Genomic DNA, 224,847 nt, shown 5'->3' with positions numbered 1-224,847 from the left:
GGACGATCGATGGCACGGCAGTATCAAGCGCTTCGAGTTTATTGAAAGCCGCTTATGCGTCAACAGCAACAGTGGGAACGCATGCGATCGTAGCCTCAGTCTCGGATGGTACCAATACGGCTGTAACGCAGACCTGGACACTTGTCGTAACACAGACGGTGAATTCAGCGCCTGTCATATCGAGTTACTCGCCGACGCTTTCAGAGATGACAGTAGATTTGACCGTAGGCGGTTCCGCGAGTTTCTCTGTAGTTGCGACCGACGCGGATAATGACACATTGTCTTACACGTGGACATTCGACGGCAGTGCGCTTTCCGCTTCCAGCTCTGCCTTGACCTCGAGCGCGTATCTCGCCGCGGCGGGGATAGGGGACCATATTGTTAAGGTTTCCGTTTCGGACGGTACCAATACGGCTGTAACACAGACCTGGACTATACACGTGATCAAGACAAACCAGGCCCCGGTCATAGCTTCGTACAGCCCGTCTTCGTTATCGGTCAATGTAGATCTTGCGACCGAAACTTTGCCCGACTTCTCAATTACGGTTACCGATCGCGAGAATGATACTCTCGCGTATTCATGGACGATCGATGGCACGGCAGTGTCAAGCGCTTCGAGTTTATTGAAAGCCGCTTATGCGTCAACAGCAACGGTGGGAACGCATGCGATCGTAGCCTCAGTCTCGGACGGTACCAATACGGCTGTAACACAGACCTGGGCGCTTGTCGTAACGGATAGTACCGTAGTAACCAATAATCCGCCGGTGATAGCTTCATATGTGCCGGCGACTACCGCGGTAAGTGCGACAGTCTCTGCCGGTACGGTGAATTTCAGCGTAGCGGCTACCGACGCCGATGGTGATAACCTTACTTATAAATGGACGGTGGATGGATCGGCCACTTCCAACACAACCAGTAATTATGTATTTACCGTTTTGAGCGCTGGTACGCATGTTGTAACCGCATCGGTTACCGACAATAAAATAGCTTCGACGGAAGAGCCTGTTACGACCTGGAACATTACTATTGCCGAAGATCCGGTTAATAACAGTCCGGAAATAACCGCGCATACTCCAGGCGGATCCAGTTTTAGCATGACATCCGGGAATAGCCAGGTATTTTCAGTTACGGCAACGGATTTAGATAGCGCCGATACGCTGACATATGCCTGGACTGTAGACGGCGTAACTGTAGGCACTAATTCAAATTCCTACACTTATGCGCCGTCCACGGAAGGGGCATATGCCATTAAGGTTACAGTTACAGATGGTAAAATCGCCACACCGGTATATCAAGCATGGGCCGTTACGGTAGGCGCGCGTGATGTATTGAACGACGTTTCCGCGCATGCATTCAAATATTTCTGGAACGAAGCTGACACAACTACGGGTCTGGTGCGTGACAGGCTATTAGCAACATCGAGCACTCCATCCGATGATATGTATTACGATCGCTCCAGCGTAGCCGCTACGGGTTTCGGATTGGCCGCGCTTGCGGTTGCCGCCGAAAATTACAGCACTGCCGCGGATTCGGAGTGGACAGTTACGCCGGAAGCTATCGCGGACAGGGTAGAGGCAACGCTCGACACATTACTATTGATGCAGGCGAGCCAAAGCGCATCCGGTGATGCTACGTGGGGCAAGGACGGATTCTTATATCATTTTGTTAATATGTCGACCGGTACACGTTTTTCGGTCGAGAGCGAGGTTTCTACCATCGATACGGCTCTCGCGGTTGCCGGCGCGTTAACCGCCGGAGAATATTTTAAAACCATAAGGCCGGCTATATTGACAAAGGCCAATCAGCTATACGCTAATGTGAATTGGAAAGCCTTCCTCGATACTACGGCTGGAACTAACTATAACAGATTGTACAAGGCGTGGTTACCCGATGGTACGGGATTCGGCAGTTGCGGGCACTGGGATTACACTGATGAATCCCTATTGCTTTATCTACTGGCTATAGGTTCGCCTGCTACGTCGCATGCTATCGATCCTGACTGTTATTACTCTCCGACAAAAGACATGGGGAACTACAACGCATCCGGTAAGCCGATCGTCATGTCGTGGTTCGGTTCTCTGTTTACATATCAGTTCGCTCAGTCCTTCTTTGATTTTCGCGGGATGCATGATGCGCGAGGCGTTAACTGGTGGCAGAATTCTATAGATGCTACGATCGCGAACAGGCAATTTTGTTTAGATAACAGCGCTGGTTACAACTACGGCGAATATGTTTGGGGCTTGAGCTCTGAATACGGTTCAGGCGCGACCTATCTCGGCGATATCGGCGCCAAACCGCTTGCCAATGCGTCTGGGGTATCGCATTGCGGTTTTGTCAATCCTCTTGCGGTTGCCGCTTCTATAGGTATGCTACCGGACGAGGTTACCGCAACGCTCAAGTCTATGACTGAGGATACGGATCTGTGGCTCGAGGACAGTTATGGTTTTGTCGATTCATTCAAAGACGGAAGCACGAAATTGTATTCAGATTATTTTGTCGGAATAGACTTAGGCGCGGCGGTCTTGATGCTTTCCAATTATAACGATTCGTCCCTGGTATGGAATAAATTTATGGGGGCTACGACGCGTTATGGCGATATGCGCGATTTGCTTACTACTCTTGGATTTAAATCCGACACTGATACTGCGCGCTATGTCGATGTGGACGATATAACCGCGAAAAGCCAGTTTATGTATGGTTATGTCGATAGCTCTAATCCTACCGCCCAGATAAAAGTTAATCTATCGGAAGTTACGAGCGATAAGGATTACCTCTTGGCGATTCATACCTTTATGAATAATTACGCAGGTGATCATAGTGTGGTTGCCGCCCTGACCATAAACGGCACCGCTTATGGTAGCAGGACTTTTACGCATGTTACGGATGTCGATGATTCCATCGCGTACATAGAAGTGCCGGGCTCGCTGTTGAATGTCGGCGAGAATACCATTGCTTTTACCTGGGTGAGCGGAGCCAGTTGGCTGGCCTGCAAGAATATCGAATTTACATCGCCTGTTACAACAAATGAATGGACCGTCGTGCGAAGCGAATATGCAAGTGAATACAGGGTAGATGATACGTATTATGCAACTCATGCAGATAGTTCGAAATATGGCACGGAAGCATATAAGACTTTCGCGCAGGCGCTCAATATATCTACCAAGCCGTATACCGACATACTGTTCTATGCCGACGATCTTACACATAACAGGACGCTCTTGCTGTCGCAGATGTATGCGGATGGCACGGTATATGTCGATGTTTTAGTGAACGATCAGACCGTTGCTTCAAACGTTGCTTTCGGCGATAGTCAGCAGGTCACGATACCGGCCGGGGTAATGAATAACGGCTGGAACCGGATTACCTTAAAGATAGTCTCCGGCGGCGGTGAATGGATAGTGTGGAATACGATATCGTGCGCGACGGGTGGGCTGGCCAGCACTGCGGTGCCAAAGGATCTCGTGGCCGCGTCTTACGGTACGGATAAGACAAACCTGCGCTGGTCAGCGGTGAACGGCACAAATGTCAGATATAATATTTATCGCGGGACATCAACCGGCGGATCCTATACAAAAATAAATAGCTCGGCTCTTACATCTCCGGCGTATCAGGATAGCGGGCTTACGGGTAGCATGACTTACTACTATGTAGTTACGGCTTTTGAAGAGACTAATCCAACGGCCGAAACTGCCTATTCCACCGAGGCTTCTAAAGCCACCGGCGCTTATGATCTCGATTACGGTGACGGCACAGATCCAAATGCTTTTGGCGGTACTTCCGGAAGCCAGTTTACATATCTAAGTATGATTAAGCATAATTGGTTGACGGGCTATGTAAGGAAGCTGGTATTGCCTGCCGGCGATACGGCTACGATAGGTCTTAATGGCGCTGACGTAAGTCAGGCGGGCGTACTGTCGCTCTGGATAAACAGCGTATCCGGCGGAGAAAAGATAAAGATAGGCCTGTCGAGTTCATCGTCCAGCGTTTCCTCGGTAGCGGTTACCGCGGCCGCGGGTTGGCAGAATGTGAAGATAAAGCTTTCCGAGTTTAGCGGCCTTTCGAGTAACAGCCTTTCCACGTTGTATGTTATTTCCGACTCGACATCCGCGGCCACATTATATCTGGATGATATACAGTTCATAAAGAGCACTACAAGCTCGGCTACTCTCGAAGTCAGCGTTAAAAACGTCAGCGATAATTCTCGTTCGAGCGGAATAAGTTTTACCACATCATCCAGCAATGACTATGCGCCGGCAAACCAGTATCTTGAAGTAACATGCGCCTCAGATAGCGCTAAAAATTGGAAAGTATGGATATATACGAATAATACGAACGGCAATTCTACGGCAATGAACGGTTATTACAATGGCCTTATGCGTTCGGACGGCAAGGCGAGGCTCCCGCTTCTATGGCGCGTCTATCCGGCCGTGCAACCGAGCGGGGTTGTCTGCGCAACGAGTTCCGATGTGTACAGCGGTAGCGCCCTGACATGGAATTATTTACTGGATAAGAACGATACGAACTGGGCGAGTTCCAATACAACCGGCGCGGAATACTCGGTCGTGTGTTACGGTAAATACAATGAATGGGCCTGGTTATCGCAGGTTCCGCCGGGGTCCGGTAACAGAGGTACCGTCAACGACAAGATGTATATCTATTTAGGCAGTATTTTAGCCGGAGCGAGTGCCGGGGATTACTCGGCGGCTATATATCTCGATATAACGCATGAATAATAAACGCGGGGTATCTTAAGGTGAAAAGCATGCGCAATAAAAATATCATAATGGCTATTTGCGGGATGGTTATATTATCCGCGCCGGGGATTGTTTGTGCGGCCAAGGTTGATGAGGTCGCGAGTGTAACCGGTTCAGCCACTATCAGCCTCAATCCTCAGGCTATGCTCGATGATTTCGAGCGCGCCGCGGCTGTGAATACCTGGAACTGTCGTACAGGCACTTATACTTCTGCCAGCACCGCAAGCTGTTTAGAGTCCTACGTAAACGATTCCAATGCTTATTCAGGATATTCTCTTAAACTGGCTTACAATGTAAGCGCGTCGGATACTTATGCCGGTTACTATTCCAAACTCGGATCGCAAAGCATAAGCGCTTACACGACGATATCCTTCTGGGTTAAGGGCGCCTCCGGCGGCGAATTCTTTAAGGTTGAATTAAAAAATACGGGCACGAATGCCGATACGAACACCGCGTCGGTGTACATTACCGATTATCTGGATGGCGGGGTTACGACCGAATGGCAATATGTCACCATTCCGTTGTACAATTTTACCAATATAAGCGATTGGACCTCAGGCCTCGAATTTTGCATAACCTTCGAGAATTCTCAGAGTGTCGCTAATGGTAGCGCTACGGCAGGAGTCGTTTATATCGATAATATTACCTTTGGTAACGCCGCTGTAAATAATGTGCGGATCGGAAAATTCGGAAGCCGGCTTGGCAGATGCTCCCTGGGCGGGAATATAGGCGATATGCCCAATGCATATGCTACAGTTCCGTGGGCGAGACATGCTGTTACCAATGAGCAATATAATAGCTCGCCATACTCGATGCTATCGGAATACGACGTGACCAGCGGCGATCAGTGGGCCGGGCAGTATATGATATTCGGCGGCGGCGCTACGGGCTGGGTCGCGGTTCCGCATAATTTCAGCGCGTTTAATTTTATCTCTTTTTACGTAAAGGCCAGATCTCCTGCCGAGAACCCGCTTATCATGAAGATAGAGTTATCCGACAGCGCCAGCAGTAAATATTACATATTGGGCGGCATTACGACATCCTGGCAGTTCGTGAAAATACCGCTTACAAGCATTACCAGTGATGGTAGCGCTAAAGGCACCGTTTTGGATGAGACTACGATAAAACAGCTCAGTTTTGTTTTTGAAAAGTGGCGTATATATTACGCGTGGAATATGTCCGCCTCAGCCGCGTACGCAGGAGCGGTTTATATCGACGACATCCAGCTTACAAAAACATAAAAGATATAATTTTTGTTGACAGATTTTTTTATTGGATTATAATCTCCCTATCATTGTTCTTTTTGAATTTTCTATTTTTATGTAGGCGCCCGGGAGGGCTTAAAAGGGAATTCCGCACCGCGTTCGGCAAAGACGCGTTAGACGGAAACGGTCCCGCCGCTGTATGGGATGACGAAATCCGCAGATTGATGCCATTACCTGGATTTTCAGGTGAGAAGGCGAGCGGATAGTAGGATGACTCCCAAGTCAGAAGACCTGCCTATGTATTAAGTGATGTGATACGCGAGAATATCATATTGCGCATATACGGGTTTGTAGAACAGGGAACTTACCCCGCATCTTTTAAAAAGGTGCGGGGATTTTTTTTGGAAAGTGAAGGGAAGAAGATGAAGAAGATTTTGATGTGTTTGGCAATCAGTATTGTTGTTGCAAATATCGCGTTTGCAGATGAAAATAAAAGAGAGGAAAATCTGTTAGAGAAATTTTTTGAAGCCGCGATGACTCCTATGGAAACAGTGCTTGGCCCGGTTGTTGATTTGGGGCAAATCATTATAACGCCTACCAAAAATGCAGAAAAACTGGGAGCGGCTTCATTATCTGTCACGCCCATTAACGTAGAGGATGCGGTAAAAAACGGCCAGATAAAGGTTGAGGAGGCGCTACGAAACGTTTCCGGAGCAGACGTTGTCGAGAATGGCACCAATGGGCCAACATCTGTATTTATCCGTGGAGCCAATTCCAATCACACGCTTGTCCTGCTGGATGGCGTTAAATTATATAATCCGATCTCAACCAATGGCGCTTTTGATTTTACCGACTTGACTCTGGATAATCTTGAAAGGATAGAAGTTTTGCGCGGATCGCAAAGTGCCTTGTACGGTTCGGACGCAATGGGGGGTGTCATAAACATAGAAACTAAAAAGTGCGAAACTAATTTTGTCAACGCCTCATTCGAAAGCGGTTCGTACTATACCACTAACGAATCTTTTGCTATGGGCGCACATGTTAATCGGTTGCATTATACGTTTGGCGGGTCACAATTCAATACCAAGGGGATCTCGCAAGCTGAAGCGAAAAATAATAATCCGGAAATAGACCCGTACGACAGGACATCCTTCTCGGCCAGGCTTGATTATGACATAACTGACAGGCTGACCGCCGGAGGAACTTTTCGATATACGCTGTCTCATTTTAAGTACGATAATTTTGGAGTGGACTATCCAAACCTTCATGCCAGCCATGAAAATTATATCTTTACGCATTATATCGAGCAGGAATTATTCGATTGGTGGAAGTATAAAATAAACATGGGATGGATGGTTAATTTTAATCGCGATTTCGATGATATCGGCGGTCCAAACACGAACTATCAAAGGGATAATTATTTTGGAAAGTCTTTCACCGTTGATTATCAGAATACGTTTAAAATATTGGATTTTGACCGTATCGTAATAGGATACAATCATATGGAAGAATTGGGTCATAGTTATTATAACATTGTTAACCCGTCTTCTTTTCTCGATTCAGTAAGCAATATGCCAAAAGCTACCGCGAGAAACGAGGCTTTTTATCTCGAAAATAGGTTTAATTACAAAGACAGGCTTACCGCTACTCAGGGGATGAGGGTCGATGATCACTCATATGCCGGTACTCATGTGACGTATAAGATCGACGGATCTTATTTATTGCCAAGCGCTACGAAAATACGCGGTAGCGTATCAACGGGTTTTAAGGCTCCCACGCTATATCAGTTAAACGCGCCGTCAGATCCTTATTTTGGCGGGGGGAACCCAAACCTGAAATCAGAAACAAGCTTTTCTTATGAATATGGTTTAGATCAATACTTAATTGGTGAAAAACTCACCGCGTCAGTAGTCTATTTTCAGAATAGGTTTGAGAACCTTATAGACACTACAACCGATCCGGTTACCTGGTACACGTCGCAGTATATGAATATAAGCAAGGCGTATACGTACGGCGTGGAATCAGAGTTAAAATTTAAGGCTTATGACAAATTAAGCGGTGAAATATCGTATACCTGGATGCAGACAAAAGATCTTAGCACTGATTCAGAACTTTTACGCAGGGCAAAAAACAAGGTCAAGGCACAGCTAAGATGGATTGTATTCCCCAGATTCGAAACGAACGTGATAGTGCGGTATACCGGCCCCAGAATGGATACCGGGCAAAATAAATTGAAACAGTATACAACGGTAGACTTGACGCTGAATTACGAGTTAACCAAAAACTTTACAGCTTTTGTAAACATAAAGAACCTGTTCAATAAACATTATGAAGAGGTCAGATTGTACGGAGAGCCCGGGATAAATGCTTATGGAGGCGTAAGGGCAAAATTTTAGGCATTTAACTGTGCGTGACCGTGGTATAATCCTGCGTGAGGGTAAAATGAGCTACAAAACATTTAAAGCTTGTGCGGCTATTATAGTCGCCGCGTATTTTATTCTATATTCGCAGAATATTTTCGCCCAGGCCATCAATACTAAAGATGGCCCGGGCCCAGGTTCGGTGAGCATAAGAGATGATATGAAGTCGTATGAGATCATCTGCACGGAACACGCGAAAGAATATGCGGAATACTACCGAATGCTTAAGGATAGAATAGTTCGAAAGCTGAGAAGTAATTACAAAGTTAATTATGCGCCCGGCGATGTGGATATGTACTTTGTGCTCAACCGGGATGGGGCATTAATAAGAATGGATATTGATATCGAGAAATCTGTAAATGATAAACGCCTGATCGACATTGCCATTTTGAGCGTACAGCAGGCGTCGCCCTTTCCGGCGTTTCCGAAAGAGCTGGACGCGGCAAAGATGCCGTTTGAGCTTACCATCTCCTTCAAAAAAGAGTGAATCCCGCGCCGTATTTAGCTTGAAATTTCATCCAAATTAGTCTATTCTATTATTCTGTATACGAGTAGCGCACCCTTAAAGGTGCGCTACGTCAGAATGCTCATCGGAGGTTGTTATGAAGAGGGTAGCGCTGGGGGTCGTATTCCTTATGGCTGTTGCGGTATCGGTGTGCGCTGAGCCCACTGAGCCCAGTACCGTTGAAAATGAGTATCAGCAATTGGACCGGTTGCGCGCGGAAATTACCCGCGCAAGACGGGAGTTGGACCGGTTCATGAAGGATATTGCCGTGCCTTATGCGGACATGGATAAGGCAGGAGGCGTCTTTGGTCAAGAAGTGCGCGTCGATGTAAGTCAAGACGCGAATGATGTGATAGTCAAGGCCGACCTTCCGGGTATGAGCAAAGACAAAATAGAGATCACGCTGGAGAAAGACCGGATGCTTAAGATATCCGGATCGCGCGATGTAGTTACTAAAGAGGAGAGTCCGGGGGTCGTCAGGCAGGAGCGGATGAGTGGACGGTTTGAGCGTTTACTTGAACTTCCGGCCGAATGCGAAAGCCAGGGGATAAGAGCAACTTATAAAGAAGGAGTCCTCGAAATAGTTCTGCCGAAAAAGAAGGGCGGAAAAGAAGAGGCTGTAAAAGTAAAAGTACAGTGAAAGGGGTTGTACCAGTGAAAGCATCGGAATTAAAAAAAGGCATGATCATTAAAGACGGCGCGAATTTTTTCATGGTCGTCGAGATGGAACACAGGACACCGGGGAATTTGCGAGCCATATATCAGGCAGTGATCAAGAATATTTTAACAGGTCAGACGCTCAATAAACGCTATAGCCCCTCGGACTCGGTCGAGAAAGCCGATCTCGAATCCAAGAAAGTGCAGTATCTTTACCGTGACAGTTCCGGGTTCCATTTCATGGATCTGGAAAATTACGAATCCCTTTGCATTACCGACGAGATGATAGGTTCCGCGAAAGATTATCTTAAAGAGAATCTCGAGGCGTCGTTGCTTTATCACGAGCATAGGCCGATCACGATAGAAATGCCGGTAAGTGTGGCGCTGAAGATCGTGGAGTCGGCCCCGGGAGCCAAGGGCGACACTTCCGGCAAAGCGATGAAGCCGGCGAAGCTTGAGACGGGTATTACGGTCAATGTCCCGCTCTTTATCGACGAAGGGGAGATGATCTTAATCGATACGCGTACGGGCGATTATCTTGGGAGAGCGTAATTGGGTGGGCTCACCTGAAAGGTTTGAAGTTGCGGTGCTGGGCGGTGGTGCCGCCGGTATAGCGGCGGCGATAGCGGCGGCGAGAGGCGGAAAGTCCGTCGTGATCTGTGAACACATGCCGCGCCTCGGCAAAAAGATACTTGCGTCGGGCAATGGCCGGTGCAACCTTCTCAATGAAAATCTCTCCGAAAAGTTTTATAATACCGCGGCGCAACCCCTTGTAAAAAACGTATTCGCAAAATTCGGCCGGCGCGACATCCTGGATTTTTTTGAACGCCTGGGTCTTAAGACATATTCCGATTCCGGCCGCATATTTCCCGCAACAAACCAATCATCATCGGTGCTGAAAGTACTCGAAATGGAGTTGAGGCGCCTCGCCGTATCCGTCGAGCTCAATTTTAAGGTTACCGATATTACATCCGGCAAAGATGGATTTCTTCTCTCTTCCGGCGTAGGTCGCAGGATTGCGTCCCGCTCGCTTGTTATCGCCGCCGGCGGCAGATCGTACCCTGCGTTAGGCTCGGACGGGGCTTCTTATAAATTCGCGGAGCAATTCGGCCATAAGGTGATTGTGCCTGTGCCCGCCGCGGTTGCTCTGATGACTAAAGACCGGATATGCCATCTCCTTCAGGGACAGAAGATATCTGCGAGCGCGAAGGCTATTATAGGTGGAAAGATTTCAGCCGAGGCGGCAGGAGAAGTTTTGTTTACGAAATACGGCCTTTCCGGCACGGCAATACTCGATATAAGCCGGGATATTTCGGTGGCGATAAACAGGTTTGGGAATAAGGGTGTGAAGATTGCGATAGACATGGTTCCATTTATCAAAGAAAACGACTTGGCTTCAGAGCTGAAGGCAAGGATGGAAAAGAAATATCTACCGGAAGAGATGATCGCGGGGATACTGCCGAATAAGTTTGGCGGAGCGTTTGCGGATGCTCTAAAACTACAGGACGCTTCGGCTATAGCTAAAATATTCAAATCGAAAGATTTCGTCATCACAGGTACCAGGGGCTGGAACGAGGCTGATTTTACGGCCGGCGGTATCGCAACCGGAGAAGTTGACGTAACGACGTTAGAATCGAAGTTTAAAAAAGGGTTATACTTTGCCGGCGAGATATTGGATGTGGATGGATGCCGCGGCGGATACAACCTGGCCTGGGCCTGGGCGTCCGGCCATTTGGCGGGGGCGAGCGCGTGAAAAATTACGATGTAGCGGTGATAGGCGCAGGAGCGGCCGGGACCATGGCCGCGATAAGAGCCGGACAGCTCAAGAAGAAAGTTATTCTTATTGAGCGCAATGACTCCATTGGGCGAAAGATACTCATCACCGGAAAAGGCAGATGCAATATCACCAACCTTACCGATGTCGGCCATTTCGTGGAAAAATTCGGCAAACAGGGGGAATTTTTACGAACCGCATTTTATGCATTTTCGAGCGAGGACCTTATGGATTTTTTCAGATCTTTAGGGCTCGAGACGAAGGTGGAGCGCCAGGGCAGAGTATTTCCGGTAACCGATAAGGCCAGGTCTGTGGTCGAAGCTCTGCATAAAGCGCTTGCCGTATCGTGCGTCGAGGTTCTTTACGGCACACGCATTACGGAGATCGCGAAGGATAAGGATGCGTTTAAACTTTTTTCGGAAGACGGCCGCGAGTTCGGCGCATCGAGCGTGATCGTGGCTACCGGCGGCGCTTCTTACAAAACGACCGGGTCTACGGGAGACGGATTCGTAATGGCTGAGCGGATGGGGCACAAAATAGTCCCGCTTACGCCCGCGCTCGTTCCTCTTACTGTCCGTGATGAGTGGATCAAAGAGTTCCAGGGGGTGGCGCTGGAGCACATAAAGATCGTTTTTGAGTACGGCAATAAGCGGTTAGCTTCCGAGGTGGGAGAGTTGATGTTTACGCATTTCGGAGTTTCCGGCCCGCTGATACTCGATCTGAGCGGAAAGGTGACGGATATTCTGAAAGAACATAAAACGGTAGCGCTTTTTATCGACCTCAAACCCGGCCTGCGGGATGAGCAGTTGGAAAGTAAGCTATTATACAAATTCAAAATAAAAGGCAATGTCATTCTAAAGAACCTGATGAAGGATATACTACCGCAACGGTTAGTGGATAGGTATTTAAAAATGGTGGGATTAAAAGGTGAAATCAAGGCGAACCAGGTTACTCAGGAACAAAGGCGCATAATGATACAGACATTAAAACGTTTTCCGCTTACAATATCCGGATCCCTGGCGATCGAAGAGGCGATGGTTACCGCCGGAGGCGTGTCGACCAAAGATATAAATCCGCGCACGATGGAATCGAAAGTTGTTCCGGGCATATACTTCGCGGGCGAGCTCATCGAAGGATCGGCCGCAAGCGGCGGATACAATCTTCAGCAGGCATTTTCGACGGGTTATTTAGCGGGAGAGAAGGCGGCAGATGCGTAAGATAATTCTGGCGTCAAAATCGAAGGCCAGGCAGAAACTTCTTCGGCAGATAGGGTTGAAGTTCAGCGTCGTTGGCTCCGCGGCGACGGAAGAGAGCGTGCTTAAAGGCCGCTGTGAGGATCTGGTGATCGAGAATGCTCTATCCAAAGCCTGTGAAGTCGCTTCCAGATTCGATTCCGGCGTGGTGATAGGCGCCGATACTGTGGTTCTCGTAGGCAGGCGCATAATCGGTAAACCGAAGACCATGCGTGATGCGCGCGCGGCGCTTAAGATTCTGTCGAAGAAGCCGCAATGGGTTTACACAGGGGTTGCTGTTATCGATATAGATAGCGGCAGGGCGTACACCGATTACGAAAAAACAAAAGTTTATATGTATCCATTGACAGACACCCAGATAATGAGTTACTTTAAGAAGATATCGCCGTTTGAAAAAGCGGGGTCGTTTGACGTGCAGGGGCCGGGGTCGATATTCATCGACCGTATCGAAGGCTGTTTCTATAATGTCGTGGGCCTGCCTCTTGCGAAACTCGCGAAGATTTTTCGCAGGATAGGGGTAGAGATTTTTTGATATAGCAGTAGAATGTGCTGTGTCGAGTGGTTCGCTCCGGACGCTCGGCGCGCTCCAGCGGCGCGCCTCGCTCCATAAAATTTTTTATGCCGCCTCCATCATATAACAGCGGACCGAGCCATAAAAAATTGTAAGGCCGGAGCTCACCACATCGCCACATCACATTCCCGGTGAATCAAAAAATTTTGATGGGGAGTAAGAAAACATTGAATAACTTTAGAGAAAAACAGATACGTAAATTAGCCTATTATCGATATTTAGACGGAGGCTGTACTAATGGTAAAGATTTAGAAGATTGGCATGTTTGTACTAAATGGTGGCCATGGAATTGGTTGTGGGATAAAGTTCCAAAGAAAACTCTGATCGTAATAATTCTTATTTTATCAGGGCTAATTTTTTATGATATGCCGGCTACCAAGATATTATATTATGCTTTACCCGCTCAAATAAAAGAACCGCTTAGTCAAAGTCAATCCATGTTGTTGAATTACAATATATCGCCGGAATTTTATGCCAAAAACTTAGCCCCCATCATGAGGGAATTTAGGTATCCGTTATTCGTTGATTTTATGGACAGGGTCATGTTTCATCTTAAATATTTTAGAAAGGTACGCCCTTTTGTTATTACTCACCAATCCATATATTCTCATATCTATTTTAAAGACGGTGGCGCTAATTATTCATTAATTCCATTTATTACGCTAAAAAATATTGGCAATGCTACTGCTATTATAACGTCTGTAAATATTCAAGCGATTAATGAGCTTAAAACAGATATTACGTATCCACAATTTGATCGTATTTTGCCAATAGAGTTGTTTCCGAACGAAGAACTAATATTGTTTTATGGCCAAGAGATGCCGCCATCAAAATTTAAATCTAATGTCGAGATACTTTATAAAGATTTAAAAGAAAGCACCTATAAGAATAACAATGTAAGAAATTTCTTTAGGACATTCAGCAAAAAGATAGTAAGCTAGTTTTGAAAAAGATAGGTAGTGCACTATTTACATTCCAAGGTTGAAATTTTGGGTGTTCGCATCTATTAGCTCGAGTATTGGCACCTATTGTGCTTCTCGACTCGGCCTCGCGGCCTTCGGCGGGGAGGCTCCGCACCCGCGTGGATGACACACGAAAGACCTAAAACGCATTATGTGAGCACAATAAAAATGTTAGGTCTTTTATGAGGAAGAAAAACGGTTTCTATATAACAATCTTTTGATATCAAAAGAGCCGAGGATGTCCGCAAGGTAGAAGAGGGTAATTTTGAATACAGGAGCAAGTTGGCGGTCCCGCCATGGGTTCTTGCGCTGGCGGGATGAGCCCCGCTCATGCGGGGCGAGTTCCGCAGGCTCCCGTTTTTCGACGAACAAAAGACCGGTTCTGCGAAGCAGAAAACATTTTTCTTTCCACCTCTTTAGGTGGTTGTGCGAACATAACGAGTTTTAAGTCTTATCTTAATAGATTGCTTCGCCCCTCCGGGGCTCGCAATGACGGAAAATATAAGGGGGTAATGATGAACAAGATAAAATTCGACTTTAATAATATGATGAGCCATTCCGTGGGCGCGAAACACGGTGTGACCGACAAGGAGCTCGCGGGCGCTACGCCGGCGGCCAAAAAAGCGCTTCGGCACATTGCAAAGATACTCGCCGACGATAAGAGCCGCATTGGCTTGGGTCTCGAATGGACGCGCCTGCCCTATCAGGATAAAAGCGAGATCGCGAAATTGCAGAAGCTGGGCGACCATATCGCCGCTAAATATGACAATGTCATCTCGCTTGGAATAGGCGGTTCATACCTCGGTCTCAAGGCGGCACAAGATGCGCTCCAGATGCCGTATTATAACGATTTTCCCGGGGTAAGACGGAAGAGGCCGCGCATTTATTTCGAGGGGAATAATCTCGACCCGGAAACGCTCGGAGTTTTGCTGGATAATCTCGAGCCTAAAAAAACATTCGTTGTGGTCATATCGAAATCGGGGGAGACGACGGAGACCAAAGCCGCTTTTGCGGTTGTTGAAGAATGGTTAAAAAAAAGCGTCGGCAAAAAATACGGCCGGCAAGTTATAGCGATCACCGATCCGGCCTCCGGCACGTTGCGGCAAAAAGTTAAAGTGAAACAGGCGGAAGATGTTAATGCTTTTATAAGCCTACCGGTAATGAAAGGCGTGGGTGGCAGATTCTCGGAATTGAATATAGGGCTTTTGCACCTTGCGATAATCGGCGTGAAGATACAGGATGTCCTGGATGGAGCGGCTAATATGCTTAAAACGTGCTTGCAATCCGCGCCCGGCAAAAATCCGGCGCTGATGTACGCGGCCATCCATACGATCCTCTACCGTAAAAAGAAAAAATCGATCGCGATAATGATGCCTTTTTCGGAGACGTTGAAGTCGACCGCCGACTGGTATGTCCAGCTTCTCGCCGAGTCGCTCGGCAAGAAACATCCGCGCAAGATCGCTTTTGCCAAAGACGGCACCGAGGCATGGATTGCGGATACTCGGAAGAGCGTTAATCTCGGACGCACGCCTATACCAAGCCGTGGCACAAACGACCTGCACTCCATTCAGCAGAATAATATCGAGGGTGAAAATAATAAGGCGGTAACGTTCATAAGGGTCGAGGGCTTCAGAAGCGACATAGCTCTTAGCGGGACTGGCGACTTCCTGTCGGGAAAGCGTTTTTCGAAACTGCTCTCGGCGGCTGAGGAGGCGACGGAGTGGGCGCTCGTCAAAGAGTCGCGGCCCAATTGCACGATAGTCATGCCGCGCGTAACTCCATACTCGTGGGGCGAGCTTATAATGTTTTTCGAGATGGCCACGGCTTATGAGGGTGAACTTCTGGGCGTCAATGCTTATGATCAGCCCGGTGTTGAAGGGTATAAAAATTACATGTACTACAAACTGCGTAAACCGGAGTTGCCGGAAAGCATAGTGCGCCAAATACGCGCGACCCCCCTGAGAAAGAGCGAAAAGTACATCGTCTAAAATGACGTCCGAGCTCTTGTCAAAACGCCGAATAGCAGGTATACTTGATGGACAACCAAGGAGGCCATATGTGCAAGACATGCGCGGCTCATAAGAAGAAAAAGAAGAAGAGGTAGGCGGTAACATTTTATATATAACCCTGTTGGATGTTTGATGCCAGCAGGGTTTTTTTTAGGCAAAATCCTTCACAGTAGTATCGATTGATGATATAATCTGCAATAAAGGATATGATGAAAACGCTTCTTTTATCGTTCGTCACGGCTACGCTGGTCTTGTCCGGCTACTCCGGATACTTGTATGCCGATACGCAAGATGTGCCTTCCGCCGTCGTAGAGGGATCGATATATTCCTATCGCGAAGACGATGTTCCGGAAGTTTTCTTCTTTCCGAAGGAGAGGGCGCGTTGGGACGGGACTCGGGTTACCATGCGCGAATGGTATATGCTTACCGACCTGCAGAAAGAGAGATTTGTCAGCGAATATTTGGGCGAGCTCAAGAAACAGTATAATGGGGCTATGGAGATACTCGGCCTGGACTACTTAAATGCACTTAACGTTTTTTCGGAGTACGCCAACGAGAAGATACAGCGTCAACCTTCCGCGAAGGTTATAGACTTGCTACTGGAAGGCCAGGGCAAGAGCCCGACTAATTCACAATAAGAGGAGACAAAAAGTGTTCAGGGAAAAAATAAAAGTTCTCGATTGTACGATCAGGGACGGTGGGCTTATAAATAATCATGACTTCGATCACAGATTCGTGCGTTCGGTATATAAGGCGCTTTCCGAAGCCGGCGTAGATTATATGGAAATAGGGTATAAAAATTCGAAAAAGCTATTTCCGTCAAAAGATTTCGGAGTGTGGAAATTCTGCGACGACGATGACATTAAAAAAGTCATCGACGGCATAGAGTCGCAGACGAAGATATCGGTCATGGTTGATGTGGGAAGGGTCGATGTCGACGATGTAAAACTGCGCAAAGACAGCCCTGTGGCCATGATACGGGTAGCGTCGTACGTAAAGGATATCGATAAAGCGATATATCTTGTGAACCGTTTCGACGAGAAAGGTTATGAGACGACCGTGAATATCATGGCCATATCGCGCGCCCTCGACAACGAGCTGAATGAAGCGCTCCACCAGCTCGAGGAAGAAAGCAAGGCCCAGGTTATTTATATAGTGGACAGTTTTGGCGCGCTCTACCAGGAATCGACGGAGTTCCTGATAAAGAAGGCGAAGAGCATTTTAAAGACCAAAGAGGTTGGCATTCACGCGCACAATAACCAACAGCTCGCTTTTTCCAATACCATAGAAGCCATTATCCACAACGCCAACTATGTCGACGGTACCGTTTATGGCCTGGGCAGGGCCGCGGGCAATTGCCCTCTGGAGCTTCTGATAGGTTTCTTAAAGAATCCGAAATTCGACATACGTCCGATACTCGACCTGATATCCAAAGAGTTCGTTCCACTCAGAGAGAAGATGGAATGGGGTTATATAATACCATACGCTATTACCGGAATGCTCGACGAGCATCCGAAGGCGGCAATGGAATTGCGCGGCGGGCCGAAAAAAGAAAATTACAGGGAATTTTACGAAAGCTTAGCCGCGACGGATTTAGATTAAATGGACATAGCGCGATTTAAAAAACTGCCGGTAATGGGTATTGTAAGAGGCATCGAAGCCGATGTCGTAGCTCCAATCGTCGAGTCTATGATATTTGCGGGGGGCGGGACGCTCGAGATAACTATGAATACGGCGAACGCTCCGGCGCTTATTCGTTCGGCGGTGAAAGCGGCGCGGTCACGTCTTATGATAGGCGCCGGCACCGTACTGAATGTGGAGACTCTTAAATCGGCTCTCGACGCGGGGGCGACGTTCATAGTGACGCCGGTTATGATCGACGAAGTTGTGGAGTATTGCGTCGATAAGGCTATCCCCGTGTTTCCGGGAGCATTTACTCCGGCCGAGATATACCGGGCGCATTGCGCCGGCGCGACGATGGTAAAAGTTTTCCCGTCGGGTATCTTGGGTCCGAAATATTTCAGTGAGATTAAAGGGCCGTTTGCCGATATCGAGCTTATGGCATGCGGCGGCGTGACGGCCGAAAATCTTCCGGATTATTTTTCTGCCGGGGCGGACGCCGTCGCATTCGGCGCGGGCGTATTCCGCAGGGAATGGCTGTCCGGTGGGAAATTCGATAGAATAATGGACGAGATCCGCAGGATCGTAGATTCTTTTAAACGCACGGGTACAAGATGAGGATAAGCGAGGCGCAGTTTACCATCTTCGACGTAGAGACGACGGGGCTCTTTCCATATTCCGGGGACAGGATATGCGAGATAGCGGCTTTGCGGATCGACACTTCTTTTGCTTTACCGCAGAAGTTCTGGTCGCTGGTGAATCCCATGCGCCCAATATCCTACGGCGCGTTTTCGGTCAATCGCATAACTCCGGCTATGCTGGCCGGCAAACCTACCATCGACAAAGTGCTACCGAGTTTTATGGATTTTGCCAGCGGCAGTGTCCTTGTGGCGTATAACGCGGGATTCGATCTTGGATTTTTGGAGAGCGCTCTGGGCGAAGGCAAAGATATTTTAAAAGATTACCATGTGATAGACGCGCTTGCCCTGGCGAGAAAGATCTTTCGGGATTCCCCCAGATACAGTCTGGGCGTTATTTCGCGGCATCTGGGCATAGAGACGCCCCTCGAACACCGGGCCATGGCCGATGCGCTTTTAACATTGAAGGTTTTCCAGAAAGAACTGGATGTTATAATGCGGGAAGGTATAGAACTTATCGAGGATATATCGTTTGCGCGGAGCCGGGGGCAGAAGGCCAATACCCGAGTGAAGCTGATAGAGGACGCGATACGCGAGCAGGGGCATATAAATGTTGTGGGTTGATGTGACGCCTCATCCGTATTCGTACTATCGACGAGCGATAACGAAAAGGCGCTGGTAATATTCAAGGCGTAGTGAATCTTTGGGCAAAGAGCGTTTTATTGTTCATGTAGATATGGACGCGTTCTTCGCATCCATAGAGGAGAGGGATAATCCGGCGCTACGGGGTAAGCCCATAGTGGTGGGTGCCGATCCTCGGAGCGGGAGTGGTAGGGGTGTGGTTTCGACCTGTTCGTACGCCGCGCGCAAGTACGGCATACACTCCGCGATGCCGATATCCGTCGCTTTCAGGAAGTGCCCGCAGGCGATATTTCTTCCTGTGGACATGGATAAATATTCGACAGCTTCGGAAGAGATATACGAAATATTGTATTCTTTTTCACCGGACATAGAGCCGATAAGCATCGACGAGGCGTTTCTTGACATAACGGGCAGTTTCCATCTCTTCGGTACGCCGGTCGAAACATGCAGGCTCATAAAGGCTAAGATAAAGAAGCTTACCGGTCTTACGGCGTCGGTGGGCCTGGCCCCGACGAAAATGGCGGCCAAGATAGCCTCTGATATCGGCAAGCCGGATGGTTTAGTCGAGGTTGCGGCAAAGGGGCTCATCGGGTTCCTGAAGCCTCTGAACGTGCGAAGGATATGGGGTCTTGGCGAAAAGTGCGAAGAAGTCATGCGGGGTCTGGGTATCAGCACTATCGGCGATCTTGCCGCGCGGAAGCCGGATGATCTGGAAGCTATGCTTGGTAAAGCGGGGCGTGATTTTTGGCGGCTGGCCAATGGTATCGACTCCCGGATGGTCGAGCCGGCCGGAGAAGCTAAATCGATCAGCAACGAGACGACGTTCGATGTCGATACTATGGAATCCCAGAAAGTGGACGCCGCGCTTATGGCTATGTGTGAAAAGGTATCGAGCCGATTGCGTATATCGGGGGTTAAATGCAGGACGATAACTTTAAAGGTGCGGCTTGCGGATTTTAGCACATTCACAAGATCGGTTACGATAAGCAGTGCAACGAACTTCATAGATATTTTATATAAAACTATAAGCGCTCTTTATAAGGATTTCGACAGAAAGGGCAAGAAGGTCCGGCTTCTCGGGGTAAGGACTTCGAATTTCTGCCCGGCCGGGTTTCGGGACTATCTTTTTAGAGATTCCGGAGATGTTCGGCGGGAAGCGGCACATAAGGCGCTCGACAGAATAAAAAAGCGTTTTGGGGACAGTTCGATATTTATCGCCGGAAGCAGGGCGTAGTTTTATAATAATAAGGTTATGACAAATCGGAGCGGCAAATGAAAAAAAAGATGATCGAATCTAAACCGGTGTCGGCCAAGAGATACTATAAAGACATGACGAAGGATGGCCTTAAGCTATCCTTTATCGCTAATCGAGAATACAATCTCGCTAAGGATAAATATACAGCTACGCTTCGCGATGATTTTATGGCTACCGCTATTGCCGTCAGGGATCGCCTGGTTGATAGATGGATGGTGACGCAGGAAAAGTATCACGATGAGAATCTTAAGAGGGTGTATTACCTGTCGATGGAGTTTCTTATCGGCAGGCTTTTGGGCACCAATCTGATAAATCTGGGTTTAGAAAATCAGGCGGCGGCGGCGCTCGAGGATCTAGGTTTTGATATTAAAAAGATAGAGGATGCCGGAGTGGACGCGGGCCTCGGTAACGGCGGTTTAGGCCGGCTCGCGGCATGTTTCCTTGATTCTATGGCGACGCTGGGGATCCCGGCGCACGGTTACGGCATAAGGTTTGAATACGGAATATTTAATCAGAAGATAGTTAATGGTTATCAGGTGGAATATCCTGACGAATGGTTGCGGCAAGGCAATCCGTGGGAATTCCAGCGGCCCGAATATACGGTAAAGGTAAAATTCTACGGTCGAGCCTACATGGCGCACGACGATAACGGACAGCTCCGCGCGCACTGGGTGGATACCGACGATGTCTTAGCGACGCCCTACGATATGCCCGTACCCGGCTATAAGAACAATGTCGTCAATACACTGCGTTTGTGGTCGGCCAGGGCGAGCGAAGAGTTTGACTTAAGCTACTTCAATGACGGTGACTACGAGCGCGCGGTATACAGCAAGATGCTTACCGAAAATATATCGAAGGTTCTCTATCCCAATGACAACGTAAGCCAGGGAAGAGAACTGCGCTTAAAGCAGGAATATTTTTTTACTGCGGCTTCGCTTGCCGACATAATCCGGCGCTTCAAAATGGAAAATAAGGAAATAACCAGGCTGTCGGAGAAAGCGGCCATACAGTTGAACGATACGCACCCATCGATAGCTATCGCCGAGCTTATGCGCATACTTATCGACGAAGAGAGGGTTGATTGGGATACGGCATGGAAGATCGTGGTCGGCACATTCGCTTATACCAACCATACTATAATGCCCGAGGCGCTTGAGTGTTGGCCGGTCGGTTTATTCGAGCATCTTTTGCCGCGGCACCTTCAGATTATATACGAGATCAACCTGCGATTTCTTAAGGAAGCGGCAAACGCGTTTCCCGGAGACAATGACCGGCTTCGCCGCATGTCGATAGTCGAGGAAGGCGATGTCAAAAAGATACGCATGGCTCATCTTGCCGTGATCGGCAGTCATTCGATAAACGGTGTTTCCGAGCTTCATACAAGGTTGCTCAAAGAAAAATTATTCAAAGATTTTTACGATATATATCCGGAGAGATTTAACAATAAAACGAACGGGGTCACGCAGAGGCGATGGGTGAAAAAAGCGAACGAGCCGCTTTCAGGACTCATCACGAGCGTTATCGGTGATAAATGGATCACCGATCTGAATGATATAGAGAAGCTCGCCGCGTTTAAGGATGATAAGGGGTTTAGGGAAAAATGGGTTGCGGTAAAAACCGCCAATAAAAAAGAACTGGCAGATTATATCGTTAAAACGACGGGCATTGAGGTCGATCCTTCGTCGATGTTCGACGTCCAGATTAAAAGGATACATGAGTATAAAAGACAGCTTCTTTTTGGATTCTATATCCTGTCGCAATATATCAGGATAAAGGCTGACCCGAAGTGCGATTTCCTGCCGAGAACATTTATATTCGGCGGAAAGGCGGCGCCCGGTTATGCCATGGCAAAACTGACGATCAAATTCATAAACAGCATAGCCGATGTTGTCAACAAAGATAAGTCGATAGACGGCAGGATGAAAGTGGTTTTTCTTGAGAATTACTGCGTATCTCTGGCCGAGCGGATATTCCCGGCGAGCGAGCTATCCGAGCAGATATCGACTGCCGGCACCGAAGCGTCGGGTACCGGATGCATGAAGTTCATGATGAACGGCGCTTTGACCATCGGCACGCTTGACGGAGCCAATATCGAGATAGCCGAAGCTGTCGGGAAGGATAATATCTTCACGTTCGGCCTCGACGCCGCCCAGATACAAGAACTCAAGGCCTGCGGATACAATCCGAGTGAATATATCGAAAGATGCCGCCCATTGAAAGAGACGGTCGACCTTATCCGTAGTAATTTTCTTACCCCGGTCGAGTTCGGGCTGTTCGATCCGCTTGTTCGCACGATCACGGACAGCGATCATTTTTGTGTCTGCGCGGATTTCGATAAATATCTTGAGGCGCAGGAGGCTGTTTCGCATGCGTACCGGAACCATACGGATTGGACAAAGAAATCGATAATGAATGTGGCCAGGTCGGGAAAATTTTCCAGCGACAGGACGATAAAAGATTACGCTAAGGATATCTGGGGAGTGCCCTCCGGCAGGAGGTAATCCATGCGGGATAAAAAGATCAGGCCTTTTCCAGGGCTGAGCGCGCCGCATCCCGCAGTTTCGCGAAATCGGCCGGACTGAAGCCGGTGGTTTCTATAGCAGGCAGTACCGTTACACTACCGGGCACGCTCGTCTGGAAGAGCCAGGTGCCTTTCGGGATAGCGTCGCCGGTACCTTTTATGGAAACGGGTAGCACGGGAACTTTTTCTTTTATAGCCAGCTTGAATGCTCCATTTTGAAAATCCCGCATCTCGCCGGTATTACTGCGAGTTCCTTCCGGGAAGAATAAGACCGACATCCCACCCCTCAACCAGCCAGCCGCTTCGCGATACACCTTTTTTATGCTTCCGAAATCTCCCCGCTCGAGTTTTATGTGTTTAGCCAGTGACATGCACCATCCAACAAACGGTAGATTGAATAAACTGTCCTTGGCGACCCACTTGAATTGCATCCGGATAAGATAAACGATTATAATATCGGCGAGGCTCTGGTGATTGGCTACAACAATATAAGTCCGGTTCTTGTCTATGTGTTCAAGACCGCTTACTTTAATATGCCAGTAAGGATTGAGACCGACCACGGCTTTTGCCCACCAGAAGCATTGGGCGTGCGCCGTTTTTTTCATTCTGTCGAATGGGTGCAGGGCTATCGCGATCAGCATTGCGAAATAAAGCGCTATCGTAAGCGTCGTCCCTACAGCCCATATAGCTACTGACAGTATAATTTTTCTTACCATGGCAGTATCATAAAGTATGCGGCAAATACTGTCAACCCAAAATTTTCAGTGAATAATAAAGTTTAAAAATCCCGTGTTTTATTATATAATCATGTTCAAAGGAGACGCATGAAGACAAATACACTTGAAAGGTTAGATGAGAAGATGGGCGGGATCGATAAAGATTCGGTCCGATATACCGTTCTCCAGGCCGCAAAAGATTTTAAATCATCCTGGGTTGCGTTGGGGCAGGCCCTGTATTCCGTATGGAAAGATAAATCGTACAAAGAGTGGGGTTATATAACATTCGATGCGTATACCCAGAAGGAGATAGGTATTAAGAAGACCACGGCTATGAAGCTCCTTAAGTCCTATTACTTCCTCGAAAAAGAAGAGCCGGCTTACCTGCAGAAAGATCACTCCGACGATAGTTCGCCCGCCGCAGTGCCGAGTTATGAAGCGGTTAATCTTCTGCGATTAGCTAAGAATAAAAATACGATAGATAAAGACGATTATCAGCGTTTCAAAAAAGATGTGCTTGAGACAGGCAAAGATACGGGGCAGCTTAAAAAAGATCTTACCGCCCTTATAAGAGAACGCGAAGAGCTTTCACCCGAAGACGCGCGCCAGGCCCGGAAGATAGTATTCGTGAAGAGGGTCATATCTTCCTTGAAGGCGTTAAAAACCGGCATGGAAGCGCAAAAGTTCCTGAGTGTCGGACTTTTAAAAGAGATATCGGGGCTTATAGCTAAATTGGAGAGTGAGGTTTCATAAGTATGGACGGGCTTATCAGGGCAAAAAACTGCATAATGGCCGCGAAAGACATAGTTATTTCAGGCCATATAAATCCCGACGGTGACTCCATAGGTTCGCTACTGTCCCTCGGCCTCGGTCTGGAAAAGCTGGGCAAGCGTGTTTATATGATCAGTTATGACGGTGTTCCCAAGCGGTACAGGAAATTGCCCGGCGCGTCACGCATCCGACGGAGATTGAAAAAATCTACAGTAGATCTTGCCATATCTGTCGATTGCAGTAACAAAGAAGTACTTGGACCCGCTTACGATGCATTTATCGGCGCCAGGGAGATCCTCGAGATAGATCATCATGATTTTAGGCGGCCCTTCGGCGATGTAACATTTGTCGACTGTGATGCCGCGGCTGTCGGCGAGATGGTGTATGAACTTTTAAAAAAGTTACGCGTCCCCATCACTCAGGAGATCGCGGACAATCTGATGACGTCCATTATAGTGGAGACGAACTCTTTTAGGCTTCCCAGCGTGCGTTCTTATACATTCGAGGTTTGCACCGAACTCATCCGCGCCGGCGTGAATTTTTATGAATTAGTCGAAGCGATATTCTGGTCGAGAACGAAAGAGTCTACTATACTTTCTGGTATCTGTCTTGCCCGAAGCAAATTCCGAAGATCCGGCAGGATTGCCTGGTCGATTATAAGGAAGAGGGATTTTAGCCGCGTGAAAGGCCAGGATGATGATGTCGATGCCGTGCCCGATGAGATGCGGGCGATAAAGAAGGTGGACATAGCGGTGTTATTCCGCGAGAACGGTAATAATGTTTTGAGAGTGAGCTTAAGATCGAAGGATAATATAAATGTGGCCAGTGTTGCCGAGCGTTATGGCGGCGGCGGGCACTTCGATGTCGCGGGATGCTCTATCCCTAACAATCGCGGGGCTATCCAGGAGTTTTTGCGGCATACGGATGACTTGCTGGATAAAGAAAAAGAGAGCGCGAGATAAAAGGGCGGTATCTGAATGGCTGAAGATACGATCGCGGTCAAATGGTATTACAGGCCGATATGGGTAATAGTCGCGTTATTGGCGGCGGGGCCTTTTGCTCTGCCGCTTGTGTGGCTCAGCCCGGCGTTAAAAAAACTGCACAAAATATTTCTGACTATAGCAGTGCTTATTATCACAGTGTGGTTGATAATGACTACCGCCGAAATATGCCGTGTTGTAATCAAACAGATGGAAGACATAAAAAGCATTATGCAGACATAGATGCCGATAATAATCGACGGTTGGAACCTTATAAGGGACAGGAGTTCCTGCATAGACGATATCGATGGCGATTCGCTCCGCTCGGCGGCGGCGCTGATAGCGTATTTGCGCGATTTTCAGCGCACGCGGAAAGATCCGGTAATTATAGTATTCGACAGCGCTCATGAATTTTTAGACATGCGATACACTAATACCGCCCAACTTAAAATAGTTCCCGCAAAAGACGCCGACGCGTATATCAAAAGATTTATCGACGATGTCCCGGAGAGGCAGAGGGGCAATCTCAGAGTTGTAAGTTCCGACGGAGATATTTATTATTATGCGAAAAGCCGTTATGCGGTGCCGCTGAAGTCGGGCGAGTTTTGGAGTAAACTTAAAGACGCTTGACGTTTACATATTTAAATGCTATTATTATGCAATAATCTAAAGTCAGCCGTGTAGATCGAACAGGTTTTAATATGAGATAACCTGCGCGGTTATTGTAAAGGGGTGAGATATAATGCCGAAGGTCAGCGTTGGGGAACATGAGCCGCTGGAAAAGGCGCTAAGACGTTTCAAAAAAAAGATAGAGATAGAAGGCATTCTTAAGACGCTTAAAGCAAGAAAACACTACGAGAAGCCCAGTGAGCGGAAACGCCGCAAGAGAAAAATGGGATGGAAGGCATTCTAAGGAAGGCGCCATGATTTTACAATGAAGCCGCTTCTAAGAGAGTTTAGAGGACGGCTTCGTTGTTTTTAGGAGGGCGGTATGTTCGATTTTCTTAAACATAAGAAAAAAGTGGCATTGGTGCTCGGCGGGGGGTCGGCCCGCGGTATAGCGCACATAGGCGTTCTGAAAGTCCTGCAAGCCGAGAGGATACCTGTAGACATGGTAGTTGGCACCAGCATGGGCGCCCTCATCGGTGCCGGATATGCGCTTGGAATACCCATCCACAAGATGGAGGAGATGGCTTACTCGTTTACAGCGAATAAGCTGATGGATCCTACGATACCGAGGATGGGTTTATTGGCGGGTGGAAAGCTCGAGTTAGCCATACGCGGACTTATTGACAATTCAGCCTTTACCGATTGCAAGATACCTTTCGCGGCCGTAACGACAAATATAGAAACGGGCGAGGAGGTCGTTCATCAGTCGGGAGACCTGGTAAAGTCGATCCGCGCAAGTTGCTCGTGGCCCGGTATATTCAACCCGGTAAGCATCGGCGGGAAGCTTTTAGTCGACGGCGGAATCAAGAATAGCGTGCCTACTAAAATAGCCAGGGCTCTGGGCGCCGAGTATGTGCTGGCTGTCGATGTGGGTTTCTGTGTAAAAGAAGGGCCTATAAAGAACGTATTCCAGATATTATTGCAGGCGTTCCAGATAACGGGTGAAGAGCTGAATAAATACCAGGCGATCGATGCCGATTTTGTCATAAAAGTAAACCTTGGACATATTGACCAGGTGGCTTTCGAAAGATCGCGGGAGTCTGTGCAACTGGGCATTGAGGCGGCGCAAAACGCAATGCCGCAATTAAGGAAAGATATGAGGTTGTAGCAATGTTGGGATTTATAGCAGGTGTATTCGTTTGCATAGTCGCCTTGGCGCTATTTGGCTGGTTTAACCGGTCGAAAGGGCTTAAGGATGAGGAAGCTAAGTCTGTCATGGCCAATCTGAAGGAATCTTTCGGCGCGCTTTCCATGGAGGCGTTATCGAAAAATACTACCGAGTTTCTAAAGATAGCGAACGAAACCCTGTCGAAGCAGATGAATCTGGGCGAGAAGGATCTTGAAGGTAAGAAAAAGTTTATAGACCAGACCCTCGATGCGATGAAGCAGGAACTGCAGAATGTACAGCGGATCGTTTCGGATTTCGAAAAAGACAGAGAGATGAAGTTTGGTGAACTCTCCAATCAGCTGAAAGTTACCGCCCAACAAACCGGTGAGCTGAGAGACGTTACTACGCAGTTGCGCAGTGCCTTGACCGGCACCGCTTCACGCGGGCAGTGGGGCGGGCGTATAGCCGAAGACATATTGCGGCTGGCGGGCTTTATCGAGGGGATCAATTACCTGAAAGAGAAGGCTCAGAGTACGGTAAATACGCGGCCTGATTATACATTCCTGCTACCGCAGGGGCTTAAAGTTAATATGGACGTAAAATTTCCGCTGAATGGATATCTGCGCTACCTCGAAGTGGAGAATGATACGGAAAGACAGCGTTTCCGGGATCAGTTCCTACGCGATGCCAGGACGAGGATTAAAGAGGTTACAAGCCGGGATTACATAAATCCGGAAGAGAAGACGCTCGATTATGTCATCGTGTTCATCCCAAATGAGCAAGCCTATGCCTTTATAAACGAGAATGACCGGTCACTTCTTGATGATGCGTTAAGGTCCAAGGTCATTGTATGTTCGCCGCTTACTCTTTACGCGATCCTGGCTGTCATACGACAGGCGGTGGATAATTTCAATCTTGAGAAGACGGCGTCCCAGATACTGTCGCTCCTGGGCGCGTTTAATAAGCAGTGGGATGCCTTCATAACTTCATTCGACAAACTGGGCGACAAAATAAAAGCGGTGCAGGATGAGTATGATACTCTCACCTCCACCAGGCGTACTAAGCTCGACCGCCCAATCAGGAAGATAGAGGATTTAAGGCGCCAGAAGGGCATCCCTGAGGCGAATGTCATAGAAGGCGAGCTCGACCAGCTCGAGGCATTGGAAGAATCCAGGTAATTTCCGCTTTACTTATAACCTGCCTTGTGTTAAATTACTATTCCTATGAAAAAACGCATTATTTCCATAGCGTTGAGGACATTCATAAGCGTCGGCCTTATAGTACTATTATTATATATTATGAGGGGTAAGTACGACGAAATATGGAGCGCGATAAAAGGTTCCCAGCCACTCCTCCTGATACTGGCTATTGCGGCATTTGTGCTGGCTATGGGTTTCGCTTCTTTTCGCATGGTGCTTATAATCAATGCCCAATCGGGAACAACCGTAACATTCGCCGAGGCATTTTCATTAACCTTCATAGGATACTTCTTTAATAATTTCTTACCCACCTCGATAGGCGGGGATGTTGCTAAAGCGTACTATCTTTCCAAAAAGAGCGCTGAAAAGCTCGGTTCCTTCACTTCTATATTTATTGACAGAGTCATTGGCCTGATAACTATGATATTTATGGCCGCGGCGGCATTATTATTCGTGAAGAATCAATTCATAGATGTGAATGTAAAGTGCATGATATACGCAATAACTCTCTGCTCGCTCCTTGCCATAGTTTTTAGTATGAATAAAAATTTTGCGAAGAAATTTTCCGTCTTGTTATTTTTTATCAAGCCGATGGAAGATAAATTGAGACGGATTTATAACGCGATCCATTCTTACAAAAAACATTCGGGTATGCTGTGGAAAGCGCTTATCATATCCGTGGTAAGTCAGGCGTTGTTTTTCGTGAGCATAGGGGTAATAGCGGCCAGCATAGGCGCGATAATACCTCCGCTCGACATACTGTTACGGATGCCGATAATTTGCGCGATCAGTCTGTTGCCGTCGATAAATGGCCTCGGTGTCAGGGAAGGCTCGACGGTAATGCTCTTAGGCCCGGTCATCGGCAAAGAGAGTGCGTTTGCTGTTGGTATACTTTGGTTCATGATGCTTCTCGTTGTAAGCGTTGCCGGCGGCCTTATCTATGCCTTCAGCCCCCAATTCAAGATGAAATGGGGAGATATCGAAAAGATCGAAAAAGAGGACGAGGAGGTTGAAGCGGCATGATAGATAAAGAGCTTATGGATATACTTGCCTGTCCGGCTTGCAAAAGCGGCGTGGAACTGAAGGGCGATAAGATAATTTGCGCGAAATGTAAAAAGGCGTATCCCGTAAAGGATGGCATCCCCGTGATGCTTATCGAGGAAGCGGAAGATATATCTTAAACGAAAGGTTAAAGGCATGCGTAAGATACTGGTGATACATGGGCCGAATCTCGATCTTTTAGGAGCCCGGGAGGTCAATGTTTACGGTAGCGTTACGATAGATGAGATAAATAAGGCGCTCAAGGAAGCGGCATCGTCAAGGAAGGTGTCCCTCGAAATAATACAGTCCAACCACGAGGGCGATATAGTCGATGCGATAGGACACGCTATGGGAAAATTCGACGCCATACTCATAAATCCCGCCGCGTATACTCACACCAGCGTAGCGATACGGGATGCTGTGGCCGCTGTCAAAATACCTACGGTTGAGGTGCACCTTTCAAATATATACGGACGTGAAGAGTTTAGGCATACCTCGCTCATAGCGCCCGTTGCTAAGGGGCAGGTATGCGGTTTTGGTAAGGCAAGTTACCTTCTGGGGCTTACAGCGGCGATTGGACTGATAGACGATGATAAGTAAGGTTTTTGCAAAACGAATCGCTCTTTTAAAACAAAGGCTTTGCGACGTACAGCTTGACGCGTTTTTGATTGCGAGGGATGTGAATGTTTCGTATGTGAGCGGTTTTGACGGGCATGACGCCGTCATACTGGTTACGCGGGGTAAGAGCTTTTTTATAACCGATTCGCGGTATGTAGAGCATGTGAAAAAAACCGTGAAAGGGTTTGAGGTTATACTGGCCGGGAAGACGCTTTATGAGGTAATACGTGAGATCGCTTCCGAGCACAAGTTGAATCGTATAGGTTTTGAGTCGACGAACCTGCCTTACTCGGTCGTGGTGCGTTTAAAGAAGATTGTTGCGGGGAGTGTTCTCGTCCCGACGACCGGCTTAGTCGAGGGCTTGCGGATCATAAAAGACAGCCGGGAGATTCAGCTCATTAAAGAGTCGCTACGGCTTACTAAGAGTGTTTTAGCGCGTATCCGGCGTCTTGTGAAGCCCGGGGTCAGTGAAGAGTTCATAGCCAGGAAGATCGAGATGATGTACCTGGGCGCGGGCGCTAAGTCGAATTTTTCGCCCATAGTGGCCGCGGGCGCGAATTCCTCAATGCCGCATGCGCTACCGACACCCCGCAAGATATCGCGTAACGATCTCGTGATGATCGATCTCGGGTGCTCTCTCGCGGGTTATAACTCGGATCTTACGCGCATGGTCGTGACGGGTAAGCTCAATAGCAGGATCGCGAAGATAGCGGATGTGGTACAGACTGCGCAGGTATCTGCAATAAAAGCCGTGCGGCCGGGGGCAAAGCTTGCAGACATAGACGCCGCGGCCAGGACTGACATCGCCGGAGAAGGTTACGGTAAATATTTCGGCCATGCGCTCGGGCATGGAGTAGGCATGGAAGTACACGAAGCTCCGTCGGTTTCATCGTTGAGCTCTGAGACTGCCAGGCCGGGTATGGTTTTTACGATCGAGCCGGCTATTTATATGCCGGGATTGGGTGGGGTAAGGATAGAGGATATGGTCCTTGTTACGGAAAAAGGATGTGAGGTCTTGTCCAGGTAGTAATTGGAATTAACGCGGAGGAAAAAGGATGTATATTAAAGAAATAAAAGACATGATTAGCCTTATGAACGAGAACGGTTTGACCGAACTCGAAGTGGAGAAAGATGGTGTTCGTATCCGGCTTAAGAAAGGTTCCAGCGGCGCTTACGAAAAAGCCGTGGAATATGTGATGCCCCATCACCCCTCGCAGGGTGGCAAACCGACGGTGCCGCCGCCGGAAAAAGCGGAGAAGAGAAATATTGTGGAGATAAAGGCGCCGATGGTAGGTACGTTCTATCGTTCACCTTCGCCGGAAGCCGCGGCGTATGTTAATGTCGGTGATGTGATAGGCCCGGGCCAGGTGATATGTATCATCGAGGCGATGAAACTTATGAATGAGATAAAATCCGAAGTTAAGGGTAAAATCGTAGAGATACAGGCTGATAACGCCGAGCCGGTTGAATTTGCGCAGGTGCTTTTCGTGATAGAGCCGGCTTGAAAAGTTTAAAATAGCCATAGGAGTTTGAATGTTTACAAAAATATTGATAGCTAACAGGGGTGAGGTGGCGTTACGTATTATCAGGGCCTGTAAGGAGATGGGTATACGTACTGTCGCGGTATATTCACAACCCGACATAAGCTCTCTCCATGTGAAATACGCCGACGAGGCCATATGCATAGGCTCCGCCGCGAGCTCTTCGAGTTACCTGAATATACCGAGCATCATTTCCGCCGCCGAGATAACCGACGTCGAGGCCATACATCCCGGATACGGATTTCTCGCTGAGGATGCGCATTTTGCCGAAATATGCGAATCGTGCAAGGTCAAATTTATCGGGCCGACCCCGGATAATATACGAAAGATGGGTGACAAGATGGCCGCCAAAGACTCAGCCAGAAAAGCCGGCGTGCCTATAATACCCGGTAGTAAGACTATAGTAAAAACTAAAGAGGATGCTCTCAAAATAGCCAAGGAGATGAAGTACCCGGTTATCGTAAAGGCCGCGGCCGGTGGCGGCGGCAAAGGGATGCGCATATGCCATAACGATGTTCGGCTCGTGAGCGCTCTGCTTACGGCTCAACGCGAGGCGGAAGCCGCATTCGGCAACCCGGACGTGTACATCGAAAAGTATATAGAGCGTCCCCGGCATATAGAGATGCAGATCTTAGGCGACGCCTCGGGTCATGTAGTGCATCTGGGCGAGAGGGATTGCACAATACAGAGACGTCATCAAAAACTCATCGAGGAGACCCCCTCGCCGGTGCTGGACGCCAAATTGCGGAAAAAGATGGGCGAAGCGGCCGTGAAGTGCGCGAAATCGATAGGATACGTGAATGCCGGCACGGTAGAGTTTTTGCTCGACGAAGACCATTCGTTCTATTTTATGGAGATGAATACGCGTATACAGGTTGAGCATCCCATAACCGAAGCGGTTACCGGCATAGATCTTATCAAAGAACAGATAAGGATCGCCGCGGGCGAGAAGATCAAATACAAACAGGAAGATATTAAGTTTACGGGTAGCGCCATCGAGTGCAGGATAAACGCGGAGGATCCGGATAACGATTTTATGCCTTCGCCCGGGAAGATAACCACATTACATCTGCCCGGCGGACGCGGCGTCAGGCTTGATACTCACGTCTATAGCGGATACGACATACCGCCGTTCTACGATTCGATGGTCGGTAAGCTCATAGTTCACGGGAAGGACAGGACCGACGCTATTAATATATGCAAGCGGGCGCTTGATGAGTTTGTTGTTGAGCCGATAAAGACTACCATACCTTTTCACAGGAGAGTTATGAGTAATCCCGCGTTTCTGCGCGGTAAATTCTCGACTGATTTTGTCGAGCGGCTTTTTGAAAAAGGCGAGTAAGAGAGGTATGTATGCCAAAAAATGACGAGACACACAGAGACAGATCGACCGAGCTGGGCGTAGTAAGAATATCCAATGAAGCGATCTCCGCCATTGCTTCAGTTGCCGCGATGGAGGTCAGGGGGGTTTGCAGGATGGGCGGCGGTACGCCGAAAGCGTTTATCGATTCGCTTCTGAACAGATTCTCTTCGCGGGGCGTAAGGATATCGATGAAGGACGGCGAGATAAGCCTTACGGTATTTATCGTTGTGGAATACGGTGTGGACATACCAAGGGTGGCGGACGAGGTGCAGGAGAACGTTAAAAGAGCCGTTGAAAAGATGGCGGGGCTCGTCCCGTCGGAAGTTGACATCGTAGTCGAAGGCGTGCGGCCGCATACCCCGATAGAGAAGGAGAGGAGACCATGAAAATAGTAAGCGGATTGACCTTATTTTTCTACACAATAGTTTTTCTATTTTTAGGAGGGCTGTTCATCGCCATGTCGCTGAATCTTCTTCCACAGGATACGATAGTAGACAGCGTTATCGCTTTATACGCGACAGCCAATATGCGGCTGATACTCGGACTTACGGGTATAATACTGATATTCATCAGCATTCTGGTGGTACAACTGACTCTGGGCAAGATACAGAGAGAAAAGACGATAGCGTTTGAAAATCCGGACGGCCAGGTGACGATATCCTTAAGCGCCATCGAGGATTTCATAAAGAGGTCGTTAAAACAGCTCCCGGAGGTAAAAGAACTCAGGCCCAGCGTTAAAGCAAGCAAGAAAGGGATATTGATTATAAACCGGATAACCCTGTATTCCGACGTGAATATTCCTGAGATGACGGAGAAGATACAGAATATCGTGAAGACGCGCGTGCAGGAGATGCTGGGTGTTGACGAGCCGATAAATATCAGGGTGCACATAGTAAAGATAGTGCATAAAGAAGAACCGCCGAAGAGGCCGGGTAAGGATGAGAAGCCTCCGCAGTTCAGGGGCAGTATCGAGTACGGAAATTACTAATTTAAAAAAGGAAAGGGTAGAGAAGATGGAAAGGATAGGGGTTTTGACGGGTGGGGGCGATTGCCCGGGATTGAACGCGGTTATAAGAGGTATTGTCAGAAAAGCGTTGCAGAATAACGTAAAAGTTATCGGTATTAAAAACGGATGGAAAGGCCTGGTTCAGGCCGATACTATGGATCTGGACTTGAACGCCATCGCCGGGATATTGCCGAGAGGCGGTACGATATTAGGAACATCCAGGACGAATCCGTACAAAAATCCGGGCGATGTTGCCAAGGTCGCCGAGACATATAAAAAACTGAAGCTGGATGCGCTGATAGCGATAGGCGGCGAAGACACATTAGGGGTTGCTAATAAACTTTGTAAAGAGGGTAAGGGCTTAAACGTTGTAGGGGTTCCCAAGACGATCGATAACGACCTGAACGCTACAGACTATACATTCGGTTTCGACACGGCTGTCAACGTGGCGATGGAAGCGATCGACCGCCTTCATACCACCGCCGAAAGTCATCACAGGATAATGGTCGTTGAGGTTATGGGCAGGCACGCGGGATGGATAGCGATCCATTCCGGGCTCGCGGCAGGCGCGGATGTCATATTGATCCCTGAGCGTCCGATAGATCTCGACGAGGTTTGCGCGCTGTTAAAACAGCGCCACAGCCGTGGTAAGCAGTTCTCGATAGTGGTTGTAGCGGAAGGTGCGGAGTTCAAGGCCGGTCAGGTTGTGACCAAAGAGAGGAGTCTCGACGCGTTCGGCCATGTTCGGCTTGGCGGTATCGGCGAGATGCTGGCTGAGGAAGTCGAGAAGAGGACGAAATTCGAGACGCGCGTAACGGTTCTCGGGCACATACAGAGGGGCGGATCGCCTACCGCGTTCGATCGCGTGCTCGGCACGAGGTTCGGCGTGAAAGCGATGGAACTGGTGCTGGCGAAGAAGTTCGGTTATATGGCGAGCCTCGCGGGAACAGAGATACGCGAAGTTCCGTTGGACGATGCGGTTGGCACTCTCAAGACCGTTGATACGAAGTTCTACGATATGGCATCGACATTCTTTGGATAAAAAATGAAAAGCACAATAAAAGCGAGAATAGAGCAATCGATCGAGGCGCAGGAAGACCTGCATTCAAAACAGGTTGAGAATATCGAAAAGACGGCCAGGCTCATAATAAGTTCGCTCAGGATGGGCGGCAAGGCGCTTGTTTTTGGTAACGGTGGGAGCGCGGCCGATAGCCAGCACATAGTCGCGGAGCTGGTTGGCAGGTTCAAGAAGGAGCGTCGCGGCCTGGCGGCCATTGCGCTTACGACCAACACGTCTACGCTCACGGCCCTGGCCAACGATTACGGTTACGAAGCGGTTTTCGTTCGCCAGATCGAGGCGCTCGGCAAGGAAGGCGATGTCGCTGTGGGGCTTTCGACGAGCGGCGATTCAAAGAATGTTGTCGCGGCGCTCCAGAAGGCCAAAGAGATGGGGCTTAAGACCATAGGTTTTACCGGCGCGACCGGCGGCGCAATGAAACAGATATGCGACGTCATCATTTCCGTTAATTCAAAAGATACGCCCAGGATCCAGGAGTCGCATATTCTGGCAGGGCATATAATATGTGAGTTGGTTGAAGCGGAGCTTTGTAAATGAAGAGTAAGCTGAAGAGTCTGTCCGCTATCGGCGGGATCGTATCCCGACTGAGACGTCGTGACAAAAAAATAGTTTTTACAAACGGCTGTTTTGATATTATCCATGTCGGACATGTCGATTATCTTTCCAGGGCGCGGGATCTGGGCGATATTCTTGTTATAGGATTGAATAGCGACAGCTCCGTGAGACGCTTGAAAGGTAAAGGCCGGCCTATCAATAAAGAAAAAGACCGCGCGCTGATTTTATCCGCATTGTCGTTCGTGGATTATATCGTAATCTTTGGAGACGATACGCCGGGGAATCTTATAAAAAAGATAAAGCCCGATATCCTGGTCAAGGGTGGCGACTGGAAGATTAAAGAAATAGTAGGCGCTGATTTTGTAAGTTCCTACGGCGGCAGGGTGACGACGATACCATTCGTGAAGGGGTATTCTACGACATCCATAGTCGAGCGAATGAAGGCTAAATGATAAAGAAAGAAATATATCGCATAATCGACGCCAATCTTAACAGATCCCGTGAGGGCTTGAGGGTTTGCGAAGAGATAACGCGTTTTGTCCTGAATTCCCGGCCGCTTACACAGGATCTGAAATCGGTAAGGCACAGCATCTGTAAAATAATGAAATGCTCGGTCGATACGACCGGCGCGTTGGCGGCGTCGCGTGATTCGGATAGCGATGTGCTGAGGTGCTCGCGCCACTCTACGGAGATGAAGCGATCCGGGGCGGCTGATATATTCGCGGCGAACATCGAGCGCGTGAAGGAGAGCTTGCGGGTGCTGGAAGAGTTTTTTAAGCTTATAGATGCAGGCGCGTCATCGCGGTTTTGCGGCCTAAGATTTAAGGTTTACGCGATAGAAAAGAATGTTTTGAAGCAATTAAAAAGGAAGCGGTTGTAGAATGACACAGATAGATATAGCGAGATCGGGCAAGCTCTCACCGGAAATGAAGATAACGGCCCGCGATGAATCCGTCAGCCCGGAAATTATACGAAAAGGTCTTGAAGGCGGCACGATAGTCCTTCCGAAGAATCGTCTTCGCGATATATTGAAGCCTTGCGCTATCGGCAAGGGCTTGAAGACCAAGATCAATGCCAATATCGGCACTTCAAAGGACTCTTCCGGAATATCCTGCGAACTTAAAAAAATGGAAGCCGCTATAGCGGCCGGCGCGGATGCTATCATGGACCTTTCGACCGGTCCTATGATAACCAAAACACGTCAGAAAATTTTAGCCGCGTGTTCGGTGCCGGTCGGGACGGTGCCTATATACCAGATGGTTATATCAGGATTAAAAGATTATGGATCTATCAGAAATATTCCTGCCGACTACATGCTCGGTGTGCTGGAGGCTCAAGCAAAAGAAGGCGTAGATTTCTTTACAATACACGCAGGCGTTACTTCAAGCGTGTTAAAAACGCTTAAAAACAGTCCGAGGGTACTCGACATTGTAAGTCGTGGCGGCGCGTTTCTCGCGGAATGGATATTGGAAAACGACAGGGAGAACCCCTTCTATGAACGCTTCGACGAGGTTATCGATATAGCCAGGCGATACGATGTTACGCTTTCGCTGGGCGACGGTTTGCGGCCCGGAGCTATTGCTGACGCTACCGACTCTCCGCAGATCATGGAATTAATTACGCTGGGAGAACTGCAGAAGAGGGCGCTTGCGAAAGGTGTTCAAGTCATGATAGAAGGGCCGGGGCACGTTCCGATAAACCAGATCGAGGCCAATGTAATGCTGGAGAAGTCGATCTGTAACGGAGCGCCGTTCTATGTGCTGGGTCCGCTTGTAACGGATACAGCCCCGGGCTATGACCACATTACCGCGGCGATAGGCGGTGCGATAGCCTCGAGTAAGGGCGCGGATTTCCTGTGTTACGTCACGCCGTCGGAACATTTGAGACTTCCGTCGATTGAGGATGTCAGAGAAGGTGTTATCGCTTCAAAGATAGCGGCTCATGCCGGAGACATCGCCAAGGGCGTGAAGGGCGCCTTCGCGCAGGATAACGCGATATCGAAGGCAAGAAGAGAGCGGAATTGGGAAAAGCAGTTTGCGTTTGCCATCGACAAAGTTCGTCCCCGGGCGTATCGCGCCACGTCGAAACCCGGCGTAAAGGACGTCTGCACGATGTGCGGCGAATATTGTTCGATAAAGATCTCGGAAAAAGCGTTAAAACGTGAATGCGCGGGAGTAAATCATAAATGAGCATACTTGTGGTAGGTTCGGTAGCGATAGATTCGGTGAAGACGCCGTTTGGCAAGCGCGAAGAAGCTCTCGGCGGATCGGCGACGTATTTTTCGATGGCGGCATCGTTTTTTAATAAAGTAAACATCGTGGCGACCGTGGGCGAAGATTTCCCGAAGAAATACATAAACCTTTTCAAAAATAAAGGCATTGGTACAGATGGCCTGCATGTGGCGCGCGGCAAGACATTCAGGTGGAAGGGCTGGTATGACTACGATCTTAACACCGCGCACACGGTGAGCACACATTTAAATGTATTCAAGGACTTTAAGCCTGATGTGCCGCGCGCGCTTCGTAAATCCGAATTCGTATTCCTGGCCAATATCGATCCCGAATTGCAATACAACGTATTAAAACAGATGGACCATCCGAAGCTCGTGGCGTGCGATTCGATGAACTACTGGCTGGAGCATAAGAAGAAAGAATTCGAAAAGCTTCTCGATAAAGTGGACATATTGCTTTTGAACGATTCCGAGGCGCGGCAATTTACCGGCGAGCCGAACCTTATGAGGGCGGCGCGCCTTATCGTGGATTTCGGTCCAAAAGCGGTAATAATAAAGAAAGGTGAACACGGGGTTATATATTTTTCGAAAGATTCGCATTTTATAGCGCCCGCGTATCTTTTGGAGACAGTTTACGATCCGACCGGCGCTGGAGATACATTTGCCGGGGGCATGATAGGGTATTTGAGTAAGGTCGGAAAAGTGAATGAGGCGAGTGTAAGAAAGAGTATAATATACGGCAGTATTCTCGCGTCATTCGTGGTCGAGGGGTTCTCGGTCGACAGGATGCTCGAGATATCTACCGATGAGATCAATCTGCGGTACAAACATTTTAAAGAGATAACGAAATTTTAAAAAAATTGTCCCGCCCAATTAAAATATTGGCGGGACGATTTGAAAGAGTGAGATGGCATCAAATCGCGAGCGTAGTTCAATGGTAGAATACCAGCTTCCCAAGCTGGCTACGGGGGTTCGATTCCCCTCGCTCGCTCCACTCTGGAAATCTTTCTACGAAGATTTCCAGGTCCTGGGGTTTGAGACGCTTCGATTTTTCTCCGAAAAATCGAAGCATACTCACGAGCTTTCGAAAAAATCCGTCGCAAGTTTCGCCCTCATACTTCTCCTGGCTCTTACCGTTGCCGGATGCGCGACGGCGCCGAAGAAGGAAAAGATTATTGAGAAGAAGGCGCAGATACCCGGCGCGTTATATCATACTGTCCGCCGCGGCGAGACACTCTGGAGTATTTCGCGAAATTACGGCGTGGATCTGCAGGCGCTTATCAGGGTTAATTCCGTATTGTATACCGGCACGATCGAGAGCGGTCAGGTTCTTCTGATACCTCGCTCGCAGACTATATCTCCGGTAGAGGTGTCCAACTACGCTGTTCCGGGGCAATCTTTTATATGGCCCTTACGCGGCGCATTGGCAACTTCATTCGGTGCGACAGTGGATAGCGTTACCAGTAAAGGCGTTGATATAAAAGCTCCTCAAGGCGCGGGCGTCAGGGCCTCGAGATCGGGAAGGGTCGTGTATTGCGACCAATTCCTTAAAGGGTTAGGCAAGACGGTTATACTCGATCACGGAGATGGTTATCAGACGGTATATGCGTACAATTCAGATATCCTCGTAAAGATAGGGGATCAGGTAGCTCAAAACATGGTGATAGCAAAAGTCGGTAATACGGGCAGGGCAAAAGGCGCGATGCTCCACTTCGAGATACGAAGGGATGGCGAGCCGCAAAATCCATTTTATTACCTGCCGCATTAAAAAGAGGCTATTATGTTTTCAGAACCGGTTACAGGGGATAAGTTTTTTGGACGGCGGGAGGTGTTGGAGCTTTTGAATAAGCGCGTTTCCGCGCTGAAAGACGGCTACCGGCAGAACGTAGCTCTCACCGGGCAGAGCCTGTCAGGTAAATCCTCGATCATCCTGCATTTTCTCCATACGGTAAATACCGAAGGGTTTATACCCGTATATATTGAAGTGGTAAGGGAGCCGTTCCGGGCGTTCGCCAATAAGCTTATAGCGACAGTGCTTTACAACGCGCTTAAGAAGAAGGGGGAGGCTGTCGAGGCCGAGATGCCGCTACTCCTTGAGCTCGCCCAGAAATCCCTCCCCAAGACATTCCAGATAACCAAACAGATCAACGCGGCGATCGACAGGAACGATCTGGATGAGGCGTATGTAGGGCTCTTAGGGTTGACCTCGGTGCTAAAAGAAGAGACCGGATTCTCCTGCGTCGTGATCCTTGACGAGTTCGACAACCTCGAGCACCTTGGTATAAAGAACCCTTTCTTAAGTTTTGGCAAGGTGATAATGGTGCAGAAGGATACGATGTATATCGTGTCCAGCTCACGTAATGAGGCAATAAAAAAAATAATTTCCGAAAAGCTATCGCTTCTGTTCGGTAATTTCGAAATAGTAAAGGTCGCGAACTTTGATAACAAAACATCCGAGCGTTTTATAGATATGCGTTTTGCGGCCTTAGAGACGACAGTATTTTTAAAAAAGTTTCTTATAATGTTCACCGGCGGAAATCCTTTCTATCTGGGCAGGATAGCACAGCGCGCCAAAGAGATCGCCCTCGAACAGCCATCGACGTTTATAGATGATGAGATAATAGCGAAGGCAATACTGGATACGGTTTATAACGCGAACGGCGTTATCCACCAATACCTTATGAATTTCACCTTAAGCATTTTCGATACGAAATCCAGGGAAAATTATCTGGCTGTACTCATATCCATAGCGGAGGGCGGTAATACACAGTCTGAGATAGCGCGCGGGCTGAAGTCGAAGCACGGAGATGTGTCTAAGGCGTTATCACGCCTGGTGGAACTCGGCATACTGGTAAAGAACGGAATCTTTTACGAGATAGAAGACGTCCTGCTGGCCTTCTGGCTGAAATCCGTATATCAGCGGAGGCGGGACCTGCTTATAGACGGGACTTTCGACAAGGCAAAACTTTTTTTAAGCGATATTCTGGCGTATATATCCGGTTATAACCGGGAATGTGAAAAGAGCGCCACCGCAAGGATCGCGGAACTTTTCAATTTGTTTGGCGATGAACTTATTTCCATCGAGTCGCGGAATATGCGCCTGCCGCACTTTACCAAGGTCGAGGTAAAGCCGTTACCCGACGGGAACGGTATGATAGCCGCATCTTTCCGCGGAAATTATTGGATGGTTGAAGTTTATGAACACGCTGTTAACGAGAATGACGTTGTGAGCTATCTGAAGAGTGTTAAGACTTCCGGGTACAAAGTAGCCAATAGAGTGCTCATAGCGCTCGCCGGTATAGACGAAAACGCTAAGCTTTTGGCGAAGGAACTTAAGATATCCATTTGGGATGCTTCGACGCTGAACAGGTTTTTTGCATCGTATGGAATGAAAAGGATGGTGGTTTTATGAAGATACTCGTAATTTCCGATACACACATGCCGCGTTCGGCGCAGGATCTGCCGGAAGCTATTTATAAAGAGATCGAAAATGTCGACATGATAGTGCATGCCGGCGATTTTGTCGAAAAAGATCTTTTTGACAAATTATCCGCCCTAAGGAAGCTTAAAGCCGTATGCGGTAATATGGATTCGGCCGAGCTTCGCCATGTATTGCAGGAGAAGGAAGTTTTTGAGGTAGAGGGTTTTAGCATAGGGCTAATACATGGGTATGGCGCCCCGGCGAATATGATCGAAACGGTTAAGGGCGAGTTTAAAGGCGTAGATGCGATAATATTCGGTCATTCGCATGCGCCGACTAATATTACAAAGGACGGGGTGCTTTTTCTGAATCCGGGCAGTCCGACAGATAAAGTATTCGCGCGCGAGAATACGTATGCCATCCTGGAAATTACAGAAAAGAAGATGGAAGCAAAAATAGTGAGGATATAATTTAATGAAACACGATATACCGGTCATAAAAGTTGAAGGCGAGACACTGCCGGAGGCCTGGGAAAAGGCCGTCATGGCGACGTGGAAAGACGGGCTTGACATAAAGACGGAATACGACAAGACCGGCGATCCGATGAGTAAGGATTGCACGATGATAATGGTTGTTAACGAGCCGATGAAGGAGCCGAGGATACATCGGGCATTCCCAGGCGGGCTCGAGGATCTCGAAGTGTACCGGCAGGAGGTCGTTTTTGGCATACACGATCATTGGATAAAGCCTGAGGAGGGAAAATGGACTTACACTTATCACCAGAGGCTTACAGGATATCCGATAGAGGGTATTTCGGTCGACCAGATCGATTACATGATAAAGAAACTGATCCAAACGCCTTATTCGCGGCGCGCGCAGGGTATAACATGGAATCCGAAGACTGATCCTGTAACCGACGATCCTCCGTGTTTGCAGAGGATATGGAGCCGGCTCGTTAAGATAGACGGAAATAGTTACGCGCTTGACATGAATACGCACTGGCGCTCGCGGGACGCGTTCAAGGCGAGCTTTATGAATATATTTGCTCTTACCGATCTTCAGCGGGTCATGGCTGAAGAGATATCAAAAGGTATCGGCGCCGATGTCCGGGTCGGGCGGTATGTTGATATAAGCGACAGCTTTCATATTTACGGAAGTTATCATGAAGATTTCAAAAAATTCCAGAAGATGGTGTCGGGCAGGTCGTTCGAGGAGCGGACATGGGCGACGGAATTCGCTATGCCGTTCTTTGAAGATGCGAAAGCTCGTCTTGCCTCCGAGAAGAAGGATTGATATGGATAAACTATGGGCGCCGTGGCGCAGTAAATATATTTATCTTCGCAAGAAGAAGCAGTGTATATTCTGCGGCAACAAAGGCGCGCGGCCCAGGTCTGGCTATATCCTCAAGAAAACGAAGCACGCATTCTCTATGCTGAACCTATTCCCATATAATAACGGACATGTGATGGTCGCGCCATACCGACATGTTAAAAGTCTTGAACTACTTAATGAATCGGAGCTGATGGATCTGATAAATCTGGTAAATCGTACGAAGACGGACATCGATAAAAAGCTGAAGCCTCATGGGTATAATATCGGGGTGAATATCGGTAAGATAGGCGGCGCGGGATTCGCCGGGCATGTGCATATACACATAGTTCCGAGATGGACGGGCGACACAAATTTCATGCCGGTAACGGCAAATACAAAGGTTATTTCTGAATCGCTCGATGTGATGCATAAATTGCTTAAAGGATAGATAATGCTGAAACGACAAGATCTGGAGAAGAGGGAAAACGCCTTAGCTCCATACGCACAGAAATGCGGAATGACCAAGGGTAGAGTTTACAAGGAAACGGAACACGAATACCGTTCTTGCTATCAGCGCGACAGGGACAGGATAATTTACTCGACTGCTTTCAGGAGACTTGAATACAAGACTCAAGTCTTCGTCAATCACGAAGGCGATTATTACCGTACGCGCCTTACGCACACACTTGAAGTCGCTCAGATCGCGAGGTCGATCGCGCGCGCCCTCGGATTGAATGAAGACCTTGTGGAGACGATCAGCCTGGCTCATGACCTCGGGCATACACCGTTCGGTCATTCGGGCGAGGACGCGCTTTCCGAAATAATGCGTGACCACGGCGGATTCGATCATAATACGCAGGGCTTGCGTGTAGTCGATCTCCTGGAGGATAGATACCCTGATTTTCCCGGCCTGAACTTAAGTTACGAAGTCCGGGAAGGCATAATAAAGCACTCTACGCCTTTCGACCGCCCAAGACCCGCCGTTACGTTTAAATCGACCGGTTCACCGATCCTCGAGATACAGGCTGTCGATATCGCAGATGAGATCGCCTATGACAACCACGATCTGGACGATGGGATAACGAGCGGCCTTATTAAGGAAGAGGATCTTACCGGTATGAAACTGTGGAGCGGGAATGCCGGGCGCTTCAAGCATCTGCATCCACGCGTCAAAGGCGAGGTGCGTAAATATCAGATAATAAGCTCGCTCATCAATGATCAGGTTACGGATGTCGTCAGCCAGACGGAAGCCAATATAAAACGTTTTAAGATACGTAAAACCGGCGATGCGATTAAAATTCCGGAACGGATCGTTACCGCCTCAAAAATGATGCAGGCTATGCGCTTGCCGATGAGGGATTTCCTCACTCATAACCTTTATCATCATTACAGGGTCGTAAGGATGTCCAATAAGGCTTCGCGTTTTATTTCAAGCCTATTTAACGTCTACCTCGACAAAACCGAGCAACTTCCGCCAACGGCCCAGGGCCGTCTTAAGAGTGAGGACGAGTACCGCGTAATATGCGACTACATCGCCGGCATGACCGATCGCTATGCTCTCGATGAGTATAAGAAACTCTTCGAACCCTACGAGAGAGTGTGAATGGGGTTGACATAACGCAGGTAACGGATTTATAATCGAATACACTTATGACGGACGAGAAGAAGAATATTAACGCGTACCATAAGGAACTCTTTGCGCGGCTTCGAAAGAGCGTGGACCTGAAGAAGGAAGAAGAGTGTATCGGCTGTATCATACGCCCGGCCGCATGGTGGATAATCGAGAAAGCTTCGCCCCGGCCCGCCGATATTAAGAAACAGCTCGTCTGCGGCTGTTCGCAACACAAAGACGTTTTGTCGAAAAACCCCAAGTCTTGCATCAAATCAATATCCGTAGCTATATACAAGTCCCGCGAAACTAAGACTCTTACCCGGTTTGACTGTATCCATGGCCTGCACGGGTTCGTGCATCCGGTAACTCATGGCGACAAAGTGTATGGCTACATAGGGACGTGTTACAGGCATAAAGAGGTTTCTCCTCAGATACTCAACGTATTCGCGGCGTTTACTGACACGATAGTGCGCGAAGTTCAGAAGGAGCTCGAACTCTCCAATCTTTACGAAACGATCCGGCCCCGCGCGATAGCGCTCTCCACCGTCCATACGGTGCACAGGCTTATAAGCTCCACGCTCGATTTAAACGAACTGCTTCCGCGTATTGCGCGCCTATCCTTGCAGATAATGCGCGCCAACAGGTGTTCTATAAAGTTGGTAGATTCAAAGCGTAAGATATTGTTGCCTAAAGCGACCGTTGATCTCCGTAAAAAAACAGTTACCCTTAAGAAAGTTAAAATAGGCCGGCACGCTCCGGGGAAAGCATTTAAATATGGCAGGCCTTTCCGTGGTCGCGATTATCTGTCCACGCCTTTAATCGATGAAGATACGATAGGTGTTATAACGGTATATGATAAGATCGACAAAAAGCCGTTTACATCATTCGACCAGGAGATAATGGCGACCATGGCCGAGCAGGCCGTTATCGCGATAAAGAACGCCCAGCTCTATAAAGAACAGGAGCGGCTTACGATAGGCAGTATAAAATCGCTCGCAAAAGTTCTCGATACCCGCGCGCCCGGAACTTATGTGCCAAGGGCGGCATTTCTTAAGGTGGCGCTCGCTATGGGCCAGGAGATGCGCCTTGACGCCGAGAGCATGAAGTCGCTGGAATACGCCGCGATACTGCACGATGCCGGTGAGATAGTTGTCCCGTACGAAGTCCTTACGAAGCCGACGAAGCTCACGGGCAAGGAGTTCGAGATAGTCAAGGGGCATCCGATGGCCGGAGTCGAATTGATAAAACACATGAAGGCGATGAAGAACGTGACCCCCATCATAATGTATCATCATGAGAATTATGATGGCTCAGGTTATCCTAAAGGGCTCAAACGTGAACAAATACCTATAGGTGCCCGTATAATGGCGGTAGTAAGCGCGTTCGAAGCAATGATTACAAAACGGCCCTACCGAACGATTAAAAAAGTAGCCGATGCTATTGAAGAGATTAAGAAACATTCAGGTACCCAGTTCGATCCCAAAGTGGTTAACTCCTTCCTGGTAGTCATGAACCGAAAGGATGTTAAACAGGCCCTCGAAAAGGAGCTCTATGGACATCGATAGATTATTGCAGTCCGATATTCACGTGAAGGTGATAAGTTTTTTTCACGAAAATCAGGCATCTATCGATACGCCGCGCGGAGTCGCGACCTGGATAGGGGAGGATAGAGCTGTAACCAAGTCCGCGCTTGAAGACCTGGTCAATGCGCATATACTTGTCGCGCATCGTGCGACTTCCACGACAGGCTACAGTTATACCAGCGACGAAAAGATCATATCAAAAATAGCCAAAGTCCTTAAGAAGCGAAAACCTGCGTAATTGGTTAAAGTCCCCCGATGAAAGCGTATTCAAAATTATATAACGAACTGAACGACCGCCAGAAGCAGGCGGTTGACAATACTGAAGGGCCCCTCCTTATACTCGCCGGCCCCGGAACGGGCAAGACACAACTTCTCTCCGTAAGGGCGGCCGCGATAATCGAACAAGGCAAAACCTCGCCTGAGAATATCCTGATAGTGACTTACACCAATGCCGCCGCCAAGGCTATGAAGGAACGGCTCGCCGCTGTCATAGGGCTTGCCGGATACGACATAGAAGTGGGGACGTTCCATAGTTTTGCCAATAAACTCATCAGCGAATCCGAAGAGGCCGCGGAATATATCGGCGATAAAGTCCAACTCGACGAGGTTGAGCGCATGAGAGCGATGGAATATATTCTGGACAATACCGACGGTTTAGATGAAATACGGCCGTTCCGCGCCCCGTATACTTATCTAAAAGAGATCCTGCAAAGAATAAGCGATCTGAAACGCGACGGTATCCTCCCGGGTGATCTCCGGAAATATCTTGAAGGTAAGGACTCCCTCTACAGGGACTTCGAGGATAAGTATATAAAACGGCTGAAGGCGTTCGCTATAGCCTATGGCAGATATGAGGAGCTGAAAGAGGGGGAGGAAAAAGGCGTCTTCGACGAACGCGGAAGGTATGATTTCGATGACATGATACTCTTCGCGACAGAAGTTCTCAAAGAAGAACCTGCCATAAAAAAGATGTATCAGGAACAGTATAAATATGTGATGGTGGACGAGTATCAGGACACGAACGGCTCACAGATGGAGCTTCTATTCCACCTCCTCGATTATAAAAACCCCAACATACTCTGCGTCGGAGACGACGATCAATCTATTTACAGATTCCAGGGCGCCAATATCGGCAATTTTAAATTATTCACAGCACGTTTCCCGGGCGTAAAGACGCTTTCCCTGAAGGATAATTACCGCTCGGCGAAAGAATTGATAGATATTTCCGCAAAGGTCATAGGGCTTATACCTCCTGCCGACAGGATGGGTCCGAAAGAATTGGCCGCGAAGAAAAATTATCCCGGGAAAGAGATACTGTTTAAAGAGTTTACGGCCGTGGAGGAGGAGCTCCTATTTATTATAGACAAAGTCAAAGAGCTTAAAGAAGTTATTGAAAAAGATAAGACGCTCACAAAAGAGGAGCGCTCCAACCCTTATAATAATATCGCCGTTCTTGTCAGGAAGCGTGCCGATATACTGAAAATAATCGACGCTTTTTTGCAGGCCGGTATACCCTACGCGACCGACGGCAAAGAAGACATAAGCGGTGAGAAGCGCGTCCGGCAGATGCTCGACTTGCTGGAACTCGCGCGCTCCGACGCGTCTGCCCACCGCCAGAAGGATCTCGCCCTTTACAAGATACTCTCGGCGGACTATTTCGAGATACCGCAGTCGGATATACTCCGGTTCCTTAATTTCGTGAATGCCAGATCGGCCGACCGGGCCCTCGACCCGACGACGATATTGACCGAGTTCCTGGATTATTGCGAATCGGGCAAATCCACGGTTAAATTCAAAGACCCCGCGCGGTTCCGGAAAGCGGCAGAGGCGATTGCCCATCTTTTGCGGGATTCCGCCACGCGATCGGCGCACGCGCTTCTCATCGATTTTATAAAAGAGGCCGGAGTGTTCGGTTATATCTTAAGGGAATATTCCACCAATGCGATATTACGCATAAGGCAGTTGCGCGGACTGTCGTCATTTGTAAATATGATAAAAGCGTCGGATATAGCGAATCCGGGTATGAAGCTGGAAGATCTTATGGCGGAGATAAAGACGAGGAAGGATCACGGCCTTCCGATACAGGGCGAGCTTGTTACGCTCTCACAGTCCGGCGTCAGAATCTATACAGCCCATGGCGCCAAGGGTATGGAGTTTCATACAGTTATAATACCTTTCTGCCTGAATAATAAGAACTGGCCGGCGCGTCCGATACCCGATAAGATAAAATTGCCGTCGGATCTCTTTAAGGGCAGGCTTTCCATCCGCGATAAGGACGAAGCCAGAAACCTCGCCCTCCAGGACGAGACGCGGCTTTTCTATGTTGCTATGACGAGAGCGAAGTCCAATCTTATTTTTACGGCGAGCCCTACCGAGGATTCGATATCGAGCCAGTACCTTGACAGGATCGATATAGTTAAGGAGCCGGCCGCAGGTACCGACGAAGAAAAGGTGATGGGTAAATCGCTGGAAGCGACGGATCTCACCGATCCTTTTGTCGGCACCGAAGAGGTTCTTAAAGACATTGTCGGTGTCTTGAGTCTTAATCCTACGCGGCTTAACACTTACATAACCTGCGGCAGGAAATTCTTATATAATGATCTTCTTAAATTACCCGGACCGAAAAAGAAAAGTCTTGTCTTCGGTAATTGCACACACAAGGCGCTCGAGGATACGTATAAAAAATTCATGGATGCGAAGAAGTTCCCGACATTCAAATTCTTCTTAGATTCATTCAGGCATGAACTTAAATTCCAGGGCGTCGATGATATCACCGTGCGCGATTGTCTTAAAAAAGCCGATACCTTTAAAGGGTGGTTCGATCTGGCCGCGAAAGACCCCGTCATGCCGGTAAGCCTTGAGCGAAAACTTATAGTTACGATAGGGGAAAATATAATATTTACCGGAAAATACGACAAGGTAGAGTTTGAGGATGAGAAAAAAGGCGTGATAAAATTAGTTGATTACAAGACGGGTAAGCCTGATAAACACTTAAGAGATATCGATAAGGTTCGCGATTTATCAAGCCCGGACTGCGATGGCTACCTTCGCCAGCTCGTATGTTACCGGCTTCTTTTCGAGAAAGATAAAAAAGAGTCGCGAGGCAGGCGCGTGCGTTCGGGTGAGCTGGTGTTCTTAGAGCCTGTTTCCATGGATATGCGCCAGGCAGGGTATAAGAAAGGGCAGTATGCCACAAAGCGTGTGGAGATATCCGACGAGATGGTCTCGAGCGTCGAAGCGCTGATAAAAGTCGTCTGGGGCAGGATAAAAGCGCTCGATTTTCGGAAATTACCGTCAAGAGATGATTATACATGTGGTCATTGCGATTTCGACTCTATATGCTGGGAATGACGCGTGAACATTCTTAAGCCGATAATTATTATCTTCGCTGTATTGGCTATCGCATCCGCCGTGCTTTTTTATTATGCAGATGTTATAGTTATGCGCGTGCTTGAGCGTTCATACGATCTGGACATATCGTATGAAAACTGTTCCCAAAGATCCCTGAGCGGTTTTACCTTTAATGGCCTGTCCGTACAGTCGCGTAAAACCGGGCTCGGATTTCATTCAGGCGTAGCGGCGATAAAACCTCGATTCGTAAACGGCGAAGTCGCGATCGGGTTTGATCTTACCGGCGTAACTTTTACCCGAAAAAAGGAGAGCGCTCCCGGCGGATATGATACACTTACCGCTTTAGTGTCGGCTCCTTTCGAAAACAAATACACGTACAAAAATATACACGGGCGGATAGAAACCGCAAAAGGCGGCGTAAAAGTTACCGGCCTGGAAGCTGTCGGTAGTGACATAAAGCTTTCGCTAAACGGGGTTTTGTCACCCACGGGCACGATAGATTCCGACATTGCCATCTACTTTGCCGAGACATTGACAAATAAGGTGCCACCCGAGATCGCCGGTACCTTGCTGACCAATGCCGGATCGGGCTGGAGCCGGCTTTCCGTACACCTTTCGGGCGATCCCGCAAAGCCGTCTATCCAGGTCTCGAGCAAATCATTCCGCCTAAGCATAAAAGCCGTTTCTGGAACGTAGTAAGTCGCCTTTAGCTCGGGATTGATTTTCCCGTATCTATATGATATAATGCGGAAACGCAAATATGGACGAAGAAAAATACCAAAAAGAGTTATTTGAGTTCGAAAAGCCAAAACGTTTTTTCCCGAGATTGTCCAATTTATTCCCAAAGGCCGATTTCGAAAGAAACGTTATCCTTACATTAACATTGGATAGGGCGGTGTTTATCGCCATCGGTATTATCATGGCCATGGTTGTAGTTTATGCCATGGGAGTTGAAAAGGGGAAACAGTTGCCGGTCGAGGCTGTGCAACAGGCGGTTGGCGCGATCATGGTACCCGCAAAGAGTGCGCCCACTGTCCCGTCGGCAACGATGCCCGCGAAACTCGCGCCTGTTCCCGCGGTCAAAGCATTGCCGGCCGCGCGAATATTGCAAGCGGTTAAGGCTCAGCCCGCGGCCAGGATACCTGCCCCCGTAAAGACGACGCCATACACGATAGTGGCTGTTACGCTCGCCCGTAAAGATACTGCCCTTCGGGAAGCGGAGAAATTGAAGGGGCAGGGGTATAATGTGTATATAGTCCGGAGTGGGGCTTATTTTCAAGTGTGCGTCGGCGCATACGCAGATAAAACAACTGCGCAGAGCCAGAAGGACCTGACGAATATCAGGCGATTGTATAAAGACGCTTATTTAAAATCACGCGGTTAACAAGGAGGTAACGAAATGTCTCAACATCCGAGTCTCCGTTCATCGGACAAGGGTAAGCAACACAGATCAGTGCTTAAACGGTATGAGAAGATGAAAATCCTGAAAGATAAAGAGAAGTGGTCCGACAAGGATTCTGTGTTCGGGCTCGCTAAGGTTAAAATTGTCAAATTCAAGGTAAAGAAAGAGAAGGCGGCGGCGGCCGAAGGCACAGAAGCGGCACCGGCGGCACCGGTAAAGGCGGCTACTGCGGCACCGGCGGCCAAGGGCGCGGCGAAAGCGGCACCGGCGGCGGGCAAGAAGGAAGCGAAATAATTGAAGAAGGTACGCGTACGGCTTAAGGGCAGGCCCTACGATATTGTGATAGGGCATGGCCTTTTAGGGAAAACAGGGCAATTTTTAAAAAAGCTCGACCTTGGTAAAGATGCCGTCGTCATTACGAACAACCGTCTCCTCAAACTTTACGGCGGGGCGCTATCGTCTGGGCTTAAGAGAAGCGGCTTTAAACCCGCTTTTATAACGGTCCCGGATTCGGAAAAGGCGAAGTCGATCGCCGTTGCGGCATCTGTATTGAGCAGGATTGCCGCCCACGATAAATATAAAAATATATTCCTGATAGCAATGGGCGGTGGCGTGGTAGGTGACCTTACGGGATTCGTCGCTTCGATCTACAAGCGCGGTATTCCGTATATCCAGATACCGACCACACTTCTCGCCCAGGTCGATTCTTCCATAGGGGGGAAGACCGCCATAGACCTGCCGGCGGCCAAGAACCTCGTGGGTGCTTTTTACCAGCCCAAGATAGTCATCTCTGACGTATCTGTTTTAACGTCTCTGCCAAAACGCCGCATGATAAGCGCGATGGCGGAGATAATAAAATACGGCGTTATCAAAGACAGTAAACTCTTCGGCTACCTCGAGAAAAATTATTCCAACATATTGAACGGGAATGTGAAAGCGCTGGAATCTGTGATTGCGCGTTCAAGCGCCATTAAGGCCGGTGTCGTGGAAAAGGACGAGTTTGATAATAAAGGCGTGAGAGCAACGCTTAATTATGGTCACACGATAGGACATGCCGTAGAGGCCGCTTCCGCTTATTCGGGGCTATACGACCACGGCGAATCCGTTGCCATAGGCATGGCCGCGGCGGTTGTGGTATCTCTTAATCTCAAACTTATAAAGCCGTCGGATGCTCGACGCATTCTTTCGCTTATTGCTAAGTGCGGTTTGCCGCTTGACGTGAAAAGTATTAAACTCACAAAGATTCGCGAGGCGTTGTCGCATGACAAAAAGTTTATACACGGCATCAACCGTTTTATATTACCGGCCGCGATCGGTAAAGTAAGAATAGTAGAAGATGTACCGGAACGTATAGTAAAAGACGCCATACTGGCGCATCTTAAATAAGGAGCCATCATGAATAATGCTCTAAGGAATTTTCGCGAAACGGATGCCGAAGGCGTCAGAAATCTCATTTTGAATATTCTCTCCAAGGAGTATCCGTTCGATAAGTCGGCGTATTCCGATAGCGATCTTTATAAGATAAGAGAAACGTATGGCGGCAAGAGAGAGACGTTTTTTGTCATCGAAGAAGGCGGTGATATCGTAGGTACTGCTGGAATTAAGGAAGACAGCCCGTCCGAAGCGCTTCTCAGGCGGCTCTTCGTGGACTCAAAGCACAGGAAAAAAGGTTACGGTTCGATGCTTCTTAATAAGGCGGTGGATTTTTGTAAAGATAAAGGCTACAAAAAAATATACTTTCGCTGTACCGACAGGATGGCCGAAGCTATGAGTCTTTGTGTGAAGAAAGGTTTTAAAGAGACCGAAACACTCGCTCTCGGCGGATTCAATATACACAAGCTGGAGTTGGCCCTTTAAAATGCGATCATTCGAAACGGATATTCGTGTCAGGTATCAGGAAACCGATAATATGGGCGTCGTCTACTACGGCAACTATTTTACATGGTTCGAAGTCGCCCGGACCGAATATTTCCGCTCGATGGGTCTGGTCTATCGCGAGATGGAGACTAAGGGTATCTATTTTATGGTAGCGTCCGCGAGTTGCCAGTATAAATCACCCGTGCGTTATGATGATATGGTAAAGATACGGACATGGGTTAGTGATATTAAAAGTTCCAGCATGAAATTTGAATACAGCCTGCATGTAGGAGACAAGCTGACGGCTACCGGAGAATCGGTGCATGTTTTTACAAATGAAGCCGGCCGCCCGGTAAGGATACCGGAAGAAGTGAAGAAATTATTTTAATCGAAGGTTTATTTCCTGTCCGCCGCTTTTTAATACAACGTAAGTTTTGGTTATCGCAGTAACAACCGCATTTTCAATCTCATCACCTTCGACAACTACTTTATTATTCACGATGGCGCGTAGTCCGCTCCCAATCTGCATTATGCCTGAGAGATTGAAGTTCGCTTCCAGTGGCGCAGGTTTTTCCGGGATGGACAGCGAAGTCGTTGGTGTAAACGATTTAACTGATTCCTGCATGGCGACTGGCATATCCATGGGGGCATGATAGGCTTCGGCTACCAGGGGAATATCTTTTTTTGATGCCTCCGCCAAATGGACCATAGGCGCTATCTTGACAACCGAAACGTTTGGACGGATGGTTTTAGTTTTTGGTTGTAGCATCGCGAATTGCCTTACTATGAATATCGAAAGAAGGGCGAAGAAGGCTACCGCGCAAACAGCTTGAAGCATTCCCGATCTTTTTCCGGGTTGCGTGTTGACACCTTTAAATATGTTGCTGTAAACAATGGTGGATCGAACCGTCTCCTTTGCCTCAGCTTTCTTGAGTGCCTCCTGTATAATGCTCATCTTACCGTACCCTCCAGTTCCTGTGCGCTCTTTTCCACTACAGGCAATGTTATCTCTCGTGTCTCCGAAACATATGCGGCGAGTAGCGATTTGTCGCACAGCATATTTATTATACGCGGTATGCCGCCTGTAAATCTATATATGAAATCCATAGCCTCGTCCGTAAAGCGTATATCGCCCTTCGATCCGGCGACCGTCAGCCTATGGTATATATACTTTTCGACTTCATCTTTCTGGAGCGCGGATATATGGAACCTTACCGCTATGCGTTGTTTTAATTGTTTTAGACGCGGCGAGTTTATCTTTTCTTTGAGTTCCGGTTGCCCGACGAGCATTATCTGAAAAAGTTTCTCCGTGTTTGTTTCCAGGTTGGACAGCATTCGTATTTCTTCCAGCGCGGAGAGCTTAAGATTCTGCGCCTCATCGATCACGAGTATGACGTTATTTTTTTTAGCAAGTTCTTCGAGCAGGAAATTGTTCAACTGCCGCAACATTGAAACTTTGTTCTTCTGAACGACGATCATTCCGAAATCCTCGAGAATGCATTGCAAAAGCTGGAGCTCCGGAAGGTTGGAGTTGAAGATGAAAGCGCTCTTGGTATTTGCGTCAAACTGGTTTAATACCGCCCTGCAGAGTGTTGTTTTACCGGCACCCACTTCGCCGGTTATCTCGAGAAATCCTTTGCGCTCTTTTATGCCGTATAAAATATGCGAGAATGCTTCTTTGTGCACGCGGCTGAAGAATAGGAAGTTCGGGTCGCTGGTTACATTGAAAGGGCGTTCCTTAAGGCCGAAAAATTCTCTGTACATGAAAGAATTATACACTTTAAATGTTAAGGTTGCAAATCTTTTTCTTGCATTTCCGCCATATGTCGGGTATACTAAATCCCAACGATTACAAATCATAAGGAGTACTTATGTGGGACGGAATAAATAGGCGAAAGTTTCCCAGAGCGAATTATAAGTGCCTTATTAGCATAAAGAAGAGGCTGACAGCGAAGACTTTGTCGACTCAAACCGAGAATATCGGGGCGGGCGGTATATGCGTATTACTTAAAGAAGACTTAGGCTTGTTCCAGGGTGTCGATATCGAGCTCTATATAGACCAGAGCAGGCCTCCGATAAAAAGCGGCGGTACTGTAGTGTGGGTTGTTAAGAAGTCCTCATCGAAAAGTAATGCCGCGCTTTATGATACCGGCATAGAATTCATAGACATACGACCGGAAGACAGAGAACGGGTGTCCGAGCTCGTGGAGCAGATACTCGATAAAGCAAGAAAATAAGTAAATCATTTGTATTAGACTTGACAAATCAAACTTTTTGTGTTATACTTGTTTCAAATTCACAAATGAGGGGAGGTGACTTAAGACAATGAAGAACTTACTAAAGGGTATTATTATATGTGTTGCTGTATTAATGTTAGTGAATATAGCAACAGCGAGCTATGCTCAGGATATGGGCAAAAAGCTCTACAGAGGAGTTGCCAATATAGTCACAGGGTGGATTGAGCTTCCTAAGAACATATACGACACCAGTGTTGAAGATAATCCTCTCTCTGGCATTACTATCGGATTAGCAAAAGGCGTTGGGATGACCATCGTGAGGACAGGCGCTGGCGTTTATGAGACAGTGACTTTCCCATTCCCGATACCGGAAGGCTATACACCGGTGTTAGAGCCAGAATACGTGTTTGCTAAAGGCAAATAGTTGTCCGTAAGGATAGCGGAAATAAGGGGATGAAAATCTAATTTTTGTCCCCTTATTTTTTTCACAGCACAAAAAACAGAGGTAAACGTGACGGAGAGAAGACGGTTTTTACGATTTGATACCGCGATCAACGCGCTCTGTGATATTATGAGCGATAGATCAAAGGCCTCATGCAGGGTGAAGAACCTGTCGAAAGAAGGCGCGCTTATCATCTCGGATAAAAGGTTAAAGGAAGGCGCGGAGCTTAATTTGACGATGGATGTTCCCGGCGATAACGTTCCTATCTTCGCCTCATGCGAAGTGGCCTGGCAAAAAGGGCCGATAGGTGAAAGTTCTTATGAGACAGGTTTAAGGTTTAAGAAGATCGACGGTCAGGATAAAGGAAGATTGCTGGAATATATATATACGCAGTGGCTTAAACTGCTTGACAAGAAATAACACGAAGAGGATATATGGCAGACGAAAAAAAAGAAGATATGCAGAAACCAAAAGAAGTCGTGCAACCGCCGCAGACGGCAGATGCTCCAGCTGTTGCGCCAATCGCTAAGGCCGCGGAACCCGTGAAGGGTGCAGAGCCCGCGAAGGCTGAAGCGAAGCCTGTGGTAAAAGCTGAGAAACCGGCGAATTGTGCGGCATGCAATAAGTCCATAAAAAATAAGCGCTGGTACTACCGGAATGGTAAATTTTATTGCTCGAAGAGATGTTGGCAGACGGCCTCCGAGAAGGACAAGCCGGCCGCTACACCGCCGGTAGCTTAGGACGATAAAGAGCCGTTTTGCGTGTAAAATGTCGCGAAAATTTTTGGTTAGCGCATGCCTTGTGGGTTTTAACTGCAAATACAACGCGGGCAATAATCTTGTTCCCGCGATCCGCAAACATTTCCGGAGGGGTGACTGTATCCCCGTATGCCCGGAGCTCGTGGGCGGCCTTGCGGTTCCAAGGCCCCGTATCGAGATCTCCGGCGGCGATGGGATAAGCGTGTTCCGGAATAAAGCCAGGATAGTGAATGTCTCGGGTAGGGATGTAACGCGGCAGTGCATAAATGGCACTGCCTATTCTTTATGCCTGGCCCTCAGATACGGGGTAAGGCATGCCGTTCTAAAGAAGAACAGTCCATGTTGCGGTAAAGGACGTATTTTCGACGGCACTTTCAATGGCAGGGTTATAAGAGGTAACGGTCTTTTGACGTGCGCACTATTAACTCACGGTATAAAAGTGTCCTCGCTCTGAATCTGTACTGCACATTTATTTGAGCTTGAAACTCCATTACCAAAAATGGTAGAATGACACTGATATATTACAAATAACCGGGAGATATTTAAGTATGGTTGCTACAGAGCGCAGGATGTTTCCACGTGTCAGGGATGAGGGGTTGTCGTTAAAGCTTAAGTCTGATGATTTCGATACAGTAACGCATACGCTTGATATAAGCGCGTCCGGAATATATTGTAAAATAGATCGCGAGATACCGCTTATGTCCCGCGTTAGGGTTAAACTCATGGTGCCGGATTGCGAAAAGCCGGACAAGCCGTCCCGGGAACTTGATGTGGACGGGGTAATAGTCCGCGAGCATCCAGTTATAGTCGGCGGCATCATAAAACATTATGACGCGGCGATATTTTTTGACAGTCTTTTGCCGAAACATAGAGAGATAATCCAGAACTACATATCCGGCAAAAAGAAAGGAAACGAGGCGTGTTAATATTTGTAGAGCTTCTTATCGTATCTCTCCTCGTATCCGTGCTGGTCATGATATTGAAACAGGACGGATTTTCCGTCAGGAACCGTTTTCGCAAGGCACAAGCTGATGGGTGCTGGGGCGGCAAGGATCGCAGGCAATACCCGCGCTTTGCAGAATCTTTGCAGGTAGACTATTCGGTGGCTACGAAAGCCGCACTTAAAAAACTGACCGGACGCACCATGGATGTTTCGGCCGGCGGGATAAAGATGCTTCTCGATGAGAAGCTGTCTCCCGGTAGTTTTCTGGACCTCAGGATATTACTGCCTAACCCTGGCCACACAGTAGAGATGGTCGGTGAGGTAGTATGGACCGAGGATGCCCCCGACGTAGAAAAGGATTCCGGAAAACGCCTTTTTTATTCGGGCATAAAATTCTCTTCAATACAAGAACCCTCGAGCGAATATCTAAATAATCACATCCGTTCGATATCTCCGGGTAGCGAGATTTAGGGTACGTCGAATGGGCCATCCCAGGCAACCTGCCAAGGTTAAGCTTATCGTGGGATTACTCTACAGCGACACGGAAAAATATCGTGCCGCAAAGAGCGCCCTTATAAAACTTTTCGGAAATACGGATCTTGAGAGCGGCCCGATCACTTTTAACCATACCTCATATTATACGGCGGAGATGGGGCCGGAGTTGACGCGAAGATTTTTATCTTTTGAACGACCCGTAAAATTGGAAGGCATATACGCCGTTAAGCTTAAAACTAACCGGCTCGAAAACCGTTACGCTAAAAATAACCGTAGAACCATAAACATAGATCCGGGTTATCTCGATATGGCGAAGCTGGTGCTTTTCTCCACAAAAGATTACACGCATAGGATACATCTGAGCAAAGGCATATTCGCAGAGGTTACGCTTTTTTACAAGGACAACCGGTTTAATATACTCCCGTGGACTTATCCGGACTACCAAACCGTGGAGTATCTCGACATATTTAACTCCATGCGAAATTTGTATAAAGAGTCGCTAAAACGTGGAGCGCGAAGCGCGTGATAATTTTAAAAAAGAAGAGCATGCTTGTGGTTATTGTTTCGAGTATTATGTTGTCTGTGGTGCTTGTGCTGACCCTTATAGGATATATCGCATACCTTGAGATAAAAGATAAAGAATTTAAAGCGACGTATGAGTATCTGCTACGTGGAGGAATGCATAAGTGAGAAAGATATATTTAACCGTACTCATAGTTTTTGCGGTAAGCGTTTTTTTATTCTTCGTCTCGTTTGTCTATCTTGATAAGCACAACCACAAAGCTTTCTTTTACAGTATAACGCTTGATGGAAAATACAATGGTACGATAAAGGTAGATAGATTCGTTACAGAAGAAAAGCGCATCTATAAATCTACGGCGGTCATGCCGTTCCGGGAGTTATTTACCGAGGCGCGGTCAAGGATAGATCTGGACAGTAAATACAATCTCGAGTATTACCAGAAGGAGCTATTTGTAAAAGGCGGAGGCGCGCCCGCCGCGATAGTGTGTACTCAACAGCGGAATAATCTTGTTTCTTTTTTGTCGCGCTATGGGTCGCGTTTCACATGCATTGACGGTATTTCGGTAAGAAAAGGAACCTTTGTATTTGAAGAAGATTCGCCGGTTACATACTTGCCGATAATCGAGAACTATGTTTTTAACGTAGGGTGGTCCCAGGGATTCAACTCCATAATTTACCTGCCCGATCCAAAGTCGCCTCCTATCAAGCGGTTCGTAACCCTGACATCTATAGCGAGCGAATATGTAAAAATCGGACGCAAGAAGATCGCGACCGATAAGATGCTTTTAAAAATAAAAGGTTTGCCGCAGGGCAGTATCTGGGTCGCAAAATCGGACAGAAGCCTTGTCGCGGTAGAATTGCCTTCGCTGGGGTTGAAGATAATGCGTAGTTTTGAACCGGGCGAAATGATGCCGAAGGAGCGACGCGGCGTTGCGACTGAATATATTTCGCAGGATGTCGTATTTTACGGGAAATCGGGACCTCTTTCGGGGACGCTCACCACACCTATCGGCGGCGGGAAAAATCCGGCAGTGTTGCTTATATGGGGCGCGGGGCCGCAGGATCGGGATTATCAGGGTTTCTTTGCCTCGATATCTGACTACCTTTCCCGGAACGGTTATGCTGTGTTGAGGTTTGATAAGAAAGGTGTTGGCGCGAGCGCGGGCGACATTCTATCCGAAACTCAGGATGGCGAGCTCGAAGACGTTGTCGCCGCGTATAAATTTCTAAAAGAACAGAATAGCGTGGATCCTCTGCAGATATCGCTTCTGGCTCATTCCGAAGGGGCATTCAACGCTATGCGGCTATCATCGACAAATCCTGAAGTGAAGAGCATCATCCTTATGGCTCCGGTAATAAATACTGCGGCTGGAGAGGCTGAAACCATATTGATCGATAAGGCCGCCCGGGATAAATGGGACGATTCCCGCCTAAAGATGGCATTGCAGGCGGTCAAAGATACAAGGCAAAGAGCCAATAAAACGAAACGCGACTGGGGGTATGTGCTGGGCAAGAAGTGTTATCTTAAAGATGTTCGTCAGGACGGGGCCCTGAAGTCGGTTGAGTTATTGGAAAAAATTTCAGCGCCTGTACTAATACTATACGGGAAAGATGACTCGGATATCCCGGCTAAATATACCCAACGGCTCGATAAATTCATCTCCGAACACGGTATGATGAAGCGGACCGTCGTGTATTGCGGCTATTTAGGCCATTTTTTCGGTATGCTGTCCAATGATGGCTATTCCAGGATGTGTTATGAGGTAGATAAAGAGGTTCTTGGTAAGATAAAAGTATGGCTTGATTCATAAAAGGATATTTGATTGACGCCATAGGCCTTATGTGTTATATTTTAGCGCGAGGAGACGAGGCAGATGAAGGGAAAGCCCGGTAACAATCTTATCGAAAGGCGCGGTTTTATACGCCTCAGGGAGCCTATTGGTATAACATATTCTCTGGGCGGTAGGATATTCAACGTTACCGCTAAGGATATATCGGCCGATGGATTGCGTTTCCAGACGATGGAGAAGAGTCTGAAAGAAGGGGATATTCTCGAAGTAAAACTCGATATCCCGGAAGTTGCGAACCCCGTGCATGCGAAGGGCAGGATAATGTGGAAGAAAAAACTTTCACTGGAAGACGCCGCGCCATTCGATATAGGCGCGGAACTTCTTAGTATTGAAGAGGACAATAAGAATACTTTTCTGAAATTTCTATGCGATTTGATCTATAACTTACCGGAGGTGGAAAAAGATGCGAAGAATGAACGCTCTTAATGGTGCAGGACGAATGTTTGCGATTGCGTTTTTTTCGGCTGTTCTCTTCTCCGGCTGTTCTGCTATCGTCCTGCCGAATCCGGAAGATGTTGTAAAGCACCCGCTTGGAACCGAGTCGATAAAAGTCGGCATGACCAAAGAGCAGGTTGAGGACATATGGGGTAGACCCAGTCAGGTAAAGACGGTAGAGGACAAAGCTAAGTGGCAGGGGTCGAGGGAAGTCTGGATATACAGAGCACAATACGGCTCTATACCGGTCGATGCCGGTTACCTGTCGAGCACCAAAAAACTTTATTTTGACGGGAATAATCTTACAGAAATAGGTGAGTAAGGTATAAAATGCTACGCATAATGTGCAAATCAAAAATACACCGGGCAACGATAACCAAAGTCGACCTTCATTACGAGGGTAGTATCGGCGTTGATAAAAACCTGCTCAAAAAGGCCGATATATGTCCCGGCGAAATAGTCCAGGTGGTTAATATAAACAACGGTGAAAGATTCGAGACGTATGCCATAGAAGAGCCTGCCGGTTCCGGTAGCATAGGCCTGTACGGCGCCGCCGCCCACAAGGGTAAAAACGGCGATCTCGTTATTATACTTTCCAACTGTCTTGTGGAAAACAAGAAGTGCCGCCAGGTTAAGCTGAAGGTTGTGCATGTCAACGCAAAAAATCATCCCATTAAGTAAAGTCCGCTGATGCGGGAATAAGGAATATGCGCGAGTTAAAGATACTGAAGTTCCCCGATCCTATCCTTCGAAAGAAAGCTTCAAAAGTTCTTAAGGTAACTAACCGCGAAAAAGAGCTGTTGTCCGAGATGTCTAAACTTATGTATTTTTCCCAGGGCGTAGGTCTTGCCGCTACGCAGGTTGGGTTGGATAGGCAACTTATAGTTATAGATGTCGGTACAGGCCTGTTGAAGGTCGTAAACCCTGTTATAATAAAAAAAACAGGGGCCGAGATTTGTGAGGAGGGTTGTCTTAGTGTCCCCGGGGTATGTGTAAAGATAAAAAGGCCGAAAACTGTAACTGTGCATTTTCTCGATGAAAATGGCATTCCGCGCGAACTTCGCGCGGAAGGACTTCTCTCCAGAGCCTTTCAACACGAGATGGATCACCTGTCAGGCGTGTTGATAGTAGACTATATGAATCCGGTTAAGAAATTATTATTAAAAAGTAAGCTTAAAAGAAAAAAATTCAAAACAATCCAAAACCCTTGACAATATAAAATCGGTATGCTAAAACTATAACACTAATTAAATGAGTAATTTAGCAGAGTTCATCTTCCGGCGTATTGTGCCATTTGAAGCGTAAAATGCTTCGGATGGCATTTTTTTGTTAAATGCTTGGCAAGGAGGTGACTATATAGATGGCGCAGGGAACAGTGAAGTGGTTTAACGACAAAAAGGGGTTCGGATTCATCATAGCGGATACGGGCAAGGATGTTTTTGTCCATCACTCCGCAATTGAGGGCGACGGATACAAGACCCTGAAAGAGGGCGAGGCGGTGCAGTTCGATGTTATCCAGGGCCCTAAAGGCGAACAGGCTACGAAGGTTGTCAGGTCGGCTTAATACAGTTGACATGATGCAATAAACCCGCCTGCAAAAAAATATCATTTCAAAATGGTAAGGGGGATGGTGTTTGTATGAACTTGTGTGAAAAGATCGAAGATGATGTAAAACGTGCCATGAAGGCCGGCGATTCGATGAAGGTCTCGGTGCTCAGGATGGTGTTATCTGCAGTGAGAATGCTTCAGATCGAGAAGAATGTCAAAACGCTGGAAGATGACAGTGTAGCGCAGATACTGCAGAAGCAGGTCAAACAACACCGCGAATCAATAGAGCAGTTCACTAAAGGAGCCAGGGGCGATCTTGCGGACAAGGAGAAGGCGGAATTGAAGATACTGGAAGAGTACCTTCCTAAGCAGTTTACAACCGACGAGCTTATGGTGATAGTAAAGGCCGCCGTGTCCGAAACGGGCGCTATCGCAAAATCGGATATGGGTAAGGTTATGAAGATCGTTACGGAAAAGACAAAGGGTCGTGCCGACGGAAAGACGGTAAGTCAGATGGTCGGGCAATTCCTTAAATAGTGTGGACGATTTTACTTGCCAAGCAGGTTGGTAGTGTAGTAATATAGCACATTGAGAAAGGGGGAAGTAATGACAAAGAAAATTGTAGTGTTAGTAACAGTAGTTCTGGCATTTTGTTTTGTATTGTCCGGTGTTTCGTATGCCGCGGATAACGCGACTGGCACCGAGAAGGCGAAAAGCTTCTGGCAGAAACTTTTTAACTATCCGGCCAACGTAACAAATGAAACGGCCGGCGTAGTAACAGAAGCGGCTACCGGAGCCACCCATGTGGTTACCAATGAGGTGAAGACTGTAGGACAGGTTACCTCAGGCAGTTTGGGAAAGACTAAGAACCTCGTGACCGATCCTTTGGTCGCTACGGCCGAAACAACAAAGAAAGCCGTAGAGGGAACAGTCGCTGTCCCAACCAAAGCGAACAAAGAAGAACCTAAGCAATAATTTGAGAAGCAGGTTGTGTCAAAAAGGAAAAAAGCCATATTCTTTCAAAAAGATATGGCTTTTTCCTTAACGACCGTTAAAAAGGCGTATGAGAGGTCCGATATGAAAAAAATGCTGGTAGTTTTACTGACTGTCGTGGTATGTCTGATTATGTCAGGATGCGGCGAGACGGTTTCAGGGGTAGGTAAAGATGTGAACAGAATGGGTAGAGGGGTAAGCACTTTCTTTTTCAGGCAATAGACGGGAGTTATAATGGCCATACGGATACGGGAGCGGGACAGTGTCAATATACTGGATATAGACGGCCGCATAGACATAAACTCTTCTGAGCTGGTAGAAATGGTTGGCTGGCTGGTCAATTCCGGCAAGTTGAACATAATACTCAATCTTGAAAATGTCGATATGGTCGACTATAACGGTATATCCATACTCGCCATCGCATATAAGAACACGGTTAATCACAAAGGTAAGATGAGGCTCCTGAATGTGCCGTTATCGATCATAGAGATGCTGAAGGTGGTAAAGCTGGATGCTATATTTGCGATATACACCGATGAAGATACGGCGATAGCCAGCTTCACAGAGAGCGAGGCCGAGGGTCTGCGCTTACGCCGAAAATTCCCGCGGCTCGACATACACCTTAGCGTGACTTACCGCATGGTAAGCGATCGCAAGACCCCGAAGATATTCGAAGGCAAGGTGCTCAATATAAGCGCGGCAGGACTTTATGTATATACTCCCGATACGCTACCTATAAACACTATTCTTGATCTACGATTTGATATGCCGGGCCTTCCGGCAATACTTGAGGCCACAGGAAGAGTCTCCTGGATCGCCGATAAAGAGCTACAGCCGCATGCTTATCCCGGCATGGGTATATCATTTTCCCATCTTACGCCGGATAAAGAACGTGCCATAGTCGATTTTATCGACAAAAACGTTACCCACCGGTCCGATCAGGCTTAATCCCCCGACAGAAATCCCCGGACTTCAAGTCCAGGGATGAATGCGGTTTTCACGAACCCGGGGGAGGGAGCCTCGGCCTTTAGGCCGGAGGGCTCCACTAAATAAAAGAAGGTGCACTGGTGAACAGGATAGCCGCATTACAGAACGCAAATGAGGCCTTCCGTGATTCCATGAAACGGTGCGATATATGTCCGCGAAATTGCAAAGTCGATAGGAGCGCGGGCCGTCTCGGTTATTGCAGGGCGCCGCTTAATCCGGTCGTCTACAGCTATATAGCGCACCGCGGCGAAGAACCGCCGATATCGGGCAAGCGAGGCTCCGGGACGATATTCTTCTCACACTGCAACATGAGATGCGTCTATTGCCAGAACTACACTTTTAGCCAAATGGGCCATGGCAAGGAAGTGTCGATAGAAAAACTGGCCGAGATGATGCTGACTTTGCAAAAAACAGGGTGTCATAATATCAATCTTGTAAGCCCGACGCATTTTGTGCCGCAGATAATTTCAGCGCTTTTGATAGCAACCGCCGGTGGATTGAACATACCCATCGTATATAATACGAGCGGATACGAAAAGGTAGAGACGTTGAAACTTTTATCGGATATTGTTGATATATACCTGCCGGATATGAGGTATTCACGCGATGAGATGGCCGCCAAGTATTCAGATGCCCCGGACTATGTTAAATCGAATACCGCGGCGGTAAAGGAGATGTATTCCCAGGTGGGTACGCTGGAAATGGGCACCGATGGGATTGCCCGGCAAGGGATCATAATACGGCTTCTTGCTTTACCCGGTAACATATCCGGCACAAAGGAATCCCTCGATTTTATAAAGAACGAAATATCCGCTTATACTTATATAAGCCTTATGAGCCAGTACTATCCGACATTCAAGGCCGCCTCCTATAAAGAATTAGCCGCTCCAATAAATAGGGAAGAGTATGAGAATATAGTTGACGCCTGTCGTCTTTTAGGCTTAAATAATGGCTGGATACAGGAAGTGCCCCCGGAACCAGATGATAAATTTTTAGGCACCAACATAAAGCCGAGAGAGTAGGACGCCATGTCTGAAAAAAGGAAAAAGACCATTAGCCGCGCTAAACAGTTAGAGGCTATCTCGAGAGTAAGTAAGACTATAACGTCGAACTTATACCTCGAGGATATACTAAAGCTTATAGTTACGGTTACGGCCGAGATAACAGACTCGAAGATATGCTCGCTCATGCTTATCGATGACAAGACCGGCGAGCTTGCGCTCAAAGCGACACAATCGATGAGCGAATTGTACAATAGGAAACCGAATCTTAAGATTTCCGAAGGCATTGCCGGCAAAGTTGCCGCGCAAAACAAACCTATAGCGGTATACGACCTATCCAAAGAACCGGAATACAAATATAAGGATATTGCGCAGAAAGAATCTTTGCGCTCACTCCTGTCTTTACCTCTTGCGGTCAAGGGCAAGGTTATAGGCGTCCTTAATACCTACACGTCCCATCCGCATAAATTTACCAAAGACGAAATAAATATACTTAGCACTGTTGCCAGTCAGGCCGCGATCGTAATCGAGAACGCCGAGCTCATGGTTAAAACGAAGGTTATCCAGGAGGAGCTCGAGACGCGCAAACTTGTGGAGAGGGCTAAGGGCATAATGATGCGGGAGCAGGGTATGGGCGAGACAGAGGCTTTTAGGAAGATCCAGAAACAGAGCATGGATATGAGAAAATCGATGCGCGAGATAGCGGAAGCGATAATACTTATCGATAAGATGAAGAAGGAATAAGATGAAGAAGAGCGTGCGCATAGCTATAGCCCAGATAAACTGCACGGTAGGTGATCTCGGCGGTAACACGAAAAAGATACTTGAATACCTGCGAAAAGCCGAAGAGATGGGCGCGGATATCGTCTCCTTTCCGGAACTTGCCATAACGGGTTACCCTCCGGAGGACCTGCTTCTCAAGGAGAGTTTCATCGTCGACAACCTGAGCGCCTTTAAGCGCGTGGTGAAGGCGGTAGGTGAGACAGTGGCAATAGTAGGTTTTGTGGATGGGCATGGTAGCGATATCTATAATGCGGCGGCTGTGATATATAAAGGGGATGTCAAAGGGGTATGCCATAAGGAGATCCTTCCGAATTACGGCGTGTTCGATGAGGCGCGTTATTTTAAGCCCGGTAAAGATACTCTCACATTCAAAGCCGGGGGGCTGGTATTCGGTGTTAATATCTGCGAAGATATATGGCATACGGAAGGCCCGGTATGCGCGCAGGCATCTCTGGGGGCGAAGCTTATAATAAATATAAACTCGTCGCCTTATCATGCGGGTAAAGTAAAAGAGCGTGAAGAGATAGTACGGCGCCAGGCAAAAACAAGTAACGTCGTCATCAGTTATGCAAACCTGGTGGGTGGACAGGACGAACTGGTATTCGACGGCCAAAGCATGGTAGTGGACAGTTCCGGCCGGGTGCTTGCCCGCGCGGGGGCGTTTAAAGAAGACATTATAGCCGTAGATATCGATATCGCCGCGGACAAAGACGCTATTAACAAAAAAGCGATACTTGTTTCTGAGGCATTATCTCCAAAGAACAAACCGGTTATCGTAAAAAAAGACATACGTCCGATGGATCCCGTGGCAGAAATATATCAGGCTCTTATCTTGGGGCTAAAGGACTACGTGGCTAAGAACGGTTTTAAGAAAGTCCTGATAGGCTTAAGCGGCGGTGTAGATTCGGCGCTGGTGGCCGCCCTTGCGGCCGACGCCCTCGGCAAGGACAACGTCCTGGGCGTATTCATGCCGACGCGTTATTCTTCGGAGCAGTCGGAGATTGATGCCAAGGCGATTGCTTCCAACCTTGGAATTAAATTCGCCAATATTTCCATTGATCATATTTTCAAGCTTTATTTAATGTCGCTTGAGGGGCAATTCTCGGGTATGCCGAAAGACACGACCGAAGAGAACCTGCAGGCCCGCATACGCGGCACGATCCTTATGTCATTATCCAATAAGTTCGGATACATTGTGCTGGCCACGGGAAATAAATCCGAGATGAGTACGGGGTATGCTACACTATACGGAGATATGGCCGGGGGCTTTGCTGTGATAAAAGATGTGCCCAAAACGCTCGTTTATAAACTTGTCGCGTATCGGAATGCTACCGGCAAAGTTATACCTGAGTCTGTGATAACCAAGGCGCCAACGGCGGAATTAAAACTGAATCAGAAGGATCAGGATACTCTACCGCCGTATGATTTGCTCGACAAAATATTAAAAGAATACATAGAAGAAGACAGGGGGTATGACGAGATAGTCGCCTCCGGGTTCAACAAGGACATTACCTTCAAAGTACTGAACATGGTCGATAGGAGCGAATATAAACGAAGACAGGCGCCGCCGGGGATAAAGATCACGCCCAAGGCATTCGGTAAAGACAGGCGCATGCCCATAACTAATAAATATAAATAACGCTAAGATCAAGGAGGATTTTATGAATGTCAGGGAAAAGGCATTATTCAATATAAAAAGTGTCATTATCAAAAAGGATCATCTCCCTAAAAAAGTTTCGTCGTATTTCGGTGAGAATACTTTCGGCGCGGCGGCTATGCAGAAACATATTTCCAAGGCTACTTTCGCGGCCTTCAAACGCTGGATGTCGGAAGGCGCGATAATAACTATTGAACAAGCCAATGAGATAGCCAACGCGATGAAGAACTGGGCCATGTCGAAGGGCGCTACCTATTATACCCACTGGTTTCAGCCGATGACGGGCCTTACCGCTGAAAAACATGACAGTTTTATCTCAATAGTGAGCCCCGGCAAAGTAATCGAAAAGTTCTCCGGCAATAAACTCATACAGGGTGAGCCAGACGCCTCCAGCTTCCCATCCGGCGGCATCAGGGCGACGTTCGAGGCCAGAGGATATACCGCATGGGATCCTTCGAGCCCGGCTTTCATAATCGAGAGCGCCCTTGGAAAGACTTTATGCATACCAAGTATATTCATTTCATACAATGGCGAAGCGCTCGATAAGAAGCTACCGCTTTTGCGTTCCGATGAAGCTTTAAACAAGGCCGCCGTAGGATTATTGAAACTCTTTGGACATAAAGATGTGAAGAAAGTGATCTCAACTTGCGGTCCGGAGCAGGAATATTTCCTTATAGATAAAGGTTATTACAATTTACGGCAGGATCTTTTACTGACCGGGCGCACGCTTGTGGGGGCGCCTTCTCCAAAAGGACAACAACTCGAGGATCAATATTTCGGCACAATAAAAGAGCGCGTCGTCAATTTTATGTTCGAGGTCGCGGAAGAGGCGTATAAGCTGGGCATACCTGTTATGACCAGGCACAATGAAGTCGCCCCGCACCAGTACGAGTTCGCGCCCATATTCGAAGAGTCGAATTTAGCGGCCGATCATAACCAGCTTCTCATGGAGATACTGAAGAAGGTGGCGCTACGCCATAATCTCGTCTGCCTCCTGCATGAGAAACCTTTTGCCGGCGTAAACGGTAGTGGTAAACACATAAACTGGTCGCTCGCGGACGATAAAGGCAATAACTTGCTCAATCCCGGCGATACCCCGGAAGACAATCTGCAGTTTCTGACGGTACTGGCGGCGGTTTTAAGAGCTGTTTACAAGTATTCGGATCTTCTGCGCGCCAGCGTTGCGATGGCGGGCAATGAGCACAGGTTAGGCGCCAACGAAGCGCCCCCGGCTATTATCAGCGTATTCTTAGGTGACCAGCTGACGAAAATACTCGACATGATAGGCAATGGCTCCAAGACGAAAGTTTCGAAAAAAGACATTATGGATTTTGGCCTTGGCCGCCTGCCGAAGTTCAATAAGGATTCGACCGACCGGAACAGGACGTCGCCATTTGCGTTTACAGGTACGAAGTTCGAGTTCAGGGCTGTCGGTTCTTCGCAGAATATATCGACACCGATCACCATTATCAATACGATAATAGCCGAGTCATTGGACTATGTCGCTGAAAACATACAGGAGGCCGCGAAGGGTAAGGATTTTAATGCCGCCGTCCTGAAAGTAATATCCGGCATCATAAAGGAAACCCGCGCGATTCATTTTGAAGGCAACAACTACGCGGCGGAGTGGGTCAAGGAAGCGAAGAAGCGAGGCTTGCCGAATATCGCATCGACTGCGGAAGCGCTTAAGGCTTTGACTAAAGAAACGAATATAAAGCTGTTTGAAGCGTACAAGGTATTTTCGCGGGAAGAGATAGTAGCCAGATACCACATCTGGATACACACATACAATACGATCCTCGAGATCGAGGCTAATACATTAAACGAGATGGTAAGCGCGAATATCGTCCCGGCCGGATATGAATACGAGAAACTCCTGTCCGGGAACCTGAATAACCTGGCTGTTCTCAGGAAGAGTTCCAATTTAAAAATAGACACGGTTGTATTTAATGACCTCAAGGGCCATCTGTCCGAAATAGTGCAGAAGATATACTATGTCCGGCACAACACCGAGAATATGCGAAATCTCCTGGCAAATGCGCAGAAGATGCACCATGAGGAGCGCGCAAAGCTGTATTTCGATAAACTTAAACCAATAATGGAGCATATCCGCAAGCACGTCGACCTGCTCGAATGTGTCGTTTCCGATGAGCATTGGGATCTGCCTAAATACAGAGAGATGCTTTTCATAAAATAGCATGGGTGCCGCTTGACCCCTGCCATCCCTTAATGTATAATACCCCCTTATGACTAACAAACCCAACATATTTGGGAAGATGAAAGAATTCGTCATAGGCAGGGCCAAAAATCTCCACGATCCTCAGCTCTTCCATAATATATCGCTTGTGGCGTTCTTTGCCTGGGTAGGCTTAGGATCTGACGGCTTGTCATCCTGTTGTTACGGTCCCGAAGAGGCCTTCCTTGCGCTTAAAACCCACATGTTCCTTGGCATCTTCGTTGCCATAGCCACCGCATTAACGATATTCGTGATAAGTTCGAGTTATTCGCAAATTATCGAGCTTTTTCCGGCAGGCGGGGGAGGATATTTAGTCGCCAGCAAACTGCTTTCGCCTGCGGTAGGCATGGTGTCAGGGTGCGCGCTCTTAGTCGATTACGTGCTCACGATAGCCCTGTCTATAGCCAGCGGCGCGGACGCGCTATTCAGTTTTCTTCCTCCAAGCTGGCTACAATTCAAATTGCCCGTTGCTTTAATAGGTATCCTTATACTTATATTATTAAACTTAAGAGGCGTAAAAGAGTCGGTACTGCCACTTGTACCGATATTTATCATATTCTTAGCTACGCACGTTTTTGTTATCCTATACAGCCTGGTTGTACACGCACCGCAATTTGGCAATGTGGTCAGCGCAACTATAAGCGATGTTAATACTACGAGAGCCGAAATAGGCATGTTCGGCATGTTCGTTCTTATAATGAAGGCATACAGTATGGGCGCCGGTACCTATACCGGAATAGAGGCCGTGTCGAACGGCATACCGATATTACGAGAGCCCAGGGTTGAAACAGCAAAGAAGACTATGAGATACATGGCAATATCGCTTGCTACGGTAGCCGGCGGTCTTATGCTCGGGTATCTTTTGTATCATGTTCAATTCCAGCCGGGTAAGACATTAAATGCAGTCCTTCTCGAGAGCGTTACTTCCCAATGGAACCCGGGCATCGGATACACATTTCTATTGATTACATTGATATCGGAAGCGGTGCTACTGTTTGTCGCGGCCCAGACGGGTTTTTTGGATGGCCCTCGAGTTCTGGCAAATATGGCGCATGACAGGTGGTTTCCGTTTCAATTTTCTCTATTGAGCGAGCGTTTTGTTACGCAGAACGGGATCCTGCTGATGGGCGGCGCCGCGCTTGTCTTAGTCGCCTTGAGTCAGGGCTCGGTGAAATTCCTTGTCGTTTTGTATGCCATAAACGTTTTTATAACATTTTGCTTGTCCCAGCTTGGAATGGTGCGCCACTGGTGGAGCGTCCGGAAACAGGCGCCTTCATGGTTCAAAAAAATGGTTATTAATGGCGTGGGCCTTGCAATGACAACCTTTATCCTGCTTTCGGTTATAATAATAAAATTCAACGAGGGCGGCTGGATAACGATATTCATTACCGGCTCGCTCATACTTCTCGCCATTTCAATAAAACGCTATTACAAAAGGACGATGCGGCTTTTGGTGCGGCTCGACAGTCTTGTCCACGCCGCGGAGATAGCCAAGTCGGTAGAGTCGCCGGAGGCAGGACGGGGCGCGGAACCGAAGTACGATTCCGAGTCGAAGACGGCCGTTATACTCGTGAACGGATTTAACGGCATGGGGCTCCACACGTTATTCAATGTCCGCAGGCTATTTGGAGATATTAAGAATTTCGTATTCATAATGGCCGGCATAATCGACTCGGGTAATTTTAAAGGGGTAGATGCCATTGCTGAATTAAAAGCGCACGTTCAGGACGAGCTCGATCACTACGTTGCTTTTATGAAAAGTCAGGGATTTTACGCCGAGAGCCTGTCCACGATAGGAACGGAAACGGCGGACGATATATCGAAGATGGCTTACGAGATTTTCGAGCGCTATCCCAATAGCGTATTCTTCGGCGGCCAGATCGTGTTACCGCAGGATACGATATTCACCAAGATGCTTTATAACTATACCACTTTTGCCGTTCAGCGCCGTCTCCACCAGAACGGGATCCCGTTCATTGTTATGCCGGTAAGGGTAAGTTAAAATTTTTCGATACGTCGGGCGGCGGTATTTTAAACACGTGGAGAGAAGATATGAAATTAGCGATGTATCAGGTCGTCGCAGTGCTTGGCTCGGCGCTACTTATGGTGTCGGGTCTACTGCGATATACGCATTCGGGTAGTCCGAAAGAACTTTTTATAGCGATATTGTATTTTCTCGCAAACATTCTCATATTCTGCCTGTAAGAGGCAGATGGAAAGGAAGATATGAAGCGGGGTATCGGGATTTTAGTCATTGTGATGATGACGACAGCGATATTTGCGACACAGGCGCACGCGAAGAAGGCGAAGAAAGACGAACCTGTCAAGGATGTGGTCGCAACGGTCGTATGCGGGAAGACCGAACAGGTTACGCCATGTGTCTTGATATTGGATAATAAGGTTCCTTCCTATGAACTCGTCGTCAAAAATGAAGGCCGAGATCTGTGCACTATTAAGGCGGATAGGATTAAAGAAGCCTGGAGAGTGCTCGGGGAGATGAGGCGCGAGGGCTTTATAGAGGTAATAGTGGATGTTAAGGACGGCAGTTATGTGGTCTTCAATCCGCGCCGCCCGGATCTGGTAAGGGGCATTGTCCCGGAGGGTTGCGCGGGGCTCCTTATAAGGACGGTGGAGGTTAAGTCTTCTTCGTCCGTGTAGACGACCCATACAAAAAACTTGACACTAAAGGCCGGCAGGATTATAATAAATATATAATCCGTTAAATGAATAAGAATTATTATGGACCTCCTTATAAAGAAGGTTGACAAAGGGGGTCGTTTTTTTTAGTACATATAAAAAAGGAGCGGGACATGGTATACGGACTCACGTTTTTCGAGCAGGTAGCGATATGGAGCGTTTTAGGCGTTTCCATACTGGGGTTGTTATATGCTTTATTCCTTCGCAAGCAGATACTTCGCGAAGACAAAGGCGACGCGAAGATGATCGAGGTGTGGAACGCAATCCGTGAAGGCGCGAACGCGTATTTACGCAAACAGCTTTTTTCTATCCTTCCTTTAATAGGACTGCTTACATTCGCGTTATTCTTCTCCGTATATATAGTACCACCGTCCGAAGAGGCTCTGCAGAGATTTGCGGGCCAGCCGGAAAATATAGTCAGGCTCATCATAGGCGTAGGCAGGGCGCTTGCTTTTATAATGGGCGCCGTTTTTTCGCTACTCGTAGGCCAGCTCGGTATGCGTATGGCGGTTCAGGGAAACGTCAGGGTTGCGCAGGCGGCGAAGAGGTCGTTTGGTGACGCGCTGAGAATAGCTTACCGTTCGGGCACTATCACGGGTATGTTAACGGATGGCCTGGGGCTTTTTGGCGGAACGATAATTTTTATCGTATTTGGGATAGCCGCGCCGGACGCGCTTTTAGGATTCGGTTTCGGCGGTACGCTTCTGGCGTTATTCATGAGGGTGGGCGGCGGTATTTACACAAAAGCGGCGGATGTCGGGGCAGATCTCGTCGGTAAAGTCGAAGCGGGTATACCCGAGGACGATCCACGCAACCCAGCCGTAGTCGCTGACCTGGTCGGTGATAACGTCGGTGATTGCGCCGGTATGGCCGCGGACATATTCGAATCATACGAAGTTACTATCGTAGCCGGCCTTATACTCGGTCTCGCGCTATATCATATTACGCACCGGCTCGAGTGGATCGTGTATCCGCTATTAGTTCGTGGCATCGGCGTGCTTTGTTCTATTATAGGAACATATGCTGTAAAGGGTAGCCCTTCTAAGAGCGGTAACGCTATGAAGGCGATTTTTAAAGGTTTCTTAACATCAGCGGCTATTTCAGTCGCGTTATTCGGCGTGCTCGCTTTCTTCTATATGAGCAAACTGCCGGGCGGGTGGTGGAGGCCTTTTCTCGCGACAGCGGTTGGGGTTGGGCTTGCGATAGCCATCGATCGTCTCACGGAATATTTTACGGGAACGGAAGGTAAACCTGTCCGCGAAATACGTAAGTCAACCAGTACGGGTTCGGCGACTACGATACTCTCCGGCATAGCCGTTGGATATGAATCGGCGGTATGGTCGATACTCGTTATCGCGACGACTATATTTTCATCCATAGTGATATTCGGAAGTATTCCCGGGATTTCCGGCGCCGAGAAGGTTACTTATATACTTTATGGCGTAGCGATGACCGGTATAGGCATGTTAACACTTACGGGCAACAACGTTGCCATGGACTCTTTTGGTCCGATAGCGGATAACGCAAATGGCATAGGGGAGATGGCATGGCACGGCAAGACGGATAAAGACACCGTAGCCGCCCGTAAGATCATGGCGGATTTAGATGGTGTCGGCAATACTACGAAGGCGATCACTAAAGGCGTTGCCATAGGTTCAGCCGTTATAGCGGCAGTAGCGTTATTCGGGTCATATATGGTTGATGTAAGCAAGGTACAGGCGGCGTTGGGTGTGCCGCTTGCGGATCAGCTTAGTTCGTTAGGTATACGCGTTTCGGTTCCGCAGGTATTTGTCGGAATGTTGATAGGCGGCGCGATCCCGTGGCTATTCTCCGCGTTCAGCATCCAGGCGGTTGCCAGGGCGGCGGCGCTCATCGTCGAAGAAGTCAGGCGCCAGTTCAAATTGGGCGTGTTAGAAGGAAAAGTGAAGCCGGATTACAAGCAGGCCGTCGCTATATCTACAACCGCGGCACAGAAAGAATTGATCGGACTGGCCATTATATGCATCGTTTCACCTATAGTGGTAGGTCTTGTCCTGCAGGTTGAGGCGCTCGGCGGATTTCTCGCGGGTATTATCCTTTCCGGGCAACTCCTCGCCGTATTTATGTCGAATTCCGGTGGCGCATGGGACAATGCCAAGAAGACGATCGAGGACGAATTGTCCGATGTAGCGAAAAATACGGGTAAAGGTTCCGAGAGGCACAAGGCGGCAGTCGTAGGCGACACCGTCGGAGATCCGTTGAAAGACACAGCCGGCCCGGCACTCAACCCGATGATAAAGGTGGTCAACTTAGTTTCTGTAATAATAGCGCCGATAGTCGTTCAGTATAATAAGCTCGGCGTGACTGGGTGGGTTATCGTGTCGCTACTTTGCGCCTCACTGGTCTGGGCTGTATTGAAGAGTAAGAGAACGGCTCCGGATATTGCGGTAGCAAAATAATCCGGCCGCTGATATAATATAGACAGTTTCTCAACGGAGATTTGATGTATTCGATGGAAAGTACATACCTATTAGCCAGCGTATTTGTTCCGGTAATAGGGGCCTTTGCGCTTCCTTTAATAGGCCGGGTGTCGGAACTTGCCAGAAATCTTACGTCACTGGCACTGGTATCGATATCGCTCATATGCTCGATTATGCTAATTCCCGCCATCCTGACGGGAAAAGTCATAACCATAATCCATGAACTGCCGCTGGGATTTAATTTCATCCTTACTGCCGACGCCCTGGCCGTATTCATGGCCGTGGTCTCGTCACTTGTCGGAGCGATAATAGTACTGTATTCCCTCGGGTACATAAGCCATTATTCCAATCGCAACGAATATTATCTCATGGTAACGCTTTTCTTAGGCGCCATGATGGGGCTCGTTTATTCGGGCAACCTCATATTCCTATATCTTTTCTGGGAGATAACCGCTCTCGCGAGCTGGCGACTCATCGGATTTTTCAGAGATAAAGAGATAATTCTAAAGGCGGACAAAGCATTCTTAGTAACGGTATTTGGCGCGCTTCTCATGCTCATAGGCTTCATCTATATATATCAGGCGACCGGATCTTTCGACCTCGCGGTGATAAAGCAGGCATTTAAAACGAGCGCGATACCCGATATAGCGGTACTACTTATACTGGCGGGCATACTTTCAAAATCCGCCACATTGCCATTCCATACATGGCTTCCGGACGCCGGCGTTGCGCCGTCTCCGGTAACTGCGCTACTGCACGCGGCGGTGCTGGTAAAAATAGGCGTGTATGTATTCGCGCGTCTGTTCATCGCGACGTTTGCCATCGCTCCGGCCTGGCACACGATAGTGCCGGTTATCGCTGGAGTGAGCGCGCTCGTATCGGCAGGTTGCGCGCTGGTCGAGACGGACATGAAGCGCATAATAGCATACTCGACTGTAAGCCAGATAGGTTTTATACTGCTGGGATTTGCTGTCAGCAACGAAGTAGGTTATGCCGGAGCGCTACTTTTCATATTGATGCACGGGCTCGCCAAAGGCGGGCTATTTTTATGCGCGGGCATCATCGAGCAGAACGCGAAGACTAAAGACATAACGAAGATGGGCGGGCTTATCGCGACGATGCCGGTAACGGCGATATCGTTTCTGGCGTGCGCCTTCTCGGTAATGGGCGTGCCTCCGTTCGGCGGGTTCTTCTCGAAATACTTAGTCTTTGCAGGCGCGGCCAACAGCGGGAAAATATGGATAACGGCGATGTTTCTTATAGGCGCGATCCTTACATTGATATATCTTTTCAGAATATTCAACATGATATTCCTGGGCGAAGCGAAAAGCGCGACGACGGCCAAAGAAGGTTCCGGGATAATGGTTTTCTCCGTCGCTATTCTGGCCGTCCTTTCTGTGGCGGGCGGAATACTGATAAAGTATCCTTCGGATTTTGTGCAGATAGCTGTTAAGCAGATGATGGGGATGTGATTATGGCGCCAGAGACGATATTTTATCCGATCCTGATACCGCTTGTGACAGCGCTGGCTGTCCTTGTCCTGCCGAAACGCATCGCGTGGGGCAAAGAGGCGATAGCCTTAGCGGGCACAGCATTAAATCTTGCCCTCGCCATCTTGCTATTCAAAGCAAAGATCATTTATTCCATACCCTGGTCGGGCTTCGGCATTGACTTTTCGTTAAAATTGTACCAATTCAGCGGTTTCATATTACTTGCGGCGGCGGGTTTCGCATTTTTTATAACGATGTATTCGACAGCATTTCTGCACACTAAAGATTACGCCAAACAATTTTATGTTTATCTCGCGCTCTCGCTTTTGATGGTAAACGGCGCGGTGTTATCGAATAATTTAGTGCTAATGTTATTCTTCTGGGAGGGATTACTCCTGACGTTGTTCGCGATGATAGCGATAGGCGGAAAGAACGCGTTCAAGACGGGAACAAAAGCATTTCTCATCGTGGGTGTAAGCGACCTCTGCATGATGATAGGCATAGCGCTGACAGGTTATATCGCAGGCACTACGACGATATCGATGATACACATATCTTCCGCAGGCCTGGGAGGTCTCGCGTTCATACTCCTTATGATAGGAGCGATATCGAAGGCAGGCTCGATGCCTTTCCATAGCTGGATACCGGACGCCGCCCTCGACGCGCCGCTTCCTTTTATGGCTATCCTGCCCGCGGCATTGGAGAAGCTACTCGGAATATATTTTCTTGCCAGGATATCGCTCGATATGTTCAAACTCGAACCTCATTCGTGGATAAGTATCATGCTCATGACGATAGGCGCGATAACGATACTTTTGGCCGTAATGATGGCGCTCATCCAGAAAGATTATAAGAGGCTTCTGTCTTATCACGCGATAAGCCAGGTAGGATATATGATATTAGGAATAGGCACGCTGGTGCCGGTCGGTATCGTGGGCGGGCTGTTCCACATGATAAATCACGCCATGTACAAAAGCTGTCTCTTCCTGACGGGTGGTTCCGTCGAGAGACAGGCGGGTACAACAGACCTTCAGCGACTTGGTGGGCTGGGCCGGAAGATGCCGGTGACTTTCATCTGTTTCCTCATTGCGGCCGCGGCCATATCCGGAGTTCCGCCGTTCAATGGATTTTTCTCGAAGGAACTCGTCTATGACGGAGCGCTGGAGCGAGGGCTCATATTTTACATAGCGGCGATATTGGGGTCGTTCTTAACCGCGGCGTCATTTTTAAAACTTGGCCATGCGGCATTTCTGGGAAAGGGCGAAGAAGGTAAAGAGCATATGGTAGATAATAGGGAAGTTAAAGAGGCGCCTTTAGCCATGCTCATACCGATGATCGTGATAGCGTTCATGTGCGTACTCTTCGGGTTATGGAACGCGCTTCCTTTGAAGAATCTGATACAGCCTATACTGGGCGAGCGGCTCGCGGGGCATGATTTCGCAGGAATGCCTTCGAGCGCAATGCTGGTCATTATTACTATCGTAGTCCTGGCGCTGGCATTTTTGAACCACCTTTACGGTTTTAAAAAGACACATAAGGCGATAAAGGCCACCGATCACATACGTTACGCTCCCGGACTTAAATGGGCATACGATAAGGCGGAGAACAGGTTCTTCGACCCGTACAATGTAGGCTTGAACTTGGTCAACTTTGCTTCGGCTGTGCTATTCCGCATAGATAGGGCTATAGATTGGGTATATAACGTCCTGGTCGTTACAGTAACCGATTCTTCGGCGTCAGCGCTGAAGCGGTTGCATACAGGAAATTACAAGGCATATATTATCTGGTCGCTCGGCGCGGCGATCCTTATTGTGATGTTTTTGTTGCGCGCCGTCTGATATGGAAAGGGGTAAGTAGTGCCGTCATTGCTGATATTGATACCGCTTTTCGGGGTAATAATCCTGAATCTCTTTTTTGCCGCAAGCCCCAGGGCAAAGAAGTACGCGTTCTGGGCGGCGTTCTGTCTTTTTATTTTACAGATGCTGGTAGCGATATTTCACCACCCGGCATTCTGGAATAATTCGCTCGACAGGGTTGACGCATTCTTCAATGCCAGTTTTCTTATAGATCATCTTAGTTTTGTTATGTTCTTATGTATTGGCATGGTCTCCATAGCGAGCCTTTTTGTGGCGCGATATACGATGAGCGACGATACGGGTATGTTCAAATTCATCAATCTTCTTATTATTGCTTCGCTTGGGATGACCGGCATTGTAATGGTAAAAGATGTCTTCTCGCTATATGTATTTATGGAGATAACCGCCGTTGCATCATTTTTATTGATAGCATTCCCGAGGACCCTGGACTCGCTCGAGGGATCGTTTAAATATCTTATGCTTTCGGCGGTTGCGACCGTGCTTATGCTGACGTCCATCGGGATATTGCTCATAGTGTCCGGTAGCACTTCATTCTCGGCTATAGCCAACGGCATCGCGGAGTCGCGTAATAGTTCGCTTATTACGTTCGCCATAGGACTATTCATGTGCGGGCTTTTTATAAAGGGAGGGCTCATGCCGTTCCATGGATGGTTGCCCGACGCGTACAGCGCGGCCCCGGCCCCTGTTTCTGTGCTCCTCGCGGGCGTTGTTACGAAGGCCGCCGGTATCTACACCATGATACGCATAGTAACCTCGCTCTTTCCGTTCGACACGGCGATAAACGGCGTATTGATGCTTATCGGCACTATATCGATATTTGCAGGCGCCCTTACGGCGATCGCGCAGAATAATTTTAAACGAATGCTCGCGTATTCGAGCATAAGCCAGGTTGGCTACATAATACTCGGCCTTGGCGCGGGCACCGGGCTCGGCATAGCGGGCGCTGTATTCCATTTATTCAATCACTCGGTATTTAAGTCGCTCCTCTTCGTCAATTCGTCTGCGGTCGAAAAAGAAACGGGTACCTGCGACATGGATAAGATGGGCGGGCTTGCGCAGAAGATGCCGGTTACCGGCGCGACTTCCGTAATAGCGATGCTATCAGCGTGCGGGGTTCCGCCGCTGGCCGGGTTCTGGTCGAAGATCATGATCGTCATCGCCCTGTGGCAGGCGAGCCATCACGGTTATGCAGTCGCCGCGGTTTTGGCCAGCATAATCACACTGGCATATTTCCTGTCGCTACAACGGCGTGTGTTCTTCGGAAAATTGAGAGCAGGGTTCGAAGGTTTGAAAGAAGCGAATAAGACGGTAGTTACAGTCTCGATAGCGTTGGCCGTCATAACAATAGGCGCGGGCGTATTCTTTCCCATAATATTTTACGCGCTTATTCTGCCGGTGAAAGAGATATTACTGCGATGAATATGAATATCGACGTGATGTTATTGGTGTTGATAATTCTGGGAGCCCTCTGGACGGTGATGGGCAGGAGCTTATTAAAAGCGACCATAGCCCTGGCCGTAACGAGCGCGCTCGTATCCTTAGTTATATTCCGGCTCAATTCGCCGCTCGCGGCAGTTTTTGAGCTGTCAGTCTGCGCCGGACTTATAACAGCCATTTTTGTGAGCGCCATAAGCATGATGCGGCCTTTGACGCACCAGGAGGTGTTGGCGATATCGAAGGCGAGGGTCAAGCGTTACCGGTATTTGCCGGTCGTGCTGGTCATTATAGGTATTGCGCTTATACTTATGAAGGCGCGCCAGGATTTTATGATAATGCCGCCACCGCCTTTTAGCACAGATGTCAGGTCTCTATTATGGAACTTGAGACGCCTCGACCTGATAGGACAGGTCGTCATATTGATAGCGGGCGCGCTCGGCATAGTGATCCTATTCGAGGAGAAAAAACAGAATGACAAGTAGTTCCTGGCAATTATTCAGCCTGTACGGATTTTTCATAGTGCTATTATTCGCATGCGGGGCATATTGCATACTCGTGACGCGCAACATGATACGCTCGATAATAGGTCTCGAGCTCCTTACCAAAGCGGTGACGCTTCTTTTGATAGTGGTCGGTAAGATAACCGGCCGCGAAGCGCTCACGCAGGGGCTTGTTATAACGATAATCGTCATCGAAGTGGTCGTCGCGGCTACGGCGGCAGGTATCGCGTTGTGGGTATTCAGGCGCACCGATTCGCTCGATGTGCGCAGTATAAGGAATCTGAAAGGTTAATATGGATCTGAATAAAATACTGTTATCCCCTCCGGCCGCATTTGTGATAGTGCTCATCGCGGTCATGGCATTATCTAAAGGGTTGTCGCTACTTTCATTTAAACCGGGTAAACATGCCTCCGGGACGGATAAGGCGTACTCCTGCGGAGAAGATGTGCCGACAAGCCTTATGCAACCGGATTACAGCCAATTTTTTCCGTTCGCGTTCTTCTTTACGATACTACACGTATTTACGCTTATCATTGCTACTGTGCCGGCTTTAACGATGGGATCACTGGTCGTGGCGGTAACATGCATACTGGGCGCGGCAACAGGTCTTGTGATACTTTTCAGGAGATAGTGGTATGGGTTTGGTCGAAAAAATCGTTACATGGTCCAGGATAAAATCGCCGTGGATAATTCATTTTAATACCGGTGCGTGCAATGCCTGCGACATCGAGATAATAGCGGCGCTTACACCGCGATACGACCTGGAGCGCTTCGGCGCCCAGCTTAAAGGAACCCCGCGGCACGCCGACGTGCTTGTGTGTTCGGGGCCTGTCACCAGGCAGATCAAAACGCGGCTAAAGCGCATTTACGACCAGATGCCGGAACCGAAGTTCGTCGTAGCGGTAGGTACCTGCGCCTGTTCAGGCGGTGTATTCGACGGCTGTTACAGCGTCGAAAGCGGCATCGATAAAGTGATACCCGTGTCCGCTTACATACCGGGATGCCCCGCAAGCCCCAAGGCGATAATAGACGGGGTCGTGAAATTATTAATGAGCTTAGAGACGAAGGAAAAAGCGAAATGACGGAAGAAGAAAAGATACAGCAAGAGCTTATCAAAAAATTCGCGATTCTGGACGGCAAGATACGCATGCAGAGGTCAAGGCGGATGTATGTTGAAGTGTCGCCTAAAGATTTTGAAGGGGTTTTTGAATACGCTGTAAAAAGTCTTGGTTTCGTAATGCTTTGCAGTATAACCGGCCTCGACGAGGGCGCAACTCTCGGGTTCCTGTATCATATAGCCCGCGAGGATGGTATTATGTTGAATATAAAAGTGAGCGCGGATAAAAACAATCCGACGATAAATACTATTACAGGATATTTTCCTGGCGCCGACATATATGAGAGAGAAGTTATGGATCTATTGGGCGCGAAAGTTAAAGGTCTTTCCGCGGGCAATAGGTATCCGCTGTCGGACGATTGGCCCGCAGGAGAGTATCCTCTTCGCAAGGATTGGAAGAAACAGGGAGGCGTGTAAAACATGCATAAAGTCGTAATCCCGATAGGACCACAGCATCCGGCGCTTAAAGAGCCGGAGAGTTTTAGCGTAACGTTAAGCGGCGAGAAGATAATGAAGTTCTCGGCGAGGCTCGGTTACAATCACCGCGGTATCGAGAAAGCTTGCGAAGAACGCACTTATATTCAGGACGTTTACCTGACCGAACGCATCTGCGGGATATGTTCTCATTCGCATTCAACGTGTTTTGTGCAGGCGGTCGAGGAGATAGGCGCCATCGCCGTACCAAAGAGGGCGCTGTATATTCGTACGCTCGTCGGTGAGCTTGAGAGGGTGCACAGTCATCTTCTATGGCTCGGCGTAGCCGGACACGAGGTCGGGTTCGACACGCTACTCATGTACACCTGGCGCGACAGGGAAATCGTTATGGATATCCTCGCTATGCTTACAGGTAACCGTGTAAATTACGGTATAAACACGATAGGCGGTGTCAGGCGTGACATGTCCCCGGAGCAGGGCAAGGACATACTCAAGGCTATGGATACACTGGAGGAGCGCACGAAATATTATATTCAGGTTGCTACTCAGGAGACGACGCTCATTCAGCGTCTATCCGGAGTTGGGCTTCTTTCCCACGATGATGCTTTGAAGCTGGGGGCGGTAGGACCTACCGCCAGGGCGTCAGGCGTCGATAGGGACGTAAGGCGCGACGATCCATACGCCGCGTATGCCGATATGAAATTCAAAGTTATTACCGATAATCACAACGATGTTTACGGCCGCACTCTCGTCCGCATGGGCGAGCTTATGGAAGCGTATAGCATAATCCGCCAGACGGTTAAAAATATGCCGGATGGCCCTCTTACGGTAAAAGCTCCGCGAAAGATACCGGCGGGCGAAGCGGTATCGCGTTATGAGGCGCCCAGGGGCGAGGATATGCATTATGTCAAGGCCAATGGCACCGAAAAACCCGAAAGGGTGAAGGTCAGGGCGCCGACGCTTGCCAATATCCAGACAGTCGCGAAGATGCTCGAGAACCGCCAGCTCGCCGACCTTCCTATCGTTATAGCGGCCATCGACCCCTGTTTCTCCTGCACGGACCGGCTCACGGGTATTCGCCAGGTTGGCAAACGCAAAAGAAACGTTTTGAAATGGGAAGAGCTACACGAGTACAGCATTAAGTTTTATCAGGAGCATGGCGTCGATTTTACGAACCTGAATAACAAACTTACAAAGTTACTAAAATGATGGGATTATTCCAGATACTTATATTCCCGGGCTTTCTATTCCTCGCCGTTTTCGGACTGGCGGCGGAATTTTTCGACAGGAAACTCTATGCGCGCTTACAGAACCGCGTAGGCCCGCCATGGTTTCAGCCGCTCGCGGACTTTATAAAACTTTCGTCGAAGGAAGAAATAATACCGGAGGAAGCGGATCCGTCAATATTCAAGACGATGCCGCTTTTAGCAATGACCGCCACAGTTACGGCATTCCTTTACATACCTTTATGGAACGCGCGGCCGCTATTTGCGTTCAATGGCGACCTCATCGTCATCCTGTATCTTCTGACCATACCGACACTCACGTTCTTCCTCGGAGGATGGTACTCGACATCGCTATACGCCAAGATAGGAGCCGTCCGGGCATTGACCCAGCTTTTCGCGTACGAAGTTCCGCTTCTCATGAGCATACTGGCGCCCGCACTTCTGGCAAATACGTGGTCGCTTGCCGAGATGTCGGTATTTTACTCCGCGCATCCCTTGTTATGGCTCGTGAATTTGCCAGGTTTCGCGATATGCATGATATCTCTTTTGGGTAAACTGGAAAAAGTGCCGTTCGACATACCGGAAGCGGAGACGGAGATCGTGGCCGGCACATTCACGGAATACAGCGGGAAACTCTTAGGGCTTTTCCGTCTCGGTATCGACATGGAAGCGATAGTCGGTTCGTCGCTATTGGCGGCCGTATATATGCCGTTCTGGCTCGGGGCGAACCCGATAGCCGGTTTCCTGTTTTTCATCGCGAAGGTCATGGCGATAATCTGTATGCTTTCACTTCTTAGGACAATATTTGCTCGTATGCGTATAGACCAAATGATCGGATTTTGCTGGAAGTGTCTTGCGCCGCTGGCTTTCTTACAACTATTCATCGACCTTCTCCTAAAGGGGGTTGTCCGATGATCAGGCCGGGGAAGATGTTAAGGCAAGTATTGAAGTCGATATTCAAAAAACCGGCTACTACAAAGTATCCGTTCGTTAAAGCGACGATGCCGGACAGATTCCGCGGCAAATTAAAGTTTTATCCGGAACGGTGCATCGGTTGCAAGATGTGTATGCGCGACTGCCCCGCGGGCGCGATCGAGATTGTAAAAGTAGGCGACAAAGCGTTTGAATGCTATATCGACCTCGGTAAGTGCATCTACTGCGCCCAGTGCGTCGATTCATGCATGAAGAAGGCGCTTGAGTCTACAAAAGAGTTTGAACTCGCGGCCCTGGACCGCGAGAAGCTTAAGATAAAATACGATGCCAAACCTGGAGAAGTACCTAAAGAATAGATTGAAGGGCGCGGGAAAGATCGCGCTTTTAGCCATAGGCTCCGAATTCCGGGGAGACGACGCCGCCGGCTTGCTCATCGCGGATAACGTAAAAAAACTTCTAAAGAAAAATGCCCGCCGGTTTAAAATATTCATAGGCGCTACCGCTCCCGAAAACCTCACAGGCGATATAAAAAGATACGGCCCATCCCACATACTCTTAGTCGATAGCGTGGATTTCAAAGATAAACCCGGTACTATAGTGGTATTGAGTCCGCTCGACATCGGCGATGGCGTGTCATTTTCTACTCACAAGATGCCTGCCAAAGTATTAATGCAGTACTTCCTGAAGTCATTTAAATGCGACCCTGTTCTTATAGGCATACAGCCGGCCTCGATAGAATTCGGCAAGAGTCCAACGAAAAGCGTTGTGAGCGCCTCCAAAGAGGTGGCGTTGGCAATAGTTAAGGCGATGAAAATTGACCCTTCGGCATAGCTCAGGATCAATCTCGAGCAAGCAATAACTAAAAATGGAGGCGCGTCGAGAGATTGACAAAAGTGCATAAGTGGATTAAAATAGGTGGATTGATGTCGTTCATCCCTGTGATGATGGCCGCCGGGCCGCTTGGAGGTTATTTTCTTGCCGATTTCCTGGTGAAAAAATTCCATTTTCCAAATTACACCGCGGCCATTTGCGTTACTTTGGGATTTGTCGTAGGCGTCAGGGAGACGGTCAGGGTGGTGAGGCTTGCGCTGAAGACGGAGGAAGAAGAAAAATAGTGGAGGACATTGCCAGATCCGTAAAGATCAGCGCGTTTGTGGTAACGGTCGGCGCGATAGCGCTCTTAGCGACGGGCAGGATGATGTGGGCGCTCGGAATGGTGATCGGCGCCGCGTGGTCGGCGGCAAATCTTATTTTCACGGTGAGCATAATGAAGATAAGCGTCCTGAAAAAAGACCCGGCAAGGCTTACGGCGCTCATACTTGTAAAATTCCCGGTTCTTTATTTGATAGGGTTTATGATTTTGAACTCCAGGGCATTTCCGGTAGCCGGATTATTAACCGGATTAACGATAGTCCTGGCAACGGTAGGTATATTTAAATTATGGTTGAAGCAGGCGTAACGAAAACCCCGGAACTTCCGAATATAGTAACGATTGCCGCCGAGGCGTTCAAAGAAACCGGTTTCGCGCATTATCTGATTGTCTGGGAAAACGTTATATTTTCGATAATAATAATAGCCGCGTTGACTTTTACGGCTTATGCGGCATCAAGGAAGCGCTCGACGGTGCCCGGCCGACTGCAGGGTTTTTTCGAGATGTTCGTCGGAGGCGTTGATGATTTTGTCTGCGGCATCATCGGCAAAAACGGCCGGGAATATGTTCCTTTTATCGGCACGCTCTTTATATACATACTTTGCATGAACCTTGTAGGCCTTGTGCCTTTCATGAAGTCGCCGTCTACAAGCTGGTCGACGACACTTGCGCTTGCGATATGCGTATTCTGTTACGTCCAGTATGTCGGATTTAAGGAGCTCGGTTTCTGGGGGTATATCGACCACGCTCTCGGCAGGCCCAGGGGGATAATAGCGTTTTCGGTATTTATACCGATCATGATGTTTGTCCTGCACGTCGTCTCCGAGCTTGTGAAGCCGATAAGCCTGTCGCTTCGTCTCCGGAGCAATATCTGGGGGGACGATATGCTTCTGGCCGTATTCGCGGGGTTTGGTTTAAAAGGATTACCGCTTTTATTGTTCAATTCGCTGATGGCGATCGTGGTCTCGGTTGTGCAGACACTCGTGTTCTGCCTGCTTACGACCGTATATTTTACACTGCTGCTTGCGCATGATGATGAGGCAAGTCACGCATAACTAATAAGGAGGAGGTAGTGATGGATTATAAAACGATGCTTTCATTAGGGCTCCCGCTTGGGCTGGGTATAGCCGCGTTCGGATCCGCGTTCGGTTTGGGCAAGGCGGTTGCCGCGGCGATGGATGCCACCGGCAGACAGCCGGAAGCCGCTACGAAGATACTTATAAATATGGCGGTTGGATGCGCGTTCATTGAAGCGCTGACCATCTACGCGCTCGTCTTCGTATTCGGATTATCCGGAAAGATCTAACCTGACCGGATTCAACCTACGCGGTAACCGCGTAGGTTACCGCGTAGGTTGAAGGGTTTTTATGGAATTACTCAAACTATTAAGCGCAAATGAACTTGTCGCGCAGATAATAACGTTTCTCATCCTGCTTTTTTTGATGAAACGTTTCGCGTGGAAGCCATTTCTTAAAACGCTTGACGATCGCAAAGAACGCATCGCCTCCGAACTTAAAACTATCGACGAGGTGAAGGCCGCGGCCGATAGGATGAAGCGCGATTACGAGACAAGGATATTCTCTATCGAGGCCGAAGCAAGGTTGCGGATAAACGCGGCCATAGAAGAGGGCCGGAAAGCGGCCGAAAAGATACGCGTGGACGCCAGGGAAGAGGGTGAGGCGATACTGGCTAAGGCGAAAGAGTCGATCAAAGCCGAGACCGCGAAGGCGGAGGAAATGTTAAAAGACAAGATCGTGAATATCACCGTTGACATCGCCGCGAAGGTTATACAGGAGAAATTGACCGTTGAGGACGACAAGCGGATAGTTGAGACATTCATAAAACAGATGGAGAAGCGTTAAGTGGACGGCGACATACTGGCAAAAAGATACGGCGACGCGTTTCTTGCATTCGCAAAAGACGGGTGCGGTGTAAAAAAGGGCGTGGAGGACATGGAGATCGTCAATAGATTACTCGCCGCGAATCCCGACCTCGAAAGATTCCTGCTGACGCCAGGGATCGATCGGAACGAAAAATTTCAGCTTTTGGAAAACGTAACGAGAAACGGCCTTTCCGGGGAGATTGGTTATTTCCTGAGGCTTCTTTTAGAAAAGAGCCGGTTCGATAAATTCGGCTTTATAGCCAACTATGTGCGGAGGACTTATTCGCACGGCATAGAAGTTGATGCACTGCTTAAGGTCAGCTATCCTCTCGAAACAGATATGATACGTCAGATAAAAACCGTCGTAGAAGAGAAGATGCATAAAAAATTACACATGTATATAGAACTCGACCCTGATATATTGGGCGGTATTTACTTAAAAATCGGAAATATGCTGATTGACGGCTCGATAAAAAGACGGCTTGAGGATATGAGGGCAAAACTACTGGCGATGAAAGTGGTGCCTGCCCATGACAATTTAGGGGAGGCTTATGGCGCTTAGACCTGAAGAAGTAACCGCGATTATAAAAAAAGAACTCGATAAGTACAAGACCCGCTTGCGTGTAGAATCGGTCGGCACCGTCCTGCAGATAGGCGACGGGATAGCGCTGGTATACGGGCTGGATGACGCGATGGTGGGCGAGCTCGTCCAATTCCCGGGCAATATCATGGGGATGGTTTTAAACCTCGAAGAAGATAAAGTTGGTATTGTTATATTGGGCTCCGAAAAGGCGATACGCGAAGGAGACACGGTAAAGCGAACGGGTAAGATAGTACAAGTGCCGGTCGGTTCGGCGCTTCTCGGCAGGGTTGTAAATGCGCTCGGCGAGCCTATCGACGGGAAAGGCCCCGTCGCTACGAATAAACACAGGCCGATAGAAAGCCCGGCGCCGGGGATAGTAGATCGCCAGCCGGTTAATACACCGCTCCAGACAGGCATAAAAGCCGTCGATTCCATGATACCGATAGGCCGGGGACAGCGCGAGCTCGTCATAGCCGACAGGCAGACGGGCAAAACCGCCATAGCGGTCGATACCATTATAAATCAAAAAGGCAAAGGCGTATATTGCATCTATGTGGCTATCGGGCAAAAAATGTCGAATATCGTCGCCATAAGCGAAACCCTGGAAAAATACGGCGCCAAAGAATACACGGTCATAGTGAGCGCTTCTTCGCGCGCCGCCGCGTCGTTGCAATATATCGCACCTTATTCTGGATGCGCCATAGCCGAGGAGTTCATGTATAGCGGCAAGGACGTATATGTGGTCTACGACGATCTTTCCAAACACGCCCAGGCATACCGGCAGTTGTCGCTTCTTCTGCGCAGGCCGCCCGGCAGGGAAGCTTATCCGGGCGACATATTTTATCTGCATTCGCGCCTTCTTGAGCGTTCCGCAAAATTGACAGACAAGCTCGGCGGCGGATCTATAACGGCCATACCTATTATAGAAACGCAGGCGGGAGATCTTACTGGATACATACCAACTAACCTCATCTCTATCACTGACGGGCAGATATATCTGGAGAGCGATCTTTTCTATGCAGGCGTCCGTCCGGCAATCAATGTAGGCCTTTCGGTATCGAGGGTTGGCGGCAAAGCCCAGACAAAGGCGATGAAGCAGGTAGCCGGCCGCCTCAGGATAGACTTGGCGCAGTACAGGGAGCTTGTTACATTCACGCAGTTCGGAACCGAGCTGGATAAGGCGACGCAGGCACAGCTTACGCGCGGCGAGCGCATGGTCGAGATACTGAAACAACCTCAATACTCACCGCTTCCGATGGCCAAGCAGGTAATGATAATTTACACCGGAACAAACGGCTACCTCGACGATCTGCCGATCGCAAGTATGCTGAAGTTCGAGGCGGAGTTTTATGCTTACATGGACAAGAATTATCCCGAGATAGAGATCGAGATAGAGGCTAAGGGTACTCTCGATGATTCTATAAAAACACGGCTCAACACAGCCATAGCGGCATTTAAGTCGGAGTTTAAACAGACGTATAAAATATGATACAAGGTTTCCGTCAGCTAAAGAACAGGATAAAGTCGATAGAGAATACGCGTAAAATAACCCGCGCGATGGAGATGGTGTCGGCGGCGAAGCTGAATAAAGTTAAAGGCGCTTTCTTTTCGGGCAGGCCATATCTTTCGAACCTGGAGCGAACGCTATTTAATTTTATCTCCGATACTGCACCCGAACATCCGTTGTTAGAGGAGCGCAAAGAAAAACGCGCGATAGCTCTGATGGTTATAGCTTCCGATACGGGCCTGTGCAGTACCTATAACAATAATATTTTGCGCGCCGCCAAGGAATTTGCCGATAAATGCGGAAAAGAGCGAGTCGTTATAATACCCGTCGGTAAAGAAGCCTTCGTGCATTTTAAAAAGGAAGGATACCGCATAGCGCATCCTTACATCGGCATTCGCGGAAGGTTCTCGGAAGAGATAGCCCTGGATATGACCACTACGCTTACAAGCTCGTTTTTAACGCATGAGGCCGATGAGATATTCATAACCTATACGCGATTCAGCCCCAACCTGCGCCATAAGCCGACAGTAGAAAAATTTTTAGCTATAACGCGGGATGAGGCGAAGCGAAAATTTTATTTACTGGAGCCCGGTAAAAAAGAGATACTGGAAGATCTTATAGCAAGATATCTTTCCGCCAAGGTACGGGCAATTCTTTTGGACGCGCTTACATCGGAGCACTCGGCGCGTATGCTGGCGATGAAGCTGGCCACTGATAATGCCGACGAGCTCATAGATACATTGACGCTCCAAAAAAACAAGGCGAGGCAGTTCGCGATCACAAAAGAGGTTCTGGAGATCGCTATGTCCGCAGAGGCACTGAGAGGTTAAAAAAATGGCAGACGGTAAAATATTACAGGTAATAGGCCCGGTAGTCGATATCAGATTCCCTGAGGGTGAGGTGCCGGAGATACTCAACGCGATAAAGATATTAGATAAAGAACATAATATCGATCTCATGCTGGAGGTCGAGCAATTGATAGGTAATAACACCGCCCGGTGCATGGCGCTCGGGGTTACGGACGGCTTGGTCAGAGGAATGAAAGCGACCGACCTCGGTTCGCCGATAAGCGTACCGGTAGGCGAACAAACTCTGGGACGCATATTCAACCTTCTGGGCGAGCCAATCGACGGAAAAGGCCCTGTAAGCGATCCCAAGAAACGGACATCGATACACAAGAATCCGCCTTCATTCGAAGAGCAGGTTCCTGTTAATACGATGCTCGAAACGGGCTTAAAGGTTATAGACCTTCTTGCGCCGTATCCGAAAGGTGGTAAAATCGGGCTATTCGGCGGCGCCGGTGTAGGCAAGACGGTTATAGTTATGGAGCTCATACGCACCATAGCCGCGGAACACGGCGGTGTATCGGTATTCGGCGGTGTGGGCGAGAGGACGAGGGAAGGTAACGAGCTTTATCTTGAACTGACGGAATCTGGCGTTATAAAGAAGACGGCTCTTGTATTTGGCGAGATGAACGAGTCTCCGGGCGCCCGATTCCGCGTCGGACTCTCGGCGCTTACGATGGCGGAGTATTTCAGGGATGAGCAGGGGATGGACGTACTACTCTTCATCGACAATATATTCAGGTTCGTGCAGGCAGGCTCGGAGGTCTCGACGCTACTCGGCAGGATGCCGTCCGCGGTCGGCTATCAGCCGTCACTCGGTACCGAGATGGCGCAGTTGCAGGAACGCATAGTCTCGACGAAACGCGGCTCGATAACGAGCGTCCAGGCGATCTATGTTCCCGCCGACGATATAACAGATCCGGCTCCGGCTACGACATTCCAGCACCTCGATGCCAAGATGGTCCTGTCGCGTCAGATATCGGAGCTCGGCATATATCCTGCCGTCGACCCCCTCGACTCGACCTCGCGCATAATGGAACCGAAGATACTGGGCGAAGAACACTACAATACCGCCATCGGCGTCCAGAAGGTACTGCAGAGATATAAGGATCTGCGCGACATCATCGCGATCTTAGGAATAGATGAGCTCTCCGACGAGGATAAGCTCATCGTCGCCCGGGCCCGCAAGATACAGCGGTTCCTCTCTCAACCGTTCTTTGTCGCCGAGCAATTCACCGGCATTAAAGGCAAATATGTAAAACTCTCCGACACGATACGCGGGTTCAAGATGATACTGGCCGGCTCCCTCGATCATATGCCTGAGCAGGCATTCTTCATGGTTGGTACGATCGAAGAGGCGATGGAAAAGGGTGAAAAGATATTAAAAGGGGATGCGTAGCTAATGGCCGCGCTCTTCCGTTTGAGCATAGTTCTGCCGGCAAAAAGCGTTTTTGAGGGCGACGTCTCGGCGCTTACTATTCCCGCGGAGCTTGGCTACATGGGAATACTGGCGCATCATGCGCCGATCATCGCGCGGCTTGCGCCCGGTAAAATACGCCTGCGCGACTCATTCGGGAAAGAGTCGGAGATGACCTCAGTCGGCCGCGGCTTTCTCGAATTCTCCGATAACCGCGCCACGCTAATGATAGACTCGCTCGAGCAACCCGCTTGAAAATTAAGTCATACAGCGTCATTGCGAGAAGGCGCTGAAAGCGCCGACGAAGCAATCTAAAAACAGAGCGCGAAGCCTCCCCGCAAGGGGGTTGCTTCGCTTCGCTCGCAATTACAGATTAAGATAAAGGAGCGCCATGGAATATACTACCGGTAAGATAGGCAGGGTATTTTTACTTAAGTTCAAAGACGACGACGTCCTCATCGATGAACTCGACAAGTTTGCCAGAAAAGAAAAACTTAAAGCCGCCTCGTTTGTATTCCTGGGCGCGTTCAAAAAAGGAGATATCGTAACCGGCCCGAAAAAACCGGTCATACCGCCCGAACCGAACTGGGTTGCGTTCAAAGACGCCTGGGAGGTTATGGGCATCGGAACGATATTCGCGAACCGGTCCGGCCCGCAGATACACGTCCATACGTCAATGGGCAAGAAACTCAAAACCCTTACAGGTTGTGTCCGCAAAAAATCCAAAGTATTTCTTGTGGTCGAAGCGATTGTATTTGAATTGAAAGGTGTAAACGCTACCAAAGAGATCGACCCAAAAGCTGGGTTGAACCTGCTAAAAATATTATGATGAAATACAAGCTCATTATACTCGACATCGACGGGACGATAACGACCCATATAAGCTCGTGGCGCTACATACACGAAAAACTGGGGTTATGGGAGAAGCGCGCGTTCCAGTATCAGGAGAAGTTCTTCGCGGGCAAGATAAGCTACCGCAGATTCTGTGAACTTGACGCCGCGCATTGGAAGGGGATGCAGGAGGAGAGGATACGCAGGATTTTTGACAAAGTTAGTTATTCCAAGAACGCCACATCCTGTATTCGACGCATGAAGAAGGCGGGCCTTAAACTCGTCGCCATATCGACTGGCCTGCAATTCATGCCCGAACGTATAATGAAGGAACTGAAATTCGACTATGCGTTGTCTAATCGTCTCATCTCCCGCCGTGGTATTCTGACGGGTGGAGTTAAAATAAATATCGCCCATGGCGCGAAGCACAAGATACTTAAAAGTCTCTTCCGGCGCTTCCGCGTCAAGCCGCATGAAGTAATATGTGTCGGCGATAGCGAGGGCGACATACCGCTCGCGAAGATATGCGGCTATTCGATCGCGTTTAACTCCTCATGCAGGGAACTATCGAAGATATCGGATTATAATTGCAGGACCAGGGACTTCAGGGAAGTTTACAGACAAATCTGCTATATTCTTCGAGCGAGGCCTGACGCCGAAGGCGGCAGGCCGAGTCGAGAAGTTCTCGACTCGCTCACTTCGTTCGCTCGCTCGAACAATAATACATTATGAACAATAAATTTTTACCCATAACTCTGGATGAAGTGCGCTCACGCGGATGGGATTCACTCGATATCATCATTGTTACGGGCGATGCCTATGTGGATCACCCGTCTTTCGGCGCGGCGGTGATAGGGCGCGTCCTTGAGGATGCCGGATACAGAGTCGGCATCATTCCTCAGCCAAACTGGAAGAAGCTCGATGATTTTAAAACCCTTGGACGGCCCAGGCTCTTCTTCGGCGTAACCGCCGGCAATCTCGATTCGATGCTCGCCAACTATACCGCCAATAGGAATCTGCGGCGCGAAGACGAATATTCGCCCGGCGGGAAGACAGGCCTTCGCCCCGACAGGGCGACGATAATTTATACGAACCGCATAAAAGAGGCTTTCCCCGGAGTCCCGGTAGTCATAGGCGGCGTCGAGGCGAGCCTACGGCGGCTGGCGCATTACGACTACTGGTCGGACAAGGTGCGCAAATCGATCCTGCTCGACTCCAAAGCGGATATTCTTGTGTACGGCATGGGGGAGAAACCGATAACCGAGATAGCCGGCCGCCTGAAAGAGGGCGCGGATATTAAAAATTTTGATGATATAAGAGGCACTGTCATCGCCCGCTCGAATTTAGACGGTATCGGCGGCCACGTCATAATCCCGAACTTCGAAGATGTCTCGAAGAGTAAAAATAAATTCAATGAGGCGTTTAAAACGATATATCTCGAAGCCGACCCGCGGAGGGGGCAGACAATCGTCCAGCCTCACGACGGCAGATTCGTGATACAGTTGCCTCCTGCGTTGCCCTTTACCGCCGACGAGCTCGACCGGATATATCTTTTGAATTACGCGAGGCAGTGGCATCCCGAATACAATAAAGAGGGCGGCGTGCCGGGCTTTGAAACGGTGCGTTTTTCCATCGCATCGCATCGCGGATGTTCCGGCGGGTGCAGTTTCTGCTCACTTTACCTGCATCAGGGCAGGATCGTGCAATCGCGCAAGCCCGAGTCGATAATAAAAGAGGCTAAGTCTTTGAGCGAGCGCTCCGATTTTAAAGGAACTATCACCGATATAGGCGGGCCAACGGCCAATATGTTTCTCGCCGATTGCAAAGAATGGGGTACCAGGGGCGCCTGCAAGGCAAAGCAGTGCCTCACGCCTGAAAAATGTAAAAACTTCAGGATCGACTACGACTCGACGGTGCGGATGTGGAGAAATATCCGTCAATTACCGAAAGTAAAGCACCTGTTTATAGGAAGCGGCCTGCGTTATGACCTTTTGGCGGACGATAAGGCTATCGGATACCTGCGGGAGTTGTGCCGTCACCATATAAGCGGACGGCTTAAAGTAGCCCCCGAACACACCGAGGAGCGTATTCTTAAGCTTATGAACAAGCCATCTTTCGATATTTACGAGAGATTCCTGGAAAAATTTCATGCCGCGGATCGCGAGGCGGGCAAAAAACAATTTATAGTAAACTATATAATCAGCGGCCATCCGGGTTGTACGCTCGCCGACGCGCTCGAACTTTCGCTTCACATGATGAAGATGTACATACATCCCGAGCAGATACAGGATTTCGTGCCGCTTCCTATGACGATGTCGGGTGCGATGTATTACACTGAAAAGAACCCCATGACGGGTGAAGACATATATGTGGCAAAAGGTTTGCGCGAACGAAAATTGCACCGGGCGCTTATCCAGTATAATAACCCTGACAACAGGCGCTACGTCATCGAAGCTCTGCGAAAATTGGGCAGGATGGATTTGATCGGGAAATTTTTGTCGAAAAAGATACGGTAATGAATAAAGGTAACCGAATGACCTCGGAGGTCGCTTAAAAGCGACCTCCGAGGTCGACAGGTAAAGAATTAATATGAAAAATAATACACCCCGACTTCTTATCGCTGACCGAAAGGGAAAGATATTCACACATCCCGATCTTGAGGCGTGCGGCATGAAAGCGGGGCGATTTGAAACAATAGACGGAGGCTCCTTGATAAAGATACCCGCAGGGAGCCAGCTCTTCGCGTTACCCGACAGAAGGCCCGTAGGATTCGATCGCAGAGCAAATTGTTTCACGACACTGCCGGACGCTCAGGCCGTGGCGGCGTTTGCCGCGCCCGGGCACACGCTCACTCACAGCGTTTCTTTTGTCGAACACGGTAGTCCTAAGCCTCTACCGCTATTTTCCTATGGAGCGGCGGCGTTCTACAAAGGCAATATCTACGTCGCGGCGATAAAGGTGGATACGGACAAGCGGCATGACTCTACGCTTATTGATATCTCCCGGGTGAGGAAAAATATAAAACTTTTCGGAAAACTATTCCCCGGAAACCGCCTCATAAGCCATCTCGCCCAATGCGCCACTGTTTACGGATGTCCCAACGCGCAAAACTTTTTTCTTTCACGTTATGAAGCGCCGCTTCCCGTATCGCCATTATGCAACGCGTCCTGCGCAGGATGCATCTCTTATCAGGCGGGGAAGATAGGATGCAGTCAACCGCGGATAAAATTCGTACCAAAGCCCGACGAAGTCGCCGGCATCGCTCTTTACCACATCGCTAAAGCAAAAGATCCTATAGTAAGTTTCGGACAGGGCTGTGAAGGGGAGCCGCTTCTCCAGGCGAAACTAATAGAAGAGTCGATAAAGCTCATAAGAAGCAAAACACATCGCGGAATTATAAACCTGAATACAAACGGTAGTAAGCCCGAAGTTGTGTCGCGATTATTCGACGCCGGCCTCAATACGATACGCGTGAGCCTGAATAGCGCCCGGGAAGATTACTATTTAAAATATTACCGGCCGCGGGGGTATTCATTCAAAGACGTTATGAAGTCGATAGCCTGCGCTAAATCACGTGGCGGCTTTGTGTCGATAAACTATCTGACATTGCCGGGGTTTACGGATCTTCGGAGCGAAGTTGCGGCGTTGGAGCGCCTGATAGCAAAACGCGGCATAGATATGATCCAGTGGAGAAATTTGAATTACGATCCTGTGTTGTATTTTAAGTTACTGGGTATACAGCCACCGGATATGTCAGAATTTGCAGGTATTGCGGAAGAGATGGTGTATCTTAGAAGAAGATTTCCGAAACTTCGAATGGGATATTTCAATCCGAAAAAAATCGCTTGCGCCTAACCTTCCCTTAACTGCTTCTCCGCGTCGATGATACCGCGGTTTATCGTGCGGACGGTCGTTTTTATCTTTCCGGCCAAGATGGGGGAGATAGGAGCGTCGCTTATCTCGCGCAGTATCTGTATCGCCATTCTGAAATAGCGTATGACCTCGCCCTCGTCGGTATCGGTAAGGTCGAGTATCTTTTCGAACTTCATCCCGTGCATCCAGCCTTCCATCGCCTTCGCCAGGTTAAAGTGCGGCGCCTTGCAGTAGGGGTGTATGCCTGCGCGCGATTCCTTCTTCACGAGTTTTTCGTGCATGCTCGTCGAGATCGCCTTAAGATATTGACTGGGTTTCGATAACCCGATGACCACCTGCCCTTTGCGCGGCTCGAAGACCGTAGATACGGCGAGTATGGCGAGTCCTATTTCGTCGAGATTCTCGAATACGCCGTCGTCGTAAAGCTCCGCCAACAGAAGCTCATATCCATACACCGCTTTCGCGAACTCACCTTTCGGCGTGAGCTTTCCTCCGGAAATATGTTCGAGTTCTTTAAGAAGGTTCAGTTTAGATTCCATCATACGCCGCGCTATCCGCTGTTCATTTGCTTTGGTCTGGAAGTAATGCAGGGACATCGGGTAGATATTAAAAAGCTCGTCTTTGTAACGGGAATAAAGATTGAGCATCGTCGCGTACGAGGCGTTGAACTGGCTATTGACGTTCTCCGGGCTACCGTAGATGGTACGCTTCACTTCTTCGAATCGCACCCTGTTAAAGTTTATACGGCTATAGACAAAGCCCTCCGTATCGATTCCGCGCCTTCCGGCGCGGCCGGCCATCTGATAAAAATCGCGGGTCTTGAGCGGGCGGGTGTAGCTTCCGTAAAATTTCATAAGCTCATCGAATACGACCGACCTGCTCGGCATATTTATCCCGAGCGCGAATGTCTCGGTGGTGAATATTACCTTCAAAAGCCTGCTGGTAAATAAACGCTCTATGACTTCTTTCAGGGTGGGGAGCATGCCAGCGTGATGGAAGCCCACGCCGCGTTCGATGAGAGGCCGCATGTCGAGCGCGCTCTTTTCGCAAGTTAAGTCGAACCTCTCGCAGAGGTTCTCGTAGAGGGCGAGTATCTCTGCCGACTGCTTCTTATCGAGGAAATGGCAGTCGTAAAGTTCCGAGGCTAAGTATTCGGCGCGTTTGCGGCCGAAGACGAAATATATGCACGGTAACCCGTTCTTCTCCTCGATGTATTTTATGAGCGAATGTGTCCGGTTCTGTTTATAACTGCGCAGAGTTTTTAGATTATTGAGATTGTCGGATATCTTGTCGTGGCACTGGAAGAAAAAGTGTAATGGGACAGGCCGCGTATTTTCGATAACAACCTTTATCTCTTTTTTATGGATCGAACCAACCCAGTCGGCGAACTGTCTTATGTTCGGTATCGTCGCCGACAGGCAGAGGATATTCATGTGGGTGGGCAGGAATATCAGCGACTCCTCCCAGACGGTGCCGCGCTCCGGATTGTCGATATAGTGGACCTCGTCGAATATTATCCAGGAATATTTCTTTAAACTATCGGGCGCGTCGAGAACTTTATTGCGGAATATTTCGGTCGTCATTATCAGGACGGGCGCTTCGGCGTTCAGGGAGACGTCGCCGGTCAGTATGCCTATCATGTCGCCGTATTTTGCCTGGAAGTCGCGGAACTTCTGGTTCGAGAGCGCTTTTATCGGCGCGGTATATATTACGCCCTTGCCGGTCTCGATGCATGTCTCGATGACATGCTCGGCTATAGCCGTTTTACCGGCGCCTGTAGGCGCCGAGACTATTACCGAATGGCCCGCGTTTATATGCTCGATTGCTTCGTTTTGAAACCTGTCGTATATCATTGGAATTATTATATCCGAAACCCTTGCATTATCCAATATTAAATGTATAATTGTAATATTACTAACAAAAGGAAGGTCTCATGCGTAAGAGAATAGGGATATTATCCGGCGGTGGCGATTGCCCGGGCATCAACGCGGTCATAAGAGCAGTGGGCAGGAAGGCAATGCTCGAGGATGACGCTGACATCATCGGCATCGAGGACGGCTATGAAGGACTCATCGAAAATCGATATCGGCAACTGCATATCGGCGATCTCTCCGGCATATTGACGATGGGCGGGACGATACTCGGCGCATCCAAGAAAGCGAACCCTTATCGTTACGCGATACGGCAGGGCAATAAACTCGTATTTAAAGATATGTCGCGACAGGCGCTCGACAATTTAGAAAAGATGGAGCTCGATTGCCTCGTATGTATCGGTGGCGACGGTACTCTGGGGATCGCGCATAAGCTATTCAAAGACGGCGCGCCGATAATAGGCGTGCCAAAGACTATTGACAATGACATAATGGGAACTGAATTGACTTTCGGTTTCGATACCGCGGTGTGGGTGGCCACCGAGGGAATAGACCGTCTTCATACTACCGCGCAGTCGCACCATCGCGTTATGATAGTCGAGGTTATGGGGCATAACGCCGGATGGGTCGCATTGCATTCAGGAATAGCAGGCGGCGGCGACATAATATTGATACCCGAGATACCTTATACCATCGATGCTATAGCCGGCAAGGTTCGCACAAGATATAAGAGCGGCAAGAAATGCAGTATCGTAGTCGTGGCGGAAGGCGCCAAGCCGCGCGGCGGCGAGGTCGCGATCCAGCGTATCGTAAAAGATAGTCCCGACCCGATACGCTTGGGCGGGATAGGCTTCGTCCTGGGGCAACAGATCGAAAAAACAGCCGGGATAGAGACCCGCACAGTGGTCATGGGCCATCTTTTGCGCGGCGGCTCGCCTACGCCTTTCGATAGAGTTCTCGCCACACGCTTAGGTACAGGTGCCGTGGATCTGATACGCGCCCGGAAGTTCGGATTTATGCCCGGGATACTGGACGGGAAAGTAGCGATGGTTTCGCTCAAAGAAGCCGCTAAAGGCATCCGGACTGTCCCAAAGGATAGTCCTTTGATTAAATCGGCAAGATCGCTCGACACATCTTTCGGGGATAAAGCCTGATACGAGAGGATTAGTGAATGGCAAATATATTTAACGCGGCTGAAGCGATCGACATGGGAATCGAAAAAGAACGGAAGCGCCGCGATTTTTACGCCTACACAGCGGAGCAATTCAAAGAACAGGACATGAAAGACCTCTTCTCGAAACTAAAAGACTGGGAAGGGGAGCATATAGCGAAATTCTCCGAGATACGCGCCACTTTAGAAGAATCGGAGGCGACCGAATCATTCGCTGGCGAATTCGCCGCGTATGTCAGGGCAACCGTCGATGACATTTTGTATGCCCAGGTCTCTAAAGAATGGTTCGTGAAGAATATACACAACCCCATCGAGGCGATACTATGCGGGATAGTTTTCGAGAAAGACGCCATACTATTTTTTAACGAACTTCTCCGATACATGACGCCGTATCACAAAGAGAAGGTCGGGCAGTTGATCGAAGAAGAGAAGAAGCACCTCGTCTATCTAAGCGAACTTAAAACAAAATATGAAAAATAATAAGATCCCGGCGCGCATTGCAGGCGCGATATTCCTGATAATTGCCATAGCGATAATTACGGCAGGCATCTGTTCTAAAACTATTTCCGATGTTTTTCAGTTACCGCCAATGGCGGAATATATTATTACCGGCGTTATTATAATTCTATTGGCGTGTCCGGCCATATTTGTATTATTCCTCAAGTTGATCTCCGAAGTGGTTAAAAAATATATAGGTACGGTCGCGCATGACCTGAAGACGCCGCTTGCCATTACAAAGGAGAGCATCAATCTGGTGCTCGACAAAATACCTGGTCCGATAAACGAAGACCAGGCACGGATATTGACCACTGCGAAGAATAACGTAGATCGTCTGGCCGGGATGATAGATACTGCCAGGCCGGGCGCGGAAGTTAAAAAACCTTAAGGAGGAAGTCCATGGCAAAGAAGAAGGTTTTGATAGTGGATGACGAGGTAGATTTTCTTGAGATGTTAAAACTGCGGCTCGAGGCGAATAATTACGCGGTAGTCACCGCGCGCGACGGTAATGACGCCCTCGAAAAATTCAAGAAAGAGAAACCGGCGGCCGTTCTTCTCGATATATTAATGCCCGGCATGGACGGGCTCGATATTTTAAAAAAGATACGAAAGGATGATACGAAGATCCCCGTATTCATAATTACCGCCTTCTCAAATGAAGAGAGGTTCAGGGTAGCGAATAAATTCAACGCGTCAGGTTTCATTGTAAAGACGAACGATCTGCAGAAAGAGATACAGAATATAACAGCGGCTATCGGAATATCAGAGGATTTTAAAGGGAAATAAACATTAAGACGCCTCTTCAAAACAAAACAGTGTTTTTACTTCTTGCGGCGGTCATGCTTTTTCCGATACGCCCGCATGAAGTATTTGCGGCCGAACAGGCCGACATGGAGAGGGTGCTTCGTAAAATAACACCATCGCCCGTTATAGCCGAAGACATTATAGCCAAGAAAGACTCCTGGTATTTCGACTGCTTCTACGAGCCCAGCGTTATCATACAGGGGAATAGAACCGGCCGGTGGAGTGAAATAACGCATACCTTCGGATATACTCATAAGAATATTCAGGGATACTTTTCCATATCACAGCTCGACCGCATGGGGAATGACGACTATACGGCGAATTTCGGCGCCTATATAAGCCTGGAGAACTCATACATACATTTCGAGCCGGGGTTCGGTTGGGATGTCGACTATATCTACGATTTCCAGAATATCATCGAATACGGACACAAGCTTTACAAGACACTCTTCTGGCAGATGGGCTACAATTACCGCTCTTACCGCAAATCCGGGAATACGCATCTGGCCTACCCGTCACTCATCTATTATTTCGGCGATAATTACATAGGCGCAACCTGCGGCGTATCATATATCGAAGGCAGGGACAATGCCAGCTTCGGCAACATCCGCGGTAATTTTAAAATAACAGAATCCCTCAGCCTTTATGGCGGCGTCGCCTTTGGAGAGCGGCTTTACGATATATTCCCGCGCAAGTCCAATAAAGAATCGGGTTTTATTCTTTTCGGCGGCGCAACTCTTAACGTATATAAAGGTATTACGGCCCGGGTCGGTTATACTTACGGCACGGAAGCCCCGAAGTTCCAGAAACACGGCGTACATTACGGCGTGATGGCAAAATTTTAAATCTATCAGTGGAGTCATGTATAATTATCATCCGGATATAATTTTAAAGATAGATATAGGATTATTTATTGCGTCCATTATCCTGGCCGTGATAATACTCGCATACATAAGGTTGAAAGAATACGCTGACCGCGTGCGGGATAAAAATCTTATCGAAATAAAAAATAACCTTTACAAGTTCACCCTTTCAGGTAAAAGCGACATGGCCTGCTTCAACATGGCCGGCAGGTCCACCGTCCAACAGCTTCTCGATATCGAAGGCAATAGACGCCGCGAAGCGGTATTCTTTAACCGGTCGGAGCAGGAATTATTCAAGAAGTGCCTCATAGCCTCTAAGTCCGTGGGTGTGATCGAAAAAACGGCGATGCGCTCCGGTAACAAGTGGCGCCGGATCGAGGCGATAATAGCGCTCGGGCACCTCGGCACGGAAGGCGCGGAAAAAATAATCAAGAACGCGCTCTTGAGCACGGATACCGATACGCGGTATTTTTCAGCCATGGCGCTGGGGCGCATTAAAACAAAGGCCTCGGCCGGGATATTACTCGACCTGCTAAAAAAGGATCGCCTTATAAGGCGCAAGGTGGTCTCGCTACTCGAAACTTTTCCCGCCGGGGATGCGTCTGACGCGGCGATAGAGATGACCGGCGAAAAAGATCCCAACCTCAGATTCTGGATATTAAAACTTCTGGCTAAACTTAAACCCGCAAAGTACCGCAAGCAGATCGAGAAGTTACTCGACGATACCTCGGACGATGTGCGCGCCGCCGCCTGCGAGTGTCTCGGGGCGATAGGTGACAAGGCTTCAGAGCCGGCGCTGATAAAATGTCTATCCGATGACGCGTGGCTTGTCCGGATGCACTCCGTCAAAGCGCTATCCGCAATACTGGCCGACAGGTCGATCTCTATTATAATAAACTCGATAAATGACGGGTCGCTCTTTGTCCTCGAAAGCGTTAGGGACGCGATGAAAGAGCATATCCGCGCGGCCATGCCGCACATAAAAAAGATATTCGAGGGTAAAGATGATTTTGGGAAAAAGATCTGCATAGAAGCGATGGAGAGCGCGCTCATGGAAAGCGATGACCCCGGCCTGCACAGCGAAGTCATCGGTTCGTTAAGAAGCTTTGACCCTGCCGTGGCAGGCCAAATAGAGAATAGATTCAGAAAAGGGCGGCGGTAAAATATGACAAACGCATTGATGCCAAAAACAATATACGCGATATCGGTCGCCTTCTTTATATATTTCGTCATCCTTATCGCGTACTACATGTTCCTCGCTATAGTAGGATTTATCGAAGAAAGGCGGAAGAGGTGGGAAGCGGAAGCGGAAGATTATCCATTAACATACTTCTCTTCATTTACTCTGCCTGTCTCCATAATTATCCCCGCGAGGAACGAGGAAGAGTGGATCCGCGACGCCTTTCTATCTATACTTAACCTTAATTACCCTGAGTTTGAAGTAGTGGTCGTGGACGATAAATCCACCGACAGGACGATGGCTATACTCGACGAGATATTGAGCCTCCAGCCCGTCGAAACCCCTTATCTGAAGCATTTTAAGGACGGGAAAGTCATAGAAATACTAAAGAGCGCCAAACACCCGAATGTTACGGTAATAAGCAAAACGGAGGGACTGAAAAAAGCGGGCGCGGTTAACGCCGGGCTGAATATGGCACGTCATAAATACGTTTGTGTCATCGACGCTGATACCGTCCTCGAGCGCGACTCGCTCCTGAAAGTCATGGCATACGTTGAGAAGGATCCTGAGCGCGTCATAGGAATAGGCAGTTACTTCGGCCTTTCCAACGGCTTTAAGATCAAAGACGGCATAATAGAAAAACGGAGTTTTTCCCTAAACCCGCTCCTTGCATATCAGAACCTCGAGTACGTTCGTTCATTCTTCGGTAACCGTATAGCCTGGAGCGCGTTCAACGCCATGCCAAATGTCCCGGGCGGATTCGGCATATGGCGCAGAGATGTCCTTTACGATATGGGCGGATATTCTACAGACTACACCTGCGAAGACATAGAGATAACGTTCCGGGCACATGATTATATAGTTAAGAACAGAGATAAAGATTATAAAATAATCATGTTACCTTATTATGTAAGCTGGACGGAAGGCCCGGCAAATATAAAGTCGTTGCTATCTCAACGCGGCCGATGGCAGAGGGTAATAGATGAAACAGTCTGGGGATACAAATATATGCTTTTCAACCCGCGCTTCCGGGGTTTCGGGCTTATCACTATGCCGTACTATCTGCTTTACGAGGTATTAGGAGTATTTCTGGAGGTCGTAAGTATTTTATTGATCGCATGGGGTTGCCTGTCCGGAATCCTTGACGTAAAGATATTTCTGGCATTCTTCCTGCTATCGGCGGCGGCGCAGACATTTATTTCGCTCGCATCTCTATTTACGTTCATACGTAGCCAGAAAGTATTCAAACTTAACTACGTCCTTTATATGATTTTTCTGGCGTTTACCGAAATGTTTTGGTATAAATGGATAATTTCCATATCAAAAGTAACCGGGACGATCGATTTTTTGCGCAATAAAAAAACATTTGACCAGTATAAGAGAGAGAAACGGGCAATAGTTTAGCCGAGGAAGGATATATGCAAACTAAAAAGTTTTTCCTGCATGAAGATGATATGCCGAAGCAGTGGTACAACATAGCCGCCGATCTGCCCACCCCGATGCAGCCGCCCATAGGCCCCGATGGTAATCCGATAACCCCCGAGATGCTCGCGCCCGTATTCCCGGTCAACCTTATCGAGCAGGAGATGAGCCGCGAGCGCTGGATCGATATCCCGGAAGAAGTCCGGGAGTTGTTGCGCATCTGGCGGCCTACGCCGCTTATCCGCGCGACAAGGCTCGAAAAGTTCCTGAAAACACCCGCGCGGATATATTGCAAAGACGAAAGCGTAAGCCCGGCCGGCAGTCACAAACCAAATTCGGCCGTAGCGCAGGTCTGGTACAATAAAGAGTTCGGCATAAAGAAACTAACGACCGAGACCGGCGCCGGACAATGGGGGTCCGCGCTTGCGTTCGCGTCAAATCTATTAGGATTGGAATGCAAGATCTTCATGGTCAGAATAAGCTTCGACCAGAAGCCTTTCAGGAAGACGATGATGCAGGTCTGGGGCGGCAAGTGTGTAGCAAGCCCCAGCAATGAAACGAACGCCGGTAGAGATATATTGAAGAGATTGCCCGACACTCCCGGATCGCTCGGTATAGCCATAAGCGAGGCGATAGAAGAGGCTGTGTCCGATAAAACCGGCAAGACGCGTTACACATTGGGAAGCGTGTTGAACCACGTACTGCTCCACCAGACGGTGATAGGCCTGGAGGCGAAGAAACAGCTCAAGCTGGCCGGGGTAAAAAAGCCGGATATAATTATCGGCTGTGCCGGAGGCGGAAGTAATTTCGCGGGGATAGCGTTTCCTTTTATACACGATAAAATTAACGGCGAAAAGATAGAGGTGTATCCCGTCGAGTCGACGACCTGCCCAAAGATGACACGCGGGCCGTTCACGTACGACTTCGGCGACGTCGCCCGTATGACGCCGCTTTTACCGATGTACACTCTCGGACACAAGTTCATACCGCCGCCGATACACGCCGGCGGCCTTCGCTACCACGGCATGGCGCCTTTAGTAAGCCAGTGCATAGTCGAAGGGCTTGCCACACCGCGTTCATACGATCAGGTGAAGTGTTACGAAGCGGCGCTTACATGGGCGAGAACGGAAGGATCGATATGCGCTCCCGAAACGAGCCACGCGATCGCATGCGTCATAGATGAGGCGAAGAAGGCGAAGGCGGAAGGCAAAGAGAAGACCATACTTTTCAGCTACAGCGGACACGGCCTTCTCGATCTTACCGGATACGATAAATATATGTCAGGCCACCTTAAGGAACTGCACCTCTCCGAAGAGGATCTTTGCGAATCGCTCGACGCAATAAAGGAACTGCCGAAGGCAAAAAAACAAAAGTCGGGGAAGTGGTGAAAATATCGGTAAGGGTCAAGCCAAATTCCAAAAAGGCCATTGTAGAGCTTGCGGGCGATAATAAATATACTGTGCGCGTAAAAGAAAAAGCTCTCGAAGGAAGGGCAAACGAAGCTGTTGTTAAATGTTTGAGCGATTATTTTGACTTGCCAAAAAGCAGAATAGTGATAAAAATGGGATTGAAGAGCCGGGATAAGGTAGTGGAAATTATTTGACCGAGCCTTTAAGATTGACTTTGCATCTCAAAAGTATATAATTAGGCAATATGAAAGCTATACTTGCGTTAGAAGACGGAAATATATTCACCGGCGAATCCTTTGGAGCAGACGGTGAAAAGTTCGGTGAGGTCGTGTTTAATACCAGCATGACCGGCTACCAGGAGATACTCACAGACCCTTCGTATAAGGGGCAGATCGTCGCAATGACGAATCCTTTGATCGGCAACTACGGCGTAAATGATGAAGACGTCGAATCCTCCGCTATTTTTGCCGAAGGATTTATAGTAAAAGAATACAGTAAAACCTTCAGTAATTGGCGCGCCAAAAGATCCCTCGGTGATTATCTAAAAGAAAGCGGTATACCCGGCATCGAAGGCATCGATACCCGCTCGCTCACTTTACACATAAGACAGGCGGGCGCCATGAAGGCCGTGATCTCTACCGTAGATACCGACGGTGAGAGCCTGGTACACAAAGCGAAAAACTCTCCCGGATTATTAGGCGTCGATCTGATAAAAAACGTGGCTTGCCCCAAAAAATACGAATGGAACAACAGCGGCAAATATAAGGTCGTAGTGCTGGATTGCGGAGTAAAATTCAATTCTCTGCGCGAACTTGCGAAGAATAACTGCCGGGTAATAGTCGTTCCCGCAAAGACTGCCTACAGAGAGATACTCGAGTTAAAGCCGGACGGGGTATTGCTTTCCAATGGCCCGGGAGACCCGGCCGCACTGCCGTATATAGTCAAAACAGCGCAGGAATTATTGGGTAAGGTGCCCATATTCGGAATATGCCTGGGCCACCAGATACTCGGGCAGGCGCTTGGAGGCAAAACGTTCAAGCTGAAGTTCGGCCATCACGGCGGCAACCAGCCGGTAAAGGATCTCAAGACGGGAAAGGTCGCGATAAGCGTCCAGAACCACGGTTTCTGCGTAGATATAGATACGCTGAGCAAAAAAGATGTCGAATTGACGCATGTAAACTTAAACGACGAGACGCTCGAGGGTATGCGCCACAAAAAACTACCGGCATTTTCCGTGCAGTTCCATCCTGAAGCCGCGCCCGGACCGCACGACACGGAATATCTCTTCAATAAGTTTACAGATATGATGAAAAAATATAAGCGATAATGGAATAATCCTCATGCCCAAACGAAAAGATATAAAAAAGATACTTATAATAGGCTCCGGGCCGATAGTCATAGGCCAGGCCTGCGAATTCGACTATTCCGGTTCCCAGGCATGTAAAGTTTTAAGGCAGGAAGGATATAAGGTTGTCCTGGTGAATTCGAATCCGGCCACCATCATGACCGATCCCGAGATAGCTGACAAGACGTACATCGAGCCGATAACGGTAGATGTCGTAGCAAAGATAATCGAGAAGGAACGGCCGGACGCGCTATTGCCGACTCTCGGCGGGCAGACGGCGCTCAATACGGCTGTCGGCCTGGCGGAAAAAGGCATACTGCGCAAGTACAAAGTTGAGACGATAGGCGCGAACATAAAGTCGATAAAAAAAGCGGAAGACCGCCAGCTCTTCAAGATGGCAATGCAAAAGATAGGGCTGGATCTTCCGAAGAGCGGCAGGGCGTATAATCTTAAAGAGGCGCATGCGGTGGTAAAACACATAGGGTTCCCGGCTATAATCCGTCCGAGTTTTACACTGGGCGGCACCGGCGGCAGTATCGCGTATAACGTTGAGGATTTTTCCGAGCTCGCCAAAACCGGGCTCGAATCGAGCATGATAAGCGAGATACTCATCGAGGAATCGGTGATAGGCTGGAAAGAATTCGAATTAGAGGTCATGCGGGATACGAAAGATAATGTCGTCATCATCTGCTCTATCGAAAATGTCGATCCTATGGGCGTTCATACAGGCGACAGCATAACGGTAGCCCCCGCCCAGACATTGACGGACAGGGAGTACCAGATCATGCGTGACGCCGCAGTCGCTTGTATCCGCGAGATCGGGGTACAGACGGGCGGCTCTAATGTGCAATTTGCCGTACATCCGGACACAGGCCGCATGGTCGTCATAGAGATGAATCCGAGGGTCTCCCGTAGCTCGGCTCTCGCTTCGAAAGCGACCGGCTTCCCGATAGCCAAGATAGCCGCCAAGCTCGCGGTAGGCTACACCCTCGACGAGATACCCAATGATATCACAAAAGAGACGCCGGCCTGCTTCGAGCCGTCCATCGACTATTGCGTGGTAAAGATACCCAGATTCACGTTCGAAAAGTTCCCCGCGGCGGATCCTACGCTTACAATCGCGATGAAGTCCGTCGGAGAAGCGATGTCCATCGGGCGCACATTCAAAGAGGCCCTTCAAAAAGGCCTGCGATCGCTTGAGATAAAAAAATCCGGACTTGAGAGCATTCTTTTTAAAAATTCCATTAAAGACGCCGCGGCGGATTCGGAAACGATGGAGCTTTTGTATAAAAAAATGCGGCTTCCTAATGCCGAACGTATTTTTTATGTTGCCGACGCGATAAGGGCCGGCGTTGATATCGATAAAATATACGAACTGACCAAGATCGACAGATGGTTTCTGTGCAATATCAAAGAGATAGTGGCTTTAGAGCGGAAAATAGCCGCCGCCGGCAATCTGAGCGATGATCTTCTTTTGAAAGCAAAACAGTACGGTTTCAGCGATAAACAGCTGGCGGATCTCACAAACAGCCGGGAAGAGAAGGTGGCCGCTCTGCGCCGGGCAAAAAAAATATCGCCCGACTTTAAATTGGTCGATACTTGCGCGGCCGAGTTCCGGGCGCATACCCCGTATTACTACTCGACATATGATCGACGGTAAAATATTCACTAAAAGGAAAACATTCTATGGCAAAAGATAATTTTTCATTCGATATAGTCTCTGAGGTCGACCTCCAGGAAGCCGATAACGCCGTGAATCAGGCGAAGAAAGAGCTTGCGCAGAGATTTGATTTTAAAGGCACCAATTCCTCGATCGACTACAATCGCGCCGAGAAGAAGATAACACTCGTATCGACCGACGACTTTAAACTAAAATCTCTCGCCGATATGCTCTCGTCGAAAATGGTTAAACGGGGCATATCTTTGAAATCGCTGACCTTTAAAGATCCCGAGAAGGTCTTCGCGGGCAACCTTCAGCAATCGGTGGAGCTCGCCAGCGGGATATCAAAAGAGAGGGCGAAAGAACTCGTCGCGATAATAAAGGGTTTAGGCCTTAAGGTTCAGGCGCAAATCGAGGGTGAAAAAATACGTGTCGTTTCATCGAAAAAGGATGACCTGCAGGAAGTGATAACTCACCTGCGAAAGATTGACTTTCCTTTGGCGCTTACGTTTTGCAATTACCGCTAATGCTGAATATTGGTTCCGTAAAGATACCGTCCAGAGTCCTGCTCGCGCCGCTCGCGGGATGCTCGGACCTGGCTTTCAGAACGATAGCGCGTGAACACGGCGCTTCTTTTTGTTTCTTTGAAATGATCGATAATAACGCCATAACCTATGGCCCAAAACGCAAAACCCGCACGATACTAAAGACTAACCCTTCCGATAAACCTGTAGCGGCCCAACTTCTGGGAAGAGAGCCGTCGATGATGCTAAAGGCGGCACAAGAGATAATAAGTTCGACGGACATCTCGTTCCTGGATATAAACGCGGCCTGCCCGGTTAAGAAAGCCGTAAAGAAGAAGACGGGCGCATATCTATTGCGCGACACAAGCGCGCTCTTTAAAATAATCAAGACGCTTGTACCGGCATTACCCGTGCCGGTGACGGTAAAAATACGCGCAGGCTATGACATCGTTGACAAAAAAGCCCTCGCGAATATAGCGAAGGGGTGCGAATCGAGCGGGGCGGGGGCAATATTCGTTCACGGCAGGACGAGAGCCCAGGGCTATGCCGGTGATATCGATTACGCGGCTATAAAGGTCGTGAAAGATTCTGTCAGTATTCCGGTCGTCGGCAGTGGGAACATCTTCGACGGCCCTTCCGCCGCGCGAATGTTCGATGAGACGCTCTGCGACGGAGTATTCGTAGCCAGGGGCGCGTTCGGCAACCCGTGGATATTCTCCGAAATAGAGGAATACCTCAAAAGCGGCTCGTCGCCGGCAAAACCCGGGCTACCTCAAAGACTCGAGACATTGAAACGCCACCTCGCGTACATCGAAGAATATAACGACAGCCGCTCGTCCGGTAAAGTGGGTATTATGCGCAAGGTTGCGCTGTGGTACTTGAAAGGCTTTCCCAGCGCCCCGGAGACACGCGCCCAAGTTTCTGTTGTAAAAAGTTACGAAAAGATGATAGAATTGATCGATAGCCTGATGCAAACGGCGCGACAATAGACGGATAATCGATGAAAAACTTTTTGATAAAATGGTTCGTGAACATAATAACGCTATTCATGGTTATCCATATCGTCGCCGGTGTCAGCGCCGACAGTTGGGGCGCAATAGTAGTAGCGGCATTCATCCTCGGGCTACTCAACGCTTTCGTCAAACCTTTCATAATACTATTCACGCTTCCTTTCACGATAATGACGCTCGGCTTCTTTACACTCATAATCAATGCGGGCATATTTTATCTGGCATCGAAATTCGTTGTTGGCTTTGAGATCATAAACTTTTGGAGCGCGTTCTGGGCGGCACTCGCCTTTAGCGTCATAAGTTCCATCCTGAATTTTATTCTTACTCCAAAGATAAACATTGCCCGAACATCGTTTACGCGCAACTCCGGACGCGTCCGGCCGGATGATGATAATATAATCGACGTCGAAGGAAAAGTTGAAGATAAAACTTAGGAGGTAGCGTATGACCGGTAAATTCAAAATGATACTGACCCTTTTACTCATCGGTGCTGTGGCTTTTTGCGTTTATAAGTTTATCCTGATCCGTACGGTCTATTACGAGATAGGCGGTATAAAAATACCGTCGAGGTACAATATCATAACCGGTTCGGTAAGGCCGATCACCGGCTATGCCGGCAAGACGAACCTGCGCACCGTAGAAGCCGGAAAGACGAGCAAGATGGGGCTGACTGACGAAGAGGTCGCTATGGCTAAACTTCGCTGGGCGGTCTTTGAAGAGTGGGCCAACTCCCGGAAAGAATACCGTGGGTGGCAGAAGGACTCTGATATTTTTAAAAGAGCCAATGAGGCATTCAAAAAACAACTCGAAAGCTATCGAAGAAGTATGAAGTTGAACGTACCCGAAAACACAAAATAGGAATAAGACAAATGATCAAGAATGATACACGCAAGACCACAGCCACGATAGGATTCGATAACGACAAATACCTGAAAGAGCAGACCGCCGCCATTACCGACAGGGTAAAAAAGTTCGGCAATAAATTATACCTCGAGTTCGGCGGAAAACTCTGTTACGATTACCACGCCGCGAGGGTACTGCCAGGGTACGATCCCAACGTAAAGATACGCCTTCTTCAATCCTTAAAAGACAAGATCGAGATAGTCCTCTCTATTTATGCCGGGGATATAGAGAAGGGGAGGGTGCGAGGTGATTTCGGTATTACTTACGACGCCGCCACATTCAAACTCATCGATGACCTGCGCAAATGGGGGCTCGATATATCGTCGGTAGTCATAACGCGTTTTGCTAATCAATCAGCGGCGGTTATATTTAAAAATAAGCTCGAGCGCCGCGGCGTGAAGGTATATTTGCATTATCCGATCGAAGGCTATCCCGCCAATGTCGATACCGTGGCAAGTGAAAAAGGGCTCGGTAAAAACGATTACATTGAGACTACGAAGCCCATCGTAGTAGTAACTGCGCCCGGACCAAATTCCGGAAAACTCTCCGTATGCCTGTCCCAATTATATCAGGATCACAAGCGAGGCATTAATGCCGGCTATGCCAAATTCGAAACATTCCCGATATGGAACATCCCGTTGAAACATCCCGTCAATGTGGCGTACGAAGCCGCGACCGCGGACATCCTCGACTACAACCTGGTCGATCCGTTTCATCTGGCGAAATATAACGAAACGACGATTAATTATAATCGCGATGTCGAAAGCTTCCCGATATTAAAGATAATCCTCACGCGGATACTCGACAAGAGCGCGAACCTGCCGGTTTACAATTCTCCGACGGACATGGGCGTAAACCGTGCCGGATTCGGCATAGTCGACGATGCGGCCGTATGCGACGCCGCTATGCAGGAGCTTATACGCAGATATTTCCGTTATAACTGCGAATACGTCCTCGGTATTGAGAGGAAAGAGACGGTCGACAGGGTAGCGTCTCTCATGGAAGAGATGGGCGTTAAGGTTACGGACAGGCGCGTCGTAGAAGCGGCCCGTAAAGCCGCGGAAGAGGCGGAGAAGAAGAATAAAGGGTTTGCCGGTATATATTGCGGCGCCGCGATAGAGTTGAAAGACGGCAGGATGATAACGGGTAAAAACTCAGACCTCATGCATGCCGCATCCGCGCTCGTCCTTAACGCGATAAAGACGCTGGCAAATATACCCGACGAGATACTTTTGCTGTCGCCGCAGATAATCAATCAGATAAATAAACTCAAAGAGGGCATCCTCAAACTCGAGCCGGAAAGCTTAGACTTAGAAGAGACGCTGATAGCTCTTTCTATAAGCGCCGCCACAAATCACACGGCAGAAATAGCGCTGAAGAGACTTATAGAGTTACGCGGCTGTGAAATGCACTTAACCCATATACCGCCGCCAGGCGATGAGACGGGGATAAAGATGCTCGGCGTCAATCTTACTTCCGATGGTAAGTTTTCTTCCAGAAACCTTTTCGTCACATAAATTAAGATATAAAAAAGCTATATTTTTAGCATTGTTTTCATTTAATTTCATGTTATATTTATTCATAAACCATGAAATTAAATCATATAGTACGACCAATAAGCATTATCCTCGCCATATCAATGCTATGGCAGGAGGCCCTGTGCGCGAACCCAGAGCTACTGGAGACCCACGCCGGCACTCCCGCTCTGCAAGCACCCACTACATTCCAAGACCTTAACATCAATTCTTACGAAAATACCCTCGAAGCGCTCTTAAAGTATTTCACGCTGGCCGTTCCGGATATCAGGTCTTTTAAACTGCGCATAACTCCAAAGATACGAAACTCATCGCTTGAATTCAATTTTGAAAAGATGCGCATCGAAGACAACGGCACGATATTCGTACCATGCTCGATAACGACAGATCGGAGCTTTATGCAATATGATGCTGTGATTAACACGGCGGCCAAGTCTATTCGCATACAGGGGCACCTTAAATCCAAGGAGACGCAGGGGGCGTTAGTGTATCATTCGACTAAAGCACGTGAAAGCCGAAGAAATGGAATTCATGCTATCAAAAAAACTAATGTGCTTGTATTATGTAGTCATAACATGGAAAGATCCCCGCTCGTCGCCAGGCTATTGAGCATAAACACGCCCGAGGACCTGGAGGGGAAATTGGATATAACCTCGGGATCGATATACAAACTTCCGGATGCCAATTACGCGTGGGAATACAGGTCAAGAGATCGCGTATTAAGCGGACACACGCCTTATCGCGCAACACGCGAAGATCTTAAGAGCGCGGATCTTGTCTTTGTAATGACTAACGATCATATCAAAGATCTCTTAAAAAAATATCCGGAACTCGATCTAAAAAATAAAACATTTCTCCTTCTCGGGAATGAAGAATTGCGATTAGATACGGACGGAGATTACCCCGAGCCCGATTCTCTGTACATGCATTCCAAAATGCCTTATCAGGCTTTACGGAAAAAAATAACATCTAAAGAAAACCTGGATAAAATATTCGCACAAATTCGCAGTGTCGCGGCAAAACGGCATGAGTCATTCGCCGGCGGAGGGTCGCCGGTTGCGAGCATACGAAACATGGTGGAAGATATTTATTTAGAGAATAAAAAACAGCGCAGGCGCATGACTCTGACGGAATATTGCAATGCGGTACGGCGGATGATCCCGATTCAGGACGATGGCTCCATAGCTTCTGTATATCTTGATGGATATTCGGACATCGAATCCTGCGTAAAAGCTTATCTTTTAGACATCATAAGACCACCCAAGGTAATTATAGATGTGACTGAATCTCAGTCGCCGATATATAGCCCGGATGGAAGGATTGATAATATACGCACGATAGGAGCGACAAAAAGACTGATTCGCTGGCGCATAACAACAAAGCGAGCTAAGTTTTTGGTGATCGAAATGCTTGCTAAGCAACTCGGGAAAGATCCTGTAGAATTGATAGCTACGGATTATAAAATAACGCGCATCGCTGAACTCGGTGGGAGGAAAATATTTAGCTTACTGCGATGGGCAAAGAAAGAATTTAATACCGCTAATCTGAAAGAAGCGGTTTTAGCATTAAATAAGCATCTGGGCATTGATAAGCGCCCTAAGGCGATCGAGGACTGGACGCGCACAATAAGCCTTCTCGCGCCCGGGCATCCGGCTACGGCTATGTACCTGCCCGGTACGATAGGTGCTATTATGAGTGAAAAACTGTCAAACGATGAAATAGATGCGCTTGCCCTTGACACAAAAGGAGGAGAGTGTGTCGCGCCTAACTTGGCAAGCGAAAAGATATTGACGCAATTGGCCGAGATCGAACTGGGCGATGCTTCAAAAAGTTTCAGGCGTAAGTTTAAACTTTCGATTGAAGAAGTTTGTGAAATTATACCTTACAAATCTGTATTAAAAACCTGCGTTAAAAAATTTCGGAGGGCGAGTTCCGCGCATAATAATGCCACTTTTAAAACATATCTATACTATTCACTGAAGCTTGTTATCAGAACCGCGGCAACACATTCTGAAAAATGGAACAAAGAGCGCCAGGCCCCTGATTTTGTGTTTGATGATAATCAGTATAAAAAGTACATGGACGCTGATAAAGACGATGATAAGCATGGAGAAGTTCCTGACAAAAATGCCCTAATCTCATTATTACAGCGAGAGACCGGATGCAGTAAAAGAGATGCGGAGATATTCTACGATAGAGATATTACCGGACTTTCGGTGGTGAGATGTGGTTTGAATAATGGCATAACTAAACAGCGTATCAGCACAATCGTCATGGAAGTATGGGAGGGCATCGCCGATAACCCTTACATTAGGCCGATGTTTGCTAAAAATGATAAACTTCGAAAAGAGATCGAAAAAGCCGACGAGAGAAATCAGCAAAAAAAAGAGATACTGGCCATTAAAGATGCCCTCGATATTACGTGGGAAACATATGACATCGCGGCTGGTAATAAAGGGAAGGGGTTACTTACCAACAACCCTGCATCAAATCTAATAAAAGCCCGCGCTCTCTATCGCGCAAATGCGCCCAAAAGGCTTAGAGATATATGCATAGCTCTCGACATTGAAATATCTGAGCTCGGCGCGATGATCGGAATAAAACCATCGGACATCGAAAAAATAAGATCGTGCAAGGATGTTTATATTGACTACAACGCTATGATGGCGGCTAATAATATTTATCAAAAACGAGCGCGCGAAATTCTAAGATCATTGCGAGGCACTCCCACAAACGCGGAGTTCTGGAAACTAATAAGCCCGACGCATCCTCTGTCCCGGACGCAGATTAGGGGGATACTGAGAAAACAATACATCCCGTTATGGGTCATAGTAAGAGCTCGGGAATCGGCGGGCGGAACCGCTACACACGCAAACGCGATAGAGAAACCGTTCGTTTCACCGCAAATTACCGATGACCCGTTGGAAGACCTTCCTGCGGAAGGCCTGTCGCGCGGATTGCGAGGAACGCGCCCGGCATTCATGAAAACTCCAAAGGAAAGACTAAAGAGGCTCGGAAAAGCGCAACAAGCGAAGCCCGTAGAATATATTTCTCCCCAAGTCAAGCCTATACACGAAGAACCATCCATGCAGACCGTACCTGAAACATCAGCAAGCATCAATTCCTCCCAATCCGGGCTTGGGCAAGAAGATGCACTGCGTCTGCGCGATTTGACTAAACCGGACGAAACTATCAAGAACTTCTTCGAGACGGTCATCTCGATACTTTTATCCGGGAAGAAATTGAAGCTGATATTCGAGGACGGGATCGGGTCTTCGCAATGGTCGAGGGTTTTAGCCATAATTACGAAGCTCCAGACTCTCATGGCAGATAAGAACTGGCCGCTTGCGCGATTATTGAAAAATCTGGAGGTTAAGATTGTACCGGCGGAGAAGATACCGTATCTCTTGCGCGACATGGACAGGGATGAAAATACCGAGGTATTCGTATTCGCCAGACAGAGCAAACGGCAGATGTTCATAAATATGAGCGAGAATAGGAGTATTCACGTCCCGAACCCGGAAGATACGGCGCACGCCGTCTATATCGACGAGACGGATTTTCATGGCAGAGCGCGATACCCGCTCATGGAGATAATCACGCTGACGATTGTAAAGCACCACAATAATTACAGTGTGGAAGAGGTTGTTGAGTCATTAAATAACGAAGGCATTACACTCGACAAGTTAAATTTGGCAGACATAATCAACAAGGATGGAGACGGAAAAGAAGTACCATATCTTTTGTTTAAATTATTACCGAGAGCAAAAGAGTTGGAGACGCAGGAGTTACTAAAGACGAATGGCCTTTACAAGGAGTTTATGGCGGCCGCTTAAAATAACCGCGGAAATTATCTGCCGATCGGCTAAAAGTCAACCTGCGCGGTTAGCCTTGATTGCAAATGACCTTGACATAGACTGATAGCCGTGTTAAAAATAATAATATGATATCAAATAAAGATAAGGTTCTGATACTCGGAGGCGGGCCAAACAGGATCGGCCAGGGTATAGAATTCGACTATTGCTGTTGCCACGCTTCATTTGCGCTTAAAGAAGAGGGCGTGGAGAGCATCATGATAAACTGCAACCCCGAGACCGTATCTACCGATTACGATACATCCGACAAGCTCTATTTCGAACCGCTCACGGTTGAAGACGTCATGAGCATCGTCGACGTAGAAAATCCTATGGGCGCGATAGTGCAGTTCGGCGGGCAAACGCCTCTTAATATATCCGGCGCGCTTGCCAGGGCAGGCCTCAATATCCTGGGCACAAGCCCGGATTCTATCGACATCGCCGAAGACCGAAAACGCTTCCAGCAGATGTTGAAGAAACTCAAGCTCATCCAGCCGGATAACGGAACCGCCATCTCGCCTGATGACGCTATACAGGTTGCCAATAGAATCGGCTATCCTGTAGTAGTGCGGCCGTCGTTCGTCTTGGGCGGCAGGGCAATGGAGATAGTTTATGACGAAAAAGGCCTGACCGATTATATGGCTCGCGCCATAGAAGCGTCGCCTGAACGTCCGATACTTATAGATAGATTCCTGGAGGACGCCATAGAAGTCGACGTCGACGCCATAGCCGACGGGGAAACCTGCGTGATAGGCGGAATACTCGAGCATATCGAAGAGGCCGGTATCCATTCGGGAGATAGCGCCATGGTTATGCCGCCCCACACACTCGGCAAGGATATCCTCGATACGATACGCAAGAATACGTACGCAATGGCGATGGAGTTAAAAGTTAAAGGACTGATGAATGTCCAGTACGCGGTAAAAAACAACATCGTCTACATATTGGAAGTGAATCCCCGCGCATCAAGAACCATCCCATTTGTCAGCAAAGCTATCGGCGTTCCACTGGCAAAGCTCGCGACCAAAATAATGCTTGGGAAAAAACTTAAAGAGATTGGGTTTATAAAAGAAAAAACGATAAAACATGTCTGCGTAAAAGAATCCGTGTTCCCATTTTCGAGATTCCCGGGGGTCGACGCCATTCTGGGGCCTGAAATGAAATCGACCGGAGAGGTAATGGGTATAGATACGACTTTCGGCGCCGCCTACGCGAAAAGCCAGCTTGCGGCCGGACAGAACCTGCCGGTCGAAGGTAACGTTTTTATAAGCGTGCGAAATCAGGATAAGCGCAACATTATATTTGTGGCAAAGAAACTATTCGATCTCGGTTTTAAGATAATGGCTACGTCAGGAACCGCCGACGCGCTCAGGAGCAGTGACATAGACGTAGAGGTACTGCCTAAATTGCAGGAAGGCAGGCCCAACATGCTCGATCTTATGAAAGACGGTAAAATAGCGCTTATAATCAATACTCCGTCCGGCAAAGCGACCAAAGAGGACGAAGCTAAGATACGTTCGCATGCCATAATTCACAATGTACCACTCATCACAACCGTATCCGGCGCGCAAGCCTCGGTAAACGGGATCGAGAACATGATGAAACGCAAAAAAATATCGGTAAAACCGTTGCAGGATTATTATAATTCATGAAAGAATATTGCGGTGTAGTTGGAATATACGGGCACAAGAACGCAAGCCAGCTGGCTTACCTTGCTTTATATGCGCTTCAGCATCGGGGGGAAGAGTCGGCCGGCATAGTAAGTTTCGATGGTAAAAAGACCCATCTGCACAAAGGCATGGGGCTTGTAGGTGATCTTTTTAAGGAAGCGGATCTTAAGAAACTTAAAGGTTCGATGGCTATAGGCCACGTTCGCTATTCGACCACAGGGTCGAGCACCGTAAAAAACGTCCAGCCGTTACTCATAAATCACAAAAAAGGTTTTATCGCCGTAGCCCATAACGGCAACCTCACCAATTCCGTAGCCTTAAGAAATGAGCTCGAGGACAGCGGCTCCATACTGCAGACAACTATGGATTCCGAGCTCATCGTCCATTTCCTCGTCCGAGATCATAAAAATAACTATAGATCAAAAATACTACCGATCGCTCAGCATATGGAAGGCTCGTATTCATTTGTCATCATGATAAACGACTCCATATACGCGATGCGCGATCCTCATGGCTTCAGGCCGCTCTGCATAGGCAAGCTCGACGACGGAGCGTATGTAGTGGCGAGTGAGACGTGCGCTCTCGATATGGTACAAGCGCAGTACATACGAGATGTCGAACCCGGCGAGATAGTAATAATCGATAAAAACGGCCTTACTTCGTTAAAATCCCCGGAACAGAAGAAGCATGCTTTCTGCATTTTCGAATACATATACTTCTCCCGTCCGGATTCGAACATATTCACGAAAAGCGTATACCTTACCCGCAAGAATCTTGGCAGAGCTCTCGCCAAAGAGCACCCTGTAGACGCTGATATGGTAATGCCGATACCCGACTCCGGAACATATGCCGCATTAGGATATGCAGAGGAGTCGCATATCCCGCTCGAGATGGGGTATGTGCGTAACCATTACATAGGCAGGACGTTCATACAACCGAGCCAGCTGATAAGAGATTTTAAAGTAAAAATCAAATTGAACCCGATACGTGATGTTTTAAAAGATAAGAGGGTAGTTATAGTGGAAGATTCGATCGTGCGAGGGACAACGTCGCGCGGAAGGGTGAGGGCGCTTCGACAGGCCGGAGTAAAAGAGATACATATGCGCGTCAGCTGTCCGCCGCTCATATCGCCTTGTTTTTACGGTATCGATTTCCCCACAAAAAAAGAACTTATCGCATCCAACCACACTATAGAAGAAATACGCCAGTTCATAGGCGTGGATTCCCTGGAATACTTAAGCTTGGAAGGAATGCTCAGCTCCATGATGTTGCCAAAGGAAGAGTTCTGCACGGCATGCTTCACCGGAAATTATCCTACGGCAATATGTAAACCGCCGTCAAAGAAAGCATTAGAAAAAACGCGGTGCGCCGGAATGGAGATAAAATAAGATGGCTCAGGAGAAGATACTTATAATCGATTTCGGGTCGCAGTACAATCAGCTTATAGCGCGTAAAATACGCGAGTTGAACGTATTCTGCGAGATAGTTCCGCCGACGATTACGGCAACCGCGATAAACCCCGCAGAGACCAGAGGAATAATACTCTCCGGTGGCCCGGCGAGCGTGTACGCCAAAAACGCGCCGACATGCGACAGCCGTATATTCCAATTAGGCATACCCGTCCTCGGAATATGCTACGGCATGCAACTTATGTCGAAGACGCTCGGCGGACATGTAGAGCGGGCCCATTCGAGAGAATACGGCCGCGCCGCGTTCAACGTAACCGATCATCGCCTTTTATTTAGCGGCATCCCGCGAAAAAGCGTCACCTGGATGAGCCATGGCGACAAGGTAAAGAGGATGCCGCGCGGATTCAAGCGCATAGGCATGTCGCACAATACGTCTATTGCGGCGTTCGCGAATTTTGACAGGCGTCTATTCGGCGTCCAGTTCCATCCGGAAGTGGCGCATACTGAAAACGGTAAGGCTATATTGCAAAATTTCGTAAAGGACGTATGCGGCGCCCGATGCGACTGGTCGATGAAGTCATTTGTTAAAGAGACTATACGTGAGATAAGTCAAACCGCGGGCAAGGATAAGGTTATCCTGGGGCTATCCGGAGGAGTCGATTCTTCCGTGGCCGCCGTCCTTATAAATAAGGCTATCGGCCACCGGTTGGCGTGCATATTCGTCGATAACGGCCTTCTCCGCAAAAATGAAGCGAAGCTCGTTAGGGAAGTATTCCAGAAACATTTCAAGATCAATCTGAAGGTCGTGGACGCCTCCGTGGAATTTCTCACCGCTCTCAAAGGTGTCGTCGATCCGGAGAAGAAGCGCAAGATAATAGGCCGGACATTTATTAAAGTTTTCGATCGCGAGGCTAAAAGGATCGGCAATGTAAAATTCCTCGCCCAGGGCACCCTTTACCCGGATCTTATCGAATCGCGATCCGCGTTCGGCGGCCCCAGCGCTACGATCAAAACGCATCACAACGTAGGCGGGTTGCCGAAAAAGATGAATTTGAAATTGATAGAGCCGCTGAAATATCTCTTTAAAGACGAGGTAAGACGAGTGGGGAAAGAATTGCGGATACCCGCCGAAGTTCTTGGCCGCCATCCATTCCCGGGGCCGGGGCTCGCGGTGCGAATAATCGGGGACATAACCAAAGAACGGTGCGACATTCTGCGGGAAGTCGACGACCGCTTTATTCAGGTATTGCGGAAAGAGGGCTTGTACGATAAGATATGGCAGGCTTTTGCGGTGCTTCTGCCGATAAAATCGGTCGGCGTGATGGGCGATGAACGTACTTATGAGAGCGTAGTAGCGATACGCGCGGTTACAAGCGTCGATGGGATGACGGCCGATTGGGCGAAGATACCGTATGAGGTACTGGGTAAAATATCGAACAGAATAATCAACGAGGTCAAGGGCGTTAACAGGGTGGCGTATGACATAAGCTCGAAGCCGCCATCGACCATTGAATGGGAATAAAAATACGATTTAAAATTATACAAACGAAAGATTAGTATCGTGCTCTGGAGAATAGAAGTAAGGGAAAAAAGAAATTTCTACGATGCCGTGGGCGAAGGCGTCAAGAAGGATGTAATCGACCTCGGGCTTGGTAAGAAGATATCCGAAGTAAAAGCAATACAGGTTTATATCCTCGAAGGAACCCTCGAAGAGCGTGATACTAAAAAGATATGCGAAGACCTCCTCATCGATCCGATAACCCAGGAATACGCATATAACGGCAACATCGGCGACGATAAGAAATACAAAACCGTGGAAGTCGCGTATAATTCCGGTGTTATGGATCCGGTAGAAGAATCTGTCAGAAAAGCGATCTCGGATCTCGGGGTCCGAGGCATCCGTTCCGTCAAAACAGCCAAGAAATATCTGATCCGCGGAAATCTCACCAAAAAAGACATAGGCTCGATAGCCGAAAATATCCTATACAATAAAGTGATACAGCATGTTACGGATTGCGCCGAAGGCCATACGCCGGAAACCGAGTCATGCCGGTTCGAGTTAAGACACGTGGATATCCTCGGCGCTTCCGGAATGAAACTCAAAAACATCTCGAAAGATGGCCAGCTATTTTTAAATATCGAGGAGATGAGAACGATACAGAAATATTTTAAAAAGATGGGCCGCAACCCGACGGATTGCGAGTTGGAAACTATCGCCCAGACATGGAGCGAGCATTGCAAGCACAAAACTTTCCGCGGGAAGATCGAATATCGCGAAGAGATCCAAAATTCAAAATACAAAACTACCAATATAGATAATCTTCTCAAATCGACGATAATGAAGGTGACTAAAGAGCTTAATAAATCATGGTGCGTATCGGTTTTTCACGATAATTCCGGCATAATACGTTTTGACGAAAAAAACAACGTCTGCTTCAAAGTCGAGACTCACAACCATCCTTCCGCTCTCGAGCCGTACGGAGGCGCGGGTACAGGCGCGGGCGGTGTCATACGCGATCCGCTGGGGACGGGACTCGGCGCCAAGCCTATAGTAAATACCGACGTATTTTGCTTCGGGCTTCCGGACTACCCGTACAAAAAACTGCCGAAAAACGTTCTCCATCCGAAACGTATAATGAAAGGCGTGGTCGCCGGCGTCCGCGATTATGGTAACAGGATGGGCATCCCGACCTCGAACGGTGCTGTCGTATTCGACGAAAGGTTCACGGGTAATCCTTTAGTATTTTGCGGTAATGTCGGTATCATGCCTAAAGAGATGTCATTTAAAAAAGTGCATAAGGGCGACCTGGTCGTAGTTGTAGGCGGACGAACCGGCCGCGATGGCATACACGGCGCCACATTCTCTTCGGGCGAGCTTACTCATGAATCCAAAGGCGTTTCCGGCTCCGCGGTGCAGATAGGCAATCCGATCCAGGAGAAGAAGGTTACCGATACCCTGCTACGCGCGCGAGACATGGGCCTCTACAGCGCCATAACCGATTGCGGGGCGGGCGGGCTTTCGAGCGCGGTCGGCGAAATGGCCGAGGAGTTGGGGGCCGAAGTTTATCTGGAGAAGGTGCCTTTAAAATACAAGGGTTTGAATTACGACGAGATATGGATATCGGAAGCGCAGGAGCGAATGGTCCTCTCGGTAAACCCGGAAAAGATCGACAAGCTAATCGATGTCTTCGCGAAAGAGAACGTCGAGGCAACGGTCATAGGAAAGTTCACAGGAAGCGGCCTATTAAAATTATTCTTTAATGATGAATGCGTTTGCGACATGTCCATGGATTTTATACACAACGGCCTTCCGGAAATAAAGCGAAAAGCTGTATGGAAAAAAGAATCCTTTCCGGAACCGCGTCTGCCGATACAAAAAGACCTGACCGCAGACCTTTTAGAGTTACTATCAAACCTTAATATCGCGAGCAAAGAATGGATAATAAGGCAATATGACCACGAGGTTCAGGGCGGCAGTGTTTTGAAGCCTCTTCAGGGCATAAACGAAGGGCCGGGCGACGCTTCTATAACACGGCCTGTGTTCGGATCAAACAAAGGCATAATACTTTCATGCGGAATAAATCCTGATTACGGCAAGATCGATCCTTACTGGATGGCGGCAAGCGTAATAGATGAGGCGCTACGACAGGTAGTCGCAGTGGGCGGCGATATTACAAAAGCGGCCATCCTCGATAACTTCTGTTGGGGCAATACTAATAAGCCGGACCGGCTCGGTTCGCTCGTCAGGGCATCACAGGCCTGTTACGACATCGCAAAAACATACGGCGTTCCGTTCATATCCGGCAAGGATAGCCTGAATAACGAATACTCTACCGGCACAGAAACAATATCGATACCGCCAACGCTCCTTATCTCATGCATCGCCGTAATGGACGACGTAACAAAGGCCGTTTCGATGGACCTGAAAAAACCGGGCAACGCGATATATCTTGTGGGCAAGACCGCTGACGAGCTGGGAGGTTCGCAGTATTACAAGATGAAAGGTTACCTCGGCAACGGTGTCCCGGTCGTCGACGCATTCTACGGGAAACGGCTCATGCAGACATTGGCGCGCGCCATCGACAGTGGGTGTGTACGCTCCTGCCACGACTGTTCCGACGGCGGCCTCGGTGTAGCGCTCGCGGAGATGGCTTTTGCGGGCGGGCTTGGCGTCGATGCGCAGGTCTCCGGCGCGCTCCGCAACGACACGTTATTATTTTCCGAATCGAATACGCGCTTCTTAGTCGAGCTTGCGGACGAAAAAGCGTTCCTGAAAAAGATGAAGGGCCTGCCGATAACGAAACTTGGCAAAGTAACCGAAAATGCATCGTTCAGAATATCCGACACAAAAGGCAGGCTTATAGTGCGCACGGATATACATAAACTTAAGGCGGCCTGGCAAAAGCCGTTCGCCAAACTATGAGAAAACCTAAGGTAATAGTCCTGCGTACAGCCGGTACAAACTGCGATAAAGAGACGGCCTTTGCGTTCGAAACGGCAGGGGCCGAAACAGAGCTTGTGCATATAAACGAATTAACCGCGCGGCGTAAGGATATAAACGATTATCACATTCTGGCCATACCGGGTGGATTTACTTATGGGGACGATATCGCTAGCGGCAAAATACTCGCCAATGAATTAAAGTTCAAGATCGAAGATAGCCTGCAGAAATTCATCGAAGATGGAAAATTAATAATCGGCATCTGTAACGGGTTCCAGGTTTTGGTAAAAGCGGGGCTTTTACCGAACCTCTCCGGCGACTTCTGCACCATCGAAACCACATTAACACTGAATGATTCGAATAAATTCGAAGATCGATGGGTTTATTTGAAAAACGGGGCGGGGAGCGGGAAAAGGAACAAGTGCGTATGGACCGGCGGCATCGAAAAAGTAATTCACTTACCCGTAGCCCACGGCGAGGGAAAATTTATACCGGCAAATAAAAAAATATTAGGCATTCTAAAAAAAGAGGGGTTGATAGCGCTGGAATATGTCGACGCTCATGGCAAAAAATGCGGCTATCCGGATAATCCAAACGGTTCGGTCGATAACATAGCGGGCATTTGCGACAGGACGGGCAGAATATTCGGCCTCATGCCGCATCCGGAAAGGCATATATCTATTTTTCAGGATCCGCATTGGACCAGGTTAAATGTAAAACGAAAAAAAGGTGAAGAAGGCGACGGTCTCGTAATATTTAAAAATGGCGTCAAGTTTGCTAAAAAATATTTGTAATCTTTTACATTTTGTTATATAGTATTACAAATGACGGCTTTTTGATAAATATAAGGAGATTGGCTATGAAGACGATATCGATAGCGAATCAAAAGGGCGGATGCGGAAAAACTACCACAGCGATAAATCTCTCTGCCGCGCTTGCTCTTTCCGGTAAAAAAATCCTTCTTATCGATCTCGATCCGCAAGCTCACGCAACTTATGGCCTCGGGGTTGCCAATCAAACTGCGGACAAATCGATCTACAGCATACTTACCGATAATGCCGATAGGCGCAGAAACCTGCGGGACTGCATTTTTAATGTATCCGTAAATCTCGATATTATACCATCCAGTATCCTCCTCAGCACCATCGAACAGGAATTAAAAGACAAGGAAGACGCTGTTTCAAAACTGCACGAAAGCTTGCGTTCAAGCCGGCTCGATTACGATTATGTCGTAGTCGATTGCCCGCCATCCTTAGGATTTCTCACATTCAACGCCTTAAGAGCCGCCGATCTGGTTTTGGTGCCGATAGACATGAGCGCTTTTTCTCTTATGGGGGTCGCGAAACTTCTCGGTATGCTGGAACTTATAAAAGTTAAGATAGGCCATGCGCCGCGCGTCAATGCGGTGGCTACTATTTTCGACAAACGTACAAAATATTCGCAAACGATGCTCGATGAGATACGCACGTTATTTAAAGAGCAACTCCTGGAAACGGTGATACGACTTAATGTCGCGTTAAAGAAAGCCGCATCTAAAGGCGTTTCCGTAATACAGTTCGACAAGGAGTCGAACGGCGCGGCCGATCATATCAGCCTTTCAAAGGAAATACTAAAAGGTGATAATGAGGAACGCGAAATAACGGAGGCATCCAATGCTCTGGAGATAGAGAAGATCGAAGAAACCAAACAAGCCATAGAGTCCGAAAAAGCGATAATGGTCATTTCGCAGGGGACCAACCGGTTCAAAGAAGATGGGCGGTCAAGCAGGATGGCGGCGGATTCGCCGTCTCTTATGGATGCGGTAGAATCCCTGGCAAAAGAAGTGATCTTCGCCATCGACGCACCCGGCGCCAAAGATATATACATAGTGGGAGACTTTAACGACTGGAAAGTAACGGAAGAACATCGCTTATCCAGTGTCCAGGATGGCAAATGGGAAAAGCGCATGGGGCTCGTCCCGGGTAAACACAAGTATAAATTCTTAGTCGACGGCCAATGGGTGCTCGATTCCCGGAATGCGGAACGTGTTCAAAACGCTTTTGGTACTTTCGATTCTATAATAAATCTTTAGAAGGGTATGATTACTGCAGTAAAAGGCTTCGTTGCCGACACCCCGCAGAAAGTTGTATCTATAAGAAATAACTTCTATAAAAAGTGTTGTTGCCGGTTTTTTACACAAAAAAAGGGATGGCAACAGCACTTTGCAGGTATCGAGTACCTAAGGCCCGAGAACGGGTCACTCTAGGCTGTTGTCATCCAATACAAGTATACCTGACGATTATTTAAAAAGCAAGGGCACGGCAATGAAAATTGTTTACGACGTTATAGTGATTGGCGCCGGACACGCGGGATGCGAAGCGTCCTTGGCATCCGCGAGATTAGGGTGCAAGACATTGCTAATAACCATGAACACGGATACTATCGGCGCCATATCCTGCAATCCCGCCATAGGCGGCCTGGCAAAAGGGCAGTTGGTTCGAGAGGTCGACGCCTTGGGTGGATACATGGGAATGGCGACAGATGCTTCCATGTTGCAATTCCGCCTGCTCAATACCAGTAAAGGGCCTGCCGTACAATCTTCGAGGGCGCAAATCGACCGCCACGCATACCAGGCATGCATGAAAGCTATAGTGGAGGGGCAGAACAACCTTGATATAAAAGAAGGGGAGGCGGTTCAGGTAATTACGGAGCGCGGCACCATATCGGGCGTTCGCACATCCATTAACGAGACATATCTTACAAAAGCGCTTATAATAACCACCGGAACGTTCCTCAATGGCCTCATACACATAGGGCTCGAGCACCATCCGGGAGGGCGAATGGGGGAGAAGAGCGCTTGCAATCTCTCTGATTCCCTGCGGGATTTAGGGCTTGAAATGGGCAGGCTTAAGACCGGAACCTGTGCCCGCTTAGACGGCAGGACGATAGACTTTAAAAAGCTTTCATCGCAAAACGGCGATCTTAACATCCTGCCTTTTTCATCCAGAACAAAACACATAGCGCGAGAGCAACTCCCGTGCTACATAACATACACAAATGAAAAGACTCACGATATTATAAGGTCTAACCTCGATCGTTCACCGCTATTCACAGGTGTTATCAAAGGAACCGGCGTACGCTACTGCCCGTCGATAGAGGACAAGGTCTTCCGTTTTCCGGAACGCACCCGGCACCACATATTCCTGGAACCCGAAGGGCTCGGCACAACGGAATATTACCCCAACGGCATATCGACAAGCCTGCCTGTCGATGTACAGGAGAAGATCCTTTTTTCCATCGAAGGCCTGGAAAAAGCCAGGATAACAAAGCCCGGCTACGGCATAGAGTATGATTTCATTTATCCGACCCAGCTATACCCGACGCTGGAGGCTAAAACCGTCCCCGGCCTGTATCTGGCAGGACAGATAAATGGCACGACAGGTTACGAAGAAGCCGCGGCCCTGGGACTCATGGCGGGTATAAACGCCGCCCTGAAGATAAAAGGCTCCGACGCTCTTGTCTTAAGCCGCTCTCAGGCATATATAGGCGTATTGATAGATGACCTGGTTACCAAAGGGACGAATGAGCCGTATCGCATGTTCACTTCACGCGTAGAGTACCGATTATTACTGCGTGAAGACAATGCCGATACGCGCCTTACGCCGATAGGCCATGCAATAGGCTTGATCGACGACGAATCGTATAAACGAGTGTCCGAAAAAAACAGGCATATAAATGACGAGGTGAAACGACTAAAAGAAAATAACCTCGAAAAGATTTTGAGGCGGCCGGGAACATCATACAATGAAATCGTGCCGGAAACAGCCGGAGAACGCATTTCTGCGGACGAAATAAAATCGGTAGAAATAGAGGTAAAATACGCCGGTTATATCCGACGGCAAGGGGCGGAAATATCGCGTCTCAAAAAGATCGAAAGGATAAAAATCCCGGCGGGCATAGATTATAAAAAGATAAACGGGCTGTCGGCCGAAATAAAAGAGAAGCTTGAAAAAATACGGCCGATAAACCTGGCTCAAGCCTCCAGGATTTCCGGAGTAACGCCAGCGGCGATATCCATACTCATGGTCTATCTACGGAAAAAATGAAACTCTACAACGACTACAATTCCGTCTTACGCGAAAAATACGGATGCAAGGTATACAGGATAGGCCTCGACGGGGGCTTCTCATGTCCAAATCGCGACGGCACTATAAGTACCAGCGGCTGTTTGTATTGCAGTGACGTTGGCGCAAGATCCTCTTACACAGATCCGAAAAATTCTATCAGGGAGCAGTTAATTTCACGGATTAAATATCTGCGGCAGGCTAAAAATGCGTCGAGATTTATCGCGTATTTCCAGGCATTCACTAATACCTACGACTCGCCGGAGGCGCTTAAGGAGCGCTACGATCAGACTCTCGGCATCGACGATGTCGTCGGCATATCCATAGGAACCCGCCCGGATACGCTGGATGATGCAAAATTGAAACTCATCTCCTCATACGCCGATCGATACGAGATGTGGATCGAGTTGGGATTACAATCTATACACAATCGTACGCTCAACGCCATAAATAGAGGGCATACTTTTGAGGATTTCCTGTCGGCTTTAAAACTTACGCAGAAATTTCATATCCCGGTCTGTGTTCATGTGATACTGGGGCTTCCCGGTGAAAGCAGGGAAGATATGATGAAAACGGCGAAAAGTTTGAGTGCTTTAAAAATAGATGGAATAAAGATGCACCTTTTGCACGTGCTGAAAAACAGTCCCATGGAAAAACTATACGCTCAAGGGGAGATATCTTTAATGACGCGGGAGGAATATGTTGAGCTTGCCTGCGACTTTATCGAGCGCCTCGATCCGGATATCATAATACAGCGATTGACAGGGGAAGGAGACAGTAAAACCCACGTTGCTCCTGCGTGGGCCATGAACAAGACCGGAACTATCAACAGGATCAAGCAAGTGCTTACAAAAAGAGGTACATGCCAGGGGTCTTTTTACGGGAAAACCGCTATATCTTAGTGCCGGGTTTTATTATCGCACCCTTCGGCACTATCACTATACCATCACGTATAAAATAATTTTCTCCGTCGAAATTATCTATATTACGCATATTTTTTATTGTTACATTTTTGCCTATGCGGGCATTCTTGTCTACGATGGCCTTGTCTATAAAAGCCCCATCCCCGATACCGACGGATATCACTTCCTTTGAGTCTTTAGCTTCATAATAATCGGCGCCCATCATTACAGTCCGCGAGATACGGCAATTTTTACCTATTATGGACCTTAATCCTATTATCGAATTAGTTATATCTGCGTCGGATATAACCGATCCTTCCGTGATCAGCGAATTCTTAATATCCGAATTAAATATCCTGGCGGATGGTAAAAACCTCGGCCTGGTAAATAATGAGCCATCGTAGAAGAACGAAAATTGCTGTTTCGACGCGGACATACCCATATTGACTTCATAGAACGACTGTATCGTTCCGACATCCTTCCAGTAGCCGCTGAAAGTATAACCGAAACTACGCGATCGTTTTATTGAATGAGGGATAACCTCTTTACCGAAATCCGCGTCATTGCCTGACAACGCCTCCGTAAGCGTCCTGGAATTGAAGACATATACACCCATAGACGCGAGATAATTGCCGTCGACACCACTACTTATCTTATATCCTTTAAGCTCCGCGCGGCTCTTCGGTTTTTCCTTAAAACTTGCTATCCTGCCTTCTTTCGACATCTTCAATATTCCGAATTCACCGACCTCTTTTTCGGATACAGGTATAGCCGATACGGTAACGTCCGCCTTGCGGGAAATATGATAATCAATAAGCTCCCTGTAATCCATATTGTAAAGATGATCGCCGGAGAGTATGAGTATCTGTTCATCGCCTTTTAGATCAAGATGGGAAAGATTGCGTCTCACAGCGTCGGCGGTACCCTGGAACCAGCTCGTATTATCCACCGTCTGCTCGGCCGCCAATATACGCACAAACGCGCGGGAGAAATAGTCGAATCTATAAGTATTATTAATATGATTATTCAACGACTCGGAGTTGAACTGCGTGAGGACATATATATCTTTTAAGCCGGAATGCAGGCAATTGCTTATCGGTATGTCGATAAGGCGATACTTACCGCCTATCGGAACCGCAGGTTTGGAGCGGTACATTGTTAAGGGGAAGAGCCGCTTGCCCTGCCCGCCGCCCAGTATCAATGCTATGACTTTTTTCATTATTGCGACCTTTCGTATTGTAAATTAATTATATCACAAGAATCGTCAAAAACAAGGGAGCCTTTTTTAAAAAATATTGTATTAATTCCTTAAGCGATATATAATACTTTGCATATGCACAAGTTCCGACTGCAGGTTAGAGTAACTCTTCTGATAGCGGGGCTATCCCTCTTATTCATTTCTATTTTTACTTCTATACAACTCAATAATCATCTCGACCGCCTGAATTCCTATAATAAATATCGTGCCCGCGTAGGTACCATCATAGTCAAAACCACTCTCGAGATGCTATTAAAAGGCATCGATACTGACGAAACCGTACCGGCTATATTCGAAGCCGCCGTTGAATCTTTTTCAAAAGAGGGGATAGCGGACAGGATATCCATAATGTCGATGGACGGAAATGCCATAGCTACAAACGATCCTATCGCAAAAGAGTTCGGAGAAACTAAAGAAGATATAAATACATATTTGCGCTTGTCAAAAACAGCGGAGGGTAATGACTGGTTCTATTCTACCGTCAACGGAAAAACGAAGATGATAGATATTTATATACCGATATGGCTTGGTAACTCGCCGAAATATATCGCTAAGCTTTCTTTTTCTATAGCCAATATAAGCAAAGCTGTTGCCGATATTTTAATACCGATCGCATTAACAGCAATCGCCGTAATAATCGGCAATCTATTCCTGGGATTCATGCTGGTTCGTACGATCGTCTGGCCTATAAGATTGCTCAATAAAGCTACTAAAGAGATATCTTCCGGAAACCTCGACCTAAATGTAAAGATAAATACACGGGACGAGATACAGGAGCTGGGGGATACTTTTAACCTAATGACGATAGCCTTGAAAAAGATGAAGGAGCGGGCGGAGAACGTCAATCCGCTCACAAAATTACCGGGTAATACGATAATACGTGAAGAGGTGGAGCGAAGGATCAAAATTAACGAAAAATTTGTAGCTGTGCATATAGATCTGGATAATTTTAAAGCCTATAACGACCACTACGGCATAGCGAAAGGCGACGATATAATAAAGTTTACATGCGATGTCATCGAGAATGCTGTGAAACTAAAAGGAGCTCCCGGGGATTTTGTCGGACATGAGGGCGGCGACGACTTTTTCATGATAACAAGTCCGGCAAGAGCAGATGCCATCGCGCAGGAGATAATCCATCAATTCGATACCAAGGTCAGGGCTTTTTATAATAAAGAGGATCTCGACATAGGGTTCATAGTAGAGAAGAGCCGAAGGGGAGAGCTTATGAAGTTTCCCATAATGACGATATCTTTGGCAGGGGTAACCAACCAATTACGAGCCATTTCAAGCTACGGCGAGCTCACCAACATCGCTGTAAACATAAAAAGCCGCGTGAAACAGGTGCAGAAAAGTACCTTCCTCTTAGACCGCAGAACACAGTAAGTGGAGCCTCCTCGGTCTACAGGCCGAGGCTCCGAATTAAAAATAAAAAAGTCAGCCATACCCCTATTCCTTTTCCTTGGATATAGTGTATACTTTAGTTAGAAGAATAGAAACGATGAATTATAGAGGTGCGAAAATGAAAACAAAAATTTTCGGTAGAATAGGGTGTGTACAAATCATTGGTGTAACTATAATGTTATTCCTTGCAGGTAATGCTATGGCTTATACCAGTATAAGTGAAAATGATCGCACTAGTAATAGTAGTTCATCGGTATTCTCTCCAGGCTATTTAAATATAGCAAGGTATCAGGCTGAGGCCGTAATGCACCAAAATAACGGAAAGCAACCCGGAATGCTCGATAAAATACTTGAAAAGATCGGCCTCCTTAATAAGTCTCCAAACGCCGCCAATCTTAATTTAGCCAAAAAAAAACCTGAAAGTAAAACACCGGAAAAGATTACCCCGGTACTGAAGCAAAAAAGTAGCGCGCGGGGGCAAAAGGCAACTGCCACCGCCACAATCATACTTGCAGATGGTACTCCGGCCATAATACTTGGTAGTGGCAATATACTTCACGCATATAAGGAAGGGGAGAGCTACTACTTTGATATAATCAAAAATGACGGAAGTAATGAGGTGCTTCTCTCTAAGCAAGCCATAAGCACGACCACGATCGATGATTTCTACTACCAACGCCTATCCTTTTCCAGTGATGACTATATAGATGTGCAAGGGCTACTCTTAAGTAATGGCTCTCTTGCGCTGGTAGTACGTAATAGCGACTCTACTACCTCCGTTGAAGTATTGAATTCTTATGGTAATATAAGTAATCATTTCGCGTTTGATGCAAATACTGAGGTTACATCTGTCTACTTTGCAAGTGATCCGGTATACGGTGATCGTATAGGCATTGACATATTGGACAGGCTTAATAATAATACGATTTCGACCACGGCCAGTTTAAACTCCGGCGATAGCACGTCCATTGGTCGGATATGGTCAGGCGGATATTATGAAACGGGGCAATGGCATGAAGGAAGCTACGTAGCAACATCGTATGAATCAGTTGATCTAGGATATATGGATGTGCAAGTGGCTGGTTACGGAACCGCCTATGGTAATGTTAAAGGACTTCTTGAATATTACACCAACGGTACGGGCGAAAAAGTATACACTGGAGTAAGCTGGTATACAGGCGGAATGTTCGTTAATGGTACATTCTGGACCGATTATTCTTATGATGGGGAATTCTTTCATAAAGGGTACTTGAGTAATACTTGGGATGGGATGGATAATTCCTATTACTCCTGGAGTGAGCTTTCGGCTGATGACTGGTATAGTCTTTCTCCCGACTCTACCATAACCATGTCTAACGAGTATGGTATAACTCAAAGTTACAATTCGGTATATCTTGATGCTTATTCCGATCCAGATGTATGGATACCGGAAACATATACATACGACAGTATAACCACAACATCTATCACACCTATTAATGATTACGGGGTAGCGACACTCGCCGTAACAACAGGGGAATTAATATCACTATATAACATAGCAAGTGAGACAAGTAATGTTGCGGATGGTTACTCTTTATACTTTGGCCAAGATACCGAAAATGGTAACAGATTATACGATATAACGGCAAAAAACAATTTTTCCGGTAATCAATCAACATATCAGGATGGCGTCAAGATGATGCCGAAGGACGAGGTATTTAATATGATAGCGTTAGCGGCGCTTAACTCTGGAGCTATAGCCCCAAATGGCGAAATTGCCAGTAAAGAAGAAACGCTTGGGGTTATGTCCGCGCTTATGAAAATAATGAGTAACCCTTCGGAAGATCAGAAGACGATACTTGACGCCATAAGGGCACTCGTAGGAGACGTTAATAAAATAGAGGCTGGCGCGGATGGAAATATGGATCCGGAGCTGAAGAAAGCCCAAAACGATCTATTGCAAGCAGTTACAAACATACTTTTGGCTCAAGCTATGCCAGATTTATTGAAAAAAGGCGATATGGCAAATATAAAAGAGGTTTTCTCGGAACTGGAGAACGCTAAGTGCAGGATAATAAATGAATATGCGAAATCGACTAAGCCATATTACGACAACATACTAAAAGACCTGGCAAAAAACATGGCTTTACTACAGCTTCGTAGTATACTCAAACCGAACATAACTCAGGAAGAACTGGAAAAACTACCGCCAAGCGAACTGGATAAAATACTGGACAGAATACGTAAATCAAACGATAGCGCGTTCGAGGTCGGCTACATACAGCAACAGGAAGCTAAATACCGTCAAACATACCTTGATCCAAACAAGCGGAAATTACATGAAGACATGAAAGGCATGATGCAGGACTTCACAAAGAAACTCGGTAATACGCTTAAAGATGCAGAAGCGCCCGCCAAGAAGTAAACACTTATTCACAGGAAACACCATATTTTACATAACATATTTATTTACAATATGTTATGTCTATTCTTTTCCATACATCAAGTTAACATAAGATATATTATAGGACGTAGACATATAGCCAATATATGGGTTCATAGGTATGACTTACTCCTGTTACGTTGATGATTTTGCGTGATTATAGATTATTATATTGCGGAAGCTTGCAAAGGATTAATAATTCCGGCCCATGTCAGCAGTAATAATGCGACGCTATAAATTACGATCGCGGCTACAATACCAAATATTTCCCTGGCCATGCCCTTACCCTGGCGCGCTATGTTCTTTCCGGCTACATACATCATGGCAAGGCCAATGATGTTACTTACCCAGTAACAAGCGACCACCAATACTCCGAAATTGATATGGGTAAAACGCACCAGAAAGCTTGCCGTCAGATACGATATTGGTATGTTTACGAAGATGTCGTTCCAAAAAGTAAGCGGCGAAAGCAACCATCCTATAAAAAATACGGACTTGTTTATGAGCCTTTTCATAAACAAAACCGGCGATTATTGATCAACGGCCTTATCGTTCTCTTCTACGAATCTTTTGATCTCTTCTATGTTTTCCAGCATCATTTTTGCTTTATTAAGCCCGAAAGCAAACGGATACTTATCGTTCTCATCCCTTTTCAATATTAAAACCGGCTTCCCTTTATACTCGCTTCTTTCAACCATCTCTCCCCTCCTTTATTTTTTACTGGCTATGGTACGGCGGATCCTCTTTTCGTATATCCAGAAGATCCATACAAATGCAAATATTTCAACAATGGTAAATGATATAGCGGCACCAATAATACCATATATCGGTATAATAATAAAGTTTATTAAGAGGCTTAAGGCCGCGCTGGCGGCAGTTTGTATCATAACGTCCTTTTCCATACCGCATGCAATAAGACCTGTGGAATACGGCAGGTTAAACAGAACGAATACCAGGCCGACTATCATAATATTCAACGGAAGAACTGCTGGTAAGTATTCCCAACCTACTGCCATCAAAATAACTCTCTCGCATAAAAAGATAGCCGGCACCAGAACAAATATTGTCACCGCTACGCACATTCTGAAAAACTTTCGAGTGGTCGACTTAAAAAGTTCCGGGTCATTGCAGGAAGCGTGAGACAGCCTAGGCAAGATCGCATTGGTTAAAAATACCATGAACATGATAAAGGCACCGATAACCCTGCGGGCTATGGTAAAGTAGCCTACGTCCTCGATAGGCCTGAAAAGTCCTACGATAAAAATGTCGAGCCCGTTATATACCTGAGCAAATATCGATATCGACCATATGACAACGGCGCTTGACAGATACGAAAAAATCTTCTTTACGTCCGCCTTTTTTAAAAGTACCCTGTATTTGAAGAGACGTAAAAAAACTACGATGATCGGCAACGTTGCCAGAAAGTATATGACCGGAGCTTTCAACAGGTCTGAAGGTCTTTTAACAAAAATCAGCGTCAATCCGAGCTGTAAAAATGATGTTACTGCGCAGGAAATAAACACCATCCTCATCTTCTCTACACCCTGAAACGCCCACTCCGTACCTACGGCAAAGGTAAATAGCATCAACCCCGATGCTAATATAACGGCTTTCATCGATGATGAATGCGATGAGATGAGAGTGACAGCACAAAGCATTGCAAATAACGCGCTTGCTATAAGAAAACGGAAAGAGACTATCTCAGAAACGTAATCGTGCACTTTATCCGGTGTTTTTGCTATCTCGCGTATGCCGTATGTGGACAGCCCTATATCGACAAAATTAGCAAGAAAGAATGCTATCGTAAATGCATACGATATATACCCAAATGCATCCGGCCCCAGCATCCTGGCAAGATATACGAACAGAACCGTACTAAAAAGGCTGCTCACGATATTCGCGGCAGCCAACCATGTCACATTTTTCGAAAGTTTTTCCATCAAAACCTTTTTTATTTTTTGATCAGTCCTCTAAAAAGCTCGATGTAATCCTGCGCTTTTTCGATATCGGACTTTGCGCCCTGACCATTGCCTGACGCGGCAGTTTTTTGCATTGCCTCTGATATCTTATCGATCGCCATGGCCACGATCGCTTTTTTTGATTTAGGGCCGAGATAGAATTTTGGATCTGCCATATCTCCTTTTATCTTAAAATCAAAAATTATGTCTCCGTATGGGGATGTGAAATACTTCACCAGGTCGGGAACGGTGGTCTCCCAGAATGTCGCGTTTTCGTATCCGGGTTTTACAAAAAACTTTACTCCCGACAAATGGAGCTCATCACTTGACCCTATCATGCCATTATCAAAATCAAAAATAAGAAGCCCGGAGAATCTTCCGGATTTAAAAACTAACGGAGAATACTTATCATAATATGGTTCGAATAGCGGTATAAATACGCCGGAAACCTCGAACCTGTTGGACATCGTAAGGCGCTGTGCCGTTGGATCCATACCTATGGTCCATCTAACGGATTGAGCTCGATCCCCCATAAGATTACCGCCGCCTACGGCTGTAACCGATAATACTCTGGTACATTGCCTGTTCATCTTCATCGTAAGCACCGTGTCGATATTTTCCAGGGATATAACATGGGGCCTATCACCGACCATGCCGTCTGAAAAAGTCATCTTCGCGTTCTTTAGCGTAAATACCTCGGGCAGGATAACCCCGGCATTTTTATCAGCTTCTTGTTTGCCCTTATCTGGAGTGGCTTCTTCTTCAAGATTTCCTTTAGAGGAAGCGGCCGGATTCTTTATCATAATCGATTGCGCCTCAAAGAGGTTAAGTCTGCCGTCGCCAAGCCTTTCGATATCAAGCGATGCGTCGGTCAAAACCGGATTTGACAGAACAAAACCGTTCAGCATGTTTTTGCCCTGAAGCGCATAATGACATGTGATCTTATTTATCTCTATCAAGTTAGGATTGGAAAATCCGGGTGGGTTTGACATGCGGAATCCTGTAAGGATTATATCCGATTTTGTAAAATCGAATTTAATAGTGTCGATACTCACGTAGGCCGGGAGATACTTCCTGATAAGCGACTCAGCGGTATACTGCAATATCTGGTAGCGGTATATAAAAATAGAAGCGGCCGTAATAATTATGATCGCCGCCGTTATAATAACCGGCTTCTTCAGCATAAACGGCCCCCCTTTTTTATATTTGCTATTCTATTTAAACAGGTCCAGAAATCTATCTTCGTATGTTTTAAAAAGATCCCATCGGTCAAGCTCGCTCTTAAGCAAAATGGCTTTTGCTTTATCTCCTGCGGCCTCTGCAAACAACTTCTCGATTCTGACTTTTATATAAGGCGGTAGAATTTTACCTGAGGATAATGGCTGAGCGCTTGCTTCTTTAGTCTCTACGGACATAACATCCTTCATCTTGTCCTCGATAACCATCATCTTTTCGTCCATGTCCTTTATGCATTCGCTTAATTCCGCCATATCCGGTTCAAAGCCAAGGATCCTTCGTAAAGCCTCTATTATAGCCGCCGTTGCCCTTGGGTTAGGCAAGCTTATCGCGTATTGAGGCATAGTTGCCAGAAGGCAGGCCGCCTCCATCCCCTTCTTTTCGGCAAATCCAAGAAGTAATCCGTTAAGCCCCGCTATGTGCCCGCTCTCCATAGGAAGCAAGCCGAATCTGGCAAGGGGGGCCTTTAAAGACCTCTTATTAACCGCGGAATAAACCCTTGAGGGCTCTTTATGGCTAACGGGAACTGGGAATGCGGCACCGGTATATATCCGTTTCACCTTTAACTTGGAAGCCAGATCGAGAACCTCTTCAAGTAACAGAATACCGTCCTGGCCGGGCAACTGCGCCTCGCCTTTAAATATGATAATATCCGGATTTTTTGTATAATAGAATACATTTTTTGGAGCTGGCCCAAAAGAAGCAATGCCGTTCTCCACAGAAACCGAATCGATTACCGACATAGGGTCGATTTCGATCTCGGCAAATTTAGCGGCGCGCAGTTTACGCTGTAAATAATCAACGACACCGAGAGCCACATTACCCATTCCCGGCCATCCCGCTATCATAGAGGGATTTATAAGTCCAATGTCTTTACTGTATTTCAGTTTATCTATATTCACATGACATCCGTATCTGCCCACAGGCCTATGCGCTTATTCCTGGCTTCGCGTTGCAAATTATAAAAATATTCCGAGTATTTTACATTCGGAGGTATCGTCATAACCTGGCCGTAGCCTTCTTTTATTATTTCGGCATTCACGAAAATACCGTCTTCAAGATAAACATAGCCCAAGATCCTGCCATATCTATCCAACTTAGTAATATCCTTCTCGATTTTTATCGCCTTGCCTTCACATAGCCGCCTGGTAAAATCCGCGGATCTTCGTCCCAGCGACCTGATAACGTCGACATCTTTATGCGTTCTCTTCGAATCGCGCAGAAGCTTCTCGCTGTAATGCACTTCCGGCGTATCCACGCCTATCAGACGCACCTTCCTGCCGTCCGACAGCCGTAGCGTATCACCATCGACAACTCTGGCAACAAAAGATGACTCCCGCTTATTTACCGATGTCTTGTCGACAACAGGTAAAAGTTTAATGCCGGCGTATATCGCAACCGCTATGATTAAAACCGCCGTTTGTATTAAAACAAATTCTTTTGGTGTCTTCATACGCTAATAAAAAACCTCCTTTTCGGATCGTTTGACAAGAAGGAGGTTTTTATCCCGGCTCCGCGCTTATTATCTTTTGATTTATATTAGTAATATACCTCTTCTTCGGAGACCAGTTTCCCGGTTGGATCATATTTTTTTATGATCTTCTTCTTTCCACCCTCCGACCCGGCCTGTTCTTCCTCCACTTTCACATTCTGCTGTGTTTGAATTTGCTGGGTAACCGCTTGTGGACGACGTTTGTATACCTTTTTAGGTTGCGAAGGTTGGGTCAAAGAGTCCAGAAGGATGCCGCCGATTATACCGGTGCCCGCGCCTATCAAAGCGCCCTGCCCGGCATTACCACCCGACGCACCCGATGCGATTGCGCCGGTGCCCGCGCCAAGCAGGCCCTGTTTTAAGGCTTTCTGCGTACCTGATTCCTGCTGTGGCTCTTCGTAATATTCTTCCTGCTGATCATCGTAGTATTCATCCTGCGTGGCCGCGGCGGTGCGCCGCGATGACGACGAAGGTTTAGTTATAGCGTCCAAAAGTATGCCGCCTATAGCGCCTGTACCCGCGCCTATCAAAGCGCCCTTACCGGCATCACCACCGGAAGCGCCGGAAGCTATAGCCCCCGTTCCTGCGCCCAGCAAGCCTTGCTTTAATAACTCACGCGATGAATCATCGTCCATCGAATAAACCGAACCTGATACCGATACGATCAAAATCGCCGCGACAAATATTACAGACGCTATTTTTACCATGACAATCATCCTCCTGATAACGTAATCTGAATTGTAATAGTTCAATTATACCTGTAAAAATCAAAAATTCAAGGCTAATATTGCGCTTATACAAGCAATTCTTTATCAAATATATTATCCAGCCCCAATATGCATTTTGGGTCAAGCGTTTTTTTGAGCCGCGCCATTTCCAAAACACCTCTTCGGCCGTACATCGTCTCAAGGTATCGGTGTTTTAACTTTCCCACCCCATGCTCCGCTGAAATCGTACCTCCAAGAGAAACACCTTTTTTCACAAACTCTGCCGCAAGCTTCTCCGCGACCCTTACTTCCTCCGGAGATGTCGGTAGGATATTGACATGCAGGTGACTTTCGCCTATATGTCCGAATATGACGTGGCCGATACGTTCACGGCGAAAAATCTTCCGGTAAAATTTTAGCATCTTCAAAAAATTGTCGTCCGGCACAGCTATGTCGGTACTGAATTTTTTGAAACCACTGCGCCGAATAATATCATTGATCGTTTCAGGAATCGCATATCTGAGGGCGGTAAAGGCTTGCGCCTCTTTTTCATTCATGGCAACCCAGGTATCGTCGAGAGATGAAGAGTGCCGCGATATAGCCGCCTCCCACCCGGACAATACAGACTCAATCTTTAGCTCATCCATGTCCTGTTCGAAGAATATTGCCGCTTCCGAATCGCGCGGAACATTACTATTTTTCGCCATCAACATCCGGACAGCGTTCATGTCAAAGTATTCGACGGACATAACACCCATATTACGTCTTTTCTTTATTTCTTCGGAGAAAAACCACGCATCCTCCTCTTTTTTAAAAAAAACGAAACAACTCAATACTGCGGCCGGTTTTTTAACGAGTCCCATCTCCACCTCGGTTATTACCGACAGAGTCCCCTCCTGTCCTATAAAAAGGTCGATAAGATCCATCCCGTCCGTAATATAATATCCTGCGGAATTTTTTACCGCCGGCATTACATAGGAAGGCATTGGTATTTTTACCGAGCGGCCTGATGGAAAACTTATATATGAATCGTTCTTTGAAAGAAATTTCTCACCGCGCGTAATTTCAAATATTTCCCCGTCGGCCATAACCATCTTAAGACGTTTTACATACTTTCGGGTCGGGCCATAGCGAAACGATCTGGCGCCGGAAGCATTTGTCGCGACCGTTCCGCCGATCATCGCCGATCCCTCGGTCGGGTGCGAGACGTAAAATAATCCCATGGCTTCCGCGGCGCTTTTCAACGCGTCTACAAAAACTCCGGCGCCCGCAATTGCGGACATCCCGTCTACGGACACTTCGCGTATAACGTTGAATTTTTCCATTGATAGCGCCACCCCGCCGAAAGGTATACGGGATCCTGTTGTGCCTGTTCCGCCCCCGGAAACAGTAACAGGTGCGCCTTCCGCCGCGGCAGTCTTGATAAATGACGACAACTCTTCGGCATCCTCCGGAACTACCACTTTATCGGCATGGCCGCCTTTAAGGTTCGAGCTGTCCTCAAAATAATTGCGGATAGCATCGATATCGGATTTTATTACCATATCGTTAAATATACCATACAACATTCTATATTTGAAGGCATAAAAAACAGGCTTCGCGGTATTTCGCAAAGCCTGTCCTGTGTTCGTTATCTTTAAAATGTTTTACTTAGGTATAGATCCCAAAACTTCAGCCGAATGCCGCATCTGCCACTCCTGCTTAAAATCAGTATACTCTCTATAAACTGCCGATGTTTTGAGCGGCGCCTGAACAGCATAGTCGGCGGAAATGTCATACGAGAACATCTTTGATTGCTGTCGCATATGAGTCATATTCGCAATAAGAGTTCCGGATATCGCGAAAACAGCTAACGCCGCTACCGCGATCTTTCTATTAGTGTTCACGGAGGTTGTACGCAACTTCATATCGATGCCGGTCATTAAGTTACCCGACAGATACTCGCCGGCTATATCCATAGCCTCGTTCTTATCCTTGGCTTCCGTCGTGATGTTTATCGTGGTTTTAAACCTCATACTTTTTCTCCTGTAAGCTTAGTGTATACTAACAGAAAAAGTATGTCAATAGGCAAAAACTAAATATTTTATATCTTAACCTGAGTATTTTAGGAGAGGTACGATTTGAGAATGTATCCTGTTGTTCGTGGCAAGCATATAGCGGTCGCCGGGGAAATAGAGTGTACCGTCAAATCTCGTGATCATGCCTTTTGCTTCTTTTACTATCAGATATCCAGCCGCAGTATCCCAGGCGCGAAGATCCATCTCCCAGAATCCATCAAAACGTCCACAGGCAACATACGATAGATCCAATGCCGCTGAGCCGGCGCGCCTGATAGCCATCGTTCTATTTAAAAGGCGTCTATAATTACCAATATTTTTATCCTTGCGTTGTATGCCGTAAGAAAATCCCGTGGCAAGAAATGCCCCTGAGAGTTTCCTTACTCCGGAAACCTCAATTCGCTTTTTATTGAGATAAGCGCCGCGGCCGGATTCGGCAAAGAAAAGCTCGTCACGACAGGGATCGTATACCGCGCCCATAACGATCTCCCCCGACCTTTCAAGCGCTATCGACACGGAAAAGAAAGGAAAGGCATGAGCAAAATTGGTCGTACCGTCAAGAGGGTCTATTATCCATCTATATTCCGAGCGATTATCCATAACTCCCGCCTCTTCGGATAATATAGAATGACCCGGAAAACGCGAAGTTATCATTTTTATTATTATGCGTTCGGACTTTTTATCGACATCCGTTACGATATTGTCGCGGCCTTTGTAAGATATCGTGCTTATCCTACCAATGGACTTCTTTATAAGAGAACCGCTCTTAAGAGCGGCCGCTTTAATTAAATCCCTAAGCTCTTTATCCACGCCATAATCCTTCCGCGAGTTTCGCACCCGCCCTAAACGCTTTCGTCATGACGGATGTTTTTTTATTTATCTCGCCGACAGCGTCCACTCCGCCGCAGAATATGCCGCCCGAATACTCAACATCGAGCGTTCTAAAAAAGATACTTACTATACTATCCGCATTTTGGAAAAAGGCTGGTTTGTTAAAGGAAGATACGCAGAGGAATAGCCCTTTTCTGCGGCTATTCTTCAGTACAGGTTTCTTTAGAGCGTATTTCGCTATCCAATTCGGCTGGAACCTATCTATCATGGTCTTGAGCTGGGCGCTTATGCTACCGTAATATACCGGTGAAGCGACTATCAACACATCTGCCTCGCTTACTCTGGCGCGAATCAGGCGCATATCGTCTTCAACTATACAACTGGCCGTATCAGAACAACCGCCGCAAGACCTGCAAGGCCGCAAATCCATCTCGTCCAGGATTATCTTCTCAACCACAACCCCTGCCGTCGCCGAGGCGCCTTCGAGCGCCTTATCAAGCAGAGTTTCGGTATTACCATGCCGTCTCGGGCTACCGCTTATACCTAAAACCTTTATCATTAACGCCTATTGAACGCTTATGGCGCTGACCGGACACTGATCGGCCACTTCTTTAATATCACAGGTAGAGCAAGCGGACGCTATTACGTGCGCGATGTTATCGTCGCCTATCTCAAAAACCTCGGAACAATTCGACGCACACAACCCGCAACCCGTACATAATGAATCATCTATAGCGATCTTTGCCATCTTTCATCTCCTTTTTTTTATCTTGATTCTTCGTCGTCAGGTATTTTTAAACCTATTGCCCTGGATATATCCTTAAACTCTTTTTCGTTTATTTCCTCGATATTTTTACGCCGCTTTTCAAGTTGTTCGTTGAATTTTATCGCCTTCTCCTGCATCATCTCGTGAGTCTCTTCCGAGCCGCCATAAAGACGGAAGTTCTCGCCCTTAGTTATCCTAAGATGCCCATCCTTAGAGTCAAAACCCAGGCCGAGGAGAAGCTTTTTGTAATTTCTATTTATCGCCATATGCCCCTTACGCTATTGCCGTTATTTGTTACCGACTTTATAAACGCTATCCCCTATCCTAACACGCTTCTTTACTAAAAGCCCTATCTCCTGCCCCTTCCTGCCTTCTTTTATTGGAGCACGATCAAGCTGTATAGATACGATCTTCTCCTTAAAATCACTGGTATGCCCTTTTATATATATCTCATCGCCGATCTTGATACTGTCCTTCAGGATAAGAAGCGCGGCGGCTTTAACGTGCGGAAAATAATGCGTAATCTCGCCAACCTTGATCATGTTCTCAATCGGAAGCTTTTTCTTTATTGTTCGGGCCTTAGCTTTAGAACGCTTTTTTACGGGCTTGGCTGTTTTTTTTACAACCTTAGCCTTCTTTGCCGGCTTCTTCTTTTTCTTAAGCATCACGCACCTCCGATTTGCTGTTATTTGATTCAGGCAAATCGCCCTGCCGCTTGGATTTGCGTTAACAAATCTGGCGGGGCTAATGGCTCATATTATATTATCACGCCTTGCCTTTTGCAAGAAATTTTGAGAGGACAATCGCCGCAACGCGGACTCTTTCTGCAGTATTCTTTGGCAAGACGCACGATTAATGCGTGATATTCGTTAAATAAGATACTCTCCGTCGGAAGATTTTTCATAAATAAATCCTGCACAAATTCGTACGTGGATTCCTGGCTGAAAAAACCATGGCGTGAAAATATCCTTTTTGTATAGGCATCCACGACAAAAACAGGCCTTTTAAACGCGTACAGCAGTATGGAATCGCACGTTTCCGGCCCGATACCATTTACACCTAATAATTCCCCGCGCAATCCGTCGGTCGGAATGTGGGACAATCTGTCAAGCCTGCAAGCGTAACGATTTAGTAAAAAATTCGTAAAATTTTTAAGCCGTTGGGCTTTAACATTATGATAACCGGCAGGGCGTATAATGCGCGAAAGTTCAGGCGCGTCGAGATCGCATATTTTTCGCGGAGACGTCAGATAACCCTGCCCCTTAAGGTTTCGTATAGCACGCTCCACGTTGGTCCACGCAGTATTCTGAGTAAGAATGGCTCCGACAATAACCTCAAAGCGGCTCCGTGCGGGCCACCAACCCTGCGGGCCATAAAATTTATATAGCTTATTGTATATCCTGATAAACATTCCGGGTGGGATGCTAACTGAAGAATTCCTCATCGCTATCTTTGGCCTTGCATATACCGCGCTTTGAGGATTGAATAAACTCGATAAGATAGTTCATCTCTTTTGTTTTGTTTAGCTTCTTTATATTTTCCAATGCCTGCACGGTATTCAAATTAGATAGATATAATTCTTTAAACGCTTCTTTAATATCTCGTATCAGCTCACGCGGGAATTTCGCTCTTCTGAGCCCCACGAGATTAACAGATCTCACGACGGACGGCCCCCTGACTAGCATATAAGGCGGCACGTCCTTGTTTATCCCCGTGAACCCTCCTATCATGGCCAGCGCGCCTATTCTGCAAAATTGATGTATAACGACATTGCCCGATATAAAAGCTCCGTCTCCAACCGTAACATGCCCTGCCAGAAGAGCGCCATTCGCGACAATTACATTGTTCCCAAGGTGGCAATCATGGCCCAGGTGCGAAACCGCCATAAGGTAACAACCATCGCCGATGGAAGTGGGGGCCTCTTCTTTCGTGCTCCTGTGCACAGTAGCGTATTCACGAATAACACAGTTTTTTCCTACCACTACACGAGTCTTCCTGCTCTTATCAAAACCCAGGTCTTGAGGCAGATGTCCGAGAACTGCCCCCATATGCACCTCGGTGCCTTCGCCAATCACCGTATCCTTGCATATATAGGCATGAGCCCATATCTTAACTCCGGATGAAATCTGGACACCATCTTCGATTATCGCAAATGGTCCTACGGACACACCGTCGGCAATATGCGCCGATTTACTTATCTGGGCAAGCGGACTTATATCGTTCATTTCTGTTTTTTCTCCACGCTCTCAAGTAATACGTTTACGGCATCCGCTATCGGTTTGACATCGTCGCCTTTTCTTATGTGCACTCTCGCCTTGTAATCATGATGAGTCGCGATCCTCTTGATCTCTTTCTCGAGCCGTTCGATCGGGCCTGCGAAGCGATGAGACAAAACCACGCCCCACAGAACCAGGACAAGAAACAGCGGCGGCACACCAATGATCAAAATCATATTGATCTTTTGTATTACCGGGAATAGATTGAGCGCTATATACTCCGGTATACCAATCTGTTCCGCCATTATTTTAAAAATAAGATAATACAGGCATGCGGCGGAAAACACGAGCGGGACTATTATAGACACCATCAAAAGCGTAAGGTAGTGGAGCTGTATGCGACTGCCCGTCAAATATTTAGTCCTCAAAAATTTAGTTCTCACGCTTACCGCCTCCTTTTGTTTCGGTTGCCGCGAGATATCCTATTCCGACATCATCGTACATGGCATCCGCGGTACTCCCGGTATGTTCCGTATTGGTCATAAAAGCTATGGCGCCCACATTATATTCCGGAGGGCGGCCAAAAAGTTTTACATAGTCGGAATATATATCTCTCTCCTCGGAAAACCATTTCTTATCTTTATCCAAACCTTGCTGAAGAACTATAAGTTTTATATTACCGGAATACGGGCTGGTGCCGGTCGTTCCGACAGGTAAAGACTCCGACCATACATACTCCAGAACCTTTGAGTTGGTTATAAAGAGTGCCGGGAATATAACGTAAATCCTGGCCGCGAAGTCGTCCACTTTTTCGGTCTCAAGACTCTCGGGGGCAGATTTGACAGGAAATTTCTCAACACGCCACTTCCAGAATATAACGGGCCGCCTATTTTTCGCGTCGATATTTTTACGGTAGTATAACGCCGACGCCGCGTTTTCACTTACCGCCCTTACATACGATAGCTCGCCGTCTTTCTCTATCCGATAAGCAACTTTATTTTTAAATACCTTTTCTTCCCATTCCTTCAATGAGGCGCTATCTGAAAACGAAAATTTCTTGATTATCTCACACCCAAATCCGGCCTGCGGTTTTACCGCGCCGCGCTGGCGCCCTATAAATATTATAAAAAATAGCGCAATAGCCAAGGCCAGAAAGGCAAGCCAGCCAATAACTACTCTCTTAGAATGCCGATATCTCATATATCGTAGTATTGTATTTTGACGCCGGTAAAAAGTCAACAAAAAAGCCCCGCTCTTATATAAGAGCGGGGCTTTTTTACTATCGTGTTACTTAGAAGCTTACCTTCACTGACCCAACGAGATCAGTCGCTACGGCGGACTTACCATCATAATAAACATCGCCGGGTATAAACCATCCCGCGAGTAAGCCGAAGCTGACATCTTCTGTGTAATCCCAGTTGGCCTGTAAGTCGATTTCCTGGCCGACAAAGCCCTGGCTCTTGTCAACAGCTTGATCATACTGTTCCAGGTTCCAGAACAGGTTGTAGTTACCTTTTATCGTCAGGCTATCCATCGGCTGTATGCTACCGAGGAAAATAACCTGGCTCTGATTGGTGCGCGAATCATCCGCAGTTGCCTGCGTGTAGTTCGTTCTCACCGGGTATCTCGTGCTCGCGTAGAACTTACCTACGAATTCACGAATAGCGGAATCGAACTTGCCGCGATACATCGAATCCCAACCACGATAAAGACCACCAGCAAGCTCCGGCGTATTATCGGAACTAGGATCGCCCGAATAATAAATATACTCTACGCCAAATTTCGGCTTCCACGCGAATTTATCGGTGAAATACCTGACCTCTCCGCTGAAATCCATAGCAAACGCGGAGCGGGCTCTGGAATTAACCTGGTTAATGTTGCCGATATACTGACCCCCCTGCCAAGCACCTTCGCCGGCAAGCGTTACCCAGCTGATAGGATCGAAACTTCCTCTTGCGCCTATCGTGTAGACATCATTGCTGTTTGCCTTAAGATCCTTGTTCGGTATAAGTGTGCCGCGATCGGTCTTATAGAACCAATAACCTTCGGCTTCACCGTTCATTTTATTGAACTTATAGCCGACGTTAACGCCCCACAGGTTAATGTTATCACGGACAGAAACCGAACCTTCATCGATCATTGCATATACGCCCGTGATCGTCCATGGGTCGTAATCCAATACCGCTTTCACCGCATCAAATGAATTGATAGCGGTATATTCCGGCGCTGACAAATTGCCGGGAACAAACGTCGAATCGGTCGCAGTGGCAGAACCGGGGTTCTGCTGATTAGCGCCGATGATAAAGCCACGGCCGAACCATAGGTTCTGACGGCCGATCGTCAACGTGAGCGGTGAATAGATGAAGTTCTTCAACTGCACGTAAGCTAGATCGACCATTACGTCAAACTCGTCTTCATTCGCCGTAGTGGTAGTGCTCGTTACCGAAGAGGCAACATTCCAGTCTCTCTGGTTCAGCAAGCGGATTACGGTAGTGACGTTATCGGTAAGATCAGCGTCTACCTCAACTGCGGCAACGGTCATCGCCCAGCTCTTATCGGTTCCATCAATAGAAGCCGATTTCTCAACCTGGCTGATCATGCTGTAGTCGTTCCTGTAAATACCTCTCATGGTGAGATCACCGCTTACCTTCACGCTCTGTGTTTCGGCGTACACGTTTGCTGTTACGCAAAGCGCTAACGCGAGAACGCAAAGAAATCTTAAAAATTTCATGCTTCCTCCTTTTAAGGATTTGTCAGAACAAATATATTTTAAATTTTGGGCCGTTCTATCACAATGTTTATCAAGTTGTTCGACCCGCTATATATGTATCATTACTATATCTATATCATCACGTTTTGATAACCTACAGCTTAGTAATTCACCACCTCCTCCTTTGCCAAGATTTAAGTTATCTATGATGTTATAGGCGCAACTAACTTTTTATTAAAAAAGTATACCACAGCACAGATATTTGTCAAGTGCAATTGACTATTTATTCCTAACCACTCTTTTCACTATATCCTGTGAATTCATAAATACCTGTTGTATATCATGTTGCGACATTCCAATGGCTATTAAAATACGCTTAGCTTGCGCCTCCGTAACCTGATCAGAATCGTTATGAGCATCGTTGTTAAGAACCAAACTCGTACCGGACTTTTTTGCCAAATTGAACAGGCGCCTATTTGTTCTGCAATGAGTTTTGCGTGTAGTTATTTCCAGGCATACCCCGCGCTTCGCGGCAAGTTCAACATCCTTTTGAGTGATCAGTCCCGGGTGCGCCAGTATGTCGCATCCCGCCTCGATCGCGGCCCTATTCGTTCCGGGTATTACGGGCTCTGCTATGGTTTCTCCGTGAACGATCACTACCTTGGCCCCATTTTTTCTGGCGAAGCGCACAAGCCCCCCTATCTCCTGAACAGGCACGTGCGTTATCTCAACTCCAGGAATTGCGCGTATCTTCCAGAAGCGGTTTAAAACCTTACAAACCTTGACGATACGGGGCAGAACAAAATCGATATTGGATGAATCGACATGGTCTGTCAAGGCGATAGCCGTATAACCCTTTACCTCGGCACGCCGGACCAGTTCACTCGGCAATAATTCGCCATCAGAAAATAACGTATGTGTGTGAAGATCGATCATGGATTATATTATTACATATAACAAGTTTTCATTGCAAGAATTTTTCTTTCTTGTTATAATCTCTTCACTTTTCATTACGCCCCTGTAGCTCAGATGGATAGCGAGCGTAGCGAGCATCCAGTGCAGTAATAGAGTAGCTCAATTTAATTCAGTGCCCCTGTAGCTCAGATGGATAGAGCACAGGTTTCCTAAACCTGGTGTCGCCCGTTCAACTCGGGCCAGGGGCGCCATAAAAAAACACCCGCGTTTAATTGCGGGTGTTTTTTTAATAAAACTTTACGCCTGCTAAAACTTATATCCTAATCCTATGCTTATGATATCCGCGGCGGCGGTTATTTTCGTACCTGAACCATTAATACTATATGTGTCCCCCGCGCCATCATCTGCCATAACGCCCATAAAATGATGTTCCCACGTTAAGTCGCATGACAAGTTTTTCGTAAAAAGATAAGAGCAACCCGTAGTAACATGATGTTCCATGGTTGCGGCGGACAAAAGCGCGTTTGCGAATACAACTTTCGATCGGATAGGCGATTTACCGTAATTATAACCGAGACGTAGTTTAAGTTTCTCTTTATAGGTATATTCACCGCCTACGGCGAAAACCCATTGGTCCTTCCAGCCGAAGCCGCCTTCTATCGGCGACCTTTCCGCAGTCTTCACGTTCGTCCAATTGATATACCGTGTATCATAGGTAAGCTCGACATTTTTTGTAGGTTTAAATGACAATCCAACGTTTATTATCGGAGGCTCATCTATGAACGGCAGAGCGTCCTTGTACTTATGATGATAGCCGAACCATCCATGGCTTTCGTATGAAGCGCCAACATTTAGCATCTCGTTGAATTTATACAGGAGGCCGACCGTAAACCCCGCACCCGGCGCGAAATCCCAATCCCCGGCTCCGGCAGTTTCCGGATATTGCGCTCCATTAAAAGTTGATGTCGCCATATTTGTTCGCAATCCCTGCAACCCTATATTGCCGGTCGCGCCGAAAGAAAACTTATCGTTAAATGCAACCGCTATACCAGGCGCGATGCGCATGCTTCTCAAGTCCATCATTTTGTCATAATCGCCGGTCAGGGCGCTTAAAATCCGCGATGAGGGGAAATTCAATGCCACGCCAGACATTGTGAAAACTCCGCAACCTACCGATATAGGATATTTATCTGTTCCCGGGATACGGTAACTTACGCCTGCATTGCCTCCTGGTAAATAATCTATATTACTCTTTTGGGATAAGCCGCGATTAGCAAGGCCTCCGGCAGGACCGTCGGTGCGCATTGTGACATCATGAGGGAATATATTTTGATAGTTCAAGTCGATCCTGTTTCCTAACCACACAAGTCCAGCGGGGTTACGCACAAGACAGGAGGTGTCTTCCGGTGAAGCCGTAGTAGCGCCAGCCATGGCCGAATCTCGGGAACTAAATCCAAGCTCCCGAATTCCGTTTGTGGCATAAGCAGGCGTACTCAAAATCAAACAAACCGCAAATAATATAAGTATAGCCGCAAAACTTTTCCGCATTTTCTGTACAGCCATTTTCTTGACGTCCTTTCTTTAAATAGCCTTCACTATTTAACTTTAGTTTTGCATAAGTATACCTGAATAATCATTAAGCGTCAAATCGAAAACATAAAATTTTATTTAATTCGGAGAGGTTGGTCGATTAACAATATTCGTCCTGGATGAGAGTTATGATATCGTAGCCTTTGAACTTCTCGCGCCCCTTTAACGCTGTCAGTTCTATGAGGAAAGCTATGCCGGCGATCTTGCCGCCCATCTTCTCGACAAGCCCTATAACGGCTTTACAGGTACCGCCTGTGGCGAGCAGATCGTCGATTATCAGTACGCTATCACCTTTTTTAAACGCATCCTGATGTATCTCGAGAGTATCATTGCCATATTCTAGTTGGTAGGTAACTGAATAGGTTTTATACGGTAGTTTCCCCTTTTTTCTTACCGGGATAATCCCGGCACCGAGTTTATAGGCAAGGGCGGCACCGAAGATAAAACCCCGGGCTTCGATGCTGACAACGGCATCGATCTTTTTACCTTTCAATTTTTCCGCAAAGAGATCGATAGTCTGTCGAAACTTTTCTTTATCTTTAAGAAGGGTGGTTATGTCTTTAAATATAACGCCTTCTTTCGGAAATCCCGGGATGTCACGGATCGCTGACTTAAGCTCGTTCATCGAGTAACCCCTTTCGCTCACCCGCGTTTCAGGACGGCCTCGCGCTCCTGCTGAAGCATCATCTCGCGCATCTTGCGCATCGCGGCCGACTCGATCTGCCGCACCCGTTCGCGCGTAATACCGAAGTGTTTCGCGGTATCGCGCAGAGTGTGAGAAACTCCGTCTTTAAGCCCGAACCGGAGGGAGAGTATCTTTTGCTCTCTCTTCGACATCTTCTCGAGAAGGAGATTTATCCTCTCCTGTGTCAGGAAGTTCGACAGCTCGTCAACCGCGGAGACCATATTCTCATCTTCGATCAGATCAAGAAACTCTGTAGATCCCTCTTCGCCTACCGGCGCGTTAAGGCTCGACGTGCCGGATACCATCTTGTGGAGCTGTTTGGCGCGCTTCATAGGAAGGCCCATCTTCTTCGCGATCTCATTAAGGCGCGGTTTTCTTTTTAAGGAATTAGTCAGATGATCCTGTATCTTTTTGAAACGCATCAGAAGTTCGATTATATAAACCGGCATGCGCACAGTCTTGCCCTGATTCGCGATGGCCCGTGAAATATACTGGCGGATCCACCAGGCCGCGTAGGTCGAGAATCTGTAGCCCTTTTTGGGGTTGAACTTCTCGACCGCCTTCATGAGCCCCATATTGCCTTCTTCGATCAGGTCGAGCATCGACACGCCGAGGTGTGAATACTTCTTGGCGATATTGATGACAAGCCGCAGGTTGGATTGTATCATCTTGGCCCGGGCGGCTTTGTCCCCTCTCTTTATCTTATTGGCGAGAGTTATCTCTTCCTCGGCAGTAAGGAGCGGCAGTTTCTTTATGTCCTTCAGGTATAACCGTATCGCATCCATATTATTTTTTCTTTTTGTCTTCCACCGCCGCCTGGGCCGCCGCCAGACGCGATATCGGCACGCGGAATGGCGAACAGCTGACGTAATTCATACCAACGCGATGGCAGAACTTCACGCTCTCCGCGTCACCACCATGCTCGCCGCAAATACCTACTTTTAGACCCTTACGCGTCATACGGCCGCGATCTATGCCGAACTTTATAAGCTCGCCCACACCGTCCTGGTCGATCGTCTGAAACGGATCGGCAGGCAACAGCTTTGAGCTTAAATAATCCGGCAGGAAGCTACCAATGTCGTCACGGCTGAATCCGAACGTCATCTGTGTAAGGTCGTTGGTGCCGAACGAGAAGAACTCCGCGGTCTCGGCCATCTTACCAGCCTGCAATGCCGCCCTGGGTATCTCTATCATCGTTCCGAACATATATGGCAGTTTCTTTAAACCGAACTTTGCCATTACCTCTTTATGAACCCTTTCAACAATCGCTTTCTGATTGTCAAGTTCGGTCTTGGCGCATGTTACGGGGATCATTATTTCCGGATCCGCTTTTTTACCTTCCTTAATAAGCTCTGCCGTCGCCTCAAGGATAGCGCGAACCTGCATCTCGGTGATCTCAGGATACGTAATACCGAGACGCACCCCGCGATGGCCGAGCATGGGATTATTTTCGCGTAACGATTCGGCGCGCTTGTTGAGCTCGCTCATATCGACATTCAGTTCTTTTGCGAGCGCTTCCAATTTATCCTCGCTATGAGGAACGAACTCGTGAAGCGGCGGGTCCAGAAGGCGTATCGTAACAGGGTAACCCTTCATCGCCTCGAGGGTCGCTTTGACATCGTTCTTAACGAACGGGAATAATTCCGCGAGCGCTTTACGGCGTTCCGCCTCACTCTTCGACATGATCATCTTGCGTAGAAGGAAAAGTGGCTTGTCAGCGCCTTCCCCGTAGAACATGTGCTCTGTACGGAAAAGGCCTATACCCTCGGCCCCGAACTTCATGGCTTGCGCGGCGTCTTTCGGCGTATCCGCGTTCGTACGGACTTTCAGGACGCGCACTTTATCGACGAGCTTCATAAGTTCCGTGTAGGATTTATTATGCTCGACGTTAACATCCACGAGCGGTAATTTACCTTGAAAAACAAGCCCCTTCGTACCGTTAAGGCTTATCCAGTCGCCTTCTTTAATCGTATTGCCCTTCTTAGTCTGAAATGACTTATTGTCATCGCCTATCTCTATATCCGAGCATCCGACTATGCAACACTTACCCCATCCGCGCGCGACTAAAGCCGCGTGAGATGTCATCCCGCCTTTGCAGGTAAGTATCGCCTGAGCTTTGTGCATACCATCGACGTCTTCCGGAGATGTCTCTTCGCGGACGAGTATTACCTTCTCACCACGCGAGGCCCACTCGACGGCATCTTTCGATGTAAACACAGCCCGGCCTATAGCGCCGCCCGGGCCGGCAGGAAGACCTTTAGCCATCGCAATCGTCGCCATTTCGGCTTTGGGATCCAGCATCGGGAGAAGTAGCTCGACGAGCTGATTCGGCCCTACACGCATAACAGCCGTCTCAGCATTAATAAATTTATCTTTGTACATATCGACCGCCATGCGCACTGCGGCAACACCGTTACGTTTTCCGACACGGCACTGCAACATGAATAGCTTACCTTTTTCGATGGTAAACTCGATGTCCTGCATGTCTTTGTAGTGATTCTCGAGACGGGTTTTAATGCTGTCGAGTTCTTTATATATCGTAGGCATTATCTTCGAGAGTGTCGGCATAGTCTTTGACTGGTCGTTCTTGGAGTAGTCGTTGATCGGACCCGGAGTCCTGATACCGGCGACGACGTCCTCGCCCTGAGCGTTTACGAGATACTCGCCGTAGAACTGGTTTTCACCGTTACCGGGATTGCGGCTAAACGCCACACCCGTCGCGCAGTCATCGCCCATATTACCAAACACCATCGTCTGCACAGTCACAGCCGTGCCCCACTCATCAGGTATCCTCTCGATGCGACGGTATTCGAATGCGCGCTTGCCGTTCCAACTGGCGAACACAGCGCCGATACCGCCCCATATCTGCTCCTCGGCATCGTCGGGGAATGGCCTGCCCAGAACCTCTTTAACCTTCTTCTTGAAATCCGTCACAAGTGTTTTAAGATCCGCGGCTGTAAGGTCTGTGTCGATTTTATATCCTTTAGAATGCTTAACCTGATCAAGCATCTCGTCGAGGACTTTGCGTATACCCTTACCGCCTTTAGGCTCAATGCCGGCGGCTTTTTCCATAACTACGTCGGAATACATCATGATGAGCCTGCGATACGCATCGTAAGCGAAACGCTCGTTACCGGTCTGCTTTATCAAACCCGCTATCGTCTTTTCGGTCAGTCCTACGTTTAAAACAGTTTCCATCATGCCCGGCATGGACTTGCGCGCTCCGGAGCGCACTGAAACGAGGAGCGGGTTTGAAGCATCACCGAACTTTTTCCCCATTATTTTTTCGACCTTCTCCATGGCTGTGGTTACCTGCGCCTTGAGCTCAGATGGATATTTGCGTTTATTTTCGTAAAAATAATTGCAAACTTCGGTAGTTATTGTAAAGCCGGGCGGCACAGGCAATCTCAATTTAGGATGCCCTGCCATTTCGGCCAGATTTGCGCCTTTGCCTCCGAGGAGGTTTTTCATTGATTCATTACCATCGGCCTTGCCGCCGCCAAAGAAGTAAACATACTTTTTACTTTTACCGCCCATCGTACCCCAACCTTCCTTTCCTTAATCTATCGTTTAAATTTCCCGACAAGGTATTCTTCCACCTTATCAACCCCAACCCTATCCTGTTTCATAGAATCTCTATCGCGAACAGTCACCTTCCTGTCGCTCAAACTGTCTACATCGACAGTTATACAAAATGGCGTTCCAACCTCGTCCTGCCTGCGATATAACCGGCCTATGGAAGCCGTATCGTCGTACATAACTTTTCCGCCGAGCGCCGGGCACGCCTTAAGGCTCTGTAAAATATCTTTTGCCAGCTTCACGATCTCCGGCCGGTTCCTTAATAAAGGTAATATCGCGACTTTGATAGGCGCCAACCGTTTATCAAGAGCAAGCGAAACGCGTTTCTCGCCCTTCACCTCTTCTTCTTTATATGAATCGGTGAGAAAAGCCAATATCGACCTATCTACACCGCCTGAAGGCTCGATAACATAAGGAATATATTTTTCTTTAGATTCGTCGTCAAAATACTGGAGGTCTTTCCCGCTTAAACGCATGTGCTGTTTTAGATCGAAATCGGTTCTGTTGGCTATGCCCTCTAATTCTGACCATCCGAACGGGAACTTATATTCGATATCCGTGCAAGCTTTCGCGTAGTGGGCGAGCTCCGTCTTTTCATGCGCCCTCTTTTGCAGATTCTCTTTTTTGATGCCCAGATCGATATACCACTTAAACCTTTCCTCTACCCACTTCTCATACCACTCTTCATCCGTACCGGGCTTAACAAAAAACTCTATCTCCATCTGCTCGAATTCGCGGGAACGGAATGTAAGATTGCCTGTGGTTACTTCATTGCGGAATGATTTGCCAACCTGGGCTATGCCGAACGGAAGCTTGCGACGCATCGATGTTATGACGTTCTGGAAATTCACGAATATGCCCTGGGCGGTTTCCGGTCGCAGGTAGGTAAGACTGCCGGAATCCTCGACCGGGCCGAGATGGGTTTTAAGCATAAGGTTGAACTGGCGCGCCTCGGTGAGAGCTCCGCCGCATTCGGGGCAAATCTTGCCCGTTACATGTTCGACCTTGAACCGTTTCTTGCAGGATTTACAATCGACTAGAGTGTCTTCGAAACTGGTAATGTGGCCGGAAGCCATCCACGTTTCAGGGCGCATGAGGATCGAGGCATCCAGCCCCTCGATATCGTCACGGCCATAAACATTGGAAGCCCACCAGGCATTCTTCAGGTTCCGTTTAAGCTCGGCTCCCAGAGAACCGTAATCCCAGGTGCTTGCCAGGCCGCCGTATATTTCGCTCGATTGGAATATAAATCCGCGCCTCTTGCAAAGCGAGACTATCTTCTCCATCGTATCTTGCTTCTGATTTTCCTGCATAATTTTATTTATAACTCCGAATTGCCGATATCTTAACACGCGCCGTTAAACAAATCAAGGAATTTTTCAGGTAGACACATGCCTCCACAGCGCAAAAACTTTTATCTATCGATAACTTTTAAAAATTCTACCGTCTTGAGGCGGCGCTCGATATGATAATCGAGGAACCTGCGCAGGGTGCGCTCGAGTTCGTGACCCACCTCCGAGGTAACTTTTATCCGCGCAACGCGCTCGAACGGAAGCGCGCGTATATGCTCAATAAATTTCACCGTCCCCTGGAGGATCGGCCGCGCATCACGATCCGAGGACAAGCACTTCTTACAGATGAGCCCGCCGTTACGCAAACTGAACCGCGCGACGCTATCCACTTCCCCACCGCACGCGGTACAAGAACTCAGAGTCGGCATAAGCCCCAGTATATTGAGTAATTTTATCTCGAATATCCTGACGACCCTTTTCGTGCTGACATCACCACCCAGGAGCCGCAGACTATTAAGTAGAAGTTCGAACGCCTCAGCGCTCTTGTCCCCGAGAGCCGTTATGGAATCAATAAGTTCGATAAGATATGCCGCATACGCCGTCTTCTCTAAAGATTCCCGCACGGGCGCGAAAAAATCGAGGAGGTCACATTGCGATATGGTAAATATGTCGCTCTTACGGCGCTCGTAGAAAACTATGTCATCGAGCGCAAATATCTCCATACTTGCTCCACCGATAGTGCCCGGACGAGAGCCCCTGACACCTCTGACTATACCTTTTATTTTGCCGAAATCGCGGGTATAGAAAGTGAGTATAAGACTTGTCTCGCGAAGGTCTTGCCGCCTTAAAAGTATACCTTCGGTCTTCTGGATGGCCATTATAAAAGCTTTCAGTTTTTAACTATCAGCGCTGTTGGCTTAGTTTATCGAAACACCTGGAATACAAGAATAGTAAGGAGAGCTCCAAGGATACTACCGGCAACCACTTCCCATATCGTATGGATGGAATCTTTTATCCTGTGCCTGGCTATCAGGAGCGCCATGAGGAACGAGAGGACTATGACTATCGAATTATCGGCGAGGAACATTATTATCGTCCATATCGAGAACGCTATGGCCGCGTGCCCCGACGGCATACCGCCTCGAAGCGGCGTGCCTTTACGAGACAACATTTTCCCGATAACAACAGACCCAAACACCAGTATGAGCGTTATAAACGTTATGTGCCATGGCGACCGGCGCACGTTTTCCATCGCCGCGCTGACATTAAAGGGAAGTTTGCTCAAAAAAAGCATATACCCCACTATTGCGGCGTTTACGGAAGTTAATAGCACTGCCCCGGCAGACACATCCTTGATCACTCTCGCTATCGGATGAAATTCGCTTTTTACCAGATCGACGGTAAGTTCTATGGCGGTATTAAGCATTTCGGCGGCAAGAACGAGCGTAATAGTAATGCAGAGCGCTAAAAGCTCAAGGTAGGTAAAATTAAGATAGATACCTAATAATATAAAAAAGAGGGCCGTCAAAAAATGGATGCGCATATTACGTTCCGTCTTCAGAACGTATACGAACCCCTCTACCGCGGCGTTAAAACTTTCGACAAGTCTTCTCTCTTGCATATGATATCCAGCACCTCTTCCTGTCGCGCCTCCATCCGGGATCTCTGCTTCGCGGATAGATCATCGTAACCTGTCAAATGGAGAATGCCATGTATGACATACAGTACGAATTCTTTTTTAATATCGTTACCGTATATTTCGGAATTTTTCCTGGCCTTATCGATAGATACTATTATCTCGCCCAGGCGCCTGGTTCCCGGCGCCTCTTCACCCAATTCAAAACTCAATACATCCGTCGAAGAGTCTTCGCCTTTATACTTCTTATTGAGCGGGCGAATTTGTTTGTTGGATAAAAAAACCAGATCTATCTCCATCCTGCCGCGAGCGCCGCAAAGTTTTAAAATATGCGCCGCTATCTTTTTTACGAGACGCTCATTTACGCGGTAAGAAACGTGGAGATTTATTACGCGTACTTTTCCCACCCTACTTCGTCTGCTCTTCTGCCGCAGTGGCGGTCTTCTTAGTAATAATAGTGGTTGGTTTCGTCGCTTTTCCCTGTATGCTGATCAGATCCATGTCGACCGCTATAAGTGGTCTCGTTAAGCCGGTTCTATCTTCTGACGGTGGCGGAGTTCCTTTAATATAACCCCTGTTGCCGCTTACTTTTTGATCCGCGCGATCGACGGTCATCACATATGGCTTGCTTATCGATTCGCACCCGACGAGCGCCATGGCGGTACACGCAACCAATATTCCGTAGCCTATCCTCATACACCCTCCCCTGTTTTTATTCTGCCTTTATCTTTATTCCCAATTCGTCTAACTGCTTTGTCTCGACATCGGACGGAGCGCTCGTCATCGGGCAAAACGCCTTCTGCGTTTTAGGAAACGCGATAACATCCCGTATCGAATCGCAACCGGTCAGGAAGGTCATGAGCCGGTCGAGCCCGAAGGCAACGCCGCCGTGCGGAGGCGCGCCGTACCGGAATGCGTCGAGCAAAAAGCCAAACCTCAGACGCGCCTGTTCATCGCTTATACCTATAGTTTTAAATATAAGCTCCTGCATCTTACGCTCATGTATCCTTATACTACCCGAACCAATCTCGGTGCCGTTTATCACAAGGTCGTAAGACCTAGAGCGGACTTTGTCCAGGTCTTTGCCGGTCTCAAGAAGCTTGATATCGTCGGGATGGACGGACGTGAACGGGTGGTGCTCGGACTCCCACCGTTTTTCTTCGTCGTTATATTTAAATAACGGGAAATCGGTAATCCACAGAAAATCGAACCGTTTCTCATCGATCAGGCCAAGCTTCTTACCGAGATGTTTGCGCAATGCGGCCATCGCCTCATACGCAACCCTCTCTTTATCGGCGACCATAAAGATCATGTCGGCGTCGACTGCCGCGAGGCGGGATTTTATCGAAGAGAGTTCTTCTTTTGTGAAAAATTTGGCTATGGGGGATACAAGAAGATCGCCCTCACACTTAAAATTGGCAAGCCCCTTCGCGCCGTACTCCTTTACAAACTCCACCAGCTGGTCGATCTCTCCGCGTGAATATCCACCACAGCCTTTCGCGTTTATGGCGATTATTCGTCCGCCCTTTTTTAGGACATCCTGGAATATTTTAAACTGGCTGTCGGCAACCAGACCGTTTATTTCGGCCAACTCGAGGGCAAACCGCGTATCGGGCTTGTCGCATCCGTAACGCGCCATCGCCTCGGAATATTTTAATCTCGGGAACGGCACCCTTAGATCATACCCGATAGATTTTTTAAATATATCCTTCATCAGCCCTTCGGAGAGCGCGTATATATCCTCCTCGGTGACGAATGACATTTCGATGTCGAATTGCGTAAACTCCGGCTGTCTGTCCGCCCTGAGATCTTCATCGCGGAAGCATTTCGCTATCTGAAAATACCTGTCGAAAGACGATATCATTAATATCTGTTTAAATAATTGCGGAGACTGCGGAAGCGCGTAAAACATCCCGTGATTTACTCTGGACGGTACCAGGTAGTCTCTCGCGCCTTCAGGCGTCGATTTGGTGAGTATCGGCGTCTCCACTTCCACAAAACCCTTTTCGTCGAAATAATCCCGCGCGACCTTGCATACTTTGTGGCGCAGTCGCATACTTTTCTGCATCGTACCTCGCCTCAAATCAAGGTACCTGTATTTCAACCTCGTCTCTTCGGTAACGGATATATTGTCGTTTATTTCGAACGGCGGAGTGTCAGCCTTATTCAGTATACTGACTTTCTCGGCGTGAACCTCGATGAGGCCAGTCTTTAGCTTCGGATTCTCGGTCCCGGCGGGACGCAAAGCAACCGGCCCCTCGATCCTCACCACAAATTCGGCCCTGAGCTCTTCGGCTATCCCGTGGACCTCAACCGTCGCCTGTGGATTAAACACAATTTGTGTCAATCCGTAACCGTCCCGCAAATCTATAAAAATAATATTGCCGTGATCGCGGCGGTTGGCCACCCATCCGCAAAGCACGACATTTTTACCGACCGACTTATCATTCAGTTCACCACAGGTATGCGTGCGAAGCATTAGTTTAAACTCTCCCGTATCTTTTGAGCGACCGCATCAAACCGCACAAGTTCCTGCGGCTTGTTCTTATCTTTCATGTATTTTACAGTAGCGCCGCCTTTTGTCAACTCATCATCTCCTATAATAAAAACCATCGTCGCATTCATCTTATCGGCCTCTCTCATTTGAGCCTTGAGAGATTTGTTCTCGTAATCGATATTGAATGATACGTTTTTCCATTCACCGCTTCGTAAGGAATCGATCAGCTCAAAACCTTTTGCCTGTGCCGCCGGCCCCATAGTCGCAACATAAACAACCCGGACAACCGGCCCAAGCGACATATCCGCGCCCTGTTTACCGGCCACCATCAGGATACGCTCCACTCCGAGCGCAAACCCTGCCGCGCCGAGCTCGGGACCGCCCATATCGCTTATCAGATTGTCGTACCGGCCACCAGCCCCCAAAGCATCCTGGCTTCCCAGACCGGGATGCGTAACCTCGAAAACGGTCTGCGTATAATAATCGAGCCCCCGCACTATATACGGATCCAGTTCGTAATCTATACCTAAACTTTTAAGGCATGCTAAAACTTTTTTAAAATGTTCGCCGCATTTTGGACATATGAATTCAACGTCTTTAAAAACGCCCCTTACCAAGGCGCGGCACGATTCGACTTTGCAGTCCAGGACGCGCAAAGGATTTATCTCGAGGCGTTTTTTACAATCATCGCACAGCGCGCTCTTATCTTTCGAAAGGATTCCCCGCAATGTTTGCGAAAGGCGCGCTTTATCCTCTTTGCATCCTAAATTATTGATCTTAATCTTATAACCTTTTATACTCATCGCGTCGAGAAGCGCGGTCAATAATCTGATAACTTCGGCATCTATTTCCGGACTCATAGAGCCAATCGCCTCGGCGCCTATCTGATGGAACTGCCGCATGCGTCCGGCCTGCGGCCTTTCAGCCCTGAACATCGGGCCTATATAACAGAACTTCTGAAAGGTATCGGTTTTATGAAGATTCGCCGCGAGGTACGCCCTGACTATCGGAGCGGTACCTTCCGGGCGTAAAACTATTTCTCTGTCACCGCGGTCTTTGAAAGAGAACATTTCCTTGGTAACTATGTCGGTCTCTTCTCCGACGGACTTTACAAATAAGGACTTCTCTTCCATCACCGGCGTCCTTATTTCGCGGTAGCCGAATTTCTGGAAAACATTTTGAGAAATCGACTCCATGGCCCGGCGAAGTTCCGAATTACCCGCAGGCGGTGGTAGTATATCTGCTGTCCCTTTTACCGGTTTATATTCCATTTTTATTTTACAACTCTCGCCTTCATTATCATGCCGGATTTAAACGTTACAACCTTGCGTTCCGGTATTGATACCGTAACTCCGGTCTTCGGATTTCTACCGATCCTGGGCTTGCGCGTTTTAACTTTGAACACGCCAAAATTACGCAATTCCACCGTCTTGCCCGCGGCAACGGAATTCGTGATATGATCGAGCGTCTTCTGCACTACCAATTTCACGTCTATCTGCTTTAATCCCGTCTCTTCGGCTATCTTCATCACAATGTCTTTTTTTGTCATAAATCCTCCGATTGATGTTATCTAACTCATGCAATCGCCCCGCCCTTATTTTCACTCCCGGCGGGGCTATTAATTACACCGTCTGACAACCCACCCCGCCCTTATTTTCACTCCCGGCGGGGCTATTAATTACACCGTCTGACAACCCACCCCGCCCTTATCTTCGCTCCCGGCGGGGCTATTAATTACACCGTTTTTCGTTCCCTGAACCTTTTAAAAAAAACACCCAACGCGTTAAAATCCTCGAAACGGCGGCGCCTGGCCTTTAGCCGCTCAAAGATATTATTCAGGAATATGTAAGAATCCTTCCAATCATTATTCAGTCTCTTCAGGTTATCTTCGGAGATAAAGCGTATCGTCTGCATCGACAGAAGATCGCATACAGGATCGGTCAAGCGCCCATGCGGCATGTAGCGATATTCCAAAGAGCCCTTCAGCTCCTCATACTTGGTACGTATCATGCCTTTCGTTTCGAAAAACTTATCCTCGTCCTCTTTCGTTATGATGTCCTTCACAAGGATGCCGGAATATATGGAATGGAACTTGCCCCAGAACTCGAGAAAGTCCCTCATCGTCCTTATATCAGCCTCGGTCTTTTTATCCTTCATGATTCGACTCGTTTCACTCGCTCGCCATTAACCTGAGCAAGGCTTTGTTTTTAGTGTGTGACGTGTCGAAGGGTCATAACATTTTATATCGTAACGAGTTACTGTAACATCGGTAATTAGAAAAGTCAAGCGAGAACGTATTCGCTTAACCTATGTCCTGAACGTTACCACATCGCGGCCGAATATCTTTTCGATATCGCGCACAAGACCTTCGTGCGGTTCCACCGCGAGGGTGTTATTGGCATTCATGCGCATACGCTTTCCGTCCGGTTTGGTGAATGTAAGATAGACGGGTATGCCGCCAGGGTATCTGCCGAGTACTTTTTTGAGTTTTTCTAAAGCCCCTGCCTCCAATCCCGCGGTCAAAAGGTCTATGCTAACCACCTTAGTATACTTCATCTTAACGGATTCCAGGGAAGCGACCTCGTTGGCCACTATCTTCGGCGCGTCCTCTCTCAAACTAAGCCGCCCTTTTATAAAAAGTATCGCGTCCTGTTTTACAAGATTCGCCACCTTCTGGAATGTGGCCGGGAATATCAATACCTCCACAGTGCCATTCAAATCCTCGAGAGAAACGATCGCCATCTTCTCATTCGTCTTGCGCGTAACTGTAAATTTAACTTTAGATATAATGCCGCCTATCAGCACTTCCGCGCCGTCCGCACAGCTCTTCAATTCTGTCGTAGGGCATGTAGAGTACGTCTTCAATATCTTCTCGAATCTCGCCAGCGGATGGTTCGTTATATAAAATCCAAGCAATTCTTTTTCAAACGCAAGGAGCTGGTTCTCGGGCCATTCCGGTATGTTCGGCACTTCCTGGTAACTTTTTTTAAAATTATCCTGGTCCTCAAACTTGTCGAAAAATGAGAGTTGCCCGTTTGCGCGGTCCTTTTGTATGCCGCCGGCAATCTCAAGCGCTTTATCTATCATCGCTGAAAGCTGAGAGCGGTAGAAACCAAACGAATCCATCGCCCCGCACTTGATCAGGCTCTCCACGACTTTACGGTTCACAAGACGTGAATCGACCTTTTCGGTAAAATCGTAGAGCGACTTGAACTTGCCGGAACTCTGCCTCATTTTTATTATAGAGTCGATCGCGCCCTCGCCTACGTTTTTGATGGCTAAAAGCCCAAATCGTATGGAATCCCCCACCACCGTAAAATTGGCATAGCTTTCATTTGCATCCGGCGGCAGTATTTTTATCCCCATCTTCTGCGCTTCGCCTATATACAGCGCGATCTTGTCTAAGTTATCTTTTTCGCTTGTTAGAAGCGCAGTCATGAATTCAACAGGAAAATTTGCCTTAAGATATGCCGTCCTGAAACTTACGAGCGCGTACGCGGCCGAGTGCGATTTATTAAATCCGTACCCGGCGAAATATTCTATCTGGTCGAATATCTTACCCGAAGTCTTCTGGTCGATACGGTTCTTAGAGCCGCCGGCTATGAATAATTCCCGCATCTGTGTCATAACTTCCGGCACCTTCTTCGCCATTGCGCGGCGAAGATTGTCGGCTTGAGCAAGTGAAAATCCGGCCAGCGACGAAGCGACCCTCATAACCTGCTCCTGGTATAGGATAACGCCGTTAGTCTCTTTCAAGATCGGCTCGAGGAGCGGGTGGTCATAACGGATCTTTACCTCGCCGTGTTTTCGTTTCATAAAATCGTCGAGCATGCCGGATCCGATCGGCCCCGGACGGAATAACGCGAGGAGCGCTATAATATCCTCGAACCGCTCGGGTTTAAGTTTTTTGAGCAGGTCTCGCATGCCGGATGATTCGAGCTGAAAAACGCCGACGGATTCCGCATTCGCCAGGAGTTTATACGTCTTCGGGTCTTCGAGCGATATCGCGTCGATATCGAGATCAACGCCTTTTGTGCGCCGAATTATCTTGAGCGCCTCGCTTATGACCGTAAGCGTGCGAAGCCCCAGGAGATCCATTTTAAGAAGGCCTATCTTCTCGAGGGAGGTCGCCGGATACGCAGTGGTAATCTGCCCTTCCTGTATCTTGTAAAGAGGAGCGTAATTCACCAGCGGCTCCTCGCTTATAACTACACCTGCGGCGTGTGTCGAAGCGTGTCTGGTAAGTCCCTCAAGAACAAGCGAAGTATCGATAAGCTGGGCGATCTTCGAATCCATCTTGTAGAGATTCCGGAGCTCCGATTCCTGCTCGAGCGCGTGGTTAAGCGTCATATTCAGGTCGTTTGGTATGAGCTTGGCGATCCTATCGACATCGGCATACGGCATCCCGAGCGCCCGGCCGGTATCCCGGATGACGGCTTTCGCCATCATGGTGCCGAACGTTATTATCTGTGCGACGTTATCCTTGGAATATTTCTTTACGACGTAATCTATGACTTCGCCGCGCCTGACATAGCAAAAATCGATATCTATATCGGGCAGGCTTATACGTTCGGGGTTTAAAAAACGCTCAAAAAGCAGATCATACTTCAAAGGGTCAATGCTCGTTATCCCGAGCGCGTAACTTACTACGCTACCGGCGGCGCTTCCTCTGCCCGGCCCCACAGGTATGCCGCTATTCTTCGCGTAGTTCACAAAATCCCATGCGATCAAAAAGTAACTCGGATACCCAAAGTTCTCGATAACTTTCAGCTCGTGCTCCACCCGGTCATAAACGCTCTTTTCGGCTACGGGATACCTTTTTTTTATACCCTCGAAAACGAGCTCCCTTAAATACCCTTCTCTCGTCTTACCTTCCGGCACTTTATAATTAGGGAGGTGGTGATGCTTGAAATCAAGCTCAAGATTGCATTTCTCGGCAATAACCATGGTATTTTTAATAGCCTCGGGCGCCACTCCCCCGAAACTGCGCATCATCTGGTCGCGTGTCTTGAAATAGAACTCATCGGTCTGCAGGCGCATCCTGTTCGGGTCGTCCATAGTCGTCTGGGTCTGAATGCACAAGAGTGTCTCATGCGCCCTGGCGTGCTCTTTTTCCAGATAATGGATATCGTTTGTGGCAACGAGCCCTACGCCCATCTCTTTACCCATTTTAATAAGCTCTTTGTTTACTTTTTCCTGTTCGGGTATGAGATTATCCTGTATTTCAAGATAGAAATTTTCCTTACCGAAAAGTGAACGATATTCGTCTATCGTTTTCCTGGCCTGTTCTATCTGATTGGTATGGATAAGGTGCGGTATCTCGCCTTTAAGACAAGCGCTCATGCAGATAAGCCCGTCCTTATGCTTGGCGAGTATCTCTTTGTCGATCCTGGGGCGGTAGTAAAAACCTTCGAGGAAACCTGCCGAAACAAGCTTCATAAGGTTCTTATACCCTGTTTCATTCTTAGCGAGCAGAAGGAGGTGGAACGAGGCATCATGAATGCCGTGGCTAGATTTTTCGAATCTTGAACCGGGGGCTATATACACTTCACTGCCGATGATAGGCTTTATGCCGTTTTTCATCGCCATGGTGTAGAACTCTATGGCGCCGAACATATTTCCGTGATCCGTAATAGCGCATGCGCCCATGCGGCAGTCGCGGATCTTCTGCATAAGGCTGTCAAGCTGGCAGGCGCCATCAAGCAGGCTAAACTGCGTATGTAGATGCAGATGGACGAAGTCAGAGTGTTGCATTGTTACTGTCTATTTTCCCATTCCAACCCGTTGAGCGACTTGGAATACTTTTCCTTCTGTCTGTATCGATGGTGCGATGATGATATTGGTCTTGTGCATCTCTTTTATGGATTTAGCTCCGACATTACCCATGGACGTCTGTAAAGCGCCCATAAGATTTTGCGAACCATCATCGACTTTCGCGGGGCCGTAGAGTATCTCTTCTAAGCTACCGGTAACACCGACGCGTATCCTGGTGCCTCTCGGTAGATTCGAGTGCGGAGTGGCCATGCCCCAGTGACATCCTCTGCCCGGAGCTTCTTTCGACCTGGCGAATGCGGAGCCGACCATTACCGCGTCCGCGCCGCAGGCGAACGCCTTGCATATATCGCCGCCGGTAGACATTCCACCGTCGGTTATTATCGGAACATATCTCTTTTTCTTTTTGTAATATGCGTCCCTCGCCGCCGCGCAGTCAATAGTGGCGGTAACCTGAGGCACGCCTATCCCGAGAACGCCGCGAGTCGTACATGCGGCGCCGGGGCCTATACCTATAAGAAGGCCGCTACAGCCGGTGTCCATCAAATCTAACGCAACCTCATAAGTAACGCAGTTGCCGATAACGACCGGCACCTTCATCATCTTGCAGAACTTATAGAAATCTAGAACTTTGTAACTCTTCGCGACGTGCTTGACCGTGGTCACGGTCGATTGAACTAAAAACGCGTCGGCTCCGGCTTCCTGCGCGATAGACCCGAACCGCTCCGCTCTCTGCGGTATGGCGCTTACGACAGCCGGTACCTTGGCGCGCTTTATCTGCTCGATGCGTTTCGATATAAGTTTTTCTTTTATCGGCTCTTCGTAGATGGTTTGAACAAGTTGAGTGGCCTCTTCCGGGGTAGCGCGGGATATTCTGTCTAAAACTTCTTCGGGATTTTCGTATCTTGTCTGCACGCCTTCAAGGTTCAGCACAGCTATGCCACCGAACTTTCCCATAGCGATAGCGAACTTTACGTCTACGACTCCGTCCATAGCCGCGGCAAGTATCGGAACATTGTAGGTTTTTTTACCAAGAGCCCACGACGTATCGACCTCTTCCGGGTTGTATGTAACTTGGCCCGGGACGAGCGCTATTTCATCAAAACCATAACACCTTCTTGCTTTTCTCTCAACGCCTATAAAAAATTGTGCCATTTTTTCATCTCCGTTAGTGAAATAAAAAACCGCACGCGTTCTTAACCATAGTGGTAGCGTGTGGTTATCTATAATATAGAATTAAAGCGGTTTTGTCAACTCATTCTACGTAACGCGACAATAAGGACATGGCCTTTTCATTGTCGCTGGTCTGGAGCACCATCCTGGAGGAAGAGCCTGTTGCCGATGACGTTATGTAAACGTACTTTATGTCTATCTTATTCATCTTAAGCTCAGTCGCCACCACTTTCAGCGACCCCGGTTTATTGTCGATCTCGACCATCAAAACTTCCGTCTCGCTTATCGTCTTATACTTCTTCTTTTTTAGCTCATTTAGTACCCGCAGGTTGCCGTTTGTAACTATAAATAATTTCGCATGGCGACCCGATTCGTACCCCAGGAAAGCGTCGATATTAACACCCTCATTGGCCATGATGATCGCCGCATCGGCAAGAAGTCCGATTTTATTCCCGGTAGAAACAACTATCTCTTCTCCGATCGTAACGCTCCTTATCACGCTTAGCGCTCCTATCTTGTGGGGCCGGACTTTATCTCTTTGACCTGGTCGGCCGTGCACTGAAATATCCCTATCTTCTTTAACGGCTTGCCCTCGATCTCGTACTTACCGGTTATGAGATCGCCGAGTTTCTGAAACACTGAATCCTGCTTCTCTTTCCCCTGATAGTCGGACGCGTACGCGCTGACAGCCAAACCTACAGCCATTACCATTATAAAAAATATTGTGATAGCTTTCTTCATCTTACTTCCTCCGGTTTGTTTTTTATTACCATTACGTATTTTCTCTGTTATATATCTCCTGCCACATCTTTCTCGTATTTGGATCGGCGATAAATACCCAGTCCCCATCCTTGGATATACTCTTGCCGTTAATAAGCACGGACGTGGGGTTTTGCCATACATATTTTACCTCGCCCGTGATGCGATTCACCAGTAGCTTCTGATTGTACATTTGCAACTGCACTTCTTTGTACAGCACTTTGTCAACGATGCTGACCGCATGTACGGGCGCACAAAAAATAGCGATTATAATCATTACCGATAACGTAATCTTTATCTTCATTCTGCCCTCCTCGTTAGAGTATATATCTCAAAATGTATTTTTGCAAGCCGTGAAAATAAAAAAATGGCCCGGAGAATTTAACCTCCGAGCCATTTGATCATTAACCGTACAACCGCGTAGGTTATCCGGTTGCAAACACCTGGCTAACCTACGCGGTTGACTGACATTAATCTTAATACATTCCGCCCATACCGCCCGGAGGCATGCCGCCCGGCATTCCGGCCGGCGCTTTCTCCTCTTCAGGGATATCGGTAATAACCGTTTCTGTCGTTATCATCAAGGCCGCGATCGATGCCGCGTTCTGGAGAGCTGAACGGGTAACTTTCTTCGGATCGATGACACCGGCCGCTATCATGTCGGTGTAAACATCTTTATCCGCGTCGTAACCTTCGTTCGTCTTCATCTCTTTTACCTTGTTCACTACGACCGAACCCTCCTGGCCCGCGTTATTCGCGATCGTCCTGATGGGTTCCTCGAGAGCCCGCTTCACTATGTCGACGCCGATCTGCTCGTCACCCGACAGTTTAAGCTTCGAGAGGCCTTCGATGCATCTCAATAGCGCTACGCCGCCGCCAGGGACGATGCCCTCTTCGACAGCCGCTCTCGTAGCATGCAGAGCGTCTTCAACGCGCGCTTTCCGCTCTTTCATCTCGGTTTCCGTCGCCGCTCCGACATTGATGACAGCCACGCCGCCCGCCAACTTCGCGAGCCGCTCCTGTAGCTTCTCTTTATCATAATCGGAGTCGGTATCTTCGATCTGCTTGCGGATCTGCGCGATGCGCGCCTGCAGGTCGCTCGTCTTGCCGGAACCTTCCACTATAGTTGTATTATCTTTATCGATCCTGACTTTCTTGGCACGGCCAAGATCTTCCAGTTTCACATTCTCAAGCTTTATACCGAGTTCCTCGGTGATCGCTTTTCCTCCGGTGAGTATAGCGATATCTTCCAACATCGCTTTTCTCCTGTCCCCGTAACCCGGAGCCTTTACAGCCGCCGTCTGGAGAGTACCGCGAATCTTATTCACTACCAGAGTCGCCAGAACTTCGCCTTCGGTCTCTTCCGATATTATAAGAAGCGGCTTACCCGCTCTCGCAACTTTCTCCAATAAAGGCAGAATGTCCTTCATGCTCGATATCTTCTTCTCATGGATAAGTATGTAAGGATCTTCGAGCGAAACTTCCATCTTCTCGGTATCAGTCACGAAGTAAGGCGAAAGATAGCCCTGGTCGAACTCCATACCCTCAACGAGCTCGAGTTCAGTCTTGGACGCTTTGCCTTCTTCTACTGTAATGACGCCGTCCTTGCCGACTTTAGTCATCGCTTCTGCTATCTGGCTTCCGATCTCCTGATCGTTATTCGCCGCTATCGACGCGACCTGGAGTATCTCTTTCTTGTCTTTTGGGTTGACCGGCTTGGCGAGTTTTTTCAGGTCCTCGATAACTCTCTCAACCGCCTTCTCGATCCCGCGGCGGAGCGCCATAGGATTGGCGCCGGCGGTAACGTTCTTCATTCCTTCTCTAAATATCGACTCGGCGAGTACTGTCGCGGTCGTAGTGCCGTCTCCGGCTATATCTGAGGTCTTCGACGCTACTTCTTTTACCAGTTCCGCCCCCATATTCTCATAGGGATCTTTCAACTCTATCTCTTTTGCTACGGTAACGCCGTCTTTCGTAATAGTCGGCGCACCGAATTTTTTGTCGAGGACTACGTTTCGGCCTTTAGGCCCAAGCGTAACCTTTACCGCCCTGGCAAGCTGTTCGACGCCTCTTAATATTGCCCTGCGCGCCTCCTCGCCGTATAGTAATTGCTTTGCCATTTTATTCACCTTCCTTTATTAGTTTTGTTATTTCACTATCGCCAGAATATCTTCTTCTTTAAGTATCAGATACTCTTTGCTATCCATCGTTATTTCGGTGCCGGTATATTTTCCGAACAATATCTTATCGCCGACCTTCACCTCGGGAGATACCGTCTTACCGTCACAAACCTTACCTTTGCCTACCGCGATCACTTCGGCTTCCTGCGGCTTCTCTTTTGCCGTATCAGGCAGAAGTATACCGCCTTTCGTCACATCTTTGGCTTCGAGGACTTTAACCACTACCCTGTCCGCCAATGGCTGGATCTTCATGCTACACCCCTCCTTCGTTATAAATTTGATTTTTCGAACTTAGCACTCACTACCGTTGAGTGCTAACAGCATTATACGAAATCCGGGAATTTTGTCAAGATTTTTTAATTTCTACGAAACCCTGCGGGTACTCAGCTATTGAAGGGCATGACAGAATTATGAAAAATAAGATAAAGGCCTTTGAGGGTTATATCTTCGTCGAGGATCCGGATAGAATGGGCATATCGCTTTATGAGCGCGGCGTTACCGCCGGTGGCGATAATCTTGACAGATGAGCCTAAAATATTTTTATACTTCGCGACCAGGCCGTCGCACATCGCACCAAACCCGAAGAGTATCCCACCGCGCATACTATTAACCGTATCCCTGCCTATTATGTCCGCGGCGGCCTTCAGGTCTACCTTTGGCAATAGCGCGGTCTTTTCGTAAAGGCTGGAGAGCGATATGCCTATGCCCGGCAATATCAGCCCGCCTAAATAGTCGCCCCGCGCGGAGACGACATCAAATGTTATGGCGGTACCGAAGTCGATTATGACGGCGGGCGCCCCGTAAAGAACACGGGCCGCATAAGCGTTCACAAGCCGGTCTTGTCCGACCTCGGACTTTACCCGGTACATATTCTTCACCGGCACTTTTATGTCACGGCCTAACACCGTTATACGGCAGTCCGCGACCTTGTTCAGATGCATTATAAAACGGCTTAAGGCTACCGGCACCACGCTCGATACGATTACATCTATTTTTTCCCGGCGCCCTACGCCGGACTTCGCAAACATTTTTTTTAGATACGATTCGTATAAAGAATATGTATGGGTAGGTATCTTGATTTTAACAGTTAAACTTTTACCTTTAAAAACGCCCGCCGTTATGTTGGTATTACCTATATCTACAGTGATCAAATTATTCATTTTTCACTCCCCTGCCTCACCATAACTATGTCACCGGACGATATCTTCTCCAGTGTACCTTCGTCTCTTCGCACCACAAGCGCTCCGTCCGGATCTATGTCGTGCGCCAGGGCTTCAAAAGTCCGGTTCGGTAAAACAACCTTTATCCTCGAGCCAAGTATACCGGATAGGTGCTTCCACTCATCCATTATCCTGCCGGGGCCTTCCGTTTTCAATATAAAATAATATTCTTCGAGCCGCTCGATAAGCCGTTTAGTAAGTTCAATGCGGGAGACGCCCTCGCCTTTATTGTGGTGCGCAAGCTCTTCCTTTAATGATGTGGCGCCCTTAGGTAATTGTCGAACGGGCGTATTTACATTTATACCTATTCCTATAACGATAAAATCGGCGCTGTCCTGTTCCGCCTTCATCTCTGTAAGAATGCCGCAGACCTTACCATGATTGATCAAAATGTCATTAGGCCATTTTATCATCGCGGGTAGAGCTGTCACATCCCTTATGGTCCGGGCGACGGCGACAGCCGCCACCAGTGTTATCCTGGGTATCTCGACCGGCGCGATCCGCGGACGCAAAATAACCGAAAAATATATCCCGCCTTTCGATGGCGAAAGCCAAGTGCGTCCATGCCGGCCCTTACCCTGCTCCTGTTCTTCGGCGAGTATCACGGCGCCTTCTTTCAGGCCTTTTTCTGCCAGAGAATATGCGATATCGTTGGTCGAGCCGGCCTTCCGGTAAGAGATTATTTCGCGCCCTATAACTTTAGACTTAAGCCTCCACTTTATCTCGGCGGGAATAAGCCGGTCGGGTATGCCGTTAAGGCGATAGCCTAAATGCGGCGAAGCTTCTATCGCGTAACCTTCTTCCCGAAGCTTCTCGATATGTTTCCATATCGCGGCCCTGGAAACATCGGCGATTTTACACAGGTCCTCGCCCGATACATGGTCCGGGTTATTTCTCAGCCTGGATAATATCTTCTCGTCTATCATTTCTTCGCGCTCTCCGGTTCCTGCCCGCCCGGCCCTCCGGGGCCTTTCCCGAGTTTTTCCCGCAATTCTTTTATCTGATCACGCAGGATGGCGGCTTTCTCGAATTGCAGGTTGCGCGCGGCCACTTCCATGTCGTGTTGAAGCTCGCCTATCAAAGCGGTCAGGTCATACTGGTCATCCGTCTCCTCGACAACGCTCGCGATAACCTCCCGCGCCTTCTTATATGATTCGATGCCTTCCTTGACCGCCTTCTCTATGGAGCGCGGTGTTATGTTATTCGCCGTGTTGAATTCCGTCTGTATCTTACGGCGCCGGACGCATTCGCTTATGGCGCGCTTCATCGAGCCGGTAACGGTATCGGCGTACATTATAACACGTCCGTTGAGGTGACGCGCGGCGCGGCCGGCGACCTGTATCAAGCTCGTCTGGCTTCTCAGAAAACCCTCTTTGTCCGCGTCGAGTATCGCTACGAGCGATACCTCGGGCAGGTCGAGTCCTTCCCTCAGCAGATTTATCCCGACCAGACAGTCGAATTTATTCAGACGGAGATCGCGCAGTACCTCTACGCGCTCGATGGCATCCATGTCGGAATGGAGATATTTGACTTTGAGCCCGAGATCGCTCAAGTATCGCGCCAGGTCTTCGGCGAGCCGCTTGGTAAGTGTCGTGACGAGCACGCGCTCTTTTCTTTCCGCGCGGGAAGATATTTCCTTAATGAGATCGTCTATCTGCCCCTTGCTCGGCCTGACATCTATCGGCGGATCGATAAGGCCCGTGGGGCGTATCAACTGCTCAAATATCTTTCCTTCCGATTTGTTCAGTTCGTACTCATTTGGCGTGGCCGATACGAATGTTATCGGGCGCACGAGAGCTTCGAACTCTTCAAACCGCAGAGGCCTGTTGTCCAAAGCCGACGGAAGCCGGAAACCGTATTCGATCAGCGTCTCTTTCCTCGCCCTGTCGCCGTTATACATGCCGCGTATCTGCGGGATCGTAACGTGCGATTCATCTATAAAGGTGATGAAGCCTTTGGGGAAATAATCGATGAGGCACCACGGCCGTGAACCGGAAGAGCGATTGGACAGATGGCGCGAATAGTTCTCTATGCCACTGCAATAGCCTATCTCCCTCATCATCTCGATATCGTAATGTGTCCGCGACTCGAGGCGCTGGGCTTCGACGAGTTTATTCTGCGCTCTCAATTCCGCAAGGCGCCCGGCGAGTTCCTCTTCGATGGATTTGACGGACGACTCGATCCTGTCCGGGGTGGTAACAAAGTGCTTGGCCGGATAGATGCCGGCCTTCTGCAGACGATTTAACGCCTTGCCGGTCAGCGGGTCGATCTCGTATATCCCCTCGACCTTATCGCCAAACTGCTCTATCCTGTAAGCGGTCTTTGTATATGCCGGAAAAATCTCGACGGTATCTCCGCGCACCCGAAAAGTCGAGCGCTTGAAATCGTAATCATTACGCTCATAGTGTATGTCGATAAGCCTCTTCAGTATCTCGTCCCTGGAAATATCCTGCGCCTCTTCCACATGAAAGAGCATCTCGCCGTATTCGCCCGGAGAACCGAGGCCGTATATACAGGAGACGCTGGCGACGACAATACAGTCGTCCCGGGACATAAGTGAACTCGTAGCCGAAAGGCGCAGGCGGTCGATGTCCTCGTTTATGGACGAATCCTTCTCGATGTATATGTCCGTATGAGGTATATACGCTTCCGGCTGGTAGTAATCGTAGTAACTTACAAAATACTCCACGGCATTTTCCGGGAAAAATTCTTTAAATTCGCTGTAAAGCTGGGCGGCGAGCGTCTTGTTGTGAGAGATTATCAGGGCTGGACGGCCGATATTGGCGATGACGTTGGCCATGGTAAACGTCTTACCCGAACCGGTAACTCCGAGGAGAGTCTGATAGCCGGAGCCGCGCTCCAGCGCCTCGGTCAATTTTCGTATAGCTTCAGGCTGGTCGCCGTCGGGTTTGAATTTGCTGACTAATTTGAAGTTCGCTTTTTTCACACGATTTCCAGCGACATATCTATCGATTTTATCGATGCCGTAAGCGATCCTATAGAAATAACGTCCGGCTTCGTTTTCGCGAAGGATTCGATCGTATCCAGGGTTATGCCTCCCGAGACCTCGATAACAGGCTTCACCTTCGACAAGCGGCGTATCTCGACGCACGCCCTGACGTCCTCGGGCGACATATTGTCGAGCATTATGATGTCCGGTTTCCCCGCGAGTGCGTCATTGAACTCCTCGATCGACGCGACCTCTATCTCGATAACCGTTCCTTTTACACTCTTCCTTCTCGCCGTCTCGACTATTGTTTTTAATGCAATCTTCTTATTTTCACTACCGGCAGTCTGGCGCAATACGCCTATATGATTATCTTTTATTAAAACCTGATCGTACAATCCCATCCTGTGGTTCGCGCCGCCGCCGGTAAATACGGCATATTTTTCCAAATACCTCATGAGCGGCAAGGTCTTGCGCGTATCCATAATCTTAACTCCGTACGGCCTCGCTTTGTCGGCGTATGCTTTCGTTGTCGTAGCCACGGCGCTCAAGAACGACAGGAAATTGAGCATCGTCCTCTCCGCTCGCATAATAGAACCGGTATGCCCCTCGAGATAAGCGATCTCCTTGGTGTTTCCCACAAAACTTCCGTCGTCGCAGTTCGGCTTAAATCTCACACTGAAGTCGATCTGCGCCATCACCCATTCCGCTATCTTGAGCCCGCAAACCACACAGGTCTCTTTGGCGATTATGCTCGCCTTCGAACTCGTAGTACCTGAAACAAGCGCGGTGGTCGTGATATCGCCTTTACCTATGTCTTCTTTAAGCGCGGCCTTGATTATCGGTAGCGCCCTTTCCTTCTCGAGCTTCATTACCAGCCGATCTCCCCTTCTTTATCGCTTTCAACGACATTCGGTATGCCCGTATTCTCGTCGTAAACCTGCGCGGGCGGCACCCTCCTGGACTCGCGATCCTCAAAACCGTCGTCATCGCCGGCGGGGGCATCGTTCGAATCGACTACTATCGGTTTTTCCACTGCGCCCTGCGTGGCGGCGCTCTTAGCGTCATCCTGAGCCACTGCTATACCGGCATAAGACATCGCAAATATCGCTACGACTACAAATAAATACCTCATGTGCCCTCCCTTTATTTGGCCAACCGCGTAGGTTGGCCATGCATTGATCGGTAGATAACCTACGCGGTTATCCCCTTTAAATTACTCTTCAATTTCTTAAGCCTGTCTTCAAGCTCCAGCTTGTGCCCCGCCTGTTTCTCGACCACTTCTTTTGGCGCTTTGGCGGTAAAGTTCCTGTCTTTAAGCCGCGCCCCTATAGCCTTGATCTCGGCGGAGATGCGCCCCTCTTCCTTCTCAAGCCTGGCGCGTTCCTTCGCGAAATCTATGAGCCCTTCTAGCGGCACATATACCTCGATCCGCCCGATGACGCTCGCGGCGGCGTTCGCGGGTTTGGCGAGAGCACCTATCGCAAGGCTCGACGAGCGCGCCATGCGTTTTATAAGCTCCGCGTTTTCCTGAAGCAATTTTTCCGTCGCAGTGTCGCGGACATTAACCATGACCTTGACAGAAGTCTGCGGGTCGATATTCCACACCGCGCGTATATTGCGTATGGTCGTTATGATCTCGATGAGCTCCTTCATCTTTTCTTCCGCTTCTTTCGATATCATATCCTGCTGGACGTGCGGCCACGATTGTATCATTATGGAATCGCCTACGACGGCAGATATGGATGGAAGCTTCTGCCATATCTCTTCGGTAACGAACGGCATTATGGGATGGAGCATCCTTAAACTCTTCTCCAGCACTTTATAAAGTATGACCTGCGACGTCTTTTCACTTATAGTCGATTTCGCCGTCTCGATGTACCAGTCGCAGAACTCGTGCCAGATGAATTCATATATAGAATTGGCCGCTTCATTAAACTTATACTCGTCGAGGCATTTCGTTACATAATCGAGCGTGGAATAAAGGCTCGAGAGTATCCACTTCTCGGGAAGCGTAAGGCGGGCGCCTTTAAAGAATACGCACAGGTCGGCGTCTACCTCGTCGGGCTTCAGGTTCATGAGAATGAAACGGGAAGCGTTCCAGAGCTTATTGGCGAAGTTCCTTCCAAGCTCGAATTTGCCCTCGGCGAGGAATACGTCCTGCCCCTGGGCGGTGATCGATATGATGCTGAAACGGAGCGCGTCGGTGCCGTATTTGGCTATCATGTCGAGCGGGTCGATAACATTGCCTAAAGACTTCGACATCTTGGTGCCGGTAATGTCCCTGACCGTACCGTGAATATATACGTCTTTGAACGGCGCCGCGCCTCTGAATTCGATGCCGGCCATTATCATCCGCGCCACCCAGAAGAATATTATCTCCTGCGCCGTCGCCAGCGTATTCGTCGGATAGAAATACTTCAGTTCCGGCGTTTCCTTAGGCCATCCGAACGTCGAGAAAGGCCAAAGCCATGACGAAAACCACGTATCGAGCACGTCCGGATCCTGTACTATATCCGTCGATCCGCACTTAGGGCACTTTTCAGGCCGGGCCTTTGCAACCATCACGCCCGCTTGAGTATCCGGATTTGGATTCTGCTTTTCCAGTTCCTGACATTTTTTGCAATAATATACAGGTATGCGATGCCCCCACCATATCTGCCGCGAAATGCACCAGTCGCGGATATTCGTCATCCACTCGAGATAGACTTTCGTCCAGCGCTCGGGATAAAATTTGACTTCGCCTTTGCGAACTACATCGATAGCGGGCTTCGCCAGAGGCTTCATCTTCACGAACCACTGCGGCGAGAGCCGCGGCTCGACCATCGTATGGCAACGGTAGCAGTGGCCGACCGCGTGGCGGTGCGGCTCGCTCTTTACGAAGAGGCCGTGCGCCTTCAGGTCTTCGAGTATCGCCTCACGCGCCTCGAAACGGTCCATACCCTCATAGTCTCCGCCCAGCGCGTTTATGCTGGCGTCGTCGTTCATTATGTTTATCTGCTCGAGCGAATGCTTCCGTCCGAGCTCGAAGTCGACAGGGTCGTGCGCCGGGGTTACCTTCAACGCGCCGGTGCCGAATTTGAGATCGACTATCGGATCGAATATTATTTTAAGTTCACGATTCACCAGCGGCAGGATCACCGACTTGCCTTTAAGATCTTTGTAGCGCTTATCCTTGGGGTTGACCGCAATCGCAGAGTCGCCCAACATCGTTTCGGGCCGTGTCGTCGCTACGATGATGTGCTCCTTCGAGCCTTTGATCTGATATTTGATATGGTACAGCATGCCGTCGACATCGCGGTGCTGGCTCTCTTCGTCGGACAGGGCCGTCTGGCACCTGGGACACCAGTTGATTATGTAGTTGCCTCTGTATATCAGGCCTTTTTCGTAAAGTTTTATGAATACGTCAACCACCGCGTCGGAGAGCCCCTCGTCCATGGTGAAACGCGTCCTCTCCCAATCGCACGAACAGCCCAGCTTCTTGAGCTGTCGTATTATCGTGGTGCCGTACTCCTCGCGCCATTTCCACACCTCGTCGACGAACTTCTCGCGCCCGAGATCCTGGCGCTTCTTTCCTTCCTTGGCGAGCTTGCGCTCGACGACATTCTGCGTCGCTATGCCCGCATGGTCGGTACCCGGCATCCACTCGGCCTCGTAGCCCTGCATGCGCTTGAATCGTATCAATATGTCCTGCAACGTGTCATTTAAGGCATGTCCCATGTGCAGTATGCCGGTTATATTCGGTGGCGGGATGACGATCGAATATGGTTTCTTCTTCGAGTTCGGCTCCGCGTGGAAATAGCCCTTCTCTTCCCAGCCCTTGTAAAGCCTGTCTTCAACTTCGTGTGGATTATACGCCTTCGGTAGTTCTTCCATTTCTCTCCTCAGTAACTCTGTAAACGGATACGAGGTAGGGGGCTTCGCCTAAATTTGCCATCGATGATGCTTAGGTTTTGTTAAATTACCCCTTCCACCTGCCTCCTTCTTCGCCCTTATTTTCCCTCTATACCATTCTTCAATATCTTTAGTGGTTGTGCCAAGCTTGGTAAATTTTTACGGCTCAACCCCCATACCTCGTATCCGTTTAACAGCTCAGCGATTTTCATCGCTCGGCACGGAGATTGCAATCTCACCCCACCCCGGGGTGCGCGCACTCATTCTTTTTAAACTCTAAACTCTGCGATAAACTTCCTTGTAAACATCTTTTCTATTGCCTATCATAATAATCACCACAGTAGTCGCTTCAACATGATAGATTACGCGCCAATCCCCCACTCGAAGTTTACGATGCCCTTTAAGACTTTGGCGTAATGGCTGGCCATATTGGATGGGATCGTTTTGAAGCCGGGCTTCAATGGCCTTACGGATACGCGCCTTTATGTTGGCCGGGATCTTCCGGATATCCTCTTTAACTTCCGGATGATATAGCAAGTCATACTTCATTACTTGCCCCACACGCTCTTATGGGAAATCGCTTTTTTGCGGCTGAAAGTGCGTTCGCGTTTTTTCGCTTCTTTAGCCCAAAAGCTATCCTCACAGAACTCCAACGCTTCCTTTATAAGGTCGCGGGCCTTCAGCGAAAGTGAAACCCCGTCCTTTTTTGCCATATCGACTATGGCAAAATACATCGGCGGTTCAAGCACTACATTGAGTCGAGGCATCTTGGTAGCCATATTTTTACCTCCATAATAAGTGTATCATAAGTGATGAACCCTGTCAAGAGCCCGCGCCTTCGCCCTGCCTTAATTATTCCTACCTCCGAAGCCCATCACACCTCCGAGGTAGGACCAATCTAAGTAATCCTTCCTCGGAGGTGAAAAACATTATTCGCTCCATCAGAAATGTGATGTGGCGATGTGGTTTGCGACGGCCTTACAATTTTTTATGGCTTGGTCTATCGCCTCTTCTCGTTTTCCGTGTAGCGGCGGAGCATAAAAAATTTTATGGAGCGAGACCGATCGCTGGAATCGGCCGAGCGTCCGGAGCAAACCACAGAGGCACAGCACATTTCATCGCTATGCTACAGAAAAATACGCAAAACCTTTGCCCACCTACGAGGAGAAAATACTTAGACTGGTTTCACCTCGTAGGTGATTCCGACCCTGTAGGTGATTCCGCGACTATAGATGATTCCGACCGAGTTACTCGTCTCGCTCTTCCCTGCTCCACCAGCATGAAAAAACGGTCTCGTGCAAAAATTTCGCGCTATCGGACGGCAGAACTTTCGGGTGCGTGCCGGAGCGAATCTTGAAATTTTCGATACCTTATGCCGATACAGGCTTCACCATCGAAAATTTCACGACAGCGAGCGAGGATGGCTAATCCGAGCGAGCGACGAGCGAAGGCACCACCCGAAAGTAAACGCCGCGGTAGTAAAGCGAAAAATTCCGTCATCCCGTTTTTTCCAGCGACATCTTCATGTTCTTCAAATCAATCTTGAGATTGAATCGGTTTAAGAATGTCATGCCGAGTAGCCCGTCCTTAAGGCCAACACCCGCGTCATCCAGAAGCACCCCGGCCATCACGCCCTTAACCTCAATGTCTTTGATCCGCACGCTCTTCAGCATGACTAATTTCGCGTCCACCTTGTGATCGCCCGCCAGCTGTAGAGTTATCCGGCCTTTACCCGGATCGCTTAAGTCGACCCCCAGTTGCTCGCCCATCCGCTTTGTCAGAACGACTATCGACGCGCCGGTATCGAGGACAAGTGTCGCTTTTATATTTTCGTTGAGCACCGCGTCGACCAGTATGCCCTTCGTCTCCTGATCGCGCGTCAAGTCTATCGTGCCCTCTTCCTTAGCTTCCCGCTCGGCGCGCTCGCGCTCTTCGCGATCCTGCCGCTCATATTCCTCGAAGCGCTTCTTGCGCTCCAACTCAAAGGCCGCCTCGCTCGCTTTCAACTCCTCGCGCCTCTTCGCCCATTTCTCCGTCAACATCCTGGACGCGGCGGGGTCGGAGCGCTCGATACTGCCGATTTCATTTCTGGCGCATGTTATCGTGCCGAACCCCACATCGATCTCGATAATATCGGCGTTCTCGCTTTTGACAATGCCCTCTATGGTGCCGCCGTTGGTAAAATATATCGTGTCCGCGAAAGAAAAACCCGCGGTCAACATCGTAGCGGCAAAGACTATCGGAATAATTTTTATATTCATCGTCGGTTATTTCAGCAGGCTGGCGATCCTGGCTAAAAGCGCTTCGATATCAAAAGGCTTTTCCATATAGGCATCAGCTCCGCAATCTTTGGCAAGTTTCAGGTTCTCTTCTTCCGCCTTGGCGCTTATTATTATGATGGGAGTCGCCACATAGCGTTTGTCCTTCTTGAGGAGATCGCAAACCCAATAGCCGTCCAGCTTCGGAAGCATGAGATCGAGCAGTATCAGATTGGGTTTTTCTTTGTGCGCCTTTTCGAGCCCTTCCTTGCCGTCAAAAGCGGTTATCACTTCGTAGCCATTCGTCTCTAAGCGCATCTTGAGAAGGTAACAGAGTTCGCGCTCATCCTCGACTATCAATATCCTGCGTGCGGCCATGCATTTAAGCTTTCATGTCTTTGAGCAATTTATATTCGACCGAATCGACGAGCGCCTGCCAGGAGGCCTCGATAATATTCTCCGAAACGCCCATCGTCCACCATGAATCGGACTTGTCCTGCGACTGAATAAGCACGCGAACACGCGCGGCGGTGCCTTCTTTTTCGTCAAGGACCCTTACTTTGTAGTCGGTAAGATGCATCTGCGCGATATTGGGATAAAACTTCGCCAATGCCTTTCGTAAAGCGCTGTCGAGCGCGTTAACCGGGCCGTCGCCTAATGAGGCGGTATGCTCGATCTCACCGTCGACTTTAAGGTTGATCGTCGCCTCGGTAACCATCTTGCCGCCCTTCTTCTGCTCGATTATGACCCTGAAATTTTCCAGATCGAAGAAATCTTTGAATTTCTTCATTATGCGTTTTATGAGAAGTTCCAGCGACGCCTCAGCCGACTCGAAATGATAACCTTTATTCTCGAGCGCCTGGAGAGTCTCGAGTATCTTCTTCGTCTTGTCGGCATCCTTGGGAAGATCGATATCGAGATCTTCCGCTTTTTTGCGTATCATCGAACGGCCGGACAGTTCTGAGATGAGAAGCCGCCTGTGATTGCCGATCGCATGAGGATCTGTGTGCTCATACGTTTCCGGATTCTTCAGGATAGCGTTTACGTGAACGCCCGCCTTATGCGCGAAGGCGCTGTTACCCACAAACGGGGCGTTGTCATTCATCTTAAGATTGGATATCTCCGCTACGAACCTGGCGACTTCGGTAAGTTCGCGCAGTTCCAGCCGGGAAATACAATCCACACCCAGTTTAAGTTTAAGATTGGCTATTATCGAGATAAGATTCGCGTTGCCGCAACGCTCCCCGTAGCCGTTGACCGTCCCATGAACCTGTAGGCATCCGGCCTGGACGGCGGCGATGGAGTTGGCCACCGCCATATCGCAATCGTTATGGCAATGGATACCGAGCGGCGTGCTGATAACGGCTTTGACCTCCTCGACGATCTCGAAAAGTTGGGACGTTAAAGTTCCGCCGTTAGTGTCGCAAAGTATTATCCTGTGCGCGCCGGCACCCTCCGCCGCGGCGAGCGTTTTAAGCGCGTAGGCTTTATTGGCCTTGTAGCCGTCAAAGAAATGCTCCGCGTCGTAAAAAACGGTTTTACCTTTTGATCTTAAAAATTTTATCGAATCCCCGATCATCCTGAGGTTCTCGTCGAGATCCACCTTAAATACGTCGCGGACATGCAGATCCCAGCTCTTGCCGAATATCGTTATGTATTTCGTATCCGCCGCGAGAAGGCCTTTGAGCACGTGGTCGGAGGCGGCTTTGGATTTGGCGTGCATAGTACTGCCGAAAGCCGTAATCCGTGAATTTTTAAGCTTCAATTTCTTTACTCTGGAGAAAAATTCCATATCCTTCGGATTGGCTCCCGGCCAACCGCCCTCGATGAAATGGATACCGAGCTCGTCGAGCTTCTCCGCTATCTTAAGTTTATCGCTGACCGAGAACGAGATGCCTTCGGATTGCGCGCCGTCACGCAGGGTAGTATCGTATAATTCGATTTTCGCCATATTAACCGCTCTTCTTTCCTAATCCGAATTTTTCGTGGATAGCTCTCACCGCTTCCTGGCCGTTCTTCTTGGCTACCACGCACGATATTTTTATCTCGCTCGTAGATATCATCTCGATATTGATGCCCTTGTCGGCAAGCGCGGCGAACATGTCGGCGGCAACGCCGGAGTGGCTCTTCATGCCTATGCCCACTATCGACACTTTCGCCATGTCCTTATCAAATGTTATGTCGCCGGCGCCGACCTTGCGCGCGATCTCCTTCGCGGCTTTGATCGTTCTGGCGAGATCCTCTCCCGGGACGGTAAACGACAGATCTGTGGCGCCTGTCCTGGAAACGTTCTGGACTATCATATCGACGTTTATATCTTTATTCGCTATGCCTTTGAATATTCTGGCGGCTATGCCCGGCTTATCCGGCACATCACATATAGTTATCTTGGCCTCTTCTTTGTTCAGAGCAACGCCCGAAACGACAATATCTTCCATCGCTTTTACCTCCTTGGAAATTATGGTGCCCATTTTATCGGAGAAGCTCGACCTCACATGAATAGGCACTCCGAACTTCATGGCAAATTCTATCGAACGCGGCTGGAGCACCTGGGCGCCCAGCGACGCAAGCTCGAACATCTCTTCATAACTTATCCGGTCTACCTTGCGCGCGTCCGGCACTATCCGCGGATCGGCGGTGAATACACCTTCCACGTCCGTGTACATCTCGCACGATTCCGCGCCCAGCACTTTCGCGAGCGCAACGGCGGTAAGGTTCGAGCCGCCGCGGCCTAATGTGGTAATGTCCTGACTTAAACTTAGCCCCTGGAACCCGGCCACTATCACTATCTTGCCGGCCTTCAGCGCCTCCACTATGCGTTTGGCGTTTATATCGACGATACGCGCTCGCGTGAAAGCATTGTCGGTCTTTATGCCGACTTGCGCGCCGGTAAAAGAGACCGCGTCTTCGCCGAGCTCGTGGATCGCCATAGTCAGAAGCGCGCACGAGACCTGCTCGCCCGTCGATAGAAGCATATCGAGTTCGCGCTCGGACGGATTTTCCGTCACCTCATGGGCGAGCTCGATCAATTTATCGGTGGAGTCTCCGAGGGCGGAAACGACCGTTACGACGTCAAATCCTTCCTTCCGGGACTTAACGACTCTGCGCGCGACATTCTTTATACGTTCGATATCTGCAACGCTGGTGCCGCCGAATTTTTGGACTATTATAGACCTTGCCATATCACACCTTTTTAATAAGTTCTTCCGTAAGTGCCGCGCCGGTTTTAAACTTGACCTTGCCTGCGACGGCATTTTTTTCGCTGAATGAATCAAAACCGTTGTGCTCGACCGACTTTCCAGCCATAACGAACGGCGCGGGATCGGAGACATGAGTCCTGAGCGCCACGGGCGTGGCATGATCCGAGAGCACCATTACCCTGTAATCCTGGGTGTTTTTGAGAAAATTCCATACCGGCCCCACCACGAATTTATCAAAGTTCTCGATCGCGGTTATCTTCGCTCTTAATTCTCCGTTGTGTCCGGCCTCGTCCGGGGCCTCGACATGCACGAATATAAAATCTTTTGTTTTCAAAAGCTCGACGGCATATTCACCCTTGCCCTGGTAATTTGTATCATAATAACCGGTAGCGCCCGGCACGCTCACGACTTCGAGTCCAGCTATCTTGCCTATACCGTTTACCAGGTCCACCGCCGATATCACAGCACCATCGATGCCAAACATACCTTTGAACGTCGGCATATTCGGATTCGTGCCCTGGCCCCATAGCCATATCATATTCGCCGGGTTCTCGCCGAGATCGACGCGGACTTTATTTATCTCGTGCTTCTCGAGGATACCCCTGGACTCTTCCATGAGTTCGTTTAAAAGCTCGGCGCCGCGGCCTTCGGGAAGGCTTTTGGTAATATCTTTGAGCGCTATATCGTGCGGAGGCACACAGTTCGCTTTTTTCAAATCGGCCAATTCGTCCGGAGATTTCGCTTTCACGACGAGAAGGTTGCGATAGCTCTTCCCGTGATAAAATTTCACTCTATCCGACCCGAGCTTCTGGCTCAAGCACTCGATAAGTGCTTTGGATTCCTTGTCGCTTATGTGGCCGGCGCTGTAATCGGCCATGATGTTGTTATTTATGGTAACGAAATTACAACGGAACGCCACTTCATCTTCTTCGATCTCGATACCTATATTTGCCGCCTCGAGAGGGCCGCGGCCCGTATAGTAAGCCTTGGGGTCATAGCCGAGTATCGACATATTCGCGATGTCGCTGGCCGGCTTCATTCCGCGCGGGATCGTCTTCACGAGGCCCACGAGGCCTTCTTGTGCCATCTCATTCATATTGGGGATCTTCGATACCTCGAGCGGCGTCTTGCCGTCAAGTTCCGCAATAGGGTAATCGCTCATCCCGTCGCCTACAAGAATAGCGTATTTCATCTTCAGAATCCTATCTCCTTCAATACCAATCCGATCTTCGGTTCCAATACAACCGGTTTCTCGACACTCGCTATGGCCCTGTCCGGGTCTTTCAAGCCATGGCCGGTCAGGACGCAAACGATTTTTGCCCGTCCGGTGTTCTTAAAATATCCGGTTTTAGCGAGCTTCAAAATCCCCGCGACACTCGCCGCGCTCGCCGGCTCGACAAAAACACCTTCCTTCGTGGTGAGAAGTTTATACGCTGAGAGTATCTCCTCGTCGGTAACCATATCGATAAGGCCGCCGGATTCGTCCCGCGCGGCTTCGGCCTGTTTCCAGCTTGCGGGATTGCCGATCTTTATCGCGGTCGCTATCGTAACCGGATTTTTGACCGGATGGCCGAGCACTATCGGTGCGGAGCCGGCGGCCTGAAAACCGAGCATCTTCGGGAGAGTCTTGCTTAAACCTGCTGATTTATATTCTTTATAACCTTTCCAGTACGCGGTGATGTTACCGGCATTGCCCACCGGGATAGCGTGAAACTCCGGGGCCTCGCCCAGCGCGTCGCAGATCTCGAAAGAGCCGGTCTTCTGCCCTTCTATCCTGTACGGATTCAATGAATTGACCAAAGTTATCGGGTACTTAGAGGCGACTTCTCTTACGAGCTCCAAAGCGTCGTCGAAGTTGCCTTTTATCGCTATGACCTTCGCCCCATGAATGAGCGCCTGGGAAAGTTTGCCCAGAGCGATGGCGCCTTCCGGTATCAATACCGCCGATCTTATACCGGCCCTCGCGGAGTAAGCCGCCGCCGATGCCGAAGTATTGCCGGTCGAAGCGCAGATAACCGCCTTCGACCCCTCTTCCGCGGCCTTCGAAACCGCGAGCGTCATGCCCCGGTCTTTGAACGAACCCGTCGGGTTAAGGCCTTCATATTTAAGATAGACCTCGATCCCTTTACCTATAAGCGAACTTACATGACAGGCATAAATGAGCGGAGTATTACCTTCGCTTAAAGTAACGACCGGAGTTTTATCGCTTACCGGAAGAAACTTCCTGTATTTATCTATTATCCCTTTCCACATATCGACTCTATCCCTCTATCCTTATCCTGACGGATTTTTTCTTTATGACGCTCATCGCATCTATCTCTTTAAGGGCTTTTCGCATATTGCGCTCGAGGGCTTCGTGTGTCATCATGATTATCGGCACTACGCTCGCAGACTTTCGTTGAAGTTGTGTCACGCTCGCGATGCTGATATCGTATTTGGCCAGCACGCCTGATATTTTTGCCAACACGCCGGGCCTGTCCATAGCCGAGAACCTTATGTAATATTTCGTCCTGACCTCGTCCATCTTTTTGACGCCGGAAACATCTTTCCGGAATGGAACGCTGTCCGACGATTTATAATCATCCGACATACTCTTCGCGATAGCCACTATGTCGCTGACAACCGCGCTTGAAGTGGGCAGACTACCCGCTCCCTGGCCGTAGAAAAGATTCTCACCGACCAGATCGCCTTTAACAAATATCGCGTTATAGACACCATTTACGCCCGCGAGAAGATGCTTCTGCGATATAAGCGTAGGATGCACCCGCAGTTCCGCGGACTTGCCGTCCCTCTTCGCGATAGCCAATAATTTTACCGCATAACCGTATTCCTTGGCGAACTGCAGGTCACTCGGTTCGATATCGCCTATGCCCTCGGTATATATGCCGTCCGGTTTAACCGCCAGGCCGAATCCCAACAATGCCAGCACCGATAGCTTGTGCGCGGAGTCGCCGCCGGTTATGTCGAGCCGCGGATCGCGCTCGGCGTATCCTTTTGCCTGGGCCGCGGAGAGCGCGGCGTCGAAACTTATCCCTTCGTCCATCATCTTCGAAAGTATGAAATTGCTCGTCCCATTTATAATGCCGTAAATAAGATCTATCCTGTTCGCGATAAATCCTTCTTTCAACGCGCGGATAATAGGAATGCCGCCGCCGACGCTCGCCTCAAATCCTACGGAAAGTCCCAGGGTATTTGCGAGAGTGAATATCTCGGGCCCGGAATCCGACAGGAGCGCCTTATTGGCGGTAACGACGTGCTTACCCTGCCGCAACGCCTCGAGAACGATGTCCTTTGCGGGAACTATACCGCCCATGAGCTCGACGACTATGTCGATCCTGGGATCGTACAATATTTTCCCGACGGACTTGGTTAATATGCTCCGCGAAACTTTGACAGGACGCTTACGCTTAAGGTCTTTGTCGCAAATCATGGCGACTGTAATATCAAGCCCGCTCTTCTCTTTCAAAAGCTTACGCCTTGAAATGAGCGCGCCGGCCACGCCTGCGCCTATGGTTCCGAAACCGATTATGCCTACTTTTATTTTTCGCATCTAATACCTCTTATAGTTCAAAAAAATAGAATGGTCGGGGGGAAGAGATTTGAACTCTCGACCCCTTGCACCCCAAGCAAGTGCTCTAGCCGGACTGAGCCACCCCCCGATAAAAATATTTTAAATCAAACTAATTCCCGTCTTCCACTTTAGGCGAGCGCGTCATTAGATCGCGAACCGCCTTTCTCGGGTCTTTGTTCTCATAAAGAACCCTGTATATTTCCAAAGTTATCGGCATCTCTACTTTATGCTTGATCGAAAGGTCGCGCGCGGATTTCGCGGTGGCCACACCCTCCACCACCATAGCCGTCTCATTCAAAATATCTTTCAGTTTTTTACCTTTACCGATCTCTTCACCGAGCCACCTGTTCCTGGAATGCGGGCTTATGCAGGTAGTGGCGAGATCTCCAAGGCCGCTCAGGCCATAGAATGTCTCTTTCTTCGCGCCCATCGCGACACCCAGCCGGACGATCTCCGCGAGTCCTCTGGTCAAAAGCGCCGCCTTCGCGTTCGCGCCGAAACCCAGAGCGTCGCTGGCGCCCGCCGCTATCGCTATTATATTTTTAAGAGAACCGCCGAGCTCAACGCCTGTCACGTCGTCACTCGTATATACGCGGAAACTCTCGGTCATGAACACATCCTGAGCCTCTTTCGCCAGCGCCATGTCGGGCGAGGCCGCTACAACCGTCGTCGGAGCGCCGTTCGCGACCTCGAGAGCTATCGTCGGCCCGGAGAGCGCTGTAAAAGGCCGCGGGCCCAGCACCTCGCAGATCACTTCCGAGATCCGCAGTAAAGTATTATTCTCGATGCCCTTGGTAACGCTTATAAACCTCTTCCCGCCGAGCTCCTCCATCTTCAGTATCGCGAGCACCCCGCGGGTAAACTGCGACGGCGCGGCCAGTACGACCAGCTCTTTGCCGGACAAAGCCTCGCTCATCGATGAGGTGAACCTGACATTGCGCGGTATCTTTATTCCGGGCAGGAACTTCGCGTTTTCACCGGTTGACTTGACAACCTCTATCTGCTCCGGAAACGCGCCCCAAACCGTTACAGCGCAACCCTTTTTAGCCAGCAGTACGGCAAGCGTAGTACCCCACCCACCGTCACCGATAACAGCTATATTTTTATTATCAGGCATAGTATATAATTTTATTATAGATAATAGGTTATGTCAATATCTCTTATATCGCCCCATCGCTTGAGCCTGGGCTATTATGTGGCCGGTCATAGCATTTTCGAGCTCCGCTTTGGTAGCGCGGGGTTTTAACGCGAGCAGTGTATCGAGCGCGTAAAGCTTAAAGTAATACCTGTGCACGCCTGATGGAGGGCACGGAGAGCCGTAACCTACCTCATTCGAGTCATTTATCCCTTGCGCGGCACCGTTTTCAAGAACCTCTTTATGTGGTACGCCTTCGGGTAATCCCGTCAATCGCGGCGGTATATTAAATATCACCCAATGAACCCACGTCCCCCGGGGCGCATCCGGATCATCGCTTATAAGCGCGATGCTCTTTGCCTGCGACGGGACGCCCGACCACTCGATCGCGGGCGACAGCTCGCTACCGTCACATGTATATTTCGCCGGTATCATCTCTCCGTCCTTAAAAGCGCCGTTCGCAACGACAATATTCATACGCACCTCCTGTATCAACCGCGTAGACTCCTGTGTCAACCGCGTAGGTTGGCCAGTAATTTCACTCGAATAACCTACGCGGTTATCCCACCCAAAAACAAGCATGAGCGCCGCCAGTGCCGGAATAACCGCTTCCATCCTCACCTGGCTATCTCCATCTTATACAGATCGCTATATGTGCCGGTCAGCCACAAGTTTTTTCCGTCCCACGATATTCCTGTCGTCCGTGACACCGGCGACCGAAAAGCCCCGATTATCTCCCGCTTTTTCATATCGATTTTGTACACCAATGGATCGTACCAGCTCGTTATCCATAAATATTTACCGTCCCACGCCATGTGCGCCGGTTCCTGAATATCCTGAATGGACATGACATTGAGAAGCTTCATTCCGCCGTCCATCTCTAAAAGATCGAACTTAGTGCCCATCCCTCTCGTCCAGGTTATTACGAATAATTTTTCGCCGTTCCATACCACGCCTGCCGGGTGCGCCGGTGAAAGCGAAACCCAGGCCTCCGGTTTCAGCTTATCGTTCTCTAATCGCGCTTTGTACAATTTCTTCTCATCCCAATCGGTAACAAAAAGCAGATCTTCTGATTTGCGGGATATGGCTTCGGTAAATCCCGCGATCGATTCTATGTCGAATACCCTCCTGCCCGACTCGGTATCGATAACCCAGACTTTGCCTTTTTCGCCGTTAGCAACCCATATATTGCCGCCGTCGGAAAAAAGCCCTTCGTGATACCCTTCCGGCAAAAGTATCCTCGCGACCACTTTTGCCGGGATAGCCTCGTAAGCCGGGGATTTCTTCAGAGCCTCCCGGGATGCTGAAAAAACAGGCAATGGACTTAGTATTAGAAGGCTTGCGATAAACGCGGCGATTTTATTCGGTCGGAGGATTGACAGTATCATTATCCGCGCTCTTTTCCACTAAGGTAAGCTTTGATCGTAGATATTTTATCTCTTCTGTAAGTATCTTATTCTCGTCTTCAAGATTTTTTAAACGCTCATTGATCCGCGTAAAATTGCGCGCGGCATATTGATCGGAGCTCTCTTCGACGGACGTGGAATTGTTGCGCCTCTGCATCCGCGCGCCCTGCGGCAGGAGGACATTCACCCCTTCTCCGACCTTACGGACTTCCATGCCCGACTCAGGAGATGATGCGTCATCCATCCCGTCGGTATCGTAAGCTGACGCTAAAATCGTACTGAAAATTATCGCGCCTGCCAAAAATGCGATCTTCACAGCGTTCATATCGTCATCCTTTCAGCGCCGCAACAAGCGTCGCTCCCGGCGCTTCCGTCAGAATATAGCGGCAGAAAAAGCAGTGATTACTTGTTTTGCCCGGGAATACAAAACCGAGTTCTATAAGTCGATTTCTGATGCGACTTAAGCCAAGTTTAAATATAGCATACAGGACGCGGTTTTTGCGAATATTTTTAAGCATACCGCGAACCGTATCCGTCTTTATGTTTCCTACGGTAAAAATATCCAAATCCGAAGCATAGCCACAGCACGGCTTTACCGATCCATCCGACTCAACAAAGAATACGTTGCCGGGGCCTTTACAGAAATCCTCCTTAAACCATTTCCCATCCCATGGATCTTTTAACCGGCCGGCGCGCCCTACCGGCGAAAGCTCGATTCGGCCTATCGATATAAAAATCCTGGCGGATTTTATATGCGGATGACTGCCGCCGAAACCATGAAGACGCGCGCCGAGAAGCCGGGCGAGTTTATTCAGCTTACTTTTCGTCTCCGCGTCCCGTCCTGTAACATATACGATCGACACCATGTCCGGGCGAGACCACATTTCCTGAGCAGTTTTAATAAAATGCGACAGCTTGTTGATATCCTGCCGATGATAAGCGTCGACGCTTACGCAGATCGAGCCGTCGTATCCGGCACGCGACAATCTGCCGAGCGCCTCTTTTAATTGTGAGCGGTTTTTATACCACACGCCGTTGGTGGTTATCCTGTCGAAAACAAAGCCTTCCTTGACGGCGAATTCGATAATCTTACATAAAAAATCACCGGCGAGAAATGGTTCCCCGCCGGTGAAGCCCATCCGATCTATACCGCGCTTCTTACTGTCGAGCAAAAACTTTTTCGTAAACCCTAAAGATAGCGCCTGCTCACCCTTTGTGGCATGGCAATGTACGCACGCGAGATTACAGCGCTGGGTAGGCGACAGCAGTACCTCTTCCGGTCTAAATGCCATCCTATTTTTAATAATTCCCGGCGAGAAGTTCATAGAACGCGCGTGGATGCTTGCATGCGGGGCATTCGGCCGGCGCTTCTGCGCCTTCGAATATATATCCGCAATTTATACAGTGCCACTTGACTGCCGCTTTCTTTTTAAATACCTCTTTCTTCTCTATATTCTGAATGAGTTTCCTGTAGCGCGCCTCATGAAACATCTCAACCTTCGCAATCTCTTCGAAAGAATGCGCTACGTCGGAAAAACCTTCACCCGCAGCGACCCTGGCAAAATCAGCGTAAAGCTTCGACCACTCCAGCTTTTCACCGGCCGCGGCCGATTCCAGATTAGATTTAGTATCCGCTATCTTTCCGGCGGGATAGGCCGCCGTTATTTCCACTTCCCCGCCCTCAAGATATTTAAAAAACACTTTCGCGTGCTCTTTTTCATTACCGGCGGTTTCTTCGAAAATATTAGCTATCTGTTCAAACCCCTCTTTCCTGGCGGCACTGGCGAAGTACGTATACCGGTTTCTCGCCTGTGACTCTCCGGCAAACGACGCGAGCAGATTCTTTTCCGTCTGACTTCCTTTAATCGACTTTGGCATACTTACAGCCCTCCCTTTAGTATTTATTCATATGATACATCATTTTGAGGTTAATTCAACTCTATTCTTTGGCGGGATATAACTATTTAGTATTCTTCAACATGCCGTTAATCTTGCCTGTGAAATCGTTCATCATACTCTTCATTTCTTCTTCAAGACGTTGTTTATTAGGCTCAATATATGCATTGCGGTATTTTACTTCCTGTTGCAGTATATATTCTGCTTCAAAAATACGCTTTTCCGTCTTTCTCATCTTATCAAGTATCTTCTCCAAATCACAGGGGGGCAGTTTCTTAAGATCTTCCCTGGTCATATTTGGGTTAAGGACATTATTAGATTTTAATATCTCTATGCTCTTTTCCATATCTCTAACGATATTATCATAATAAGGTTTTGCCGCGGACATAAACTCTGACACCATTTTCTCTTTTGCGCTGTTTAAATCCGAGAATATCGCTTTAACACTGGCTATATCCCCGCTATTTAAAAGATCCGGAACCGCCTGCGCCATAAGCAGATCGGCAACTGCATTTATAAGATCCTGCTTCGCCTGTTCAATCTCAGCGCTATCTACCCCTGCCATTTGGGCCCCGTTTATTTCCTCTAAAAACCCGCTAATTGAGATCAGTACCTCTCTTTGCGTCGCATCAGGATTTTTAACAATATCTGCGAGGACCGTTCCTATATTCCCATCCATAAGAACAAACATATCGGTACCTATGAAGTTTTCAGAAGACGGCTCTTTGGACACACCATCAAGAGAAAGTGCATTTTGTCCAAAAAGATTCATCGTAAAAAGAAGACTAGCATCTTTAGCATTTAAAGTGCTAGCACTTTGATTATAAAACGTATCATTGGAATTGGATAAAAGGTAATATCCAAATCCTATTACCGTTCCATCGCTCAGAACCGCGGCGGTATTATACGGTATACCCTCGGTAAGTTGCTCCGCCTCCCGCACTTCGAATGTGCTATGAAGTGCGGCATAATCGTTCGCCCATTCATTATTAATTACATAAGAATAATGCTCCTGAGTAGCAGTAAACGCCTGATTATTTATATATTCATACGCGTAGTTGGCGGCATAATCAGTGGTATCATTGGCGGCATTTACCCTTGCCACAGAATAAATCGTCTCCAGAAAAGCGGCATGCTCATCCCCAATGCGCGTGACGGCCGTAGAATAGTCCCATCCGGTCACTGTAGTAGTTACGTAAGCTCCATTGCTATATTGAAATGACTGCGATGCCTCATCCCAGTGCGCTTCTTGCACGGAAGAATCCCATACCGTTTCCGTCCACTCACCCCACGCTACCCATTTATACTGCGATTCATATTGCGTTATCGTCTCATACGTTGTTCTGGTGGCAAATTTCTCGGAAGAGATAGTTTGAGTAAGAACTATATTATATCCGATTATGTTTGAACTCAATGGATCGTCTGAATCATAAACAGCTACTGGCGAATAATCGCCAGAGGTATATTTACTGTTCATATACTCATAAATCCCGGGGGTATTTTCCACATATTCTACAATTATTTGCTCCGTACCATCGATAGACCATCCCAATGAATACGTTTCAATATGCTCTACGGTACTTTGCACGGCAACAGAGCCCACATCTTCTATCTTATATCCACTAAGCAGAAGATTCAGGGCATTCTGATATGCCTGTCCGGAGCTATACTCCTTCGCTACGGCAGAATCCCACAAAGTGAAAAAATTAGTGTCATATGATGCCTGCCATAGAGCATTATATTTGTTGGTATAATCCTCAAAATTTACTATTTCTCTTGCGCCGCTCTTGAGAGTAATCTCATAGTTGCCACTCCCAAGATTAGATATGCCAGTAACCAAGCCATCTGGTGACATGGGCGTTGTAATTGTGCTGGCGGTTCTCGCTATGGAGTTTCGAGCGCTTTGCTTCATTTGAAGTTTTGGCTTAGCAGGAGTTTTAACAGTACTCTCTTTTACATCTTTAGTTAATTTATTCTTGACTACCTCAATTAGGCGGCTGAGAAGCGATTTCGGTTGCTGTTGTGCTTTATTGCGCAACGCCTCAGATCTCTGCATAAACACATTCACATAAGATGGCCCAAATACATAGGAAGTCGATCGGTAGCTACGCTCAATGCCATCCTCAGCGAATGAGCTACTTATGTTCCATCCTATGAGCGACATCGTAAGCGCTATCGTTAGTATAATGAAACCTATTATACTTGCCATTCTCAGCGTTTTCATAATTTCCTCCGCTTAAAGCGCACTCACATCTCATCTCGTATATATAGGTAGTATTTTATTCTCCTAATATAAGTATAACATACTTTTAATAGATGACAAGCATATTTTTCTACATTTTTAATTTTTAACGCATTGGGCTATTTTCGTCAGGCTGGGAGGATAATGACATGATATCGTGATGAGTTGCTATGCTCTTAACCGATAATTTCAAATCTATCTTCTTTAAAATACCTTTTAGCACCTGTCCTGGGCCTATTTCAACGAATGATCCGATTCCGCTATTGCTTACGAGCCGTATCGATTCTTCCCATAGCGTTTTTGTATTTACTTGAGCTATGAGATTAGCCCTTATAATTACCGGGTCGGTCTGAACCTTGGCATCGACATTACTTATAAACGGGATCGACGGTTGCGATATTTGTATGGTTTCGATATAATCTTTCAATTTATCGCGCGCTGGGGTCATTAGCGAAGAGTGGAATGGCCCGCTCACATCCAGCAGTAACACTCTCTTAGCGCCCTTCTCTTTCGCAAGACCCGCGAATAATTCTATATTCGTGGTTTTCCCGGAAACGACCACCTGCCCGGGACAATTAAGATTGGCTATCTCGCACCCTATCCCCTTACACAATGTCTCTATCGTCACTGGATCCATGCCTATGACACAGGCCATCTTGCCGGGGTTCTTTTTCGACGCCTCTTCCATTAGCTCGCCGCGCTTCTTGACGAGAATAAGGGCATCCTCAAATTTCATGCTTCCCGCGGCTACGAGAGCGCTATACTCGCCGAGGCTCAACCCGAGTGAAAACTTCGGAACGATTTGTGAATAATATGGCGTTGTTTCCAATACCTTCAGCGCGGCGATGCTCAACGTCAATATTGCCGGCTGGCTTATCCTGGTAGTCGACAATTCTTCCTTAGGCCCTTCAAAACATAATTTCTTTACGTCGAACTTCAGGATCTCATTAGCCCTATCGAATACCTCTTTGGCTTGCGGGTAATTATCGTAAAGGTCCTTCCCCATCCCCACATATTGCGCGCCCTGCCCCGGAAATATTAAAGCCGTATCAACGCTTACCATTCGATAACTATCGCTCCCCATGTAAGCCCGCCGCCGAACGCATCAAGGAGCATCTTTTCGCCCCTCTTGATCCTGCCTTCTTTTACCGCCTCGACTAACGCCACCGCGCTTGAAGCGGCCGACATATTGCCGTACTTTTCAAGATTTAAATATATCTTATCCGGCGTCAACCCCATCCTCTTGGCAACAGCATTGAGAATACGTATATTAGCCTGGTGCGGTATTACCAATTTTATATCGGTAGCCTGCAGGCCTAACGGCTTGGTCACTTCCAAAGCGGCATCTGCCATTATCTTTACCGCGTGTTTAAATAACTCTGCGCCATTCATTTTGATACAATGGAGATTGCTTTCGACCGACTGTTTTGTGGCCGGTATCTTCGAACCGCCGGCGGGTAGCTTTATAAGGTCGCCGGCCTTACCGTTCGCGCCCAGATAAACTGAAAGTATGCCTCCCTTATCGACCGGCCCCAGGATGGCCGCGCCCGCACCGTCACCAAATAAGACGCACGTATTCCTGTCGGTCCAGTCGGTTATGGCTGAGAGCTTTTCGGCCGCCACCACAAGAGCATGCTTGTAGGTGCCGGATTTTATGAACTGGTTTGCAATGGCAATACCGTATATAAAACCGGAACAGGCCACGCTTACATCAAAAGCAGGCACCGTTCTTGCGCCTATCTTCTCCTGCACAAGACACGCCGTAGCGGGAAAGAACATGTCGGGTGTTATCGTAGCGACTATTATAAGATCAATGTCCGCGGCGGTAAGGCCCGCATCCTTCAGGGCGCGTTTCGCGGCCTCGGTAGCCATATCGCTGGTCGCCTCGTCTTCACGGGCGATACGCCGCTCTTTTATGCCGGTACGCGATACGATCCATTCGTCGGTAGTATCGACCATCTTCTCGAGATCCTTATTGGTCAGGATCTTTTCGGGAAGATACGCGCCCAATCCCAGTATTCCAACCTTTCTCTCTGCACACATATAAAACTCCCTATCTTATCCAAAGCGAAATCCCGCCCTCGCTGACTCCCGGCGGGATTAGTAACTCTCCAACTCCTCGACTATATGCTTATTAACACCCAGCGTCATGAATTCACCGGCAACTTTTATAGCATTCTTTATCGCCTTGGGATTTGAAGACCCGTGGCTTATAATACACCTTCCGTCGACACCCAAGAGCGGCGCGCCGCCATATTCCGAATAGTCCATCTTCTTCTTTAAACCGTTGAAAGCCGAAGCCGCGAGTGCGGCTCCTAGCGTAGCGATAACGTTCGCCTTTATCTCTTTCTTTAAAAGTTTTACTATCGTATCCACGACGCTCTCGGACACTTTAAGTATAACGTTTCCTACGAAGCCATCGCACAATATTATATCCGCGGTACCGGCATATATGTCGCGGCCCTCTATGTTGCCGATAAAATTAAGTTTTGATTCGCTGAGAAGAGTGTGGGTTTCTTTGATGAAATCAGTACCCTTAGATTCTTCCTCTCCCACATTTAATAACCCTACCGTAGGATTCGGTTTGTGTAGTATATATCGCGAGTAGGCATCGGCCATAATACCGTACTGCAAAAGATGCAGAGGTTTCGGATCTATGTTCGCGCCCACATCGGTAATAACCGAGGTCCCTTTCAGGGTCGGAATACAAATGGCTATGCCCGGCCTCTCTATGCCCGGTAAAAGCCGTAGCGACAGGGTAGCCGCGCACACTACTGCACCGGTATTCCCCGCGCTGACAAACCCGTCGGCCTCGTCGCGCTTCAGCATTTCGAGACCCATAACGATGGAGGATTTCCTCTTCCTCCTCACCGAAAGCGCCGCCGGCTCGTTCATCTCGATACGTTCCGGAGAATGCACTATCGATATCTTACCTCTACCGCCGCCGCGCTTATCGAGCTCAGCTTTTATAAGCGCCTCGTCTCCGATAAGTACCAGATCGTAACCAAACTCTTCTACGGCCTGGATAGCACCTTCAACCTCAACCGCCGGCGCCATATCACTGCCCATAGCATCGATTACTATCTTCATATTCCCCTCTTTATAGGTTATTTCTTCTTCTCAACCTTCGTCTCGATCACTATCACTGGCTTGCCTTTATAATAGCCGCAGAACGGACACACCCTGTGAGGTAATCTCGCCTTTTTACATTGCGGGCACGTCGAAAGATTCGCGGCGTAAACCTTACTATTTGCACTGCGCCGTTTGTCTCTCCTCGCTCTCGAATGTTTACGTTTTGGATTTGGCATTTCTCCTCCTTCGTATTATGTTGTACGTATCACGCGCGATCAAAAGTTCTTCGTTCGTCGGTATCACAAGAAACCGCGCTTTACCAGGAACTACACCTTTAAGCTCTCTTGATATCCTCTTGACTATCCATGGGTTATGTTCGCCTATGCCGGCAGTGAATATTACCGCGTCGAGTCCGCCCATTGCCGCCTGATAGGCGCCGATATATTTTTTGATCCTGTAAATGAACATCTCGATTGCGAGCTTGCATCGTTTTGCGGCTTGACCTTTAAGCCTCGCTCCTTTTAAAATATCTCTCATATCGTTACTGACGCCGGAGACACCCAGAAGCCCGCTCTCTTTATTCAAAATATCATTCACGCGCTCAAGTGTCAGGCGCTCTTTTGAAAGAATATACAATACCGCCGCCGGATCAAGATCCCCCGAGCGCGTTCCCATTAAAAGCCCCTCGAGTGGAGTAAACCCCATCGAGGTATCTATCGACTTACCGCCCGAAACCGCGGCCATACTACAACCGTTGCCCAGGTGACAGGTAACGAGCTTGAGCTGTTTGGCCGGACATTTCAATATCCGGGCCGCCTTTTCCGAAACATATCTGTGGCTCGTACCGTGAAAACCATAACGCCGAACACCGTACTTCGTATAAAATTTGAACGGTAAGCCGTACAGGAACGCCTCTTCCGGCATCGTCTGATGAAACGACGTATCGAATACTGCTACCTGGGGTATACCCTTCAATATCGATGAACAGGCCCTTATGCCGCAAAGCGATGGCGGGTTATGAAGCGGCGCCAATTCGCTGTATTTTCGTATCGATGCGACAACTCTATTTGTGAGAAGGATCGATTCTTTAAATTCTTCACCGCCGTGAACAACCCGATGGCCTATCCCGGCTATCTCTTCTTTGGACTTTATAACACCATAAGGCCCATGGATGAGCGCATCGACTATTATTTTTATAGCCACGGTGTGGTCACCGCACGAAACCCGCTTTGCGAACGCGCCGTTGCCGTTCGCCTCATGATTAAGCATGGCCCCCGTCGAGCCTATACGTTCGACTAAACCGCGCGCCAGCGACTTACGATTACGCACATCAAAGAGCTGGTACTTCGCCGATGAACTACCGCAATTTATAACCAGAATAAACACTTTATCAAGCCCTTACCGCCGTTATGGCAACCGCGTCTATTATATCATCCGGAATACAACCACGCGAAAGATCGCTGGCCGGTTTTGTAAATCCCATGAGAAGCGGCCCTACCGCCCGTGCTTTAGCCAGGCGCTGGGTAAGCTTATACGCTATATTCCCGGAATTAAGATCAGGGAATATCAGGACGTTGGCCTTACCTGCTACTTCGCTTGCCGGACATTTTATCGCGGCAACTTCCGGGTCCAGAGCACTGTCCACCTGAAATTCACCGTCTATTAATATACCGGGGGATACCTCTTTTGCGCGCTGTACGGCTTCCTTTACTCTATCTACGAGCGGCCCTTCGGCGCTACCCTTGCTGGAATAACTCAAAAAAGCTACCCTGGGAATCTTACCCGTTAATTTCTCAAATAGGTCCGCCGATGACACGGCTATACCCGAAAGCTGTCTGGCATTCGGCTCAGGATTAACGCCGCAATCCGCATAGATAAACGTACCGTGTTCGCCATACGGGGAATCCGGCACAACCATTAAAAATGACCCGGCGACAACGCCGATCGTTTTATCGATCCTGAGACAGCGCAATGCCGCTCTCACGGTATCGGCGGTGGTATGGGATGCCCCCGCCACAAACCCATCGGCTTCGCCGCGCCGCACGAGAAGTCCGCCAAATATAAGATAATCTTCCCTGACCGTTTTATGAGCTTCTTCCGGGGTTATGCCTTTGAGTTTCCGGAGCTCGTAATACTCCACCGCCATCGCGTCGATATCTTTATACTTTTCCGGATCAATTATCCTGAGTCCTGATCTGTTTTTACTTTTTATTGAGCCGGCAATTTTATCTTTACCTATTAAAATTATTTTGGCTATCCCGTTATCAAGTATGTATTCCAGCGCTTCCATAGTACGAGCGTCGTCGCTTTCCGGGAGGACTATGGTCTTTCCCGCCGCTTTCGCTCTCGCCCTTATCTCCTCGATCATCCCCACTTTCCTACCTCTTTCTATTTACTAGTGATCTTTTTCTTTAATGCTACTGCCGTCTTCTCCGGTATAAAATTACCGACATCCGCTCCGAGCGAAGCGGCCTCTTTTATAAGCTTGCTCGAGATGTAGGAATAGTCCTCGCGCGGCATCATGAAGATAGTCTCTATGTCGCCGGATAGCTTTCGATTCGTGAGTGCCTGCTGGAATTCGTATTCAAAATCAGAGAGCATTCGTAAGCCCCTTATCATGACCCTGGAGCCGCATCTTTTTACGTACTCTACAACCAGACCGTCAAAATCGTCGACCTCGACGTTATCCATGCCTTCAACTGCGTCCTTGAGCATAGCCACGCGCTCAGCCACATTGAACAGTACGCCTTTGGATTTGCTATGAGCGACCGCCACTATAACTTTATCGAATATCCGCGCGGCCCTTTTTATAAGGTCGATATGACCGTAGGTTACGGGGTCAAATGTTCCGGGATATACGGCTATTTTAGCTTTGTCCATATGTCTCTCTTAACGTAAAACTCAAAACTTATGCGCCGATTCGCGACTTTTGGATATTCAGGTCCGAAGGACGAAAGCGGCTTTGAGTTTTGAGTTTTGAGCTCAACCCTGTTTTCTGAATATGGTTATAACCGTGTCCCCGTACCTGCGTTCTTTTTCAGGGACAAGGCCGGAAAATTCTTCCTCAAGACTGTCGGCCTTAAAATGCTCCACTACAATCCGGCCATTTGGTGATAAAATATCATAATTATCAATATAAAGCAAGCACTTTTTGGCCATATCCTTATGATAGGGCGGGTCGACAAAGATAAGATCGAACACCTCCCCGTCTTTTTCCAGACGCTCAAGTACCATATATGCGCTGGATCGCAATATCCCATATTTAGACTCCGGTATATGCAAAGACTCTACATTGGCGGTTATCGTCTTCAGACAATGCGAGTTATTCTCAACAAATACCGCATGCCCGGCACCTCTCGATAAAGCCTCAATGCCATAAGCGCCGCTACCTGCGAATAAATCCAGTACCTTTAAACCGCTGACATCGGTAAGTATGTTAAACACCGCCTCTCTTACCCTATCCTGTGTGGGCCTTACATCAGCTCCTTTGGGCATCTCGATTATCCGCGACCTGTACTCTCCGCCTATTACACGCATGCTTTATCCTATGCTTAGCAGTCCCGGCACACCCTTAAACTTTTCCTTAAGCGCGCTTCGTAGCGGCTGGTGGTGTTCTTCGGCTAACGCCGGGTCTTTTTCTATTAATTCAAACGCCTCTCTCCGGGCGTGCTCCATTATATCAAAATCTTTCAATATATTGCCGAATTTTATTTCCGGCAGGCCATGTTGCTTCGTGCCGAAGAACTCGCCCGGGCCGCGAATACTGAGATCCTCCTCCGCTATGAGAAAACCGTCGAGCGTATTCTCGACGGCGCTGATGCGCTTGGCCGCTTCTTCCGTCTTCGGATCCGCAAGTAGTATGCAGTACGACTCATGCTCGCCGCGGCCCACCCTGCCTCTTAACTGATGTAACTGCGCCAGCCCGAATCTTTCGGCATTCTCGACCAGCATCACGGAAGCGTTCGGCACATCTATACCGACCTCTATTACAACGGTCGATACGAGAACTGCTATCTTCCCTTTTTTAAAATCTTTCATGGTCTTGTCTTTTTCCTGCAAGCTCATCCTGCCATGCAGAAGCGCGACGGTGTGCTCGGGGAATATTTCAGTTTTAAGTTTTTTAAATATCTCAGCGGCTCCCTGCCCGCGCGCATCGGATCCAATCTTGCCATTTATCAGCGGACAAACCACATATGCCTGGCGGCCCTTCTCAAGCTCTTCCTTCACAAACTTATAGGCTTCGGCGCGCTTGGCCTCTTCGACCCAATACGTCTCTATAGGCTTGCGCCCTTTCGGCATCTGCTTTATTACCGAGATATCGAGGTCACCATAAACGGTAAGCGCCAGCGTCCTGGGTATAGGTGTCGCCGTCATTACAAGTATATGCGGGTTACGCCCCTTCGCCTTCAGCGCCGCCCTCTGTGTTACGCCGAATTTGTGTTGCTCGTCTATCACGGCCAGTCCCAGATCTTTAAAACGGACCGTCTCCTGGATAATGGAATGCGTCCCAACTACGATATTTACCATACCGTTCTCAATTTCTTCCGCAACGGTTTTTTTCGTTGCGGGATCCATACCGCCTATCAATAACGAAACGTTGATGCCCAACGGCATCAGGAGTTCGCTCAAGGCGATGAAATGCTGTCTCGCCAATACTTCCGTCGGCGCCATAATCACGCCCTGGAATCCGCTCTGCACCGTCAAGACGAGGGCGTAGGCGGCAACTATCGTCTTGCCGCTACCGACATCGCCTTCCAAAAGACGGTTCATGGGACGCCCCGAAGACAGATCGCGCGATATCTCCGCCATCGCATCCCTCTGCGCGCCGGTAAGTTCAAAAGGCAGGTTATCTTTAAACGCGGCTACAAGCTCGCCCGATATTTTGTGCGCAAGGCCAGGCGCTATATTTTTTGAATGGGATTTTTTAACAGCGAGCGCCAACTGCAACATAAAGAATTCTTCGAACACGATCCTCCTGTAAGCCTTCTCGAGATTTTTGAATTTGGCAGGAAAGTGTATATTGTGTATGGCGAATTTTATATCGACAAGTTTTTCCCGGGCGATAAGATAGGTCGGTAGTTTTTCTATGAGATATTTACAGCATTTCGCCAGAGCCGCATCGGTAAGGACGCGCATATATCTTTGGGCAAGCCCGTCCGTAGACGGGTATATGGGCACGATCCTGCCGATATGGAGAGAGCCTGCGTCATCCGGTTCGAGTATCTCATATTCGGGCTGGAGTATCTGAAGTTTATCATGGGCTTCTATCTTGCCATAGAGTATGACGTGCTGTCCTTTCCTGAAATAATCCTTGAGGTACGGCTGATTGAACCATGTCGCGTGAATAAAACCGGTCTTGTCCGCCACGGCTATCTGGAAAAACCGCCGCCCCGACTTCGCGATGCGATTGGAGCACGTTACCACCTCACCTTCGACAGTGCGGTATTCACCCGGCGTCAGATCCCTAACAGCCGTCAGATTAGAGCGATCCTCGTAGCGCGCAGGCAGATAGTAGAGCAGGTCTTCGGCAGTGTTTATATCAAGCTTCGCCAATAGCTCGCTCTTTTTTGGTCCTACCCCTTTAAAATACCTAACCGGGGTTTTTAAAATGTCTTGTTTTTTCTCTTGCATTTAAAGGCTTCCTGTGTTACTATATGCCCTCACAAAAACGGAGCGAATAAAAATGTCAAAAATATGTTTGATCTGCGGTAAAAAACCTGTTGCCGGACGCACACTGGTCCGCCGGGGCCTTGCCAAGAAAAAAGGCGGCGTTGGCCAGAAGATAACCGGTATAACGGCACGCAGGTTCATGCCGAATTTAAAAACCGTCAGGGCGATAATCGACGGTACTCCAAAAAGAATCCGCGTTTGCGTCAAATGCCTCAAAGCAGGCAAAGTCGTAAAAGCCATTTAGAGCGATTATACATCATTTCATTCATTTCTTCAAAAATAATCCTTACGGCTATTTTATGTCTTTTATTTCCAGCTGGATGGATTGGACGCCTTGCCAATTATTTATGGAAGGTATGTACGCGAGGTCTATATCGGAACCTGCCTTCGGCATATCGAAGTTGCCCCTGCCGAAAGTTATCGCTTCACAGGTAACAGCTTTATCTGTTACCCATAATTTAAACCCTGATTTACCTATCTGGCGCGGGCCGTCTTTAATATTCAACTTTCGGGATGAAAGCACCGGGCGCGGGTTCTCGGAACCGAAAGGCGCGAGCGCCTCGATTTCCCGGATCACTTCCTCATTTAAACTACCAAGCGGCACATCCATCTCTATCTCGAGCTTGGGGCTGAATATGCTTTCATCCACGTCCTTAAAAGCTTCCGCATTTATCAGTTCTGTGAACTTCGATATATTATCTTTTTCTATAGTTATTCCGCAAGCGGCTTCATGACCGCCGAATCCGGCCAATAGATCCTTACAGCGTAAAAGATATTCGAATAAATGAAAACCATCTATACTGCGGCCGGAGCCCTTCCCAACCTTACCGTCGAGCGATATAAGTATGGTGGGCCTGTAAAATCTGTCCGCTATCCGCGACGCTACTATCCCTATAACCCCGGGATGCCAATTTTCACTCGCGAGAACTATTACTCGATGATCCTTAAAATTAACTTCTCTCTCCACCTTATCGAGCGCCTCGTCCAGTATCCGCGCCTCTATCTTCTGCCGGCTCCTGTTCTCGGTACTCAATACTTTTGCCAGCTCTGTGGCGGTATCGATATTGTCGCTCAGCAACAGATCTATCGCCTTCTGCGGCGAGCCGATTCTGCCCATGGCGTTTATCCGCGGCCCGAGTACAAAACCTATGTGCCCGCTGGATATGTTACCATCCAGTCCAGAAACTTCCATTAGCGCCCTCAAGCCTACTCTCTCGCGCCTGCTAAGTTCGTCAAGCCCATGCTTCGCGAGAACGCGATTCTCGCCTACCAGTGGCGCGATATCCGCCACCGTCCCAAGACTTACCAGGTCGAGGAAATCTTCGGCAAAATGAGACGTGCCGTCGTACAGGGCTTTAACAAGTTTATACGCAAGCCCTACGCCTGCCAGGTGTTTAAACGGATATTTACAGTCTTTCTGGAGAGGATTTATTACGGCATAAGCCATAGGAACTTTCGCGCCTACAATCTCATGATGGTCGGTAATTATAATATCTACTTTTAAAGCGGCCGCATGTTCCGTTTCTTTGAATGAAGATATGCCGCAATCGACCGTTATAATAAGCTTAACACCATCATGATGCGCGCGTTTTATCGCGGATAAGTTAAGTCCGTACCCTTCCTCGATTCTATTCGGAATATAGGTCGTGGCATTAGCGCCAAGCGTCTTGAGGGCGGAATATAAAAGAGTAACGCTCGTCATACCGTCGACATCGTAATCGCCATAAACGAGTATCCGTTCTCCGGAGGATATCGCTTTTCTGATCCTCGAAACAGCTTTATCCATATCCTTCAGAAGAAACGGGCTGTGGCAGGACGCCAGGGAGCACTTCATGAAATCGGAAGCCACATCGATGGTCTTGATGCCGCGGTTTACAAGAAGCTGGGCGGTAACTTTCGAAATATTCAGAGCGGAAGAAAGATGATCCTGTACCTTAGGATCGGACTCTCTGATTTTCCATATCTTTTGCACAAAGATCCTTATAAACTCGAGATCGGCAAAATCCCGGATATAACCGCGTAGGTTAGCTATGGGTTAACCCGCATACAAACCTACGCGGTTAATCACGTTCGACTACGTCTTACCTCTTAACAGCGACTCTCGCCTGATGCCACGAAATGACCAGCGGGCTCGCGATATAAATAGTGGAATAGACTCCTACGAAGAAACCGACAAATATACAGAATGAGAAATTATTCAACACCGCGCCGCCGAATACGAGAAGGGCCATTACCGCAAGCATTGTAACGCCTGTGGTAAGGATAGTCCTGCCGAGCATCTGGTTTATGCTTAAATTGACGATCTCGTTAAAACTGCCCTTCTTAACAATACGCAGGTTCTCCCTTATACGGTCATATATAACGACTGTATCGTTTATCGAATAACCGGCGATAGTCAATAACGCGGCCACGATCGTAAGATCAAACTGCCTATGAGTAAGCGCCATCGCGCCGACGGCAAATAATACGTCATGGATCAGCGCAATTACACCCGCGATGCCATACTTAAGATCAAACCGGAACATTACATATATCGCGATACCTGCCAGGCCAAGTATAAGACTTATCAGGGCGTTTTGCCGGAGATTTTTACCGACAGCGGGCCCCACCGTCTCGACACGCAATACCTGGAACGAATTGTCTTTCAAATTCTCCCGGAATGCTCCTGATAATTTGGTAGCGATATCCTCCTGCGTGCGAACGATCACCTCTTTAGGATTTCCGTATTGCTGGATTGATGCGTTCCCGTATCCTATATCTTTTAAAACCTTCCTGATATCATCCATCTTAACCGGCTTATCGAACATGTACTGTTGCAATGTGCCGCCGGAGAAATCGACGCCGTAATTCTTATCGCCTCTCATTATAAATAACGCGAGGCCGATGATAATAAATAGGGCCGATATTATATAGCATATCTTTCTCTTGCCGATAAAATCGATATTGGTCTGGCGGGTGAAAAGATGCATGAATTTTAATTTGGCAAGATTGAACTGATCGCACATTACCTCAAATATAACCTTTGTGCACATAACCGCCGTAAATAGGTTGGCTAAAAGGCCTATGGTCAGCGTAACCGCAAAGCCTCTGATCGGGCCTGTCCCGAATTTGAATATAAGAGCGGCCGCTATTATAGTTGTCAGATTAGAATCCACTATCGCCGATAACGCCCTATGATATCCTGCGGCTATAGCCGCGCGCATTGATTTACCAAGCGCCATCTCTTCACGCATTCGCTCATATATAAGAACGTTCGCGTCTACTGACATACCCAGGGTCAATATCAAACCGGCGATACCTGGCAGTGTAAGCGTTCCTTTAAATAAGGCCAGGCATGCGAGTATAAGGAGAAGGTTAAGTCCCAACGCAAAAACAGCGACAAAGCCGGCCAGCCTGTAATAAAATATCATGAAAACTACGACGAGAGCAGTTCCTATAACCGCCGCCTTGAGACCGCTCCTAATGGAGTCGGCTCCGAGCAATGGCCCTACAGTCCTCTCTTCCTCTACGATGACAGGCGCCGGAAGCGCGCCAGCCCTCAATATGACAGAGAGGTCATTGGCCTGTTCCACGGTAAAATTCCCAGATATCTGCGCCTGGCCAGACGGTATCGCTTCGCGGATCACAGGCGCCGAAACGACTTTTCCGTCCAGGACTATGGCGAGCCGCTTACCTACATTAGTAGCGGTAACATTGGCAAAAATCTGGGCGCCCTTAGCGTTAAGTGTCAACGAAACATAAGGTTCGCCGAATCCGCGGGAGCTGAACTCCGTTTTCGCGTTCACTAAAAGATCGCCGGTAAGGCTTGCCGTTTTCGCGATCAAGAGAGGCTCGCTCCCTGCGCGTTCGCCTTCCATATACTTAAGCTCGTATCCTTCGACAGGCTCGTTATTGATAGCTTTCTTCAAGTCCTCGGTATTATCGGAAACAAGCCTGAACTCAAGATGCGCCGTCTTCCCTATTATCTCAAGAGCCCTTTCGCGGTCGGTAACTCCAGGCAGTTGTATTATGATATTGTCTTTACCCTGCCTCTGTATAGCCATTTCACCGACGCCGAACTGGTCAACCCTGTTCCTGATTATCTCCATGGCCCGCTCGACAGCATCCTTGCGAGCTTCGGCCGGAACCTTCGACGTATCTACTTTCAGGACAACGTGCATACCGCCCTGCAGGTCAAGCCCGAGGTTTATCTTCCCCTTCTGTACACTACCATCTTTGTCTTTTATAGTAAACGGCGGCCAGATAATCCACAGAGAAGCTATGACGATAGCGACTATGCCGACTATTTTCCACTGTTGCCCTTTATTCATTACTCCCCTCCTGCTTTACGCTTCATGCTCGCGATGCTTGACTTCTGTACCTCGACTTTTACATTGTCATCCACCTTGAGGGTAACCGTATGATCCTTCACATTCATTATCGTGCCGTGTATGCCTCCGGCAGTTACCACTTCGTCATTCTTTTTAAGTCCCGCTATCATCTTCTTATGCTCATCCTGCTGTTTTTTTTGGGGCCGGATAAGAAGAAAATAAAATATTATAAAAATAACTATTATCGGCAATAAATTAAATAACGGATTTGACGCTTGTCCCATTTTGTCTCTCCTTTTTTAGGTATAATCTTAAAAACTTCTTCCTGAAATCATCAAAAGCATCATCTCTTATCGCCTCGCGCGATAATTTGATTAGTGTAACATAAAAATGAATATTATGCAACGAAACAAGCCTAAGACCGAGAAGCTCCTGCGTATTAAATAGATGCCTTATGTAAGCGCGGGTATGGTTCCTGCAGGCAAAGCAATCGCATTTTTCGTCAATGGGTCGGAAGTCTTCCTTAAATTCGGCGTTCCTCAACTGAAGCTCGCCATCCCAGGTAAACGCCTGCCCGTTCCGGCCGTTCCTGGTCGGGACCACACAGTCGAACATGTCTATGCCGTTGGATATCGCCTCTATTATGTCGGGTGGCGTACCTATCCCCATCAGGTAGCGCGCCTTGTCCTGCGGCAGAAGTGACGCGGTATAACCTGCGATCTCATGTATCAGGCTTGCAGGCTCCCCCACACTCACCCCGCCTATCGCGTAGCCGTCAAATCCTATCGAGAGAAGATCCTCGACCGCCTTCTTGCGTAGATCCAAATACGTACTTCCCTGGACAATTCCAAACAATAGCTGGTGATTTATTGTTTGAGCGCGGTTAAAATTATCCTTATCTCCTGCGCTCGAAGAATAATTTTGCCCGGGTCGAAAAGACGCTAAATATTCTTTCGCCCGTCTGGCCCATTTCGTTGTCAGCTCGAGCGACTGCTCGACGTAATCGCGCGCGGCGGGATAGTGGACGCATTCGTCGAGTATCATCATGATATCACTGCCCAACACCTGTTGTATGTCGATCGCCTTCTCGGGCGTAATAAAATGTTTTGACCCGTCTATGTGCGATGAGAATTCGGCCCCCTCGTCGGTGAGTTTTCTAAGCGTCGCCAGGCTGAATATCTGGTAACCTCCGCTATCGGTAAGGATCGGCCGATCCCAGCCCATGAATTTATGCAAACCGCCTGCCTTGCCTATAATGTCGAGTCCGGGCCGCAAGTAAAGGTGGTACGCGTTGCCGAGTATTATTTCCGCGCCGCATGTTTTGAGCTCGTCGGTCGACATCGCCTTGACGGTGCCTTGCGTTCCGACCGGCATGAATACAGGAGTATTCACCTGGCCATGCGCTGTCGTAAGCACTCCGAGCCGCGCCTTCGTCGATTTGTCGTTATGTATCAGTTTAAAACTCATTCTTTTTACCTGTCCCTTCAGTAAATTTTTCGTTCTCAGCATAATATGATGTAGCGATGTGGTTTGTGAGGGCCTTAAAAGTTCGAGGCAGTGTACGAGAACTTTTACGGAGCGCAATTTTTGCATGGCCGAAAATTGCGCGCCCCGAACAAACCACTCGATACATCATATTCACCTGCTGTATCGACAAATTTACACTATCAACATCCCGTCGCCATAGCTAAAGAATCTGTATCGCTCGGCTATGGCTTGGCGATATGCATCGAGAATAAAGTCTTTACCTGCGAATGCGCTCACCAGTAGCATAAGCGTAGATTTCGGCAGATGGAAATTCGTAATTAAGCGATCGACGACTTTGAACTTATAACCCGGATATATGAACATTTCGGTGTGCCCGCCGGCACTGCGCGGAAGTTTCTGCGCGCAATGTTCCAAAACGCGTGTCGTAGTCGTCCCGACCGCGTATACCTTACCGTCGCGCTTCTTCGTCTCGACTATCGCCTCCGCGGTCTCGGCGGAAAGCTCGAAGGGTTCCTTATGCATTTTGTGCCCCTCGACATCTTCCGTCTTTACCGGCGCGAACGTCCCGTAATTCGTGTGGAGCGTCACATATTGAACCCGTACCCCGCGTCCTGCGATTTTGTCCAGCAACTCATCCGTAAAATGCAATCCCGCTGTCGGGCTTGCGGTCGCGCCTTCCTTCCGGCAGTAAATAGTCTGATAGTTCTGTTTGTCCGAATCTTCGTCGTTCCTATCGATGTATGGCGGCAATGGCATGTGGCCTATTTCTTTCACAATACTTTCGATCGGCCTGTTAAATCTTACCTGTCTTCCGATATCGCCGCGCCCCATAACCTCGACCTCATCCCCGGAATCGAGAATTATAATTTCTCCATCCTTAACCCGCGCCCCCGGTTTTACGAGCGCCTCGCAAATCGGATTCTTCATTTCCAGTAGAAACAACTCAACCTTCCCGCCCGACTTCCGCTTCCCAAAGAGCCGCGCGGGGATTACTTTCGTATTATTCAGGACGAGCAGATCGCCGGGTTTAAAATATCCGAGGATATCCTCGAACGTCTTATGCGCGATCGTCTTCGAAGCGCGATCGAGCACCATCAACCTGCACGCATCCCGCTTCTGGGCCGGATACTGCGCGATCAATTCCTTCGGTAAGTTATAATCAAACTCGGATAGTTTCATATTTCAATTTTTTATTTCATGAACATGTTGTCTCTGGCGAGGGGACTATGCTTCGCTCCGAACGCTCCATTTTTCCCGGCGTGAAAAATGTCGCTCGAAAAAAAATCGCTCGCTCTCCCTCGCTTACTTGCTAACCCTGGCTCGGGAACCATGCCCGCTCGCGATTTTTACGTCGTCGCGTAAGCATAGTCCCCTCGCCTAACATCGGTCATCTAAAAATATTCCGGAAACTTTCCTTATCACCACAGGTGCCAATACTCGCGCTAACAGATGCGGGCACCCAAAATTTCGGTTCCGGAACGGTGTTTTCTGCTCTCCCTCGTAAAATTTTTCGATTCCGCGGGAAAAGACCCCCGAGGGGTTGGTATGGAGCAGGGCGTAAAAATTGCGAGGCAACATCCGAGCAATTTTTCTCGAGCGAAATTTTCACATGGCTGAAAATTTCGCGTCCCTGCGGAATACCAACCCCGAGAGGGGATGCCTCCCGGGATCGAAAAATTTTACATCTTTATCTTGTCGATCGTCGAAATTTCCGCCCCGGGATAGTAGCGCCGTAATATCTCCGCCGCCTTAAAGCCTTTGCGCGACATGCCGTACGCGCCCCACTGGCACATACCAACCCCATGGCCCCAGCCTATTCCATCGATGCGCACTATGCCCGGCCTCAGAGTTATTTCAAAATTCGCACTGCGCGCTTCGTTCGGCCCCAGCATATGCCTGAAATCCTTCCCACTCATAACAACGCTCCTGCCGAACCCGTCCTTTATCTCGAGCTTGTCCACCCGTCCCGATCTATTCTTTGACAACACGGCGATAGACGACACATTACCGACCTTGTAACCGCCGCCCTTTAATTTCTTTTCAAGCGCATCAATAGGGATATCTTTTGACCATCTGTAATGTGGAGAATCTGAACAAAATCCGCACTCACTACCTTTGAGCGGCTCGATGTTCACGTTCCACAGATTGGCCGCATCTTCGGTGTAGCCGCCGCAGGTGGCATGATAATAGGCGGGGAATATATCTCCGTTGTAGACGAGGATCTGCCCCCTAGTCCGATCCACCGCGGTCGTCGTCGCCCATTTTTCCGATGTCCTGCCGCCGTACACCTGCGAATATATGTCGTTTCTCAGGTCATACAACTGCCCCTTGCTCTGCCTTATTTCATAAAGCGCGAAAGTTCTGGCAGTTATAGCCTGGGCCTTCAATACCTCCATCGGCCAGCGATGCGAAACTTCGTTATACAGGACACCGTAGAGGTATTCATCCAGGCCAAGCCGGTTCACAACCATCAGCTTGCCGTCGGACTTTTTTATTATATCGATAGCTCCTCTGAACCGGCGGGAATCGATATATACATTACCGTCGCGCACAACCTTTATAGTTATCGCGCTCTGCCCTACCTCTTTCCTCCCGAGAATCAATCCGTTCTTCGCCGCAGAAACCACCCCCGACAAGAACGGCCCTTCCGCCAGCACTTTATCGGAGCCCATCTCGCATATGGTATATTTGCCTTTCAGGGAAATAATAAAAGAATCCCGTCCATCTATTACAAGAACGCGGACTTCTGTGTCGGGCACCTGACCGGCGCCGGCACATGAGCACAGAAACGCCATCCCTATGAATAAACACAGGATAGCCGCGGACACCTTTCTCATCTTCGCCTCAGCAGTATCAATATTATCGACAGGATCACGGAGATTATCACCGAAGTCGTTATGGGGAAAAATAAAGTGAAGTTGCGTTTATGGATATAGATATCGCCCGGCAGGCGGCCGAACCACGGCAATTTGCCTCCGAGCGTAAATATGACTCCGAGCACAACGAGCAAAAGCCCGAACAGGATCAGCATCTTCCCAAACAATCCCATGTCGCTCATGCGCGCGGCTTCTTTCGTTCGATCTTTTCCTTCTCAGAGAATATACACCCGCAGTAATTCTGCAGGTAATAGTCTTCCGCCCTCGCCTTATCCTGTCCGTCTTTAAAACCGGCGCGAAAATCCGTATAATAAAATTTCAACCCCGCCTTCGAGGCTATGTCCGCGCCTATTTTTTGTATCGTATCGTGATCCTGGTATGGACTGCCGAGAAGCGTGGTGGTGAAAGCTTCGAAACCGTTTTCACAGGCAAATCTCGCCGTCTTTTCGAGGCGTAGCCACCAGCACACAGGGCACCGGTTACGGGCATCTTCGTTATCGGTTACATACTGAAAAAACTTCTCCATCTCGTAATCCGGATAAATAACGTTATACGCCTCCTTCTTTGAATGCTTCTCGACCTCAGCGCGGCGTTTAAGATATTCGGAGTACAGATGTATATTGGGATTATAGAAAAAACCGGCGAACTGATGGCCCTGTTTCTTCAGCTCCTCTACAGGATAGAAGGAACACGGGGCACAGCAAATATGTAGCAGAATATTCATAGTATCTAAAACATCTCTCTTTGAATTTCTTTAGACGTGCGGGAAAGCCCCATATGCTCGTAGGCCCGGCGCGTCAATTCCCTGCCGCGCGGCGTCCTTTTGAGAAGGCCTATCTTTAAGAGGAAAGGCTCGACGACATCAACGATCGTGTCGGGTTCTTCGTTGAGAGTAGCGGCTATCGACTCTATACCGACCGGGCCGCCGTTAAAGGACTCGTGTATTATATTTATGACCTTGCGGTCGATGTTATCCAGCCCCATCTTGTCGATGCCGTGGTTTTTGAGTGCCTCTTCCGTAGTTTCAAGCGTTATCTTCCCGTCCCGCTTCACCTGAACCCAATCCCTGACGCGGCGAAGAAGCCTGTTCGCGACACGCGGCGAACCCCTGGCGCGCCTGCCTATCTCTTCAGCGGCATTTTTATCTATCGGAATATTTAATAATTTAGCCGAACGAGTGATGATCTTTACCAGATCTTCTGTTTCATAAAAATCGAGGTGTTGGAATATGCCGAACCTTGAGCGTAGCGGCGCAGTCAGTAATCCCGCGCGGGTTGTCGCGCCTATTAAAGTAAAACGCTTCAGATTGAATTTTATCGTTTTGGCATAGGGGCCCTTGTCTATAATAAAGTCTATCTCGAAGTTCTCCATGGCCGGATAGATAAACTCTTCCACCGTCTTGGAAAGCCGGTGTATCTCGTCGATAAAAAGTATATCGCCATCGGCGAGGTTGGTGAGTATGCCTATAAGGTCCCCGGCCTTGCCTATGGCCGGCCCGCTCGTAGCCGTTATTTTAGAGCCCATCTCATTGGCTATGATATGGGCGAGGGATGTCTTTCCAAGACCCGGGGGCCCGGACAAAAGCGTGTGCTCCATCGGCTCTTTGCGCCGGAGAGCCGCCTGAAGCGAAACCTTAAGGTTCTCCACAAGCGCTTTCTGCCCTATAAAATCCTCGAGCTTGGAAGGCCTTAGGGATATATTTAATATCTGATCTTCTTCGGTCTCCTGAGATACTAATAATTTTTCTCGGCCGGCCGGTACGTTTGGATTTTGGGTTTTTGGATCTATTTGGGATTTAGACATTAACGCCCCTCGACCCCTTATATACCTCGTTAAGTACGTCTTCGCATGTGGATATTTTCGGATTATGCTTTAATGCCCGGTCGATCATGTCCTGCGCCTCACTCTTCTTGTATTGCAATTGCAAAAGCACGCTCAGCGCCTCTTCTCTTATATCGTCTTTACCTTCCACGACTGAAGAGCTAAATGTGTCTTTCATAAGAGCGAACTTACCTACTTTGCCCTGAAGCCTCGCGACTATCTCGCGCGCCTTCTGTTCGCCTATGCCCGGCAGTGATTTTAACACGGCCATGTCCCCGCGGTCTATGGCGGCGGCTATCTCCGGGATAGCCAGGGTAAGCGCGCGGCATGCCGCTTTGGGGCCGACACCCGAAACCGTTATAAACTGCTCAAAAAATTCTTTCTCGATTTCATTCAGAAACCCGACCAGAACGGGAAGCGCCTTTGACTGATCCATCTGGTAATAGTGGTATGTAACAAGGGATATGGTTCCGTCCTGGGCGCGGTTACTTTCAATGCCGCTCATGACCGCAGGAGGCACCATAACTTCGTAGGAAAATCCGTTAACATCTATCTCTACGCTCGAGATTTTTTTCTTCCGTATTTTACCGGATATGTGCGAGATCATCTTTTTTCTCTATGTAACAATAACTTATCGCCATCGCCAAAGCGTCACTCACATCGACCGGCTCCGGAGGATTTTTGAGTTTCAATAGACTCTGCACCATTCTCTGCACCTGCTGTTTCGATGCGTGGCCGTTGCCGGTTATCGCTTTTTTAATGCGTGTCGAAGGATAATTGACAAGCTGTATATCGAACTTTCCGCATACAAGACACGCCATAGCACGCGCGTGCCCCATAAGAATTGCTGTGGTCGGATGCTTATAGTGGGAATATATCTTTTCAAGAACAAGGACATCCGGCCGATGATCCTCAACTACTTTAGATATCTCGTCGAATATCCTGGTAATCCTGTCCTGTACGGGCGTCTTTGCCGCCGTCCTGATAAACCCGGCTTCGATAAGTTTAAACCCCCTGTCCTCTATTACTCCGTAACCCGTTATCTGTAGCCCGGGATCTATCCCAAGTATACGCATTATTCGCGGAATTATTCCTTCAATAAATCATCCGGTATGTCGAAATTGGCATACACGTGTTGTACGTCGTCGTGCTCTTCGAGTCCCTCAACAAGATCTAGTACCTTTTTAGCATCATCACCTACAACCTTGACGGTAGATTTAGGCAGAAGCGTTATCTCCGCGTCTTCTGTCGATATCTTATTATCATCAAGCGCTTTCTTCACTTTGAAAAAATCGGCCGGCGCGGTCTTTACAGCGTAGTTTTCATCCTCCACCACCAGGTCTTCGGCGCCTGCGTCCAATACGATACCCATCAGTTTGTCTTCATCGATCGTAGCTTTACTTACTACAAAGTAGCCCTTTTTCTCGAACATCCAACTCACCGAACCGGCGCCTGCCATATTACCGCCCTTTTTCGTGAATATCGTCCTGACTTCGCTGGTAGTCCTGTTACGATTATCGCTAACACCTTCGACGTATATCGCCACACCGCCCGGGCCATAACCCTCGAGTGTTATATCTTCGTAACTTACACCTTCGAGTTCTCCGGTGCCTTTTTTTACGGCGCGGTCGATGTTATCCGCCGGCATGGATGCTTCTTTGGCGCGTTCGATAGCAACCCTGAGACGCGGATTGGTGTCCGGTTTGCCGCCACTGCGTGCCGCTACCGTTATTTCTTTTATCAGTTTTGTAAACAGAGACCCTCTCTTCGCGTCGGTCGCTGCTTTTTTGTGTTTAATCGTCGCCCATTTAGAATGTCCTGACATATTCCCCTCTCTGTTTAGTGTTTTGGTTTTAGAGCTTACTTACTCTTCCACTTCTTCTTTTCTGTTTAACTTCGCCTTATCCGCTATCACCTGCGCTAAGTTAGGCGGCACAACCTCGTAATGCGAAAACGTCATCGTGTACGTGCCTCTCCCGCCCGTTATCGATTTCAGTTCGTTTACGTACTTATACATCTCCTCGAGCGGAACCTTCGCTTTTATCGTCTGCGAATTGTCCGACGGTTCCATGCCCATAACGCGGCCCCGCCTCGAATTAAGGCTACCCGTGATGTCGCCCATGAACTGGTCGGGCACCACTATATCGACGTCCATTATCGGCTCGAGCAGTACCGGTCTGGCCTTGAGGATCGATTCCTTGAATGCGTGACGTGCCGCCGTCTGGAAAGCAATATCCTTCGAATCAACCGGGTGCGTCTTGCCGTCGTAAACCACCGCCTTAACATCGACGACGGGAAAACCCGCCAAAGGCCCTGCGCTCAGAGCAGTTCTGACGCCCTTCTCACAACTCACGATGAACGGCCGCGGTATGGCGCCGCCCACAACTTCATTCACGAACTCGAACCCTGAACCTCTGGACAGCGGCTCGATACGCATCCAAACTTCCGCAAATTGTCCGGCGCCGCCGGATTGTTTCTTGTGCCTGTACTGCGCGTCGCCCCGGGACATGATCGTCTCTTTATATGCCACCTTCGGGGTTCCTATATCGACCTGAACGCCGTAACGCATCCTCATTCTGTTCAGCATCGTCGCGATGTGCATATCCCCCATACCGGAAACGAGCATCTCTTTAGTCTGCTCATCACGAGTAACTTTAAATGTAGGGTCCTCGGCGCTTATCCTGTGAATAGCGTTAGATATCTTGTCTTCATCGGCTCGAGTTTTGGGCTTAAGTGAAAATGAAATGGCCGGTTCGGGAAATTGTATGTCATCGAATTTTACCGGCATCTTCTCATCGGTAATAGTGTCGCCCGTCATCGTATCTTTCAATTTAGCGACGCACGCGATATCGCCCGCCTGAACCGATTCCATCGAAATCTGCGCCTTACCTAAAAGCGTAAATATAGTCCCGATCTTCTCTTTCGAACTTCTATTTACGTTATAGAAGCTACCGTTCGCCGGTAGTTTTCCCGAAAACACCTTAAATATCGATATCTGCCCCAGAAACGGATCGGACAGCGTTTTAAATACAAGAGCGGAAAACGGCGCGCAGGCGCGCATCTCCACCGAAACCTTATCGGACGAATCCGGCTTCGCGACTATCACAGCCGGCCTGTCCGCCGGAGACGGCAGATAGTTAACGATCATATCAAGGAGCTCTTTAATGCCTATACCTCGCGTAGCGGATCCGCAGAGTATGGGCGTCACCTCGCCCTTCGCCACCGCATTTTTAAAAGCGGCGGTAAGCTCATCAGGAGCCAGCTCGCCTTTATCGAGATACTTTTCGAGGAGAGCATCGTCCGTCTCGGCAACCGCCTCGGCCAAAGAATCGGCCAGGCCTCTGGCATGCGCCTTATCCTCGTCGGAAAGCGTATCGAGACCCTTGCGGCTTATAATATTCGCCGCGTCCTTCAGCGACGCTTCTTTTCCGACAGGCACATCTACGGCAACGCAATGCTTCCTGAATTTCTTATTTATATCGTCAAAACATTTATCGTAATCGGAGTTTTCCTTATCGAGCATATTTATGAAAAATATGCACGGGACGCCTTTCTCCATGGCCATCCTGTACGCACGCTCCGTGCCTATCTCGATGCCGCCGGTCGCATTTACCACCACTATGCAGGCATCCGCGGCGCGCAGTCCTCCGATCATCTCGCCTATGAAATCGGTGTAACCAGGGGTGTCAATAACGTTTATTTTCTTGGAATTATATACAAAACTCATCAGGGACGAACCGGTGGAATGCTTCTTTGCCTTTTCGTCCTCGTTATAATCTGAAACCGTCGTTCCATCGCTGATCTTGCCCATGCGCGGAATCGCGCCCGCGCCGTGCAACATTGCTTCTATAAGAGAGGTTTTGCCGCTACCCGAGTGGCCTAAGAGGATGATATTTCGTATATCTTTAGCCTCAAAATTCGCCATTGCGCCATCCTTTCCATTATAAGCAAATATTATTATATCGTTTATAAGTGAAAAGTCAACCTATTATCTCCCGAATTCTCCCCACCAATTTCTCAATATCTACTGGCTTAACAAAATAATCGACCGCACCCACCTTCTTTGCTTTATTGATATCCGAGTCATCTGAAAGCGCAGATACCACTATCACCTTAACGTCTTTTGTGTTTGGATTATCCCGTATCGCCGCAACCGCCTGCAAGCCATCTATCCCCGGCATCTTTATGTCCATCAGGATAAGCGCCGGTAGACTCCCGGACATCTCTATTCCGGCATCTATGGCATTTGACGCTGTCGCTATCTCATACCCTCTCTCTTCCAGCGCCTGTCTTAAAAGCGCCAAAAACCCCTCTTCGTCATCCACAACAAGGATCTTGTTGGTTTTAAGCATGCGTGCTCCTTTTATTTATCGTAAGCCGATATATATCATCCCGTCCGATTTTTTTAAAACTCCCTTCCTTAACATCTCCAAGCGTCAACCCGCCGATGCGAATGCGTTTCAGGTCAACGACCGGATTTCCGATTGCTTTGAAAAGCCGACGCAGGTGGCGCTTCTTGCCTTCAGCGATAACTACATGCAGTGCGGTGCCATCACCCGATTTCTTCACTCCGGAATATGACTTTACTTTGAGCACATCACCTTCATCAAAAACACCGCCCTTAATCCTCATTAGAGACTTCTCGTCGAGCGTGCCCGACACTATTACACAATATTCCTTTTCGACTTCAAATCTCGGATGGGTCAGTTGATAACAAAGATCGCCGTCGTTGGTAAGCAGTATTAATCCGCGTGAATCTTTGTCGAGCCGACCGATAGGATATAACCGCGCGCGATGGCTTGAAACCATCTGCGTTATCTTTTTCAAAGCGTGCGGGTCTTCTACCGTCGCGGTAACGCCTTTGGGTTTATTTATTATAAAATAGAGATGCTCCTCCGACCTTAGCACTTTTCCATTAACCGTTACGGAATCGTCGTCTTTTACGATATACCACGGCTCGAGCATAACCTTGCCGCCGACCTTGGCCTTACCGGCCTTGACCAGTTCTGTCGCCTTTCGCCGCGATGCAACGCCCGCCTTCGCTATGTATGCATTCAATCGCATTTCATTTCACGCCCTTCCTGAAAAATTGGCTCTTTACCCAATCCCAATTCAGCACAAGATGAGTAATTATAAGCACGGCAAATAGAAACCCGTTGTACTCGTGCGCTTCCAGCGCCATTTTAAACACTCGCGGACTGGATTCAAAAACATGAAACGCAAATCCTGCACCCGTCACGATCTGCACGACCGCGGAAATAAACAGAACCGGATTCACGATCCTCAGCATCTTCAATTTATTCATATCTCCTCCGATAAATTTTTACGGGTCCTGTCATAAAGCATCCTTTTTTCTTTATCGCTCGGCATGGGGTTTACAATCAACATTTAAACCAGGCGCGTATCTGTATGCCGCCAGGATTGATTACGATATTTTTAAGTCAGACAGTACCGCTCTGACTATATCAATCCTAAGCGGCGGCACCCCCATCCCATGCCTCGCTCAATAATCGAAAAAAGTCTGCCTTATGCCACCCGTAAAAATTTCCAGTCCTTATCACCACAGGTGTCACTACTCACGCTACTGGATGCGGGCATCTAAAAGTTATCCACATTTGTAGGGCACCCTTAAGGGTGCCCTACTTACTACTTACTGAACGCTGACACCTTGCCAACCTGTGAGGTTATTCCGCCCGCGCCGCAATGACGCGCCTTGCCCGTTCGCCCCGGAAATTTTTCGATTCCCGTTGAAGGGGGCCCCGAGGGGTTGGTATGAAGCAGGGCGTAAAAATTGCGAGGCAACGTCCGAGCAATTTTTTTCGAGCGAAATTTTCACATGGCTGACAAATTTCGCGTCCCTGCGGAATACCAACCCCGAGAGGGAATGCCTCCCGGGATCGAAAAATTTTATCTCCTACTCATGCTGAGGCCTTCTCTCGACGGTGCATGGCACATTTTGCGGCCCTAACAACATCGCCATATTTGCTTCTTCGTACGGATTAAAATCTATATCATGCCTGTATTGCCTTTGCACGAGCCGTCCCGACTCGCTGTAAATACGCCTCTCCATGGGCGTGCCCGTTTCGTCATACGATATCTGCGACTCAAGATGCGAACCGTTATACCACCATCGCATGGCGGACCATCCGTCTATGCCGGTCTTTAACTTGCCTCTCTCGTCGTAGAAAGCCTCTTCTATCTTATTGCCGGAGGGATCGTATTTCTCGACCTTTTCCACCGTCCCATCGTTCCTGCAGAAGGACTTTGCTTTCATAAGCCCGTTCGTGTCAAAAAGCGTGCAGGAGCGGATAGTGCCGTTATTCCAGCGCTCGTATTGCCTTAAACCCTTCACTTCTCCATCGCCCCTGGAGTTCGAGGTAAAAATCGTGGACAGCAAAAAAACCGCGAGTACTATTCCCGCGTTAAAAACGTGATTTCGTCTGGTCATTTCTTTGAAATCTCATCCTTCTTTAAAGGCACTATGCCGGCTAAGTCCCCGATAACATTCACAAGCTGACCGTCTGCGGGCACTATGATCTTTACGTTATTGGCCAGCGCTTTTTCAACCGTTTCGAGCCTTCTTAAAAGTTGCGCGTTACCGACAAAATATTTCTCCGCCGCCTCATTGACGAGTTTGATGGCTTCGGATTCACCCTGTGCCTGCAGGATCCTGGACTGCCTGGCGCCCTCGGCCTTCTTTATCTGCGCGCGCCTCTCTCCATCCGCCACCGTTTCGACGGCCGTCGCGAAATCTACCGCGGCAACTTTTTCATTTTCCGCCTTAACAACCTTATTCATCGTCTCCTGTACATCCTTCGGCGGGTCTATCTCTTTTAATTCCGTCCTGACTATCTCGAGCCCCCAATTCGCCGTTTCGGACATAAGCGTGTTGTGTAGCTCTGCGTTGATCTTCCCTCTCTCGCTATTGGCTGACTTCAACGTCAGGGTACCTATTATATTTCTAAGCGTCGTTCGTGCCAGGTTGACGATCTGGTAAAGATAGTTATTCGCGCTATATTGTGATTTCTTTACATTCTCTTCATCCGCTTTAACCTTAAAATAAACCTGAGCATCGACCTTCGCGTTCAAGTTATCGTTCGTTATTATCTCCTGCGGCTCGGCATCCACCATCTGTTCGGTGACGTTGACCTGATACATGGTCTCGATCATCGGTATGAGCCAGTGAAATCCGGGTGTGGCAAATCTGTTATATTTGCCGAAACGTTCTACCAGACCGCGATGCGTAGGACGGACTATCCTTATTCCGATAAGAAATATAAAAATAATACCCGCCACCAGCAAAAATATACCGAATCCCATAATAAACACCTCCATTTTATTTTAAAAACCCCGCATGCGTAAATAGATACTTCCCTTTTATATCCCTTGTGTCGACAGGGCCATGCTGCCTGCTATCGAAACTCTCCGAAGAATTGTCCCCCAGAACATAATAAAACCCGACGGGGATCGCGACCGGTTGCCCTTCTTTCCCGAAATCACCGCCGTTTGCATAAACAATACCGTCGGGTATTCCGGGAATATCGCAGGCCAGGCCGTTTATAAAAATCCTACCGGCCCGTATCTCGATCTTCTCACCCGGCAACCCTATCACCCTTTTACATAAAACGCGTCTTCGGCCTTTATCGATTATTTCGTAAACTATTATATCTCCCCGCGCGGGACGTGCCTTCTTATACGCTTCCAGATCGGCCGAGATCGTAGTCTTGGCTTTAATAGTCGGCCACATCGAGGACGTGGGAACTTTGAACGAACCGTAATGCTTCTCCTGTAAAACGATGACCGAAACCGCAAAGAGAAGCGCGAGGATGCCGATCGTAATGCCGGCGATAGCGACCGGCCTTCCTTTTAACAATCCGTGGGATCGCTTTATTCTGTATAAAGCGGCTATAGACAATACGATACCGGGCGGGATAAAAACAAATACCGGAAAACCCAGTATTCCCAGGGTAAGTCCTAATACGGAAAGCTTGCTTAGTCGCGCCTGTCCGCCCATGATTATAACCATACTAATATAAAAATTGTGCTATATCAAGAGCAATCTGATATAGCACAATAATTTTGATTCTCAAAATTATATCAATCTGCTTATCGCTGATTCGCCGCCTGACTCCCGGATGCAGGTGATGGCATGACAGCGTTATCCAAACCATACGTTATCTGCAGATCCTTCAACTGCTTTTCCGCGCGCATCATACTATCCGCCCTTATCGCGTCTTTTTGCGCCGGATCTGCCGCGCAAATATCGAAAGCCATGACCGACAATACCATAATCATCAAAACATCAATTCCTATCCCTGGTCTCATCGCGTCCTCCTTGTTATACACAAGTATATCATGTGTTTTATAAAATACAAGGGTATCGCTAAAAAAAATAGCCCTTTCAAAGGGCTATGCAGTAACCTGGAAAATACTTATTTTTAAGCCGGGATAAGTTGCGCGAGGTCTTCGGATTTTACAGAGGTAAACTCCACACCTACTTCCGCATTCAACAACGCCTTGCGCTTTAAATGCCTAACCCACACAACTCTGCCCTCAGCCGGGATGGGGGCATCTTCGCCGCTTTCCTTCATTTCCAATCGAACAAGTTTACCGGTTTTTACCAAGGTCGACAAAGCAGGCATACATAATCCGCCCCTGGAAATATTCTCAGCTATTGTGTAACCAAACCTCTTTCGGCTCTCGACGGGACAATATTTTATCTGGAAAGCAGTATCAAATCTGTGGGATTTGCGCCTATTCTTCATACTCGAAGTATATCATCATATCCGTACGGCGTCAACCCTTCAAGCGCCGGCCGGTGCCGGCAGGACAATAACCTTACGCTACGGTTTTTTACGGTCGTCTTCGGCACTTTTTCCCCGAGCGCATTTCTTGTATAATTTTGCTCGCGCTTGGCCCGATCATTGTCTATCTCCATTTTTACTTCAAGGTTTCCGGTCATAAGCGCCGTCGCTTTAGTAACAACCGCCGCCGTAGCATCGGTCACGAGATCCACGCCCTGCACCTTATTTTTATCTTTTTTTACAACCTTGAAACTCCACGTATCATATAAACTCCATATCATAGTCCGCGCATCACGTTGTTGCACACGCCACGTATACGTCTGTCCGTCGGCAAATTTATCGGAAGTAACGTCAACCGAAAAATCCTATGATCTAAATCTTCAGAAACAAGAACATCATAACTAAAACCTTTATACACTCTAAACCTGAACACCTCCCTGCCACCGGCAGGCATCGGCACCATATTCCACTTAAACGTCAGTTTATTCTCTTGCGACAGGTCTATTACGGACTGGTCCTTCGGCTCATCATAGGCTACTCTTGGCACTTCGAGCCTGTCGTCAATAGCGTACGCATTGGATGTCAACGATAAGGCGATGGTTGCTATGATTATGCCGGATAAAAAAATCGCTTTATTCATATCATACCTTCTCCATTTAATAATTTATTCCCAACTCTCGACCATCACCCTAACAACCTTTTCAGGAACACGGCTTTCTGAGCCACTCCGGTAGTATTCGACTGTAACATAATCGCCGACGTTGATATCACTTAGCTTTATATCATATGTGCTTTTCTCAAGATCGGTATCCTGCGAAATCTGAAATTTCATCTCAATGCCCCCATTGACGGTAATGGTGGAATTAGATACATCCACAGCAGTAATCTTGCCTTCAAAAACCCTGAGATCGGGGTCATCGGTCTGTTCCCAGGCGCATATAACGCCTGTCGCGCAAATACCTACCGTTATCATGATACAAAAAACTATGAGCGTCTTGCCCATATCGGACCTCCATTGTGAAATAATCAAATTGTCTATCACAATAATAGTCTAAAACCGGGCTTAATTCAAGCCAAAAAAATGTCAGACAAAATAGTTGTTGCTAATTTACCCGTTTTCTTCATAGAATGATAATATGAATACGGATGTAAAGTACAGCCAAAAAACATCTTACAGAATAAATAATCGCATAAGAACCATAATAAACGGTACTGCCAAGGAAATACGGCGTGAGACGGGATTAAAACTTTCTCTTGGCAAGCTATCGCGGGCATTATGGGTTTCTATGGCCGCTAACCCCGCCTTAAGAAAGAAATTCATAGATAGCACCTGCAAAACGATTCTGAGTGAAACCGAAAAACGATACAGTAAATACTATTACGTCAACCAAAAACGACATGGAAATAAATAAAGAAGCTATAGAGCGCGCAAATTTATGTTCTAAAAATAAAGCCTGCCTGCGGGAAAATGGCGAAAATTGCCCGGTAGTCTCCGAGATCGCGAGCGGGCCAATTATCGTGATTAAGAAAAAAGCTGAGCCCTGCTATTACTATACTCATTTTGGATATAATGGATTCTGCAAATGCCCCGTACGTAAAGAAGTTTACCGAAAATATAAAAAATAATCAAAAATATATCGATAAAAAATCCCGCCAAGAAATAACTCTTGGCGGGATATATTTAAGCTGGCACTGGCCTACTCTCCCAACCAGTTGCCCGGTAAGTACCATCGGCGCTGAGGGGCTTAACTTCCGTATTCGGAATGGGAACGGGTGTGACCCCCTCGCTAATAGCACCAGCATAAAACTATTTCCACGACCTTCTTAGGAAATTTCAAAATCTCGAACAACACACAATGATAAATATAAGCACAGGGCGAACCTTACCTCAAAATTTAAAAAAGGTCAAGCCAGACGACGGATTAGTACACCTAAGCTAAAGGCCTCACAGCCCGTACACTTGGTGCCTATCAACCATGTAGTCTCCATGGCGTCTTCAGGGATATCCATTCTTGGAGCGGGCTTCGTGCTTAGATGCCTTCAGCACTTATCCTTTCCGAACGCGGCTACCCAGCCATTGCCACTGGCGTGACAACTGGAACACCGTCGGTTCGTCCGTTCCGGTCCTCTCGTACTAGGAACGGCTCTCCTCAAATATCCTGCGCCTGCATCAGATAGGGACCGAACTGTCTTACGACGTTCTGAACCCAGCTCACGTACCACTTTAACCGGCGAACAGCCGGACCCTTGGGAGCTTCTCCACCCCCAGGATGTGATGAGCCGACATCGAGGTGCCAAACCGGGTCGTCGATGTGAACTCTTGGACCCGATCAGCCTGTTATCCCCGGAGTACCTTTTATCCGTTGAGCGATGACGCTTCCACACGCCATCACCGGATCACTAAGACCTACTTTCGTATCTGCTCGACTTGTATGTCTCGCAGTTAAGCTCTCTTCTGCCTTTACACTCACCGTGCGATTGCCGACCGCACTGAGAGAACCTTTGTACGCCTCCGTTACAATTTAGGAGGTAACCGCCCCAGTCAAACTGCCCACCTGGCATTGTTCCCCGGCCGGTTTCACGGCCGAAGGTTAGAATCCTAGTTCGGTAAGGGTGGTATTTCACATTTCCGCTCCACTCCGGCTAGCGCCAAAGCTTCAAAGCGTCCCACCTATGCTACACATACAGGACCAAAATCCAGTACCAGGATACAGTAAAGGTTCCGGGGTCTTTCCGTCTTGATGCAGGTAACCGGCATCTTCACCGATGCTACAATTTCGCCGACTCGCTCGTTGAGACAGCGGCTCTTTCGTTATACCATTCGTGCAGGTCGGAACTTACCCGACAAGGAATTTCGCTACCTTAGGACCGTTATAGTTACGGCCGCCGTTTACTGGGGCTTCAAGTCAGAGCTTCGCAAGGCCTTACGGCCAAGTTGACCCCTCCTTTTAACCTTCCAGCACCGGGCAGGTATCAGACCCTATACATCCTCTTACGAGTTAGCAGAGTCATGTGTTTTTGCTAAACAGTCACAGAGCCCACTTTAGTGTCACTCCTTCGCGCTACATATGTACATACTTTACGCTAATGGAGCACCCCTTCTTCCGAAGTTACGGGGCTATTTTGCCTAGTTCCTTAACGAGCGTTAGTTCGAGCGCCTGAGGATACAATCCCCACCTACCTGTGTCGGTTTGCGGTACGATCACTCATCAAACTCGCTATGAAGGTTTTTCTCGGCAGTGTGGCCCAAGCTGAGTTCGCCCGTTCCGTAGATTGGGCTCCCATTCACCTCTCAGTCTGTTAAGACTTACGGGTTTAGACGACCACATCCAACCGGTCGCTAGCTTTACCTCCTGCGTCACTCCATAACTGGTAACGCGTAATGAGTGGTATCTGAATATTAAACAGATTGTCCATCACCTACGCCTTTCGGCCTCGGCTTAGGATCGACTAACCCTGGGTGGATTAACCTTCCCCAGGAAACCTTAGGTTTACGGCGTGTCCGTTTCTCGCGGACATTTGCGCTACTTATTCCGGCATAATCACTTCTAGTTCCTCCAGCAGTCTTTTCAGTCTGCCTTCGCAGTACAATAGAACGCTCCCCTACCACTGTATTCGCCCGAAGGCGAATGACAATCCGAAGCTTCGGTACCATGCTTAGCTCCGATTATTTTCGGCGCAAGACCACTCGACCAGTGAGCTGTTACGCACTCTTTAAATGATGGCTGCCTCTGAGCCAACATCCTGGTTGTCTGAGAAATCTCACATCCTTTACCACTTAGCATGAATTTTGGAACCTTAGCTGTCGGTCTGGACTGTTTTCCTTTCGAGAATGCAGCTTAGCCCGCACTTTCTGACTCCCGTGATACGGTCATTGGCATTCAGAGTTTCGTTGGGTTCAGAAACCCGGTAAGGCTCTTAGCCCATCGAGTACTTTACCTCCAATGACTATGACACGAGGCTAGCCCTAAAGCTATTTC

The 224,847-nt window shown here is 48.3% G+C and carries 234 protein-coding genes, 3 tRNA genes, 2 rRNA genes, 1 pseudogene and 1 riboswitch; of the genes and pseudogenes, 137 read left to right on the top strand and 103 right to left on the bottom strand.

What is annotated here, in order from left to right; translation table 11 throughout:
• The 17 genes from PHS46_01200 to PHS46_01120 form a co-directional block, all read left to right on the top strand.
• Window positions 1-4,733: glucoamylase family protein (locus PHS46_01200; protein ID MDD3905131.1), on the top strand; the 4,733-nt coding region annotated here is incomplete at its 5' end.
• 29 nt (window positions 4,734-4,762) lie between these two features.
• The gene (locus tag PHS46_01195; GenBank protein ID MDD3905130.1) at window positions 4,763-5,995 is read left to right on the top strand and encodes a carbohydrate binding domain-containing protein; all 1,233 of its coding nucleotides are present in this window, start codon (window positions 4,763-4,765) and stop codon (window positions 5,993-5,995) included.
• A gap of 66 nt (window positions 5,996-6,061) precedes the next feature.
• Window positions 6,062-6,273, top strand: a riboswitch (cobalamin riboswitch).
• 108 nt (window positions 6,274-6,381) lie between these two features.
• A complete protein-coding gene (locus PHS46_01190) occupies window positions 6,382-8,355 on the top strand; it encodes a TonB-dependent receptor (protein MDD3905129.1) in 1,974 nt (657 codons plus the stop codon).
• A 46-nt stretch (window positions 8,356-8,401) separates the two neighbouring features.
• Window positions 8,402-8,866: an energy transducer TonB gene (locus PHS46_01185; protein ID MDD3905128.1), complete on the top strand. Its 465-nt coding sequence runs from the start codon at window positions 8,402-8,404 to the stop codon at window positions 8,864-8,866.
• Window positions 8,867-8,981: 115 nt separating this feature from the next.
• The gene (locus PHS46_01180) at window positions 8,982-9,524 is read left to right on the top strand and encodes an Hsp20/alpha crystallin family protein (protein ID MDD3905127.1); all 543 of its coding nucleotides are present in this window, start codon (window positions 8,982-8,984) and stop codon (window positions 9,522-9,524) included.
• A gap of 14 nt (window positions 9,525-9,538) precedes the next feature.
• Window positions 9,539-10,093, top strand: a complete 555-nt coding sequence (gene efp / locus PHS46_01175; protein MDD3905126.1) for an elongation factor P — start codon at window positions 9,539-9,541, stop codon at window positions 10,091-10,093.
• Window positions 10,094-10,097: 4 nt separating this feature from the next.
• Window positions 10,098-11,294: an aminoacetone oxidase family FAD-binding enzyme gene (locus PHS46_01170; protein MDD3905125.1), complete on the top strand. Its 1,197-nt coding sequence runs from the start codon at window positions 10,098-10,100 to the stop codon at window positions 11,292-11,294.
• Window positions 11,291-12,532 carry an NAD(P)/FAD-dependent oxidoreductase gene (locus PHS46_01165; protein ID MDD3905124.1) on the top strand — a complete coding sequence of 414 codons (1,242 nt, stop codon included), beginning with the start codon at window positions 11,291-11,293 and terminating at the stop codon, window positions 12,530-12,532. Before PHS46_01170 ends, PHS46_01165 begins: the two co-directional genes overlap by 4 nt.
• The gene (locus PHS46_01160) at window positions 12,525-13,100 is read left to right on the top strand and encodes a Maf family protein (GenBank protein MDD3905123.1); all 576 of its coding nucleotides are present in this window, start codon (window positions 12,525-12,527) and stop codon (window positions 13,098-13,100) included. Before PHS46_01165 ends, PHS46_01160 begins: the two co-directional genes overlap by 8 nt.
• 188 nt (window positions 13,101-13,288) lie before the next feature.
• Window positions 13,289-14,080 carry a DUF2934 domain-containing protein gene (locus PHS46_01155; protein MDD3905122.1) on the top strand — a complete coding sequence of 264 codons (792 nt, stop codon included), beginning with the start codon at window positions 13,289-13,291 and terminating at the stop codon, window positions 14,078-14,080.
• A gap of 536 nt (window positions 14,081-14,616) precedes the next feature.
• Window positions 14,617-16,089: a hypothetical protein gene (locus PHS46_01150; GenBank protein ID MDD3905121.1), complete on the top strand. Its 1,473-nt coding sequence runs from the start codon at window positions 14,617-14,619 to the stop codon at window positions 16,087-16,089.
• Between the two features lie 230 nt (window positions 16,090-16,319).
• The gene (locus PHS46_01145) at window positions 16,320-16,748 is read left to right on the top strand and encodes a hypothetical protein (GenBank protein ID MDD3905120.1); all 429 of its coding nucleotides are present in this window, start codon (window positions 16,320-16,322) and stop codon (window positions 16,746-16,748) included.
• Window positions 16,749-16,761: 13 nt separating this feature from the next.
• Window positions 16,762-17,712: an aldolase catalytic domain-containing protein gene (locus tag PHS46_01140; GenBank protein ID MDD3905119.1), complete on the top strand. Its 951-nt coding sequence runs from the start codon at window positions 16,762-16,764 to the stop codon at window positions 17,710-17,712.
• The gene (locus PHS46_01135; GenBank protein MDD3905118.1) at window positions 17,713-18,348 is read left to right on the top strand and encodes a bifunctional 4-hydroxy-2-oxoglutarate aldolase/2-dehydro-3-deoxy-phosphogluconate aldolase; all 636 of its coding nucleotides are present in this window, start codon (window positions 17,713-17,715) and stop codon (window positions 18,346-18,348) included.
• Window positions 18,345-18,992: a 3'-5' exonuclease gene (locus PHS46_01130; GenBank protein MDD3905117.1), complete on the top strand. Its 648-nt coding sequence runs from the start codon at window positions 18,345-18,347 to the stop codon at window positions 18,990-18,992. The genes PHS46_01135 and PHS46_01130 overlap by 4 nt, the downstream gene beginning before the upstream one ends.
• 79 nt (window positions 18,993-19,071) lie before the next feature.
• Window positions 19,072-20,244: a DNA polymerase IV gene (dinB, locus tag PHS46_01125; GenBank protein ID MDD3905116.1), complete on the top strand. Its 1,173-nt coding sequence runs from the start codon at window positions 19,072-19,074 to the stop codon at window positions 20,242-20,244.
• 38 nt (window positions 20,245-20,282) lie between these two features.
• Window positions 20,283-22,766 carry a glycogen/starch/alpha-glucan phosphorylase gene (locus tag PHS46_01120; protein MDD3905115.1) on the top strand — a complete coding sequence of 828 codons (2,484 nt, stop codon included), beginning with the start codon at window positions 20,283-20,285 and terminating at the stop codon, window positions 22,764-22,766.
• Between the two features lie 19 nt (window positions 22,767-22,785).
• Here the strand turns inward: PHS46_01120 and PHS46_01115 are convergent, their stop codons facing one another.
• Window positions 22,786-23,502 (bottom strand): lysophospholipid acyltransferase family protein, encoded by a 717-nt coding sequence (locus tag PHS46_01115; GenBank protein MDD3905114.1) that lies wholly within the window; start codon window positions 23,500-23,502, stop codon window positions 22,786-22,788.
• Between the two features lie 108 nt (window positions 23,503-23,610).
• Here PHS46_01115 and PHS46_01110 point away from each other — a divergent pair, with 108 nt between their 5' ends.
• From PHS46_01110 to PHS46_00930, 37 genes are all read left to right on the top strand, one after another.
• Window positions 23,611-24,255, top strand: coding sequence for a hypothetical protein (locus PHS46_01110; GenBank protein ID MDD3905113.1), 645 nt, complete (start codon window positions 23,611-23,613; stop codon window positions 24,253-24,255).
• Window positions 24,256-24,257: 2 nt separating this feature from the next.
• Window positions 24,258-25,235, top strand: a complete 978-nt coding sequence (locus PHS46_01105; protein MDD3905112.1) for a DHH family phosphoesterase — start codon at window positions 24,258-24,260, stop codon at window positions 25,233-25,235.
• Between the two features lie 15 nt (window positions 25,236-25,250).
• Window positions 25,251-25,496, top strand: coding sequence for a hypothetical protein (locus PHS46_01100; protein ID MDD3905111.1), 246 nt, complete (start codon window positions 25,251-25,253; stop codon window positions 25,494-25,496).
• On the top strand, window positions 25,497-25,883 hold the full coding sequence (locus PHS46_01095; protein MDD3905110.1) for an NYN domain-containing protein: 387 nt from the start codon (window positions 25,497-25,499) through the stop codon (window positions 25,881-25,883).
• 112 nt (window positions 25,884-25,995) lie between these two features.
• Complete coding sequence (gene rpsU / locus PHS46_01090; protein ID MDD3905109.1) at window positions 25,996-26,166, top strand: 30S ribosomal protein S21; 171 nt, start codon at window positions 25,996-25,998, stop codon at window positions 26,164-26,166.
• Window positions 26,167-26,244: 78 nt separating this feature from the next.
• Window positions 26,245-27,030, top strand: coding sequence for a patatin-like phospholipase family protein (locus tag PHS46_01085; protein MDD3905108.1), 786 nt, complete (start codon window positions 26,245-26,247; stop codon window positions 27,028-27,030).
• A gap of 2 nt (window positions 27,031-27,032) precedes the next feature.
• Complete coding sequence (locus tag PHS46_01080) at window positions 27,033-28,208, top strand: DNA recombination protein RmuC (GenBank protein ID MDD3905107.1); 1,176 nt, start codon at window positions 27,033-27,035, stop codon at window positions 28,206-28,208.
• Window positions 28,209-28,253: 45 nt separating this feature from the next.
• Window positions 28,254-29,252 (top strand): lysylphosphatidylglycerol synthase transmembrane domain-containing protein, encoded by a 999-nt coding sequence (locus PHS46_01075; protein MDD3905106.1) that lies wholly within the window; start codon window positions 28,254-28,256, stop codon window positions 29,250-29,252.
• Window positions 29,249-29,410, top strand: a complete 162-nt coding sequence (locus PHS46_01070) for a Trm112 family protein (GenBank protein ID MDD3905105.1) — start codon at window positions 29,249-29,251, stop codon at window positions 29,408-29,410. Before PHS46_01075 ends, PHS46_01070 begins: the two co-directional genes overlap by 4 nt.
• Window positions 29,411-29,426: 16 nt before the next feature.
• Window positions 29,427-29,870 (top strand): type II 3-dehydroquinate dehydratase, encoded by a 444-nt coding sequence (gene aroQ / locus PHS46_01065; GenBank protein ID MDD3905104.1) that lies wholly within the window; start codon window positions 29,427-29,429, stop codon window positions 29,868-29,870.
• Window positions 29,860-30,915 (top strand): Xaa-Pro peptidase family protein, encoded by a 1,056-nt coding sequence (locus PHS46_01060; GenBank protein MDD3905103.1) that lies wholly within the window; start codon window positions 29,860-29,862, stop codon window positions 30,913-30,915. The genes aroQ and PHS46_01060 overlap by 11 nt, the downstream gene beginning before the upstream one ends.
• A 28-nt stretch (window positions 30,916-30,943) precedes the next feature.
• Entirely contained in the window at window positions 30,944-31,393 is a 450-nt protein-coding gene (gene accB / locus PHS46_01055) for an acetyl-CoA carboxylase biotin carboxyl carrier protein (protein MDD3905102.1), read from the top strand.
• Window positions 31,394-31,421: 28 nt separating this feature from the next.
• On the top strand, window positions 31,422-32,771 hold the full coding sequence (gene accC, locus PHS46_01050) for an acetyl-CoA carboxylase biotin carboxylase subunit (protein MDD3905101.1): 1,350 nt from the start codon (window positions 31,422-31,424) through the stop codon (window positions 32,769-32,771).
• Window positions 32,772-32,782: 11 nt separating this feature from the next.
• Window positions 32,783-33,178: an Asp23/Gls24 family envelope stress response protein gene (locus tag PHS46_01045; GenBank protein ID MDD3905100.1), complete on the top strand. Its 396-nt coding sequence runs from the start codon at window positions 32,783-32,785 to the stop codon at window positions 33,176-33,178.
• Entirely contained in the window at window positions 33,175-33,780 is a 606-nt protein-coding gene (gene amaP, locus PHS46_01040; GenBank protein ID MDD3905099.1) for an alkaline shock response membrane anchor protein AmaP, read from the top strand. The genes PHS46_01045 and amaP overlap by 4 nt, the downstream gene beginning before the upstream one ends.
• Window positions 33,781-33,805: 25 nt before the next feature.
• On the top strand, window positions 33,806-34,840 hold the full coding sequence (locus tag PHS46_01035) for a 6-phosphofructokinase (protein MDD3905098.1): 1,035 nt from the start codon (window positions 33,806-33,808) through the stop codon (window positions 34,838-34,840).
• 3 nt (window positions 34,841-34,843) lie between these two features.
• Window positions 34,844-35,413 carry a D-sedoheptulose 7-phosphate isomerase gene (locus PHS46_01030; GenBank protein MDD3905097.1) on the top strand — a complete coding sequence of 190 codons (570 nt, stop codon included), beginning with the start codon at window positions 34,844-34,846 and terminating at the stop codon, window positions 35,411-35,413.
• Window positions 35,410-35,883, top strand: coding sequence for a D-glycero-beta-D-manno-heptose 1-phosphate adenylyltransferase (gene rfaE2 / locus PHS46_01025; protein ID MDD3905096.1), 474 nt, complete (start codon window positions 35,410-35,412; stop codon window positions 35,881-35,883). Before PHS46_01030 ends, rfaE2 begins: the two co-directional genes overlap by 4 nt.
• Window positions 35,880-36,311: a thiamine-phosphate pyrophosphorylase gene (locus PHS46_01020; GenBank protein MDD3905095.1), complete on the top strand. Its 432-nt coding sequence runs from the start codon at window positions 35,880-35,882 to the stop codon at window positions 36,309-36,311. Before rfaE2 ends, PHS46_01020 begins: the two co-directional genes overlap by 4 nt.
• Before the next feature lies 1 nt (window position 36,312).
• Window positions 36,313-37,620 (top strand): phosphomethylpyrimidine synthase ThiC, encoded by a 1,308-nt coding sequence (gene thiC / locus PHS46_01015; GenBank protein ID MDD3905094.1) that lies wholly within the window; start codon window positions 36,313-36,315, stop codon window positions 37,618-37,620.
• On the top strand, window positions 37,617-38,516 hold the full coding sequence (locus PHS46_01010; GenBank protein ID MDD3905093.1) for a PfkB family carbohydrate kinase: 900 nt from the start codon (window positions 37,617-37,619) through the stop codon (window positions 38,514-38,516). The genes thiC and PHS46_01010 overlap by 4 nt, the downstream gene beginning before the upstream one ends.
• A 65-nt stretch (window positions 38,517-38,581) precedes the next feature.
• Window positions 38,582-38,655: transfer RNA gene (locus PHS46_01005), tRNA-Gly, on the top strand.
• Between the two features lie 198 nt (window positions 38,656-38,853).
• Window positions 38,854-39,429, top strand: a complete 576-nt coding sequence (locus tag PHS46_01000; GenBank protein MDD3905092.1) for a LysM peptidoglycan-binding domain-containing M23 family metallopeptidase — start codon at window positions 38,854-38,856, stop codon at window positions 39,427-39,429.
• Window positions 39,430-39,441: 12 nt separating this feature from the next.
• Complete coding sequence (locus PHS46_00995) at window positions 39,442-41,073, top strand: AAA family ATPase (protein ID MDD3905091.1); 1,632 nt, start codon at window positions 39,442-39,444, stop codon at window positions 41,071-41,073.
• Entirely contained in the window at window positions 41,070-41,552 is a 483-nt protein-coding gene (locus PHS46_00990) for a metallophosphoesterase family protein (GenBank protein MDD3905090.1), read from the top strand. Before PHS46_00995 ends, PHS46_00990 begins: the two co-directional genes overlap by 4 nt.
• A gap of 4 nt (window positions 41,553-41,556) precedes the next feature.
• Window positions 41,557-42,375, top strand: coding sequence for a thymidylate synthase (locus PHS46_00985; GenBank protein MDD3905089.1), 819 nt, complete (start codon window positions 41,557-41,559; stop codon window positions 42,373-42,375).
• 1 nt (window position 42,376) lies between these two features.
• The gene (locus PHS46_00980) at window positions 42,377-42,841 is read left to right on the top strand and encodes an HIT domain-containing protein (GenBank protein ID MDD3905088.1); all 465 of its coding nucleotides are present in this window, start codon (window positions 42,377-42,379) and stop codon (window positions 42,839-42,841) included.
• 3 nt (window positions 42,842-42,844) lie between these two features.
• Window positions 42,845-43,996: a deoxyguanosinetriphosphate triphosphohydrolase gene (locus tag PHS46_00975; protein MDD3905087.1), complete on the top strand. Its 1,152-nt coding sequence runs from the start codon at window positions 42,845-42,847 to the stop codon at window positions 43,994-43,996.
• Window positions 43,997-44,043: 47 nt separating this feature from the next.
• Window positions 44,044-45,570, top strand: a complete 1,527-nt coding sequence (locus PHS46_00970) for an HD domain-containing protein (GenBank protein MDD3905086.1) — start codon at window positions 44,044-44,046, stop codon at window positions 45,568-45,570.
• Window positions 45,557-45,826, top strand: coding sequence for a hypothetical protein (locus PHS46_00965; protein MDD3905085.1), 270 nt, complete (start codon window positions 45,557-45,559; stop codon window positions 45,824-45,826). The genes PHS46_00970 and PHS46_00965 overlap by 14 nt, the downstream gene beginning before the upstream one ends.
• A gap of 17 nt (window positions 45,827-45,843) precedes the next feature.
• Complete coding sequence (locus PHS46_00960) at window positions 45,844-48,939, top strand: ATP-dependent DNA helicase (GenBank protein ID MDD3905084.1); 3,096 nt, start codon at window positions 45,844-45,846, stop codon at window positions 48,937-48,939.
• Between the two features lie 3 nt (window positions 48,940-48,942).
• Entirely contained in the window at window positions 48,943-49,635 is a 693-nt protein-coding gene (locus PHS46_00955; GenBank protein MDD3905083.1) for a hypothetical protein, read from the top strand.
• Between the two features lie 64 nt (window positions 49,636-49,699).
• Complete coding sequence (locus PHS46_00950; GenBank protein ID MDD3905082.1) at window positions 49,700-50,323, top strand: SPOR domain-containing protein; 624 nt, start codon at window positions 49,700-49,702, stop codon at window positions 50,321-50,323.
• 15 nt (window positions 50,324-50,338) lie between these two features.
• Complete coding sequence (locus PHS46_00945) at window positions 50,339-50,635, top strand: small basic protein (protein ID MDD3905081.1); 297 nt, start codon at window positions 50,339-50,341, stop codon at window positions 50,633-50,635.
• Window positions 50,636-51,727 carry a 3-dehydroquinate synthase gene (aroB, locus tag PHS46_00940; protein MDD3905080.1) on the top strand — a complete coding sequence of 364 codons (1,092 nt, stop codon included), beginning with the start codon at window positions 50,636-50,638 and terminating at the stop codon, window positions 51,725-51,727.
• Window positions 51,728-51,736: 9 nt separating this feature from the next.
• Window positions 51,737-52,198: a GNAT family N-acetyltransferase gene (locus tag PHS46_00935; protein MDD3905079.1), complete on the top strand. Its 462-nt coding sequence runs from the start codon at window positions 51,737-51,739 to the stop codon at window positions 52,196-52,198.
• A gap of 1 nt (window position 52,199) precedes the next feature.
• Window positions 52,200-52,586: a thioesterase family protein gene (locus PHS46_00930; protein MDD3905078.1), complete on the top strand. Its 387-nt coding sequence runs from the start codon at window positions 52,200-52,202 to the stop codon at window positions 52,584-52,586.
• Here PHS46_00930 and PHS46_00925 read toward each other — a convergent pair.
• Together PHS46_00925 and PHS46_00920 are read right to left on the bottom strand one after the other, a co-directional pair.
• Entirely contained in the window at window positions 52,578-53,153 is a 576-nt protein-coding gene (locus tag PHS46_00925) for a hypothetical protein (protein MDD3905077.1), read from the bottom strand. The genes PHS46_00930 and PHS46_00925 overlap by 9 nt on opposite strands.
• Window positions 53,150-53,962, bottom strand: coding sequence for an AAA family ATPase (locus PHS46_00920; protein ID MDD3905076.1), 813 nt, complete (start codon window positions 53,960-53,962; stop codon window positions 53,150-53,152). The genes PHS46_00925 and PHS46_00920 overlap by 4 nt, the downstream gene beginning before the upstream one ends.
• Before the next feature lie 107 nt (window positions 53,963-54,069).
• On the opposite strand from PHS46_00920, the gene PHS46_00915 reads away from it, so the two are divergent.
• The 53 genes from PHS46_00915 to PHS46_00655 all read left to right on the top strand — a co-directional run bounded on the left by PHS46_00915 (window position 54,070) and on the right by PHS46_00655 (window position 95,327).
• Window positions 54,070-54,435: a PilZ domain-containing protein gene (locus PHS46_00915; protein MDD3905075.1), complete on the top strand. Its 366-nt coding sequence runs from the start codon at window positions 54,070-54,072 to the stop codon at window positions 54,433-54,435.
• An 88-nt stretch (window positions 54,436-54,523) separates the two neighbouring features.
• Window positions 54,524-54,859 carry an exosortase system-associated protein, TIGR04073 family gene (locus tag PHS46_00910; protein MDD3905074.1) on the top strand — a complete coding sequence of 112 codons (336 nt, stop codon included), beginning with the start codon at window positions 54,524-54,526 and terminating at the stop codon, window positions 54,857-54,859.
• Window positions 54,860-54,946: 87 nt separating this feature from the next.
• Window positions 54,947-55,297 (top strand): PilZ domain-containing protein, encoded by a 351-nt coding sequence (locus tag PHS46_00905; protein MDD3905073.1) that lies wholly within the window; start codon window positions 54,947-54,949, stop codon window positions 55,295-55,297.
• 14 nt (window positions 55,298-55,311) lie between these two features.
• A complete protein-coding gene (locus PHS46_00900; GenBank protein MDD3905072.1) occupies window positions 55,312-55,617 on the top strand; it encodes a hypothetical protein in 306 nt (101 codons plus the stop codon).
• Window positions 55,618-55,645: 28 nt separating this feature from the next.
• The gene (locus tag PHS46_00895; GenBank protein MDD3905071.1) at window positions 55,646-56,089 is read left to right on the top strand and encodes a DUF523 domain-containing protein; all 444 of its coding nucleotides are present in this window, start codon (window positions 55,646-55,648) and stop codon (window positions 56,087-56,089) included.
• A 94-nt stretch (window positions 56,090-56,183) separates the two neighbouring features.
• Window positions 56,184-56,561: a PilZ domain-containing protein gene (locus PHS46_00890; GenBank protein MDD3905070.1), complete on the top strand. Its 378-nt coding sequence runs from the start codon at window positions 56,184-56,186 to the stop codon at window positions 56,559-56,561.
• The gene (locus PHS46_00885; protein MDD3905069.1) at window positions 56,555-57,049 is read left to right on the top strand and encodes a PilZ domain-containing protein; all 495 of its coding nucleotides are present in this window, start codon (window positions 56,555-56,557) and stop codon (window positions 57,047-57,049) included. Before PHS46_00890 ends, PHS46_00885 begins: the two co-directional genes overlap by 7 nt.
• Before the next feature lie 10 nt (window positions 57,050-57,059).
• The gene (locus PHS46_00880; protein ID MDD3905068.1) at window positions 57,060-57,599 is read left to right on the top strand and encodes a DUF4416 family protein; all 540 of its coding nucleotides are present in this window, start codon (window positions 57,060-57,062) and stop codon (window positions 57,597-57,599) included.
• On the top strand, window positions 57,596-57,763 hold the full coding sequence (locus tag PHS46_00875) for a hypothetical protein (GenBank protein ID MDD3905067.1): 168 nt from the start codon (window positions 57,596-57,598) through the stop codon (window positions 57,761-57,763). The genes PHS46_00880 and PHS46_00875 overlap by 4 nt, the downstream gene beginning before the upstream one ends.
• Entirely contained in the window at window positions 57,760-59,406 is a 1,647-nt protein-coding gene (locus PHS46_00870) for an alpha/beta fold hydrolase (GenBank protein ID MDD3905066.1), read from the top strand. Before PHS46_00875 ends, PHS46_00870 begins: the two co-directional genes overlap by 4 nt.
• A 63-nt stretch (window positions 59,407-59,469) precedes the next feature.
• The gene (locus tag PHS46_00865) at window positions 59,470-59,871 is read left to right on the top strand and encodes a PilZ domain-containing protein (GenBank protein MDD3905065.1); all 402 of its coding nucleotides are present in this window, start codon (window positions 59,470-59,472) and stop codon (window positions 59,869-59,871) included.
• Entirely contained in the window at window positions 59,849-60,202 is a 354-nt protein-coding gene (bamE, locus tag PHS46_00860; protein ID MDD3905064.1) for an outer membrane protein assembly factor BamE, read from the top strand. Before PHS46_00865 ends, bamE begins: the two co-directional genes overlap by 23 nt.
• An 8-nt stretch (window positions 60,203-60,210) precedes the next feature.
• Entirely contained in the window at window positions 60,211-60,561 is a 351-nt protein-coding gene (locus PHS46_00855) for an aspartate 1-decarboxylase (protein ID MDD3905063.1), read from the top strand.
• A 26-nt stretch (window positions 60,562-60,587) separates the two neighbouring features.
• The gene (gene def / locus PHS46_00850; GenBank protein ID MDD3905062.1) at window positions 60,588-61,091 is read left to right on the top strand and encodes a peptide deformylase; all 504 of its coding nucleotides are present in this window, start codon (window positions 60,588-60,590) and stop codon (window positions 61,089-61,091) included.
• 149 nt (window positions 61,092-61,240) lie between these two features.
• Window positions 61,241-61,444 carry a cold shock domain-containing protein gene (locus PHS46_00845; protein MDD3905061.1) on the top strand — a complete coding sequence of 68 codons (204 nt, stop codon included), beginning with the start codon at window positions 61,241-61,243 and terminating at the stop codon, window positions 61,442-61,444.
• 74 nt (window positions 61,445-61,518) lie between these two features.
• Complete coding sequence (locus tag PHS46_00840; GenBank protein MDD3905060.1) at window positions 61,519-61,965, top strand: GatB/YqeY domain-containing protein; 447 nt, start codon at window positions 61,519-61,521, stop codon at window positions 61,963-61,965.
• Between the two features lie 69 nt (window positions 61,966-62,034).
• Complete coding sequence (locus PHS46_00835; protein ID MDD3905059.1) at window positions 62,035-62,403, top strand: hypothetical protein; 369 nt, start codon at window positions 62,035-62,037, stop codon at window positions 62,401-62,403.
• A 15-nt stretch (window positions 62,404-62,418) separates the two neighbouring features.
• The gene (locus tag PHS46_00830; GenBank protein MDD3905058.1) at window positions 62,419-62,643 is read left to right on the top strand and encodes a hypothetical protein; all 225 of its coding nucleotides are present in this window, start codon (window positions 62,419-62,421) and stop codon (window positions 62,641-62,643) included.
• A 12-nt stretch (window positions 62,644-62,655) separates the two neighbouring features.
• Window positions 62,656-63,369, top strand: coding sequence for a PilZ domain-containing protein (locus PHS46_00825; GenBank protein MDD3905057.1), 714 nt, complete (start codon window positions 62,656-62,658; stop codon window positions 63,367-63,369).
• Between the two features lie 119 nt (window positions 63,370-63,488).
• Entirely contained in the window at window positions 63,489-64,430 is a 942-nt protein-coding gene (locus PHS46_00820) for a radical SAM protein (protein ID MDD3905056.1), read from the top strand.
• 6 nt (window positions 64,431-64,436) lie between these two features.
• A complete protein-coding gene (locus tag PHS46_00815) occupies window positions 64,437-65,153 on the top strand; it encodes a GAF and ANTAR domain-containing protein (GenBank protein ID MDD3905055.1) in 717 nt (238 codons plus the stop codon).
• 1 nt (window position 65,154) lies between these two features.
• Window positions 65,155-66,831 carry an NAD+ synthase gene (locus tag PHS46_00810; protein MDD3905054.1) on the top strand — a complete coding sequence of 559 codons (1,677 nt, stop codon included), beginning with the start codon at window positions 65,155-65,157 and terminating at the stop codon, window positions 66,829-66,831.
• A gap of 22 nt (window positions 66,832-66,853) precedes the next feature.
• Window positions 66,854-69,046, top strand: a complete 2,193-nt coding sequence (locus PHS46_00805; GenBank protein ID MDD3905053.1) for a glutamine synthetase III — start codon at window positions 66,854-66,856, stop codon at window positions 69,044-69,046.
• A gap of 49 nt (window positions 69,047-69,095) precedes the next feature.
• Entirely contained in the window at window positions 69,096-71,087 is a 1,992-nt protein-coding gene (locus tag PHS46_00800) for an APC family permease (GenBank protein MDD3905052.1), read from the top strand.
• Between the two features lie 50 nt (window positions 71,088-71,137).
• Window positions 71,138-71,290, top strand: coding sequence for a hypothetical protein (locus PHS46_00795; GenBank protein MDD3905051.1), 153 nt, complete (start codon window positions 71,138-71,140; stop codon window positions 71,288-71,290).
• A 21-nt stretch (window positions 71,291-71,311) separates the two neighbouring features.
• Window positions 71,312-71,743, top strand: a complete 432-nt coding sequence (locus PHS46_00790; protein MDD3905050.1) for a hypothetical protein — start codon at window positions 71,312-71,314, stop codon at window positions 71,741-71,743.
• A gap of 152 nt (window positions 71,744-71,895) precedes the next feature.
• A complete protein-coding gene (locus PHS46_00785) occupies window positions 71,896-74,220 on the top strand; it encodes a sodium-translocating pyrophosphatase (protein MDD3905049.1) in 2,325 nt (774 codons plus the stop codon).
• A 53-nt stretch (window positions 74,221-74,273) separates the two neighbouring features.
• Window positions 74,274-75,713, top strand: a complete 1,440-nt coding sequence (locus PHS46_00780; protein ID MDD3905048.1) for an NADH-quinone oxidoreductase subunit L — start codon at window positions 74,274-74,276, stop codon at window positions 75,711-75,713.
• Window positions 75,714-75,715: 2 nt separating this feature from the next.
• Window positions 75,716-77,569, top strand: coding sequence for a proton-conducting transporter membrane subunit (locus PHS46_00775; GenBank protein ID MDD3905047.1), 1,854 nt, complete (start codon window positions 75,716-75,718; stop codon window positions 77,567-77,569).
• 18 nt (window positions 77,570-77,587) lie between these two features.
• The gene (locus PHS46_00770; GenBank protein MDD3905046.1) at window positions 77,588-79,027 is read left to right on the top strand and encodes a proton-conducting transporter membrane subunit; all 1,440 of its coding nucleotides are present in this window, start codon (window positions 77,588-77,590) and stop codon (window positions 79,025-79,027) included.
• Entirely contained in the window at window positions 79,024-79,527 is a 504-nt protein-coding gene (locus PHS46_00765) for a hypothetical protein (protein MDD3905045.1), read from the top strand. Before PHS46_00770 ends, PHS46_00765 begins: the two co-directional genes overlap by 4 nt.
• Window positions 79,517-79,837 carry an NADH-quinone oxidoreductase subunit K gene (locus tag PHS46_00760; protein ID MDD3905044.1) on the top strand — a complete coding sequence of 107 codons (321 nt, stop codon included), beginning with the start codon at window positions 79,517-79,519 and terminating at the stop codon, window positions 79,835-79,837. Before PHS46_00765 ends, PHS46_00760 begins: the two co-directional genes overlap by 11 nt.
• A 1-nt stretch (window position 79,838) precedes the next feature.
• Window positions 79,839-80,177, top strand: coding sequence for a hypothetical protein (locus PHS46_00755; GenBank protein ID MDD3905043.1), 339 nt, complete (start codon window positions 79,839-79,841; stop codon window positions 80,175-80,177).
• Between the two features lie 4 nt (window positions 80,178-80,181).
• Window positions 80,182-80,628: an NADH-quinone oxidoreductase subunit B family protein gene (locus tag PHS46_00750; protein MDD3905042.1), complete on the top strand. Its 447-nt coding sequence runs from the start codon at window positions 80,182-80,184 to the stop codon at window positions 80,626-80,628.
• Window positions 80,625-81,080: an NADH-quinone oxidoreductase subunit C gene (locus tag PHS46_00745; protein MDD3905041.1), complete on the top strand. Its 456-nt coding sequence runs from the start codon at window positions 80,625-80,627 to the stop codon at window positions 81,078-81,080. The genes PHS46_00750 and PHS46_00745 overlap by 4 nt, the downstream gene beginning before the upstream one ends.
• Before the next feature lie 3 nt (window positions 81,081-81,083).
• A complete protein-coding gene (locus PHS46_00740; GenBank protein MDD3905040.1) occupies window positions 81,084-82,307 on the top strand; it encodes a nickel-dependent hydrogenase large subunit in 1,224 nt (407 codons plus the stop codon).
• Window positions 82,304-83,239, top strand: a complete 936-nt coding sequence (locus tag PHS46_00735; GenBank protein MDD3905039.1) for an NADH-quinone oxidoreductase subunit H — start codon at window positions 82,304-82,306, stop codon at window positions 83,237-83,239. The genes PHS46_00740 and PHS46_00735 overlap by 4 nt, the downstream gene beginning before the upstream one ends.
• On the top strand, window positions 83,236-83,613 hold the full coding sequence (locus PHS46_00730; GenBank protein ID MDD3905038.1) for a 4Fe-4S binding protein: 378 nt from the start codon (window positions 83,236-83,238) through the stop codon (window positions 83,611-83,613). The genes PHS46_00735 and PHS46_00730 overlap by 4 nt, the downstream gene beginning before the upstream one ends.
• Window positions 83,582-84,088, top strand: coding sequence for a hydrogenase 3 maturation endopeptidase HyCI (locus PHS46_00725; protein MDD3905037.1), 507 nt, complete (start codon window positions 83,582-83,584; stop codon window positions 84,086-84,088). Before PHS46_00730 ends, PHS46_00725 begins: the two co-directional genes overlap by 32 nt.
• A 53-nt stretch (window positions 84,089-84,141) precedes the next feature.
• Window positions 84,142-84,372 carry a hypothetical protein gene (locus PHS46_00720; GenBank protein ID MDD3905036.1) on the top strand — a complete coding sequence of 77 codons (231 nt, stop codon included), beginning with the start codon at window positions 84,142-84,144 and terminating at the stop codon, window positions 84,370-84,372.
• Window positions 84,372-84,716, top strand: coding sequence for a hypothetical protein (locus PHS46_00715; protein ID MDD3905035.1), 345 nt, complete (start codon window positions 84,372-84,374; stop codon window positions 84,714-84,716). Before PHS46_00720 ends, PHS46_00715 begins: the two co-directional genes overlap by 1 nt.
• Complete coding sequence (gene atpB / locus PHS46_00710) at window positions 84,698-85,462, top strand: F0F1 ATP synthase subunit A (protein ID MDD3905034.1); 765 nt, start codon at window positions 84,698-84,700, stop codon at window positions 85,460-85,462. Before PHS46_00715 ends, atpB begins: the two co-directional genes overlap by 19 nt.
• A gap of 20 nt (window positions 85,463-85,482) precedes the next feature.
• The gene (locus tag PHS46_00705) at window positions 85,483-85,713 is read left to right on the top strand and encodes an ATP synthase F0 subunit C (protein ID MDD3905033.1); all 231 of its coding nucleotides are present in this window, start codon (window positions 85,483-85,485) and stop codon (window positions 85,711-85,713) included.
• 61 nt (window positions 85,714-85,774) lie between these two features.
• Window positions 85,775-86,269 carry a F0F1 ATP synthase subunit B gene (atpF, locus tag PHS46_00700; GenBank protein MDD3905032.1) on the top strand — a complete coding sequence of 165 codons (495 nt, stop codon included), beginning with the start codon at window positions 85,775-85,777 and terminating at the stop codon, window positions 86,267-86,269.
• Entirely contained in the window at window positions 86,270-86,851 is a 582-nt protein-coding gene (gene atpH, locus PHS46_00695; GenBank protein MDD3905031.1) for an ATP synthase F1 subunit delta, read from the top strand.
• A complete protein-coding gene (gene atpA / locus PHS46_00690) occupies window positions 86,841-88,361 on the top strand; it encodes a F0F1 ATP synthase subunit alpha (GenBank protein ID MDD3905030.1) in 1,521 nt (506 codons plus the stop codon). The genes atpH and atpA overlap by 11 nt, the downstream gene beginning before the upstream one ends.
• Window positions 88,358-89,209, top strand: a complete 852-nt coding sequence (gene atpG / locus PHS46_00685; protein ID MDD3905029.1) for an ATP synthase F1 subunit gamma — start codon at window positions 88,358-88,360, stop codon at window positions 89,207-89,209. The genes atpA and atpG overlap by 4 nt, the downstream gene beginning before the upstream one ends.
• A 4-nt stretch (window positions 89,210-89,213) precedes the next feature.
• On the top strand, window positions 89,214-90,623 hold the full coding sequence (gene atpD / locus PHS46_00680) for a F0F1 ATP synthase subunit beta (GenBank protein MDD3905028.1): 1,410 nt from the start codon (window positions 89,214-89,216) through the stop codon (window positions 90,621-90,623).
• Window positions 90,624-90,626: 3 nt separating this feature from the next.
• On the top strand, window positions 90,627-90,896 hold the full coding sequence (locus PHS46_00675; GenBank protein MDD3905027.1) for a hypothetical protein: 270 nt from the start codon (window positions 90,627-90,629) through the stop codon (window positions 90,894-90,896).
• 136 nt (window positions 90,897-91,032) lie between these two features.
• Entirely contained in the window at window positions 91,033-91,470 is a 438-nt protein-coding gene (locus tag PHS46_00670) for a DUF296 domain-containing protein (protein ID MDD3905026.1), read from the top strand.
• Window positions 91,467-92,204, top strand: a complete 738-nt coding sequence (locus PHS46_00665; GenBank protein MDD3905025.1) for an HAD family phosphatase — start codon at window positions 91,467-91,469, stop codon at window positions 92,202-92,204. The genes PHS46_00670 and PHS46_00665 overlap by 4 nt, the downstream gene beginning before the upstream one ends.
• On the top strand, window positions 92,201-93,988 hold the full coding sequence (locus PHS46_00660; GenBank protein ID MDD3905024.1) for a YgiQ family radical SAM protein: 1,788 nt from the start codon (window positions 92,201-92,203) through the stop codon (window positions 93,986-93,988). The genes PHS46_00665 and PHS46_00660 overlap by 4 nt, the downstream gene beginning before the upstream one ends.
• Window positions 93,989-94,061: 73 nt before the next feature.
• Complete coding sequence (locus tag PHS46_00655) at window positions 94,062-95,327, top strand: radical SAM protein (GenBank protein ID MDD3905023.1); 1,266 nt, start codon at window positions 94,062-94,064, stop codon at window positions 95,325-95,327.
• On the opposite strand, the gene PHS46_00650 is transcribed toward PHS46_00655, so the two are convergent.
• Complete coding sequence (locus tag PHS46_00650; GenBank protein ID MDD3905022.1) at window positions 95,324-97,198, bottom strand: DEAD/DEAH box helicase; 1,875 nt, start codon at window positions 97,196-97,198, stop codon at window positions 95,324-95,326. The genes PHS46_00655 and PHS46_00650 overlap by 4 nt on opposite strands.
• Window positions 97,199-97,278: 80 nt before the next feature.
• On the opposite strand from PHS46_00650, the gene PHS46_00645 reads away from it, so the two are divergent.
• The 25 genes and pseudogenes from PHS46_00645 to PHS46_00525 all read left to right on the top strand — a co-directional run bounded on the left by PHS46_00645 (window position 97,279) and on the right by PHS46_00525 (window position 127,919).
• Complete coding sequence (locus PHS46_00645; protein ID MDD3905021.1) at window positions 97,279-98,370, top strand: ATP-dependent 6-phosphofructokinase; 1,092 nt, start codon at window positions 97,279-97,281, stop codon at window positions 98,368-98,370.
• A gap of 17 nt (window positions 98,371-98,387) precedes the next feature.
• Window positions 98,388-98,867, top strand: coding sequence for a ferritin family protein (locus PHS46_00640; protein MDD3905020.1), 480 nt, complete (start codon window positions 98,388-98,390; stop codon window positions 98,865-98,867).
• Entirely contained in the window at window positions 98,857-99,273 is a 417-nt protein-coding gene (locus PHS46_00635) for a hypothetical protein (GenBank protein MDD3905019.1), read from the top strand. The genes PHS46_00640 and PHS46_00635 overlap by 11 nt, the downstream gene beginning before the upstream one ends.
• An 11-nt stretch (window positions 99,274-99,284) precedes the next feature.
• Window positions 99,285-99,671, top strand: coding sequence for a response regulator (locus PHS46_00630; GenBank protein MDD3905018.1), 387 nt, complete (start codon window positions 99,285-99,287; stop codon window positions 99,669-99,671).
• Between the two features lie 53 nt (window positions 99,672-99,724).
• A complete protein-coding gene (locus PHS46_00625; protein MDD3905017.1) occupies window positions 99,725-100,534 on the top strand; it encodes a hypothetical protein in 810 nt (269 codons plus the stop codon).
• A gap of 16 nt (window positions 100,535-100,550) precedes the next feature.
• A complete protein-coding gene (locus PHS46_00620) occupies window positions 100,551-101,714 on the top strand; it encodes a HEAT repeat domain-containing protein (protein ID MDD3905016.1) in 1,164 nt (387 codons plus the stop codon).
• Between the two features lie 3 nt (window positions 101,715-101,717).
• Window positions 101,718-103,136: a glycosyltransferase gene (locus tag PHS46_00615; GenBank protein MDD3905015.1), complete on the top strand. Its 1,419-nt coding sequence runs from the start codon at window positions 101,718-101,720 to the stop codon at window positions 103,134-103,136.
• Between the two features lie 14 nt (window positions 103,137-103,150).
• Entirely contained in the window at window positions 103,151-104,542 is a 1,392-nt protein-coding gene (locus PHS46_00610; protein MDD3905014.1) for a TrpB-like pyridoxal phosphate-dependent enzyme, read from the top strand.
• Window positions 104,539-104,757, top strand: coding sequence for a DUF167 domain-containing protein (locus PHS46_00605; protein ID MDD3905013.1), 219 nt, complete (start codon window positions 104,539-104,541; stop codon window positions 104,755-104,757). Before PHS46_00610 ends, PHS46_00605 begins: the two co-directional genes overlap by 4 nt.
• A gap of 50 nt (window positions 104,758-104,807) precedes the next feature.
• Window positions 104,808-105,890 (top strand): glutamine-hydrolyzing carbamoyl-phosphate synthase small subunit, encoded by a 1,083-nt coding sequence (carA, locus tag PHS46_00600; GenBank protein MDD3905012.1) that lies wholly within the window; start codon window positions 104,808-104,810, stop codon window positions 105,888-105,890.
• Window positions 105,891-105,903: 13 nt separating this feature from the next.
• A complete protein-coding gene (carB, locus tag PHS46_00595) occupies window positions 105,904-107,568 on the top strand; it encodes a carbamoyl-phosphate synthase large subunit (protein MDD3905011.1) in 1,665 nt (554 codons plus the stop codon).
• A 26-nt stretch (window positions 107,569-107,594) separates the two neighbouring features.
• Entirely contained in the window at window positions 107,595-108,095 is a 501-nt protein-coding gene (locus PHS46_00590) for a YajQ family cyclic di-GMP-binding protein (protein ID MDD3905010.1), read from the top strand.
• Window positions 108,080-109,081, top strand: coding sequence for a tRNA dihydrouridine synthase DusB (gene dusB / locus PHS46_00585; protein ID MDD3905009.1), 1,002 nt, complete (start codon window positions 108,080-108,082; stop codon window positions 109,079-109,081). The genes PHS46_00590 and dusB overlap by 16 nt, the downstream gene beginning before the upstream one ends.
• An 11-nt stretch (window positions 109,082-109,092) precedes the next feature.
• Window positions 109,093-109,536 carry a phage holin family protein gene (locus PHS46_00580; protein ID MDD3905008.1) on the top strand — a complete coding sequence of 148 codons (444 nt, stop codon included), beginning with the start codon at window positions 109,093-109,095 and terminating at the stop codon, window positions 109,534-109,536.
• A gap of 10 nt (window positions 109,537-109,546) precedes the next feature.
• On the top strand, window positions 109,547-109,960 hold the full coding sequence (locus PHS46_00575) for a hypothetical protein (GenBank protein MDD3905007.1): 414 nt from the start codon (window positions 109,547-109,549) through the stop codon (window positions 109,958-109,960).
• Window positions 109,961-109,971: 11 nt separating this feature from the next.
• Entirely contained in the window at window positions 109,972-111,522 is a 1,551-nt protein-coding gene (locus tag PHS46_00570) for a DUF1846 domain-containing protein (protein ID MDD3905006.1), read from the top strand.
• A 122-nt stretch (window positions 111,523-111,644) separates the two neighbouring features.
• Complete coding sequence (locus PHS46_00565) at window positions 111,645-115,376, top strand: hypothetical protein (protein MDD3905005.1); 3,732 nt, start codon at window positions 111,645-111,647, stop codon at window positions 115,374-115,376.
• A gap of 125 nt (window positions 115,377-115,501) precedes the next feature.
• Window positions 115,502-117,046, top strand: a pseudogene (gene carB, locus PHS46_00560) (carbamoyl-phosphate synthase large subunit).
• Entirely contained in the window at window positions 117,043-118,452 is a 1,410-nt protein-coding gene (gene purF / locus PHS46_00555; protein ID MDD3905004.1) for an amidophosphoribosyltransferase, read from the top strand. The pseudogene carB (PHS46_00560) and the gene purF overlap by 4 nt, the downstream one beginning before the upstream one ends.
• A gap of 1 nt (window position 118,453) precedes the next feature.
• Window positions 118,454-119,995, top strand: a complete 1,542-nt coding sequence (gene guaA, locus PHS46_00550) for a glutamine-hydrolyzing GMP synthase (GenBank protein ID MDD3905003.1) — start codon at window positions 118,454-118,456, stop codon at window positions 119,993-119,995.
• Window positions 119,996-120,034: 39 nt separating this feature from the next.
• The gene (gene purL / locus PHS46_00545) at window positions 120,035-122,896 is read left to right on the top strand and encodes a phosphoribosylformylglycinamidine synthase subunit PurL (GenBank protein MDD3905002.1); all 2,862 of its coding nucleotides are present in this window, start codon (window positions 120,035-120,037) and stop codon (window positions 122,894-122,896) included.
• On the top strand, window positions 122,893-123,708 hold the full coding sequence (gene purQ / locus PHS46_00540; protein ID MDD3905001.1) for a phosphoribosylformylglycinamidine synthase I: 816 nt from the start codon (window positions 122,893-122,895) through the stop codon (window positions 123,706-123,708). Before purL ends, purQ begins: the two co-directional genes overlap by 4 nt.
• Window positions 123,709-123,773: 65 nt before the next feature.
• Window positions 123,774-124,985: an AAA family ATPase gene (locus PHS46_00535; GenBank protein ID MDD3905000.1), complete on the top strand. Its 1,212-nt coding sequence runs from the start codon at window positions 123,774-123,776 to the stop codon at window positions 124,983-124,985.
• Window positions 124,986-125,217: 232 nt separating this feature from the next.
• Window positions 125,218-126,999 (top strand): tRNA uridine-5-carboxymethylaminomethyl(34) synthesis enzyme MnmG, encoded by a 1,782-nt coding sequence (gene mnmG, locus PHS46_00530; GenBank protein ID MDD3904999.1) that lies wholly within the window; start codon window positions 125,218-125,220, stop codon window positions 126,997-126,999.
• Window positions 126,996-127,919 (top strand): TIGR01212 family radical SAM protein, encoded by a 924-nt coding sequence (locus PHS46_00525; protein ID MDD3904998.1) that lies wholly within the window; start codon window positions 126,996-126,998, stop codon window positions 127,917-127,919. Before mnmG ends, PHS46_00525 begins: the two co-directional genes overlap by 4 nt.
• Here PHS46_00525 and PHS46_00520 read toward each other — a convergent pair.
• Entirely contained in the window at window positions 127,909-129,138 is a 1,230-nt protein-coding gene (locus PHS46_00520) for a glucose-1-phosphate adenylyltransferase (GenBank protein ID MDD3904997.1), read from the bottom strand. The two genes, PHS46_00525 and PHS46_00520, sit on opposite strands and share 11 nt — an antisense overlap.
• A 114-nt stretch (window positions 129,139-129,252) precedes the next feature.
• Between PHS46_00520 and PHS46_00515 the strand changes: the two genes are divergently transcribed.
• Together PHS46_00515 and PHS46_00510 are read left to right on the top strand one after the other, a co-directional pair.
• Window positions 129,253-130,563 carry a diguanylate cyclase gene (locus PHS46_00515; GenBank protein MDD3904996.1) on the top strand — a complete coding sequence of 437 codons (1,311 nt, stop codon included), beginning with the start codon at window positions 129,253-129,255 and terminating at the stop codon, window positions 130,561-130,563.
• A gap of 136 nt (window positions 130,564-130,699) precedes the next feature.
• On the top strand, window positions 130,700-132,988 hold the full coding sequence (locus PHS46_00510) for a hypothetical protein (GenBank protein ID MDD3904995.1): 2,289 nt from the start codon (window positions 130,700-130,702) through the stop codon (window positions 132,986-132,988).
• A 185-nt stretch (window positions 132,989-133,173) separates the two neighbouring features.
• On the opposite strand, the gene PHS46_00505 is transcribed toward PHS46_00510, so the two are convergent.
• From PHS46_00505 to PHS46_00410, 20 genes are all read right to left on the bottom strand, one after another.
• The gene (locus tag PHS46_00505; protein MDD3904994.1) at window positions 133,174-133,521 is read right to left on the bottom strand and encodes a hypothetical protein; all 348 of its coding nucleotides are present in this window, start codon (window positions 133,519-133,521) and stop codon (window positions 133,174-133,176) included.
• Window positions 133,522-133,536: 15 nt separating this feature from the next.
• On the bottom strand, window positions 133,537-133,704 hold the full coding sequence (locus tag PHS46_00500; GenBank protein MDD3904993.1) for a hypothetical protein: 168 nt from the start codon (window positions 133,702-133,704) through the stop codon (window positions 133,537-133,539).
• 12 nt (window positions 133,705-133,716) lie between these two features.
• Window positions 133,717-134,946: a flippase gene (locus tag PHS46_00495; protein ID MDD3904992.1), complete on the bottom strand. Its 1,230-nt coding sequence runs from the start codon at window positions 134,944-134,946 to the stop codon at window positions 133,717-133,719.
• Between the two features lie 11 nt (window positions 134,947-134,957).
• Window positions 134,958-136,148 (bottom strand): hypothetical protein, encoded by a 1,191-nt coding sequence (locus PHS46_00490; GenBank protein MDD3904991.1) that lies wholly within the window; start codon window positions 136,146-136,148, stop codon window positions 134,958-134,960.
• A gap of 30 nt (window positions 136,149-136,178) precedes the next feature.
• Entirely contained in the window at window positions 136,179-137,102 is a 924-nt protein-coding gene (locus tag PHS46_00485) for a PAC2 family protein (protein ID MDD3904990.1), read from the bottom strand.
• Entirely contained in the window at window positions 137,099-137,653 is a 555-nt protein-coding gene (locus PHS46_00480; GenBank protein ID MDD3904989.1) for a thermonuclease family protein, read from the bottom strand. Before PHS46_00480 ends, PHS46_00485 begins: the two co-directional genes overlap by 4 nt.
• An 86-nt stretch (window positions 137,654-137,739) precedes the next feature.
• Window positions 137,740-138,399 carry a glycine zipper family protein gene (locus PHS46_00475; GenBank protein MDD3904988.1) on the bottom strand — a complete coding sequence of 220 codons (660 nt, stop codon included), beginning with the start codon at window positions 138,397-138,399 and terminating at the stop codon, window positions 137,740-137,742.
• A gap of 86 nt (window positions 138,400-138,485) precedes the next feature.
• On the bottom strand, window positions 138,486-140,012 hold the full coding sequence (locus tag PHS46_00470; protein ID MDD3904987.1) for an FAD-binding oxidoreductase: 1,527 nt from the start codon (window positions 140,010-140,012) through the stop codon (window positions 138,486-138,488).
• 33 nt (window positions 140,013-140,045) lie between these two features.
• Window positions 140,046-140,414 carry a hypothetical protein gene (locus PHS46_00465; GenBank protein ID MDD3904986.1) on the bottom strand — a complete coding sequence of 123 codons (369 nt, stop codon included), beginning with the start codon at window positions 140,412-140,414 and terminating at the stop codon, window positions 140,046-140,048.
• 75 nt (window positions 140,415-140,489) lie between these two features.
• Window positions 140,490-141,266, bottom strand: coding sequence for an inositol monophosphatase family protein (locus PHS46_00460; GenBank protein MDD3904985.1), 777 nt, complete (start codon window positions 141,264-141,266; stop codon window positions 140,490-140,492).
• On the bottom strand, window positions 141,259-141,846 hold the full coding sequence (locus PHS46_00455) for a flavodoxin family protein (protein MDD3904984.1): 588 nt from the start codon (window positions 141,844-141,846) through the stop codon (window positions 141,259-141,261). The genes PHS46_00460 and PHS46_00455 overlap by 8 nt, the downstream gene beginning before the upstream one ends.
• Window positions 141,847-141,852: 6 nt before the next feature.
• Entirely contained in the window at window positions 141,853-142,035 is a 183-nt protein-coding gene (locus PHS46_00450; protein MDD3904983.1) for a ferredoxin, read from the bottom strand.
• 17 nt (window positions 142,036-142,052) lie between these two features.
• Window positions 142,053-142,319, bottom strand: coding sequence for a hypothetical protein (locus tag PHS46_00445; GenBank protein ID MDD3904982.1), 267 nt, complete (start codon window positions 142,317-142,319; stop codon window positions 142,053-142,055).
• Window positions 142,320-142,340: 21 nt separating this feature from the next.
• Window positions 142,341-142,718 (bottom strand): hypothetical protein, encoded by a 378-nt coding sequence (locus PHS46_00440; protein MDD3904981.1) that lies wholly within the window; start codon window positions 142,716-142,718, stop codon window positions 142,341-142,343.
• A gap of 92 nt (window positions 142,719-142,810) precedes the next feature.
• Window positions 142,811-143,497 (bottom strand): endonuclease III domain-containing protein, encoded by a 687-nt coding sequence (locus PHS46_00435; protein MDD3904980.1) that lies wholly within the window; start codon window positions 143,495-143,497, stop codon window positions 142,811-142,813.
• Complete coding sequence (gene lpxA / locus PHS46_00430; protein ID MDD3904979.1) at window positions 143,478-144,278, bottom strand: acyl-ACP--UDP-N-acetylglucosamine O-acyltransferase; 801 nt, start codon at window positions 144,276-144,278, stop codon at window positions 143,478-143,480. Before lpxA ends, PHS46_00435 begins: the two co-directional genes overlap by 20 nt.
• Window positions 144,275-144,712: a hypothetical protein gene (locus tag PHS46_00425; GenBank protein MDD3904978.1), complete on the bottom strand. Its 438-nt coding sequence runs from the start codon at window positions 144,710-144,712 to the stop codon at window positions 144,275-144,277. Before PHS46_00425 ends, lpxA begins: the two co-directional genes overlap by 4 nt.
• Window positions 144,702-145,469 (bottom strand): DUF3047 domain-containing protein, encoded by a 768-nt coding sequence (locus PHS46_00420; protein ID MDD3904977.1) that lies wholly within the window; start codon window positions 145,467-145,469, stop codon window positions 144,702-144,704. The genes PHS46_00425 and PHS46_00420 overlap by 11 nt, the downstream gene beginning before the upstream one ends.
• Window positions 145,470-145,560: 91 nt before the next feature.
• Entirely contained in the window at window positions 145,561-147,000 is a 1,440-nt protein-coding gene (locus PHS46_00415) for an alginate export family protein (GenBank protein MDD3904976.1), read from the bottom strand.
• Between the two features lie 258 nt (window positions 147,001-147,258).
• Window positions 147,259-147,915: a histidinol phosphate phosphatase domain-containing protein gene (locus tag PHS46_00410; protein MDD3904975.1), complete on the bottom strand. Its 657-nt coding sequence runs from the start codon at window positions 147,913-147,915 to the stop codon at window positions 147,259-147,261.
• A 153-nt stretch (window positions 147,916-148,068) separates the two neighbouring features.
• Here PHS46_00410 and PHS46_00405 point away from each other — a divergent pair.
• Window positions 148,069-148,145, top strand: a tRNA-Arg gene (locus PHS46_00405).
• 55 nt (window positions 148,146-148,200) lie between these two features.
• Here the strand turns inward: PHS46_00405 and PHS46_00400 are convergent.
• The 52 genes from PHS46_00400 to recG form a co-directional block, all read right to left on the bottom strand.
• On the bottom strand, window positions 148,201-149,457 hold the full coding sequence (locus PHS46_00400) for an outer membrane protein transport protein (GenBank protein MDD3904974.1): 1,257 nt from the start codon (window positions 149,455-149,457) through the stop codon (window positions 148,201-148,203).
• 127 nt (window positions 149,458-149,584) lie between these two features.
• Window positions 149,585-150,109: an adenine phosphoribosyltransferase gene (locus tag PHS46_00395; GenBank protein MDD3904973.1), complete on the bottom strand. Its 525-nt coding sequence runs from the start codon at window positions 150,107-150,109 to the stop codon at window positions 149,585-149,587.
• Window positions 150,110-150,126: 17 nt separating this feature from the next.
• Complete coding sequence (locus tag PHS46_00390; protein ID MDD3904972.1) at window positions 150,127-150,954, bottom strand: sigma-70 family RNA polymerase sigma factor; 828 nt, start codon at window positions 150,952-150,954, stop codon at window positions 150,127-150,129.
• A gap of 1 nt (window position 150,955) precedes the next feature.
• A complete protein-coding gene (ppdK, locus tag PHS46_00385) occupies window positions 150,956-153,706 on the bottom strand; it encodes a pyruvate, phosphate dikinase (GenBank protein ID MDD3904971.1) in 2,751 nt (916 codons plus the stop codon).
• 26 nt (window positions 153,707-153,732) lie between these two features.
• Complete coding sequence (locus tag PHS46_00380; protein MDD3904970.1) at window positions 153,733-155,061, bottom strand: glycine--tRNA ligase; 1,329 nt, start codon at window positions 155,059-155,061, stop codon at window positions 153,733-153,735.
• Between the two features lie 101 nt (window positions 155,062-155,162).
• Window positions 155,163-155,918 (bottom strand): DNA repair protein RecO, encoded by a 756-nt coding sequence (recO, locus tag PHS46_00375; protein MDD3904969.1) that lies wholly within the window; start codon window positions 155,916-155,918, stop codon window positions 155,163-155,165.
• Window positions 155,919-155,962: 44 nt separating this feature from the next.
• Window positions 155,963-156,661: a diacylglycerol kinase gene (locus tag PHS46_00370; GenBank protein MDD3904968.1), complete on the bottom strand. Its 699-nt coding sequence runs from the start codon at window positions 156,659-156,661 to the stop codon at window positions 155,963-155,965.
• The gene (gene ybeY, locus PHS46_00365) at window positions 156,619-157,083 is read right to left on the bottom strand and encodes an rRNA maturation RNase YbeY (protein ID MDD3904967.1); all 465 of its coding nucleotides are present in this window, start codon (window positions 157,081-157,083) and stop codon (window positions 156,619-156,621) included. The genes PHS46_00370 and ybeY overlap by 43 nt, the downstream gene beginning before the upstream one ends.
• Before the next feature lies 1 nt (window position 157,084).
• Window positions 157,085-157,372 (bottom strand): hypothetical protein, encoded by a 288-nt coding sequence (locus PHS46_00360; protein MDD3904966.1) that lies wholly within the window; start codon window positions 157,370-157,372, stop codon window positions 157,085-157,087.
• Window positions 157,373-157,388: 16 nt separating this feature from the next.
• Window positions 157,389-159,155, bottom strand: coding sequence for an aspartate--tRNA ligase (gene aspS / locus PHS46_00355; protein ID MDD3904965.1), 1,767 nt, complete (start codon window positions 159,153-159,155; stop codon window positions 157,389-157,391).
• The gene (hisS, locus tag PHS46_00350) at window positions 159,155-160,444 is read right to left on the bottom strand and encodes a histidine--tRNA ligase (GenBank protein ID MDD3904964.1); all 1,290 of its coding nucleotides are present in this window, start codon (window positions 160,442-160,444) and stop codon (window positions 159,155-159,157) included. Before hisS ends, aspS begins: the two co-directional genes overlap by 1 nt.
• 2 nt (window positions 160,445-160,446) lie before the next feature.
• Window positions 160,447-160,722, bottom strand: coding sequence for an integration host factor subunit beta (locus tag PHS46_00345; GenBank protein MDD3904963.1), 276 nt, complete (start codon window positions 160,720-160,722; stop codon window positions 160,447-160,449).
• Between the two features lie 185 nt (window positions 160,723-160,907).
• A complete protein-coding gene (locus PHS46_00340) occupies window positions 160,908-161,330 on the bottom strand; it encodes a hypothetical protein (protein MDD3904962.1) in 423 nt (140 codons plus the stop codon).
• Window positions 161,331-161,480: 150 nt separating this feature from the next.
• The gene (locus tag PHS46_00335) at window positions 161,481-164,927 is read right to left on the bottom strand and encodes a DNA polymerase III subunit alpha (protein MDD3904961.1); all 3,447 of its coding nucleotides are present in this window, start codon (window positions 164,925-164,927) and stop codon (window positions 161,481-161,483) included.
• Window positions 164,928-164,936: 9 nt separating this feature from the next.
• The gene (locus PHS46_00330; protein ID MDD3904960.1) at window positions 164,937-166,100 is read right to left on the bottom strand and encodes a GuaB3 family IMP dehydrogenase-related protein; all 1,164 of its coding nucleotides are present in this window, start codon (window positions 166,098-166,100) and stop codon (window positions 164,937-164,939) included.
• 100 nt (window positions 166,101-166,200) lie between these two features.
• Window positions 166,201-166,617, bottom strand: coding sequence for a hypothetical protein (locus tag PHS46_00325; protein ID MDD3904959.1), 417 nt, complete (start codon window positions 166,615-166,617; stop codon window positions 166,201-166,203).
• Window positions 166,618-166,628: 11 nt separating this feature from the next.
• Entirely contained in the window at window positions 166,629-166,859 is a 231-nt protein-coding gene (locus PHS46_00320; protein ID MDD3904958.1) for a hypothetical protein, read from the bottom strand.
• Between the two features lie 31 nt (window positions 166,860-166,890).
• The gene (locus PHS46_00315; GenBank protein ID MDD3904957.1) at window positions 166,891-167,181 is read right to left on the bottom strand and encodes a hypothetical protein; all 291 of its coding nucleotides are present in this window, start codon (window positions 167,179-167,181) and stop codon (window positions 166,891-166,893) included.
• A 172-nt stretch (window positions 167,182-167,353) separates the two neighbouring features.
• Window positions 167,354-168,997, bottom strand: coding sequence for a chaperonin GroEL (groL, locus tag PHS46_00310; protein MDD3904956.1), 1,644 nt, complete (start codon window positions 168,995-168,997; stop codon window positions 167,354-167,356).
• 27 nt (window positions 168,998-169,024) lie between these two features.
• Window positions 169,025-169,309 (bottom strand): co-chaperone GroES, encoded by a 285-nt coding sequence (groES, locus tag PHS46_00305; protein ID MDD3904955.1) that lies wholly within the window; start codon window positions 169,307-169,309, stop codon window positions 169,025-169,027.
• Window positions 169,310-169,440: 131 nt separating this feature from the next.
• Window positions 169,441-170,217: a type III pantothenate kinase gene (locus tag PHS46_00300; GenBank protein ID MDD3904954.1), complete on the bottom strand. Its 777-nt coding sequence runs from the start codon at window positions 170,215-170,217 to the stop codon at window positions 169,441-169,443.
• On the bottom strand, window positions 170,214-171,203 hold the full coding sequence (locus PHS46_00295) for a biotin--[acetyl-CoA-carboxylase] ligase (protein MDD3904953.1): 990 nt from the start codon (window positions 171,201-171,203) through the stop codon (window positions 170,214-170,216). Before PHS46_00295 ends, PHS46_00300 begins: the two co-directional genes overlap by 4 nt.
• Window positions 171,200-173,224, bottom strand: a complete 2,025-nt coding sequence (uvrB, locus tag PHS46_00290) for an excinuclease ABC subunit UvrB (protein MDD3904952.1) — start codon at window positions 173,222-173,224, stop codon at window positions 171,200-171,202. Before uvrB ends, PHS46_00295 begins: the two co-directional genes overlap by 4 nt.
• Window positions 173,221-174,096, bottom strand: a complete 876-nt coding sequence (gene nadC / locus PHS46_00285) for a carboxylating nicotinate-nucleotide diphosphorylase (protein ID MDD3904951.1) — start codon at window positions 174,094-174,096, stop codon at window positions 173,221-173,223. Before nadC ends, uvrB begins: the two co-directional genes overlap by 4 nt.
• The gene (locus PHS46_00280; GenBank protein MDD3904950.1) at window positions 174,096-174,359 is read right to left on the bottom strand and encodes a hypothetical protein; all 264 of its coding nucleotides are present in this window, start codon (window positions 174,357-174,359) and stop codon (window positions 174,096-174,098) included. The genes nadC and PHS46_00280 overlap by 1 nt, the downstream gene beginning before the upstream one ends.
• A 59-nt stretch (window positions 174,360-174,418) precedes the next feature.
• Window positions 174,419-177,100, bottom strand: a complete 2,682-nt coding sequence (locus tag PHS46_00275) for a valine--tRNA ligase (GenBank protein MDD3904949.1) — start codon at window positions 177,098-177,100, stop codon at window positions 174,419-174,421.
• A 294-nt stretch (window positions 177,101-177,394) separates the two neighbouring features.
• A complete protein-coding gene (locus tag PHS46_00270; protein ID MDD3904948.1) occupies window positions 177,395-177,667 on the bottom strand; it encodes a type II toxin-antitoxin system RelE/ParE family toxin in 273 nt (90 codons plus the stop codon).
• Entirely contained in the window at window positions 177,667-177,897 is a 231-nt protein-coding gene (locus PHS46_00265) for an antitoxin, RHH family protein (protein MDD3904947.1), read from the bottom strand. The genes PHS46_00270 and PHS46_00265 overlap by 1 nt, the downstream gene beginning before the upstream one ends.
• Window positions 177,898-178,614: 717 nt before the next feature.
• The gene (locus tag PHS46_00260; GenBank protein ID MDD3904946.1) at window positions 178,615-179,379 is read right to left on the bottom strand and encodes a retropepsin-like aspartic protease; all 765 of its coding nucleotides are present in this window, start codon (window positions 179,377-179,379) and stop codon (window positions 178,615-178,617) included.
• 6 nt (window positions 179,380-179,385) lie between these two features.
• Entirely contained in the window at window positions 179,386-179,754 is a 369-nt protein-coding gene (locus tag PHS46_00255; GenBank protein MDD3904945.1) for a response regulator, read from the bottom strand.
• Window positions 179,755-179,758: 4 nt separating this feature from the next.
• Window positions 179,759-181,327 (bottom strand): citramalate synthase, encoded by a 1,569-nt coding sequence (cimA, locus tag PHS46_00250; GenBank protein ID MDD3904944.1) that lies wholly within the window; start codon window positions 181,325-181,327, stop codon window positions 179,759-179,761.
• 1 nt (window position 181,328) lies between these two features.
• Window positions 181,329-182,558, bottom strand: coding sequence for an aspartate kinase (locus tag PHS46_00245; protein ID MDD3904943.1), 1,230 nt, complete (start codon window positions 182,556-182,558; stop codon window positions 181,329-181,331).
• Between the two features lies 1 nt (window position 182,559).
• Window positions 182,560-183,768: a cofactor-independent phosphoglycerate mutase gene (locus tag PHS46_00240; GenBank protein MDD3904942.1), complete on the bottom strand. Its 1,209-nt coding sequence runs from the start codon at window positions 183,766-183,768 to the stop codon at window positions 182,560-182,562.
• Window positions 183,769-183,770: 2 nt separating this feature from the next.
• Complete coding sequence (gene thrC / locus PHS46_00235) at window positions 183,771-184,829, bottom strand: threonine synthase (protein MDD3904941.1); 1,059 nt, start codon at window positions 184,827-184,829, stop codon at window positions 183,771-183,773.
• Between the two features lie 7 nt (window positions 184,830-184,836).
• Entirely contained in the window at window positions 184,837-186,126 is a 1,290-nt protein-coding gene (locus PHS46_00230) for a homoserine dehydrogenase (GenBank protein ID MDD3904940.1), read from the bottom strand.
• A 31-nt stretch (window positions 186,127-186,157) separates the two neighbouring features.
• A tRNA-Pro gene (locus PHS46_00225) sits at window positions 186,158-186,235 on the bottom strand.
• Window positions 186,236-186,256: 21 nt separating this feature from the next.
• On the bottom strand, window positions 186,257-187,264 hold the full coding sequence (locus PHS46_00220; protein ID MDD3904939.1) for an NAD(P)-dependent glycerol-3-phosphate dehydrogenase: 1,008 nt from the start codon (window positions 187,262-187,264) through the stop codon (window positions 186,257-186,259).
• Between the two features lie 33 nt (window positions 187,265-187,297).
• Window positions 187,298-187,759 (bottom strand): YbhB/YbcL family Raf kinase inhibitor-like protein, encoded by a 462-nt coding sequence (locus tag PHS46_00215; GenBank protein ID MDD3904938.1) that lies wholly within the window; start codon window positions 187,757-187,759, stop codon window positions 187,298-187,300.
• A 140-nt stretch (window positions 187,760-187,899) separates the two neighbouring features.
• Window positions 187,900-188,670 (bottom strand): hypothetical protein, encoded by a 771-nt coding sequence (locus tag PHS46_00210; GenBank protein MDD3904937.1) that lies wholly within the window; start codon window positions 188,668-188,670, stop codon window positions 187,900-187,902.
• Entirely contained in the window at window positions 188,642-189,013 is a 372-nt protein-coding gene (locus PHS46_00205; GenBank protein ID MDD3904936.1) for a hypothetical protein, read from the bottom strand. Before PHS46_00205 ends, PHS46_00210 begins: the two co-directional genes overlap by 29 nt.
• 4 nt (window positions 189,014-189,017) lie before the next feature.
• Window positions 189,018-189,980 (bottom strand): radical SAM protein, encoded by a 963-nt coding sequence (locus PHS46_00200; protein MDD3904935.1) that lies wholly within the window; start codon window positions 189,978-189,980, stop codon window positions 189,018-189,020.
• 7 nt (window positions 189,981-189,987) lie between these two features.
• Window positions 189,988-190,566 carry a rubrerythrin family protein gene (locus tag PHS46_00195; protein MDD3904934.1) on the bottom strand — a complete coding sequence of 193 codons (579 nt, stop codon included), beginning with the start codon at window positions 190,564-190,566 and terminating at the stop codon, window positions 189,988-189,990.
• An 82-nt stretch (window positions 190,567-190,648) separates the two neighbouring features.
• Window positions 190,649-192,808 carry a hypothetical protein gene (locus tag PHS46_00190; protein ID MDD3904933.1) on the bottom strand — a complete coding sequence of 720 codons (2,160 nt, stop codon included), beginning with the start codon at window positions 192,806-192,808 and terminating at the stop codon, window positions 190,649-190,651.
• Window positions 192,809-192,932: 124 nt separating this feature from the next.
• Window positions 192,933-193,889 (bottom strand): ACP S-malonyltransferase, encoded by a 957-nt coding sequence (gene fabD, locus PHS46_00185; GenBank protein ID MDD3904932.1) that lies wholly within the window; start codon window positions 193,887-193,889, stop codon window positions 192,933-192,935.
• Complete coding sequence (locus PHS46_00180) at window positions 193,883-194,869, bottom strand: ketoacyl-ACP synthase III (protein MDD3904931.1); 987 nt, start codon at window positions 194,867-194,869, stop codon at window positions 193,883-193,885. Before PHS46_00180 ends, fabD begins: the two co-directional genes overlap by 7 nt.
• A 57-nt stretch (window positions 194,870-194,926) precedes the next feature.
• The gene (gene plsX, locus PHS46_00175; protein MDD3904930.1) at window positions 194,927-195,916 is read right to left on the bottom strand and encodes a phosphate acyltransferase PlsX; all 990 of its coding nucleotides are present in this window, start codon (window positions 195,914-195,916) and stop codon (window positions 194,927-194,929) included.
• Window positions 195,917-195,933: 17 nt separating this feature from the next.
• Window positions 195,934-196,134, bottom strand: coding sequence for a 50S ribosomal protein L32 (rpmF, locus tag PHS46_00170; protein ID MDD3904929.1), 201 nt, complete (start codon window positions 196,132-196,134; stop codon window positions 195,934-195,936).
• Window positions 196,115-197,284 (bottom strand): acetate kinase, encoded by a 1,170-nt coding sequence (locus tag PHS46_00165; GenBank protein ID MDD3904928.1) that lies wholly within the window; start codon window positions 197,282-197,284, stop codon window positions 196,115-196,117. The genes rpmF and PHS46_00165 overlap by 20 nt, the downstream gene beginning before the upstream one ends.
• 4 nt (window positions 197,285-197,288) lie before the next feature.
• Window positions 197,289-198,272 (bottom strand): phosphate acetyltransferase, encoded by a 984-nt coding sequence (gene pta / locus PHS46_00160; GenBank protein ID MDD3904927.1) that lies wholly within the window; start codon window positions 198,270-198,272, stop codon window positions 197,289-197,291.
• A gap of 14 nt (window positions 198,273-198,286) precedes the next feature.
• Window positions 198,287-198,778 (bottom strand): pantetheine-phosphate adenylyltransferase, encoded by a 492-nt coding sequence (gene coaD, locus PHS46_00155; protein ID MDD3904926.1) that lies wholly within the window; start codon window positions 198,776-198,778, stop codon window positions 198,287-198,289.
• A gap of 102 nt (window positions 198,779-198,880) precedes the next feature.
• Window positions 198,881-199,435, bottom strand: coding sequence for a 16S rRNA (guanine(966)-N(2))-methyltransferase RsmD (rsmD, locus tag PHS46_00150; GenBank protein ID MDD3904925.1), 555 nt, complete (start codon window positions 199,433-199,435; stop codon window positions 198,881-198,883).
• A gap of 3 nt (window positions 199,436-199,438) precedes the next feature.
• Window positions 199,439-201,529, bottom strand: a complete 2,091-nt coding sequence (gene recG / locus PHS46_00145; GenBank protein ID MDD3904924.1) for an ATP-dependent DNA helicase RecG — start codon at window positions 201,527-201,529, stop codon at window positions 199,439-199,441.
• A gap of 52 nt (window positions 201,530-201,581) precedes the next feature.
• Here recG and rpmB point away from each other — a divergent pair, with 52 nt between their 5' ends.
• Window positions 201,582-201,812, top strand: a complete 231-nt coding sequence (gene rpmB / locus PHS46_00140; GenBank protein ID MDD3904923.1) for a 50S ribosomal protein L28 — start codon at window positions 201,582-201,584, stop codon at window positions 201,810-201,812.
• Window positions 201,813-201,860: 48 nt separating this feature from the next.
• On the opposite strand, the gene recJ is transcribed toward rpmB, so the two are convergent.
• From recJ to PHS46_00020, 24 genes are all read right to left on the bottom strand, one after another.
• Entirely contained in the window at window positions 201,861-203,540 is a 1,680-nt protein-coding gene (gene recJ, locus PHS46_00135; GenBank protein MDD3904922.1) for a single-stranded-DNA-specific exonuclease RecJ, read from the bottom strand.
• 109 nt (window positions 203,541-203,649) lie between these two features.
• Window positions 203,650-205,878, bottom strand: a complete 2,229-nt coding sequence (gene secD, locus PHS46_00130; protein MDD3904921.1) for a protein translocase subunit SecD — start codon at window positions 205,876-205,878, stop codon at window positions 203,650-203,652.
• Window positions 205,878-206,162: a preprotein translocase subunit YajC gene (gene yajC, locus PHS46_00125; protein MDD3904920.1), complete on the bottom strand. Its 285-nt coding sequence runs from the start codon at window positions 206,160-206,162 to the stop codon at window positions 205,878-205,880. Before yajC ends, secD begins: the two co-directional genes overlap by 1 nt.
• Window positions 206,134-207,345, bottom strand: coding sequence for a tRNA guanosine(34) transglycosylase Tgt (gene tgt / locus PHS46_00120; protein MDD3904919.1), 1,212 nt, complete (start codon window positions 207,343-207,345; stop codon window positions 206,134-206,136). Before tgt ends, yajC begins: the two co-directional genes overlap by 29 nt.
• A gap of 192 nt (window positions 207,346-207,537) precedes the next feature.
• Complete coding sequence (queA, locus tag PHS46_00115; protein ID MDD3904918.1) at window positions 207,538-208,545, bottom strand: tRNA preQ1(34) S-adenosylmethionine ribosyltransferase-isomerase QueA; 1,008 nt, start codon at window positions 208,543-208,545, stop codon at window positions 207,538-207,540.
• 500 nt (window positions 208,546-209,045) lie between these two features.
• Window positions 209,046-210,203, bottom strand: a complete 1,158-nt coding sequence (locus PHS46_00110) for a SpoIID/LytB domain-containing protein (protein ID MDD3904917.1) — start codon at window positions 210,201-210,203, stop codon at window positions 209,046-209,048.
• Window positions 210,200-210,415 carry a DUF2905 domain-containing protein gene (locus PHS46_00105; GenBank protein ID MDD3904916.1) on the bottom strand — a complete coding sequence of 72 codons (216 nt, stop codon included), beginning with the start codon at window positions 210,413-210,415 and terminating at the stop codon, window positions 210,200-210,202. Before PHS46_00105 ends, PHS46_00110 begins: the two co-directional genes overlap by 4 nt.
• A gap of 5 nt (window positions 210,416-210,420) precedes the next feature.
• A complete protein-coding gene (locus PHS46_00100; protein ID MDD3904915.1) occupies window positions 210,421-210,966 on the bottom strand; it encodes an epoxyqueuosine reductase QueH in 546 nt (181 codons plus the stop codon).
• A gap of 5 nt (window positions 210,967-210,971) precedes the next feature.
• Window positions 210,972-212,045, bottom strand: a complete 1,074-nt coding sequence (ruvB, locus tag PHS46_00095; protein MDD3904914.1) for a Holliday junction branch migration DNA helicase RuvB — start codon at window positions 212,043-212,045, stop codon at window positions 210,972-210,974.
• On the bottom strand, window positions 212,038-212,670 hold the full coding sequence (locus PHS46_00090; protein ID MDD3904913.1) for an OB-fold domain-containing protein: 633 nt from the start codon (window positions 212,668-212,670) through the stop codon (window positions 212,038-212,040). The genes ruvB and PHS46_00090 overlap by 8 nt, the downstream gene beginning before the upstream one ends.
• Window positions 212,648-213,139, bottom strand: a complete 492-nt coding sequence (gene ruvC, locus PHS46_00085) for a crossover junction endodeoxyribonuclease RuvC (GenBank protein ID MDD3904912.1) — start codon at window positions 213,137-213,139, stop codon at window positions 212,648-212,650. The genes PHS46_00090 and ruvC overlap by 23 nt, the downstream gene beginning before the upstream one ends.
• 11 nt (window positions 213,140-213,150) lie before the next feature.
• Window positions 213,151-213,888 (bottom strand): YebC/PmpR family DNA-binding transcriptional regulator, encoded by a 738-nt coding sequence (locus PHS46_00080; GenBank protein ID MDD3904911.1) that lies wholly within the window; start codon window positions 213,886-213,888, stop codon window positions 213,151-213,153.
• Window positions 213,889-213,927: 39 nt separating this feature from the next.
• On the bottom strand, window positions 213,928-215,988 hold the full coding sequence (gene fusA, locus PHS46_00075) for an elongation factor G (protein MDD3904910.1): 2,061 nt from the start codon (window positions 215,986-215,988) through the stop codon (window positions 213,928-213,930).
• Window positions 215,989-216,043: 55 nt separating this feature from the next.
• On the bottom strand, window positions 216,044-216,415 hold the full coding sequence (locus PHS46_00070) for a response regulator (GenBank protein MDD3904909.1): 372 nt from the start codon (window positions 216,413-216,415) through the stop codon (window positions 216,044-216,046).
• Window positions 216,408-217,127: a pseudouridine synthase gene (locus PHS46_00065; protein ID MDD3904908.1), complete on the bottom strand. Its 720-nt coding sequence runs from the start codon at window positions 217,125-217,127 to the stop codon at window positions 216,408-216,410. The genes PHS46_00070 and PHS46_00065 overlap by 8 nt, the downstream gene beginning before the upstream one ends.
• Before the next feature lies 1 nt (window position 217,128).
• Window positions 217,129-217,368, bottom strand: coding sequence for a DUF4405 domain-containing protein (locus tag PHS46_00060; protein MDD3904907.1), 240 nt, complete (start codon window positions 217,366-217,368; stop codon window positions 217,129-217,131).
• 609 nt (window positions 217,369-217,977) lie between these two features.
• On the bottom strand, window positions 217,978-218,511 hold the full coding sequence (locus PHS46_00055; GenBank protein ID MDD3904906.1) for a hypothetical protein: 534 nt from the start codon (window positions 218,509-218,511) through the stop codon (window positions 217,978-217,980).
• Window positions 218,508-219,383 carry an SPFH/Band 7/PHB domain protein gene (locus PHS46_00050; GenBank protein MDD3904905.1) on the bottom strand — a complete coding sequence of 292 codons (876 nt, stop codon included), beginning with the start codon at window positions 219,381-219,383 and terminating at the stop codon, window positions 218,508-218,510. Before PHS46_00050 ends, PHS46_00055 begins: the two co-directional genes overlap by 4 nt.
• A 16-nt stretch (window positions 219,384-219,399) precedes the next feature.
• Window positions 219,400-220,089 (bottom strand): signal peptidase I, encoded by a 690-nt coding sequence (gene lepB / locus PHS46_00045; GenBank protein MDD3904904.1) that lies wholly within the window; start codon window positions 220,087-220,089, stop codon window positions 219,400-219,402.
• 80 nt (window positions 220,090-220,169) lie between these two features.
• Complete coding sequence (locus PHS46_00040) at window positions 220,170-220,388, bottom strand: hypothetical protein (protein ID MDD3904903.1); 219 nt, start codon at window positions 220,386-220,388, stop codon at window positions 220,170-220,172.
• Between the two features lie 113 nt (window positions 220,389-220,501).
• Window positions 220,502-220,828, bottom strand: coding sequence for a PilZ domain-containing protein (locus PHS46_00035; GenBank protein MDD3904902.1), 327 nt, complete (start codon window positions 220,826-220,828; stop codon window positions 220,502-220,504).
• Window positions 220,825-221,148, bottom strand: coding sequence for a hypothetical protein (locus tag PHS46_00030; GenBank protein MDD3904901.1), 324 nt, complete (start codon window positions 221,146-221,148; stop codon window positions 220,825-220,827). Before PHS46_00030 ends, PHS46_00035 begins: the two co-directional genes overlap by 4 nt.
• Window positions 221,145-221,507, bottom strand: a complete 363-nt coding sequence (locus PHS46_00025) for a hypothetical protein (protein ID MDD3904900.1) — start codon at window positions 221,505-221,507, stop codon at window positions 221,145-221,147. Before PHS46_00025 ends, PHS46_00030 begins: the two co-directional genes overlap by 4 nt.
• Before the next feature lie 24 nt (window positions 221,508-221,531).
• Window positions 221,532-221,870, bottom strand: a complete 339-nt coding sequence (locus PHS46_00020) for a DUF5666 domain-containing protein (GenBank protein ID MDD3904899.1) — start codon at window positions 221,868-221,870, stop codon at window positions 221,532-221,534.
• Between the two features lie 133 nt (window positions 221,871-222,003).
• Between PHS46_00020 and PHS46_00015 the strand changes: the two genes are divergently transcribed.
• Window positions 222,004-222,279, top strand: a complete 276-nt coding sequence (locus PHS46_00015) for a hypothetical protein (protein ID MDD3904898.1) — start codon at window positions 222,004-222,006, stop codon at window positions 222,277-222,279.
• A 272-nt stretch (window positions 222,280-222,551) separates the two neighbouring features.
• On the opposite strand, the gene rrf is transcribed toward PHS46_00015, so the two are convergent.
• Window positions 222,552-222,668 (bottom strand): 5S ribosomal RNA (gene rrf / locus PHS46_00010).
• A gap of 100 nt (window positions 222,669-222,768) precedes the next feature.
• Window positions 222,769-224,847, bottom strand: a 23S ribosomal RNA gene (locus PHS46_00005); the annotation flags it as partial.

Source organism: Candidatus Omnitrophota bacterium (assembly GCA_028699255.1).
In the GTDB taxonomy this organism is placed as follows: Bacteria; Omnitrophota; Gorgyraeia; order 2-01-FULL-45-10; family 2-01-FULL-45-10; genus FEN-1322.
The sequence above is the reverse complement of the archived record's forward strand: the minus strand, read 5'-3'. Positions and strand labels throughout refer to the sequence as shown.

Coding starts and splice junctions, on each gene's coding strand:
- PHS46_01195 (MDD3905130.1), top strand. CDS start 4,763: ATGCGCAATAAAAATATCATAATGGCTATTTGCGGGATGGTTATATTA.
- PHS46_01190 (MDD3905129.1), top strand. CDS start 6,382: ATGAAGAAGATTTTGATGTGTTTGGCAATCAGTATTGTTGTTGCAAAT.
- PHS46_01185 (MDD3905128.1), top strand. CDS start 8,402: ATGAGCTACAAAACATTTAAAGCTTGTGCGGCTATTATAGTCGCCGCG.
- PHS46_01180 (MDD3905127.1), top strand. CDS start 8,982: ATGAAGAGGGTAGCGCTGGGGGTCGTATTCCTTATGGCTGTTGCGGTA.
- PHS46_01160 (MDD3905123.1), top strand. CDS start 12,525: ATGCGTAAGATAATTCTGGCGTCAAAATCGAAGGCCAGGCAGAAACTT.
- PHS46_01155 (MDD3905122.1), top strand. CDS start 13,289: ATGGGGAGTAAGAAAACATTGAATAACTTTAGAGAAAAACAGATACGT.
- PHS46_01150 (MDD3905121.1), top strand. CDS start 14,617: ATGAACAAGATAAAATTCGACTTTAATAATATGATGAGCCATTCCGTG.
- PHS46_01145 (MDD3905120.1), top strand. CDS start 16,320: ATGAAAACGCTTCTTTTATCGTTCGTCACGGCTACGCTGGTCTTGTCC.
- PHS46_01135 (MDD3905118.1), top strand. CDS start 17,713: ATGGACATAGCGCGATTTAAAAAACTGCCGGTAATGGGTATTGTAAGA.
- PHS46_01130 (MDD3905117.1), top strand. CDS start 18,345: ATGAGGATAAGCGAGGCGCAGTTTACCATCTTCGACGTAGAGACGACG.
- PHS46_01120 (MDD3905115.1), top strand. CDS start 20,283: ATGAAAAAAAAGATGATCGAATCTAAACCGGTGTCGGCCAAGAGATAC.
- PHS46_01115 (MDD3905114.1), bottom strand. CDS start 23,502: ATGGTAAGAAAAATTATACTGTCAGTAGCTATATGGGCTGTAGGGACG.
- PHS46_01110 (MDD3905113.1), top strand. CDS start 23,611: ATGAAGACAAATACACTTGAAAGGTTAGATGAGAAGATGGGCGGGATC.
- PHS46_01105 (MDD3905112.1), top strand. CDS start 24,258: ATGGACGGGCTTATCAGGGCAAAAAACTGCATAATGGCCGCGAAAGAC.
- PHS46_01100 (MDD3905111.1), top strand. CDS start 25,251: ATGGCTGAAGATACGATCGCGGTCAAATGGTATTACAGGCCGATATGG.
- PHS46_01095 (MDD3905110.1), top strand. CDS start 25,497: ATGCCGATAATAATCGACGGTTGGAACCTTATAAGGGACAGGAGTTCC.
- rpsU (MDD3905109.1), top strand. CDS start 25,996: ATGCCGAAGGTCAGCGTTGGGGAACATGAGCCGCTGGAAAAGGCGCTA.
- PHS46_01085 (MDD3905108.1), top strand. CDS start 26,245: ATGTTCGATTTTCTTAAACATAAGAAAAAAGTGGCATTGGTGCTCGGC.
- PHS46_01080 (MDD3905107.1), top strand. CDS start 27,033: ATGTTGGGATTTATAGCAGGTGTATTCGTTTGCATAGTCGCCTTGGCG.
- PHS46_01075 (MDD3905106.1), top strand. CDS start 28,254: ATGAAAAAACGCATTATTTCCATAGCGTTGAGGACATTCATAAGCGTC.
- PHS46_01070 (MDD3905105.1), top strand. CDS start 29,249: ATGATAGATAAAGAGCTTATGGATATACTTGCCTGTCCGGCTTGCAAA.
- aroQ (MDD3905104.1), top strand. CDS start 29,427: ATGCGTAAGATACTGGTGATACATGGGCCGAATCTCGATCTTTTAGGA.
- PHS46_01060 (MDD3905103.1), top strand. CDS start 29,860: ATGATAAGTAAGGTTTTTGCAAAACGAATCGCTCTTTTAAAACAAAGG.
- accB (MDD3905102.1), top strand. CDS start 30,944: ATGTATATTAAAGAAATAAAAGACATGATTAGCCTTATGAACGAGAAC.
- accC (MDD3905101.1), top strand. CDS start 31,422: ATGTTTACAAAAATATTGATAGCTAACAGGGGTGAGGTGGCGTTACGT.
- PHS46_01045 (MDD3905100.1), top strand. CDS start 32,783: ATGCCAAAAAATGACGAGACACACAGAGACAGATCGACCGAGCTGGGC.
- amaP (MDD3905099.1), top strand. CDS start 33,175: ATGAAAATAGTAAGCGGATTGACCTTATTTTTCTACACAATAGTTTTT.
- PHS46_01035 (MDD3905098.1), top strand. CDS start 33,806: ATGGAAAGGATAGGGGTTTTGACGGGTGGGGGCGATTGCCCGGGATTG.
- PHS46_01030 (MDD3905097.1), top strand. CDS start 34,844: ATGAAAAGCACAATAAAAGCGAGAATAGAGCAATCGATCGAGGCGCAG.
- rfaE2 (MDD3905096.1), top strand. CDS start 35,410: ATGAAGAGTAAGCTGAAGAGTCTGTCCGCTATCGGCGGGATCGTATCC.
- PHS46_01020 (MDD3905095.1), top strand. CDS start 35,880: ATGATAAAGAAAGAAATATATCGCATAATCGACGCCAATCTTAACAGA.
- thiC (MDD3905094.1), top strand. CDS start 36,313: ATGACACAGATAGATATAGCGAGATCGGGCAAGCTCTCACCGGAAATG.
- PHS46_01010 (MDD3905093.1), top strand. CDS start 37,617: ATGAGCATACTTGTGGTAGGTTCGGTAGCGATAGATTCGGTGAAGACG.
- PHS46_00995 (MDD3905091.1), top strand. CDS start 39,442: ATGTTTTCAGAACCGGTTACAGGGGATAAGTTTTTTGGACGGCGGGAG.
- PHS46_00990 (MDD3905090.1), top strand. CDS start 41,070: ATGAAGATACTCGTAATTTCCGATACACACATGCCGCGTTCGGCGCAG.
- PHS46_00985 (MDD3905089.1), top strand. CDS start 41,557: ATGAAACACGATATACCGGTCATAAAAGTTGAAGGCGAGACACTGCCG.
- PHS46_00980 (MDD3905088.1), top strand. CDS start 42,377: ATGGATAAACTATGGGCGCCGTGGCGCAGTAAATATATTTATCTTCGC.
- PHS46_00975 (MDD3905087.1), top strand. CDS start 42,845: ATGCTGAAACGACAAGATCTGGAGAAGAGGGAAAACGCCTTAGCTCCA.
- PHS46_00970 (MDD3905086.1), top strand. CDS start 44,044: ATGACGGACGAGAAGAAGAATATTAACGCGTACCATAAGGAACTCTTT.
- PHS46_00965 (MDD3905085.1), top strand. CDS start 45,557: ATGGACATCGATAGATTATTGCAGTCCGATATTCACGTGAAGGTGATA.
- PHS46_00960 (MDD3905084.1), top strand. CDS start 45,844: ATGAAAGCGTATTCAAAATTATATAACGAACTGAACGACCGCCAGAAG.
- PHS46_00950 (MDD3905082.1), top strand. CDS start 49,700: ATGGACGAAGAAAAATACCAAAAAGAGTTATTTGAGTTCGAAAAGCCA.
- PHS46_00945 (MDD3905081.1), top strand. CDS start 50,339: ATGTCTCAACATCCGAGTCTCCGTTCATCGGACAAGGGTAAGCAACAC.
- PHS46_00935 (MDD3905079.1), top strand. CDS start 51,737: ATGAATAATGCTCTAAGGAATTTTCGCGAAACGGATGCCGAAGGCGTC.
- PHS46_00930 (MDD3905078.1), top strand. CDS start 52,200: ATGCGATCATTCGAAACGGATATTCGTGTCAGGTATCAGGAAACCGAT.
- PHS46_00925 (MDD3905077.1), bottom strand. CDS start 53,153: ATGAGCATTATACAGGAGGCACTCAAGAAAGCTGAGGCAAAGGAGACG.
- PHS46_00920 (MDD3905076.1), bottom strand. CDS start 53,962: ATGTACAGAGAATTTTTCGGCCTTAAGGAACGCCCTTTCAATGTAACC.
- PHS46_00915 (MDD3905075.1), top strand. CDS start 54,070: ATGTGGGACGGAATAAATAGGCGAAAGTTTCCCAGAGCGAATTATAAG.
- PHS46_00910 (MDD3905074.1), top strand. CDS start 54,524: ATGAAGAACTTACTAAAGGGTATTATTATATGTGTTGCTGTATTAATG.
- PHS46_00900 (MDD3905072.1), top strand. CDS start 55,312: ATGGCAGACGAAAAAAAAGAAGATATGCAGAAACCAAAAGAAGTCGTG.
- PHS46_00895 (MDD3905071.1), top strand. CDS start 55,646: ATGTCGCGAAAATTTTTGGTTAGCGCATGCCTTGTGGGTTTTAACTGC.
- PHS46_00890 (MDD3905070.1), top strand. CDS start 56,184: ATGGTTGCTACAGAGCGCAGGATGTTTCCACGTGTCAGGGATGAGGGG.
- PHS46_00880 (MDD3905068.1), top strand. CDS start 57,060: ATGGGCCATCCCAGGCAACCTGCCAAGGTTAAGCTTATCGTGGGATTA.
- PHS46_00865 (MDD3905065.1), top strand. CDS start 59,470: ATGAAGGGAAAGCCCGGTAACAATCTTATCGAAAGGCGCGGTTTTATA.
- bamE (MDD3905064.1), top strand. CDS start 59,849: ATGCGAAGAATGAACGCTCTTAATGGTGCAGGACGAATGTTTGCGATT.
- PHS46_00855 (MDD3905063.1), top strand. CDS start 60,211: ATGCTACGCATAATGTGCAAATCAAAAATACACCGGGCAACGATAACC.
- def (MDD3905062.1), top strand. CDS start 60,588: ATGCGCGAGTTAAAGATACTGAAGTTCCCCGATCCTATCCTTCGAAAG.
- PHS46_00845 (MDD3905061.1), top strand. CDS start 61,241: ATGGCGCAGGGAACAGTGAAGTGGTTTAACGACAAAAAGGGGTTCGGA.
- PHS46_00840 (MDD3905060.1), top strand. CDS start 61,519: ATGAACTTGTGTGAAAAGATCGAAGATGATGTAAAACGTGCCATGAAG.
- PHS46_00835 (MDD3905059.1), top strand. CDS start 62,035: ATGACAAAGAAAATTGTAGTGTTAGTAACAGTAGTTCTGGCATTTTGT.
- PHS46_00825 (MDD3905057.1), top strand. CDS start 62,656: ATGGCCATACGGATACGGGAGCGGGACAGTGTCAATATACTGGATATA.
- PHS46_00815 (MDD3905055.1), top strand. CDS start 64,437: ATGTCTGAAAAAAGGAAAAAGACCATTAGCCGCGCTAAACAGTTAGAG.
- PHS46_00810 (MDD3905054.1), top strand. CDS start 65,155: ATGAAGAAGAGCGTGCGCATAGCTATAGCCCAGATAAACTGCACGGTA.
- PHS46_00805 (MDD3905053.1), top strand. CDS start 66,854: ATGAATGTCAGGGAAAAGGCATTATTCAATATAAAAAGTGTCATTATC.
- PHS46_00800 (MDD3905052.1), top strand. CDS start 69,096: ATGACTAACAAACCCAACATATTTGGGAAGATGAAAGAATTCGTCATA.
- PHS46_00795 (MDD3905051.1), top strand. CDS start 71,138: ATGAAATTAGCGATGTATCAGGTCGTCGCAGTGCTTGGCTCGGCGCTA.
- PHS46_00790 (MDD3905050.1), top strand. CDS start 71,312: ATGAAGCGGGGTATCGGGATTTTAGTCATTGTGATGATGACGACAGCG.
- PHS46_00785 (MDD3905049.1), top strand. CDS start 71,896: ATGGTATACGGACTCACGTTTTTCGAGCAGGTAGCGATATGGAGCGTT.
- PHS46_00780 (MDD3905048.1), top strand. CDS start 74,274: ATGGAAAGTACATACCTATTAGCCAGCGTATTTGTTCCGGTAATAGGG.
- PHS46_00775 (MDD3905047.1), top strand. CDS start 75,716: ATGGCGCCAGAGACGATATTTTATCCGATCCTGATACCGCTTGTGACA.
- PHS46_00765 (MDD3905045.1), top strand. CDS start 79,024: ATGAATATGAATATCGACGTGATGTTATTGGTGTTGATAATTCTGGGA.
- PHS46_00760 (MDD3905044.1), top strand. CDS start 79,517: ATGACAAGTAGTTCCTGGCAATTATTCAGCCTGTACGGATTTTTCATA.
- PHS46_00755 (MDD3905043.1), top strand. CDS start 79,839: ATGGATCTGAATAAAATACTGTTATCCCCTCCGGCCGCATTTGTGATA.
- PHS46_00750 (MDD3905042.1), top strand. CDS start 80,182: ATGGGTTTGGTCGAAAAAATCGTTACATGGTCCAGGATAAAATCGCCG.
- PHS46_00745 (MDD3905041.1), top strand. CDS start 80,625: ATGACGGAAGAAGAAAAGATACAGCAAGAGCTTATCAAAAAATTCGCG.
- PHS46_00740 (MDD3905040.1), top strand. CDS start 81,084: ATGCATAAAGTCGTAATCCCGATAGGACCACAGCATCCGGCGCTTAAA.
- PHS46_00735 (MDD3905039.1), top strand. CDS start 82,304: ATGATGGGATTATTCCAGATACTTATATTCCCGGGCTTTCTATTCCTC.
- PHS46_00730 (MDD3905038.1), top strand. CDS start 83,236: ATGATCAGGCCGGGGAAGATGTTAAGGCAAGTATTGAAGTCGATATTC.
- PHS46_00725 (MDD3905037.1), top strand. CDS start 83,582: ATGCCAAACCTGGAGAAGTACCTAAAGAATAGATTGAAGGGCGCGGGA.
- atpB (MDD3905034.1), top strand. CDS start 84,698: ATGGTTGAAGCAGGCGTAACGAAAACCCCGGAACTTCCGAATATAGTA.
- PHS46_00705 (MDD3905033.1), top strand. CDS start 85,483: ATGGATTATAAAACGATGCTTTCATTAGGGCTCCCGCTTGGGCTGGGT.
- atpF (MDD3905032.1), top strand. CDS start 85,775: ATGGAATTACTCAAACTATTAAGCGCAAATGAACTTGTCGCGCAGATA.
- atpA (MDD3905030.1), top strand. CDS start 86,841: ATGGCGCTTAGACCTGAAGAAGTAACCGCGATTATAAAAAAAGAACTC.
- atpG (MDD3905029.1), top strand. CDS start 88,358: ATGATACAAGGTTTCCGTCAGCTAAAGAACAGGATAAAGTCGATAGAG.
- atpD (MDD3905028.1), top strand. CDS start 89,214: ATGGCAGACGGTAAAATATTACAGGTAATAGGCCCGGTAGTCGATATC.
- PHS46_00675 (MDD3905027.1), top strand. CDS start 90,627: ATGGCCGCGCTCTTCCGTTTGAGCATAGTTCTGCCGGCAAAAAGCGTT.
- PHS46_00670 (MDD3905026.1), top strand. CDS start 91,033: ATGGAATATACTACCGGTAAGATAGGCAGGGTATTTTTACTTAAGTTC.
- PHS46_00665 (MDD3905025.1), top strand. CDS start 91,467: ATGATGAAATACAAGCTCATTATACTCGACATCGACGGGACGATAACG.
- PHS46_00660 (MDD3905024.1), top strand. CDS start 92,201: ATGAACAATAAATTTTTACCCATAACTCTGGATGAAGTGCGCTCACGC.
- PHS46_00655 (MDD3905023.1), top strand. CDS start 94,062: ATGAAAAATAATACACCCCGACTTCTTATCGCTGACCGAAAGGGAAAG.
- PHS46_00650 (MDD3905022.1), bottom strand. CDS start 97,198: ATGATATACGACAGGTTTCAAAACGAAGCAATCGAGCATATAAACGCG.
- PHS46_00645 (MDD3905021.1), top strand. CDS start 97,279: ATGCGTAAGAGAATAGGGATATTATCCGGCGGTGGCGATTGCCCGGGC.
- PHS46_00640 (MDD3905020.1), top strand. CDS start 98,388: ATGGCAAATATATTTAACGCGGCTGAAGCGATCGACATGGGAATCGAA.
- PHS46_00635 (MDD3905019.1), top strand. CDS start 98,857: ATGAAAAATAATAAGATCCCGGCGCGCATTGCAGGCGCGATATTCCTG.
- PHS46_00630 (MDD3905018.1), top strand. CDS start 99,285: ATGGCAAAGAAGAAGGTTTTGATAGTGGATGACGAGGTAGATTTTCTT.
- PHS46_00625 (MDD3905017.1), top strand. CDS start 99,725: ATGCTTTTTCCGATACGCCCGCATGAAGTATTTGCGGCCGAACAGGCC.
- PHS46_00620 (MDD3905016.1), top strand. CDS start 100,551: ATGTATAATTATCATCCGGATATAATTTTAAAGATAGATATAGGATTA.
- PHS46_00615 (MDD3905015.1), top strand. CDS start 101,718: ATGACAAACGCATTGATGCCAAAAACAATATACGCGATATCGGTCGCC.
- PHS46_00610 (MDD3905014.1), top strand. CDS start 103,151: ATGCAAACTAAAAAGTTTTTCCTGCATGAAGATGATATGCCGAAGCAG.
- carA (MDD3905012.1), top strand. CDS start 104,808: ATGAAAGCTATACTTGCGTTAGAAGACGGAAATATATTCACCGGCGAA.
- carB (MDD3905011.1), top strand. CDS start 105,904: ATGCCCAAACGAAAAGATATAAAAAAGATACTTATAATAGGCTCCGGG.
- PHS46_00590 (MDD3905010.1), top strand. CDS start 107,595: ATGGCAAAAGATAATTTTTCATTCGATATAGTCTCTGAGGTCGACCTC.
- PHS46_00580 (MDD3905008.1), top strand. CDS start 109,093: ATGAAAAACTTTTTGATAAAATGGTTCGTGAACATAATAACGCTATTC.
- PHS46_00575 (MDD3905007.1), top strand. CDS start 109,547: ATGACCGGTAAATTCAAAATGATACTGACCCTTTTACTCATCGGTGCT.
- PHS46_00570 (MDD3905006.1), top strand. CDS start 109,972: ATGATCAAGAATGATACACGCAAGACCACAGCCACGATAGGATTCGAT.
- PHS46_00565 (MDD3905005.1), top strand. CDS start 111,645: ATGCTATGGCAGGAGGCCCTGTGCGCGAACCCAGAGCTACTGGAGACC.
- purF (MDD3905004.1), top strand. CDS start 117,043: ATGAAAGAATATTGCGGTGTAGTTGGAATATACGGGCACAAGAACGCA.
- guaA (MDD3905003.1), top strand. CDS start 118,454: ATGGCTCAGGAGAAGATACTTATAATCGATTTCGGGTCGCAGTACAAT.
- purQ (MDD3905001.1), top strand. CDS start 122,893: ATGAGAAAACCTAAGGTAATAGTCCTGCGTACAGCCGGTACAAACTGC.
- PHS46_00535 (MDD3905000.1), top strand. CDS start 123,774: ATGAAGACGATATCGATAGCGAATCAAAAGGGCGGATGCGGAAAAACT.
- mnmG (MDD3904999.1), top strand. CDS start 125,218: ATGAAAATTGTTTACGACGTTATAGTGATTGGCGCCGGACACGCGGGA.
- PHS46_00525 (MDD3904998.1), top strand. CDS start 126,996: ATGAAACTCTACAACGACTACAATTCCGTCTTACGCGAAAAATACGGA.
- PHS46_00520 (MDD3904997.1), bottom strand. CDS start 129,138: ATGAAAAAAGTCATAGCATTGATACTGGGCGGCGGGCAGGGCAAGCGG.
- PHS46_00515 (MDD3904996.1), top strand. CDS start 129,253: ATGCACAAGTTCCGACTGCAGGTTAGAGTAACTCTTCTGATAGCGGGG.
- PHS46_00510 (MDD3904995.1), top strand. CDS start 130,700: ATGAAAACAAAAATTTTCGGTAGAATAGGGTGTGTACAAATCATTGGT.
- PHS46_00505 (MDD3904994.1), bottom strand. CDS start 133,521: ATGAAAAGGCTCATAAACAAGTCCGTATTTTTTATAGGATGGTTGCTT.
- PHS46_00500 (MDD3904993.1), bottom strand. CDS start 133,704: ATGGTTGAAAGAAGCGAGTATAAAGGGAAGCCGGTTTTAATATTGAAA.
- PHS46_00495 (MDD3904992.1), bottom strand. CDS start 134,946: ATGGAAAAACTTTCGAAAAATGTGACATGGTTGGCTGCCGCGAATATC.
- PHS46_00490 (MDD3904991.1), bottom strand. CDS start 136,148: ATGCTGAAGAAGCCGGTTATTATAACGGCGGCGATCATAATTATTACG.
- PHS46_00480 (MDD3904989.1), bottom strand. CDS start 137,653: ATGAAGACACCAAAAGAATTTGTTTTAATACAAACGGCGGTTTTAATC.
- PHS46_00475 (MDD3904988.1), bottom strand. CDS start 138,399: ATGGTAAAAATAGCGTCTGTAATATTTGTCGCGGCGATTTTGATCGTA.
- PHS46_00465 (MDD3904986.1), bottom strand. CDS start 140,414: ATGAGGTTTAAAACCACGATAAACATCACGACGGAAGCCAAGGATAAG.
- PHS46_00455 (MDD3904984.1), bottom strand. CDS start 141,846: ATGATAAAGGTTTTAGGTATAAGCGGTAGCCCGAGACGGCATGGTAAT.
- PHS46_00450 (MDD3904983.1), bottom strand. CDS start 142,035: ATGGCAAAGATCGCTATAGATGATTCATTATGTACGGGTTGCGGGTTG.
- PHS46_00445 (MDD3904982.1), bottom strand. CDS start 142,319: ATGGCGATAAATAGAAATTACAAAAAGCTTCTCCTCGGCCTGGGTTTT.
- PHS46_00440 (MDD3904981.1), bottom strand. CDS start 142,718: ATGCTTAAGAAAAAGAAGAAGCCGGCAAAGAAGGCTAAGGTTGTAAAA.
- PHS46_00435 (MDD3904980.1), bottom strand. CDS start 143,497: ATGAGGAATTCTTCAGTTAGCATCCCACCCGGAATGTTTATCAGGATA.
- lpxA (MDD3904979.1), bottom strand. CDS start 144,278: ATGAACGATATAAGTCCGCTTGCCCAGATAAGTAAATCGGCGCATATT.
- PHS46_00420 (MDD3904977.1), bottom strand. CDS start 145,469: ATGAGATATCGGCATTCTAAGAGAGTAGTTATTGGCTGGCTTGCCTTT.
- PHS46_00415 (MDD3904976.1), bottom strand. CDS start 147,000: ATGAAATTTTTAAGATTTCTTTGCGTTCTCGCGTTAGCGCTTTGCGTA.
- PHS46_00410 (MDD3904975.1), bottom strand. CDS start 147,915: ATGATCGATCTTCACACACATACGTTATTTTCTGATGGCGAATTATTG.
- PHS46_00400 (MDD3904974.1), bottom strand. CDS start 149,457: ATGGCTGTACAGAAAATGCGGAAAAGTTTTGCGGCTATACTTATATTA.
- PHS46_00395 (MDD3904973.1), bottom strand. CDS start 150,109: ATGAACGAGCTTAAGTCAGCGATCCGTGACATCCCGGGATTTCCGAAA.
- PHS46_00390 (MDD3904972.1), bottom strand. CDS start 150,954: ATGGATGCGATACGGTTATACCTGAAGGACATAAAGAAACTGCCGCTC.
- ppdK (MDD3904971.1), bottom strand. CDS start 153,706: ATGGGCGGTAAAAGTAAAAAGTATGTTTACTTCTTTGGCGGCGGCAAG.
- PHS46_00380 (MDD3904970.1), bottom strand. CDS start 155,061: ATGCAGGAAAATCAGAAGCAAGATACGATGGAGAAGATAGTCTCGCTT.
- recO (MDD3904969.1), bottom strand. CDS start 155,918: ATGGCCATCCAGAAGACCGAAGGTATACTTTTAAGGCGGCAAGACCTT.
- PHS46_00370 (MDD3904968.1), bottom strand. CDS start 156,661: ATGCAAGAGAGAAGACTTGTCGAAAGTTTTAACGCCGCGGTAGAGGGG.
- PHS46_00360 (MDD3904966.1), bottom strand. CDS start 157,372: ATGAGGATAGGCTACGGAATATTGGTTGCGTGTACCGCCATGGCGCTC.
- aspS (MDD3904965.1), bottom strand. CDS start 159,155: ATGCTTCGCACGCATACCTGTGGTGAACTGAATGATAAGTCGGTCGGT.
- hisS (MDD3904964.1), bottom strand. CDS start 160,444: ATGGAATATAAACCGGTAAAAGGGACAGCAGATATACTACCACCGCCT.
- PHS46_00345 (MDD3904963.1), bottom strand. CDS start 160,722: ATGACAAAAAAAGACATTGTGATGAAGATAGCCGAAGAGACGGGATTA.
- PHS46_00340 (MDD3904962.1), bottom strand. CDS start 161,330: ATGAAGGATAAAAAGACCGAGGCTGATATAAGGACGATGAGGGACTTT.
- PHS46_00335 (MDD3904961.1), bottom strand. CDS start 164,927: ATGCAACACTCTGACTTCGTCCATCTGCATCTACATACGCAGTTTAGC.
- PHS46_00330 (MDD3904960.1), bottom strand. CDS start 166,100: ATGGCACAATTTTTTATAGGCGTTGAGAGAAAAGCAAGAAGGTGTTAT.
- PHS46_00320 (MDD3904958.1), bottom strand. CDS start 166,859: ATGAAGAAAGCTATCACAATATTTTTTATAATGGTAATGGCTGTAGGT.
- PHS46_00315 (MDD3904957.1), bottom strand. CDS start 167,181: ATGAAGATAAAGATTACGTTATCGGTAATGATTATAATCGCTATTTTT.
- groL (MDD3904956.1), bottom strand. CDS start 168,997: ATGGCAAAGCAATTACTATACGGCGAGGAGGCGCGCAGGGCAATATTA.
- groES (MDD3904955.1), bottom strand. CDS start 169,309: ATGAAGATCCAGCCATTGGCGGACAGGGTAGTGGTTAAAGTCCTCGAA.
- PHS46_00300 (MDD3904954.1), bottom strand. CDS start 170,217: ATGAATAATTTGATCACTGTAGATATAGGTAATACCAACATAACGGCG.
- PHS46_00295 (MDD3904953.1), bottom strand. CDS start 171,203: ATGATAGACGAGAAGATATTATCCAGGCTGAGAAATAACCCGGACCAT.
- nadC (MDD3904951.1), bottom strand. CDS start 174,096: ATGAAGCTCGAGAAGGAAAGGGCGCTACCGATAATCAAGGCCGCGCTT.
- PHS46_00280 (MDD3904950.1), bottom strand. CDS start 174,359: ATGAGGTATTTATTTGTAGTCGTAGCGATATTTGCGATGTCTTATGCC.
- PHS46_00275 (MDD3904949.1), bottom strand. CDS start 177,100: ATGGAAGAACTACCGAAGGCGTATAATCCACACGAAGTTGAAGACAGG.
- PHS46_00270 (MDD3904948.1), bottom strand. CDS start 177,667: ATGAAGTATGACTTGCTATATCATCCGGAAGTTAAAGAGGATATCCGG.
- PHS46_00265 (MDD3904947.1), bottom strand. CDS start 177,897: ATGGCTACCAAGATGCCTCGACTCAATGTAGTGCTTGAACCGCCGATG.
- PHS46_00260 (MDD3904946.1), bottom strand. CDS start 179,379: ATGAATATAAAAATTATTCCGATAGTCTTTGCCGCTACGATGTTGACC.
- PHS46_00255 (MDD3904945.1), bottom strand. CDS start 179,754: ATGGCCGCACGCAGGATATTGATAGTCGAGGATGAGCGCGAACTCTGT.
- cimA (MDD3904944.1), bottom strand. CDS start 181,327: ATGGCGAAAATCGAATTATACGATACTACCCTGCGTGACGGCGCGCAA.
- PHS46_00245 (MDD3904943.1), bottom strand. CDS start 182,558: ATGGCAAGGTCTATAATAGTCCAAAAATTCGGCGGCACCAGCGTTGCA.
- PHS46_00240 (MDD3904942.1), bottom strand. CDS start 183,768: ATGAAATACGCTATTCTTGTAGGCGACGGGATGAGCGATTACCCTATT.
- thrC (MDD3904941.1), bottom strand. CDS start 184,829: ATGTGGAAAGGGATAATAGATAAATACAGGAAGTTTCTTCCGGTAAGC.
- PHS46_00230 (MDD3904940.1), bottom strand. CDS start 186,126: ATGCGAAAAATAAAAGTAGGCATAATCGGTTTCGGAACCATAGGCGCA.
- PHS46_00220 (MDD3904939.1), bottom strand. CDS start 187,264: ATGCCTGATAATAAAAATATAGCTGTTATCGGTGACGGTGGGTGGGGT.
- PHS46_00215 (MDD3904938.1), bottom strand. CDS start 187,759: ATGAATATTGTCGTTGCGAACGGCGCTTTTAAGGACGGAGAGATGATA.
- PHS46_00210 (MDD3904937.1), bottom strand. CDS start 188,670: ATGATACTGTCAATCCTCCGACCGAATAAAATCGCCGCGTTTATCGCA.
- PHS46_00205 (MDD3904936.1), bottom strand. CDS start 189,013: ATGAACGCTGTGAAGATCGCATTTTTGGCAGGCGCGATAATTTTCAGT.
- PHS46_00200 (MDD3904935.1), bottom strand. CDS start 189,980: ATGGCATTTAGACCGGAAGAGGTACTGCTGTCGCCTACCCAGCGCTGT.
- PHS46_00195 (MDD3904934.1), bottom strand. CDS start 190,566: ATGCCAAAGTCGATTAAAGGAAGTCAGACGGAAAAGAATCTGCTCGCG.
- PHS46_00190 (MDD3904933.1), bottom strand. CDS start 192,808: ATGAAAACGCTGAGAATGGCAAGTATAATAGGTTTCATTATACTAACG.
- fabD (MDD3904932.1), bottom strand. CDS start 193,889: ATGGTAAGCGTTGATACGGCTTTAATATTTCCGGGGCAGGGCGCGCAA.
- PHS46_00180 (MDD3904931.1), bottom strand. CDS start 194,869: ATGTGTGCAGAGAGAAAGGTTGGAATACTGGGATTGGGCGCGTATCTT.
- plsX (MDD3904930.1), bottom strand. CDS start 195,916: ATGAAGATAGTAATCGATGCTATGGGCAGTGATATGGCGCCGGCGGTT.
- rpmF (MDD3904929.1), bottom strand. CDS start 196,134: ATGCCAAATCCAAAACGTAAACATTCGAGAGCGAGGAGAGACAAACGG.
- coaD (MDD3904926.1), bottom strand. CDS start 198,778: ATGGACAAAGCTAAAATAGCCGTATATCCCGGAACATTTGACCCCGTA.
- rsmD (MDD3904925.1), bottom strand. CDS start 199,435: ATGCGTGTAATAGGCGGAGAGTACAGGTCGCGGATAATCGAGATGCCC.
- recG (MDD3904924.1), bottom strand. CDS start 201,529: ATGCAAGAGAAAAAACAAGACATTTTAAAAACCCCGGTTAGGTATTTT.
- rpmB (MDD3904923.1), top strand. CDS start 201,582: ATGTCAAAAATATGTTTGATCTGCGGTAAAAAACCTGTTGCCGGACGC.
- secD (MDD3904921.1), bottom strand. CDS start 205,878: ATGAATAAAGGGCAACAGTGGAAAATAGTCGGCATAGTCGCTATCGTC.
- yajC (MDD3904920.1), bottom strand. CDS start 206,162: ATGGGACAAGCGTCAAATCCGTTATTTAATTTATTGCCGATAATAGTT.
- tgt (MDD3904919.1), bottom strand. CDS start 207,345: ATGAGTTTTAAACTGATACATAACGACAAATCGACGAAGGCGCGGCTC.
- queA (MDD3904918.1), bottom strand. CDS start 208,545: ATGAAACTATCCGAGTTTGATTATAACTTACCGAAGGAATTGATCGCG.
- PHS46_00110 (MDD3904917.1), bottom strand. CDS start 210,203: ATGAGAAAGGTGTCCGCGGCTATCCTGTGTTTATTCATAGGGATGGCG.
- PHS46_00105 (MDD3904916.1), bottom strand. CDS start 210,415: ATGGGATTGTTTGGGAAGATGCTGATCCTGTTCGGGCTTTTGCTCGTT.
- PHS46_00100 (MDD3904915.1), bottom strand. CDS start 210,966: ATGAATATTCTGCTACATATTTGCTGTGCCCCGTGTTCCTTCTATCCT.
- ruvB (MDD3904914.1), bottom strand. CDS start 212,045: ATGTCTAAATCCCAAATAGATCCAAAAACCCAAAATCCAAACGTACCG.
- PHS46_00090 (MDD3904913.1), bottom strand. CDS start 212,670: ATGATCTCGCACATATCCGGTAAAATACGGAAGAAAAAAATCTCGAGC.
- ruvC (MDD3904912.1), bottom strand. CDS start 213,139: ATGCGTATACTTGGGATAGATCCCGGGCTACAGATAACGGGTTACGGA.
- PHS46_00080 (MDD3904911.1), bottom strand. CDS start 213,888: ATGTCAGGACATTCTAAATGGGCGACGATTAAACACAAAAAAGCAGCG.
- fusA (MDD3904910.1), bottom strand. CDS start 215,988: ATGGCGAATTTTGAGGCTAAAGATATACGAAATATCATCCTCTTAGGC.
- PHS46_00070 (MDD3904909.1), bottom strand. CDS start 216,415: ATGCTTAAAACCAACAAGATCCTTGTTGTGGATGACGAAGAGGGGTTT.
- PHS46_00065 (MDD3904908.1), bottom strand. CDS start 217,127: ATGCGATTGAATGCATACATAGCGAAGGCGGGCGTTGCATCGCGGCGA.
- PHS46_00060 (MDD3904907.1), bottom strand. CDS start 217,368: ATGAATAAATTGAAGATGCTGAGGATCGTGAATCCGGTTCTGTTTATT.
- PHS46_00055 (MDD3904906.1), bottom strand. CDS start 218,511: ATGACCAGACGAAATCACGTTTTTAACGCGGGAATAGTACTCGCGGTT.
- PHS46_00050 (MDD3904905.1), bottom strand. CDS start 219,383: ATGGGATTCGGTATATTTTTGCTGGTGGCGGGTATTATTTTTATATTT.
- lepB (MDD3904904.1), bottom strand. CDS start 220,089: ATGGTTATAATCATGGGCGGACAGGCGCGACTAAGCAAGCTTTCCGTA.
- PHS46_00040 (MDD3904903.1), bottom strand. CDS start 220,388: ATGAGACCAGGGATAGGAATTGATGTTTTGATGATTATGGTATTGTCG.
- PHS46_00035 (MDD3904902.1), bottom strand. CDS start 220,828: ATGAAGAATAGGCGCAAATCCCACAGATTTGATACTGCTTTCCAGATA.
- PHS46_00030 (MDD3904901.1), bottom strand. CDS start 221,148: ATGATATGGAGTTTATATGATACGTGGAGTTTCAAGGTTGTAAAAAAA.
- PHS46_00025 (MDD3904900.1), bottom strand. CDS start 221,507: ATGAATAAAGCGATTTTTTTATCCGGCATAATCATAGCAACCATCGCC.
- PHS46_00020 (MDD3904899.1), bottom strand. CDS start 221,870: ATGGGCAAGACGCTCATAGTTTTTTGTATCATGATAACGGTAGGTATT.
- PHS46_00015 (MDD3904898.1), top strand. CDS start 222,004: ATGAATACGGATGTAAAGTACAGCCAAAAAACATCTTACAGAATAAAT.